This window comes from Chryseobacterium manosquense (assembly GCF_014623485.1).
Classification (GTDB): domain Bacteria; phylum Bacteroidota; class Bacteroidia; order Flavobacteriales; family Weeksellaceae; genus Kaistella; species Kaistella haifensis.
On sequence record NZ_CP060203.1, the window covers coordinates 960,158 to 1,190,843 of the forward strand.

Here is a 230,686-nt window from a genome sequence, read left to right on the forward strand (position 1 = left end):
AGATCCAATTATGTTAATGCAACAATATCCCCAAAACTTACTTTTTTTAAAGGAAATTCTTATTTAATGGTAGGTTCGGGATTTTCTTTTCTTAATGCCAAAAACAACAGTATTCTTTTAGCAGAAGAAGCAAAGAATAGCAAAACGTATTGGTTCCCAAAAGCGGAATTACAAATCGCTGCAGCTGATGAATTAAAGTTTTATGGTGGAATAGATGGAGGTTTGAAATTGAATTCCTACGCAAATTTATTGGAGGAAAATCCATATTTGGTTTCCGATCAGGAATTGAGACCGACGGAAACGAAGTATAAATTCTATTTCGGAATTCGCGGTGATGTGGACCAAAGCATTAAATACGATGTAAGCGCTGGTTACGGAAAAATGAATGACATAATGTTCTTCCGTGCCAATGGTCTTTTCAATGATGCGTTTACCCTAGACCGTGCGCCGTACGATTTTGCGAATACCTTCTCTGCCGCTTACGACAACGGAACAGTGAGCGAAGTGAAAGGAAGTATTCAATATTTTCCTTTGGCTAATTTGGTGTTGGATGGTGAATTGAGTTTTGCAAAATACAACCTTGATAATAACAAAAATATATACAATAAACCTTTGGTTGTGGCATCTTTGGGCGGAAAATATTCTTTATTAGGTAAAAAATTAAATCTTGGTGCCAAAGCTATTTTCAGCACGGACAAGACGACTAATTCCTTCGCCTTTGCGGAAGCAGGTACCACGCCGAATGTATTTGTAGCTACCGAGGACAAAAACGATAAAGTTGGCGGTTTTGCAGATTTAAATTTATCTGCAGAGTACAAAGTTCACAAAAATTTCAGTATTTTTGCACTCGGAAATAATTTACTGAACACCAATTATCAGACTTTCAAAGGTTATAAAGTTTTGGGAGCACAGTTTTTGGGAGGCGTAAAGATTTCTTTTTAGTAGTATCGGGTTGGCGAGTTGGGAGTAAATTGAGTTATAAGTACTCAAAAACTCATCTATTCAAAACTCACTCACTACAAAATGGCTGCGTAGTTCAACTGGATAGAATATCAGATTTCGGCTCTGAGGGTTAGGGGTTCGAATCCCTTCGCGGTCACAAAAGCGGCAAACTTCAAAGAAGTTTGCCGATTTTTATTTTACGTTTTACAGTGTAAAATTAGTTATTGGTAACATTAAGCGTTACTTCAATATTATTTCTTGTTGCATTAGAGTAGGGACACACCTGATGTGCCTGTTCCACTAATGATTGCGCTTCTTCCAGGGATACCCCGGGTACATTTACATTCAGTTCCACTTCCAGACCAAAACCACCGTTTTCGGTTTGTCCGATTCCGACTTTGGCATTTACTTTTGTTTCGCCCGCCGCAGATTTCGATTTTTTAATCATCAGATTTAAGGCACTATCGAAACATGCCGCATATCCTGCGGCGAAAAGCATTTCGGGGTTGGCATAATCATCATTTTGTCCACCAAGCGATTTGGGAGTGCGTACATCGAGTTCCAGAATTCCGTTGTCACTTTTTACGTGTCCGTCGCGCCCGCCTGTTGCGGTAACGCTAGTTGTGTATAATGTTTTCATTGATTTTTTTATTTTTTATTTATTTTATCTAAAAGTTTAGAAATCGCCTGTTTCAGTTCCTGTACATCAGTTTCCGAAAGATCCAGTCTATCATTCATTTTTTCGGGAATCAGGCAAGCTTTGTCCTGAAGCCTTTCACCTTCATCAGTCAAGGAGATTTCTACAACACGCTCATCCTCAATTTTTCTTTGGCGTACAATATAAGATTTTGCTTCCAGCCTTTTCAACAACGGAGTTATCGTACCGCTGTCTAGAAAAAGTTTTTCACCAATCTGATTTACCGTAAGCCGCTGATGCTCCCAAAGTACCATCATTACAAGATATTGCGGATAGGTAATATCCAGTTCTTCAAGTAACGGACGGTAAAGACCTGTGATTTCCTTCGCGATAACATACAAAGGGAAACATAGCTGATTACCAAGCTGTGGAGTTTTGTGTTGATCCATGAGAGGATTTAGTGATTTTCTAAATTATTTTTTGATGATGAATTCATCCATTGGGATACGAACTTTTTTCATCTTTGAAAGCCAGTCGTTCTCCGAATCTCTGTATCCTAAGTACAGTAAAGTTACACTTTTAAGTCCCAATTCTTTTAAACCCAGAATTTCATCGACCACCTCATTGCTAAAACCTTCGGCAGGAGTACTGTCAATTTTCAGTTCTGCTGCCTGTGCCATAGCTAGACCTAGTGCGATGTAAGTCTGTCTTGCAGTGTGAGCGAAATTTTCTTCTGCGGTCTGCGCGCCGTAGATTACTTTCAGTTGATCTGTATAACTGTTGAAACGACCGCGTGGCAACTCCCGTACATCGGTATGATAATCGTACACTTTGTCTATTTTTTCAGCGGAATAATTGTCCCAGGCTGCGAAAACCAAAACATGGGAACAATCTCTCATTACCTCCGGATTCAGGGCTCCCTTTACCATTTGCTCTTTCAGTTCCTGATTTTCTACTACGATTACGCGGAAAGGCTGTAATCCGGAAGAGGTAGGCGCCAGTCTTGCAGCTTCTAGAATTTTATTCAAATCTTCTTCTGAAACTTTTTTGGTAGAATCATACGCTTTTACTGCGTGTCTCCATTTTAAATCTTCAATTAATGACATTGTATTTTTTTTAAATTTTACTATTTCGAGCAGCAAATATAGACAAGAATTATATTGCGCACAATTTAATTGAACGATAGATATTTTGAATGAAAGATTAAAGGTTATTAAAAAAGAAACCGCCTGAGCAGTCAGGCGGTTTTTAGTAATAGTTTATTTTCTTAATCCATTTTCTTAGCATCAGCAACAAATTGTGCTAAACCACTATCGGTTAAAGGATGTTTAAGTAAATTTAAAATCGAAGCGAGGGGAGAAGTCACCACATCTGCGCCAATTTTCGCACAGTTGATAATATGCATTGGTGAACGGATAGATGCTGCAAGAATTTCAGTATCAAACATATAATTATCAAAAATAATTCTGATTTCTTCGATTAAATTCATTCCATCAACTGAAATATCATCTAATCTACCCAAGAACGGAGAAACATAAGTAGCACCTGCTTTTGCAGCTAGCAATGCTTGTCCGGCAGAGAAAATCAAGGTACAATTGGTCTTAATGCCTTTGTTTGAGAAATATTTAAGTGCTTTCACGCCGTCTTTAATCATTGGGATTTTTACCACGATATTAGGGTGGAGCGCTGCCAATTCTTCACCTTCTTTGATCATTTCCTCGTAAGTTGTGCTTAGAACTTCCGCAGAAATATCGCCATCAGCAATTTCGCAAATGGTTTTGTAATGGTTAAGAATCGCCTCTTTTCCGCGGATTCCTTCTTTGGCCATCAGTGATGGATTGGTTGTAACGCCATCTAAAATTCCCAAATCCTGTGCTTCTTTAATTTGCTCCAGATTGGCTGTGTCGATAAAAAATTTCATAAGTTTAAAGTATATTTTTATTATATTAAAGGTGGCTAGAAATTAAAATATTCAAATTTCCTCACCAACTCTTTCATTTTTTACAGTTTCCAAATATAAGATTTTAAGTGGCAATTAAAAAACCGCCTTTCCAGATAACGAGACTGAATTTTGATATAATAAGTGGCAGTTTGGAGTATTCGCTGGCAACTTCACGCTTTATATTTCCGCAATTTTCTGATAAATGTCAATTAAATGGATATTTTTTTTGTTGAAGAAATAATTATGTTTAATTTTGCTATTTAGATTTATTATAAATAAAAATTACAAACGAATATCCCAATTTAATATGAGAAAAACTTTTTTTGCAGCACTTTTTATTTTTGCTTCATTCCTTGGAAAAGCTCAAAAAAACACCTTGCTTGACGGTGGATTTTGGAAAAATAACCCTTCAATAGAAACCGTAAAAACGGAAATATCGAAAGGAAACGATCCTGCTCAACAGAACCCGGGATTTTTTGATCCGGTGGTAATGGCCATTAATAATAAAGCTTCCAATGAAGTAATTGAGTTTTTACTTGCCCAAAATGGGAATACAGTTGATAAGAAAACACACCATTCGAGAACTTATCTGCAGTGGGCAGCCGCTGCAGGAAATCTAGAATTGGTGAATCTTTTGATTAAAAAAGGTTCGGATGTTCATTATAAAGACAGCCACGGTGCATCGGTAATTGGTTACGCAGCAGAAAGCGGAAATCAGAATACAGCGGTGTACGATGCTCTTATCAAAGCCGGAGTTGATCCAAAGGAGAAAAACGAAGATGGAGCCAATCTCATCCATTTGACTATTGCTAATGATGCGGATTTAAAATTATTGGATTACTTCACTTCAAAAGGAGTTTCCTTTAAAGAAAGAGATCAATACGGTCGCACCGCCGCTGATTACGCTGCCAAATTAGGAAATCTCCAAATTATTGATCAACTTATTGCTAAAGGTGTAAAACCTACCGACCAAGCGTTATTTTTCGCAACTCAAGGTTCGAGAGCAAAACAAAATGGGCTAGAAGTTTACCAAGCTTTGGTAGAAAAATATGGTCTGAATGCAAAAGCTGTAAACCCGCAAGGCGCTACGATTCTTCATTCATTGGTAAGAAGACCGAATGCGGAAATTATCTCCTATTTCCTTTACAAAAATGTTGATGTAAGCAAAGCTGATAACGAAGGAAATACTGCATTGATGCTTGCTTCAGGTGGAAAAGATTTAAAAACCGTGGAAACTTTATTATTAAAAGCAAAAAACATCAATGCCAAAAACGAAAAAGGCGAAACCGCTTTGATGAAAGCTGCGGAATCAGGTTCAACTGAAATTGTAGCATTTTTAATCAAAAACGGAGCAGATGTAAAAGCAGTTGATCTTAAAGGAAATAATCTCGCATATTATTGGTTTAATTCCTACAAACCAGTCGCAAATCCTGGAAAAGACGCTCAAGCTGATGAATTTTCCGAAAAACTTACTTTGTTACAATCTGCAGGTTTAGACGTGAAAACGCCACAAAAAAACGGAAATACTTTGCTTCATCTTGCCGTTGACAAAGGCGATTTATCTTTGGTAAAAAAAGCCATCGAACTCGGTGTTGATCTTAATGCACAAGATGCTGATGGAAATTCCGCGCTTCATAAGGCAGCTCTTACCGCAAAAGACAATCAAATCATGAAATTTCTCGTAGAAAAAGGGATTAAAAAAGATTTAAAAACCGAGTTTGGGGAAACCGCTTACGATTTGGCAAAAGACAATGAATTTCTTACAAAAAACAACATCTCCATCGAATTTTTGAAATAGTAAAACAATGAAAAACACTTGGAAAACAGCAGCTCTTGCCGCAATCGCATTATTTATTTCCACTGCTTTTGCCGCACAAACCACCAAATATAAAGTGATGTTGCAAATGCAAAATTATACCGGTAAAAACGCTTATGTTATTATTTCTTTAATCAATCCAAAAGGTGGATACGACAAAACACTTTCTGTTCTTGGCGACGATAACGAGTGGTACAACACCTTAAAAGCTTGGGACAAATTCAGAAAAGTAAAAAAAGAAAAACTCAACGGAATTACGGGTGCTTCGGTTGCTGGTGGTGGTCGAGCTACAAGAGTAATCGAATTTGAAACTGCAAAACTAGAAAAGGGATATAAAATCCGTTTTGAAAGTGCAGTAGAAACTCAAAAATACCACACCAAAGATGCCGAAATCGATTTATCTTCATCAGCACTGGATAATCGAGAAGGTGTGAAAGGCAACGGGTACATCCGAAATGTGAGATTTATCAAAGTGCAGTAAGGCGTATGACATTATCAATTTGGAGGTATGCGCATTTGGCGCTTGCCCTTGTTTCAAGCGCTTTTCTTATCATACTTTCCGTTACAGGTGTTATTTTGGCTTATGACGCCATTGCCGAAAAAACGCAAAATCACCGTATTGAAAACTTAGAAAATATTACCCTTGCTCAGGTTTTGCCGGTTTTGCGTGACCAGTATTCTGAGGTTCTCGAACTTAAAATTGATCACAATCAATTGGTTTCCATCGATGCGATGGACGAAAATGGGAATTCCATTAAAGCATATATCGATCCCAAAACCGGGAAAAAATTAGGAGAAATAAAACCCAAAAGCGATTTCAATCAGTGGATTACCGCTTTGCACAGATCATTATTTTTAAAGGAATCCGGTCGAGCAATCGTCGCCGTAGTTTCCTTTCTGCTGATGCTTATTTCCGTCAGTGGTTTAATCCTTATCATTAAAAGACAAAAAGGAATTAAGCATTTTTTTGATAAAATTAACAAAGATTTTTTTGCACAATATTTTCATGTGGTGACCGGAAGATGGCTTCTGGTACCGGTTTTCATCATCGCTCTTACGGGGACTTTGGTTTTTCTTGCCAGATTAGATTATTTCAAAGGAGAAAATACCGAAATCACATCGAAAACTTCATCTAATACAAAAGCAACTGAATTAAAAGATATTCCTTTTTTCAAAGAAACTCCACTTTCGAAGGTAGAACGAGTAGAATTTCCTTTTATTCCTGATGATGAAGCAGAGCCTTTTATCATTCATTTAAGAAAAAAATCGGTGACGGTCAATCAAGTTACCGGAACCATTATTTCGGAGACGAAATATCCGTATTCTGCGGCAGTTGAAAAGTTTAATCTTGATCTACATACTGGCCGAACGAATGCAATTTGGGCATTTATTTTAGGATTAGCATCTTTGAACATCTTGTGCTTTATATATTCAGGATTTGTAATTACTTTCCGCAGAACACGTACGAAAATCAAAAATAAAATAAAAGCAAAAGATGCAGAAATTGTTTTATTGGTAGGCTCTGAAAATGGTACAACGCTCTTCTTTGCGAACCAAATTCATCGCCAATTATTGAATGAAGGAAAGCGTTCGTATCTGGCAGAAATGAATCATTTTCAAAGTTTTGAAAATGCAAAAGAAATGGTAATTTTTACTTCCACATACGGTTTGGGAGATCCTCCGAGCAACGCCAACCAATTTGAAACTTTGCTGCAGAAATTCCCTCAGCAAAATAAAATTGGCTATTCTGTGGTTGGTTTCGGCTCAAAATCTTATCAGGAGTTTTGCGCTTTTGCTGTGAAAGTAAATGATTTATTGGCAAAGCAAAATTGGGCAGAACCCACTACTTCAATTTTCACTGTAAATGATAGATCTGCAGAAGAGTTGGCAGCATGGGCACATGTTTGGAGCGAAAAAACACTGCATCCACTTGCAACAGCTCCGGCGGTTTACAATACTAAAATTCCAGGGCTAAAGCAATTTATTGTTACCGAAAAAACAATGGTTTCTGATGATAATCTTACCTTTAAAATTGTCTTAAAACCAAGAAAAAACCAAAAATTTTCTTCCGGAGATTTGTTGGCAATTTATCCTGCAAAGGATAACAGAGAAAGGTTTTATTCCATAGGGAAAAATCAGGATTCAGTACAATTAATTGTGAAACTTTTTCCGAATGGTTTCGGCTCCGGATTTTTGAATAATTTAAAAATTGGCGATGAAATTCCGGCAAGAATTATGGAAAATCCGAACTTTCATTTTCCACAAGCTGCCGAAAATATCGCATTAATTGCCAACGGAACTGGAATTGCTCCTTTTTTAGGAATGATTCAGGAGAATATTTTAAGAAAGAACATTTCGCTATTTGCAGGTTTCAGACATGATAATGATTGGGTAAATTCTTACAGAATTTTTGCTGAACACCAAATTAATCAAGGACAATTAGAACATTTCGATTTTGCATTTTCTCGTGAAGAAAACAAACGATATGTGATGGATCTTATCCGCAAAAACGAAAATTATTTCGCTGAATTACTTGCTAAAAATGGAACCATTATGATTTGCGGTTCTTTAAAAATGCAGAAAGATGTAGAAATAATTCTCGATGAAATTTGCCAGAAATTCTTAGGAAAACCATTACAGCATTTTATTAAAAACGGACAAATACTTTCGGATTGTTACTAAAAAATTGCTTTTTCGATAAGTTAAAATTTGTTCTTGCGATGTTGTTCATCATCGCAAGTCAGATTTCGGTTGCTGCACAGGAAAATGTTTTGGTAGAAAGACAAATTACATTGATGGGTTCAATGTTCAATATTACAGTTGTAGATCGCGATTCCACTGTTGCAAACCACAATATTGATCGATGCATCGATGAAATTACCCGGATCGAAAATCTGATTTCTGAGTGGCAACCGCAAACCCAGATTTCTGAAGTGAATCGAAACGCCGGAATAAAACCTGTAAAAGTGGATCGCGAAGTTTTCGAACTGACTGAAAGAGCCATTTCATATTCGAAAATGTCGGAAGGCGCTTTTGATATTAGCATTGTTGCGTTAGATAAAATATGGAAATTTGATGGATCGATGACCGAAATGCCTTCGGAGGAATCCATAAAAAACTCAGTTCGAAACGTGAATTACCAATTCATAAAGCTCGACCGAGATTCATCAACGATTTTTCTTCAGCAAAAAGGAATGAAAATCGGTTTTGGTTCGATTGGTAAAGGTTATGCTGCCGATAAAGGTCGGGAAATTCTGCAAAAATTAGGCGTAAAATCTGGAATCGTCAATGCATCTGGAGATATTGCAACTTGGGGAACGCAACCGAACGGTAAACCATGGGCAATCGGAATTAGAAATCCATTTAAAAATCATAAAATTTCCAAAATTTTAAAACTAAAACACGGTGCAGTAGCCACTTCAGGAAGTTACGAAAAATATGCAGAAATCGATGGAGTGCGGTATTCGCATATCATTGATCCGAAAACCGGTTATCCTGCAACCGGACTTACCAGCGTAACGATTTATGGTTGGTCTGCGGAATTCGCCAACGCTTTGAGCACTTCAATTATGGTTTTAGGGAAAGAAAAAGGGAAAAAGTTAGCGCTCCAATATCCTCAATATCGTTATCTTTTTATTACAGATCAAGGTAAAATTATCAGGTAAAGAAAAAAGATTTAATTCTTAATAATCAACACTTTAAACTCTTTTAAATTGTTTTTTGTTAAATAATTTCTTGAAGTCTTTTAAGAAAAAAAGAAATTTTGATGAATGATAAAAAAAGGGTGTTTTCACGGTAAAGAATCTGTTTGCAATGATGTAAATTTGCTACAGAAAAAGAATTGAAAATAGTAGCTATGGGTAAAAACTAACTCCATGAAAACTTTTTCCCTATTTAATAATTAACATCTAAACTGAAAATATTTAGAGAAAAATATTAAAAAAACACAAATGATGGGAAAATCTTTTAAAAAGGTGCATTTTTAGTTAAATGCACCTTTTTTTATATTAATTTTTCTCCGCAGATTTTACAATAACGAGCATCATCATCCACATCATCATTTCCGCATCTTCCGCAAATTTTTTCTAAATTCTGACGTTTGTTCCGCATCTCAGCAGTGACAATTCCCGTGGGAACCGCAATGATCGAATATCCCGAAAGCATTAACAAAATTGATAAAAATTTTCCTAAAGGTGTTACCGGAGAAACATCACCGTACCCAACAGTAGTAATCGTAACAACCGCCCAATAAATGCTTTGTGGAATGCTTTCAAATCCCTCACGATGACCTTCAACCATAAACATCAGCGAACCTACAATCACACAAAATATCACCAAAAACAATAGAAATATATATATTTTGCGAGAGCTGTGTTTCAATGCACGAACGATCAGGTAGCCATCATTCATGAAATCCATCAAATTGAAAATTCGGAAAACCCTGAGCATTCTTAGCATTCTCAGAATGAGGAAATATTTGGTCACCGGAATAAATAAACTCAAATAAAATGGCAAAATTGCCAAAAAATCAATGATCCCGAAGAAACTGAAAATATAGGACTTTTTATTTCGGATGGTAATGATTCTCAGTGCATACTCAATGGTAAAGAAAATGGTGATGATAATTTCTAAAAATACAAAAAGCGAATGCAATTTCGCATCGAAAATACTCACACTTTCCATCATTACAATGAAAGTACTGAGAAGGATTAAAACCAATAAAATAAGGTCAAAAAGCAATCCCAATTTGGTATCTGACTTAAAAATAATATTGAAAACCAAACGTTTCCATTTCGCTTCTTCAGGAATATAATTGTGTTCTTTTTCCATGGATTTGTATTGAAATTTAGATTATTAATTCTTAATTTCGTTGCAAACTTAAGAAAATGACAGTAAACGAGGCGATTTTTGAAATCGAGAAGAAAATTCCGGTTTCTCAGGCCGAAGATTTTGATAACGTAGGATTGCTCTGCGGAAATCCATCGCGGGAAGTAACGGGAATTCTAGTTTGCCACGATGCTTTGGAAAAAGTAGTTGATGAAGCGATTGCCAAGGACATGAATCTGATTGTCACTTTTCATCCCATTATTTTTTCGGGGTTGAAATCGATTACGGGCAAAAATTACGTGGAACAGGCGGTTCTAAAAGCCATTGAAAACAAAATTGCGATTTATGCGATTCATACCGCTTTTGATAACGATTTTTTCGGAGTTAATTATCGGATTTGTGAGGAATTAGGACTCATTAATCAAAAAATTTTGATGCCCAAAACCAAGGTTTTAAAAAAACTCGAAGTTTATGTACCGCACGAATATTCGGAAAATCTAAAAAACGCACTGTTCAATGCCGGCGCCGGAAGTATAGGTTTTTATGATGAGTGTAGTTTTACCGTTTCCGGGAACGGAACTTACAGGCCGGTGGAAGGTTCTAATCCTTTTTCTGGAACAAAAAATGTTCGCGAGTTTGCGGATGAAGTCATGATTTCAGTGATTTTTGAAAATGCAAAACAAAATGAAATTATCAACGAAATGAAAGCTGTGCATCCGTACGAAGAAGTTGCATATCAAATCATTAACCTTGAAAACGAAAATCAATACACCGGATTGGGAAGATTTGGTGATTTAAAAGACGAAATGGAGGAAGCTGATTTTCTGGCTTTTGTGAAAGATAAATTTAATTTAAAAGTCATCCGTCATTCCGAATTTATTTCAAAAAAAATCAAAAGAGTAGGCGTTTTGGGCGGCAGTGGAGCAAGTGGAATTAAGGCGGCGAGATCCCAAAAATGTGATGCTTATTTAACCGGAGATGTGAAATATCACGATTTTTTCCAGAGCGAAGGTAAAATGTTGATCTGCGACATCGGACATTATGAATCGGAACAATTTGTAACCCAACAATTAATTGAGATTTTATCGGAAATTTTTCCTAAATTTGCAGTCTCAAAATCTGTTGAGAAAACCAATCCTGTAAATTATTTTTTATAAAATATGGCTAAAAAAACTGTAGAAATCTCTGTTGAAGATAAGCTAAGAGCACTTTACGATTTACAAATTATCGATTCTAGATTAGACGAAATCCGCAATACAAGAGGTGAATTGCCGATTGAGGTGGAGGATTTGGAAATTGAAATTGAAGGCCTTGAAAAAAGAGCAGAAAAATTTCAAAGCGAAATTAAAGAGCAGAATGATGAAATCAATACAAAAAACGAAGTGATTAATCATGCAAAATCTTTAATCGAAAAATACAAAGCTCAGCAAGATACGGTAAGAAATAACAAGGAATTTGAAGCATTGGATAAAGAAATTGAATTCCAATATCTTGAAATTCAGTTGGCTGAAAAAAGAATCAAAGAATTTGGTGCTAAAATAGCTCACAAAAACGAAACTTTAGAAGAACTGAATGCGAAGATCAGTGATTTGAAAAACCACTTGAAATTCAAGAAAGAAGAACTGGAAAATCTTGTTGCTGAAACCCAAAAAGAGGAAGATTATTTGTTGGAAAAATCCAAAGAATTTGCTCAGAATATCGACGAAAGATTGTTGGCATCTTACCAAAGAATCCGCAATAATACTCCGACAGGTTTAGCAGTGGTAGGTCTGGAAAGAGGCGCTCCGAAAGGATCTTTCTTCACACTTCCTCCACAAAAACAAATGGAAATTGCACAAAGAAAGAAAATCATCATCGATGAACACAGTGGTAAAATCCTTGTAGACGATGATTTGGTGAACGAAGAAACTGAAAAAATGAAAGATATTATCAAGTTTTAATACTTTCTAATTAGATAAAAGCGGGTTGAAAATTTTCGACCCGCTTTTTTATTTGAAGATTTTTTAAAATCAGCTTAATGACGCATTTTCCAAACAATCTTTAATTCTTCTCATCGCTTCTTTCAACTCATTTTCTGATGCAGCATACGAAAAACGGATACAAGTCGGATTTCCGAAAGAAACGCCTCCCACGGTTCCTACATGAGCTTCCTCTAGCAAGAACATTGCGAAATCATCAGCATCTTTAATAGATTTTCCGTTTAAATTTTTACCTATATAATAAGAAATATCCGGGAAAAAGTAGAAAGCGGCTTCCGGGTAATTCACCTTGAAACCAGGAATTTCTTTCACCAATTCGTATACAATTTCTCTTCTTTTCTTAAATTCATCAATCATATAACGGTATTCCGACGGATCATTTTTCAAAGCAGTTACGGACGCTTTTTGCGCCATGGTATTGGCACCGCTCGTCATTTGTCCCTGAATTTTTTCGCAACCTTTAGCCAACCAAGTAGGACATGCGGAATAGCCAATTCTCCATCCCGTCATCGCAAAAGCCTTCGACATTCCGTTAATAACTGCAGTTTGTTCATAAACCTGTGGGAATTCCGCAATCGAAGTATGTTTTCCATCGTAATTGATGTATTCGTAAATTTCATCAGAAATAATAGTGATTTGCGGATATTTTGCCACCATATTGGCAATTTTTTCAAGTTCTTCACGTCGGTAATAACTTCCTGATGGATTGCAAGGCGAACTGTAAAGAAATGCTTTAGTTTTTGGAGTAATAGCTTTTTCCAATTGTTCGGCGGTCATTTTGAAATCATTATCGATAGAAGTTTCAATGAAAACTGATTTTCCGCCCATCATTTTCACCATTTCATCATAGCTCACCCAGTATGGAGCCGGTAAAATCACTTCGTCTCCATCATTGATAATGGATGCTAAAACATTGATGATGGATTGTTTTGCGCCATTGGAAACGCAAATCTGCGATGGTTGATACTCCAAATTATTATCGCGCTTCAGTTTGTCGCAAATAGCTTGGCGAAGATCCAAAAATCCCGGAACAGGGGAGTAATGGCTAAAATTATTATTAATCGCTTCGAAAGCAGCAGTTTTTATATTCTGCGGAACATCGAAATCGGGTTCACCGAGGGTTAAGCTGATTACATCAATTCCTTTGGCTTTCATCTCGCGAACTTTGTTGCTCATCACAAAAGTTTGCGAAAAGCTCAGTCTGTTCAGACGTGCTGAGTATTTTTCCATAAATATTGTTAAGATTCCCAAAGATAATTTTTTTATGCAGAGTTCTAAAGTTGTTTTTTTAAATTTGTGGAAATTTATAATAAAAATGGCAGTTGAACTCATCGAAAAACACTTTCCCAACCTCACGGAAGAACAAAAAAATCAGTTTGCAAAACTCGAGGAGCTTTATAAGGAATGGAACGAAAAAATCAACGTGATTTCCCGGAAAGATATGGATTCACTTTACGAAAAACATATTCTTCACTCGTTGGGAATTGCAAAAGTGATGGAGTTTGCGCCCTACACAAAAGTATTGGATATCGGAACGGGCGGTGGTTTTCCGGGAATTCCGCTAGCTATTTTGTTTCCTGAAGTTCAATTTACATTGATAGATTCTATCGGAAAAAAAATCACAGTAGTAAAAGAAGTTTCAGCAGGTATCGGCTTGAAAAATGTAACCGCGATCCACGGAAGAGCAGAATCTTTGAAGGAAAAATTTCATTTTGTTGTAAGTCGCGCTGTTACACAAATGCCGGTTTTTCTTCGATGGTTAAAGGGAAAATTCGAGAAAGAACAATTTAACCCAAAACACAATGGCGTTCTGTACCTGAAAGGAGGCGATTTGGCAGAAGAACTTGCTGGTTTGAAATGTGAAATTTTCTCGCTGCAAGACTTTTTCGAAACCGAATTCTTCGAAACCAAAAAAGTGGTATATTTATCCAAAGGAAACTTTAATTCTTAATTTGAGATAATAAAAAGTCAGCGGATAACGTTTTACAATTAAGTATTATTTACAATGGAAAAACTATACAGATTTGCAGTTCTTATTTTTTCAGTTTTCATGCTTAGCAGTTGTAATGATCGTTTTGAAGGCGATGAAATAAACAATATTGAGCAATTAAAAATCGACAGTGTGACGATTCCGCAGGACACGATGGATGTTTACAGCACCCAAACCATCAAAACCTATTCAAATTATTCTGCCAATTGTGAAGGTTTTTACGGCTACGATTATTTGCATACCAACCAGTTCGAAAGGGAAGTAACTTCTTATAAATTTAAAACTTCGGCGACGTGTGGAGAAGTATTAACCAAAGCTTCTCAGATCAATTTCAGACCGCAACAAACGGGAACTTTCACCTTTAAATTCTGGAACGGAACCGACGCTTCCGGTGAAAATATTTGGATTGAAAAGAGCGTCGTTGTAGAATAATTCTACCCGAAATTAATAAAAATCGCATCAGAATAAATCAATTTTCTGGTGCTTTTTTGTATTAAATTTTATATTTTTAAGGTTTATATGATTTATGAAATTTCTCAATAAAATTATCACCGAACTGCTTTCGCAAACATCCGATTTATCCGAATTCAATATTGTGATTCCGGGAAAAAGACCGATTGTTTTCATCAAAAAAATCCTAAAAGAGAGACAATATTCTGGTTTTTTACCCAATTTTTTCACCATTGAAGATTTAATTAAAGAAATCTCTGAAAAACAACCTGTTCAAGGAATCGGATTATGGCTTTTTGCATTCGAAATTTATCGAGAAATTCAGCCTTCAGAAGATTTCGCCAGTTTCTTAAAATGGTTTCCTACGATTTTAAAAGATTGGGACGATATCCTTAAATTTTCGGGAAAAGATGAAGCCGTTTTGCAATATATGTTTGATGAAGAACGTATTAAAAACTGGTCAGAAAACCTTGGCGATTCCGAAGAAATCCCGAGAAGAAAATTCCTGAATTTCTGGCAGAAAATGAATCTTTTTCTTCCGATTTTAAAGAAAAAACTTAACGAAAAAAACTGGGCTACTTCAGGAATGATTCACGAAGCAGCAAATGAAAAAATTGAAGATTTCGTACTGAAAACTGAAAAGAAATTCGTTTTCTGTGGATTTAATGCCTTTACTCCGGTTGAGGAAAAATTGGTAAAAAGTCTTTTGCAATGGGACAAAGCACAATGTTTTTTTCAAGCGGACGAATATTATATCAACGACACCCGACAAGAAGCAGGAAAATTCTTAAGACAACATAAAACTTGGAAAGAATTCAATGACAGTCGTGCTTTTCATTGGATTGAAAATGATTTCGCAAAAGATAAAACCATCAAAACCTACGAAGTTTCCGGGAATATCACGCAAACCAAAGTTCTTCCGGAGATTTTCAAGGAATTAAAAGATCGAAATCTTTCGAATACCGCTGTGATTTTATTGGATGAAAACCTTTTACCAGCAACTTTGGAAGCAATGAGTACGGTCGATCATGTGAACATTACGATGGGTTTTCCGCTGAAAAATTTGGGTTTCAGCAATGCGATGAAGCACATTTTTTATCTTCAAAAACAATTGGAAAAGAAGGATTCATCCTACTATTATCATGATCTTCTTTCGATTTTGGAGGAACTTCCAAATGAGCCCGACGACCAAAAAATCATTGCTGCTTTCAAAGCTAAAATTGAGGAAAGAAACATTGTATATATTTCGAAAAACCATTTGAAAGAACTTCTATCCGGACTTTCTTATATTCAACTTTTCAGCAAACCCGATTCGGTAGTTGCGTTTCTCGATTTGCTGATTGAATTCTGTTACCAATTGAAATTCAAGGAATTGGATGATATTTTATTTGAAAATATTTCCCATTTCGAGAAAAGTTTTAAAATTATCAAAAATCAGATTTCTCCTTATTCCTTTGACATCAAAATGGATACTTTGGAAGTTTTGATTAATCAATTGGTAAATTCAGAAACTATTGATTTTCAAGGAGAACCATTGCAAGGTTTGCAAGTTATGGGACTATTGGAAACTCGACTTTTAAACTTCGAAAACATCATTCTACTTTCTGCAAACGAAGGGAAATTACCATTGGGAAATACCCAAAACACTTATCTTCCGTTCGATGTAAGAAATCATTTTGGTCTGCATACTTTTTTAGAAAACGACAGCATTTATGCTTATCATTTTTATCGTTTGATTCAAGATTCACAGCAAGTTCATTTGCTTTTTAATGCGTTAAATTCTGGTGTAAATACAGGGGAAAAAAGCCGTTTTATTACGCAAATGGAAATTGAAGATCCTCATCATACGATAGAAAACATAATCATCGAAAATACTTCTGATCCGATTATCCAGGAACCAATTCGCATTGAAAAAACGGCTAAAGTTCAGGAAAAACTGGTGGAATGGAAAAGCAGAATTTCCGCTTCACATCTCACTTCCTACATTTATAATCCGATCGATTTTTACTTGACCAAAATTCTCAATACCAAAGAATCCACTGAAATAGAAGAAGAATTATCGCAAAGAAGTTACGGAAATCTGGTACATTATTCACTTCAACTCATCTACGAAAAATTAATTGGTAAAATATTGTCAGTTAATGATTTAGAACTCTCAAATCAAAAATTAAATGAAGTGATCAACGCAGCGATAGAAAAATTGAAACATCAGGTTGAATTCTACGAAAAAGGGATGAATTACATTCACCGTTCGATTGCAGAAAGGGTAGTGCGCAATGTTTTGGAACATGACCGAAAACTCATTGAAAATGGTAATACTTTGGAGATTTTGAGCGTGGAAGGAAATTTCGAAAATATTGGTTTTCATCTTGATGAAGAACAAAAAGACCAAGTATTTTTCTACGGTTTCATTGATCGAATAGATCGGCTGAACGGAAATTTGCGAATCATTGATTTTAAAACTGCAAAAACAAAAAACCTATCGATTTCTGAACCGAAAAAGCCCGAAGATGAAGAAAAACTGGAACGATTATTTTTCCGCGAAGATTATAAACAAGCCATGCAGCTTTGTGTGTATGCATATTCTGTTTTGAATGAGAAAAAATATCCCGACAACTTTGTAGAATGTGGAATTTGGAGTTTTGCGGAAGTGAATAAAGGAGTTCAAAATCTTCACATTTTCGGAAATAAAGATATTTCAGCAAATCAGTTGACAATTCCCATGAAATCGATAAAAACTGTGATTTCTGAAATTCTGAATCCTGAAATTGATTTTGTGGAAAATGAAAAGGTAAGTTGGGGTAATTAACAGAATTATTGCTTTAAAACTTTAAAAAATATTTGATGCAAATTTTCAATCTTAGCGTTCAGAATTTCTTTGAATGAAAATTACGATGGTGGAGAAGTATTGCGTAAATTTGGCCTTTAAAAAAATTAAATTATTATGAATTTAAAAGGAAAAAACGCTATTATAACCGGTGGTGGAAGGGGATTAGGAAAGGCAGTTGCTATTGCTTTGGCTAATGAAGGGGCGAACATCGGGATTACCGGAAGAAACGAAGAAAACCTGAAAAATACCATAGAAGAAATTAAAAAATTAGGTGTTACTGCTGCTTACTCGGTATTCAGTATTGATGACGAAAAAGCGGTAAAGACAGGAATCGATGCATTGGTAAAAGATCTCAACGGTGTTGATATTTTGGTCAATAATGCAGGAATTGGAAATTTCGGAACGCTAGAACAAATGCCATCTGAAACTTGGGAACAAGTGATGAAAACCAATCTTTTCGGAGTGTATTACGCAGCACAGGCAGTTCATCCTTACATGAAGGAAAAAGGCGAGGGGGATATTGTTAACGTGGCATCAACTGCAGGTTTGAAAGGCGGTGCTAACATGTCTGCATATGCAGCTTCGAAAGCAGCTGTAGTTTCTTTATCTCAATCGATGATGGCAGAATGGCGAAAGGAAAACATCCGTGTGATTACGCTTACTCCAAGTACGATTGCTTCCGATATGTCAATTCAAGGTGGACTTACGGACGGAAATCCGGAGAAAGTTTTGCAACCTGAAGATTTCGCAGAATGGGTGAGAGATATCTTGAAAATGAACCGAAGAGCATTAATTGCCAACGCCTCAATTTTCTCTACTAATCCTTAATATCAGGAAGTTTTTTAACAAAAAAGCTACGAAATTCGTAGCTTTTTTTATTCTTGTAAAGAATGATTAGTGTCCGGAATGTCCATCGATTCCGTGTGCGTGACCGTGAGAAAGTTCTTCTTCGGTTGCGGGCCTTGTTGCCACTACTTCCACATCGAACTGCAAAGTTTTTCCGGCCATCGGATGGTTCAAATCTACGGTTACCACTTCATCTGTAACGTCAAGAACTACAGCATTTACTTGGTTTCCTTCAGGATCTTGCAAAGGTAGGATCACTCCCACAGGTGGCATCCCGCTTTCTTCAAACATTGATGCAGGCAATTGCGCGGTCGCGTTTTCTGCTTTTTCACCATAACCTTCTTCCGGAGTAATGGTAAAAGATTTTTTGTCTCCCGCTGCCAAACCGTGAAGGTTTTCTTCAAACTTTGGCAACATCATTCCTACTCCGTATAAAAATGCGAAAGGTTGATCGGCATCGGTTTTTTCAATGAACGTTTTTTCTCCATCTTCTTCAACGGAATTTAGCGTGTAATGTAGTGCTACTACGTGGTTTTTGTCTATTGTCATTATATTGGGATTAGAAAGGAATTTTTAAATCCTTTATTATTTTTTTAAGGAAGAGAAGATTTTCTTCTCTTTACTGTTTCAACAAAGGTAGTATTTTTGAATTTGAATTATGTGATACTGAAACAAAACGATTAATTTCTTTATCAAATCTATTTAAAAATCTTAATCGTAAAGTTCGACACTGTTATTTTCTGTTAAAGATAAAATCCCTTCAGATCGCTGATTTGGGTGTTCTGTAAAACCTTTCAATTTCGTCGTTTTTCCTTTTGAAATTAAATCTAAAATCTGCTTCTCGGTAATTTTTTTTCCGAAAATTACAAACGGAATTTTGAAATCGCAATTTTTAAAATTGGAACAGCCGACTGCTGTTTTCCCTTTTATCAGCGAGCTCGATTTGCATTTTGGACATTGCTGTTCTTCCCATTGAATTGTTGCCGTTTTCCGAGTAACTTTTTCCTTTTTAGGCAACTCTTTTTCCTCATTTTGAAAGGAGATAATTTTTGCCTTTTCGCTGATTACTTTTCGGGTCAATTCGTTGACCATTTGGATTAGTTCATCCTTGAATTGAGACGCTTCGTATTCGCCTTTCTCAATTTTTCTTAATTTGAATTCCCATTCACCGGTGAGTTCCGGGCTTTTCAAAAGTTCGTCTTCGATGGTGTCAATCAGTTCTACGCCGGTGGTTGTAGCCATCAGGTTTTTCTTTTTCCTTTCAATATATTTTCTTTTGAAAAGAGTTTCAATGATATTTGCTCGTGTGGAAGGTCGGCCGATTCCATTGCTTTTCATAAGTTCGCGAAGTTCCTCATCGTCCACTTGTTTTCCTGCTGTTTCCATTGCTCGGAGCAGGGTTGCTTCCGTGTAAGGTTTTGGCGCACTGGTTTTTCCTTGGTGAATGAGCGGGGAATGTTCGCCTTTTTCACCAACTTTAAATTCGGGAATTAATTGTTCCTCGTCCTTATCTTTTTTCTCGGAATCGTCTTTTTTATCTTTTACATAAATTTCTCGCCATCCTAATTCTAAAATCTGTTTTCCGTTCGCTTTAAAAATAATCGTTCCCACTTTTCCTTCAACCAACGTATTTGAAATTTTACATTCCGGATAAAAAACCGCAATAAAACGTCTTGCAACCAAATCGTAAATTAGTTTTTCTTCTTTGCTCAAATTAGAAGAAGGAGGAATTTCGGTCGGGATAATCGCATGGTGATCAGTCACTTTGCTGTCATCAAAAACAGCCTTGGACTTTGGAATTTCCTGTTCCAAAAGAGGTGCGGTATATTCGCTATAAAAATTCATGGAGCGCAATATTCCCGGAATTTTTGGATACAGATTTTCAGATAGGTAGGTTGTATCTACACGCGGATAAGTTGTGTGCTTTTTTTCGTATAAACTTTGGATATATTTCAAAGTATTATCTGCTGAAAATCCGAATTTTCTGTTGGCTTCTACTTGCAGCGCAGTCAAATCAAACAATCGTGGATTTTTTTCTTTCCCTTCTTTAATTTCAAAAGATACGATTTCGAAAAGGTTTTGCTTCAGATATTCTAGGCCTTTTTCTGCTTTTTCCTTGGTTTTAAGTCGGTCAATCGCCGCACTGAAAATGACATCCCGGTAGTTGGTTTTCAGTTCCCAATATTCCTCGGTTTTGAAAGCATCAATTTCTTTTTGCCTCTGAACCAACATCGCAAGGGTAGGAGTTTGAACTCTACCAATGGACAATACGCCTCTGTTTCCGCCAAATTTTCGGGTAAAAAGTCGGGTTGCGTTAATTCCCAATAGCCAATCTCCAATTGCACGGGCATTTCCTGCGAGGTAGAGATTTTGATAATCGTCGGCAGGTTTCAATTGATTAAAACCTTCTTTGATGGCGTCTTCGGTTAATGAAGAAATCCACAATCGTTTCACCGGTTTTTTGCATTTCGCCTTTTGCAACACCCAGCGCTGGATCAGTTCTCCTTCTTGCCCGGCATCACCACAGTTGATGACTTCATCGCATTCTTCTACTAATTTTTCAATGGTTTTAAACTGTTTTTCAACTCCTGAATTAGGAATTAGTTTAATGCCAAATTGTTCAGGAATAATCGGTAGGTAGATGAGATCCCAAGATTTGAAATGCGGACTATAATCGTGGGGTTCCTTCAAGGTGCAAAGATGACCGAAAGTCCAGGTGACCCAATATCCATTACCTTCGAAATAGCCCTGTTTAGGCATATCTGCGCCTAATACTTTAGCAATATCTCTTGCAACACTTGGTTTTTCGGCAATGCATAATTTCATTTTTACAACTTCATTTTTTGTCGATTGCAAATTACCGATTTTTTTTGAATTTTTGGCTGCGAACTCTTTCTTATGAAAATATTTGGCGCGCAAAAATAGTAAGAAAACCAGCATTTCATTTCCTGAATATTTGATGGATTAATGCTGTTTTATTTGTTACAATTTTCTGAAAGTTTCCGGAGAGTGCCGCGTAGCATTCTTAAAAAAAAATTTTCCGAAATTCGGATATTTACTCTGTATAAATTGCTTCTAAATTTTTACTAAAACTTCATCCTTTGTATTCTAACCGCATTTAAAATCGCTAATAAAGCAACCCCGACATCTGCGAAAACGGCTTCCCACATAGTTGCCACACCTCCTGCTCCAAGGATTAGTACAATACCTTTGACTGCGAAAGCGAGGATAATATTTTGCCAAACAATTTGTTTGGTTTTTTTTCCAATATTGATTGCCATTGGAATTTTACTTGGCTTATCATCCTGTATTACAACGTCTGCAGTTTCGATGGTAGCATCACTTCCCAAACCACCCATCGCGATACCTACATCGCTTAAAGCCACCACAGGAGCATCGTTTACGCCATCACCAACGAAAGCTACAGTTTCATTTTTGGCTTTTATTTCTTTTACCTTATTTACTTTATCTTCGGGTAATAAATCTCCGAAAGCGTTGTCAATTCCTAATTCTTTAGCTACAAATTGTACTACTGTATTTTTGTCGCCACTTAGCATGGTAGCTTTCACATTCAATTGATGGAGTTTTTCAACGGTTTCTTTAGCATCGGTTTTTATGCTGTCTGCAATAGTCAGATAACCAGCAAATTTTCCACCATAGGCAATTGCGATTACTGTATAAACGATCGTTGAAGGATCCAAATCGTATTTGATATTAAACTTATCCATCAGTTTGAAGTTCCCTACTAATAAATCTTGACCGTTAATATTTGATTTTAATCCATGACCTGCTATTTCTTCAGTATTTTTCAGTTGAATGGAATGATCAACTTCGCCAACATAATTATGAATTGCGGTTGCAACAGGATGTGTGCTTTGGCTTTCCAATGCGTTTACCATTTTTAAGATTTCATCCTTGTTAAATTCCGGTAAAATATTAACTTTCTGAACTTTAAAAACACCTTCCGTCATTGTTCCTGTCTTATCCATCACTACATTTTTAATGGTTGCCATTACATCGAGAAAATTGCTGCCTTTAAATAAAATTCCGTTTCGTGAAGCGGCTCCAATTCCTCCAAAATAACCTAATGGAATCGATATTACCAATGCACATGGACATGAAATTACCAAGAAAACCAAGGCTCTGTACAGCCATTCTCTGAAAACGTAATCGCTAACGAAAAAATAGGGTAAAACGCAAATACCAATCGCCAAAAAAACTACGATTGGCGTATATATTTTTGCAAATTTTCTGATAAAAAGTTCTGTTGGAGCTTTTTGAGCGGTAGCATTTTGTACTAATTCTAATATTTTGCTCAGTTTACTATCGGTATAATCGGTTGTAACTTTTACCTGCGTGACCGTTTGCAAATTAATCATTCCTGCCAAAACTGTTTCGCCTTTGTTTTTGGTATCGGGTTTACTTTCACCCGTTAAAGCTGCGGTATTGAAAGAAGCGGCATCTGTTAACAGTTCTCCATCCAAACCTAATTTTTCACCAGGTTTTAATTGTATAATATCTCCTATATTTACGGTTCCTGCTTTCACTGTTTTTGGCTGATTGTTCTCTAGAATCGTTACCTCATCTGGTCTTTGGTCTAATAGAGATTTGATATTGCTCTTTGCCCGTGTTACCGCTAAAGTTTGAAAAACCTCTCCAACAGCGTAAAATAGCATTACAGCAACTCCTTCGGGATATTCTTTTATCGCAAAAGCACCGATCGTGGCAATTCCCATTAATAAAAATTCAGAAAAAACATCACCATTTTTAATGCTTTCAAATGCTTCTTTTAAAACAGGGACGGCAACAGGAATATAAGCAGCAATATACCAAGCCAAACGAACCCAATCCTTAAACCATGATTGCGGTAAGAAGTTGTCCATCGCAATTCCGGCTAACAATAAAACGAATGAAATAATTGAGGGTAAAAAGAGCTCAATGGTCGTTTTGTCGGTACTGTCATGGTTATGTCCGTCATCACTATGACTATGGTTATGTCCATCTCCTTCGTGATGTTGTTCTTCTTTCAATAATTTATTAGAATCTTTATCGATTTTAAGTTCCTGTAGTGTGCAGCAAAGTTGTTTTCCTTGTGCATCGTATTTATGTTTGTGTTTCATTAATTGAGTATTTTTATTGAGTATTGTTTGTAAATGCTCCGGTATTTCGATTGGTTTTAATGATAGAACATTTGCACCGATGGTCTCGTTCCTACAAAAGACTTTACTCCTATAAAAACTAATGTGGTTATTTGTCCTGAGACTTCTTTTGTGGTTTTTATTTTAAAACTGTCGCTTGGCGTATTTCAGATTGTTTGTCTCGATAATTTTCTCATGGATTAAGTTTATTTCGTTGTTCATCTAGTTCGTTTAATTCATCACAAAGGGGAAGATATTTTGTGATATAATTATTTTTATTCTTGTCAAGAAATTCTATAAAATTTAATAATGCTTGTACTTTTTCTGGTATCATATTTTGTGCAAAGAATTTTGACGTTGTGTTATTGAGCCATTCTGACTAACGTTAAATATAAACATTGATAATCAGTTAGTTATATTTTTAATATTTTATATTTAAAAATAGTGAAATTTTATTCGTTAGCGGCTAAAAACAACTCCGTTTTCGAGTAGGGGAATTGCCGCTAACACTCAAATATACACATACTTTCGAACACCGTTTAATATTTTGTTAGAATGTTTATTAAAAATAACAATTCTTTGGTTCATGAAATCTTACGAAGTACGGCAGTTGCGGATTTCGAATCATCACCAGGGTTTGCAATTGCGGAACATGAATTTTAAGGAACCAGAAACAATATCGAAATAAAATTTTCTGAGACCAAAAACGGATATATTCCATTGAATAAGAAAAAAATTCCCGGTTCATCGTGAGCCGGGAATTTTCTTTTTTGAGATTAATTAAGGCTAGTTTCTGCCTCTGCTAAAAAGCCAAATAACCAAACCGATAATGGCAACAACAAGGATGATTCCCCACCACATTCCGGCTTTAAAAATAGTTTCAATTGCTTCGCACGAAGTCAATAAGGTCAATGCGAATACTGACAAACCAAGTAATGTAAACTTTTTCATATTATTTATTTTTTATGTTGGTTGATCGTAAGAAATTTAAACTCGATGAAAATCCGGTTTCCATTTTTTGATGGATCTTTTTATCGCATCTCCGGAAATATTGTCTTTTAACGCTTTTTCCAGTAAAATTTTAAATTCATCATCATAGGCAAATCTCAAAGCTGCTATTTGTCCAAAATTGAGTTTTTCTTCAATTTCATCCGATCTTTTTCCGAAAATTTCGAAATATCTTTGCTTAAATTCCAGCCGGATAATACGATTCTGATTTCCCAAAGCGTAATGCTGCCGCAGCATGATGGCCAGATACAATAGAAGAAAAACTACAATGGAAAACAAAATCCAGTTTAATTGATTTGCGACATCATTGAAAGATTTCACCACACCAATGATCAATAAAATCATCAATAAAGGCAGTAAAACAAAGTGATGTGGCGGATAGTATTTCCGGTGATTGGAATAATTTTGTGTTTTCATAAAATTACACAATCAAAAATGCAACCAAAATAATTTAATTCCCAAGCAAATCCAAAAATTGCTGTTCATCGAGAATTTCAATAGTTCCGATATCTTGTGCTTTTTTCAGTTTGCTACCCGCTTTTTCGCCAACTACCAAATAATTCAGGTTTTTGGATACAGCAGAAATGTTTTTTCCGCCATGTTTTTCCACCATTTCTTCGGCATCATCTCTTGTGAAAAGCGATAGTTTTCCTGTAAAAAGAAAGGTTTTGTTTTCCAGAACATTGCTTAAAATCTCATTGGTATTTTCGCGTCTTTCGAGTTGAACTCCATAGGACTTTAGCCTTTCTATCATCAAAATATTTTCGGGATTTTGGAAGAATGCGATGATGCTTTCGGCAATTTTTCCGCCAATATCTTCCACCTGAACCAATTCTTCAGCGGTGGCTTTTCTCAAGTCATCTATTGAAGTGAAATTTTTGGCTAATTTCTTGGCAACGGTTTCTCCAACATGTTTAATTCCAATTCCATACAATACTTTTTCGAAAGGAATTTCTTTAGACTTTTCGATTCCATCGATGATATTTTGCGCAGATTTCTCCGCCATTCTCTCCAAAGGAAGCAGTTGTTCTTTGGTTAAAGCATAAAAATCTGCCGGATTTTCTACCAGTTTTTCGCGATACAATTGTTCGATGGTTTCGCTACCGAGATTTTCAATATTTAATGCTTTTCTCGATACATAATGAATCATCCGGCCGACAACTTGTGGCGGACAATGCAACTCGTTCGGGCAAAAATGAATTGCCTGATCTTCAATTTTAATGAGTTCTGTTCCACATTCTGGGCAGTTTTTGATGTATTGAATTTCCTGATTTTCAGGATTTCTTTTGTCTAAATTTACCCCCACAATTTTAGGAATAATTTCCCCACCTTTTTCCACATAAACAAAATCATGGTCGTGCAAACCCAATTTTTTAATGATGTCTTCATTGTGCAAACTCGCTCTTTTCACGACTGTTCCGGCCAGTAAAACAGGTTTCAAATTCGCAACAGGAGTGATGGCTCCGGTTCTTCCCACTTGATAAGTTACGGATTGTAATTCGGTTTCTACTTTTTCAGCTTTAAATTTATAAGCCATTGCCCAACGCGGAGATTTCGCGGTGTAGCCAAGCGCTTTTTGCTGACTCAAATCATTTACTTTTATTACAATTCCATCAATATCAAATCCCAATTGATGCCTTTGTGTATCCCAAAAATTAATAAAGTCCTTCACTTCATCCAGCGAGTTGCACAGTTTCGCTTGTTCAGAAATTTTAAAGCCCCAAGACTTGGTTTTCTGAAGCAACTCCCAATGTGTTTTCGCAGGAAAATCATTAGCGATAAATTGATAAAGAACCGCTGATAAACCACGTTTCCTCACTTCAGCGGAATCCTGAATTTTCAAACTTCCGGATGCTGTATTTCGAGGATTCATGAAGGGATCTAAACCTTCTTCCTCACGTCTTATATTGATTTTATCGAAGTTTTTTCTTGTTAAATAAATTTCGCCGCGCATGTAGAATCTTTCAGGAAAATCGCCATGAAGTTGAAGCGGAATATCAGAAATCGTTTTCACATTTGCGGTAATTTCATCTCCCTGAAAACCGTCGCCACGAGTTACTGCTTGTTTCAATTTTCCGTTTTCATACAAAATCGAGATCGAAGCGCCGTCGTATTTTAGTTCTGCTACATAAGAAATAGGTTCATCGAGAGATTTTTGTAAACGTTTTTCCCAATCTTCCAAATCATTAAAATCGTAGGAATTATCGAGGGAATACATCCGAAACTGATGTTGAACTGTCGGGAAATTTTTTGTGATTTCGCCACCAACACGCAAAGTAGGAGAGTTGCTGTCGAAAAACTCGGGATGTTTCGCTTCCAGATACTGAAGCTCCTTCAATTTTAAATCAAATTCAAAATCTGAAATCGTAGGTTCATCTAAAGTGTAATAATTATAGTTATGTTGATGAATTTCTTCACGCAGATCTTCTATTTTTTTTTGAATATTTTCGGACATTTTGAACGTAGATTTTTACAAAAATACTAAATCTGACGAAACCTTGTTTTTTAGTAGTTGTTTTAATTCAAAAGATGTCTTTATTTAATTTAATGTTAAAAATTACAGGGGTTATCATTCAAATTATACATTTATTTAAAAATTAATATTAAATTCGCAGGGGTAAAAATTAAAAACTATGAAAATTGAGAAAAGATGGATTGCTTCTTTCGTGATTATTACAATCATTTCAATCGCTGCATTGTTCTGGAAAACTGAAATTCCCCTTGCAAACACGGGCGAATTCCTCAGCGAAGACAAAATTGTAGGCGCCGATGTTGCGTGGATTTTAGCTGCAGCAGGTTTGGTTTTATTGATGACTCCCGGACTTTCGTTTTTCTACGGCGGAATGGTGGGAAGCAAAAACGTGATTTCCACGATGTTGCAGAGTTTTATTGCATTAGGCGTGATTTCTATTTTATGGGTTGTGGTTGGTTTTAGTCTTTCATTTGGTGAAAGTTTGGGTTTCAATTACAATGGAGTTCATTACGGAATCATCGGAAACCCTTTGAGTTATCCATTTCTCAGTGGGGTAGGGACACTTCCGCATCATTTAATGGCACCCACAATTCCTTTTATTTTGTTCGCATTATTTCAAATGAAGTTTGCGGTAATTACGCCCGCTTTAATCACTGGTTCGTTTGCTGAAAGGGTTCGTTTTATTTCCTATCTGTTATTTATGGTGCTCTTCAGTTTGCTTATTTATACACCACTTTGCCACATGGTTTGGCATCCGGAAGGTTTACTGAATAAATTTTTCGGGGTAAAAGATTTCGCAGGAGGAACGGTAGTTCACATGAGTGCAGGTTTTGCAGCACTTGCCGGAGCCATTGTTTTGGGAAGAAGAAAAAATCCACATCACAAACCTTCGAATATTCCATTTGTTTTATTAGGAACCGGAATGCTTTGGTTCGGGTGGTTTGGTTTCAATGCAGGATCAGCCTTAGCGGCTAATGCAACCGCTGCGATGGCTTTCGGTACTACCACAATAGCGTCGGCTTCAGCAATGATCACTTGGATATTTTTCGATCGAATCAATGGAAGAAAAGTTTCCGCTTTAGGCGCCTCAATCGGTGCGGTTGTCGGTTTGGTAGCCATTACCCCAGCTGCGGGATTTGTAACGATTGCTGAAAGTTTGTTCATCGGATTTATCTCAGCAATTGTTTCTAATTTAATGATGAATTGGAAAAAACTCAAAAAAATTGACGACACTTTGGATGTTTTCGCTTGTCATGGAGTAGGAGGAATTATGGGAATGATTCTTACCGCAATTTTTGCTCACGGCGAAAATGCAAGTTTGTTGCATGGCGGCTGGTCGGTTTTTGCGCATCACATGATGGCTTTGGTTTTGGTTTCTGCGTTTACATTTTTTGGAGCGTTGTTGCTTTACAAAATCACCGATTTCATCATTCCACTAAGGGTTTCCGAAGAATCAGAGCACCTCGGACTCGATCTTTCTCAGCACGATGAATCCATTAGTTTTTAAATTTTAAATAGAAAAAGCACTGTTTCAATTTCGGTACTTTTTTGTTTTTAATGACTTAGCATTTCCCTAATTTTTTCAGAAACTTTTTCCGCGTTTGGAAGCATTTCTTTTTCTAAAATTAAATTGATTGGAACTGCAGGTAAATTCAGTGAACCCATGGCTTCAACCGGAGCATCGAGGAAACGGAAACACGCTTTAGAAATACGATGAGCAAATGCTTCCGCAAAGGAATTATTAATTTGCTCTTCCGTTAAAACCATACATTTTCCATGGATTTTCACCCTTTCGAAAACCAAATTTTCATCTAAAGGAATCAATGTTCTTAAATCGATAATTTCAACACGACCAGGATGATTTTTTACAGCTTGTTTTGCCCAATAAACGCCCATTCCATAAGTTATAATCAGCATCGTTCTCCCTTTGGAAATCTCATTTTCATCAGCTTCTGAGATGATTTTTCCCTTCCCAAAAGGTAAAATATAATCTTCTGCGGGTTCTATAGTTTTTGCATCTTCCGTTCCGGGAACTTTGCTCCAATATAAACCTTTGTGCTCGAGCATAATCACTGGATTAGGATCGTAATAAGCCGCTTTTAACAAGCCTTTAAAATCCGCAGCGTTGCTTGGATATGCGATTTTTATTCCTTTAATATTGGCCAAAATACTTTCCACACTTCCGCTGTGATACGGTCCGCCGCCGCCGTAAGCACCGATGGGAACACGAATAATATTGCTTACCGGAAATTTTCCGTTGGATAAATAACATGATTTTGAAATCTCGGTAATCAGTTGATTAATTCCCGGATAAATATAATCGGCAAATTGCACTTCAACAATCGGTTTCAAGCCAACAGCGCTCATCCCAATCGTAGATCCAATTATATAAGCTTCCTGAATCGCAGTATTGAAAACTCTTTTCTTGCCAAATTTTGCTCCTAAAGTCACCGCTTCACGGAAAACACCACCAATTCTTTCGCCAACATCTTGTCCGTAAAGTAAAGCTTCGGGATGCTTCCACATCAATTCCTGAATGGCATGGATCGCAGCATCAACCATTACAATTTTTTCCTGACCTTTCGGTTCTCTTTCTCCGGTTTCCTCGGTGATTGGAGTAGGAGCGAAGACGTAATTTTCTACCGTTTCGGGTTTTGGATTTTCAGCATTTTGAGCTTTTTCGAAAGCTTGTTCCGCTTCCAGCCGAGCTTTCTTTTCAATTTTTTTTAATAAATCCTCATCAACACCATTCTCCAACAATTGATTTCTAAGAATATTTCCCGGATCCTGTGCCCGATGTTTAATTAAATCTTCTTCATCACGATAAAATTCTCTGCGAACACCGGAAGTATGATGACCAATTAAAACCGTTTTTGCACATACCAACATCGGTTTACGTTCTGCACGAACGAAATCTACGGCTTTTTTCATCGCCAGAAAGCTGGCCTCGAAATCGGTTCCATCCACTTTCATTCGGTTGAGCCCCACAAATCCTGCAGCGAAATCGTAGGCATCGGAAGATCGAGCTTCTTCTTTGGTTACGGAAATTCCCCATTCGTTATCTTGAACCAAGAAAATAATCGGCAATTGATGAAGCGCTGCAAATTGAAAAGCTTCCGAAACTTCGCCTTCAGTAACGGAATTATCACCCAAACTGCAAACCACCACCGGATTTTTATCGTAAGTTTTTAAATTAAATTCTTGAATATATTGAATTCCTTGAGCGATGCCGGTTGTGGGAATTGCCTGCATTCCGGTTGCGGAACTTTGGTGAATAATTTTCGGGAAATTTTCAGCTAAACTAGATGGATGAGCGTAATAGGAACGGCCACCGGAAAAAGGATCTTCTGCTTTTGCTAAAAGTTGCAACATCAATTGATAAGGTTCAAAACCAATTCCGAGCAGCAAACTTTCGTCGCGATAGTAAGGCGAAACCCAATCTTCGTTGGTTAATTGATAAGCCGTTGCCAGCTGAATGGCTTCGTGGCCACGAGAAGTAGAATGAACATATTTGCAAATATTTCGGTTTTCTTCATAGATATCTGCCATTGCTTTGGCAAGCATCATGTGGTTGAAAGCCTTTAATAAAATCTCCTTTGAAACATTTTGTTTTGTATCAATTTCCATATTTAACAAAGATAAAAATTTTAATGAAAGTGAAAAATCTTAGTATTTTCGGTGAAAAGAGAGTGGTTAAGTGCCGGAAAATTGCATTAACAAAAAACCAAAGCAGTTTTCATACTTTGGTTTTGTCTATTTTTTTAATACAAATTTTATCCGAATGCGTTAATTCCCGTCACATCCATTCCAGTAATCAGCAAATGGATATCGTGGGTTCCTTCGTAGGTGATAACTGATTCTAGGTTTGCAGCGTGGCGCATCATCGGGAATTCGCCCATGATTCCCATCCCGCCGAGCATTTGTCGGGATTCTCTGGCAATATCGATCGCCATTTTCACATTGTTTCTCTTTGCCATAGAAATTTGTGCAGGAGTGGCTTTATGCGCATTTTTCAAATTTCCTAATTGAAGGCAAAGCAACTGCGCTTTGGTAATTTCGGTAAGGAATTCGGCGATTTTTTTCTGTTGTAACTGGAAAGATGCGATTGGTTTCCCGAATTGTTTTCTTTCTTTAGAATATTGCACCGCAGTACAGAAACAATCGATTGCAGCACCGATAACTCCCCAGGAAATACCGTATCGAGCAGAATTTAAACAAGATAATGGCCCTTTCAAACCAACTACTTTTGGCAATAAATTTTCTTTGGGAACTTTAACATTATTGAAAACCAATTCGCCAGTTTTGGAAGCGCGAAGACTCCATTTGTTATGAGTTTCCGGAGTTGTAAATCCTTCCAAACCTCTTTCTACAAGCAGTCCTTGTACTTTACCTTCGTCATTTTTTGCCCAAACTACTGCGATATCGCAAAGAGGCGCATTGGTAATCCACATTTTGGCACCATTTAATAGATAATGATCGCCTTTGTCTTCGAAACGAGTTTCCATAGATCCGGGATCCGAACCATGGTTAGGTTCCGTTAAACCAAATGCTCCGATCATTTCACCGGAAGCTAACTGAGGAAGAAATTTTCTTTTCTGTTCCTCTGAACCATATTCATTAATAGGGAACATCACTAAAGAGCTCTGAACCGAAGCCGCGGAACGAACAGCAGAATCGCCTCTTTCTAATTCTTGCATGATAATTCCGTAGGAAATCTGGTCCAAACCGGCTCCTCCGTATTCTTCAGGAACATATGGACCGAGGGCTCCAATTTTCCCCAATTCTTTCATCAATCCCGGAATATCGGTGTGTTTTTGCGCGGCTTCATCTATTTTGGGCATCACAAAACTTTCAACCCAATCTCTAACAGATTGACGGATTAACTTGTGTTCATCGGTTAAAAGATCATCCATCAAATAATAATCTGGGATGGTTGTGAGCGGATAATATGACATAATTTTTTGATTTGCCTAAAAATAGGATTTTTCAGAAATATGGCAAATTTTAAAGGAAAATATTAGAATAAGATTTTAGTTTTTACGTCTAAATCTATATAAATAAGGAGCTTTGTTTGCCGAACCATCAAAAAACTTCTCTAATCTTTCAAGAATGTTGAGCGCAAGAATTTTCCGTTGGAAATTGTTTCTTCTGTATTTTTCATCGAGTACCGTTTCGTAAACGGTTTGTAAATCTTTCATGGTGAATTTTTCCGGAAGCAAATTATTCGCAACGATTTGTGTATCAATATTTTTACGGATATGATTTAATCCCACTTCGATAATTCTTTCATGATCGAAAGCCAGTTTGGGAAGTTTGTTCACCTCAAACCAAGCGCAGGTTTCGTTGAGAGAATTGGGAAAGGTTCCCGCTAAATTAAAATCTATCAGACTGCAATATCCCACCGTGATAAATCGCTGGAAAATCCAGTGATCGGGTGGAACTTCTATATTTTTATGTTTGAGTAGGATTTGGTGTGCATTGTTGGCTGTGCGATTAATCTGTCCGAAAGTATGGAACTGTTCGAGGAAAGTATCCGACAAATGGGTTCTCTCAAAAAGCACACGGGAAGCGGCATCAGATAAGTCTTCATCATTGAAAATAAAACCACCCGGAAGTGACCATACATCCAAATCATGGTACTTCAGAAGTAAGACTTTCAAAATACCATTATCAAAACCAAAAATGGTACAATCAACCGAGATATGTTCAACAAATTGCTGGGTATCAATCAATTGCTGTAAATCCTGCTTATTTTTACTATCGTCGATTTTCATATAAAGCAAATCTAATAAATATTTTCTTTTTTTTAAAAGATAAGATTTAAAATAAAAAAACTTCGGTGAAAGCAATTTTTCACCTTCACGTAAAAGAGCAACCAAGTTTCGGTTGCTCTTATTTATATTTTGTAATATCAGTCCGATTATTTGATATTAAAATTTTTCTCAAAACCGTTACAATCAATTTGTTTCAAAGTGTTTCCTTCATATTTTAGTTGATTTGGATTCGCATAAAAATCTTTGTTTCCTTCAGTTTTATGATCGCCAATTCCTTCGATTAATTCATTATTCTTTTTCAAGAAATAAATTTCTCGTTCGGATGTCGTTCCTTCAGCTTGAAAAGTATAGCTTAACTTAATCGTATCGCCGTTTTGCGTGCCCATTACATCACCGAAAGAGCTGTCTTTTTCGAAGTTTTTATAGCGCATTTTTCCTGTAATTGTGCCTAAATTATCATCCAAAGAAACAAAAATAGAATCTTTTCCGTTGGCCGCAAAATAGCAAGATTGTAGAGTAGAAGGCTCTACCGGTTCATTCGATTCGGGAACGGTGACAGAATCGGGTGCTGTGGTTTGGGAACTTACTGTTTCAGTAGATTTTTTCTCACAACTCAACGCTGTAATGACGATAAATGCTGATAAAATATAATTTTTCATAAGAATAGCTATTATGGTAAAAGTAATTATTTTTTTTTAAAAAATTACATATTATGTTAAATTAAATTGGATTTATCATTAATATAATTTAGGAAAGAAAAGTAAAATATTAAAGATGAAAATTGTTCTGATTTTAAAGTTGATGATGTCTTAAAGTTCAATTTCAAATATAATTAATGAAGATGTTTAAAAGAAAATATTTAAAATTTCAAGAGAATCTAATCGCTGAGAATCCTCCAGAAAAAAATATTTGGTCAATTATTCAAATAAATTTGATTTTAAAATTATGAAAAGATATTTCGAGAAATTATATAAATATAAATTCATTTAAATAAGATTGAAAAATTTTAGAAGAAGAAAAAAAATCCTAATCGTTGAGAATCGCCCAAAAGAGAATTTCTAGTCAGTTATCTAAAAAAATGAAATTTAAAAGTTTGTTTACATCTGGAAATTGAACTATTTCTCTTATTTTTGGTAATTTTTAAAAAAGTCCTATAATTTATATTATGTTAAATAAAATATGGAATGACATAAAAAAACCTCCGTGTAACGAAGGTTCAAAAATATGGTGAACTTTGCAATAACTACCAATTGGAAGTTTCTCTTCTTCTCGAAATCAAATGATCAATCGAATATATTCCGGGTCCGAAAGCCATTACTAAAAGGTAAATCGATAAATATAACAAACTGGTTTCCTTTCTTTCAAAAGCATCTCCACTATGAACAATCAATCCGGCAACTGCCATGGTAATGATCAAGAAAAATACAGCAGGCCTCGTGAAAAGTCCCAAGATCAAAAATATCGAACATACAAATTCTGCGAAAACCGCCAATATTAATGATATTTTCGGGCCTAATCCCAGAAAATCAAAAAACTTTATTTCTTCGCCGGATAATAATTGCTGAAGTTTTGGAAAACCGTGTGACAACATTGCAAATCCTACAAAAACCCTGATCACAAGCAACACGACATCAACTAGCTGTGGATTGCTCTTGGCTGAAGTTAAAAAATTCATGAAAAAAATATTTTATCAAAAATAAGAAATTTCCTTCGCAATGTCAATTAATTCGTGAATTCTTTATCGATACCCGAAATTTTTCAGGTCTCGATCGTTTTTGCGCCAATCTTTTTTCACTTTCACGAAAAGATTCAAATGGATCTTTTTGGAAAAGAATTTCTCCAAATCTAATCTCGCTTCGGTTCCTACTTTCTTAATCGCTTCCCCTTTGTGGCCGATGATGATTCCTTTTTGCGTGTCGCGTTCAACATAAATAATGGAATCAATGAAAATAATTCCTTCTTTTTCCTTGAACATTTCTGTGACAACCTCCACCGAATACGGAATTTCTTTCTCGTAATTAAGCAAAATTTTCTCTCGGATTGCTTCATTTACGAAGAATCTTTCAGATTTGTCAGTATATTGATCTTTGTCGTAATATGGCGGATTTTCTGGTAAAAGAGATTTCAGTTTCGGTAAAATAACTTCGGTGTTAAACCCTTTCAATGCGGAGATCGGTAGAATCTCTGCCTTTGGAATTCTTTCGTGCCACATTTCCATGGCTTTTTCTAGATCTTCCTGGTTGGAAGCATCAATTTTATTCACTAAAATCAATACCGGAACCGGAATTTTATTGAGTTTTTCAACCAAAAAATCAAATGGTTCTGTTTTGTCCAAAATATCTACAATAAACAAGAAAACATCGGCATCTTGCAAAGAATCTTTTACAAAATCCATCATTTTTTCTTGCAAACCATATTTCGGTTCTAAAACCCCCGGAGTATCGGAAAAGACGATCTGTAAATCCTCTTCGTTATAAATTCCGAAAATTCTATGTCTCGTGGTTTGTGCTTTTTGGGTAACAATTGCGAGCTTCTCTCCCATCAATTGGTTTAGAAGGGTTGATTTACCTGCGTTGGGCTTCCCAACGATATTTACGAATCCTGCTTTGTGCATTTTTTTATTAAAATTAAAGTAGCTCAGTTCTGATCATTTTATGAAAAAAAATCATTCTGAAACTTTTGCAAAGATAGTGAATAAACAATTGAGTTATAATTTCTTCACGATCGGAAGAATTTCATTTTCTATCAAACCGAATTTTGTTCTTTCTGCTGTGGAAAATTTTTTCGAATAAAAATTGGCATCCACTTGAAAACCACTATTTTTTAATCTTTCAAAATAATCCATTCCATACCAACGAACGTGATCGTATTGGCCAAAATGTTTTTGTCTTTCTTTAGGATCTTTGATGGAAAAATCTTCGTAAGTTTTCTCTAAAGAATTCTTCATCGGAACTTGGAAAATTCCCCAACCGCCTTTTTTCATTACGCGATAAAGCTCACTCATGGCTTTTTTATCGTCTTCGATATGTTCCAAAACGTGGTTGCAGAAAATCACATCGAAACTTTCATCCTCAAAAGGCAAATCCAAAATATCGGCTTTTACATCCACGATTGGTGAAAATAAATCGGCAGAAATATATTGCAGATTATCCATTTTTCGAAATTTTCTGAGAAATTCTTGTTCTGGAGCTATGTGCAAAACTTTGTATTTTTTAGTGAAAAAATCGGTTTCATTTTGCAGATAAAGCCACATTTGACGATGTCTTTCTAAACTTAAAGTTCCTGGAGAAAGCGCATTTTCACGCTGTTTTCCGTAACCATAAGGTAGAAATTTCCGGTAAGAATTCCCATCGATAGGATCGGTAAATTTGTTTCCTTTGAAAAATAAATAAATCAACGGACGCAAAAAAATGCTTAAATTAATAAGCATCGGGCGAGGAATTTTATTGAGTAAAAATTTCGCGATTTTTTTCATTAAAAATCTAATGTAAATGGTGCTTCTTCATCACTCACAATTCCTAATGCGTCGTAAATATACTGATAGGTTGAAAGTAAAACAGGTTTTCCATTGATGATCGTCACATCATGTTCGAAATGCGCTGATGGTGAGTTATCGAGTGAAGTCACCGTCCATCCGTCGCTATGAAATTTTACTTTTTCAGTTCCCAGATTAATCATCGGTTCGATGGCGAGTACGATTCCGTCTTTCAACACTTTTCCACTACCTTTTCTACCATAATTGGGAACTTGCGGATCTTCGTGCATTTTTCTACCCAAACCATGTCCTACCAATTCACGAACCACGCCGTAACCGTGTTTTTCACAATATTCTTGAATTGCGTGTGAGATATCTCCTACTCTTTTTCCACGAACGCATTGCTCGATTCCTTTGTATAAAGATTCCTTGGTGACTTTCAATAATTTTTTGGTTTCTGGAGCAACTTCACCTACTTCAAAAGAGTAAGCGTGATCGCCATAAAAACCATTCATATAAACTCCACAATCCACAGAAAGAATGTCTCCTTCAACCAAAGGTTTATCATTTGGAATTCCGTGTACAACCTCTTCATTCGGGGAAATACACAAGTTTTTTGGGAAGCCATACATTCCTAAAAATGCAGGTTCGCCACCATGATCGCGTATAAATTCGCCACCAAGTTTATCCAAATGATTGGTCGTCACACCTGGCTTTATCTCTTTGGCGAGCATGCCTAAAGTTTTGGAAACCAATTGTGCGCTTTCCTTCATAAGTCGCAGTTCGTCGAGTGTTTTTAAAATAATCATAACTAATAATTCTTACCAAAAGAGCCCTTTTTTCTTCTCTTTCTTCATTTTGGAATAAGGTAAAACTTCTTTACCTTCGACTCTGAATTCTATCCTTTCATTGATGATATTATAGATTTCACCCCAACCTGGAAAACCTCCTAAATTACGGTCGTCGATAAATAAATCTGCATCGATTTTTCTGGAAGCGGCATTAGAATCAAAAACTTCCCCTTCAAAACTTGAATTTACGGCATAAAATTCTACACCATTTTTTTTACAAAATTCTACGGCTTCATCTAAAGATTGCCCGTGTCTATACGTCCAAAGAATAAGTCTATACCCTTCAGACTGAAGTTTTTTGAGCGTTTCGAATGCGAAAGTTTTGGGTTTACCAATTCCCGGATATGCATCTTCTACAATAGTTCCGTCGAAATCAATGGCCAATTTTTTATTGCTTTTCATGTGAATAAAATTTCAGATTGCAAAGATACGAAAATAAAAGAGCGATTGAAATACTCAACCGCTGGTGTTAAAAGAAAATTAGCAAAATAAGGGATTAAGATTTCACCCATTTGAATTGATACTGCAAATCGGGAGTAGCAATTCGGTCGGTAATTTTTTGTAATCTTCCTGGAAGTTTCATCAGATATTCCTGTGCTTTTTCGGCTTTTTCGTTAAGTCCGGAGATGTGTTCTATCTTCCAATCATTCAGTAAATCACTTAAAATATTGATATAATCTTGTCCAGTATAGACCATCGCTCTTTGTGCCGCATCCGAAAAATGGTCCCAAAGTTCTCCAGCTTTTTGGCCGGATTCGCGCATCAAATGTGCGGGCATCACAATTTTTTTGCGCATCATATCTTCGAACGCAAGCATCATTTCGGATGGATCTAATTCGAAAATTCGGGTTACAAAATGTTTGTAAGCTTTTGCGTGCCGTGCTTCGTCCGCAGCAATTACACCACACATTCTGGAAAGTTTGGTATTCCCGGTTTGTTTGGCCAAGGAGCCTACTCTTCTGTGCGAAATATTGGTGGCCGTTTCCTGAAAACTGGTGTAAACAAAGTTTCGGTAAGGATCCATGGAGGTTCCGATATCGAAACCATCCTGAATTAAATATTGTGTGGTAATCTCTACTTCGCGCATATTTACACGACCACAGAGATACAGGTATTTGTTGAGTAAATCACCGTGACGGTTTTCCTCGGCAGTCCAACTTCTAACCCATTGCGACCAGCCGGAACTATTTTCGGGTTCCACCCCATCAATTCCCATAATCCAAGATTCGTAGCTAGGTAGCGCTTCTTCGGTAATGCAGTCACCGATTAACGTTACGAAGAGATCATAATCCATTTCCTGAGCGTAGGTTTGTAGCTCTTCCACATCGTATTTGAAGGTTTCAGCGGAAGGATCCGGAAGGAAATCTGTGGGTTGCCATATTTTTTCAACGGGAGTTAGATAGGAATTGATGAAATCGTTCACTTCTTTGCCCAAATTTTTCATCACTTCCAATCTTACTAATTTATTGTACATTTTTTACATTTTAAAGAACAAATATAAACTAAAAAATATTATTCCCTGCATATTATTTTAAAGAAAAAGATGCATTACGTATTATTAATATTGAATTTTTAAATATTTCTATACTTTCACTTTCTAAATCTGAAAGAAAACACTTAATAGTTATTCATTAGTTAAAAAGGATAACCAATCGCAATATTCAACACTAAATTTTGTCGGCGCCAATCTTTATTTCCGAAATCGATTTTATCGAACATCCAACGATCATTTTTCTCGTAGTAAGGTACCCGCAACGGCATTGCCAAATCAAGTCGAAGAAGCAGAATAGAAAAATCCAAACGCAGTCCAACGCCCGCTCCTACCGCCATTTCGCTCAGCCAATCTTTGGAAAATTTCGCTCCTGGGCGCGTTGCATCTTCATTGACCAGCCAAACATTTCCTGCATCTGCAAAAACACCTACATTCAAGAATTTATAAATATTCGCGCGATATTCCAGATTGGTTTCCAACTTAATGTCGCCGGCTTGATCGAAAAACAATTGGCCGGTTTGCGTCCGCGGATCATAACTACCAGGACCTAAAGTTCTCGCCCGAAATGCGCGAATACTATTGCTACCTCCGGAAAAAAATTGTCGGGAAAATGGAACCGTGAGCGAATTTCCGTACGGATACGCAATTCCAGCAATTACTCGCGCGGCAACACTTTGTTTAGTGGAAAGTTGATGGTAAAATCTAAAATCGTTTTCCATTTTAGCATATTGGCTGAATGGTACACCGAAAATTTGCTTTTCCTTACCTTCCTTAGCATTAGCTCCGGAGATTAAGCCTGTGAGATTTCCCGCCAAATCAACATAACCGCGATAGTACATCGTGTTGGTTTTAGGAAACATAGTATTGGTATAGGTGTAAGAATAAGTAGGACCGTAAATTAATTGCTTCTGAATTGCCTGCTGCAAATATGGTTTGTCCTGAATATAATTTTGGTAAACTTCCGTCACATTTTCAGGTGCTACCAACGTAACATCGAGCAGTTTCAATTCATGTTCCTTTCGGATATTTTCTTTCCACATATATCCAAACGACGCATTGAAATTGTGCAAAGTGTACCATTTGCTGCGGCTTACATATTCATAACCGATTTCGGCATTGGTACGCGGCACAAATGCGCTTGAGGATTGAAAATTAAAAGGTGTTAACAATCTTGGAACAGACAATTGAACATTCGCGCCCGCTCGATAGATATTGCCTTCCCCCCGTTCGTAAGCGGAAGATCTCCCACCCATCTGCATATCAAAAGAACCGAAAACAGATGCCTTCAATTGTTCCGCACCTCGGAAAATATTTCGATGGGTCCAATTGAGATTGAGTTCTGAACCTGCATAATTTGCCGAATTGGTTTTACCCAAGGCTTCCACTCTTAAAGACTGAAATTCCTTAGGAGTCAGCAAGTAATAGGCATCAAATTTATTTTTTAAACTATCAGAAATTACGAATTCATTTTTTACGAATTTGAAAACTCCAAGACTGATCAATCGGTTCAAAGTCAAATTATGGTCCGCACGATTGTAGATGTCGCCTTTTCTGAAATATAGCGCCCTTTCAAACATGACCGGACGAAATTTTTTGTTGGGATCAACATAATAAAAATCCTTGTAAGCTTCTATGGAATCTATATTTACAGGGATTTTATATACATTTTCTTTCACATCGCGTAAGTTGTAATCGGCATAGACAATTACATTATTGATGCTGAATTGCTTTTTGGCCAATTCTGGCGTTTCTTCTTTCAATTTTACAGCAAGTTCGACCTCCGGCTTGTTGGTAACGGTACTGTCGGCTTGAACAATGATATTATCCGGATGAAAGTAATAAAAACCATTTTCCTTCATCCGATTATCAATTCTTTCACGCTCAGCTTTGATGACATCGAGGTCGAAAGGTTTCCCCTTTTTCAGTAATGTTTGATCTTTTACCAATTGAATTTCACGGTTAATTTTGGTGCTATCTTCCGGGAATTTCACATCGCTGATGAGATATCTTGCGCCGGTTTTCACATCATAAACTACTTTTGCAGTTTTCCCATTGATAATAGTATCGTACTGTGCTTTCGCATTGAAATACCCTTTATTTTCAGAGTAATTTTCAATGATATCTTTGTTAAATTCCCGGTCGACATCGCCCAAAAGAACAGGTTTCTGCCCCACTTTATTTTTCAGCCAGTTGGTAATTCCTTTGTCTTTTTTGGGTTCCGGAGTAATATTGTAAATCCAAACACGTGGACGCAAACCCAAAATCGAAGAATTGGGTTTTGGGGTAAGATTATCCTCCAAACCATCTTTTAATGAGGATTTTTCTTTCTTGGAAATCGTGTCATTAATGATATTAATTTTCGCTCCAGTGTAAAGTTTTTCGTTGGGTTGTAATCTTTCGGTACCGCATGAAAAAAGAAGTGCTGCGACAGAAAAACCTGTAGCTATTTTAATATTTTTAAACTGAATTGTATTTCCCATAAATTTCATCATCAATTATTTGAATTCAACTGCGCTATTTTTCTGCAATGCTTTTTTGGTTCGTCTGATCTCACGGTTTTGTTTCGCTCTTTGGAAAATATCTTTGAAATCAGTATAATCTAAAGTGATAACAAACCCAACTCCAGTTTCGATAATTTGGCCTTGCAAAGCTACTTGATACTGATTTTTCTGATATGCGCGGAGGGTATATCTGCCATCTTTCGATAAAGCGTAATCTGCAGTAATATTACCCGCAATATTGGTCATTTCTTCGTTTTGTCGCGCTTCTCCTTCGATGCCGAAATTGCTTCCAACGGTGATCTTCAAGCGATCATTTAATAATTTCTTACTTAAATTAACATTCAAATCGGTTCTTGTATTTTTATTTCCCAAAGAATATTCTTCATAACTATCAAAATCGAAGGTCAGATCTACACCAGCGATTAAATCCTGTGCAATATTATTGAGTTGCTGGGACAAGATTTGGCTCACACTCTGTCTCGCCATCGTACCGGCAGAAATTCCGCTTTGACTTTGGAAAGGGTTATCGCCAATGAAATGATTCAAAATCAAGAGTGCAAAAACCTGTTTGTTGAGTTCCGATTCATCGCGACGGAGCTGGGTCAGCTTAGTTTCAACATTATCGATAACTTCTTGATTAACCGCGTTGTTATTTTCGTCCGTTTGAATATCGAAAGAAATCACCGGTTTCAGCAATTCTCCTTTTAAAACCAATAAAGTATTGAAAGGAATTCTCTGTTTATAATAATTCAGCTGATCTTCGGAAAGTTGCTGCTGCACCAAATCAATCGGCGCTGCATTCGTTTTGTAAATCGCAGTAAGATCCAGGTTTGCGGTGGTTGGTTCGCCGGTCCAAGTGATGGTACTACCCTTTTGGATATCGAATTTTCTTTTAATCATGTTAAAAGACATTTCATACGCTCCACTTTCTACCTGATAAACGCCTACCAACGTTGTTTTTCCCGATGGATCCACACCTCCCGTCAATTCAGCTTCACCTTGAAGTTTTACGAAATCTCCGCTGGCTTTATCGATTAATAATGAAATTTTAGCTTCCTTGGTTAAAGAAATATTCACATTCACGTCCATTCCTTTGATGCCAGTTTTCGCATCGATACTATCTGCTTTTATGGTTTTATTGAGAACAATTTGGTCCTGATCGATAAATTCCACAATACCTTCTCGATCTTTTAACGTAGGCGATGATTGCGGGATCACAAAAGTAAAATCGGTTTTGTCGGTCACTGCTAATTTACCATCAACTTGCGGCAAATCCAGATTTCCGGTAATACCAAGATCGGCATCAATTGCCAAAATTCCGAACATCATCTTATCGTTATCCGGTTGTGAATCTACGGCCATGAAATCTCTTGCCCTAAGTTTTAAATCAAAAGCAAAGTCCTTGTAATTTTGGGTTAAAATATCGCCATCAAAGGTCAATGCATTTCCTTGTGAATCCTTCACTTTAAAATCATCAAACACAATTCCTTGCGATGCAAATCTTATTTCATCATCAAGATGTCTGAAATTGCTTCCTGTTTTCACAATTTCTAAACCAACATCATTAAATTTCAACTTCCCTAATATTTTCGGACTTTCGGTTTTCCCCGTGATATCGAAATTTCCGGAGAGGTAACCTTCAGTATTTTCAATGACATTTAGCGTAAAACCTTGAACCGATTTCATTTGAAGTCGATTAATTTCGGCTTCTAAATCAAGCAATTGCGATTCTATATTATAATCTCCCGTAATTTTCATATCGTTTTCAAAACCAGTAAGTGCAACATCGGCATACAAAAGTTTTGAAGTTTTAGTGTTCACTTTTGCCGCGATATTTCCGACTGGATTTCCATACATTACCAAATCTGTAACATTTACATCCGAAGTGAAATTGAGGTTTTTATAATCCTTTAACCTCACATTTCCATTGATTGTACCTTTTGCCAAAAGAGAATCCTTTTTCAGCATTTCGGTAATGGTTTCTATTTTAAAATTTTTCAAATCCACATTCAACGGGCTATTTGCGTTTTCATTATCAGAATTAATTGCAAGGCTGCTTTCTCCGTTGCTGAGGACAAAATTGCGAGCGAAAATTCCATTATTCCCAAAACGTAGCACATTATCTGGCGCGACATTCCAGTTACTGTAATTTAATTTTAAACCATCCGGATCCAAAGAAATTTGTGTTGCATTTTTCAGCGATTGCGCATTTCCGGCAATTAAAAATTGTTCAACATTTTTGTCGTCTTTTGTAGAAACGCGGTATTCAATGACATTGTTTGCAACGTTTCCGGTTGCGGCAAATTGATTCAGAGCCAATTTTTCACTTGAAATTTTCTGAGCTTCAAGTTGATATTGCAATGCATCATTTTCATTATAAATTCTAAACGAAGCATTTTCAATTAAATTTTCGCCATATTTTAAATTCGGAATTTGCGCATTAACAGTGATGTTTTGGGAATCTGCGTTGTAATTTCCGTTCATGGTAATCGTTTCAAAACTTTTGAGTTCCGGCAAGAATTTCCGAATTAAATCGTCATCTTTCAAAGTCGCAGCAAAATCAAAATATTGATGCGGATCGATTCGCTGTTTTTTCTTGCCCAAATCATAGTAATTGCTCACTGTATTTTGCAACGCGCCGAAAATTTGCGATAGTTTGTATTTTCCGGTCATGGTAAAATCCGCAACTTGAGAGTTGAAATACAAAGCGTTTGAATTCGCAGTAGTTTCAGCCTTCAGACGCATTTCCTGAATTGGGAAAACTTCTTTGGTATCTGAAATTGCAAACTGATCCAAATTCAAATAACCATTCAAGAAATCAGGATTTAAATTGCTGAATTCACCATCAATGTTTCCTGCCAAAATCAGCGGGTCTTGATAAAAACCTAATTTATAAAGATCGAGTTTGGTGATCGTTCCACCCAATTTTACGCTTGAATTTTTATCATCCAATTCTCCGGAAGCCAATAAATTGAGATTTGCATTAGGATCACGTGAAAGTAGATGAACATTATATCTACCAGAATTCAATTTCCCGGAAACATCAACATTTTGATAGCGGTACTTTTGATAATCAAATGCTGCCAAATTTCCTTTAAAATCTAAAGTTCCGTTTTTAAAATCAAAGCTTCTTCCTTTTGCACTCAAAGTTCCTCGAACAATCCCGAGGTCTTTATTTTGGATAATTTTTCCGATCTGCAAATTCATTAAATTCGCATTGACAACATACGTTTCAGCATTTTTTTTACGCATATCAACCACTGCATTCAGCGCTACATTTCCCAAAGTTGACACCATTTTCAGTTTCGTATCGACCACTTTTGTTGTTCCGCGGGCAACTCCCGAAATCGCAAAATAAGAAGGCAGAGAAATATTGGAAGGAAGGGTATTTTTCGGCAAAATCTTCAGAATAGTTTTTGCAGATGAGCCTAAATTTCGAATTTTCAAATCATAAAATAAATTTTCGGGATCGGTTGCATTTCTTACCACGCCAGAGAGCGCCAACTTCAAATCGCCCAATCCGGAAGCTTGTAGATTGGCAATTTGCATCTCATTCATCGTTCCTTTTACCCTTGCGTCCAAATTGATAATACCATTAGGATAAGTATTGAAAGGTGGTGTATTTCGCAAATCCGGAGCGAAATTTAGCAAATCTGCCAAGCCAATTTTTGAATTATAGATATTTGCTGAAACACTTACTGCACCAGGATTTGCGGATAGTTGTTCTATGGAATTATAATTCAATACGATTTCGTCACGCAATACGGTTCTTGAAGTTTCTAAATAAAGGTTTTTCAGGTAAGCTTGCCTTTCGCCATACACAAAGTCGGTATTGAATTTTCGTATTTCTAAGTTGTTCTTCTCCTTAATCTCAGCTTTTTTCACTGTTCCTGCAAAAGTTCCGTTCTGCATTTTAAAATCTCTCAAATCAAAATTTATTTGAGAAAAATCGAGATGGTTGAAATCCATTCCCCGCGATTTTTTTGGCATCGCGGTATTGTTGTATGAAACCTTTACATCATCTAAAATAGCTTTACCCAGAAGCAGATCCAGCGATTTTTCGGCAGGTGATGGAAGATCAGAGTCTGTCGCATTTTTTTGAGGTGCCGAAAACATTTTCGCATCAATATTTGCACCTTTCAAAAGAAATTGATCGACCTCATAATTCTGGTTTTCAATATCGAGTTTATTAATTTTTGTATTCAGTTCATTAAAAAGAATTTTTGCATACGTTTTTGAATTATCGTCGCCATAATCTACATTAAAATTGGTGAATTTTATTCCATTTAATGCTAGTTTCATTGGTTTTTTTGCTCGAAGAGAATCCGCTTTTTCATCAACAGTTTCGGCAACTTCTTCCAATAAATCTTGCTTCAGTCTTAACTTCAATCCATCCAAAACAATATTTCCCACGGCATACGAATTGCGATCAAGATCGAAGGTTTTCACCCGAGTATCGAAATATTTAAATTTAAGACTAATATCATTCCTGGCTTGATTGTCTATAAAGGAAACATTGATATTCTGCAACTTAATTTTATCTAAAGAAATGACGAATGGCTTGCTCTCGCTTTCCTGAGAATCTTTTCGGGCAAAAGCATCGATAAAATAATCGAAATTAAAAGAACCATCTTTGTTTCTTACAACATTAGCTTTCACCCCGTCCAAATCGATAGAGGTAAGATCGATGGTGTTTTTTAAAATCTTGGGAATATTTAAACCGACATCAAATTTTTTGGCATACAGCAATGTATCCACGGTTTGGCCTTGCAGATACAGATTTTCCATCACCAAACTATTCGGAAATGTAACATAGAACCGGTCGAGAGAAACTTTGGTTTTGACCTTCTTCTCTAAATATATTACCAACCGATCTTTTAAAAAATTTTGAATTACGGGTAATTGTAAACTCAGAACACCTGCGCATAAAATTGCTACAAATATTCCGAAACCGATGAGAATTTTTTTGAAGTATTTTTTTGTGTTTGCCAAACCTTTTTTTTACAAAAATATTTAATCTTAAATGAGATATGGTCAACTTTTGCTAAATTAATTGCACCATTTTTAAAATAAAGCTATTTACTAATTTTCAGCCACTTCCAATTAATTATACAAGATAGTTATGATGTAAATAAAATAAAATACCATATTGAAGATTTTACAGTTCTATTAATAATAGTATTTTTGTTTTATGAAACTGCGAAATCTCAAATATCCTTTGATCATTGCATCAGCGATTTTCATTAATTCCTGTTCCACACAGCAACCAGCAAAATCTGTTCCTAAAACTAGCACTGGACCAACTAGACCTATTGCAACTAAACCAAATCCTCCAGTTTCAGATTCGGAGAAAAAAATCACGGTAAATCTGCCGGAAATTAACAGAGAATTTCGTGCAGCATGGATTGCTACGGTTGCGAACATCAACTGGCCGACAAAAAACACCCTTACTACACAGCAACAAAAAGATGAGGCAATACAACTTCTCGATCTGCTAAAGGATGCCAATTTCAATGCTGTTATTTTTCAAGCTAGACCTTCTTCCGATGCCTTATATAAAAGTGATTTGGAACCTTGGTCCTATTTTTTAACAGGACAAACCGGAAAAGCTCCTTCTCCGCTTTACGATCCGCTGGAGTTTTGGATTTCCGAAGCCCATAAAAGAGGAATGGAATTGCATGTGTGGATGAATCCTTATCGGGCACATCATACCACAGGTGGAAGCGTATCATCTTCAAGTATGGCAGCAAAAATGTCCGAAAGTACCTACCGCTTGAAAAACGGAATGTATTGGATGGATCCTTCGGATGAGCGCGTTCAGAACCATGTTTCCGCGGTAGTAAAAGATTTAGTAAAAAGATATGATATCGATGCGGTGCATATCGATGATTATTTCTATCCTTATAAAGAATACCATGGTGGAAAAGACTTTCCGGATGACCGAACCTGGAATGCCTACAAAAAAGCAGGAGGAAACCTTTCTAAAGCGGATTGGAGAAGAGCAAACGTGAACAAAATTATAAAAAGACTCCACGATGAAATTCATCAGGAAAAGCCAACCGTAAAATTCGGAATCTCACCGTTCGGAATCTGGAAACCTGGTTTCCCAGCAGGCGTAACCGGTTCTTCACAATATGATGAACTTTATGCTGATGCAAAACTATGGCTCAATGAGGGCTGGTGCGATTATTACTCTCCACAACTATATTGGAAAGAAGGCGGTGCACAAAGTTTTTCCGCATTGCTGAAATGGTGGAAAGATGAAAACATTAAAAACATCCATCTTTGGCCAGGACTGAATACAGTCGCTGTAAAATCAGACAACAAACCGGCGGAAATTATCGGACAAATGAGTACCATCCGCAGAATGATGCCAAAAAATACCGCCGGCGAAATACATTACAGCATCGATGGACTGAAGAAAAATCCGGAAATGTTGAGAGAGATAAAAAAACTTTACAAAGAAGATGCATTGGTTCCTGTAAGCCCTTGGATCAAAGCAACAAAACCTGCAACGCCAAATATTAAGGTTGAAAAATCTTCGGAATCTTACAAAATCAGTTGGAATTCAAAAGAAAAGGTTTTTCGATGGGTTCTTTTCGCTAAGTATGGAGATATCTGGATTACCGATGTACTTAACCCTGATCAGTTAAGTAAAAGTATACCTGCAAACCAATTTGGGAAAAAGCTCAATACTATTGCAATTATAGCGATTGACCGCTTGAGCAACGAAAGCGATTATGCTGCGGAAAAATTCTAAATATTTTTGGTAAGTATTGCCAAATACTGGTTGCTATCGTCTTCGAAAATAATTTTTACGTCGAAACCGTATTCCTCGGCAATTTCCTGCATGGTAAACTGATCGATATAGAGCCAGCCAAACCAATCTGTTAACAGCTCGTGATATTCGTAGCGGCACTTTACTTCTCCGTAATAACGATCGGAAGGCATTTGAAATTCTTCATACATATAATCGATATCGCAGGAATCGAATATGATTTGCCCATTTGGAAGAAGCAGTTCATCTGCTTTTTCGAAGAATTTTCTAAGACCATCAACCGTTGAAGAAATTCCGATTCCGTTCATCAGCAAAAGCAAAGTATCAAATTTTTGTCCGGAGAACTTAAAGAAATCTTCGCAGATTACATTTACCACGCCTCTTTCGTTCATTACCTTGCAAGCATTTTGCGAAATTTCGAGGGCAGTAACAGGAATTCCTTTTCGTTGTAATTCGATCGCATGCGAACCTGCAGCTGCTCCAATATCAAGGGTTTTCCCTCTACAGTTTTCTATGGCAACTTGTTCCAGTTCGGGCATGGTATCCAAATTTCTAAAATAATACGAAACCGGCATTTCTACCTTAGGACCAAATTGATCGTGAACAAAAAGTTGATATCTGTGGGGAGTAAAATAGAAATCGTAAATTGCTTTTCCCGGAAGATCTTTCATACCTTTGAAATAAATATAAAAAAAAGACTGCTCAAAAGAACAGTCTTGCTTAGTAGCGGGGACACGACTCGAACGTGCGACCTCCGGGTTATGAGCCCGACGAGCTACCTACTGCTCTACCCCGCGTTATTGTGGTGCAAATATACAACTTTTTTGTAATGTTCCAAATTTTTAGCAAAAAAAATTATAAATCAATTTTTCTTAAATTTGTATATGGCAAAAATTCTGAAAATATACCCCGAAAATCCTCAGGAAAACCTTATTGCTGAGGTCATTAAAACTTTGAATGATGGAGGCATTATTATTTATCCATCCGATACTGTCTATGCATTAGGTTGCAATATTTTCGACATCCGAGCGATGGAAAAGCTGGCGCAAATCAAAAAAGTAAAACTTGAAAAAGCACAGTTTTCGATTATTTGCAATGATTTAAGCCATCTTTCAAATTTTACCAGAGCAATTGATACGCCGGTTTTCAGATTTTTGAAAAGTAAAATTCCCGGTCCATATACCTTTATTTTGGAAGCCAACAAGAATTTGCCACTCGCCTACAAAGGCAACAAAACCGTAGGAATCCGCGTACCAGACCATCCTATTCCGCAACTTATCGTCGAGAAACTTGGGCATCCAATAGCTTCAACTTCCATTAAAGATGATGATGAAGTAATCGAATATTCCACCGATCCGGAATTGATTGCTGAAAAATATGATCATCTTGTCGATATTGTAATTGATTCGGGTTATGGTGACAATATTGCGTCAACAATTGTTGATTTAACCAGTGGAAATCCGGAAATTATTCGTCAAGGAAAAGGAGAAATTTAGAATAGCAATTCATGTTTCAACCGAATTAATCTTTGATTGAATTTATTCAATTTTAAAAAATCAATTTTCAACTTTTATTATATTAAATGAAAATCATTACTTCACCTGCCAAACTGATGAATACAGAGAATTCCACCGAATTCTTAAAACCAACGACTCCGAAACTTATTGAAGAAGCAACTTTCATTCAATCTTATTTAAAAGAAAAAACGCCTAAATATTTATCGGAATTAATGGAAATTTCATCAAAATTAGCCGATGAAAATTGGGAAAGAAACCAAAAATGGAAAGCAAAACCCACCGCGAAAGAATCTGCTCCAGCAATGTTTGCCTTTACCGGCGAGGTTTACCGAGGTTTGGATGCGAAAACTTTAGATAAAAAAGCAATTGATTATCTTCAAAAAAATTATCGAATGCTCTCTGGGCTTTATGGATTGCTGAAACCTTCGGATAAAGTGATGCTTTACCGCCTAGAAATGGGAAGAAATTTCGAATTTGATCATTATAAAAATCTTTATGAATTTTGGCGAGAAAAAGTAACTGATCAACTGAATAGTGAATTGAAAACCAATGATTTAGTTTTGAATTTGGCGAGTTCAGAATACATCAAAGTAATCGACAAAAAGAAATTGAATGCGCCGCTGATCGATTTCGATTTTTATGAAATAAAAGATGGAAAACCGAAAACCATCGTGGTTTATACCAAGCATGCAAGAGGCCTCATGGTTCGATATTGCGCTGAAAATCAAGTAAAAACATTAGACGAAGTGAAAGGTTTTAATTTGGAAAGATATCGAATTGACGAAAAACTATCAACCGATAAAAAATTGGTTTTCGCTCGATAAACAACTAACAAATAATCATTTAAAATAAAATATATGAATTACCATACTAGAAAATGGATCAAACCTGAAGATCTAAACCCCAATCATACGCTTTTCGGAGGTAGATTACTTCAGTGGATTGACGAAGAAGCTGCTCTTTACGCTATTGTTCAGTTGGAAACCCCTCGTTGCGTGACCAAATATATTTCCGAAATCAATTTCATCAGCTCAGCAAGACAGGGCGACATTATCGAAATAGGAATTGAAGCAACTGATTTTGGAAAAACTTCGATTACTTTAACTTGCGAAGTACGAAACATGATGACTCGGCAAACGATTATTACCATTGATAAAATCATCTTTGTAGGCGTTGACGAGGACGGAAAACCTACCAGACACGGCAAAACAAAAATCGAATATGTAAGCGACAGGCTTCAGAATATTGACAATCCTTCAAGTTGAAAATCTTTATTAAAAATATGGTTTGTGGCCGTTGCGAAATGGCGGTTTCTCAAATTTTTAAAGATTTGGGAATTGAGACCGTTTCCGTTCAGTTAGGCGTGGCGGAAACTCAGAATGATTTGCATGAAAAGGAACTAAAAAATCTAAATAACCAACTAAAAAAAATCGGTTTTGAAATTTTGGAAGACCAATCGCAGAAACAAATCGAGCAAACCAAAAATCTCATTATCCAGAAAATTGCTGAACTGGATATTTCCGAAGATTTCCTGCTTTCCGAATTTTTGAGCGACAAAATGCACCGCGATTACAGTTCGATTTCCAAACTTTTTTCACAAAACCAAGGTAGCACACTGGAGCAATTTTTCATCCTTCAAAAAATTGAAAAAGTAAAGGAACTGCTTTTTTACAACGAATTTTCACTCACCGAAATTACCGGGAAACTGGGCTACAAAAGTGTGCAGCATCTGTCGGCGCAGTTTAGGAATACAACCGGATTTACACCAACGGAATTTAAAAAAATGAAAGGCGAAAACCGTCTGCCACTCGACAAATTCTGAATTTCATAAATCTTTTCCCGATATTTGTAACTGCCGGAGATTTCAACTCCCGAAATTTGTAGCAGAAAAATAATCGTATGGAAAAAACCTATCGCGTAACCGGAATGACTTGCTCCGGATGCCAAAATAAAATATCAAAAACTTTAAATTCAATCGACGGAATTCACGCGGAAATTAATCTTGAGGAGGCTTTGGTTAAAGTTCATTCTCACCATGAAATTTCTTTAGATGAATTAAATTCCAAATTGAAAGAAGCCGGAAATTATGCTTTGGTTGAATTAAATTCAACAGAAAAAAACATTAAAATTCCACCAAAAAACCGCATTTCCCCAAGTTCTGTTTACTATTGCCCTATGGAATGCGAAGGCGAAAAAGTATATTTTACTCCCGGAAAACGCTGTCCGGTTTGCAATATGTTCCTAGTTCCGATCGAAGAAAGGGCTGATTACCAAAATAAACCTGCCACTTTCTCCAAAACAAATCTCCCGGAAAATTTCAAAGAAAAAATCGGTGAATATTTTTGTCCGATGTTCTGCGAACGCGATAAAACCTACAATTCCGACATTGGTTGCCCGGTTTGTCACATGCATTTGGAGGAAATTACCCCGGAATTATTGGCGGGAAGTTCTATACAAGAAAACCATCAACATGCTCATTCAAAACCAGCTCAAAACCAGGAAAATGCAGGAAAATATTACTGTCCTATGTTTTGTGAAGGCGATAAAGTGTATGATTCCAACGTAGGATGCCCTGTTTGCGGAATGGATTTGGTAAAAATTCCCGAAAAAAAGAAATCAAAATATACTTGTCCAATGCATCCCGAAATTGTAAAAGATGAACCGGGAGATTGTCCGATTTGCGGGATGGATTTGGTACAAATTCCGGGAAAATCCGATGAATTTGCAGAAGATAATACTGTAAAAATTTTATCACGAAAATTGTGGATTGCTGTAGCTTTCACCATTCCGGTTTTTATTCTTTCGATGGGTGGAATGTGGATTAAATGGCCGTTTTCGCATCAAGTTCAGGGAATTTTGGAATTGATTTTAACGCTTCCGGTTTTGTTTTATGCAGGTTGGTTTCTCATCGTTCGTGGCTACCGTTCCTTCAAAACTTGGAACCTGAATATGTTTTCGTTGATTGCTTTGGGAGTTGCTGCAGCTTTTCTTTTCAGTATTGTTGCCTTACTTTTTCCTAATATTTTTCCACACGAAATATCGCACGAAGGAAAAGTTCCGCTTTATTTTGAGGCTGTTTCTGTAATTCTTACTTTGGTTATTTTGGGACAATTGATGGAAGCAAAAGCACACCAAAGAACAGGAAAAGCTATAGAAGAACTCATGAATCTGTCTCCCGATGAAGCCAACATAATGATTAACGGAGAAGAAAAAAGAGTTCCGCTTTCCGATGTAAAAGTTGGAGATATTTTGCGTGTAAAACCAGGGGAAAAAATTCCTGTTGATGGAAAAATAACCGAAGGAAATTCTACGGTTGATGAAAGTATGATTACCGGAGAACCGATTCCTGTGGAAAAAAAACAGAATGATCGTGTAACTTCCGGAACCATCAACGGGAATGGAGTTTTCCTCATGAAAGCTGAAAAAGTGGGCGACGAAACGTTGCTTTCGCAAATCATTAAGATGGTGAACGAAGCCAGCCGCAGCAAAGCGCCGATTCAGAAATTGGTTGATCAAGTATCAAAAATTTTTGTTCCGACCGTTATTGCGATTTCGGTTCTTACTTTTTTTGCGTGGTATATTTTCGGTAATGAAAACAGGTTAATTTATGCATTTGTAAATGCCGTTGCAGTACTTATCGTGGCTTGCCCATGTGCTTTAGGTTTGGCAACGCCGATGAGTTTGATGGTAGGAATTGGAAAAGGTGCGAAAAACGGAATTCTCATTAAAAATGCTGAAGCTTTGGAGCAAATGGAAAAGGTAAATATTTTAATTACCGATAAAACAGGAACATTGACCGAAGGAAAACCTAGTTTGGATGAGATTTTTGTTTCGGAAACTTCCAATAAAAATTTAATTTTAAAATTAGCTGCATCTCTCAATCAAAATTCCGAACATCCTTTATCCAATGCTGTTTTGGTAGAATTTAAAAAAGAACATCAGGATTTTGAAAAAGTTGAAAACTTCGAAAATATTGCAGGAAAAGGAATCAAAGGAACGATTCATTCCGAAATTATTTTGCTTGGAAATGAAGCTTTATTGAAACAATTTAATATTACAATTCCGGAAAATATTAAGCAGAAAGTAATTGAGAAACAGAACCTTGCAAAAACCGTTTCGTTTGTGGCTAAAGGAGGAAATGTCTTAGGATTTTTAAGTTTTTCGGACAAAATAAAAGCAACTTCCAAGGAAGCCGTTGATTTTCTTCAAAAAAATAATGTTCAAGTCATCATGATGACTGGTGACAATGAACAGACCGCAAAAGCCGTCGCAACCGAATTAGGCATCAAAAAATATTTTGCAAGCCAACTTCCTCAAGATAAATTAGCGGAAATTAAAAAGCTGCAGGCTGCTGGAAATATTGTTGCGATGACCGGCGACGGAATAAATGATGCGCCTGCTTTGGCACAATCGAATGTAGGAATTGCAATGGGAACCGGAACCGATGTAGCGATTGAAAGTTCTGAAATTACGCTATTAAAAGGTGATCTTCTGGGAGTTGCAAAAGCGAAAATCCTAAGTGAAAAATTATTAAGAAACATCAGACAAAATCTCTTTTTCGCATTTTTTTATAATACGATTGGGATTCCAGTAGCTGCAGGATTGCTTTATCCGTTTTTCGGGATTTTGCTAAGCCCCATGATTGCAGCGGCAGCGATGAGTTTCAGCTCGGTTTCTGTAATTTTAAATTCGTTACGATTGAATAACGCAGATTTGAAAGTTTCGGAAAAATAAAAATGGTAAATCAACAACAAACAAGAAAACTACATTCAATCTAGAACTTTCTTTCGATTACATAATCCAGCATTAAATGCAGAGATTCTTTCGCTTCGGAATCGGGAAATTCATTCAGAATATCTTTTGCTTTTTGCTGGTAAGCTTTCATCTTTTCAATTGCGTAATCTAAACCTCCGGATTTTTTTACAAAATCGATAAGCTCTTTTACTCTTTTAGAATCGTTATTGTAACGTTTGATTGTAGTGAAATAATATTTTCGATCGGTTTCGGAAGCCGTTTTTAAAGCATGAATTAACGGCAAAGTCATTTTTTGTTCTTTAATATCGATTCCGACAGGTTTTCCGATGATATTTGAAGTAAGATAATCGAATAAATCATCTTTAATCTGAAAAGCCATTCCCGTTAACGTTCCGAACTCGCGCATTTTTACCGCCAAATTTTCGTCGGCTCCATTCGATAAAACTCCTATTTCACAGCATGCAGCGATTAAAGTTGCCGTTTTCTGTCGAATAATTTCGAAGTAAACATCTTCGGTAATATCGAGTTTTCTGGCTTTTTCAAGCTGTAGCAATTCGCCTTCACTCATCTCCCGAATGGTTCTGGAAATAACCGAAAGTAAGTCAAAATCCTGATGATCTGTAGAGAGCAAAACTGCTTTAGACAAAAGATAATCGCCAACCAAAACAGCAATTTTGTTTTTCCATAAAGCATTGATTGAAAAAAAATTCCGCCTTTTGAAACTTTCATCCACCACATCATCGTGCACCAAAGTTGCGGTGTGAATCAGCTCAATCATGGAGGCCCCGCGAAAGGTTTTTTCGTTCACTTCTCCCAATAGTTTTGCACAAAGAAATACAAACATTGGTCGCATTTGCTTGCCTTTGGTGGTTACGATAAACCTTGTAACTTTATCTAAAAGCGCAACATTGCTTTGCATAGATTCATAAAACTTTTGTTCAAAAAGTTTCATTTCACTGTTGATCGGTCTTCGGATTTCTGCTACGATATTCGCCACGAACTATTAAATAAAGAATGTTTGATGAAAATGATGACAAATATAACTAATTTTCCCTCCAAATAAGCCAAAACCAGAGTTGATTTATGACTTAAAACGATTTCATTTTTCCATGAGGAACAAAATACAAAGCAGGTTTTGCTTTTCCTAAGGGAGTAATAAATTCTTCTCCTGAAATAAAAATTCCATTTTCATCGATCTCGATTCCTTCGATTTGACCGATGGACAAAGCACTTCCTAAGTAATATTTCTGAGGTTTTGCATTAAAGAAAAATCCAGGTTCAGTTTCTTTAAAAATGGAAAGAAATACTTCTGTTTTCTTCGTGTATCCTATTAAAAAAAGCTTTTTCTGAAAATAAGCTGCATCAGTAACTACAAAATCAGTTTTGAAAGTCTCGACTTTTTGGGCAGGATTATTGTCGGAAATTTCAGGGTCGATAATATAATGAGATGTAGATTTTGAAGCCCATTCTTTGGTGAAAACATGAATTTTCCCGTCTAAAAAAATCATCGCTTCCGCGTCGAAATCATTATTTAGGTTACGGCTCGAGAAATCGGTTTGTTCCGGATAGAAATAAGAAATCACTTGAACAGAATCGGTTGTTTTTTCTTTATTAAAAGGGATTTTATAAATCTTAAGATCTTTTCTTGTTCCTGCATTATTCCCAAAATCGCCGATATACCAATTCGCTGAATCGGCCGCCATTGCTTCCCAATCCTTGTTAATTAGATTGGTTTTAAAGACATTTTCAATGTTCCCTGATGTTTTATTGATCTCGAAAATTTCAGAAGAATTTCCCCCATCATTGAAAGTGAAAAGTTTATTATTGAAAAGAAATAACCCCGAATTTTCCTTTAAAACCTCAGAAAGCTCCGCTACTTTATATTTTTTTATTCTTAAAAAATCTGTTTGCTGTGCATTACCGATTTGAAAAAAAACTAAAAAAACCAGAATCAGAAAATTTGAACTTATAATTTTCATTTTAAAATTAGTCGCTTTATTTTATTGAAATTACACAGAAATTCGATAGTTCATCAACATCAATTCTAATTTCCACGCGCTCAAATTTTCTAATTTATTTTCGTTGCGGAATTTTAATCGTGCCTGAAATTTACTCACCAGATTTATTCGCCAACTGACCACAAGCTGCATCGATATCGCCTCCGCGGCTTCTACGAATCAAAACAGTAATTCCTGCATTTTCTAGCTGGCGCACATAATTTTCTTCTGCATCTTTGTTGCATTGGTCGTATTTTCCGTCACCAATTGGGTTATACTGGATTAAATTCACTTTGGATGGAACCTGTTTGCAATATCTTATCAGCGCTTTTATATCTTCATCCTGATCATTAATCCCTTTCCAAACGCAATATTCGAAGGTTACGGTATTTCCTGTTTTTTCGTACCAGTATTTCAAAGAATCCATAATTTCAGTCAATGGAAATTTATCTGAAAAAGGCATTATTTCATTGCGTTTTTCCTCAATGGCAGAGTGCAAAGAAAGCGCTAATTTCACCCGCAAATCCTCATCAGCAAGCATTTTAATCATTTTCGGAATTCCCGATGTTGAAACCGTTATTCTTCGTGGCGACATGCCCATTCCTTCCGGCTCGGTAATTTTTTTGATCGACTCTACTACGTTTTTATAGTTCATCATCGGCTCGCCCATTCCCATAAAAACAATATTGGAAAGCGGTCTATCGAAATACAATTTACTTTGCCGATCGATCAGCGCTACTTGATCAACAATTTCTGCAACTTCCAGATTTCTCATTCTCTTCAGCCGGGCAGTTGCACAAAACTCACAGTTTAATGAACAACCGACTTGGGAAGAAACACAAGCTGTAGTTCGGGTTTCGGTAGGAATCAGTACCGATTCTACTAAGAGGCCGTCATGCAATTTTACTCCATTTTTAATGGTTCCGTCGGTAGATTTTTGTAATTGATCAACAGAAATCGGATTGATGGTATATTCCTGCGCAATTTTTTCCCGAAGTTCTTTTGAAAGATTCGTCATTTCATCAATAGAATGGAGATTTTTGCTCCATAACCAATCATAAACCTGCTTTGCACGAAAGGGTTTTTCACCCAAAGTCACAAAATAATCTTTGAGCTGATCGAGCGATAAAGTACGGATGTCTTTCAAAGGAAAAATGTTTAATTAAAGAAGTTGCAAAGATACGGTTTTTCCATAAATTTTTTCAAGACGAGGAAAGACTTAAAGTAAAAGAGAAATCCCAACGTCTTTAAAATTATTACTTGCAATAATCATTATCTTTGCTAAGAATTGAGAAATATGTCCTTTAAACCTGTTTTTAAAAGCCCGATTGTATTTAATTTTTCATTTGAAAAGTTGCTGAACCAAATGCGGGAGAAAGTTTATCTTTGAATTGCTGAATTACAAAACGCTCAGCATTGTCTAGAATGTCCATTCTGATAATTTGATTCAAATTTATGAAATTACATATTTTCCGTCGTGCTATTTTTTATTTTTCAGGAATGGTCTTGGTTTCTTGTGCTACAGAAAATGCCCAATATGGAAAAAATGTAAGAAATACTCCTGTTGAAAGAATAAAATCCGGAAATATTGCCCATCGTTTCTATCTTATCGGTGATGCCGGTAATGCCGATCAACAAAGTGCCCAATCGATACTCGAACAGTTCAAAACGCATTTGGATTCCGCCGGAAGCAACAGTACGGTTCTTTTTCTTGGCGACAATATTTATCCTAAAGGTTTACCCAAAGAGGAAGGAAAAGATCGAAAATTAGCGATTGAAAAATTGGATGATCAAATAAGTTTGGTGAAAAACTTTAAAGGTAAAACCATCTTTATTCCAGGCAATCACGATTGGTACAGCAAAGGAATCATTGGATTAAAAGAGCAACAAGACTACATCACCGAAAAACTTGATGATCAATCGGCCTTTCTTCCAAAAAATTCTTGCGCCATTGATCGCAAAAAAATTTCTAAAAACATCACCCTTCTCACCATTGATACCGAATGGTTTTTGGCAGACTGGGACAAAAACTTAGGAATTAATGAAAAATGCGACATCAAAACTCGTGAAGATTTTTTCTCAGAATTTGAAAGTGAACTCAATAAAAATCAAAATAAAACGGTAATCGTTGCCCTTCATCATCCACTGATTGACCATGGTTCTCACGGTGGATATTATTCCCTAAAAAAACAAATTTTTCCTCTGGAAGGCAAATTTCCATTGCCAATTTTAGCAACAGGAATTAATCTTGCTCGCGCAACCGGTGGCATCACTCATCAAGATTTGTCGAATGCCAATTATAGAAAACTCACTTCCCGATTAAAAACATTGCTTGCCAATCGCGATAATGTGATCGTAGTTTCCGGGCACGACCATAATTTACAATATATCGAGGAAGGCAAAATCCGCCAGATCATTAGCGGTGCCGGCTCCAAAAACGAACCTGCAACAACAGTTGGTCCGAACGATTTTTCGTACGGCAAAAACGGATATGCTGTCCTGAATATTTCGGAATCAGGAGATGCTTCTGTTTCTTTTTTCGGAAGAGAAAATAATCAGGAAAAACTCCTGTTTCAGAAACAGGTTTTAGAAAATTCAGAATATAATCCTGTAATATTTCCGTCGGAATTTCCCGCAGAAACGACTTCTTCTGTTTATCCAAAATCCTTCACCAGAAAAAGCCATCTCTATGAATTTTTGTGGGGAAAAAATTACAGGGAAAATTATTCAACTCCGGTGAAAGTGCCGACCTTGCAAATTGATACGCTTTTTGGTGGTGCTAAACCCGGCAGATCAGGTGGTGGACATCAAACCAATTCTCTGCGTTTAAACACTCCTAAAGGTGAATACGTGATTCGAGCTTTGAAGAAAAGCGGAGTGCGGTTTCTGCAGTCTGTTGCTTTTAAAAATCAATATATAGAAGAAGATTTTGCAGAAGGTTTTGCAGATCAGTTTCTTTTAGACTTTTATACTTCATCACATCCGTTTACACCTTTAGCTATAGGAGATTTATCGGAAGCTGTTGGCTTGAAACATACTGACCCAACTTTGGTTTATGTTCCTAAACAAAATGGATTGGAAAAATTCAATCAGAATTTCGGAGACGAACTGTATTATCTGGAAGCAAGACCTGCGGAAACCGAAGAAAATCCTATAGAGGTATTGGGAACAGAGGAAGTCATCAAACTTTTGGGAAAAGACGAAAAATATAAAATTGATGAAAAAAATTACATCAGAGCGCGACTTTTCGACATGTTGATTGGCGATTGGGACCGACACCACGACCAATGGAAATGGGAACAAAAACCTGAAGGAAAATTGATCTATCTATCTCCAATTCCTAAAGACTGCGATCAAGCTTTTGTGCGTTATGACGGTCTTTTGACGAAATTTATTCTCGATTTTCCGGGACTACGTCATATGCAGAGTTTTGATGAAAAAATCAAAAATATAAAATGGTTCAATATGGAGTCCTACCCTTTGGATCTGGCTTTTACTACAGCTTCTACCGAAGAAGATTGGCTTCGCGAAGCAGCATTTATCCAAAATCATCTCAACTCAGAAATTATAGCGTCTGCATTTGAAAAACTGCCAAAAGAAGTGCAAAGCAGCGACATTGATCGTATTAAAAAAAATCTGGAAATCAGAAAAAATGACCTGCAAAAATACGCTTCGGAATATTATAAAATCGTTCAAAAAACCGTATTGCTGACCGGAACAAATAAAAAAGACAAATTTGCCATCACCCGACTTCCACAGGACGAAACCGAAGTGAAAATCTATCGACAGAAAAAAAGTGGTGAAGAACTGGTTTTTGAGAAAAAATATTCCAAAAAACAAACGAAAGAAATTTGGATGTATGGATTGGGCGACGATGATCAATTTGAAGTTAATGGAAACCAAAGTAATCCAATAAAAATTCGTCTTTTAGGTGGATTAAATAATGATGTTTACACAATTAATAAAGGGAACAACGTACATATTTACGATTATAAAAGCAAAAAAAACACCTTCAATACTAAAAATGGCAAAATTACCCTTTCCGATAATTATGATCTGAACGAATATCAATATAAAAAGCCAAAATTCAACGTATTTTCCACTAACCTTAATTTAGGTTACAACCCTGATGATGGCGTGATTGTAGGATTAAATACGAGTTGGACAAAAAAAGGTTTTAACCAAAATCCATTTTCATCAAAACATACTTTAAAAACCAATTATTTTACCTTATCAAACGGTTACGAAATCCGCTACGAAGGAATTTTCCCGAGAATTGTCGGAAACTGGTTCTATCAAATCGATGCGGGTTATACAGACTCACATTATATTCGAAATTATTTCGGAAATGGAAATCTCACCATCAATAACCATGATACTTTTGAGGAAAAATATTACCGTGTTCGCGCCAGAGAGTTTTATGCCAAACCATCCATCAATTGGAGAAAAAATGCGAGCTTATTCTCCGCAAAATTAATTTATGAAGGTTTAAAAATCGAAAAAACAGAAAATCGTAGAATTGCGATTCCAAATATTGTAGATGAAAATGTTTTTTCAACCAATTATTTTGCAGGAATAGATGTAGGATTTCACTTCGAAAATGTAAATAAAAAGGTAAATCCGAGTCTAGGAATGAAGTTTGACAGCAAATTTACCTATCGACAAAACCTTAACAACGGCGACAAAAAACTTCCTACTTTCGAAACCGGTTTAGGATTCACTCATTATCTCACCAAAAATGAAAAACTCACCTTTTCCACTTACGCAAAATCGAAATGGCTGCTGAGCGATGACTATGAATTTTATCAAATGGCAACTTTAGGCGGAGACGACGATCTTCGAGGTTTCCGATTTGATCGTTTTTATGGAAAAAGTTCTTTCTACCAAACTTCGGATATTCGTTGGTCGATCGGGAATTTCCGAAATGCTTTTGTCCCTTTAAAAATCGGAATTTTCGGTGGTTTTGATTACGGACGGGTTTGGCTTCCGAATGAATTTACCAAAAAATGGCATACTTCTGCAGGTGCAGGAATTTGGCTCAATGCGATCGATATGGTGGGAATTCAGGCTTCCTATTTTCGATCGTCGGACAAAGGGAGATTTGTTGTTGGATTTGGAATGAATTTTTAACTTACAGTTTTAATTGATAAAGAAAAGATTCTCCTTTTTTCTCTGATTCATCAGTAATCAAAATAGTTTCTTTGGTTTCAAAACACAGTCCTTCTTTTTGAGTAAAATTTTCCAATTCAATCATTTTCGATTTTCCTGAAAAGAAATTATCATCTTTAAAATCAGTGAAAATCCATACTTTATCGGAACTCAAAAGTGCAACTTTCTTTTTATCCGGACTTATGGCTGCACTTGTTACAGCGCAATGGTTGAAATTACCACAAGTCACAAACTCAGCTAATTTCTTCGCTGGAAGTTTTGTTTGGGAATTGTTATCCAAGCGGTACAGAGAAGTGGTTCCATCAAATTTTGAACTTCTGTTTTTAGTAAACAAATAAAAATGATTGTTATAAAAGAAAAAAGATTCTACATCAAACACCTTTTCTTTCTTCTTTGGCGGGAAATCTTTTTGTTCAGGATAATAGAACTGGACAATTTCCGAAGCATTCGCTTCACCTTTAATCAAATCAGAGGCATTAATTTTATAAATGGCCAAATTCTGTCTCTCGTTATCATTATTCCCGAAATCCCCGATGTAGAGGTTCCCTTCGTCATCAGAAGAAAGGTCTTCCCAATCAATGTTTTCCACGTTTGAAATTCGGATTTTGCGAATCAGTTCGCCATTTTTATTAAATCCGAAAAGCAAATTTTCATTGCCTTGATCTTCTATGGTCCAAATTAATTTAGATGCTTTCGAAATTTCGCATGCCGATGCTTCTTTGATTTCCTTGGGAAGCGTAGTAACAACTTTGATACGTTGTTGCGCATTTTGTCGGCAGTTGGTCGCGAATAAGATGATGGCGGAAAAAAATAAGGCTTTCATAATTTTTATTTGAATATTCAAAATCACTAAAATAAGAATGCACAACCGAAATTGTGCATTCAATAAATGTTTTATATCTCTTTCGTACTTATTTACAAAATCAGCATTGCGTCACCATAGGTGAAGAATTTGTATTCATTTTTAATGGCTTCTTCGTAAGCGTGCATCACGAAATCTTTCCCTGCAAATGCCGCGACCATCATCAACAAAGTCGATTTTGGCGTGTGGAAATTGGTAATCATTGCATTTGCGACTCCGAATTCGTGTGGTGGGAAGATAAATTTATTGGTCCAACCGTGGTAAGCACCAATTTTTTTGTTGGAAGAAACTGAGGTTTCCAAAGCGCGCATTGTGGTGGTTCCTACTGCGCAAACTCTTCTTTGTTCAGCAACGGCTTTGTTAATAATATCAGCATTTACCTGATCAATAATAGCTTCCTCAGATTCCATTTTGTGTTTGCTCAAATCTTCCACTTCAATCGGGTTGAACGTTCCTAGGCCAACGTGAAGCGTAATTTCAGCGAAATCGATTCCTTTGATTTCGAGTTTTTTCATCAAATGTTTCGAGAAGTGCAAACCGGCAGTCGGAGCTGCTACAGCACCTTCGTGTTTTGCGTAGATGGTTTGGTAACGTTCAGCATCTTCCGGTTCAACTGGTCTTTTGATGTACTTTGGAAGTGGAGTTTCACCCAGTTCCTTTAATTTAGCACGAAATTCTTCGTAAGAACCATCATACAAAAATCTTAAAGTTCTTCCTCTAGAAGTCGTGTTATCGATCACTTCTGCAACCAAAGATTCGTCTTCGGTGAAGAATAATTTGTTCCCTATTCTTATTTTTCTTGCAGGATCTACCAAAACGTCCCAAACTCTGGTTTCTTTATCGAGTTCTCTTAACAGGAAAACTTCTATTTTTGCTCCGGTTTTTTCTTTGTTTCCGTACAATCTTGCTGGGAAAACTTTAGTATTGTTGAAGATAAAAAGATCGTGTTCTTCGAAATAATCGACTACATCTTTGAATAATTTATGCTCAATGGTTTGTGTTTTTCGATCCAAAACCATCAGTTTCGATTCGTCTCTATGCTCAGCGGGATGTTCTGCCAAAAGTTCTTCCGGTAAATGGAAATTGAAATCAGATGTCTTCATTTTTTAAATTACGGTTTAAAAATTAATATCCGAAAACCCAATGATTTCCGGCCTGCAAATATACGACATTGAGGAGGCTTTGTCAAGTTTATTATTAAAACGCAATTTTTTTAAAAATTTCATTATTGCGGAACAGTCAAATCCAGACTTACATTTTTGTACTCAGCTAAACGAAAATCGCAGCTACAAGGAGGATAATTGCATGTGTACTTCGCATTTTCGACCATAATATTTTCATCAATATTAATATTTTTCTCATTTTCGAAAGGATGCATTATTGCAATTCGAAATACTGGAAACAAATTTTTATTGGCTTTTTTAAAGGAAAATTGATATTCTTTACTCGGTTTTTTAGCTTTTCTGGTTTTAAAAATTTTCAAGGTTGCTCCAGTATTGCTTTTGTTACTCCATTCATATCGATAGTGTTTCTGCGATATAGGGTGTTTATGTAAACTATTCGTTTTTATATATTTAAAACTAAAAATAATTCCCGTTCCATTTTTAATTTCAGTTACCTCAAACTCGTGTACTTTGTTTTGCTCCTCATCCGTAAGATAGGCATAGAAATTTTCTGAACCTCGTAAAAGTCTTAAATAATAATTGAAATTATCGGTATTAAAATAGTTCACAACTTCATTCTGTACCTTCTCATTTTTACCAACCGCAATATATTTGGTAAGAAAATCAAATGAATAAGTCTGTGAATTAACTATAGCAAAAAGCAGTAGAAAAGTAAAAGCATAAATTTTTTTCATAAAAACGATTTTAAGATTTCCCATTCTCTGAGTTTTTTTTCGAAGGAAATCGTGTGAAGTGGACTGGTTGACGGCAAAACGAATATAGGAATTGCACATTCTTTTCCCATTATTTTTTGTAAATTTTTAAATGATTTCTGCCCATTGCAAAAAATAGCTTTAATACTTGGGTAGTTTTGCAGCAATTGCTGAATATCGTTCGCTTCTTCATTTCTAATTTCAGAATCTAGACTTCCTTTTCGTTCGCAAGTATCGATTACATCCCAAAGAGCAATATTATTTCTTTTTAAAAATTCTAATTTTTCACCATAATCTGACGTCAAATTTTCATTAAATAAATGAAAAATAATCTTCCAAAATTGGTTTTGCGGATGTGCGTAATATTCTTGCATCTCCAAAGATTTCGCGCCCGGTACAGAACCTAAAATTAAAATTTTGGAATCTTCCGAAACTATTGGATCAAAGGAAGAAATTCGGTTTGGCGACTCTTTAAAATTCATTTGATTTTTTTTGCAACTAAATAATTTTTTGGAATGATTAATGCAGTTTTAAATATATTAAATTTTTAATTATGAAAAAATTATCATTAATTTTTGGAATGATGGTGTTGCTTTTTACGACAAGTTGTAGAGAAATCGCCAATTCAGTACTGGATGCATTACCACCTTTCGATGTTCCATTTACCACCAATGTAACTGTTCCGCTTGCAACTTTGAGTACAACTTCCTACACACGAACGCCGGAAATCCCGATGAATATTGATTTGGATAAAACCATTAAAGAAAACAACCCCAAATTTTCGATCAATAATCTAAAATCTGTGAAGCTCAATTCGTTACATATGCAATATATAAGTTCACAATTTGATACAAAGTTGGATGTCATTAAAGACGCAAAAATTTACATCAAAGCACCAAATCTTCCGGAAAAGTTAATTGCAACAGCATTGAACAATACGAATCCAGATACGATTACTTTCACCGTTGCCAACGAAGAACTCTTGGAATATTTTCGAACTTCTCAGAATTCATTGATTTTTGAAATTCAAGGCAGCAGACTTTCGGCAGACCAAATTACTCTGAAAATCAACTCAGGTTTCAATGTGAAAGTTCAATTATAAAAAACACAATTTCTGATATAACAAAAAGGCTTCCGAACAATTTCAGAAGCCTTTTTTTTATTTGGAAGTCCGATTACAGGGTTTCTCTTAACCAATCGAAAAATTCTCTCTGCCATACCAGACCGTTGTGAGCGTTCAAAACCCAGTGATTTTCGTTCGGAAAATACAGGAATTTCGCCTTCAAACCGTGAAGTTTTGCAGCTTGAAATGCTTCCTGACCTTGCTCATAGGGCACTCGATAATCGATTCCGCCCTGGATGATCATCATTGGTTTATTCCATTGATCCACAAAGTTAATTGGATTGAATTCGGTGAAAGCTTTAGGAAGCGGTTTTTCCATTGGACTTCCCACATCCCAATTGGCAAACCATAATTCATCGGTAGTTAGCGCCCAAGATTTCATATCGAACAACCCATCGTGCGCGATGAAGGTTTTAAAACGATTATTATGAATTCCCGCCAACATGAAAACGCTGTATCCACCGTAGCTAGCTCCTACCGCTCCCATTCTATCGCCATCTACATAAGGTAAAGTTTTCGCGTAATCTGCGGCAGCAAGATAATCTCTCATCGGTTGACCGCCCCAATCTTTCGAGATTTCCTCGTTCCATTGTGTTCCCCAACCCGGCATACCTCGGCGATTTGGTGCGACCACAATATATCCATTAGCAGCCATCAAAGCAAAATTCCATCGGGTGCTGAAATATTGCGTCAAAGCCGATTGTGGACCACCTTGGCAGTATAAAAGCGTAGGATAATTTTTGTTAGGATCGAAATTTGGTGGATAATGGAACCACACTCCCATTTCTTTGCCATCCGTGGTTTTCACCATTTTCAACTCGGATTTTCCGGGAGTGATTTTGGAGTAGTTGTCTTTATTAACGTCTGTAATCTGCTTCATTGCACCATTTTTCAAATCGACAGAAAATAAATCCGCATTGTGATTGATGTCGGTTCTGGTAACTAGCAATAAATTTTTGTTGAGCGCCAAAATTTCATTCACATCGAAATCTCCTTTGGTAATCTGCTGGATTTTAGCGGTTTTCGGATTCAAAGAGAATAGTTGCTTAGTCCCTCTGAAAGCTGTGGTATAATAAATCGTCTTAGAATCTGCAGCCCAAAAAACGTCACCCACTACACTTTCGTCCCAATCTTTGGTAAGGTTGGAAACTTTTTGGGATTTCCAATCCATGATTTTGATATCGTTTTTATCCGCTTCGTAACCATCTCTTTCCATCGACATCCACAAAAGTGTTTTTCCGTCAGGTGAAAATTTCGGTCCCATATCGTACCCCTTATTGCTTTCTGTAAGATTTTTGGTAATACCTGAACTCAAATCATACGCGAAAATATCAGTATTGGTAGATTTTGCATATTCAGCGCCGCTCAATGGTTTAGTAACATATAGCAATTGGTTAGAATCCGGACTCCAAATAAAATCTTCAGCTCCACCAAATGGTCTTTGCGGAGAATCCCACATTTTTCCTTCGAGCAAATCCTTGGCATTTTCTACGTTTTGTGAAACATTTACGACAAAAACATGGTTGTATTTTCCTTCATTAAAATAATCCCAATGACGGTGATTCAGGTCTGTATAAATGTGTGCTGTAGTTTTCGGAACATCGGAATATTTATCTTTTCCCATCACTTTTTCCACCAGAACCTGCTTGCTGAAAGCTACTTTTTTTCCATCAGGCGAAATCACAATATTATCTGCATCACCAATGGTGTAGAATTCTATCCATGTTTTTCCGGCATCTTTCGATAGATAAATTTTATCGCCTTCATGAGCATAAATTCCGTTTTTATCCCATTGGATCAAGGCTTTTTTCCCTAAATCCAGATTCGTAGATTCTGCCGTTTTTATGTTAAAAAAATAGTTTTTCTTATTATTCTTTTCGGTTTTTAGGTCGGTTTTCCCGATGGAATAAATCAAGGAAGACTGATCCGGAGAAACTGCGGTAACACCCAATTTATTGAGCGTCCAAAGAATTTCCGGCGTCATCACATTTTGTGCATTCATAAGAAAAGGTGCTGCAATAGCGAGAATGGTGTGTTTTAGCTTCATAAAAATTAATTTAAAAAACTGCAGTAAGAAATTCTAGACTGCAGTTTGACAAAGATAAAGAAAATTAAGCCGATTAATTAATACACCAGCTCTAGTTGTCTAAGGTAATCTTCGGTATTTTCGGGCGAAATCATGTAGATTTTTCCGGATTTCATGGTGATTTGTATTTTCTTGTTGAGATTGGTAACATACCAAACGTCATTTCCATTAAAATAACCAAAATAACCAAACAATCCTCCAACTCCAAAGGTTCGAATATTGAATTTTTTTCCTGTAATTATCTCGACATTTGCTAATTCCTCTCTTACTATTTTGAAATTGACGAAGCTGTTTTTAATTAAAATATTCTTTTGCGCATCCACAGAAATTTCCGGAATCATCAAATAGGACGAAATTAATGCAATGCAAACTACTGCCACAGGAAATAGTAGAAAAAAAGCTTTTTCGGTAAAAATTTCATAACCGCCAAAACCAATTACAACAAGGCAAATTAAACCAAAAAGAATAGTAAAAATCTTGGTTTGAAGATCCATTTTGGCTGTTGGAAAAGTTTTCATTTTCTCAAAATAAAAGGAAAAATTGAAGTTGAAATTAGTCTTTTGAGGAAGTAAAAATCCCGCTGAGCAATGATGTGATTAATGAAAGTGCGATGCTGAAAATAAATGCCCACCAGAATCCATCAACTTGCATCCCATCGATAAAATAATCGGCAATTAAAATTACCAAAGCATTGATTACTAGAGAAAAAAGTCCGAGGGTAAGAATTGTTAATGGTAATCCTAAAATTTTCAGAATTGGAGTAACAATTAAATTTAAAACACCTAAGACGATGGCAAAAACAATTGCCGTAGAAAATCCATCGATGTGAACACCTGATAATACTTTGGTAAGGAAAAAAGCAACTATAGCAGTTACTAAAAGTCTGATAATTAAGTTCATATAAATTATAATTTAGTTAATACATCGTTTGATATTTTCTTAAATGTCATGGATTTTCCGATCCATTTGAATTTCCAAAAACCTCGTACTTTTAAGATTCCATCTTTGGTTAAACTAGCGGAAGAATCCCAATATCTACCGGAGGTGGCATCATAGATTTTTCCATTTTCCCACGAATGATTGTGAGCATTATAGCGCAATCCTTCTAGAATTTCCATTCCGAGTATTTTTCTTTTACGAAGAGCAGGGTTGGGATTTTCCGTATCGTAGCGCTTATTCATAGGTTTTCCGCTGCCCAAAGTTTGATCGAACCATAGTACTTTTGCCCGAAATTCATTATTTAATTTATACACTTCTACCGCTACACTTTTATCCGTGGCAAGCCAACTTCCCAAAACAAAATCTGCTTTGGTTTGCCCACTCATATTGAAAAAAATAAAGCTGAACGCTATTAAAAAGAATCTTTCCATCATTCGATGCAATATACAAGTTGTTTGCCATTTTTTCAAGAAAAATCGTGAAATTTTTACATTTTAATTAAAAAAATTACAATAAAAGAAAAATCCCAACTCAAAGCTGGGATTTTATACTAATTTATTATGTCTTCTTTAGAAACTCAGCACTCTCACATCAATTCTTCTATTTTGTGCTTTGCATTCGTCGGTATCATTGGCTTCGCAAACCGGGAATTGCGAACCATATCCTTCCGCTTCTATTCTGTCGGCAGAAATTCCCATTTCTAGCAATTTCAATTTTGCAGTTTGTGCACGAAGGTTTGATAATTTCAAGTTGCTACTTTCGTTTCCGGTATTGTCGGTATAGCCACCTAATTTTACTTTCAGATTAGGATAAGCATTCATGATTTCGGCCAAATTATTAAGTTGCGCTTCGGAACCAGGCTTCAAATCTCCGCTTCCACTTTGGAAATAAAGGTTTTCAATGGTGTACCATTGGTTGGGATCAAGAATCTTTTGATCTTCCAATTTCACTCCGTTATACAAAGCATACAACTGGCTGTTTTCTCCGATAGCAATGGATTTATTGGTTAATTTAATTTCTTGAATATCACCAGTATCATACACAAAATCTCCTTCTTCATTCAGGCTACCTTTTACTTCTTGGGCTTCTAATGAAGTTCCTGCGTTCATTCCTTGGACAGCAACAGTTGTAGCGGCCATAGTTCCAGCATTTGCCATCAAAGATTCTAATTTTAATTTTCTGTTTTCCTCGATTTTATCTTTATGTAAAATAGCCAATGTAGGCGCTATTACCAATGAAACAATCGACATTAATTTGATTAAAATATTCATCGAAGGACCGGAAGTATCTTTGAACGGATCTCCGACTGTATCTCCGGTTACGGACGCTTTGTGAGGATCAGAACCTTTGTAATAAGTTTGTCCATTGATATCAACACCTTTTTCAAAAGATTTTTTTGCATTGTCCCAAGCTCCACCAGCGTTATTCTGGAACATTCCCATCAACACGCCGGAAACAGTAGCTCCTGCTAAAAATCCACCTAAAACTTCAGGCCCAAAAATAAAACCAACAAGAAGTGGGGAAACGATCGCAATTGCTCCCGGAAGTAACATTTTTTTAATGGAAGCATCCGTAGAGATCGCGACACATTTCTCGTACTCAGGGGTGGCTTTTCCTTCAAGAATTCCGGGGATTTCTCTGAATTGTCGTCTCACTTCCTCCACCATGGCCATTGCAGCTTGCCCAACAGCGGTGATGGCTAATGAAGAAAATATAAACGGAATCATTGCTCCAACAAACAATCCAGCTAAAACATCAGCGCGATAAATATCAATTCCATCGATACCCGCAATTCCAACGAAAGCTGCAAATAAAGCCAAAGCCGTTAATGCTGCTGATGCGATTGCAAAACCTTTTCCTGTTGCAGCGGTAGTATTTCCAACAGCATCCAAAATGTCTGTTCTTTCTCGAACTTCCTTCGGTAATTCGCTCATTTCAGCAATACCACCAGCGTTATCAGCGATAGGACCGAAAGCGTCAATTGCTAATTGCATTGCAGTTGTAGCCATCATTCCGGCTGCTGCGATTGCGACTCCATAAAGTCCTGCGCAAAGAAAAGATCCATAAATTCCACCAGCTAAAACCAAAATCGGTAATAAGGTAGATTCCATTCCGACAGATAAACCACCAATAATATTGGTTGCGTGACCAGTTGAAGATTGTTTTACGATACTTTTTACAGGTCTTTTGCCCATTGCGGTATAATATTCGGTAATGATACTCATCAATGTTCCTACAATTAATCCTACTATGATGGCTCCGAAAACACCCATTTTTGTGAATTCATGACCTCTTAAAGTCATTGTTTCCGGCAATAAATAATTAACAAGAAAATAAGAGGAAACCGCTGTAAGTATGATACTCCCCCAATTTCCTAAATTCAAGGCATTTTGCACAGGTGCGGTATCCAATTCTGTTTGATCTGCAATTTTCACAAATAAAGTTCCAATCATTGAAAAAATAATTCCCGTTCCTGCGATAAGCATTGGCAAAAGAATCGGTGCATAACCACCGAAGGCATCTTGTGAAAAAGTTTCTCTACCCAAAACCATTGTTGCTAAAACAGTTGCTACATAAGAACCGAACAAATCCGCACCCATTCCGGCGACATCTCCTACATTGTCGCCCACGTTATCCGCAATTGTAGCTGGATTTCGGGGATCATCTTCCGGGATACCCGCTTCTACTTTACCTACTAAATCAGCACCTACATCGGCAGCTTTGGTGTAAATACCGCCACCAACTCTTGCAAATAGTGCAATAGATTCTGCTCCCAATGAAAATCCGGTAAGAATTTCGATGGTTTTTTCCATTTCATGAGAATCAACGGGCGAACCCGGTGCGAAAATTTGCTTAATGATCAGGTATAAAGCACCTAATCCCAAAACCGCCAAACCAGCAACACCCATTCCCATGACGGAACCACCGGTAAAAGAAACTTTCAAAGCTTTAGATAAAGAAGTTTTCGCGGCTTCGGCAGTTCTAACATTAGCTTTTGTGGCGATTTTCATCCCAATAAAACCTGCTAATGCCGAAAGAATTGCGCCAACAATAAATGCCAAACCGATGCTCCAATGGGAATTAGCATTCGATGCGCCCATCACACCAAGCAAAATAGATACAATGACCACAAAATACAGCATGATTTTGTATTCTGCTTTTAAGAAAGCCATTGCACCATCCGCTATGTGACCGCTGATTTCTTTCATCCGATCGTTTCCCGCGTTTTGTTTACTCACCCATGCGCTTTGAACAAAGGTGTAGATTAAGGCCAAAATACCAAAAATAGGTACTAAAATAAATAGATTCATAGATTATTTTTTAATGTTAACAAATTGTTAAATAAAACCTTAAATCTAAAGTACACATTTATTTTCAAATACCTGTATTTTTTTTCATGAAGAAAATCAACAAAAAAAAACAGATGCGAACATCTGTTTTTATTATAAATAAAAAGTATTTTGGATTAACCGCCAAATTTACTTGCGTAATCTTTCTGAGAAGCTTTGATCACTTTTTTAGCATGTTCAGCTCCGTAAACTTCTTCAATTCTACATTTTGCCGGCTCATCCGGAAGATTTTTGTAGGTCAGGAAGTAGTGCATCAATCGCTTGATTTCTGCTTGTGGTAATTCTGAAACATCGCGGAAATGTCCAAAAGCGTGATCACCCTTCATCACCGCAACGATTTTATCATCTGCTTCTCCTTTATCAATCATTTTGAAACCTCCGATTGGAATTGCCTCCATCAACATTCCTCCTGCGTGAATATTGTGCGAACTTAGCACACAAATATCAAGTGGATCTAAATCTCCAACAGTAACATCTGTTGCACCACTTTCGATGGCCAATTTCAGCACTTCATCGTGGCAATACGTTCTTGGAATAAATCCGTACAAAGCTGGAATAATATTGGAAAACTGTTGCGGACGGTCAACTTTAAGGTAACCACTTTGTTTATCGATTTCGTATTTGATGGTATCGGAAGGAACGATTTCTACAAAAACGTTCACAACATCTGGCGCTTCTGCACCTGCAGAAATCCCATGCCAAGGATGTGCTTTAAAATTTGGTATCATTTATTTATATTAATTTACTATTAAATTTTCTTTTCTTAATTCTTCTAAACAATTCGCGATGAAATCTTCTTCATTCATATAATTCATCAAAAAAATTGTTTTATAATCGTCCAAAGATAAATTGTTGCCTAGATTTTCATAGGTTTTATGAAGCAAATGCAACATGTTATTTTTGCAATTGGCTACATTTTTCCAAGTTTTAGCGGTGATATAAAGCTGTTGTGATGCATTATAATCAAATTCGTCATTAATCGTCTTTTCAATTAGAAAAACAAATTCGTGAGGAGCAAGATTTTTATCAAATTTTGTGACTAAATTCGAGGGTTTTAACCTCTCTAAAAAAAGGGTGAGTCGCTCGTAAGCATGAACCCGCTGTTCGGAATTGCCTTTAATTGTTAATAATTTTATTTCCTGATTTTTGAGTTTAATATAGCTAAAAACAAACTGCCTGATGAAAACCACAAATGGCAATGCTACCAACAGAGCAAAAGCATACGGAAAATAAGGCGAATCGATCATTGTTTTTTTAAGGTGCAAAATTAGTGATAATTCTGTATTTCTTCCACAACTTTTTCAATAAAGTAAATTTGTTGTTGCTCAGCAGTGGATACGGGTACGAAAAACTCCCAAAACGCTCGTTAAACTTGGCCACATTTTCTATTTCGCTGCCCATAAAATCGAAATCTTTATCATCAATAAATTCTTGCAAACATTGATCAATCATTATAGAAGGAAAATTCGGATTAATCTGCGGAAATCGATTGATAAACAAACTCAAATACCTACGATTTTTTCCTTCATATAAATAAACGAAAGATTGAACATTGTTCTTAAATTCCAAAATCCTGAGTTGACCAATTTTGTTTTCGAGAAGTTTTTCGAAAATTTGAAAATAATGGCGATTATCCGCTTCCTTAAAAGTTCCTTTTATATTTTTTAAAAAGAAACTCTTGTCGATTTCTTGCCAATCATTTTTCACCTTGATATTTCCTACCAAATCACCAATAATACGCACGTTTCGACGACGATGACTACTATAATTTTTCTTTACGATCGAGTAATCATTTTTCTGAATTAAATAAGAAGTTTTCTTCTGAACATGCTGGGAAAACTGATTATCACCATTAAAAGCGTAAATAGCTACCAAAAAATTTTGGTCTAAAAAATCATAAAATTTTTGATTAATTTTAGGATCATCATTTTCAGAAAACACCCCTAACTGTTGACAAAGTTTGGGCATCAAAATAAAAGTAAACCCATATTTTCGTAAATAAGAAACAGGCATAATCGCTTCATAATTTCCATAAACCAAAAGAAACCACTGGCGATTCGAAACGATATCTAAAAATTGATAATCAGCGTAATCTGTATTTTGAATAGCTTTTTCTAAAAACCGAGAATATCGATCAAAATCAATTTCGTTGTACTTAATTATTTTAATCATAACAAATTTTCGTCAGCAAAACTGAAATAAGAATTTTGTGAAATAATTAAATGATCCAAAAGTTGAATATTGAGCAATTTTCCTGCATCGCTGATTTGTTTGGTGATTCGCAAATCCTCTTGGCTGGGTTTGAGATTTCCTGACGGATGGTTGTGAGCAATGCCAATTGCGGTAGCAAAACATTCCAATGCAGTCTTAAACAAAATCCGGATATCAACAACCGATTGGTTAATTCCTCCCGAAAAAAGTTTGGATTTTCCTAAAACTTTATTGTTTTGGTTTAGAAAAACTACCCAAAATTCCTCCGTTTGCAAATCTGATAAATACGGATGTAAAACCGAATAAAAATCTTTGCTGTCGCTGATTTTCACTCTTTCTGGAACTTCTTGTGAAGCCCTTCTGCGACCGATTTCGAGTGCCGTGGCAATAGAAACAGCTTTTGCTTCGCCTACTCCTTTAAATTTCATTAAATCTGAAAGGGAAAGCAATGATAAATTGTGCCAATTATTCCCTACCGAATTCAAAATTTTTCTACTTAAATCCACTGCGGAATCTTCCCGATTGCCGCTACCCATAATGATTGCCAGCAATTCTGCATCAGAAAGAGAATTTTTACCTTTCAGTAAAAATTTTTCCCGTGGTCGGTCGTCTTCCGCTAGAAACTTTATGGACATGGTGAAGGTTATTTAATGCTGAATATTCAATCTTTTAAAATTACTAAAAAAAATATGAATGGGAATTCCAATTACAATTAAGAAATGATTTGACCATCTTTCATCACAAATTTTCGATCTGTAATGGCCGCTAAACCCGCATTGTGCGTTACGATAACAAATGTTTGGTTGTACTTATCACGAAGATCAAAAAAAAGTTGGTGCAAATCGTCTGCATTTTTGGAATCTAAATTTCCTGTGGGTTCGTCTGCAAAAATAATCTTCGGTGAATTGATCAATGCTCTTGCAACCGCAGCTCTTTGCGCTTCACCACCCGACATTTCGTTGGGTTTATGATGAAGTCGGTGCGCGATATTCAAATCTTCAAACAGTGAGTATGCTTTTTCCAAAGACTCTTTTTCATTTTTCCCGGAAATTCTGGTCGGTAGCAATACGTTTTCTAAAGCCGTAAATTCCGGTAGAAGTTGATGAAATTGAAAGACAAAACCAATATTTTCATTGCGAAATTTAGAAAGTTGGCGGTCATTCATATTAATAAAGGATTTCCCTGCCAAAGCGATTTCTGTATCGAAATTTTTAGGATCCGTGGGAGTATCGAGCGTTCCAAGAATCTGCAGAAGCGTAGATTTTCCGGCGCCGGATTCTCCAACGATAGAAACAACCTCTCCCTCCAAGATATGAATATCGACTCCTTTCAAAACCTCTAAATCTCCGTATGATTTATGAATATTTTTTGCTCTTATCATAACTTCAAAAATAGTGAAAATGATTGTAATATTTAAAGAAAAAAATCCTTCCAAAAATATTTTGAAAGGATTTTGAAATATGTTTTATGAAAACTAGAGCAATAAAGTCAAAGGCTGCTCCAAATAAGTTCTCAAAGTTTGCAAAAATTCTGCTCCCGTAGCGCCATCGACTACTCTGTGGTCACATGCCAATGAAAGTTTCATGGTGTTTCCAACAACGATTTGACCATCTTTCACGATAGGTTTTTCTATAATTGCACCTACGGAAAGAATCGCGGAATTCGGTTGATTGATAATTGAAGTAAAGGTTTCGATACCAAACATTCCCAGGTTGGAAATAGAAAAAGTAGAACCTTCCATCTCATTGGCTTTCAATCCTTTAGACTTCGCTCTACCTGCCAAGTCTTTTACCGCAGCGGAAATCTGATTGTAGTTCATTTGATCTGCATTTTTCAAAACAGGAACCACCAAACCATCTGGAATTGCTACTGCCACACCAACATTGATATTACCGTGGTGAACAATTTTATCAGCATGCCATGTAGAATTCACTTGTGGATGTTTTCTTAATGCCATTGCGGTAGCTTTAATCACCATATCGTTGAATGAAATTTTGGTATCCGGTAGGGAATTAATTTCTTTTCTGGCCTCAATTGCTTTATCCATGTTGATTTCTACAATCAGATAATAGTGTGGCGCAGTGAATTTACTTTCAGAAAGTCTTTTTGCAATGATGTTTCTCACCTGAGAATTTGGCGTTTCAGAATCTTCTCCTTGAACAAAATTCATTACTTGTGGAGCTGATTTTGTTTCAGTTTCAGCCGGTTTCGGTTGATTTGAAGAAGTTGCAGCAGGGCTGAAACCTTCAACATCTTTTTTAACAATTCTTCCGTTTTCACCCGTTCCTTTCAAAGCATGAACATCGATGCCTTTTTCCTCCGCAATTTTCTTGGCTAAAGGAGAAATTGCAATTCTTTCATTTGATGAACTTGCAACCGGCGCAGTTTGTGACTCCGTCAATTTTTCTACTTTCTCTTCAGCAACTGGTTGAGATTCGGATTTTTTTCCACCTCCGGAAAGAATTCCGGAAACATCAGTTCCTGCTGGACCAATAATAGCTAAAACTGCATCTACAGGGCTTGCTCCACCTTCTTCGGTACCGATATATAAAAGATTTCCGTTGAATTCTGATTCGAAATCTTGAACAGCTTTATCTGTTTCTATTTCTGCTAAAATATCGCCTTCTTTAACGGAATCTCCTACTTTTTTATGCCATTTCGCTACTTTTCCTTCAGTCATTGTATCCGAAAGACGAGGCATGGTAATAATTTCAACACCTGCAGGAACTTCAGCAGCAGTTTGCGCTTCTTCTTTTTCCACAGGTTTTGTAGTTTCCACAGCAGTAACATTATCTTCAGTTTTATTTTCTTCAGGAATTCCTGCAGCTTCATTTCCACCTTTTAAATCTGAAATATCTTCACCTGCCTCACCGATAATAGCCAAGACCGCATCAACGGGAGAAGATCCACCCTCTTCGGTGCCGATGTATAGAAGTGTTCCGTTGAATTCCGATTCGAAATCCTGAACGGCTTTATCGGTTTCAATTTCAGCCAAAATATCTCCTTCTTTTACTGGATCACCAACTTTTTTGTGCCATTTAGCCACTTTACCATCCGTCATTGTATCGGAAAGACGCGGCATTGTAATTACTTCAGCCATATATTTTTCTTATTTAAAATTTAAAAACGATTGCGAGAAAGTCTGTTTTCGTTTTCAAAATAAATGATTAATTATTTTCTAATTTATTAAGGAATGGATAATCTTCTTGCGCGTAAACGTATGCGTACAATTTATCTGCAGTTGGATAAGGAGATTGTTCCATAAATTCTACACATTCTTCAACGAATTCTTTTGATTTTTCGTCAAGAGCACTTAACTCATCTTCGGTCGCCCAATTATTGTCCAGAATTTTTTTCTTCACGATTTCGATAGGATCATCCTTTTTATGTTCAGCTACCTCGTCTTTAGTTCTGTAAGGTTCCGCATCTGACATCGAGTGACCTCTGTATCGGTAAGTTCTTGCCTCGATAAAAGTTGGTCCGTCTCCTCTTCTTGCTCTTTCGATGGCTTCGTATGCCGCTTCAGCTACTTTTTCAGGATCCATCGCGTCTACAGGAAAACATGGCATTTCATAACCAAGTCCTAATTTGTAGATATCTTCGTGGTTAGCAGTTCTTTTTACAGAAGTTCCCATCGCATATTGATTGTTTTCTACAACGAAAACTACAGGAAGTTTCCAGTTCATCGCCATGTTGAAGGTTTCATGAAGAGAACCTTGTCTTGCTGCCCCATCACCGAAGAAACAGATATTCACGCCACCAGTTTCGAAATATTTATCAGCAAAAGCGATTCCTGCTCCCAAAGGAATTTGACCGCCAACAATACCGTGGCCACCATAGAATCTTTTTTCTTTGCTAAAAATGTGCATTGAACCACCCATTCCACCTGAAGTTCCCGTAGCTTTACCGCAAATCTCCGCCATAATCCTTTTCGGATCAACCCCCATCGCCATAGGATGGATGTGGCATCGGTAAGCGGTAATCATGCTGTCTTTTGTAAGATCCATTGCATGTGCAAAACCAGCGGGAATTGCTTCCTGCCCATTGTATAAATGCAAAAACCCACGGATTTTCTGTTTGAGGTAAAGAGATCGGCATTTGTCTTCAAACCTTCTCCACATCGTCATTTCTTCATACCATTTAAGGTACACATCTTTTGAAAATTCTTTCATATTTAATCGAAATATTTAGCAAAAATAATAAAAAACTTTGTCTTTACTGCTAGCTTATCTTGATAAATATTAATTATAAACAGATAAAAAAACTTATTTTTGAGTCACTATTTATTTTTATGTTCAAAAATACCACTACAACGAAAACTAAGGTTTGGAAAATCATTTCCGATTTCTTCAATCCTCTCACCTCTCTTTTCCTGTATTTTTTGTATTCCAGTTATGAAAATTACTCGGTACAAGAAACTATTCGTCGCTTTTTACCTTTATTTCTTTTAACGGCACTTCCTATTTCAATATGGATTTTCTGGAATGTGAAGACAGGGAAGTATTCCAACATGGACGTTTCCAACCGTATACAACGAAAAAGTCTTTATTTCTTTATTATCGCTGCTATTGCCGGATATCTTCTGTATGATTTTGCCGTTAATAAAAATGCTGATCTGATAATGGTTTTTATCATGGTTTTACTTATAGTAATGCAGATCAGCAATTATTTTATCAAAAGTTCCATGCATACCGCTTTCAACCTTTTCGTTGCAGCTTTATTTTTTTCAAGCAATCCCATATTGGGAATGGTATGGTTTTTCATAACGATTATTGTAGGAATATCCCGAGTTATTCTGAAAAGACACACCGTAGGAGAAGTCCTTTCCGGCGCCCTTATCGCAGGTTTCATATCTTTTATTTATCTTTATACCCATATCCAAATTCAGCATTAAAACTATGAAAATAAATCAGCTCACCCATGCCGAAGAACTTTTAATGACCATCCTTTGGAAACTGAATTCCGCTTACATGAAAGAGGTAATGGAGCAATATCCCGAACCAAAACCTCACCAAAATACAGTTTCTACTTTTATAAAAATTTTGGTGGAAAAAGAATTTTTAACCACAGAAAAAGAAGGCCGAATCTTTAAATACCGGGTTGCAATCCCTTTTGAAGACTATCGCGAGTACCGAACCAAATCTTTTGTGGAGCAATATTTCGGAAATTCCGGAAGCGAACTGGTAAAAACTCTCGTTGATGTAAAACTGCTTAATCCTTCCGAACTTACCGATCTTTTCGGGACCAAAATTCCTGAACAGGAAAATCCGATCAGTGATTTTGTAGAAGAATTAACTTCGGGTAAGAAAACCGGCAAAAAGGATAAGAAGAAAAAGAAAGAAAAAAAGAAAAAATAAAATTTTTCTCCTTAACGCTACTTCAGTCCATTTTTGTAAAATTTAACCCTAACGTAATGCTAAATGTATTTAAGGAAATAACAGGAAAAGCTGGTCTTGTGATCCGCCAATATCCAATGGTTCTGTTGATGTCTTTTTTAGGAGCAGTTTCGATGATATGCTTTGCACACGGCAATTACAATTCAAATCCTAATTTTTTTGTTTTTATAAAATTCGCGCTGGTTTCCTGTCTCGGAATTTCACTTATGTTTGCTTTGAAAATGCTTTCGCAACGGATTGGAAAGCAAATTTTACTGGAGATTTCAGGTGTTTTGTTCTTAATATTTTTCTATTTTCTTCTTCCCGAAGAAGAAAAATATTTCACCGAGCGTTATGCGTTTTTGATTGTACCGACTTTTATTCTTTCACATCTTTTAGTATCGTTTATTGCTTTTTTCGGAAAAGAGAAAGAGCTGAATTTCTGGCAGTACAACAAGAATTTATTTATTAATTTATTTCTTACCGCGATTTTTACAGGTGTTTTAACAGGCGGTGTAGAACTCGCGATTCTGGCAGTGGATAAACTTTTCGATTTCAATTTTAACGACCGCTATTATCTGGAAACGTTCTATTTCCTCTCCATTTTCGGCAGCAGTTTTATCTTTCTTCTGTTTAATGAAAAGGGACTTCTGCAATTGGAAAAAGACGGAACCTATCCTGTAATTCTGAAATTTTTCACCCAATATATTTTAATTCCGCTCTTAATCATTTATGCGGTAATTCTTTACTTTTATTCTGCTAAAATCCTTTTAAACTGGGAGCTTCCGAGGGGCTGGGTTTCGTATTTAATTTTAGCATATTCAGTCGTAGGGATTTTGGCTTTACTTCTGGTGCATCCTTTAAAACAGGAATCTACGGCTTCTTGGGTAAGAGTATTTTCGAGAATATTTTATTTTACCCTTATCCCGCTTCTTGTTTTACTTTTTACCGCTATTTTCACAAGAATTTTAGAATACGGCTATACCGAACCCAGATATTTTGTCCTTTTACTGGCGATTTGGCTGACGTCGGTTGTTTTCTATTTTATTTTCACAAAAAGAGCGACGATTAAATTTGTTCCAATCAGCCTTTTTGCGTTTGGATTATTTTCGCTGGTTTTTCCTTATCTGAATACATTTTCTGTCGCGACAAGGAGTCAGAAAACAGAACTTAAAAATATCCTGAATCAGAACAAGGTACTGAAAAACGGGAAAATAGATTTCACTGCAAAAGTTTCAGACACTGTGGCAGATGAAATTTCCAATAAAATCGGCTTTTTGGTAAAACGTGATGAGACGGATTTCGTCTTGAATTATATGAATTTAAAGTATCAAAAGATAATTACCAGCAAAATTAATAAGGGAGAATTATACGGAATACAAAGTCAGATCCGGTCTTCATTTTCAAATGTTGACAAAACCAAAAACTCTTTTGGAGAAAATTTCGAACTTGTTGCTGAAAACAGATTACAGTCTGTGCAAGGTTACGATTATTTTGCGAGGGTTGGCAATTTCCGGGACACAGAAGGGTTAACTGTTGGCCAGGATATTTTTACCATCACCAGCCAACAAAAAGAAAAACTTTTAATTATTACTTTAAACAGCAATGAAAAGTGGGATGCAAGTGCAGAAATAAAAGCCTTGATGGCAAAGCACAGCAACAGAACGGGGCGTCTTTCTGTTCCGGAAATTACGTTGGAACACGATCTGGTAGATTATCATATCAAAATCATTTTCGATAATCTTATCAGGGAAAATTTCGGGACAGAAAATATCTATTTCAGTGACGCGTACATTTTAATCCGCAAGAAATAGATTCTCCCTTTCGAAAATAATTACATAAAAAAAGCGGCTAAAAAGCCGCTTCATTATTTGTAGAAAAATCTTACCAGTTTGAACCGCCACGATTTCCTCCACCGTAACCACCGCCACGGTTTCCTCCACCGTAACCGCCACCACGGTTATTGTCGAAACTTCTTCTTGGTTTGTCTTCTCTTGGCTTAGCTTCAGAAACGTTAAGTTCTTTACCGTCCAATTCTTTACCGTTTAAAGCTTCGATCGCGTTCTTACCGTCTTCGTCGCCCATTTCTACGAAACCGAATCCTCTAGATCTACCGGTTTCTCTGTCTGTGATAATTTTAGCAGAAGATACTTCGCCAAATTCTGAAAAAAGATCCTGCAATGACTCTTCTCTTGTAGAGTAATTGATGTTTGAAACAAAAATGTTCATCATAAAAAAAATTAAAAAAATTAATACTTGTTGAAATTATAAATGAAAGTCAACAAAGGATGAACAAATATTGATTTCGGATATAAAAACAGGTGCAAGATACAATTATAAATCAAAAAAACAACTTTTTTATGATTAATATTAATTAACCTCCTTCCCGTGCGAGGCTTCGAGGAGTTTAAACCAGTCTTCCCTTTCCAAATTAATATCGAGGCTTTCTTTGAACTTTTTAATCATTTCCCATCTTGAAGTACCAATAACAGGAAGAATTTTGGCGGGATGTTTGAGAATAAATGCCAAAAGCAACTGATTTTCATCGGCATTATATTTTTTGCACAATTTCACTAAAATCAATTTTATTCTGCTATTCTGCTCAGATTCCTTTAAAAAATAGTTGCCCAAAACAGACCAAGCCATCGCTTGCAATCCTTTTCTCATCAATTGATCCAAAGTTCCATCATCAAAAGCGTTGGTATGATTAATCGAAATTTCTACCTGATTGGTAACCAACGGAAAAGCATCATTAATGAGCTCAAATTGCGAAACTGAAAAATTAGAAACCCCGAAATGTCTTACCTTTTTCTGTTCCCTTAATTCATCAAAAGTTTCAGCAATTTCTGTAGGGTTCATCAATGGAGAGGGCCGATGCAGCAACAAAAGATCCAAATATTCAGTTTGCAAATTTACTAAACTGTTTTCCACCGACTTTATGATATGTTCCTTAGAATAATTGTAGGATTTAATTTGATAATTTCGGTCTTTACATGGCATTTCAATTCCACATTTAGAAATTAATTGTATTTCTTCCCTATTGATATTCATTTGAGAAAAAGCATCACCAAAGAGTTTTTCCGTGGTGTAGTCTCCGTAGATATCCGCATGATCGAAAGTGTACAAACCTTCTGATAGACAAGTTTCGATAAGTTTTTGGACTTTTTCTTTTGAATGGTTTGCTCCCCAAATTCCCCAACGCAGGGTTCCTATAATAATAGGTGAAAATGTCATAATGCTATATTTTTCATCAAAAATAAATATTAAAAATAAATTTTTGATAAATAAAATCTCATATTTTCAGCATAATACTTGGTTGTTATTCAAATTTATTAATTACAAACCGCAATTAGAAATTTAAAACTAAAAACTTGTATTTTTTCATTTAAATATGAATGAAACATCACAATTATTTAATTGAAATTTAAAACCAGTGTAACCTTTTTGTCATTCGCATCGTATAATCTATTGCAGTCCTAAAGTGGACAGGTTTTAATACATGAGACAATTAAAAATTACCAAGCAGGTTACCAATAGAGAAACCGCTTCACTAGACAAGTATCTACAAGAAATTGGTAAAGTGGACCTTATCACCGCCGATGAAGAAGTAGAATTGGCACAAAAAATTCGCGCTGGCGATAGAGTTGCCCTTGAAAAACTAATTAAAGCCAACTTACGTTTCGTGGTTTCTGTTTCGAAACAATACCAAAACCAAGGACTTTCCCTACCCGATTTGATCAACGAAGGGAATCTTGGTTTGATGAAAGCTGCTAAAAGATATGATGAAACCAGAGGTTTTAAATTTATTTCTTATGCCGTTTGGTGGATTCGCCAATCGATTTTGCAGGCTTTGGCAGAACAATCCAGAATTGTAAGATTGCCTTTAAATAAAATTGGTTCGATCAATAAAATCAACAAAGCTTACGCACACCTGGAGCAAGAAAACGAAAGACCACCTTCTCCGGAAGAATTGGCGGAAGTTTTGGATATGAGCGAAGACGACATCAAAGAATCAATGAAAAACTCCGGAAGACACTTGTCGATGGATGCGCCATTGGTTGAAGGTGAAGATTCCAATTTATATGACGTTTTACGTTCGGGAGAATCGCCAAGTCCGGATAAAGATTTGATGCTGGAATCGCTTCAGATCGAAATCGAAAGAGCGTTGCAAACTTTAACGCCTCGTGAAGCCGATTTGGTTCGTTTGTATTTCGGTTTGAACGGGAAACATCCAATGACTTTGGAAGAAATCGGGGAAACTTTCGATCTTACAAGAGAGAGAGTTCGTCAGATTAAAGAAAAAGCAATCAAACGCTTGAAACACAATACCAGAAGTAAGATTTTGAAATCTTATTTAGGTAAATAATTTCAAAAAGAAACAAAGGAAAAGGAACTCGATTTGAGTTCCTTTTTTTATGAAGGCTGAAAATTCTTCCGCGCCAATTCTTTTCTTACTCTACTCAAACTTTCCGGCGTAATTCCCAAATAAGAAGCCACCATCCATTGCGGAACACGCAGCAAAATATCCGGATACATTTTTATGAAATTCATATAACGTTCTTCGGCAGTTTCTGCCAAAAGTGAATTCACCCGATTCTGTAAATTTCGGATATGTTTTTGCAAAAGCAAATCGTTTTTTTCAGCAGTCTTCGGGAAATGTAAAGCCATATTTTTAAAGAAATCGTTTTTTAATAACAATATTTCTGATTCCTCCACCGCTTCTATATAATATTTCGATTTTTCATTAAAATAAAGCGAGCTTCTATCCGAAATCAACCATTTTTCCGGGGCAAACTGAATGATGTGTTCCTTTCCGTGTTTATCAATGGAATACATTCTCAGCAAGCCTTTTTCCACGAAATAAGTAGCATTACATACCTCACCATCCTTCAGGAGAAATTCGTTCTTTGCAACACTTTTCGTTTCATAAAAACTGCTGCAGTGGGTAACTTCATTTCTCGGAATTTCTAAGATTTCAGATAAATAAGTTTCGATATTTTCCATGTAAAAGATGCAAATTTAGATTAAGGATAAAGAAATACTTTGATGAGAAGCATGATTCACCACTACTCCATTTTCCAAAACGATCAGTTGCGGACTTTGATGAGTTACTCCCAAATCATCGGCAATTTTATTTGATAAATCCCTGTGCGCAAGCAAATCTAGAAAATAATAATCCACATTTTTATCAGAATTTTCAACTTCTTTTTCGAAGTTTTTCAATACCGTTTTGCTGATAAAACATTTTGTGGAATGTTTAAAAATAGCCACTTTTTTTTCTGCAGAAGTTGCAATTGCACGTTTCAAATCTTCTTCAGATTCAATATATTTCCAAAATTTCGGTGATGGTTTTTCTTCTTCCGAACTTCCAAATATTTTATTAAAAAAACTCATACTCCAAATTGTTTTAAATGATGGTGAAGATGTTTATACTCCATAAAACCCCAATCTTGTTGCGTCATTTTCCCGAAAAGCGGATGCTCGGAAAGCAAATTATTCTTCAATCCTTTTGCAACAAAATCGTCGAGTGTTCCCAGAAGCTGACTTTTTGATTTTTCAAAATTACAGTTTTCTGTGGTAATTACCTTCGCAAAAGTCGGCATATTTGGCGGAATTCCATTATTGAAAATTTTCATTTCAAATTTCGTGAACATTCCAATCCATTTTATTCCGGGAGAAATTTTGGGCAAAATGATTTTACCAAAGCCGATCTGCAGAATTTTATCGCAATGTCGAAACATTTGCGCAGCATTCATTTTTCCCCATTTTCTCTCAGATTGTGGGCTAATTTTGGAAATTCTCAGTTTTATTTCTTCTAAATCTTCCGGATTGAAAATCGATTTCTTGGCTACCAACCTTTTTCTTTTTTTAAATTTTCAATATGTGCAAAATGATGATCGCAATGCCAAGCGTAAAATGCAAGCATATCTCTTAGATTCATACTTTTTTGATGTTCCGGATGGTAAAAACTTCTGCTAAAGTCCTTATTAGTCATCGTTTTCAGCAAATGCGCCCATCGGTAATGCAAACCTTCCAAAATGAGAAGTGCCGATTTCACCGGTTCGCTGCGGCTATCTTGCAACTCCGCCCACTTGGCTTCATCATAAGGTTTTATGGTCGGATTTTCTTCTGTTAAAGCCCATTTGAATCTCGACAAACTCTGCATATGGCTATCCGCGAGATGATTGATGAGTTGCCGAACCGTCCAACCACCCGATCTGTATTGAGTTTCCAGCATATCATCAGTCCAATTTTCTATTAATCTTTTTAATTTTTGAGGGAAATATTTCAGCGTTTCTATGTGAAGATCAATCTCTGCATCCGAAATATTTTCCGGCCATTGAAAAGTTCCGATCGGATATTTTTTTTGTTCTAAATTGTCCATTTTAATATGCTATTTTGTCGATTTGGCTGATTAATGATTTTGGCTAAAAATTTGACTTTCTATTTTGTAAATTTACCCAAAATCTCAAACGATTCTATTTTTTTTTAATACAATTTAACTTATGAAAAAAGCACTGATAATAGTAGATGTACAAAACGATTTTTGTGAAGGTGGCGCACTTGCGGTTCCGGGAGCCAGCGAAATAATCCCGTACATCAACCTTCTGATGGAAGAAAATGAATACGATCAAATCGTCCTCACCCAAGATTGGCATCCTGCGAACCACAAAAGTTTTGCCTCCAACAACGGAAAAAAAGTAGGTGAAACCATCATTTTAAACGGAATTCCACAGTTTATGTGGCCAGACCACTGTGTGCAGGGAACTTTCGGGGCAGAGTTTCATAAAGATCTTAACCGCGACAAGGTAACCCACATCATTCAGAAAGGAAAAAACACCGATGTCGACAGTTACAGCGGCTTCCAAGATAACAACCATTTTGTGAAAACTGGTCTGGACGATTTCTTGAAATATCACGATATTCAATTGCTGGAAATCGTAGGTTTAGCGCTTGATTATTGTGTAAAATTCACTTGTTTGGACGCCACCCAATTGGGCTATATCACATGTTTGCATTTCAACGGAACACGCGCTGTGAACGTGAAACCCGACAATGGTAAAGATGCTTTGTACGAAATGTTACAAAATTCCGTAACTGTTTTGGGATAAGAACTTTAATTCATTGCGAATAGACTCTGCAAAATCACTTTGCGGAGTTTTTTTTTGTTTTTCATCTCGATATTTTTGCAGTCGGTTTCTTGCTTCTTCCATTACTGTTTGATAATCGTGTACTCTACCGTTTTTTATGTCTTCCTCTAATTTCATAAGTGATTCCAAAATTTCCTCTTTGGTTTCGTTGTGCCATTGTTTAGGTTCTATAGTTTTTAGTATCAATATCTTATACAAATACAATTCTTCTATTTTTAGAAAAATAAAACCTGCCAATGGACAGGTTGATGATGGTTTATTTTCTACAGAGTTGGATCTTCTTCTTTAGGTTTTACCTTAGAATTGCTCGCCGCTTTTACCAACTCGTTGATGTCGGCATAGAGCAGCTCCCAACCCGGAACCTCCTTCATAGCGGTGATGAGATTAAGGTACGAACGTAGCGTTTGCTCCAGATTCCGGCGAATGGCGGATGCACTCGTCATATTTCTTAAATCTGCATTAGCTTCCGCTTGTTCGGCAAACAGCGTTTCGAAAGTTTCATGCTTGGTTTTCATCTCTGCGAAAGCGGCGGTTAATGATAAAGTCGTTATTTTCTGTGCATTTTCCGGTAGTTCCAGGGTTTCTACCAGCTTTTTCATTTGAGCCGTTTGCGAAGAGTAGCTCAGGCGGTTCATATCCAATCCGAACGTTTTGAAGACCTGATACAAGTCTTCCGCCAACTGAAAATTTGCCGCCGAAGGCAACTTTCGGTATCCGTTCAGGAAAGCCTTCAAATTGTTGTAAGCCGCGTCTCTCTCGTGGTCTGCTGCAGCTACATCAGTCCCTTTTCCGCTGTAGATTTGTTTCGTATAAACCAAATCGTATTCGTTGTAAGAAGCTTGTAAAGCCAATAAAAGCGGGTGGTTTGCAATCACTTGATAATTGCCGGAACTAGAAGAAGAAATCACTCTTTGCGCCAATGTGGCAAGGTTTTTTGTGCTGAGTGCTGTTAATTTGATTTTCATAATTTTTTTATGTTTTATTTAATGATTTGATAATAATTTATAATATCAAATATAAAAAAAAATATCATTTTCTTACAAATACCCCTAAAACAAACTACCCGATCACTCGGAAGGTTTCCCGCAAATTGCAGAAGACTTCCCGACTCCTCCGGAAGTTACAAACACCCTTGTTTTAAACCTCCCGACACCTCGGGAAAGGACAAACACTATTGTTTTACACTTCCCGAGAGGTTGGGCAGGTTCCCAACAATGTTTTGGTGAGGTTCAAAAAACTTTGACAAAGTTGAATTAAAACAAACGCTCATCCACAAAATTCGGCAATGTCACTTTCAAATTCGGTTCCGCTTCCATTGCGCGTTTTATGGCGAAAATTGCACCTTCGTTTCTAGCCCAGCTTCGTCGGGAAATTCCGTTGTTCACATCCCAGAAAAGCATGGATTTCAGCCTTCTATCGGCATCATCGCTTCCATCGAGCAACATCCCGAAACCACCGTTGATTACTTCTCCCCAACCAACTCCGCCGCCGTTGTGAATAGAAACCCAAGTCGCCCCACGGAAACTGTCGCCAATCACATTGTGAATCGCCATATCTGCTGTAAATCTGGAACCGTCGTAAATATTGGAAGTTTCACGGTACGGCGAATCCGTCCCAGAAACATCGTGATGGTCGCGACCGAGCACAACCGGCCCAATTTCACCGTTTTTAATGGCTTTATTAAAGGCTTCTGCGATTTTCATTCTGCCTTCCGCATCGGCATATAAAATTCTCGCCTGTGAACCCACGACCAGTTTATTTTCCTGAGCGCCTTTAATCCACTGAATATTGTCTTTCATCTGCTGCTGAATTTCAGCGGGAGAATTTTTAATTATTTCCTCTAAAACCTGGCAGGCAATTTCGTCTGTTTTCTGTAAATCTTCCGGTTTTCCGCTGGCACAAACCCAACGGAAAGGCCCGAAACCGAAATCGAAACACATCGGCCCCATAATATCTTGAACATAAGAAGGATATTTAAATTCTCTTCCCAAAGTCGGTTTTTCTGCCAAAACATCGGCTCCAGCTCTGGAACATTCGAGTAGAAAAGCATTTCCGTAATCGAAGAAATAGGTTCCTTTTGCTGTATGTTTATTAATGGCTGTAGCGTGTCTTCTCAAGGTTTCCTGAACTTTTTCTTTGAATAATTCCGGCTGTTCCGCCATCATTTTATTGGAATCTTCAAATGAAATTCCTACAGGATAATAACCTCCTGCAAAAGGATTGTGAAGCGAAGTTTGGTCGGAACCAATATCAATTTTCAAATTTTCTTGGTCAAATTTCTCCCAAACTTCTACCACATTTCCGAGATAAGCCAAAGAAACAGTTTCTTCATTTTCTTGCGCTTTTCGCACTCGTGAAACCAATTCGTCTAAATTTTCGTGAATTTCATCAACCCATTTTTGTTCGTGTCTGATTTTAGTGATTTTAGGATTCACTTCTGCACAAACCGTGATGCAACCTGCAATATTTCCTGCTTTTGGTTGAGCTCCGGACATTCCGCCTAAACCTGAAGTCACAAAAAGTCCACCTTTTGGTTCTTTATTTATTTTTCTGAAAGCATTCAGAACGGTAATCGTTGTTCCGTGAACTATTCCCTGCGGACCAATGTACATATAAGATCCAGCCGTCATTTGTCCGTACTGCGTCACTCCCAAAGCATTAAATTTTTCCCAATCATCCGGTTTAGAATAATTTGGAATCATCATTCCGTTGGTCACAACCACTCTCGGAGCATCTTTGTGCGAAGGAAACAAACCCATCGGATGACCGGAATACATTGTTAATGTCTGCTCGTCTGTCATTTCAGACAGATATTTCATTGTCAAAAGATACTGTGCCCAGTTAGAGAAAACGGCCCCATTTCCACCGTAAGTAATCAGTTCGTGGGGATGTTGCGCAACGGCATAATCCAGATTGTTCTGAATCATCAGCATAATGGCTTTTGCCTGCTCAGATTTTCCGGGATATTCTGCAATATCTCTCGCTTTCATTTCATAATCTGGACGGAAACGGTACATATAAATTCTTCCGTATTTATCCAGTTCTTCCTTGAATTCCGGCAATAATTCTGCGTGAAATTTTGGTTCGAAATAACGTAGAGCATTTTTCAAAGCGAGTTTCTTTTCTTCATCCGTTAAGATTTCTTTACGTTTCGGAGCGTGATTGATGGTTGAGTCGTATGGTTTTGGCTGAGGTAATTCTGTGGGAATTCCTTGTTTTATTTGTTCTTGGAAAGTCATGTTTAAATTTGAGATTTCTTATCTGTGATTTGAAATTTTGTGGTTTTAAAGATATTCAAATTAGAAAATCTATGCAAATATTAACAGATATGGAATTTAAAATATATTGAGAATATCAGATTGCTTTAAGATTATTTTTATCAATTAAATTTTTTAAAAACTTGATCTTCCAATTTAAATTTTCTATTGCTTGATTTTCCAATTTTGTTTGAAATATTCAGTTTTAAAAATGAACTCAAAGTGAAGAAAATCAAGGTATTTTAGTATTCTGTACTGATGCTTTAAATATTAACATAAGGAAAAATCTAAACAAGATTTTTTACTAACAAAAAACCTTACTTAAAAAAGTAAGGCTGTTATTATTCGATCAGGTCTTCATTTACTTCCTCGTGGTCATCTTCATTATCACTCAAACTGTAATATTCATTTTCTTCGTCTGGAATTTGGCTTGTAATCTGTTCAAAATTATCGTCATCTTCCGAACCCGGAATATCCAATCCATAAGGCATTTCGTCAGCTAAATTATTTGGGTTGATAATTGGATTGCCATCCCCGTCCATCGGGATTGCTTCTTCTTTGTTGAAAATATCTTCTTTAGGACTATAATCTAGTTCTTCTAAATTTTTTTCTAATTCTTTGTCTTTATCTTCTGTACTCATAATAGTGGTTTTTAAAATTAATTGGTTAACTCAAAAATGATTCCAATTTTAACTTATTTTCCATAAACTTTCGGATTTGCACAAGTCGGCAATTTTTCGAAATTTAAAAATTCGACCTTATTTTTTCTACATTTTAAAATCTGCGTCAATTGCCACTAAGAAATCATCAAATTTTTCACAAAAACCGCTATATTTGCCGGCGAAAAGGGTGAATCGTGTGCAACTCACGATCTGTCGCGCAACCGTAATTTAGAAATAAGAAGTCGGATCCCCAAAAACTTTCGCGATTTGAAGTAGAAAGAATTTCTATTCATTTCAAATATTAATTTTTAACCCCACAGAAATGAATTACGAATCAAAAATTAAAGATTCCGAAACCCATGTTTTCAAAGTCGTATTTCCGAACATTACCAATCATCACAACACCATGTTTGGAGGAACGGTGATGGAAATGATGGATGAAGTTGCGTTTATGACCGCAACAAGATTTGCAAGAAAGTCCTTTGTAACCGTAAGTTGCGACCGAATTGATTTTAAAAAACCGATTCCTGCAGATACGCTGGTTGAACTTATCGGTAAGGTAAAATATGTCGGCAACTCCAGTTTGAAAGTGAATGTAGAAGTTTTCGTTGAGGAAATGTACGAAGAAAAAAGAGAGAAAGCGGTTTCAGGCGATTTCACGTTGGTTGCTTTGGATGAGAATAAAAAACCGGTCAAAATTTTCAAGGATTAATTATTGAATCAACTTTAAATAGAAATTCCACCTCAAAAGTGGAATTTTTTTTGTTTCTGAAATCTAAAAATCATTATCAAGATTTTGATTTTTATTGTTTTTCCAAGCGTCGTCATAAGCTTTTTTCTGATTCTCCCAAGCTTTTGGCGGAACTGCATTTTCGGCATTTTCTGGAAGTCTGTCTCTATTTTCAGGCGCTGATTTTGATTGGTTGTCTTCAGCAGATTCTAAATTTTCGGGAGCAACTTTTTTAGAATTTTCTTCGTTGTTATTTTCGTTGTTTGGATTCATTGTGATTGATTTAAATATTGTCAATCGAGTTCAAATATTATTCCACAAAAAATCATCATATCGAAATTTGTCATCAATTTAAAAATCACCATTTATTTCTCATTACTATTAAAAATTTAAAGAAAAATAGAGAAAAGTTCAACATTTTAATGCTAAATAAAACTGAAAACTTGGTCACAATTTCTTAAAATTATTATTAAATTTGCCCTCATTGATATTATGGAAAAAAACACTAAAAAAGCTCCGAAATCTACTTCCGAACAAAGTAAAATCTTATCAAAACCACGTATTTTTTTTGGTGTGTTGTTCGTTCTTATTTCTATTGTGCTTACTTTTTCTTTCGTTTCATATCTATTGAATTGGAAAGCGGATCAAAGCCAAGCTGGTACGATGCTCGATAAAACTGTGAAATCTTCGAATGTTTTCGGTAAAATCGGCGATTGGTTAGGCGATCTTTTCATTTTCGAAAGCATTGGTATTGCTGCATTTGCGGTAGCATTTATTTTTTTTGTTTTCGGAACGATGATTATGAAAAAAAATTATTTCAAACCTTGGAAAACCTTTGGCCATTCTCTGTTTTTCATTTGTTGGTTGCCTATTTTTATGGGCGCAATTACGAAAGGTGAAGGTGTTTTAAGCGGCGTATATGGTTTCCAAATTATGGATTTTCTAAATTCGGTAATCGGAACTGCAGGACTTTGGCTGGTTCTTATTGTAAGTATTGCTCTTTATTTTGTTTTAGAATTTAATTTAAACCCAAAAAATATCAAATCGAAACTTAATGATTTGAATGAAAATACTTTAGGAAAAGTAAAAGCAATGATGCCAAGTTCTGAAAACTTCGAAGCAGACGAGGAATTAGAAGAAATTGCTAAAGTTGATACTGAAAAAACAAATATCGTTTCTCCAACTTCTGCGCCGGTGACTCCCGTAGAAATTCCAGTGAAAGGTTTTCCTGAGGTCGAAATTAGTAATGATTTTGAAACGATTAAAACTCCCAATAAAACGACCTTCGATGAAGGAGAAATTCCACAAAAAATCACGGTAACCGAAACTTCCGCGGCTGAAATCAATTTAAATCCAACAACTACTCCAACTCCAAAAACAGATAACATCGAATTCAAAGTAGAAGTTGCAAAAACGATGGATATTTTGGATGAAACCGATCAGAAATCACAGGAACTTATTGATAAACACGGGCTTTACGATCACAAATTAGATCTTGCGAAATTCCAAATGCCGACGATCGATTTGCTAAGGGATTACGGAAACGAAGAAATTTCAATCAACCGGGACGAATTAGAAGAAAATAAGAATAAAATTGTTGGACTTCTAAAGAATTTCAATGTTGGAATTGCTGAAATAAAAGCGACGGTAGGACCAACCGTAACTTTATACGAAATCGTTCCTGAAGCCGGAATCCGAGTAGCTTCCATTAAAAAATTACAAGACGATATCGCGCTGAATCTTTCCGCTCTCGGAATTCGAATTATCGCACCAATGCCGGGAAAAGGAACCATCGGAATTGAAGTTCCAAGAAAAAATCCTTCGATGGTTTCGATGCGAAGTGTGATTGCTTCGCAGAAATTCCAGAATACCGATATGGATTTGCCGGTGGTTTTCGGAAAAACGATTTCGAACGAAATTTTCATGGCAGATTTAGCAAAAATGCCTCATTTATTGATGGCAGGTGCAACCGGACAAGGAAAATCAGTAGGAATTAATGCGATCCTCACTTCCCTACTCTACAAAAAACATCCGAGCGAATTGAAATTTGTAATGGTGGATCCGAAAAAAGTGGAACTTTCGCTTTATTCCAAAATTGAAAGACATTATTTGGCAAAACTTCCGGATGGTGACGACGCGATTATTACCGATACTCACAAGGTAATCAATACGCTGAATTCGCTTTGTATAGAAATGGATCAACGATATGATTTGCTTAAAAATGCATTTTGTAAAACCTTAAAAGAATACAACAAGAAATTTTCCGAAAGAAAACTCAATCCTGAAAACGGACATCGCTATTTACCTTATATCGTTTTGGTGGTTGACGAATTTGCAGATTTAATTATGACCGCAGGAAAAGAAGTAGAACTTCCGATTGCAAGATTGGCTCAATTAGCAAGAGCAGTTGGAATTCACTTAATCGTTGCGACTCAACGTCCTTCTGTGAATGTAATTACAGGTATGATTAAGGCGAATTTCCCGGCAAGAGCAGCGTTCCGTGTGATTTCGAGTGTAGATTCAAGAACGATTTTAGATTCTCCGGGAGCAGATCAATTGATCGGAAAAGGTGATATGCTTTATTTTAATGGAAACGAAATTTTAAGGCTACAATGCGCATTTGTCGATACTCCCGAAGTTGAAAAAATTGCAGAATTCATCGGTGAACAGAAAGGTTACGCAAGCGCATTTATGCTTCCAGAATATTCTAGTGAAGAGTCAACTTCAACCGTTGGTGCTTTCGATCCAAATGAAAAAGATGCCCTTTTCGAAGATGCGGCAAGAATCGTTGTTTCCACACAGCAAGGATCTACTTCCATGTTGCAAAGACAACTGAAATTGGGTTACAACCGAGCCGGTAGAATTATGGATCAATTGGAAGCCAGCGGAATTGTAGGCGGCTTCAATGGGGCAAAAGCAAGGGAAGTGTTAATCAGTGATTTGAATTCTTTGGAACAATTTTTGGAAGAATTGCGCAAATAATGTAAAACTTTAAACAACGGTTTAACTTTAGAGAAAAGCTTACATCCAAAAAATAAAAGAAATGAAGAATATATTAAAAAAAATTACTGTTGGAGTTTTCGTTTTGGGAACAGCTGCAACATTTTCTGCACAGAAAATCGATGCGAAAGCAAAATCAATTCTCGATGCAGTTTCCAGTAACTATAAAGCAAAAAATAATGTCTACTTTAAGTTTGTTTACGGGACCGGCCATAACAAGAAAGTAACCAAAACCGAACCCGGCGTCTTCTACTCTGCCCAAGATAAATACAAATTGAAAATCATGGGAACAGAACAGATTTTCGATGGGAACAAGGTTTACAATATCTCCGGCGAAGATCAGGAAGTGACGGTTGCTAAACCAACGCCAGATTCTCAAATATTTTCTCCACTGAATTATGTAGAAGAATATAAAAAAGGATACAACGTAAAATATCTCGGAAAAATTACCGTAAATGGCGTAAAAACTGACCATATTAAATTGATTCCAACGAAGAATAACGGAATTAAAGAGGTTAACCTTTTCGTGAATGATGCGAAAAAACAATTGGTAAAACTAGAGCAATTTTCAACCGACAATTCGGTTTCTGTAATAGCAATCAGCGATTACAAAGAAAACCAAACATTGAGCAACTCGATGTTTTCCTTCGACAAAAATCAATACAAAAACTATCTCATAACCGAGTTATAATCACAAAATCCTCTCAATTTGGGAGGATTTTTTTCTGTGAATTTTTAAAAACTTTTTTGGTAAATTTGGTGCATGATAAAAAAACTCGACGGCTACGTCATTAAAACTTTTTTCGGCCCGTTTCTTTTTATTTTCAGTGTATTGTTTTTCATTTTCGTGGTGAACATCATCTGGATCCGATTGGCCCAATTCACAGGAAAAGGTCTTAGTTACTGGGAAATTCTGAAGTTGCTTTCCTACCTTTCGGCGAATGTCGTCCAGTTGGTTCTTCCACTTACGATTTTGCTCGCCTCCATCATGACTTTTGGCGATTTTGGGGAAAGGTACGAACTTGCCGCGATGAAAGCAGCAGGAATTTCATTAACAAGAATTATGTTGCCTTTGTTTGGGGTTGCCTTTATTTTTTCGCTATTCCTTTTTATATTTTCAAATAATGTAATTCCCGATTTCCAGCGGAAAGCCAAAAATATGCTCTACAATATCGCTGCGACAAAACCGGCTCTCAATTTCACACCCGGGCAATTTATCCAACAAATTCCAGGTTACAGTGTAAAGTTCGATAAAATTTCCGGCGAGAATGGTGAAAATTTGGAGGGCGTTTTTATTCACAAAATGGCAAATTCTTTCGAAAACCAACAATCAATTGTCGCCGAAAAAGGAAAATTTGTTCCTGCCACCAACCGAAATTTCTTGAAATTGGTGCTTTTCAATGGGCATATTTTTGAAGATAATATTTCTAATTCAGATTACAACCAAAGATTGAAACAACCGGATCAAGCGATTAAATTCGATACTTTGGTTTCACATTTTAATATTTCAGATATAATTAATAAAGCTTTAGAATCTCAAAAAATTACCGATGATTATTCGTTTCAAAATTTCATCGAACTCAATTCCACCATTGAAAAAGCTAAAAAAGAAAATGATAATGTAATTGGCAACATCAGCAATGAACTGATCAACCAAACCAACGGTTTTGTGAGCTATATCGATAAAACAAAATTAAAAGGAAAAATCGTTGCTGCTCCTACGATAGAAAGTTTAGAACAAAAGAAGAGGGAAGAATTATTGTATTCCGCGTACAACAAAATCGACGGAATCAAGAGTTTGAACACCAGTAAGAGTTCCCAAATAAAAGAGCTTCACGGCTATTTTTCGCGGGTTATTTTATACCAACAACGTATTTTCGCTTATTCGGTAACATGTCTTATTTTCTTCTTAATTGGCGCGAGTTTAGGATCAATTATCCGAAAAGGAGGTTTGGGACTTCCGGTGGTCATGGCTATCGTGGTTTTCATTATTTTTTATGTTATGAATCTCTCGGTAGAAAACATGGCTTGGTCCGGAAAATTGGATCCTTACGTAGCGGCATGGCTCCCAAATATGGTTCTTTTCCCTTTCGGTGCGTGGCTTACTTACAAAGCACTTACCGATTCGCAACTATTTGATATCGAGAAATATAAAAGTTTATTCAAACCAATTACCGATCGATTTACGAAAAATAAAGAACACGAGAGATATCGATAAAAATGAAGAAAAGAAAAGCCGCAATTTCCAAAAATTGCGGCTTTTTTTATTTTAAATATTTGGTAATTGCGTCGTCTGTTGGCTTGGTAGTACTTATGAAACTATCAATTAATTTTCCGTTTTCATCCAGCAAAAACTTGGTAAAATTCCAGAGGATGGTGGTATTTTTTACACCGTTCAAATCTTTATCCGTGAGATATTTGAAAATTGGTGCAGTATCATCACCTTTTACCGAAACTTTTGCAGCCATCGGAAAACTTACCCCATAATTTTTTTGACAAAAAGCACCAATTTCAGCATTATTACCCGGTTCCTGGCCTCCGAAATTATTGGCTGGGAAACCAATGACCACCAATTTATCTTTGTAATCCTTGGAAAGTGTTTCTAGATCAGCGTATTGCGGTGTAAATCCACATTCGGAAGCGGTGTTCACAATGAGAATTTTCTTCCCTTTAAAATCAGCAAAATTAATTTCTTTACCGTCCAAACCTTCTACTCTGTAGTCGTAAATGCTTTTCATAATAACATTTTTATCCTGTGAAACTTCCTTCTTCTGTTGGGTACAATTTTGCAAAAAAGCTGCAGCTGATAAAAGAAGAATGAATATTTTTTTCATAATTAAAGGTTTATTATTGTGAAAAATTTTCTTGTGAAAATTCTTTTATTAAAACTTAAAAGTATTTGCAGGCAAAGCTTTATTGGTTTCTATAGTGTTGAGAATCATCACATAATCGCTGTCTTTTTTCTGTGAAGAAGCCTCAATTTTGTAAGGCATTAGCAAACTACCGACTTTTCTATAATCGCTGTACGAAAGGGTTTCATCGCTTTTTACTTCCTTCAACAACATATAATTTTTGGTATCGAAATAATAAATGGTTTTGTTGACATTTTTGGTCAATTCAACTTTGTGACAATAAATTTCGCCAACTTTTTCTTTTCCAAGATATTTGGCTTCAAAACCTTTGTTTTCCCAATCGATAAAATCGGTATCGAAACTTTCCGCGTTGTAGTTCGGATATTCCTGAAGTTTATTGGTCGCGTAATTCATCGCGTAACCTTTTTTTCCGTCGTAACCTTCGATCGCCGTTTCTTTTTTATTAATGGTGATTACGGTTTTGGTCAAGTTTGGTCTTTGTTGATAAATTTTTATCGGATAAGAATCATTGATTCCTAGCGTGAGTTTACCTTGTAAAATAATGGAATTCAACAGTTTCCAATTAGTTAATCCACCCGATTTTTCTATATTTTGGTCGATAATTTCTTTGGCAGTTTGTGCAGAAATAATTCCACTCACCAATATCATCAACACCAATACGATCTTTTTCATTCAATCAATCAATTTATTTTTTCAAATATATACTTTTTGAATTTAAGTAAGCCATAATTAAATTCCTGCGCTCAAAATTGCTCTTGCTTTTTCCAAATCTTCAGGAACATCAATGCCAACTCCCACAAAATCCGTTTCAATCATTTTGATTTTCATGCCATATTCCAAATACCGGATGCATTCGATTTTTTCAGAAATTTCTAAAGGTTTCATAGTCAATTGCGCGAAATTGAGTAAAGCATTTTTCCTGAATGCATACACGCCAATATGCTTAAAATAAGCAACATCCGGATGAATTTCTCGCGGATAAGGAATTACCGAACGGCTGAAATATAGCGCAAAACCATCATTATCGGTGATTACTTTCACATTGTTTGGATTCTCGATTTCTTCCTTGTTTTTTAATTGAATTTTCAATGAAGCTAAAGAAATTTTCTCCTCGAAATCATCATTAAAAACCGAAATTAACTGTTTCAGTGGTTCAGTTTTCAAGAAAGGTTCGTCTCCCTGAACATTTACTACGATATCGCACTCAATATCGCGAACGGCTTCTGCAATTCGGTCGCTTCCCGTTTCATGCTCGCCGGTCATCACAGCATTTCCACCGATTTTAATGATTTCTTTAAAAATAATCTCAGAATCTGTAGCGACAAAAACTTCATCGAACAAACCGGTTTCTACCACGTTTTGATAAGTAGTAGCAATCACGGTTTTTTCGCCCAAAACTTGCATCAGTTTTCCGGGAAACCGGCTGGCTTGGTATCTCGCAGGAATTACAGCTATAATTTTCATCAATTAGCTTAGTTTTGAAAGTGCGTTTTCTAATCGTGGCAACATTTTTTGAATTTCATTTAAGGACAAACCACCAACAGAAGCCCTGAACCAAGGCATATTTCGTGAATTACCAAAAGCCGAAAACGGAACTAACGCAACACCGGCTTCATTAATCAGGTAAAAAACAAGATCGGACGAATCTACAATTGATGAACCATCTGGTTTAGTTTTCCCAAGATAATTAAGCTCGATGGTTAAGTACAAAGCTCCCATCGGTTGAATACTTTCGACAGCAAATCCGCGGGATTTCATATCCTGAATTCCGTGGTGAAGAACGGAAAGACTTTCTGCGATTTTTCCCTTGAAATCATTTACAAATAGCTCTACACTTTCGGTATCATTTAAAAATGTGGAAACCGCCTGTTGTTCAGGTTTTGGAGCCCATGCACCAACGTGTCCGAGCAAAGCTTTCATTTTGTCGATTACTGCTGCAGGTCCGAAACTCCAACCAACGCGAACGCCTGTTGCAGCGAAACATTTTGAAGTTCCATCGATAAAAATCGTGTATTCTTTGAGTTCAGGAAATAGAGAAACCGGGTTGAAATGTTTTTGCCCGAAAGTGAGCATCGCATAAATTTGATCATACATCAAATAAAGAGGTTTCTCATTTTCGCCACGTTTTTTGTTTTCTTCTAAAACCAATTTACAAATTTCGGTAAGTTGTTCTTTTGTAAACATCGTCCCAGTTGGGTTCAACGGAGAACAAAGCGCCAACAAAACCGCACCTTCCAAATGAGGTTTTAAATCTTCAGCAGTTGGTAGAAAATTGTTGGAAAGCGAAGTTTCTACTTCAATTTTTTCGGCGTTGGTTAAGTACGCATAATGATTATTATTCCAAGACGGAATCGGATAAACTACCTTGTCCCCATCGTCCACAATAGTTTTGAAAGTGGCATAAATCAGCGGTCTAGAGCCACCTGCAATTAAAATTTCTTCGGCAGAATATTCGAGATTCCAACGATTTTTTAAGTCTTTGGAAACTGATTTTCGTAAGGATAAAAGTCCGTTTGCTGGCGGATAATTTGTTAAATTATTTTGATATGCTTTCTGAATTTCTTCTTTCAGTTGCGCCGGAATCGGATAAATATTGGAATCTAAATCACCAATAGTTAGGTTGGCAATTTCAGCTCCTTGAGCTTTTAATTCGTTGACTTGATTTCCGATTTTGATAATTTCTGAACCAATGAGGTTTTGGGCGATTTTGGATACTTTCACGTGGCTTATTTATTAGTTGATTAAAAAATAGCGGCAATAAGAAAAGTTACCGCTTTCTTTGTATTAATTGATGATTGAGTCGATATTACAAGTTTAAATCTGCTTTTACTTGATTTATTTTTTGATCTAAAAGCACTAATTTTTCTTTGAAATCCTGCTCAGAAACGATAGAATCTTTCACAGAAACATAGAATTTTATTTTCGGTTCTGTTCCTGAAGGACGAACGCAAACTTTGGTTCCATCTTCGGTATAATAGATCAATACATTGGATTTTGGAATCCCGTCCATCACCGATTTTTCGTTATTTAAAAGATTTAATGAAGTTTGTTCAAGATAATCTCGTACTTCAACAACTTTTGAATTTGCGATTTCTTTTGGTGGATTTTCGCGGAAATCGGTCATCATTTGTTTAATTTCATCTGCTCCTGATCTTCCCTTTCTTACTACATTGATGAGTCCTTCGTAATACATTCCGATTTCTTTGTAAATATCGATCATGTACTGATACATGGTTTTGCCATTAGCTTTGCACCAAGCTGCGATTTCACAAGCCAGCAAAACAGATCCGCAAGAATCTTTGTCGCGAACGAAATCTCCGGTCATGAATCCGAAACTTTCTTCACCCCCGCAAATGAATTTTTCTTTACCTTCAAAATCGCGGATCATTTTTCCTATCCACTTAAATCCGGTTAACCCAATTTTGCAATCAACACCGAATTTTTTAGCGATATCAATGAAGACATCGGAAGTCACAATCGTCGAACCGATGAACTCTTTTCCAGTGATTTTTCCAGCTTTTTTCCATTGATCCAAGATATAATAAGTAAGAATCGTGTTGCATTGATTTCCATTTAAAAGTTGTAATTCCCCATCTAAATTTCTCACCGCAACTCCCAAACGGTCACCGTCCGGATCTGTTCCGATTACGATATCTCCGTTGGTAATTCTTGCCAAATCCATCGCCATTTCCAACGCTGCAGGTTCTTCCGGATTCGGGGAAACTACCGTTGGGAAATTTCCACTTGGAATCATCTGCTCTTTAACCAAATCAATTTTCTGGAAACCTGCTTTGCGCAAAGCTTTCGGAATGGTGGTGTAAGTAGTTCCGTGAATGGAAGTAAATACGATATTGAGATTATCATATCCCGTTTTATCCTTTTGATAAAGGGAATTTTCAATACATGCATCGATATAAACGCCGTCTTGCTCCTCTCCGATCCATTCGATTAATTCATCGTTTCCATTGAATTTGATTTCATCGAATTTCACTGCATAAACTTCCTTAATAATCGCATCGTCATGAGGAGGAACAATTTGTGCTCCGTCGTTCCAATACACCTTATAACCATTATATTCAGGCGGGTTGTGAGAAGCTGTCAGAACAATTCCTGCATTACATTTCTTGTCGCGAACGGTAAAAGAAAGTTCGGGAGTCGGGCGATGTTCTTTAAACAACAAAACTTTGATTCCGTTTGCAGTAAGCACATCTGCACACATTTTCCCAAATTCTTTGGAATTATTTCGTACGTCATACGCGATTGCGACTTTTATTTCTTCGCCAGGAAACTGGGCATGTAGATAATTTGCCAAGCCTTGTGTAGCTTGTCCCAATGTATATTTATTAAGACGATTGGTTCCAACTCCCATTACACCGCGCATTCCGCCGGTTCCGAACTCCAAGTCTCGGTAAAAAGAATCTTCCAGTTCGTCAGAATTGGTATCAATCCAATTTTGGATGGTTCTTTTGGTTTCTTCGTCGAAAGTATCTGTAAGCCAGAGTTTTGCTTTTTCTAAAGTTGTCATATTTTTTTACTTAGAAGATGGAAGCTCGAAGATGGAAGTTTTTAAACTTCACAAACTCATTTCCATTTGTTAAACATTTATTTTAATTTTTTAATTGATTTCTGAAAGCAATAATCTGATTCATAAGATTAAAGCTATCATTATATAATTTATTAAATTTTTCTCTATCGCAGTAATTTCTTCTTTCAGCTTTATACAAGCAAGTTACGACTTCGGCTAAGGAACGAATTGAATATCCCAAAAACTTTTTGAATTCAGCATTAGATTGCAAAATAGAACCTTCAGCAATATTCAAAGCGATTGAATCACCAGCTCTTTTAATTTGAGAAGTCAAATTATAAATTTCTTTTTGAGGAAAAGTATCCGACAAACTATGAATTTCTTCACCAAAATCCATCGATTTTTGCCAAATAATTAATCTTTCAAATTTGAAACTCATTCTAAAATATTAATTTTAATACATCTTTCCTTTCATTCCTCCCTCTTCCAGCTTCCATCTTCCAGCCTACAGCTATTTCAATTCTTTATTATTCACGTTCGCTGTTTTCTCAATCTTGAAAGCTCTGATTGGATCGTTGTAATACACAAATTTCGCTGTGTTTTTGATATCTCCTTTCAATGAATCTTTCACATTTACTTCAGCATAATTTCCGTTTTTGGAATCGATTTTCAAGTTATCAATGAACCAATAAGGAGCGATCAAACTTGCTGTATCAGCTATTTTTATCACTGCATCTTTGGTTTTTCCTAAAAAATTGGCGCGGCTTTTCTGCGTCATTTCCACTTCTGCTCTTCGAGAATTTACCGACCCAATAAATTTAGCATTATTTTTTAAATTTAATTTAAAATTATCGGTTTTTATTTCACTAGAAATGTTCATTTCAACAGAATCTGAAATGGAAACCCTTTCTAAATTATACTTTGAATAAATGGTAATATTATAAAAATCAACTGATTGCGTTTCTCTTTTTTCTTCAATGTTTAAAGTTTTATCTTTCACATTAATCTTTAAATTATTGATGATATTTGGATAAGTTTCCACATTTACAAAATTCTTATCAGAATGGATGTAAAACAACCGAAACTTTCCTTTGACATTGAGATTCACAAATTCTTCCAACGGAATATCTTTGCTTTCAATATTACCTTTTGGTGAAATTTTTCCACAAGAAATCACGGAAAATATCAAGAGGAGAAAAAACAGCTTTTTCATAAGTTTTTCTTTAAGTTCTATTTTTTTAGACAAATCTTAAATCACTTCGTCGATATTATAATTTTTGTGTTCGCGGTTCGATCTGATAATCATTTCACCCAAAAATCCTGCGATGAAGAGCAAAGTTCCCATCAACATCATCGTTAAAGCAATGAAAAACCAGGCATTATTGGTCAAAAGGTGCCCATAAATTCCTCTCGAAACATCGATTAATTTTGAAATTCCGAGCCAAAGTGCTGATAAAAATCCAATGATAAACATCAAAGTGCCCACAGCGCCGAAGAAATGCATCGGTCTTCCTCCGAAACGACTTACAAACCAGAGCGTTACTAAATCTAAAAATCCACGAATAAATCGTTCAGTTCCAAATTTTGATGTACCATAAGGTCTTGCCTGATGTTTCACTTCTTTTTCGGTAATTCTCCGGAAACCTGCATTGGCAGCTAAAACCGGAATATACCGGTGCATATCACCATAAACATCTATGGATTTTACCACTTGTTTTTTATAAGCTTTCAAACCACAATTGAAATCGTGAAGTTCAACTCCCGAAACCTTTCTGGCAGCTGCATTGAAGAGTTTTGAAGGAAGATTTTTGGTCATCACATTATCGAAGCGCTTTTTCTTCCAGCCGGAAACAATGTCGTAATTTTCGTTTTTTACCATCTCGTACAATTCCGGAATTTCTTCTGGAAAATCCTGTAAATCAGCATCCATAGTAATAACTACATCGCCGTTTGCTCTTTCAAAAGCTGCGTGAAGTGCCTGAGATTTCCCGTAATTTCTAGAAAATTTAATCCCGTGAATCTGCGGATTCTGCACCTTCAAATTTTCGATAATACTCCACGAAAGATCGGTACTTCCGTCGTCTACAAACCAAATTTCGTAGGATAAATTTTCGGTTTTGCAAACCAAATCAATTCTTGAAAACAATTCTTCAAGAGATTCTTCTTCATTAAGAAGCGGTATGATGATGGATAAATTCATTGAATTTTTTATATTTTCACTGTTCGGTCGAACAATATAAGTTTTAATTAAAATAATTGATAATGAGATATTTACTCTTCGATTCTGCTTCGGAAAAAGCTTCCGAAAAACACGGATAAAATTACGTAAAAAACCATAACTGCTCCGAAATAGTAGGTAAACTGGCGAAACGAAAACATGTCTTTGTCTTTAATCATTTCCGGAGAAAAACTCTGAAGTCTGGCTTGGTAATTTTTCTCGAGCTCCTTTCTTTCAGCTTCCTCTTTTAGGCCAATCTTTGCCTTTTCATACTCGTTGTTGAGTTCCGTTTTCTGTCTTTCGATGTATTGAAAATTAAGTAAATCTTTTGCATCTCGATCTACAAAATTCAGAAAAGCGAAGATTGTGAGCATCGAAAACAATCCTCCGATAAACATCGGTTTGAAAGCGCTTCCAAAAACTGCCCGAAATCCCATTGGAAATCCTAATTTTTTTGCAGAAGTTACGGAATAATATGCTCCGGCAACGTACACCACCGGAAGCAAAAATGCATTCAAAAGCATTGAATTGTTGAAAAAATCAACATTCATCCCGAAAAAATACATCCCAAAAAAGAGGACCATTGTCGCTATAAACAACATAAAACCAACTGCATAGACGTTTTTTACCATATCCGAGTATTATAATTTTTAATTTTTTTTGAATTAGATTTTTGAATTTTGAATTAAACCCTTATCTTTGCATCGGCAAGTCCTAAACAACCAGCTCCTGTGAATCCTCCAGGGTGGGAACGCAGCAAAGGTAAACGGTTGTAGCGGTGTGATTTAGGTAGCTTGCCATTTTTTGTTTCTTTATTTTTGCATTTCTGCTTTTAGTTCACTCACTGTTTTTACGTGGCTCCAGTTTTCTCCCGTTTTGATGCGGTGAATCTGCATTTCTGAAACCCCAAACTGATGTGCCAATTTCTTCATCGTCACTCCTTTTTTTCCCAATTTTGATTTGATGAAAAGCACGTCGTTTTCCGAGAGTTTGCTACTTCTTACATTCGGTTTTTTATCTTCGAATTGCTTTTTGAATTGGTTCAAAATGACTTTCGGATGTTTCATTTGGCGTTCGGTTAATTCTTCCTGATTTGCCCATCCTAAATTTTCCACATTATTATTTAACTTATCGAAATCGTGGTGAATTACAAACTTTCTAGACTCATCTAAAGGCTTTCCTATAAATAATTCCGCAATCGCTTTATGAACCAAAATCGCTACATATTTTGAGACTTTCTTTCTAAACTTTTTATTAAGTTTTGACCTTGTCTTAACGAGTTCAGCTCTTCTTTTCTTTAAATCATCTAGTTTATCACGCAAGTTTTCGGATTTATTCTCGATAGGTGATTTTAATCCAAAGTTTTTAATTTCGGCATTAAGTTCGGCAATCTCTTTATCGAGTTCTTGAAGTTTTTCGGCATCTTTAGGTTTGAGTTCATCCGTAAATGTAGTTCTGAAAATGGGAAAACCGCCTTGTAAGGAACCACTAATAATATTTCCTTTTGGAGCAAGTCTAGAAAACGTCTTCATTCTACCCAAATTTGAAAACTCGATTCTAAAATCAGTTGCAAATCCCAAATTTAAAGGATACTCCTTCCAAATTTCTTCATTTTTCTTAATCATATTTCTAAATTTTCAACAAAAATACAAAAAATAACGCAGGGTATTGGCGAAGTATAAATTAAATTTCAAATTCCTCTCCCAATTGCGGTAAAGCAAAATCGATATTCCGTTCTGCAAAAAGTTCTTTCGCTTCTTCGTGATTGATTTTAATTGGCGGAAAAGTGTCGAAATGACAACCAATAACTTTTTTCGTTTTCAATAATTCAGCAGCGGCAAAACTTGCTGTTCTTGCACACATGGTGTAATGCGCACCAATTGGAAGTACCGCCAAATCAATGTTTCCGAATAGTTGTGGGAACAATGCCATGTCCGCGATCACGCCGGTATCGCCTGCAAAATAGATGTTTTTTCCAGGAAATCTGAAAATATATCCGCAAGGTTCTCCGCCATAAGTTCCATCTGGAAAAGAGCTCGTATGACTTGCGGGAACCATCGAAATCTTCAAATCATCAATCTTTGCAGATCCGCCAAAATTGATATCAATGGAATTTGGATGAGCAAAATATCCGCAAATTTCCGGTTGACCAATCACCGCCGCTTCCGGATGATGTTGCAAAACTTCTTTCACATCAGCAGTATGATCGCCATGAGCGTGAGTAATGAGCACATAATCAATATTTTGTGCAGAAATATCGAATCCCGATTCTTCTTTCCCGAAGTTGTAAAAAGGATCTGTTAAAATATTTTTTCCGTTATAAGTGAACAAAAAACAGTTTTGTCCGAGGTATTGTATTTTCATTTTTTTTAGGTATTAAATTTAGTTTTAAATAGAAGTAAACATATTAATTACGAAACAAATAAAAACTGTCTCGATCATATTTAAGATAAATAAAGATTTATTTGTTTGCGATTTATTTGCAAATGCTATTTTCATATTCTAGAAATAATTCAAACCGAAAGCCACTAAAATCGCCATCATCAAAGTCATTATTCCAACTTGTTTTAAGAAAGGATCTAGTTCGCTTGGTTGTTTTACCTGCATAATTTTTCTTCGAAGTCCCGTCATTGGAAACATCAAAATAAAAAAGATGAAAGCATAGTATTTTCTTTCGGTGTGCAAACCGTTCATCATCATAAAAACCAGCATTAGAATCAAAGGAAGCTGTAATAAAATCACTTCATAAACCATTGCATTCCTAAAACCTAAACGCAAAGCCAGCGTTTTTTTACCGCTGATTGCATCGTTTTCAATGTCGCGCATATTGTTCAGATTCAAAACTGCTGCACTCAACATTCCGATTGCGGTAGCAGGAAGAAGCATATCCCAGTGAAAAGTTTTGGTGAAAAGGAAATAACTTCCGCAAACGGAAACCAATCCGAAAAACACAAACACAAAAATATCGCCCAAACCTAAGTATCCATAAGGTTTTTTACCGACTGTATAACATATTGCTGCCAATATACAGGCAATTCCCAATCCTACGAAAATGTAGAATTCTTTCATTAAATTTTCTTTGAAAAAAGCAAGATATAAAAGCCCAACCGTTGCCAAAAAAGATAGAATTGCGAACAAAATCACTGCATTTCTCATTTGATTTGCTGTAATTTTTCCAGAGGCTACTGCTCTTTGTTCGGCTTCTCCTATCCTATTTTTGTCGGTTCCTATTACTCCATCGCCGTAATCATTAGCAAAATTTGAAAGGATTTGATAAAGCAGCGTCACCAAAATTGCCATCGCAAAAATCTTCCAGTCCCAAGTTCCGCCGTTTTCGATGACTCTCCATCTTGCGATGAAAGATCCCATTATAATTCCGCTCATTGACAGCGGCAAAGTTCGCAGCCGCGCTGCTTTTATCCAATCAATCATATATTTTAGATATGAGATTTTAGATATGAGATTTTAGACAAAATTTAAAAAATCTGTGTCAATTTCTCTTATCTAAAATCTATTTTTAAGAAATCCATTTATTTTCGCCGAAATCAGGTTTTCTTTTTTCGAGGAATGCATTTCTGCCTTCTTTGGCTTCATCGGTCATGTACGCCAAACGCGTTGCTTCGCCTGCAAAAACTTGTTGACCAACCATTCCATCATCGGTTAAATTCATTGCGAATTTCAACATTCTAATGGATAAAGGTGATTTTTCTAAAATTTCCTGAGCCCATTGGTAAGCGGTATTTTCCAGTTCTGCATGCGGAATCACGGCATTTACCATTCCCATTGCTTCAGCTTCTTTGGCAGAATAATTTCTTCCTAAAAAGAAAATTTCACGGGCTTTTTTCTGACCAACCATTTTCGCCAAATAGGCCGATCCGTAACCTCCATCGAAACTCGTCACATCGGCATCAGTTTGTTTGAAAATCGCATGCTCCTCGCTCGCTAAAGTCAAATCGCAAACCACGTGCAAAGAATGTCCGCCACCAACTGCCCAACCGTTTACCACGGCAATCACCACTTTCGGCATAAAGCGAATCAAACGCTGAACTTCCAAAATATTCAAACGATGTCTTCCATCTTCGCCTACGTAGCCTTGTTCACCACGCGCTTTTTGGTCGCCACCACTGCAGAATGCATGTCCTCCATCTTTTGGACTAGGACCTTCGCCGGTAAGCAGCACGACACCTACAGAAGAGTCTTCCGAAACGTGATAAAAAGCATCGTATAATTCTGAGGTTGTTTTTGGGCGAAATGCATTGCGAACTTCAGGTCTGTTGAAAGCAATTCTAGCTACAGCGCCACACTTTTGATAAGTAATATCTTCGTATTCTTTTACGGTTTTCCAATCGATCATTTTCTTGTAAAATTTGAGCCAAAGATACGGAATTTATGAGGCAGGACAAAAGGAAAACGAAGGGTTTTGGGAATAAAATCGGATAATTTTCCGTGTAGAATTGCACTCAAAATATTCTTAAAAGTTTTAAAATACGGCTTGAAAGATATAATTTATTCCGGATTTTCTTCTTCGGTGATTTCGTTGGTTTCTGCTAGAATTTTCTGGGCTATTTCCACATCATGTTGATTGACTAACAGAAAATAATTCTGAGAAATGGGAAAAACTGCCACATTATTTACATATTCATTTTTAATGTGACTCGGAATATCACGCGATGCGAGTTTGGTTTTGGCAAGCTCTATTTCGTAAAGGTAGGATGACTGAAAAATCGGAACGAGTTCTGACATTTTTTTAATTTTTATTAAAAGTAAGGTAAATTTGGGGAATCTTCAAAATAAAAACGACAGAACTTCTAGCCCTGATGGAAGTGGAAATCCTTCCGCCGACAAGGTCGGCGGAAGATTGCAACGGACAGCAGGTGGAGTCTTGAAAAATATAGAAAACCTTGATGCTCCTAAAAATAATTAGTCAGTTTTTCGTCTGTTGATAAACCAATACACCGGTAAACCTAGCAAAATAAGGAGGAAACCAGGCCATGTATATTGAGGTTTGAACCAAATCAACAGGATACAAAATGCACTGCCGATCAATAGATATAGGATGGGCGTTATGGGATAAAGCCATGTTTTGTAGGGCCGTTCCATGTTTGGTTTTTTGACTCTGAGGTAAATAACTCCGAAAACCGTAATCATATAGAAAAGGACGATAACGAAGGAAATCATATCCAGCAAATCGCCGTATTGACCGCTGAGCGCAAGGAATGAAGCCCAAATTCCCTGCATCCATAGTGATTTTTCGGGAACTTCATTTTTATTGTTTTCTATGGCTTGTTTGAAGAATAATCCGTCTTTCGCCATAGTCTGGAAGACGCGTGCGCCGGCTAAAACCAATCCATTGATGCAACCAAACGTAGAAATCATCACCAAAATCGCCATAATTACGGTACCTAAATTTCCGAAAATAACTTCCGACGCTGCTACCGCAGGACGATTTTTATCCGCAAATGCGATTTCGTCTCGATCAAGTACATTCAAATAAACGAAATTCACGAGGAGATACAAAATCATCACAACGATGGTTCCCAAAACCATTGCTTTTACTACATTTTTCTTTGGATTTTCAATTTCGCCCGACATGAAAGTTACGTTTTCCCAAGCAACAGAACTGAAGACCGACCCGACCATCGCAGCTGCAATTCCGCCAAGAAGTGTAACACTTCCGATCGATTGCCAACCGGTTGGAACCAGATCATTTCCTACTTCCTTCCCAAAATCCTGGAAAGCATTCCAGCCAAAACTCATATTTTCCGTCCATTGCGAATCTTTAACCAAAAGAAATCCGAAAACGATAATTCCAAGTAGCGCTAATATTTTTGAAGTAGTGAAAATATTCTGCAAAAATTTGCCATTTTTCACTCCTTTGGTATTGATATAAGTGAGCAAAAGAATAATCACAATTGCTAAAATTTGCACCCAAGTAATTTTGAAACTTCCGCTTTGGAAAATCGGTTGCGAATTATTAAGCGCTGGAATCAAATAAGAGGTAAATTTTCCGAAAGCCATTGCAACAGCTGCAATCGTACCGGTTTGGATTACCGTAAACAATCCCCAACCGTAGAGAAAACCAGTCATTCTGCCGAAAATTTCGGTCATGTAGGTGTATTGCCCGCCCGCTTTTGGAAACATCGCAGAAAGTTCACCGTAAGAAATCGCCGCAGCAACCGTCATTATTCCAGTAATGATCCACACTGCAATCAGCCAATATCCGGATCCCAAATTCCGCATCATATCGGAACTTACAATGAATATTCCGCTACCAATCATCGAGCCCATTACGAGCATTGTAGCATCCCAAAGTTTGAGTTTTTTTTCCATTAATTTTGAATATATTTTAAATAAAAAAGATTAGTTCCGGATATATTATTTTTTAAAACATAGTTAGTAAATGTATAAATTTAATTTAAAGGTTTTAAGTTTTAATTAAGATTAATATAGGATTTAAACTTAAAAACACCTTTTCTAAAAATAAAATTGGAAAAATTTATTATTTTTGTGAAAATTTGGTTTATGAAAAAATTAGTATTTATAGTAAGCATCGCATTATCTACGATGGTTTTCGCTCAGAAAAGCGAGAAAAAGATGGGTCCACCTCCAGGAAACGCTTTAGTAGGAGATGTTTATGGAAGTGTAATTTCTGCAAAAGCTGAAAAAAAAGCAATTTCACCAGAAAAATTGGATAAAAAGCTGGCTCAATCAAAAAAAATAGAAAATATTGCGGTGAAAGGAAAAGTAACCGATGTTTGCGATAAAAAAGGCTGCTGGTTGACTCTAGAAACAGAAAACAACGAGAAGTTTTTTGTGAAAATGAAAGATTACGGATTCTTCGTTCCTACTGCTTTGATTGGAAAAAACGTAGTATTAGAAGGCAACGCAGAGACGAAAATAATTTCAGTCGATGAGCAGAAACATTACGCTGAAGATGCGAAAAAATCGCAACAGGAAATTGATGCCATCACCAAACCACAGGAAGAAATTCGATTTGTAGCATCCGGAATCAAGGTTGTGAATTAATTATCAACAGTTTACAAATTTAAAGCGAGACTTTTAAGTCTCGCTTTTTCTATTCTATTTTAAAATCAACTTCCGCATCCAGTTTTGGAAATTTCTTGTCGGAAATAAATTTTTTCCCGGTACAATCAATTTCTTTCCAACCCTTTTTTTTGCCAACGTCACCTACTTCCATCACGATAGGCACAAAAGAAATTTCATCATCACCGGCGCGAATTTCTTCCTTGAACTGTACTGCGATGTCGAGCATACAATAATGATCGGTGTTCAATTTCACATTTCTGTAAATTATGTCGTAATGCGACTCCTTATTCTCCGGTATTTCCTGATATTTTTCCCAAAAATCAGTTGCACCTTTCAATTCCGCAATCGCCTTTAAACCTTCGTATAGCGCCAAAGTATAATATTTTCGGGTACCTTCTCTTTTATAATCATTCGGAAAATGACCACCTTCATATAAAATTGTCGGGATTCCCATTTTAGTAAAGTTATCTCCCGTAGAGGTTGGATAAAATTCATCCGAATATCGAGCAATCTGGTTCGGAATCTCAGTTTTCAACGCCTCAAAAATCTTGACAATCACCGCCATGGATTTTTTTCGGGTTTCAGTGACCTCTCTTTCTCTATTTATTGAAGGTGCTAAAAAAGAAAGCGTTGCCGGATTTTCACCATCCGTAGTAAAAATCGTACGTTGTTCATGAAGATTTAATGCATAGTCATAATTACCGTTTTCAGCGATATTTTTCAAAATAGGAAATTCTTTGCTCGAAAGCTTTAGAAAATCACGGTTTATATCAATATCTATCGCATTTCTGCGGGACCATTTTTCTGATCCATCTGGATTCAACATGAAAATAAAATCCAAAGTTATCTCCGAAAACAATTTTTCTTTCAATTCGGGTTGATGTTTAAAAATCTCCAACAAATCAAGCATTGCGTGTGTAGCATTCGATTCGTTCCCATGCATCTGCGACCAAGCCAAAACCTTTGTTCCACCCGATCCGATTCGCATTTTATAAATAGGTTGATCCAGAAATGATGTTCCGATCTCTGAAATACAATCGCTGTAATTCGTCTGTAGGAAAAAAAATAATTTTCCCGGGGAAATATAGCGGTTTGGGAAATCGGGGCATTTTCGATAAATGAGATTATCTCGCATAGAAAGTTATTTTACAATTTTCAAATTTAATTTTTTTAAACGGATTTAAAAAATTCACTTTTGTAAATTAGCTAAACAGGTGAAAATGTCAGTTTGTCTGTTGATAAAATTGTGGATTGCATTTTATTTAAAAAATTTTTATATCAAACTAAATATCAGTTATTTATTATATTTAAATAAACTACTTTTTTAAATGTACTTTAAGCTAAAAAGTACACTGAATTGCCTATTTGTAGGGAAAAAACGTAAACACATTATTTTGTGGATATCGATATAATTTACAATAAAATTACAAATGTAAATCAGAGTAAAAATGATTAATTTCTTATCTTTATACTAAATATTTTATATGAGTAGCGAATCACTTTTCCTTATAGGATTTATATTATTTATCTTTTTGATCCTCGCATTAGACTTAGGATTATTAAACAAAAAATCCGACACCATTTCAATGAAACAAGCAGGACTGATGAGTTTCTTTGTGGTTGCATTGTCCATGTGTTTTTATTTTATTTTGATCACGTACGGTCACCTACTCCACGGCATCGATAACATGGAAAAACTACAACAGGTGATTACTTCTCATCATCATCCCGTCAAAGTTATTCCGCAAGATCTGGAACACAGTATCCAATTGTATAATCAAAATTTGGGTCTGGAATATCTAACCGGATACGTTGTTGAGTATGCCCTTTCTGTGGATAATATCTTTGTAATGGTACTTATTTTCTCAGCTTTTGGAGTGGCGCAGAAGAACTATCACCGGGTTTTGTTCTGGGGAATTTTGGGAGCGATTGTGATGCGTTTTATCTTTATTTTCGTTGGCGCTGCACTGATCGAGAAATTCAGTTGGATCATGTATGTATTCGGAGCATTTCTCGTTTTCACAGGAATCAAAATGTTTTTCGATAAAGACAACGATGAGAAAATTGATACTCAAAATCACCCGGTGGTAAAGTTTGCGAAACGATTTTTTAAAGTTCATGACCATTTTGTTGGAAACAAATTTTTTGTGACAATAGATGGTGTGAAGAAAATTACCCCGCTTTTTCTGGTTCTCCTTATTATTGAAGCTACGGATTTGATCTTCGCAGTCGATAGTATTCCTGCAATTTTTTCGGTGACTAAAGATCCTTATATTGTATTTTTCTCCAATATTTTTGCGATTATCGGGCTTCGATCGATGTTCTTTTTATTAGCAGGAATTATCGATAAATTCCGTTTCCTGAAGTTAGGATTGGCCATGCTTTTAACTTTTATCGGTTTGAAAATGCTTTTCCATTCCTACCTGGATTCATTTGGATTTACCACAACACATTCATTGCTCATTATTGTAAGTATTTTAGGACTAAGTATATTTTTCTCGTTAATATTTCCTGAACATAAAAAGGAAAGAAAATTAAGAATTGATGATGATCATAAGGAAAATTTACATCGGTAATTTATAAAAGTAAACACCTTAAACATTTAAAAACCAGCAATCATATTGTTGGTTTTACTTTTGTAAACACGTTTCGATTTCATTTATTTACATTTGTATATTATTGTAAGTAAATATTTATTTACATTTGTAATTATGAATTTGAACGAAAGAATTTCAAAAATTATAGAATATTCAGAACTTTCTTCTTCTGAATTTGCAGATACGATCGATGTACAACGTTCGAATATTTCGCATATTACTTCCGGTAGAAATAAACCATCCTTGGATTTTCTCATTAAAATTAAAGAACGTTTTCCTGAAATTCAGTGGGATTGGCTGATCAAAGGCGAAGGTGAGATGCTCATCAAACCAGAACCGGAAATAATTGTTGAAAAACAAAAACCCACTTCCCTGCCCGATTTGTTTACTTTAATTGATGATGATAATTTCGGAATTACGGAAAGTGAAGATTCAACACAAAAACATATTCCGCGAGAATCGAAAATTTCTGCACAAACTCCCGAAAAAGAAAAAATATCCGATTTTCAGCGATTAGGCGTGCAGGAAAATCAAACTCCCTTACAAACACCTGAAAATCAAAAAAGTAAAATTATCAGGATTGTAATGTTTTATGACAATGGGAAATTTGAAAGTTTCGAACCTTAATTTCTAATAAAAGTACCTTTTCAATTATTTTTTTTCAGACTATTTCTCTCGGGTAAGGAAATTTCTATTCAGCATGATTTTTGCAAATGTGATAGTTGCAAAAAAAAATTTATAAAATGAAATTAGCCGAACTCGCAAAAGAACTCCAAATATCCACCGAAAGCTTTATCAATTTTATCCAGGATTTCGATTTGGAAATTTCAGAATGCATTTCGACAAATTTTGAGGTAAAGAAAGATTTCATAAAATTCGCTAAAGAAAATATAACTTTTTTGAAGAAATATGAAGAGGATTTAGGCCAAAATAAATCCGTAGAAGATATCGCCAAAACCATAAAGCAACCCCAAGATAAAGTTTCCGAAATATTAAAAAAAGATAAGGTAAAAATCTATGACAATGGTTTTTATAAATCCTCAGTTTCCAGCTATGTAATCGATCAAAAGCTGGGTGGCAATTATCAATTTGTTTATGATTATTTCGGAAAAAAAACCAGTCTTGCTGAGCGAGATTTCATCGGTTATCGTGACCTTTTTTTCTTTATTTCCAAAACCTTAGATCCGTTTTTACATCACTCGCTGCTTACGGATTGGGGAATTCATAAATCAGCAGGAATTATTTTATACGGACCTCCCGGAAGTGGAAAAATTTTCTGGGCTAATAAAATTGCAGAAATTGTCGATTTTCAGTTTAAACAGATTAAAAAATATTATTTCGGAACTTCATTTGTGGATGGTCGGAAAACCAGTTTCAACGATTTTTTGGTTGAAATGATGAAAGAAGACAAAGTTGTGCTTTTCATGGACGAATTTGACAACATTATGAGCGAAAGAAGCGAGGAAAGATCGGTTTCGTCTTGTGATGAAGAAACCAAGGAAATTATTTTGCATTACGTAAGCCAATTCGAAAAAGAAGGTTTACTGATGATCGGTTCCGCCAACGCTTTGGTCGACATCGATCGAGAAATTCGAGCTCCGGGAAGATTTGATGTAAGTATTCCCATTTTTCCGCCAAATGCCCAGGAACGCTCCGAAATGATCCTGTATTATATAAAGGAAAATCTTTCCAAAGATGCTGTTTTAATGGAAATTTTAAAAGCGAACGATGCCGATCATTTACCGTTCTGGAAAGATATTTCGATGAAAATGAAAGTGTTTTCGAATACGATGATCATCGATTTCACCCAAAGTTTGAAGAAGAAAATCAGAGATATTTATCTAAAAAACAGATCTCCAAATATAAAAATCACTGAAAAACTTTTGGAAGCCGCTTTTCGAGAAGCTTCCGCAAAACTTACAGGAGAATACCTAAATCACGTTGCTCAATTTGTACAGGATGTTTCGATCAACAATTATGATGATTTTTCCAGTAGAATTGAAGCTCTGAAAGCGGAACTTGATAGCTATAAAATGGTTGAAAAACCAATAAAAACCATTGGTTTTACTCATAATGGAGATCAGGACGAGTAATTTTTTTTGAGAAAACACCGGCTCACTTAAAGGAAAAACTTCATATTTTGGTTAAAAAATTTTTCAAACAAAAGGAATCCCTATTGTTGGAGAATGATGGACGCATTTTGATAATTTTGTTATCTTTGATCATTATCAAATTTTTACAATGAAAAAAATCTTTTTATCCGTTTCTATTTTAGTTTCTGTAGCAACTTTCTCACAGGAAATAACTTTAGATAAAATTTACTCCGGATACTACCGCGGAAAAGGAATTGCAGGGATTGCTTCCTTAAAAAATGGTGAAAATTATGCCGTAATCGAAAGAGGTGGAATTGCCAAATATTCTTATAAAACATCCGCAAAAGAAGGAAATATTGTCGATGGAAGTTTCGAATCTTATCAATTTAATGATGATGAGTCGAAGATCCTATTACTAAAAAAAAGTCAGCCCATTTATCGCCATTCTTTCCTCGGAAAATTCGATGTAAAGGATTTAAAATCAGGAAAAACATTAAGTTTAAACAATGGAAATTACGTTCAAGAACCCACTTTTTCACCAGACGGAACGAAAGTAGCATTTATTGCTGAAAACAATTTATTTTACCAAGATTTATACTCAGAAAAGATTACCCAAATCACTCAAGATGGGAAGAAAAACTCAATAATAAACGGACTTGCAGATTGGGTTTATGAGGAAGAATTCGGGCACGCAAAGCAATACGAATGGACCAAAAATTCGGACGCAATTGTCTTTGTAAAATCTGATGAAACGGAAGTTCCGGAAATGTACATCCCGATTTACGGAAAACAGCTTTATCCTTCTGAACTGCGGTTTAAATATCCAAAAGCGGGTGAAAAAAACTCGATGGTTTCAGCGCATTTATATCGTTTGGATTCTCAGAAAACAGTAGCTTTAAATTTATTGAACTTTAAGAACTATTACATTCCGAATGTTTATAAAACCGCAAAATCTGACGAAATTGTATTGATTACTTCAGACCGATTACAAAATTCGTCGGATGTTTTAAAAGTGAATACAAAAACCGGAACTATTCAGAAATTATTTACCGAAAGTGATGATAAATGGATAGAAACCGATAATGTTACGCTGGAATTTCTAGATGACAATTCATTTATCTGGGGCAGCGAAAGAGATGGGAACAGACATCTTTATTGGTACGACCAAAATGGAAAACCGAAAAAACAAATCACCAAAGGAAATTGGGAAGTAACTGATTATTACGGATTTAATCCAAAAACAAAAGAAGTTCTGGTACAAACCACCGAAAAAGGAAGCATCAATAAAGTAGTTTCTAAGATCAATATTGAAACCGGTAAATCGACGTTGCTTTCTAACGCTGAAGGAAATAACAGTGCGAGTTTCAGCGGAAATTATAATTATTTTATCGAAACTTCCTCCACTGCGACGAAACCTTACACTTATGTTTTAAAAGACGGAAACGGAAAAACAGTGAAAGAACTTCAAAATAATGATGAGCAGCTTAAAAAACTTCAAGCTGATAATATGGTGAGCAAGGAATTTATTACGATTCCGAACGAAGCCGGCGATCAAATGAATGCCTGGATGTTAAAACCTAAGGATTTTGATCCTAGCAAAAAATATCCGCTCTTTATGTTCCAGTATTCCGGTCCGGGATCGCAGAGCGTTTCTAATTCATGGGATGCAGGAAACGGATTATGGTTTAACCACCTTGTACAAAAAGGTTATATCGTTGTTTGTGTAGATGGACGCGGAACCGGCTACAAAGGAACCAAATTCAAAAAGGTAACCTATTTAAATTTAGGAAAATACGAAATCGAAGATCAAATTGCTGCTGCGAAATGGTTCGGTAAGCAAACCTATATCGATAAATCCAGAATTGGTATTTTCGGCTGGAGTTACGGTGGATATATGGCAAGTTTAGCCCTTACTAAAGGTGCAGACGTTTTCAAAGCCGGTATTGCAGTAGCTCCGGTTACCAACTGGAGATATTATGACACGGTTTACACCGAAAGATTCATGAGAACCCCGCAGGAAAACGCAAAAGGCTACGATGAAAATTCGCCAACAGAATTTGCAAGTTTATTGAAAGGAAAATTCTTATTAATCCACGGAACTGCCGATGACAACGTACATTTCCAAAATTCAATGGAGTTTGCAGAAGCTTTAATTCAGAACAAAAAACAATTCGAATTTATGGCATATCCTGATAAAAACCACGGGATTTATGGTGGAAATACAAGACCACAACTCTACCAAAAAATGACCGATTTTATTTTGGAAAATTTGTAGAATTTTGAAGAAGAAAAGTAAATTAAAACCGCAGAAGAGAAATTTCTTTTGCGGTTTTTTAATAATTATGTGAACTCCTATTATCGATAATGGTAATCAGAACAATCGTTCGATTGCGTTCTGGGTAAATCAAAGAATTGTTTTCTTCAATTTTGCAATTACTGAAATTTAATAGCTTAGATTTCGGAGAGTTTTCTTTGTGAGATTTCAATCTTTGAATTAATTAATCGAAATTTTTTAAAATTTTACGCTCGATTTTTTCAAATTTTCAGCCAATTGACTTGTCTAATTTTTGTCTAAATATTTCTTCTTCAACAAATCAATATCATCATTCACATTCCCTAAAAGTTGATTGGGAATCGTTTTCAGATTATTTTCCGAATCTTTTTATAGTTGATAATCTCTGGGCTATTATTTTAATCAACATTAGATAAATTTTTAATTCCATTTAAAAATCCTATTTTTGGGCAAATTCAATTTTATATGGAAAAATCTACTGCCAAACACCCTAAGGGCTTACCTTACCTTTTCTTTACAGAAATGTGGGAAAGATTTGGGTATTATCTGATCCTCGGAATTTTCGTTTTATACATGATCGACCCGACTGATACCGGAGGATTGGCTTTTAATGACAAAAATGCAGATGATATTTTCGGAACTTTTATCGCGCTTACCTATCTCACCCCATTTCTTGGAGGATTCTTGGCCGACCGCGTTTTGGGATACATCAAAGCAATCTATATTGGAGGTACCTTGATGGGATTGGGTTATATCGGTTTGGGAGTTTTTAAAGACATTCCCATGTTTTACGCATCAATGGGTTTAATTATCTTAGGAAACGGATTTTTCAAACCAAGTATCTCCACATTACTCGGAAATCTGTACGAAGAAGAACCCTACAAAGCCAATAAAGATGCGGGTTACAACATTTTCTATATGGGAATTAATATTGGTGCTTTCGTTTGCAACATCATCGCAGCATTTATGAGGAATAAATTTGGTTGGGGCGAAGCATTTATTACAGCGGGAGTCGGGATGTTTATTGGGTTGCTGATTTTCTCTTTAGGAAGGAAACATATCCTTAAAGCAAATGTTATGAAGCCAGTGCAGGCAGGTGATACGAAAATTTCTGATGTCTTGGTTAAAGTTTTCTTGCCGGCAATCATAGCGGGAATTATTGGCTGGGTTATTCCAGGAAATATCTTCGGAAGTGATTCTACAGATGCCTTTATCTTCGCATGTTTGCCTGTAGTTTACTTCTATGTGATGCTTTATGTGAAAGCAAATTCAGATGATAAAAGACCAATCGGAGCGCTGCTGGCAATATTTGCAGTAAGTTTAATGTTTTGGGCTGTTTTCAAGCAAAACGGAACCGCTTTAACACGTTGGGCAAACTATTATACCGACAGAAGCGTACCCGCGGTAGCTGAAAAACCTCTGGAAGCCATTTATCTCGTGGAAACAAAAGACTATACATCAAAAGAAGTAAATGTTTACGATGATCAGTACCAGGCTCAAAAAGATGAGGCCGGTAATCCTTTAAAAGAGCAGGGAAAAGACATCTACTTCAGAAATGAGTTGCCTGAGAAAAAAGCAGCCATGGAAGCCAATCCGGAAGGAAAAGTTTATCTTTATAACACCGAGTTGTTCCAGTCGGTGAATCCGTTTTGGGTAATTGTTTTAACGCCTATTGTTGTTGGATTTTTTATGTTTTTAAGAAAACGTGGCAAAGAGCCTACAACACCGGCTAAAATTGTATTGGGACTCTTTATTTCTGCGCTTTCCTGCTTGGTGATGATTGGAGCCGTGTATGCCGGAGATAATGGCGCATTCAAAGTTTCTGCACTGTGGCTCGTAGCTGCTTATGGGGTAATTACAGTCGGCGAACTTTGTTTATCACCAATGGGACTTTCTTTAGTTTCTAAATTATCTCCTCCTAGACTTACTGCCCTGATGATGGGAGGATTCTTCCTTTCCACCTCAATTGGTAACAAACTTTCGGGAGTGTTGGCAAGTTTCTGGTACGATTATGAAAACAAGGCTAATTTCTTTATCGTAAATTTTGGTTTACTGCTTCTCGCTACCCTTCTTGGTTTATCTATTCTGAAAAGATTGAATAAGATCATGAAAGAAAAAGGAGTGAATTAATCTAATTTTTCAAAAATTACTGGAAAGTGCCGGAGAAATTCGGCACTTTTCTGTTTTAAAACTGAAATAATCATCCCTTGAAAAAGAAAAAAAACTATATTTGCTCCTTAACAATTATTAACAAATAAAAAAAAATGGACACAGCAGAGCAAAAAGGGCACCCTAAAGGACTCTATCTTTTGTTTATGACAGAAATGTGGGAACGTTTCTCTTATTACGGTATGCGTGCAATTTTCGTTTTATACATGACGAAAATGCTTTTAATGGATGATGCAGAAGCTTCACAAATCTACGGAAGTTATACAGGTTTGGTATATCTTACGCCGCTTCTGGGTGGTTATCTTGCAGACCGTTTTCTGGGCAACAGACGAAGTATAGAAATTGGGGGTGTACTTATGGCACTTGGGCAGTTTGTAATGTTTTTCAGTGCTTCCACTTCAGGCAGTTCAGCAATTACGCTGATGTGGATTGGTCTTACCATGTTAATCATTGGAAACGGCTTCTTCAAACCAAACATTTCAACGATGGTGGGTCAGCTTTATCCAAAGGGGGATCGCAGGGTAGATTCAGCATTTACCATTTTCTATATGGGTATTAACCTGGGAGCTTTCTTTGCACCGCTTATTTCTGGAACGCTGGCTGAAAAAATTGATTTTAAGTGGGGCTTCCTGGCGGCAGGTATCGGTATGGTAATCGGGTTAATTACTTTTATGCTTCAGAAAAATAAACTGCTTGTAGATCACGAACACAAGCCAATCGGGATGCCAACCAATAAATTTGGTATCGCACAGCTTGGAATGGTTTTAGGCTCAATAGCGATTATTTTCTTCTTAATGAATTTTAAAACCATGTTCCAAAGCGATTGGGATATTATTGGATATCTTATTTATGGTGCGATGATCGTGATGCCGCTAATTGTTCTTACAGATAAATCTTTGACCAAAGAAGAACGCGAGAGAATTATGGTCATCTTCATTTTGGCATTTTTTGTAATTTTCTTCTGGGGCGCATTTGAGCAGGCCGGGGCTTCACTGACAATTTTTGCTGACAGACAGACCGACAGAACGATTTTCGGCTGGGAAATGCCTGCCAGTTACTTCCAGTCAGTAAACCCACTGGCAATTATTGTACTTGCACCATTGTTCTCTTCAATTTGGTTGCGTCTTGGTAACCGTGGTATGGAGCCGTCTTCGCCAAAGAAAATGGCGATTGGTTTAGCATTGGTTTCTTTAGGATACGTAGTTATTGCATTTGCCGTTTATGGTTTGGGAATGATGGACAAAGTTTCTATGTTCTGGCTAATCGCATTATATGTAATTCACACAATGGGTGAACTTTGCCTTTCACCAATCGGACTTTCAATGGTGTCAAAACTTTCACCACTGCGTTTCTCTTCTCTTTTGATGGGAACATGGTTCTTGGCTAATGCTGCTGCAAACAAATTTGCAGGAACTTTATCAGCATTAATTCCGGGAAGTGGTGAAGAGGGTCAGGGTGCGAAAGTCACTCATTTCTTAGGATTTGAAATCACTAACCTTTTCGATTTCTTCCTTGTATTTATTGTGATGTGTGGTGCTGCAGCTTTAATTTTGTTTGCAATGAGCCGTTGGTTAGAGAAAAAAATGCACGGAGTAAACTAATCCAATCGCATTTAACTATACTAAACCACCGATTATTCGGTGGTTTTTTCTATTTTCGTTGAAAATTATTCTAAAATGAATCTTACGTTAGAACAAATTCAGGATTTCAAAGGAAAATATCCAAAGCAAATCTGGTCACTTTTTTTCTCGGAGATGTGGGAACGGTTCTGCTTCTACGGAATGCGCGGAATGCTTGTTTTCTTTATGATTTCTCAATTAAATTTTGGAGATCAGCAAGCCAATCTGCAGTATGGAGCTACACAAGCGTTTGTTTATGCATTTACTTTTGTCGGTGGAATTTTCGCCGATAAAATTTTGGGGTTCAGAAAATCACTCTTCTGGGGTGGATTGTTGATGATTGTCGGAAGCTTGATTCTGGCCTTCGAACCACATCAGTTTTTCTTTTTGGGAATTGCATTTACTGTCGTTGGAACCGGTTTCTTTAAGCCAAATATTTCCACCATGGTGGGAAAACTTTATAAATCCGATGATTCCAGAAGAGATGCGGGATTCTCGCTTTTTTACGCCGGAATTAATCTTGGCGCACTTCTCGGTGGCTATTTATGTATTGCTATCGGGAAAGGCGAAATGCTTTCTTCCATGATTCCTGAAGATAAAAGATGGAATGTCGCTTTCGGTTTGGCCGCAATTGTAATGGTAGTTAGTTTAATTAATTTTGTTTTTACCCAAAGAAGATTAGGACCAATTGGTTTACCGCCAATGAAAATTCTGGCTGATGGTTCTGCCGTGGCGTTAGAAAAATGGAAAGAATATGGTGTTTACATTTTATCATTAATCTTCGTTCCTCTCATCATGAAAATGGTTTCCGTTCCGCAATACACCGATTTATTCATGTATATCGTAGGTCCGGCAACATTGCTTTATCTATTTTATGAAATGACAAAGGTGACTTCTGCTGAAAGAAAAAAACTTTGGGCGGCTTTAGTTTTCATCATTTTTTCTATTATTTTTTGGGGAATTTATGAGCAATCGGGCGGTTCGCTAAGTATTTTCGCGGCTAATAATCTCAATAAAGATTTGCTTGGTTTAGATCCCAATGGTGTTAACAATTCCGGCGGAGCGTTTTTCATCATATTTTTAGCACCATTGGTAGGTTTATTCTGGATTTGGTTGAGCAAAAGAAAACTGGAACCGAATACCATCATTAAATTCGGCTTAGGATTTATTTTCCTTGGTTTAGGATACTACGTATTGTTTGCTACCAGATTATTCGCTGATTTACAAGGAATTACCTCTCTTAAAATTTTCACCATCGCATTATTGGTCATTACTTTTGGTGAGCTTTGTCTTTCACCGATTGGGCTTTCAATTATGACCAAACTTTCCACCGAAAAACTTCAGGGAATGATGATGGGAATGTGGTTTCTGGCTTCTGCTTACGGGCAATATGTAGCAGGGATTATCGGAGCAAATATGGCGACAGCAGACGAAAACGCTTCCAATTTAGATAAATTTTTAACCTACACCGAAGGTTATAAACAATTGGGAATTTATGCCCTTATCGCCGGAGTCGTACTCATTATTATTTCACCTTATGTGAAAAAATTAATGCAAGATGTAAGATAATATTTAACTAAAATCCATTTTTGCTATCCAACTCGCGATGAAAAAATTCACCTACATACTTTTTCTGTTAATCGCATCTTCGTCTTATTCACAAGTGAAATGGATGAATTTGGAACAGGCAATAGAAGCTCAACGAAATCAACCAAGAAAAATATTGATTGATTTCTATATTGATAGTTGCGAACCATGCAAAATAATGGCGAAAAACACCTTCAACCATCCGATTATCGCGAAATATTTGAATGAAAATTACTATCCGGTAAAGTTTAATGCCGAAAGCAAAGAAAACATCACACTTTTCGGAAGAACATTCTCAAACAGTAATCAAGTCGATCATAAAGGCAAAAATTCGTTGCACGATTTCGCTAAATTCATGAATGTAACTACCATTCCTACGACTGTTTTCTTGGATGAGCAAAGCATGCCAATTACCATTTTGCAGGGCGCACTTACGGCAAAAGAAATGGAACCTTACATCCCATTCATTGCAGAAGATCAATATAAAAAAATCAATACTCGAGAACAATGGGAAAATTATCAGAAAAAATTCAGATCAACGATTAAAGATTGATTTTAAATGAATATTCGTCAATACTGTCCTAAATAAAAAAACAGATATATTTTATGCACATATAGATAGGCTTTAAGCGGAATTTTCTATAGATTTTCAAAAAGAACCCCTTGATAATATGTTTTTTGAGATTCAGGTGGTTGGTCAAAAGGTTTGTCGAGCCAATACTGGAGATTAATTTTCACAAAAATATTCAGTCGGATAAATGCTACTAGATTTGATAATTGCCAAGGATATTTTGCGATTGATTTTAGGTATTTTAGGATAAGAATGGTAATTAGAGCCGTCCAAATTTGTATTTTAACTGCATTTTCAGATGTTCCGATAAATGTTTTGATATGAAGCAATTGCTTGATGTCTCTGAAAAAAATCTCAATCTGCCACCTTTGTTTGTACAGTTCTGCAATGGTGGAAGCTGCCCAAGTGAAATTATTGGTGATAATTTCGATTTTTTGTTTTTTTTCATCGCCCAAAACCGCCACTCTTCTTAATTTTTTAGGGTATTTTTCTTTTGAAATAGGGTTTGAAAGGATTATGTCTTCGTCTTTCAAAATGTTTTGCGCTCCTTTTGGTGGAAGTTCTCGTTCCTGTAAAGTTTCAAATTTTAGGTTTTCCTTATGCCTGATTACAAAAAAAACACCTTTGCTGTCCCAAATAGAAAGCATCGGAAAATCGTTGTAAAAACGGTCGGCTACAATCACCGCACCTTTCTCTAAGGGAATGTTTTCAGCCCCTTTATTATCCGCAACGCTTCCTTTGGTAATATTCACATAAACCGGAAGTTTCCCATCGTATTCAAGCAAGGTATGCATCTTTACAGCTCCTTTCTTAGTGCGATACGTTGCCCAATCAAATAAAGAAAGACACAGGGAAATAAGAGTGGAATCTAATAGATAAACGGGAACTTTTATTTTCAGCTTTACTCGTTTTTGTTTGGTGTGCTGTCCTAAATGTTCTAATAATATGAAATACAAATCTTTGAACAAGTCTGCATCTCTTTTCCCATTTTGGTAACTGATGGAAGATTTGGAAGGTGCAGTTTTTATTCCTAAATGATTGAGGTTGCCCGTTGCGCTACGAAGTCCATTGGAAATATCCCGTACCGAGGTGCTTTTCGCAAAATGACAGAAAAGCATAGAAACTAAATGGGTCCAACTATCGAATCCTTTATTTCGGTAATCGGTCTTTTTTTCTTTGACTATTTTTTTGAAAATTACTCGGTCTATTTTTGAAATAATCTGAGAAAATAATGTTAATTTTGAGTCCATAAGAAGGTTTTTTTGTTGTGCAACCTCAAAGGTACTTTGAGTTACTCTAATTCCTTCTTATTTTTTTTATTTAGGACGCTATTGAATATTCGTTAAAAAACCAAGACTTTCAAATTAATTTTTGGAAGTCTTTTTTATTTTACCGAAATTCGCCTTCATCTTAATTCAAGAAAAATCGACTTAGAAACTCCCATAGAATTCATCAAAGGAATCGGTCCGGAACGCGCCAAATTCATTCGGAATGTTTTGGGAATTACGACAGTTGAAGATTTTCTTACTTTTTATCCTTTGCGTTACATCGATAAAAGTAAAATTTACCAAATCGGAGATTTAAAGCAAGAGCCCGAAACCGAAATTCAATTTAAAGGAAAAATTACTGATTTACAGGAAATCGGTTATGGTAAAGGACAAAAACGGCTTTCCGCAAAATTCCGCGACGAAACCGGAACCTTGGAACTGGTATGGTTTCGATATTCAAACTGGATGAAAGAACAAATTCCACTGAACCGCGAAATCTTTATTTTTGGGAAAGTAAATCTTTTCAATGGCAATTATTCGATGCCGCATCCAGAGATAGAAGTTGACGAAAAAAAAGCGCTTTACGGTTCACTTCTTCCGATTTATTCAGGAAGTGAAAAACTATCGAAAAGAGGGATTAATAATAAGTTCTTTCAAAATATCCTATCAGAAATTACCCAAAGTTTACCATTATTGATGCAAGAAAATTTGCCCGAAGATTTAATGAAAAATTTAAAACTAATCGGAAGAATTCCTGCATTTTACCATATTCATTTTCCAAAGGATTTCTATCATTTTGAGCATGCCAACCGAAGAATTAAATTTGATGAAGCATTTTTCTTTCAGTTGGGTTACGGTTTGAAAAAACTACATCAAAAAACTTCAGTAATTGGGAATCCTTTCCCTAAAATTGGTGAAAATTTCAATAATTTTTATGAAAATGCACTTCCTTTCGAGCTTACCAACGCACAAAAACGGGTTTTAAAGGAAATCCGAACGGATATGAAAAAGCCAATTCAGATGAACAGGTTACTGCAAGGAGATGTAGGTTCGGGGAAAACGATGGTCGCATTACTCACCATGTTGATCGCAATGGACAATGGTTTTCAGAGCTGTATGATGGCTCCCACAGAAATTCTGGCTCAACAACATTTCAATTCGATTCACGAATTATTAAAGGACACGGATATCAAAGTTCGCCTCCTAACCGGTTCCACAAAAACTTCCGAAAGAAAAATAATTCATGAAGAGTTACTCAGCGGTGAACTTGCAATTTTGGTAGGAACACATGCTGTTTTGGAAGATATTGTGCAGTTCAAAAACCTCGGACTTGCGATTATCGATGAGCAACATCGTTTTGGAGTGGCGCAACGAGCGAAACTTTGGGCAAAAAATAAAATCCCTCCACATATTTTGGTAATGACTGCAACACCGATTCCGCGAACCTTGGCGATGAGTTTTTACAGCGATTTGGATGTATCGGTAATCGATGAAATGCCTGTCGGTAGAAAACCCATCATCACTGCTCACAGAAGGGAACAAGATCGACTTTCCGTCTTCAGATTTGCCAAGGATGAAATCGAAAAAGGCCGGCAAATTTATTTCGTTTATCCATTAATTGAAGAATCCGAAACTTTGGATTACAAGAATCTCATGGAAAATTTTGATCATATTACCACTTTTTTTGAAGGAAAAAATGTGACCATGCTCCATGGACGAATGAAACCGGCAGAAAAAGATGCCGCGATGCAATATTTCGCGTCCGGAAAAGCTGAAATCATGGTAGCAACCACCGTAATTGAAGTTGGCGTAAACGTTCCGAACGCCTCAGTAATGGTGATAGAAAGTGCAGAACGGTTCGGTTTGTCCCAACTTCACCAGTTACGTGGCAGAGTTGGTCGTGGTGCAGAGCAAAGCTACTGTATCCTGATGACTTCTGATAAACTCAGCAAAGAAAGCCGAACACGGATCAAAACAATGACCGAAACCAACGATGGATTCAAAATTTCGGAAGTTGATATGCAACTCCGTGGTCCGGGCGATATCTTGGGAACACAGCAAAGTGGCGTGGTAGATTTTAAAAAACTGGATTTGGTAGCTGACGGTAAAATCATTAAAACAGCAAAAACTGCTGTAGAACTATTGCTTACAACCGATCCACAACTGACCAAACCGGAAAATTTGGACATGAGAAATTACTATATAAAACTCTATAAAGGAAAAAATAAATGGAGCCGGATTTCCTAATCATAAGAAATAACCGACTCAGCGCTATTAAAACATTCAAAAAACGATTTCATTCGGATAATTTAAATACTTTTGTTTCTATGAATAAATTGTCAACATTGCTTTTTTTATTGGTTTTTCTGAATATTTTCGGGCAATCACAAATCTCTGTTTTGCAAGCTGGTGAAGGGAAACCCATCCAAAATGCAAGGGTGTTATGCAACAATAAAATCCTAGGAGAAACCAATGCTCTTGGGAAACTGAATTTTCGAAGTAAATGTAAAAAAGTAACCGTGAAAGCTGCCGGATATCATGAAGATGATGTAGTGGTTGACAAAGTAATGGAAATTGCGCTCACCAAAGTTGATCCAAAAACACAATCGATTGAAACCGTAATTATCAATGATAAAAGCGATCCTTTGGCACTTGAAATTTTACAAAAAGTAAATGATAATTACGAAAAAAATTCGCCAAACAGTTTAGACTCCTACTCTTTTAAATCTTATGAAAAAATCTCTTTAGATATTGATGAAGACAGTATTAAACATTACAATAATTATCTCGAAAAAAGATTAGATTCTTTGAAGAAACTTCCGGTGCAAATTCAGACGCACGAAAGAAAAAAAGATTCCATAGAAAGTGTGAATGTGATGAAACTAATAACTTCCAGCAAACTTTTCCTTTGGGAAAAAGCATCTGAATATCTTTTTTCAAAGAAATATGGCGAAAAAATCAATGTTCTCGACAACCGTGTTTCCGGATTGAAACAACCGATCTACGAAATGATGACCTTGCGCTCCAACAGAAATCGCATTCCGCGCGAAATCCGTGAAGAAAACCGTTCCCTTTACCGCTTTTTCCTCACCGATTCCATTGACATTGAAGGAAGAAAAAATTATGTGATCCGCTTTCGTCAGGTGAATTACAAGCAAGCTCCCAATAAAAGAAAATTCAATGGTTATCTTTATGTTGATGCAGAAACATACGGCTTAAAAAAAATCGAAAGCAACAGCAAGAAAAAAAGCGATGGAAGCATCACAAGCATCTGGAAACCCATTAACAACAAATGGTTTCTGAGCAAAGAAAATTATAAAGTAAGAATGGGCGCCACGGCTTTTGAGACTCAAAAATCAGATGATAAGGAAAAGGAAAAAAATAAGAAAAAATTCGGTAATTACGTTTTTGTAGTCGCTGATTATTTCGATTTCAAAACTCCGATTGACGAAAATAAAAAAGATTTCTCTGGTTACACCATATCGGTGAAAAATTCCGACGGAAGTCTTATCAACCAATTCCGAACAGATTCTTTAACGGCCAGAGAAAAAATGACCTACGAAAAAATCGACAGCGTTGGAAAAAAATACAAACTCGATCAGAAAATCAATGCATTTACCGGACTTATCAAAGGAAAAATAAGAGTGGGAAAATTCGAATTGATGCTTCTCAAATCATAAAATATAACCAATATGAAGGTATTCGGCTGGGAGTTGCTACAAAACTCAACGAGCGATTCAACCAATACATTTCGCCGGACGCCTATATCGCTTATGGTTTTAAAGACGGAAACTGGAAGTACGGAGCAGGAATTGATATAAAAACCACGCTGGAAAAGAACTCATTTTTCCGCGCTGAATATTACAAAGATGTAATGACGGCAGGACGTTTCAATGAAAATTTGTGGAATTTCAAAATGAAAATTATGAATTCCGGAATTGATCTTAAAAATGATAGATTCTATCATTTCGAAGGCTTTAAATTATCGTTTGAAAATGATCTTAGCAATGCATTAACCATGAAAATTTCCGCAAAAAAAGACAAAGAAGAAGCTACTTTTAATTATGATTTCATGAATCGAGGACAACGTTTCGACAATTTTGCCGGACAAATTACTTTAAAATACGCACCGAAATCGAAAAATATCATGACGCCTTCCGGAAAATTCACTTATGAGCAGAATTTTCCTGAATTTTATTTGAATTTTGAGCAAGGTTTGAAAACCCTTGGTGGAGATTTGAATTACAGCAAATTCGACGTTTTGGCTCAACATAATTTCAAGACAAAAGCCGGCGTGACGGGCATTCGCGTGTACGGAGGCTTGGTTTCAGGTGAAACTCCAATTTGGCATCATTTCACGATGAACGGGCTTGGAAATGGAAAAAACAGTTTCAACTTCAACCTTACCTCTTTCCTCGGATTTGCAACAATGGAAAGCGGAAAATACTATAACGACAAGTTTGTTGGTTACTATCTTACCCATCGAATTCCGTGGTATTTTAAAACATTCGGGAGAAATACTTCGAGTTTCGATTTAGTTTACCGAGGAATTTCCGGTGATATGAAAAATCCGGAAGTACACCATTTTGAGTTCCAAAAACTCAATCATCTCTACCAGGAAATTGGTTTAGAAAGCAATCATTTTCTTGGGACACCATTCAATCTCGGATTTTTCTATCGGGTTGGCCACTACTCCACGTCTTCTTTTAAAGAAAATTTTGCCATTCAATTAAAGCTTAACTTTTTAGGATTTTAAGAATTAAGGTTACTTTTGCAAAAAATAAAGATCATCAAATGAAAATCATTCAAATAAAAGCTTCTCAATTTTTCGAACTTTTGAAATCGAGAGACACTTCCATGTGGGAAATTTTCGCCCAAATGATCGATGGCGAGGAAAAAGAACTTATTTTTTTGGATGATGAAGAGCAATTGCTTTTCAATTATATTTTGCCAGAAAACTTAGAAAAGCTCAATGAAGATCGCGAAATTTTCGCAAAAGAATACGCTGAAAAACTTTCCTCGTTAAATTAATTTTTTTTAAACGCTTAAAGTTCTCTTGGTCGCGGCAACATCATGTACGCGAAAAATTCGCGCTCCTTTATTAAGCATTTTCAGATGAAGTTTTTGCGTTTCCTCCTGTATTTCCAGCGGTCCCTTTCCTAAAGGTTTGTAGATAAAAGATTTCCGTGAAATCCCTATTAACAGAGGAAATTTTCCGAATCCAATATGCTCGATCTCATCAATCATTTGATGTTGTTGCTCAACCGATTTTCCAAATCCGAAACCTGGATCCAGAATAATATCTTTCACCCCAAAACTTTGTAATTGCTGGATTTTCTCTGAAAAATAACGATTAATATTAAGTATAATATCTTCCTCGATCAATTTTTCATGCATTGATTCATAAGTCGGATTCACATGCATCAAAATATAAGGAAGTCCTGTTTTTCCGACAGTTTCAAACATTATTTCATCAAACATTCCACCGGAAATATCGTTTACGAGATCTATACCTTCATTAAAACCGAAATCCACCACTTCGGCATAAAAAGTATCTAATGAAATCAAAGTTTTAGGAAATTCTTTTTTAATCAAAAAAATCATTTTCCCAATCCGTGAAATTTCCTCTTTTGACGATAAAAACTGGGCATTCGGACGAGTTGATTGCGCTCCTATATCGATTATTTCGGCTCCGTCATTAATCATTTTTTCAGCATGAAGCAAAGCTGATTTTTCGTCATTAAATTGACCACCATCCGAAAACGAATCGGGAGTTAAATTGAGAATTCCCATAATTTTCGGAGAAGACAAATCGAGAAGATTGCCGCGACAATTAACAGAAAAAAAAGGCGAAAAATTTTTATAAACTTCAGGTTTCATAGGCGCAAATTTAGCAAATACTTGCCAGAAAGTTTCTGCATTGAACTTCCAACTTCCTATCAAAATTCTTATCTTTGAAAAGTTTAGAAATTTTTATGCAGAAAACATCATTACAATACGACGAAATTATCAGCTCCTGTCGAGATTTATTCAGTAAAAAACTTAGTGATTACGGTGCTTCCTTCCGCGTACTCAGAACTCCTTCTTTAACGGATCAGATTTTCATTAAAGTAAAAAGTTTGAGAAATTTTCAAACCACAGGAATTTCCAAGGTTGGTGAATCTGAAGAGGAAAATTTCATCGCCATTGTGAATTATGCAATTATCGGATTAATTCAGTTGGAAAAAGGATTCGCAGATGATTTTAAGCAGGATACAAACGAAATTTTGAATTTGTACGACCATTTTGCAAACGAAGCAAAAGAACTGATGTTGCGCAAAAACCATGATTATGGTGAAGCTTGGAGAGAAATGAGAATCTCATCAATCACCGATTTAATTTTCCAGAAAGTACTAAGAACCAAACAGATAGAGGATAACGCCGGAGCAACTTTGGTTTCGGAAGGAATCGATGCCAATTATTTCGATATGCTGAATTATGCGGTTTTTTGTTTGATTAAACTTTCGGAAGAACAATTTGAACATAAAATAATCTAAGGAAATTTAAACTAATTTTATCCATGAAACACATTTTAAGAATCATCATCGCCCTCATTTTTATTGCATCCGGCCTTGTGAAAGCGGTTGATGTGGTGGGATTTTCGTTTAAATTGGAAGAATATTTTTCACCATCGGTGTTCAATATGCCATTTTTGGAAAATCAAGCATTAGCGATTTCAATTTTCGTAGTGGTTCTGGAATTGGTTTTAGGATTTATGTTATTGCTAAGAATACGTCTTAAATTCACGCTTTCTGCGCTTATTGCGGTATGTATATTTTTCGCATTCCTCACGTTTTATTCGGCATATTTCAATAAAGTTACCGATTGTGGATGTTTCGGAGATGCCCTGAAATTCAGGCCTTGGCAAAGTTTTTTCAAGGATTTAGTGCTGTTGATCGGTTTAATTTTGTTGTGGCTTTTGTACAGAAATCAGTTTCAGTTGCTTCAGGCAAAAAATCCATCGAAATATGTTGCACTTTCACTATTTTCAATCATCATGGGATTCGTCATCGCTCATGGAATTTTGCACGAACCGCTCATCGATTTCAGAGATTATAAAATTGGTACAGATTTGAATGCAGAAAAATCGAAATTAGAGAAAGACCCTTCTGAATACAAAACTTTTTATTCATTAAAAAACACAAAAACCGGCGAAGTTTTAGAAATAAATCAGGATGAATATGTGAACGACAAAAAATATTGGGAAGAAGGTTCGCCCTGGAAAATCGAGGACGGCAAAACAACTTCAAAAATCGTGAAAGAAGGTTATTCATCAGAAATTTCGAAGTTTAAACCTGAAACTCCGGAAGGAATGGAATTGACCGATAAAATTCTGAAATCACCGAATTCCATTCTAATTTTTTCATACAAACCCAACGAAGCCAACAAAGATTTAATCGCTGAAACCGAATCGAAAGCTAAATCTCAAAAAAACGCGTTGGTATTGGGAATTTCAACCCAGCCAAACACTTTTAAAACGATTGATAATGCTACAATGGATGCTACTGCGATCAAAACAATTGCAAGAAGCAACCCATTTGTTTTAACTTTACAAAATGGAAAAATCGTTGACAAAATGTCGGCAAAAGATTACTTGAAAAAATAAATTTCAACAAATATAGACTACCATACAATGCAAAAATCTAATAAATCCATCGCAGGTTATCATCTTTTAATGATCCTTTCGTCTGTTGATGGGGAATTTGCTCCCGCTGAAGGATTAAAAGTGCAAGAATATCTTGCAGAAGAATTTCCTTTTAAAATGAATCTAGATAACGAACTTGATGTCATTGCCACATTGCAACCGGAAGATTGGAAAGATCATTTCGAATTTCACGCCAGATGTTTCTACGACGATTCGGTTGAAGATGAGAGAAAAAGTTTTGTCGAATTCTCAAAATCATTAATTAAAGCGGATGACAAAGTGAGCGAAGATGAGCACCGATTTTACAAATTATTAAAAAACATCTGGAATCTGGACTAAAAATCCAATAATCTGGAAAAACATACAAATTGAAAATTATGAGAAAAAACATCGTTGCAGGAAACTGGAAAATGAATAAAAATGTGATTGAAGCCCAACACTTAATGTTTCAATTACTGGAATACAAAAAAAACAACGCCACCAACTGCGAAGTTTGGATTGCACCACCTTCACTTTATTTAATGATGGCTAAAGATATCTATGAGCACGATGAAATCGGGGTTTTTGCACAAGATATGAGCGAGCATGAAAGTGGCGCTTATACAGGTGAAATTTCCGCTGAAATGCTGAAATCCATCGATGTAACCGGTTCAATTATCGGGCATTCCGAACGCAGACAATATCACGGAGAAACCGATTCGCACTGCAACAGAAAAGTAAAATTGGCTTTAGACAAAGGATTAACTCCAATTTATTGCAATGGTGAAACTTTAGAACAAAGAAAAGCCGGACAACATTTGGAAGTCGTGAAAAACCAAACTGAAGTTGCACTTTTCACGCTTTCTGCTGAGGAAATCAAGAAAGTAGTGATCGCTTACGAACCAGTTTGGGCAATCGGAACCGGCGAAACTGCATCTCCGGAACAGGCTCAGGAAATTCACGCGCACATCAGAAGCTTGATTGCTGCGAAATACGGACAGGAAGTTGCCGACGAAATTTCAATTTTGTATGGTGGTTCTGTAAAACCGGATAATGCTAAAGAAATCTTTTCTCAACCGGATATCGACGGAGGTTTAGTTGGCGGCGCTGCTTTGAAAGCTGAAGATTTTGCGAAAATTATTGAAGGTTTTAACTAAAAAATATCCCAATAACATAAAAAAAGAACGCAGATTTGCGTTCTTTTTTTTGGAGCAAAGTAATGGTTTTGATTACTTTTCTACTTTTCTTTCTAAAACTTCGTCCACCATTCCGAACTCTTTTGCTTCGGAAGATGTCATCCAATAATCTCTGTCAGAAGCCTTTTCAACCCATTCATAGGTTTGCCCGGAATGGATAGAAATAATATCGTACAACTCTTTTTTAAGTTTCAACATTTCTCTTAAGTTAATTTCCATATCAGAAGCAACACCTTGTGCGCCACCTGAAGGTTGGTGAATCATCACTCTGGAATGTTTCAATGCGGAACGTTTCCCTTTTTCTCCGGCTACCAAAAGTACAGCACCCATCGAAGCTGCCATTCCGGTACAAATTGTAGAAACATCCGGCTTGATGATCTGCATCGTGTCATAAATTCCTAAACCGGCGTAAACACTTCCACCAGGCGAGTTGATGTAGATTTGAATATCTTTGGAAGAATCCGAACTTTCTAAAAACAGAAGCTGAGCCGTCACGATATTCGCTACCTGATCATCAATTCCGGTTCCCAAAAAAATGATTCTATCCATCATCAAACGTGAAAAAACATCCATTTGTGCCACGTTTAATCTTCTTTCTTCCATGATATACGGCGTAAGATTGGTTGGTCCAAACATTCCCATATATTGATCGGTCACCAAACCGCTGTTACCCAAGTGTTTTACAGAGAAATCTCTGAAATCTTTTTTTATGTCCATACTATTTTTAATTACAAAATTTAAGATATATTTTTAATGATGACTAATTTACAAACAATATTCCACAACTGAAAATCCGACAACCTGTCATAAAACTCTGAAAAGCTTTTCATCAAGCTCTTTTCTAAGTTGGTTGAGACTGATGATTTTTTTATACGTTTCATCATTGTTTTCATTTTCCGAAAGTTGCATTTTCATATCATTAATGATTTTCAGGATATACTCTCTTTTATACCGAAAAATCACATCCTGAACCAATTTCGGAAGCACTTCTTCTTCCGTACTGAAAAATATTTGATACTTACCCCAATCACTATTTTCATAAGGTTCCACCAAAGCATTAGCAATTTTCCCTGTAATTTCTTCGTCCATTAGCGTCATGAAAAAATTCCCCGAACGCAACTCGTTTTCAGCAATTCCCGATTTTATTTCATCAATAATTTTCTGGTTCAATGGTGACTGAATTTCGCACTGGTCGACTTCCAAATGTGTGATAATTTCTTCGATAACCGTTATTTGATAAGCATTATTTTCTTCATCAGTTCGGTTAAGAATTCGGTCACCATATTTCAACATCAGTTCCACCATTTTTTCCTCCAAAACCAAAATCGGATTTACCGAATCAATGACTTCGGGAACTTTTTCCAGTTTAGTTTTTATCGGCGCTTCTTGCTTATGTTGTGGCGTGTTTTGTTGTTTTTGAAGCTGTTTCTGAACATTCAATTCATTAAAAAGTGATTGTTCGGAAAGCTGAAACTTATTCGAAACTTCCTTTAAATAAACCTCTTGTTTTAGTGCATTTTGAACAAAACCGACCGATTTCACGATATCACGGATGGATTCTGCCTTTTTTATAGGGTCATCGCCAGCTTCTTTCAAAAGAATTTCGGCTTTAAAATCGATGAAATCTTTGGCTTCTTTTTGAATGAAATTTTCCACATATTCTTGTGAATGTTTTCTGACAAAAGAATCCGGATCATCGCCATCAGGGAAAAGCAAAACGCGAATATTCATAGACTCGGAAAGCAACATATCGATGCTTCGGAAACTCGCTTTAATTCCTGCTTTATCACCATCAAAAAGAATGGTTACATTCTCGGTAAGTCGCTTAATCAGCTTGATTTGTTCTACCGTAAGTGCAGTTCCGGAACTAGAAACTACATTTTCTATTCCGCTTTGATGTAGCGCAATAACATCCATATAACCCTCCACCAAAAGACAAAGATTGTTTTTGGAAATCGACTGTTTCGATTGGTTTAAACCATAAAGAACATTGGATTTATGGTATATTTCCGTCTCAGGGGAATTGAGATATTTGGCAGTTTTGATGTTATTTTTAAGAATTCTCGCTCCGAAACCTAAAACTCTGCCCGAAAAACTGTGAATGGGGAAAATCACTCTTTCTCGAAATCGATCGACACCGTTAGGTGAGTTTTCAGGGAAAATCGAAAGTCCGGATTTCTCTAAAATTTCTTTGGAATAACCCTTATCTAAAGCATATTGCGTGAAAGCATTTTTCTTTTCCGGGGAATATCCCAATTGAAATTTTTTAATGATTTCATCGCGAAGACCTCTTTCTTTAAAATAAGAATAACCGATGGTTCTGCCTACTTCAGTTTCAAAAAGTTGCTCCTGAAAAAAGTTGCTAGCTATTTCATGAATTTTATATAATAATTCTTTATCGGTCTGTGACTTTTTTTCGTCTTCAGTAAGTTCGCGGGTATCCTCTTCTATTTCGATCGCGTATTTTTTTGCTGCATGCCGAAGCGCTTCGGGATAGGTGAAGTTTTCGATTTCCATTAGGAAAGAAATGGCCGTACCTCCTTTTCCACTGGAGAAATCTTTCCAGATTTGCTTGCTTGGTGAAACAACAAAACTTGCAGTTTTTTCGTCATGAAAAGGGCTTAATCCTTTAAAATTGGATCCCGCTCTTTTCAGTTGCACATATTCACCAATAATTTCTTCAACACGAATGGTGGAGAATATTTTATCGATGGTTGCTTTTGAAATCATGGTGTAAAAATATGAATTTTTTAGAATAAAAAACGGGAGCTTTAAGGTTAAACGAAACGCCTCATGAGATTATTTTTCAATAATGTAATGATGAATCCTGAAAAGTTTTAAGTAAAAAAAAGATTTATAACATTTGTTATGATTCCACTTTTTGGCGCTCGCTTCGCTCGCGCCCAACAAATTTTAATTATTTTTGAAAAAATAATCCAAAATGCAATTCAACATCAATAAAATAGAAGATTGGCAAAATGTAGTGAATGAAATTTTCCCGGAATTACAACATCCTATTTTGCTTTTGAAAGGAAATTTAGGAGCAGGAAAAACGACTTTTACACAGTTTTTATTGAAAAATCTGGGCAGCATCGACGAGGTTTCTTCGCCAACTTATGCGATTGTGAATGAATATCATACTCCGAAAGGAAATGTTTTCCATTTTGATCTGTACCGGATGAAAAACCTCGCTGAAGTTTATGACATCGGTATTGAGGAATATCTCGATAATTCATATCTGTGCATTATCGAATGGCCGGAAATTTATGAAGAAGAACTCGAGGATTTCCCACATCATGAACTCCAAATTGAAAATGATGGAGAAACAAGAAGAATTGATTTCGTTTAAAAAAAAGATTTTAAAAACTTTAAATAAAACCGATTCTCAGCAAGTTTTAAGCAACCGAAGTACAGATCCTTACGAAATGATTATCTTTGCAGTTAAATGATAAGATTTCTATTAAATAATTATTGATTTCTAATGAGCAATACACATGTTTTCACTCCTTTTTCAGAGGAAGAACTCATCCCAAAAGAAGAGAAATTGGAAGTGATCAAAAAAGGCAAACAGTTCAGCATCGGGGTACCGAAAGAAACCTGCCTGAACGAACGTAGAACTTGCCTCACTCCCGATGCAGTACAGGTTTTGGTGGCGCACGGTCACCAGATTATCGTAGAAAGTGGCGCGGGCGAAGGTTCATTTTTCACCGATTTGCAATATTCGGAATCGGGAGCGACCATTACGCAGGATCCGAAAGAAGCTTTCCAGCAGGATTTGGTGCTGAAAATAAATCCTCCGACTGAAGAAGAAATTGAATATTTAAAACCTTGTACCTACCTAGTTTCTGCGTTGCAAATCAACCTCAGAGATCAAGATTATTTCAAGAAACTTTCCGAGAAAAAAATCAATGCCATTGCTTTTGAATTCATTGTGGATGAGTATAAGCAACTGTCTTTGGTGAGATTAATTGGTGAAATAGCGGGAAATATCTCCATCCTTTATGCTGCGGAATTATTGGCATTATCGAATGGATTAATGTTGGGTGGAATCACCGGAGTTCGACCAACCGAAGTGGTGATTTTAGGAGCAGGAATCGTTGGAGAATTCGCTACCAAAGCCGCTTTAGGATTAGGAGCAAGTGTAAAAGTTTTTGATAATTCATTATCAAAACTCCGCAGATTACATATGATGGTTGACGGCAGAGTACCGACTTCTATTATTGACCCTAAAGAACTTTCTAAAAGTCTGAAACGCGCAGATGTTGTGATTGGTGCACTTTCGAAGAACAGTTTAGCTCCTGTCGTGACCGAAGAAATGGTTTCGAAGATGAAAAAAGGAAGCGTAATTATCGATGTAACCATCGATAACGGAAATATTGTTGAGACTTCGGAGCTTACCGATATGGAAAATCCTTACATCATCAAACATGGTGTAATTCATTGCGGATTACCGAACCTTACCTCGAAAATGCCAAGAACAACTACGAAAGCTGTTTCTAATTTCTTCCTCAGCTATCTCCTTAATTATGATGAAGAAGGCGGTTTCGAGAACATGCTGGTTCGTAAAAACGAAATGAAGCAATCTTTGTATATGTACAAAGGTCGTCACACGAAAAAACTGGTTTGCGACCGATTCAATTTAACTTACCACGACATCAACCTTTTAATTTTTTAAATGAGAAAATTGAAATTTTTCTTTATCGGCCTAATTCCCGGGCTGATGTTGGTATTTTTTATCCTAAACAAAAAAGGCGCAAGCTGTAGCGGATATCTTCCAAACTCCAGAGTAATAGCAGAAACCCTTTCTAAAAAAATAGTTTATACACCTGCGTTTTCAGAACAGATGAAACTGAACAATATTGATGAAAAATTTTTGAAGGACAGCATTATCACTAAAGGTTCAATCGATTTTGATAGAAGCCAAGCTCAGAAAAAACCTTGCCCTGAATATCTGCTTACGTACCCGAATAAAAACCCAAAATTTGAAATCGGTTTTGAAAAATGCAAGGAAAATGCAACTTTCAAGACCTTAAAGAAACTTCGTTAAGATAAAATTCTAATTAAAGTATTGTTGAAGGATGAAAATTACGATCATCGGTGTTGGATTAATTGGAGGTTCCATGGCTTTGAAACTGAAATCTGCAGGTCTCGTTTCTTATGTTTTTGGGGTAGATCAAAATGAAAATCATTTAACTGAAGCCAAAAATCTTGGAATTATCGACGAAATTTCTTCTCTCGAAAACGCGGTGAGCCAATCGGAATTGGTGATTATCGCTATTCCTGTAGATGCGGCAAGAAAAATTTTACCAAGCGTACTCGATTTAATCAATGACAACCAAACAGTGATGGACGTAGGTTCCACCAAACACGGAATCGTAGAAACCGTTCGAAACCATCCGATGAGAAAGCGTTTCGTTGCTTTTCACCCGATGTGGGGAACGGAAAATTCGGGTCCTAAATCCGCAATTTCAGCGAGTTTTTCAGGCAAAGCTGCCGTAATTTGCAATCGTGAAGAATCTGACGAGGATGCTTTAAAAATAGTAGAAAAAATAACCAAAAACCTCGATATGCATTTGATTTACATGAATGCAGAGGATCACGATATCCACACGGCTTATATTTCACACATTTCCCATATCACTTCTTATGCACTTGCGAACACTGTTTTGGAAAAAGAACGCGAGGAAGAAACGATTTTTCAGCTTGCAAGTACCGGTTTTTCAAGTACGGTTCGCTTGGCGAAATCGCATCCAGAAATGTGGGTTCCAATCTTTAAACAAAACAAAGAAAATGTGCTGGATGTACTCAATGAGCATATTTCGCAACTAAGAAAATTTAAATCTGCTTTAGAAAAAGAGAATTATGATTTGTTGGAAGATCTCATTAGAAATGCCAATAAAATCAGAGGAATTTTAGATAAATAATTTGATAAAACTCCTCAATTTCGGCTTAACATTCTGCCACATTTACCGCAATTGCCAATCCACCTTCGGAAGTTTCCTTGAAACGATCATTCATGCTTTGCGCGGTATCCCACATCGATTGAATTACCTGATCTAGGGAAACTCTGGCTTTGGATGGATCCGATTCAATGGCGATATTCGCCGCGGTAATCGCTTTTATAGCGCCCATCGAATTTCTCTCAATACAAGGGATTTGTACCAAACCTGCAATAGGATCGCAGGTCATTCCCAAATGGTGTTCCATTGCAATTTCCGCTGCCATAAGCACTTGTCCGGGAGTTCCGCCCATAATTTCCGTAAGACCGGCTGCTGCCATTGCCGACGACACTCCTACTTCCGCTTGGCAACCTCCCATTGCTGCAGAAATCGTTGCATTTTTCTTGAAAAGTGTACCTATCTCGCCTGAAACCAAAAGAAAACGGACGATATCTTCTTCTTTATTGAATTCTGTAAAAGCTTGTGAATACATCAAAACCGCGGGAATCACTCCACTTGCTCCGTTGGTAGGTGCTGTGATGATACGCCCGAAACTCGCATTCTCTTCATTTACCGCCAATGCAAAACACGAAACCCATTTGCTGATGTTTACAAAATTTTCTTCAGCATCTACCACCATTTGGAACCACTCGTCGATGTTTTTATAGATTTTATCATTCAATAATTTTCGGTTCAATCCGGCTGCGCGACGCGTTACATTCAATCCACCAGGAAGCGTTCCTTCCCTGTTTACGCCTTTGTAAATACATTCTTTAATCTGTTGCCAAATATAAAGTGCTTCTTTCTCTGTTTCTTCTTTTCTGCGCCAAGATTCTTCGTTGAGGAATATTAAATCTGAAATTCGGTTCAAATTTAACAAATTAACATATTTAATGATCGCTTCGCCATTATGACACGGATATAGCGTTCTGATACAATGCTTCTCCAGCGAATTCTCTTCCTGAGTCGCAATAAAACCGCCACCAACTGAATAATAATCCTGGGATAATGTTTCACTATTTTCGAAAACGGCTTGAAAAATCATTCCGTTTGGATGAAAATCTAAGGATTTTTCTTTATTTAAAATTAAATGTTTACCATAAACGAAAGGAATTACCTTTTCACCGGCAAGATTTATTTGGTTAGAAGATTTTATGGTTTCAATTTTCGAATCGATGGACGATGTATCAATGGTCTTGAAATTTTCGCCGGAAAGTCCCAGCATTCCGGCAATATCAGTTCCGTGACCAATTCCTGTTTTGGCAAGCGAACCGAAAAATTCAACAAAAACTTCTTTTACTTCAGAAATTGAATGGCTTCTGCGAATTAAATTTAAAAAACTTTCTGCCGCATTCCAAGGACCCATAGTATGCGAACTCGATGGACCAATTCCGACTTTGATGATTTCAAAAACACTGATAGATTGCATAATGATACAAAAATAGCTTTTTTGTTGAATATTAAAATTAACCAAGAGAAAACATTTCCCGGAAATAAATTATTTTTAAGTTTTAATTAAAAAACCGTTTAAGAAACATAAATTTATTCATTCGATGAAGACAAATCCGGAGCGAAAATCTCCTCTAAAATCGCGGAAACTTCTCTCGGCTTTGTTGCGGGAAAAAGATGCGTTCCGTTTTCGATGACGTAATTGGGTTTGGAATATTTGATGGGAAAAACAATGTCTTTATCCGCTAAAATCTGTATCACTTTAGGGTTTTCTTCAAATTTCCAAGCGGCAATTTTTTCGATGCTCCATTTCAAATAATATGGATTTCGAACGGTAAAATACTCCATTATTCTTGGGTTATTCGGATCGAAAAGTTTCCTAATAAATGAATATCCAAGCGCTGATTTTTCGGTAAAAATATTTTCGGGAAGATATTTCGGTATGCGTGTCACCTCACCTACTTTGATAAATCTGGATTTTTCTTTATCGGATTTTATACTTCCCAGAATCACGATTTTTTCAGCAGGTTTTATCTTATCGATTTCCTGCACCATAATTCCACCAAAAGAATATCCGAGAAGAGAAAACGGTTGGGAATCATCGATGTTTTCGGCAATTCTCAAGACATAATCTTTAAAATGTTCGCCTTTTTCTGGAATCAACCAAGGAACGAAAATCACTTCGAGATTTGCTGGAAATTTTATTTTTTCCAACACCTTAAAATCTGCTCCTAATCCGCTAATAACGTAAAGTTTCATTTGGTAAAAATAAAAAATAAGATTTTCATTGTGCAATTAATTCACTAGAAAACTCCGACGAATGCCGGAGTTTTATATTTATTGAATGCAGTTTTAAGAAAATGCAGCATACAAAGCAGCACCATTGATGATGGTTTTCTCGTCTTTTACAAGATAAATTGGTATATCCTTCAGTACCACTTCCATTTTATCGCTTACGATAAAACTTTTGTAAAACTTATCGTTTTTAAGGTATTGCTGAAGTTTCACCGGAATTTCACCACTCAGGAACAAACCTCCGGTTGCTTTTAACTTCAATACCAAACTATTGGCTTCTCTGGCAAGATACATGATATAGGCATCCACGGTCATTTTGCAAATTCTATCTTTATTTTCCAAAGCACCATTAATCAAAGCATCGGTGAAGTTGTCTGCTTCGATTTCTTTGGTTAGCCATTCCGGTTGTGGTTGCTGTTTTACGTCTCTTAGGAATCGATAAATATTAAATAAACCCGATGTGGACAGCACAGATTCCCATGTTACAATGTGATAAATTTTTTGGAGAAATTGATAAAATTCAATCTCTTCATTGGTTCTTGGCGAGAATTCGCAGTGGCCACCTTCTGTAGCAAAAGGTCTTAAACAATCGCCATCCCAGAACAATCCGGCTTCTCCTAATCCCGCACCTGGAGCTAAAACAGCAATATTTCCGGGGATGAAATTGTCGGACTGATGTATGGTAAGAAAGTTACTTTCGTCAACATTTCCTAAACCATAGGACGAAGCTTCCATATCGTTGATAAGATAAACTTTTTCTACCTGAGTTTTTGCTTTAATTTCTTCAGAATCCAAAGTCCAAGGCAACCGAACAGGCGCACTTTTGCCACCAATTACCGGACCTGGAACTGCTACAGCAATTTTTGAAATTCCGGAAAGCGAAAAATCGGAAATAAAACGATTGGCGATTTCGGAAAAAGAAGCAAAATCCTCCGTTGGGTAGCTGCTTTCGTGTTTCTGAACAACTTTTTTGTCAACAGTTTCATACAAAGCAATATAGGTGACATTGCTCCTTACATCGGCGGAGAGCACTGTAATTTTACTGTTGGAATCTTCCGTAATTTTTGGCAAGAAAAGTTTGAATTTATTTTTAGTTTCCATTGTGGTGAGTGTTATCTACCAAAGATAATAATTGTTTTGTAATAAATATAAAAAACCTTCTCAAATAAAATTCGAGAAGGCTTAGTTTTATAAAAAATCAAAAGATTGATTATTTCCCTAATGGAATGTTGTAACCAACACCTACGCCAATTGCGCCAGCGTTGTATTTTTGAGATCCGATTTCACCTTTATCACCAGTGAAGGTTTTTTGATATTGAAGAGCGAAGTTCCAATCTCTGTTGTGGTAACCGATTTCTGGCTTGATGTAGAAACCTCCGTCAGGTCTATCAACATTTTGGTTAGAAGCAACTTTTTCATCACCAACGATGAAACCGTAACCAAGGTCAGTTCCCAAATAGAAACCAGTTTGTTTTGGATATACTCTAATTAGAGCAGCTACAGGAACTACACCGAAATCATTATTATTATTTCCGTTGTTTTCTTTCCCGAAGAAGTGGCTATAACCAGTTGCGATACCCAGACCAAATCCTGGAGTTACCAAATTTTGGTAAGCAACGTCTAGACCTAAGTTTGCAGAAGCATTTTCAGCCGGAACTGCTAAACCAACATTTGCACCTACTTTAATCATGTTTCTCATATCCGAACTTTGTGCACTTACTAATCCTGCTGTCATTACTCCTAAAGCTAGGATTGTTTTCTTCATTGAATTCATAATTCTAAATTTTAAGTTTTACGAAATGATTACTTGTCAAAATCGTGCCAAAAATGATTTAGAAAGAGAATATATTTACCAAGAACATCATAAATAATTGATAATCAATTAACAAAAATTAAACAAACATTTATATTTTTTGACTTTTATTATATGACATTTGGGTAAAAAAATAAGCCAAATTAACAATCTGACTTATTTTTAGTGTTATAAACTTTCGAGCGTTTCTTTCATTTCTTCATAACCACCTCCGTTGTACACATCGGTCATCCCTTGAGATCTGAAATATTCTACGGCTTGCCCGCTTCTGTTTCCGCTTCTGCAAAAGAAAATTTTGAAACCGCTAAGATTCAGAATTTCTTGCTTTCTATCTTCTAATTCACCCAAAGGAATATTTTGAGCTTCTTCAATATGACCGTTCATTTCCAGTTCCATAGGTTCGCGAACGTCGATTAAATGATAATTTCCAGATTTTAATACCTCTACTAATGACATATAATTTGTTTTAAGGTTACATAAAAAACTCTTTACAAAATCCAAGTATGGGAACAGGATTCGCAAAATCTAATAGCAAATTTATGAAATAATGTTAGTTTTGCAATGTCAAAATGAATTACGCCGAAAAATATTCTCAACTCGTCAAAACCAAAGCAAAAAAATTTGGTTTCCAAAGTTGTGGAATTTCAAAAGCTGGTTTTCTAGAAGAAGATGCCAAACCGCTCGAAAATTGGCTAAACAACAATTATCACGGGGAAATGGCTTACATGGAAAATTATTTTGATAAAAGACTTGATCCTACTTTGTTGGTCGAAGGTTGCAAATCGGTAATTTCTCTATCTTATAACTATTTCCCGAAAGATAAAATTTCGTCAATTGATAATTTTAAAATCTCAAAATACGCTTACGGACAAGATTATCACGAGATTATCAAAGAAACCTTAAATGAAATGGTGGCGGAATTGAAAGAAGAAATCGGAGATTTTCATTGTCGGGTGTTTGTAGATTCCGCGCCGGTTTTGGAAAGAAGTTGGGCGAAAAAATCCGGAATCGGTTGGGTAGGAAAAAACGCAAACCTCATCACCAAACAAAGCGGTTCTTTTTATTTTTTGGCAGAAATCATGATTGATTTGGAGCTTCAAGAAGATTCCCCAACCACCGATCATTGCGGTACCTGTACCAAATGTATAGAGGCTTGCCCAACGGACGCAATTGTTTCTGAGAAAATTATCGATGGAAGCAAATGTATTTCCTATGCAACCATTGAACTGAAAAACGAAATCCCCGAAACATTTAAAAATAAAATGGAAGATTGGATGTTTGGATGTGACATTTGCCAAGATGTTTGTCCGTGGAATCGGTTTTCAGCACCTCATCATCAGGAAAAATTCAAACCGAATCACTTTCTTGAAAATGCAAAAAAAGAGGATTGGAAAGAACTTTCGCAAGAGATTTTTTCAGAAATCTTTCGAAAATCTCCGGTGAAAAGAACCAAGTTTGCGGGCTTAAAAAGAAATATCGAATTTTTGGGTAAGTAATGCCTTTCGGAAATTTCGATTTTCCAAAAATGAGAGAAAACTAGCTGTAAAACTTTAATTCAATTAAAGTTCAAAAAAAACAGTATAAAAACCTGAAAAATTTCAGTTGAAAATCAACGTCTTTTCGGGACTCTTTTCGGAGCTGTTTTTACACGAATTTTTAATCTTTTGTTTTTTTTAGATTTCTTAGGCATCCATTATTGTTTTTTGTCTGTTTAAATTTAGTAAAATTTTTCATTCGAAAAACCATTTTAAACTTTCTTTGCATTAATTTTTTGTTACATTTGAAGATGAAGAAATTATACTTTTTTTACTGAAGCCTCTCGTAGTAATCATGGGATTAGTGGGACTTTATGTTTTATGTGCGATGCTAATTCCGTATATTGAAATTCCTAAAAAGCCTGTAACAGAACGGGAAAACATAGAAATTTACATATTAACCAATGGAGTTCATTCCGATTTGGTGCTTCCTGTGAAATCTGCAGAATTCGACTGGAGCAAAGAAATTCCGTTTGAAAATACCTTATCAGTTTAGACATTTTAATTTTTATTAAATAGTCTGAGTAAATCGCATGCTGAAAATCGTCCGAAGAAAGAAAAATCCCGCTTGATTTACTCAAACGGGATTAGATATTTTGAAGTTACTACATACCACGATCAGCTCGCTTGAGGGCAAGAATGAAAATGATAATGATGTAATTGATTGAACATAATTTTGTTTTTGAACTGTGCAAATGTATATAATTATTATTAATAATCTTCAAAAATTCTGATTTTCCATCCAGATATAGTACATTTTAAGAAGTTTTGAAAGCCTTCAGAAAGCGTTGAAACGATGGAATAACCTGATAAAAATACGAGCTGCAAACCTGCGAATTGAGCCTGCGCAAATCCCAGGCAATTTGTTTTGATCAGAAGAATGATCATCAATCAAAATATAGGGCCTTAAATAAAATTTTAATCAAAATTTTTGTCGAATACGGACAAATTGTGGACAAATGAACTAACGTAAAAATACAAAACGCCGCTAATCAATGATTAACGGCGTTTTTTGTACCCAGTGCCGGAATCGAACCGGCACACCTTGCGGTACTAGAGTTTGAGTCTAGCGCGTCTACCAATTCCGCCAACTGGGCTGCTTTAAATTGGTGTGCAAATATAGAATTATTTTTTATTTCTGAAAAATAATTTTTCTATAATTTTCAATATTTATAAGATGTTTCAGCGATTGCGTCGCTTTTTATCAAAATTCAATTTCCAATCCATCATAAGCAAGATGTACATTTTCAGGGAGTTCCGATTCAGTAACAGCATGCAAACCCATGTGGTGAGAAATATGCGTTAAATACATTTTTTTTGGCTGCAGCTCCTCGAAAAGTTCCAAAACTTGGGGCAATATGAAATGCGCAGGGTGGAAGTGCTCTTTTCTAATACAATTCAGAATCAAATAATCCAGATTTTTCAACTTTTCTTTTTCAGTTTCCGAAATAAAACTCGCATCGGTAATATATGCCAATTTCTTCAACTTAAATCCAAAAATCGGCAACTGATAATGCATCACCTCCACAGGAATCACTTTAGCATCAAACAATTCAAAATTTCCTGTTATCTCATGGAGTTCAAACGAAGGCGCTCCGGGATATTTATCCTCGGCAAACGCATAAGCAAAACGAGTTTTCAACTCATCTCCTACTCTTTTGGAACAATAAATTTCCATATCTTTCCTGGTCTTGAATATCAATGGGCGCACATCGTCCAAACCAATTACATGATCATTATGTTCATGGGTAAGGAGAATCGCATCCACACGGTCTTCATTATTCTGCAACATTTGCATCCTAAAATCCGGTCCACAATCGATAAGGAGCTTTTTTCCGGCACCTGTGGTAACCAAAGCTGACGAACGAAAACGTTGATCTTTGGGATCAAATGATACACAAGCTTCACATTTACAACCAATTACAGGAATCCCCTGAGAAGTGCCGGTTCCTAAAAATTTCAACTTCATTTTTTTTGACGTTGGTATTATTATTGGTAAATTTACAAAAAAATAGAATTGCCAGTGATTAATCAAAAATTAACACCAAAACAGAAAGCTTTAGCGATTAATTTAGACCCGACAATTTACGGAACTTTTGCCGAAATCGGGGCAGGACAAGAGACTGTTCGACATTTCTTCAGAGCTGGTGGATCTTCACAAACCATTGCGAAAGCGATGTCCGCATATGACAAAGATTTTAGCGACGCGATTTACGGTAAAGAAACCAAAAACAGATATGTGACGCAAAATCGTCTCCGTAAAATGCTTCGCTACGAGGTTGCGTTAATTGAAGAACGATTAACTAGAGAAAATAATCCAGGCAGAAAATTCTTTTCTTATGCAAATACGGTAACAACCATCAATTTCAACAAAACCATGAAAGGTCACGGCTGGGTGGGTTTACGTTTTCAGTTGAACGAAACCGATGATTATAGCGAAATCGTCCTTCATGTTAAATTCAAAGAAAATGATGCGACATTGCAGCAGGAAACACTTGGAAGTCTAGGTGTAAATTTAATTTACGGCGCTTTCAACTTTTCCGATAATCCAAGAAAGCTGATTCAATCACTTTATGATGATATTTCTACCGACAAAGTGGAAATTGACATGATAGACTTCAGCGGTCCGGCTTTCACTTATGTTGATAACCGATTGATGAGTCTGCAGCTTGTAAAAAGTGGTATGACGGATGCTGTGATTTTCAACTCGGAAGGTAACAATATGTTGCCCGCAGATATACTTTACAAAAAAAACATCTTCGCGGTACGAGGAAGTTTCCGACCGGTAACGTTAGTCAACATCGATATGTTCGAGAAAGGTCTGGAAATGTTTATGAACGATTCCAATTGCGGACACGAAGAAACCGTTGTACTTTTCGAAATTACCATTTCAAATTTAAGAGCTGCCGGCGATATTGATGAGAGGGATTTCCTCGACAGAGTGGATGTTTTGGCTAAATTGGGTTACACCGTTATCATTTCGAATTTCTCCGAATATTATCGTCTTATCGATTATTTTGCTAATTATACCAATGGTAAAATCGGTGTCGCAATGGGCGTAAATAACCTGTTGGATGTATTTGATGAAAATTATTACAAAAATCTTTCCGGTGGAATTTTGGAGGCATTTGGGAAATTCTTTAAACAACACATGAGAGTATATCTTTATCCTTATAAAGATCCTGAAACACACGAATCATTAACTTCCAATAACTTAAAAGTTCAAGATAATTTAAAGGAATTATACAAATATTTCAAACTCAATCAGCGAATTGTTGATATTAAAGATTACAACCCAGATTACTCTGAAATCTACTCGCGCGAAATACTCAACAAAATTGCCAACCACGAAACCGGTTGGGAAAAACAAGTACCCGAAGGCGTTGCCGATATGATTAAAGAACGCGGAATGTTCGGCTACAAAGATGAACTAAAACTCAAAGAATTTTCTTAAAATCATACAATGTCAGAAATAAAAAAAAGACTTTCATCAATCTTAGAAAGTCCAACACAAAATACTGAGGATAAACTTCAAAAAATTTGTCAACTTTTGGATCAAGAAATATCCTACTTCAACTGGACTGGATTTTACTTTAAAAATGGCGACAAAGAGGAACTTATTTTGGGACCTTATGTGGGCGCAGAAACCGATCACACCATTATCCCTTTTGGAAAAGGAATTTGCGGACAGGTAGCGGTTTCCAACGAAACTTTTGTGGTTCCGGATGTGCATGATCAGGACAATTATCTAAGCTGTTCTATTGATACAAAAGCTGAAATCGTGGTTCCTATCATCAAAAATGGCGAAAACATTGGTCAGATTGATATCGATTCTCACACTTTAGATCCATTTACTACCGAAGATCGCGAAATGCTGGAATGGCTTTGCGACGAGATTGCAAAGATTATGTAATGAAAACTTTTTCTTAAAAAGAAATAAATATCACAAAAAAACCTTCGGAAATTCTCCGAAGGTTTTTTTTATAATACGAACTACTAAATTTCAGTATTCAAATCCCAGTTCTGTAAATAATCATGGACATGTTTCAGGAACATGCCTCCCAAAGAACCATCTACCACACGGTGATCGTATGAATGTGACATGAACATCAGACTACGGATTGCAATTACATCGCCGTCTTTAGTTTCGAGAACTGCAGGTTTCTTAACGATTGCGCCAACGGCAAGAATTGCGACCTGTGGCTGTGGAATGATCGGTGTTCCCATTAAATTACCAAAACCACCAACATTGGAAATGGTATAAGTTGCACCTTGTGTATCTTCAGGTCTGAGTTTTTTGTTTCTTGCTCGGTATGCTAAATCATTAATTGCTTTTGCCAACCCTGAAAGTGACAGCTGATCGGCATTTTTAATTACCGGAACAATCAAATTTCCATCTGGAAGTGCTGTTGCCATACCAATATTGATATTCTTTTTCTTAATGATTTTATCACCGTCCACAGAAACATTAATCAATGGGAAATCCTGAATTGCTTTCACGATTGCTTTCACAAAAATCGGCATGTAAGTCAATTTTTCGCCTTCTCTTTTTTCAAAAATATCCTTATGCTTCGTTCTCCATTTTACGACGTTTGTAACGTCAGTTTCGATAAAAGAAGTAACGTGTGGAGAAATTCTTTTCGAATTCACCATTGAATCAGCGATAATTTTTCGAACCCGATCCATTTGGATGATTTCATCGCCCTCTCCCACTTTCACAGGCACTGCCACAGGAGCTGAAACCTGCATAGGAGAAGCTACAGGAGTCGATGTTTGAACAACTTCTGCAGGTTTACTATTGCCTCGAATTGCAACGTAGGCCAATATATCTTCTTTGGTAATTCTTCCTTCCAAACCGCTTCCTTTGATGGATTGCAATTCAGATTCGGAGATATTTTCCTGCTGTGCGATATTTTTAACTAATGGAGAAAGGTAAATTTCACCGGAAAACTCTTGTGGCGCATAATTTTGCAAAGGTTTTTCCAATTCTTTTACTTCTTCTTTGTAAAGCTGAGGAATTTCAGTTTGCACTTCGGCATGAGATTTACTTTCCTGTGGCTGTTCTGCTACAGCATCACCGGAACCATCAACTTCCAGAATCGCGATCGCCTCACCAATTTTAGCAACTTCATCTTTCTGCTTTAGGATTTTAACAATTTTACCCGAAACTGGTGTTGGAACATCAGAATCTACTTTATCGGTCGCAATTTCAACGACAGAATCGTCTTCTTTTACGGTATCGCCTTCATTAAACAACCAAGTGATCACTGTAGCTTCCATCACACCTTCTCCCATCGAAGGAAGTAATAATTTATATTCTGCCATTTTTACATTTTGGATTTTCACAAAGATAAAAATTTTTACGGATTAAAGAAATCTTAATTTTCATGCCTCTTTTTTGCTTTTATGATAAACAAATTTTCAATTCGGATTCTTCTGGTTTTTGGAAAAGTTTTCAACAAATTTTAATAGGCTTTGATTAAATTTGCATTTATATTTTTATAAAAATGAAAAATTTATACATCGTAGCCTTATTTCACATCAAAGAAAATTATTTAATGGATGCTATCGAACTCCTGAAAAAACTGGTATTTGAAACGCGCAATGAAGATGGGTGTTTGCAATATGATTTGATTGAAGATATCGACCACAAAGGCATATTTTTTCTGGTTGAATTATGGGAAACCCAGGAACACCATTACCAACATACCGGCACCGAACATTTGAATGAATTTAGATTACAGATTTCGGGAATGCTCGAGAAAAACACCGAAGTTTACAAAGGATTTAAAACCTTTTAACCCATGAAACGGCTATCGATTTTCTATCTTTTCCTAGGCTTTTTAGCTTACGGACAACAATATACTAAATCTGAAAAATCCAGAATTATGGAAGGAGAAATCACCACTCCACTTCCGATTTTTCAAAAAGAAGATTCGTTGCAGCACAAGGTTTTGCTAGCAAAATCAATCAAAGTGAAACCGCGAAATCGATATACCAAAATACTAGTAAACCGCATGAAACTCGCATTGCTTTCTACCAAAAGCGGCGTTGGAATTGCCGCACCACAAGTAGGAATAAACCGGAATATTATTTGGGTTCAACGGTTTGATTTGCCTCAAAAACCATTACATTATTTCCTTAATCCGGTTATTACCTGGAAATCCGAAATTTTAAATCTAGGACCAGAGGGCGATTTGTCGATTGCAGATTTTCGGGATCAATTTTATCGAAGTAAAGTGATACAGCTTAAATATGAAGATTTAAATGGCAAAAAACACATCGAAATTATCGAAGGGTTCACCGCTGTAATTGTACAACACGAGATTGACCATCTTTTTGGAATTCTAATTTCAGATAAAATTAAAGAGCAAAAAAACAAGAATTTTCAATCTGTACAGACCTATCAAGAGGTCGTAAAATAAACAGACTTACTTAAATTAGTTCAATTCAGCATCAAACACTTCCTTGAAGTGTTTTTTTATTTTGTCTTTTAATTCACTTACTTCTTCTTCGGAAAATTCTTTTTCGAGTTCGCGCTTCAATGAAGTAACCGTTTTATCCTTGATGCCACAAGGGATAATATATTCAAAATAGCGCAAATCTGTATTCACATTGAGTGCAAAACCGTGCATGGTGACCCATTTGGAAGTTTTCACACCCATCGCACAAATTTTTCTTGCGTATGGTTTTCCCACATCCAACCAAACACCGGTTTCACCTTCGCTTCGTTGACCTTTCAGCCCATATTCTGCGATAGTTCTTATAATAACTTCTTCCAAATTTCGCATATAAAGATGAATATCCGATTTGAAATTATCCAAATCCAAAACCGGATAACCCACAATTTGTCCGAAACCGTGATAAGTAATGTCGCCACCGCGGTTGGTTTTTACAAAAGTTGCATTTATTTCTTTTAACTTCTCGGAATTTGCAAGCATGTTCTCTTCATCACCAGATTTTCCTAAAGTATAAACATGAGGATGTTCCACAAAAAGAAGATAATTAGGGGTTTCTTCGTAATCTCCATCGGTTCTGTCACGGTTTTTCAATTTCAGTTCAATGATTTCTTTCATCAGTTTTTCCTGATAATTGAAAGCGTCAAGATATTCCATCAAACCTAATTCCTGGAAAAATAAAATTTTATTTTGTGTGGTTGTCATTATATTAATTTAGGAAATCATAGAGATTTTAGCAACCTATGATGTTGAATTTTTGAAAGCCAAACTTACAAAAATTAATTATTATGCATTAAATAAAAACATATTGAGTTTTATTTTCTTATAGGACGAAAAATAATTGTAAACCTTGAATTCGTCATCCATTTAATGATATTTTTCGTAAGCATTATCCACGATATCACCCATCACTTCAAGGAAAATATTTCTGTCGTCGGGATCATTAATATCCAATCCAAAGAACTTGCTTCCGTTCGATTCTGCATGAAGGTTCAAATAATAAGTCGAAGAAATAAGGATGCCCAAAATTGCGCGAAATTTTTTGTGATTGGCTTTAAAATAAGGATGCATAATACTCTGAAAAATCTGTTCACCCAACTCTTCCCGATGATCCGCCAGCTTTCTTAAAATATCATTGTACTCATACAATTCCCACACAATTATTTTTTGCAACTCCTTATTTTTTGAAATTGCCTCAAACATATTTTCAATAAGTATTTTGGTAAATCCTTTGCCATGATCAGAAACATCTATATTGGCAAAATCAATATTTTTCATACAACTTCCATAGTCTTCAGACTGAAGATAAGAATTAATGAGATTTTCAACAGTCCCGAAATATTTATATATCAATTTTTTATCTACTCCCGCAACTTTCGCGATATTGGTGATTTTCAATTCATGAAAACCCTTGGACTTGATAATTTCGCCAACTGTTTTAATCAGTTTTTCTTTGGTGCGGTGTTTGTCTCTTATCGGACCACTAACAACTTTTCGTGACATGATAACGAATTGATTTTAGGATGTAATGTATAATATTTTTTTATTCACTGCTTTGTGAATTATATTAAATGTTTATATTTGCAAAACATAAATGATGAGAGATCAATAGCGTCCTAAATAAAAAAAATAAGAAGGAATTAGAGTAACTCAAAGTACCTTTGAGGTTGCACAACAAAAAAACCTTCTTATGGACTCAAAATTAACATTATTTTCTCAGATTATTTCAAAAATAGACCGAGTAATTTTCAAAAAAATAGTCAAAGAAAAAAAGACCGATTACCGAAATAAAGGATTCGATAGTTGGACCCATTTAGTTTCTATGCTTTTCTGTCATTTTGCGAAAAGCACCTCGGTACGGGATATTTCCAATGGACTTCGTAGCGCAACGGGCAACCTCAATCATTTAGGAATAAAAACTGCACCTTCCAAATCTTCCATCAGTTACCAAAATGGGAAAAGAGATGCAGACTTGTTCAAAGATTTGTATTTCATATTATTAGAACATTTAGGACAGCACACCAAACAAAAACGAGTAAAGCTGAAAATAAAAGTTCCCGTTTATCTATTAGATTCCACTCTTATTTCCCTGTGTCTTTCTTTATTTGATTGGGCAACGTATCGCACTAAGAAAGGAGCTGTAAAGATGCATACCTTGCTTGAATACGATGGGAAACTTCCGGTTTATGTGAATATTACCAAAGGAAGCGTTGCGGATAATAAAGGGGCTGAAAACATTCCCTTAGAGAAAGGTGCGGTGATTGTAGCCGACCGTTTTTACAACGATTTTCCGATGCTTTCTATTTGGGACAGCAAAGGTGTTTTTTTTGTAATCAGGCATAAGGAAAACCTAAAATTTGAAACTTTACAGGAACGAGAACTTCCACCAAAAGGAGCGCAAAACATTTTGAAAGACGAAGACATAATCCTTTCAAACCCTATTTCAAAAGAAAAATACCCTAAAAAATTAAGAAGAGTGGCGGTTTTGGACGAAGAAAACAAGCAAACTATCGAAATTATCACCAATAATTTCACTTGGGCAGCTTCCACCATTGCAGAACTGTACAAACAAAGGTGGCAGATTGAGATTTTTTTCAGAGACATCAAGCAATTGCTTCATATCAAAACATTTATCGGAACATCTGAAAATGCAGTTAAAATACAAATTTGGACGGCTCTAATTACCATTCTTATCCTAAAATACCTAAAATCAATCGCAAAATATCCTTGGCAATTATCAAATCTAGTAGCATTTATCCGACTGAATATTTTTGTGAAAATTAATCTCCAGTATTGGCTCGACAAACCTTTTGACCAACCACCTGAATCTCAAAAAACATATTATCAAGGGGTTCTTTTTGAAAATCTATAGAAAATTCCGCTTAAAGCCTATCTATATGTGCATAAAATATATCTGTTTTTTTATTTAGGACAGTATTGATGAGAGATTATTTTATTTTCTTTCTTACAGTAACCGCTTCGGCGGTTATTTTTTTTATCATTCCATAAAGGGTTAAATTAAAATTTGTGTTGCATTTTTTTTAAACCTTCAAACCAGCTAACAGAGCATAATCTCTTAATCTATTTGCATTGTAAATTTACAACTTTTCTCCCTTAATACTATTAATAAATTCTGCAGCCTCAATTTTCCAGTTTTCTTTTTCGAGAAGAATTTTCACAAAAGCAGTTCCGATAATTCCGCCAGTTGCTCCTGCCGTCACTTCATCAAAATCTTTTTTATTTTTAATTCCGAAACCGATGTATAACGGATTTTTCAATGGTGAAGAAGCTAATTTCTGAAGATAATCTTTATTATTAATTGACTTATTTTCGTTTCCGGTGGTGGAAGAAGAACTCACGGCATACAAAAATCCTGAACTTAAATCATCAAGATATTTTATTCTTTCATCTGAAGTTTCTGGCGTTACCAAAAATGTAAACGTAAGACCATATTTTTCTAATATTCGACGGTAATTTTTCTCAAATTCAATCGGTGGAAGATCGGGAATTATCAATCCAGAAACACCTGATTCAGCGCATTTTTCACAAAAATTCTCGAACCCGAAACTCAAAACCGGATTGATATATCCCATCAAAATTACGGGAATTTCAATTTCATTTTTAATGGATTTCAATTGTTGAAAGAGTTTCGCGATCGTCATTCCGTTTTGCAACGCCAGTTCGTGCGCTTTTTGAATGGTCTCTCCATCAGCAACGGGATCCGAATAAGGCATTCCGATTTCCAACATATCCGCGCCGGAGTTTTGAATAAGTTTTATAATTTCAACGGTATCTTCCAGCTTCGGAATTCCGGCGGTAAAATAAATATTGAGTTTTTTACTGATCATTTTTATTAATTTTTAATCCAGATTTTTCAGATAAGTTTCCATGTCTTTATCCCCACGTCCGCTAAGGCAAATCACTACGACATCGTCTTTTTCAAACGTTTTCTTTTCCAAAACTGCCAATGCATGAGCCGATTCCAGCGCTGGAATTATCCCTTCCAATTTTGTTAATTCAAAAGCAAATTTCAGCGCTTCATCATCATTAATACTAAAAAATTCCGCCCTTTTTTCTTTAAATAAATTCGCGTGAAACGGCCCAATCCCAGGATAATCTAAACCCGCAGAAATAGAATGCGGCTCGATGACTTGTCCGTCCTCCGTTTGCATCACCAGACTTTTACTTCCATGCAAAACGCCTAAAGTTCCCAAAAAAGTAGTCGCCGCAGATTTCCCGGAATCCACACCAAAACCGCCGGCTTCTCCTGCGATAATTTTCACGTTTTTTTCATTCACGAAATGGTAGAAAGTCCCTGCAGCATTGCTTCCTCCACCAACACACGCAATCACATAGTCCGGATTTTCACGCCCGATTTTCTCATTCAACTGCCATTTTATTTCTTCCGAAATCACACTTTGAAATCTAGCTACCAAATCCGGAAACGGGTGCGGACCAACCACACTTCCGATAATATAATGTGTTGTAGTAGAATTATTGATCCAATCTCTCAAAGCTTCATTTACAGCATCTTTCAACGTTTTCGAGCCAGAAGTCGCGGGAATTACCGTTGCTCCCAACATTTTCATTCGTGCAACATTTGGCGCCTGTCTCGCAATGTCGATTTCGCCCATATAAACAATGCATTCCAAACCAAGTAATGCGCACGCTGTAGCCGTTGCAACGCCGTGTTGACCAGCTCCGGTTTCTGCAATGATGCGTTTTTTGCCCAATTTTTTAGCCAGTAAAGCTTGACCGAGCGCGTTGTTGATTTTGTGTGCGCCGGTATGGTTCAAATCTTCCCTTTTCAGATAAATTTTGGTGTGATATTTTTCACTTAAATTCTTTGCAAAATATAACGGAGTGGCTCTTCCAACGTAGTTTTTCAGCAAATCCTGAAACTCCGCTTGGAATTCTTGGGATTCAATGATTTTCAGATAATTTTGCTGCAGTTCCTCCACATTCGGATAAAGCATTTCCGGGATAAAAGCGCCACCAAATTCTCCGTAATATCCGTTTTTATCGGGGTTTTGGTAATTCATATTTTTATTTTTTTTTATTTTGTACAACGGTTTTAAAATCTATTACTAAACTTATTTTACATTATACCACATTATACGATTTTATAAATTCTTTTATTTTATCTAAATTTTTCATCCCCGGCTCCAATTCAAATTTGGAATTGATATCGAGGGAAAAAGGATGAGTGTTTATCGTTGGGATTTGATGGACGTTTTCTAAAGAAATTCCACCGCTTAGAAAATATGGAATAGAGATTTCTACTTCATTCAAAATTTTCCAATCAAAAGTTTTTCCTGTTCCTCCGAAAGCTTTGGAATCGGTATCAAACAGCAGATAATTAATAGTTGATGGTTGTTGATTAATGTTTTTTTGGAGTTCTTCTGAAGTTTGATTTCCAATTCTGATTACTTTGATCATTTTAATTTGGTTAGGCAAATTATTTTTCAAATTCGCAATATAATGATCGTCCTCATCACCATGAAGTTGAATAAAATTAAGATTTGCTTTCACTGAAAAATCAATCACATTTTCAATCGTTTCATTCACAAAAACTCCAACTTTACCTGCATGCGGAATTTCCGATATTTCTTTTAAGTTTAAATGATTAAGAACATATCTCGGTGATTTTTCATAAAAAATAAAGCCCAAGAAATCTACTTCCAAAGAAATTAATTCCTGAATTTGATCGAGTTTTGTTAATCCACATACTTTTAATTTCATCTTTTAAATACTTTCTAAAGCTATTTTCAATGGTTAAATTCTAAAATTTCTACCTAGCTAAATGTGAAATAAATTCCTCAAATTTCTGTCCCGGATTTTCATTTTTCATAAAATATTCGCCCATCAGAAATCCATCAAAACCTTTGCTCTTCAGAAATTGATAATCCTGTACACTATAAATTCCACTTTCTGCAATGGATAAAGTTCCGGCTGGAAGTAGGTTTTTCAAATCCACGGAATGCTGCAAATCCACTTTGAAATCTTGCAAGTTTCGATTATTAATTCCGACCAAATCAATATTTTTATTAAAACATTTCAATTCTTCTTCGGTATGAATTTCGAGCAAAACTTCCAGTCCTAATTCATGGGAAAGTTCCGTAAATTCCTGAACTTGAACCGGTGACAAACACGCAGCAATCAGCAAAACAACATCTGCTCCGATGGATTTTGCTTCATAAAACTGGTATTCGTCAATCATAAAATCTTTCCGCAAAATTGGTATTTGAATTTCATTTCTAATTTTTAAAATATCGTCAAAATTTCCACCAAAAAAATCAGAATCTGTTAATATAGAAATGCCACTTGCTCCACATTTTTCGTAAGTTTTCGCAACTTCCAGAACATCGGATTGATTATTTATAATTCCTTTGCTTGGCGATTTTCTTTTAAACTCAGCGATAATTCCGGACTTTTGAACCAGAGTGTCCTTTAGTGAAAAGGTTTTCCTTTCAAAAAAAGCTGAATTTTTCAGGTCTTTCAAAGAAACTTGAGATTTAGACAAAGAAATTTCTTCTTTTTTTCTTGTGATAATTTTGTCTAAAATATTCATCTTAATTCAATAGATTTTTTAAACATTGCAACGCTTTTCCACTTTCTAAACTTTCTTTAGCTGCGGCCAAACAATCATCGTAACCACCGAATTTTTCGGTATTTTTTAAAGCCATCGCAGCGTTCGCAATCACCACCGAATTTTGTTCTTCAGTTCCGTTTCCTTCCAAAATATCTCTAAAAATTCTTGCTGCATCTTGTTTTGAATTTCCACCGAAAATGCTTTCTTGATTGATAGTACTGAAACCTAATTCTTCTGCGGAAAAAATATATTCGCCCGTTTTGTCGAAAATTTTGGTATCCGAAGTCAAGGAAATTTCATCATATCCGTCGAGCGAATGAACGAGCAAGAAATTTTCTTGATTTTTTTGAAGCAAATACTGATAAATCCTCGCAATTTCTAAACTATAAACGCCAATCATGGAAAATTTTGGTTTCGCAGGATTAACAAGAGGACCTAGAATATTGAAAAAAGTTCTCAAGCCCAATCCTTTTCGCAAAGGTCCAACCGATCGCAAAGCGGGATGGAAAACGGGCGCATGAAGAAAACAGATATTACTTTTTTCCAAATCCTGGCGTAAATCTTCGGAATTAGTTTTGAATTGATAACCCAATTCTTCCAAGACATTTGAAGATCCGGAAATCGTCGAAACTCCGTAATTTCCATGTTTCGCAACATTTTGTCCGGCTCCGGCAACCACAAAACTAGCCAATGTGGAAATATTAAAAGTATTTTTTCCGTCGCCGCCAGTTCCCACGATATCTACTAAATCATGAGTTCCCAAATCCGCCGGAACAGAAAGTTTGAGCAAAGCTTCCCGAAAACCTTCCATTTCTTCGAGCGTAATGCTGCGCATCAAAAAAACGGTAACAAAAGCGGTTACTTCATTTTCATTGAATTTATTTTGAGCAATTTCGGTGAGAATCGCTTTCGCTTCGGACTTTGAAAGCGTATTATGGTTGAATAAATATTGTAATATCTCTTTCATTTTATATTATTTGAAGGTTCGGAATTTAAGCCAGAAAATTTTCTAAAATTTGTTTTCCTTTGGGAGTTAAAATGCTTTCCGGATGGTATTGTACAGCGTGTACATCGTAGTTTTTATGTTTTAAACTCATAATCATTCCGTTTTTATCTACACTGGTAATTTCTAATTCATCAGGGAAATTTTCAGGATTTACCGCCCAGGAATGATACCTTCCGACTTCTAAAGTTTCAGGTAAATTTTTAAAAAGCTTATGTTGATTAATTTGGGTGGATTCCGTTGCAACACCATGGTAAATCTCAGAAAGATTAATTAAAGTTCCTCCAAAAGCTTCAGCAATCGCCTGCTGACCCAGACAAACTCCGAAAATAGATTTCGTAGGTGCATATTTTTTAATCAATTCCAAAAGTATTCCCGCTTCCTCCGGAATTCCGGGACCAGGAGAAAGTATGATTTTATCGTATTTTTCGACCTCTTCCAAAGAAATTTTATCGTTTCTGAAAACATCAATTTTTTCGTTTACAATTTGCTCAATCATTTGAACCAAATTATATGTAAAACTGTCGTAATTATCAAGGACTAATATTTTCATCTTATTAATTTTCAATTGTTTATACTAATTTTTCTGCTTTTAGGATGGCTTTTTTCAAAGCGCCCAATTTGTTATTTACTTCCTGAAGTTCATTTTCAGCAGAAGATTTTGCGACAATTCCGGCTCCGGCTTGGTAAAATAGCGTGTTATTTTTACTTAAAAAAGTACGGATCATAATCGCCTGATTACAACTTCCATCGAAACCTACAAAACCAATAGATCCGCCGTAATAGCTTCTGGAAGTCTTTTCATAATCATCGATAAGTTGCATTGCACGGTATTTTGGAGCGCCACTTAATGTGCCCTGCGGAAAGGTGGTTGCAATCATTTCATAAGGATTTTGATCTTCGGAAACCTCAGTCGTAACTTCAGAAACCATGTGAATTACATGTGAAAAAAACTGAATTTCTTTCAATTTAGACACTTTGGTATTTTTCCCGAAAATGCTTAAATCGTTTCTCGCCAAATCAACCAGCATCGTGTGTTCCGCATTTTCTTTATCGTCATTTTTAAGCTCTTCTGCGGCTTTCAAATCTTCTTCCACATTTCCGGTTCGTTTAAAAGTTCCAGCAATCGGGTGAATAATTGCATTTCCATTTTTTATAATTAACTGACTTTCAGGACTTGAACCTAAAAGTTTATAATCACCATAATCGAAGAAAAACAAATACGGCGAAGGATTGATATTTCGCAAAGCCCGATAAACATTGAACTCGTCTCCCATAAATTTCTGCTGAAATCTTCGGCTCAAAACCAATTGAAACACATCACCTCGGAAACAGTGTTTTTTGGCAGTTTCTACAGCGTCTCTGTATTCTTCGTCAGTTAAATTCGATGCTTCCTCTCCTATTTTTTGGAAGGGAAAAATTGGTGCATTTTTTTGTTGAATTAAATTTTCAATGACGGAGATCTCCGATTTTAATCCTGAGATTTTGTTTTCAATGAGGGACATTTCGTCGTTGTGATGATTAATTGCAATCACGTACTGATAGAGACGATATCGCAAAAGTGGAATCTTATTTTCCTCAGAAGCTTCTTTGAATTTTATATTTTCAAAAAACGGAATCGCATCGTAAGAAGTGTAGCCAAAAAAACCTTGCGCGGATTTCCCGATTGGAAGATTGGGCTCTTCACATTCGAAAGATTGAGAAAAATCTTGAAGCAAATCGGTTAGTTTTTCCTTTTCAATGTTGATTTTTTCGGCACTTTCGAGTGGAAATTTGATGTGTGCTTCTTGGTAATTTCTGATTTCGATTCCGGCAATGGCATTTACAGCAATAAACGAAAAATTGTTATCATTATTTTGATTTCCGGCACTTTCGAGAAGTATGGTATCCCGAAATTGATCACGTAAACGCAAATAAATTCCAATGGGGGTAAAGAGATCGCTCAAGGTAGATTTCACCGTTGTTTTCAGCTGAATATTTCGATTGAATTTCATGATATTGTTTGGATTTTTGAATAAAAAAAAGACTTCAACATAAAGTCAAAGTCTTTTAATTTTTTGATAAAATATAATTTTTTACACAAAAGAGTAATGCTCAAGACTTTGAAAGTTTTGAGGCCACCACCAGTTTGTATTGTTGATTGTTTTCATTGGTACAAATGTATTAATGTTTTTTAAAAAAACTACATTTATTTAAAAAAAATAATTGATCGGTTCTTTCATCGCATAATTTTACACTTATCATTGAAGAAGATATCAGTGAATGGATATTTGATCTTGACTATAAATAAGAATTAATTAATCTGTTTCCGATTTATATCACTAAAATTGAAAAATTAATTTTGAAATTTCTATTTTTGCTCAAATTAAATTTATTATGAAAAAATTATTGGCAATCGCATTCATCGGAAGTTTGGTATTGGCAAGCTGCGCAAAAAAAGAAACAACAACAGAAAGCAACGTGATGTTGGAAGAACCTGAAGTAACGGTAACTGACACTGCAAAAGCAGCTCCTGCTCCTGCCGCAGCAACTCCGGTAGCTACAGATTCTGCAACCGCAAAATAAATGTTATGAAAAAAGCTTTGGTTTTCGGTTTCGCCATTTCGCTGATGGTTTCCTGTTCAAAATCTGAATCCTCATCTATTCCCGATCACAGCAATGTAACGGTAACTTCAACTCCGGAACCTGTCGTGAAAAAGGATTCCATCGAAGATTTAACCAAAAACATCGAAGAAGGAAAAGCTTTGGTGGAAGGTGCAGATTGCATGACTTGTCATCAAACCGGCGAAAAACTCATTGGTCCGTCTTATCTGGATATTGCCGGAAAATACGAAAACACTCCTGAAAATACAGAAATGCTCGCTGGGAAAATCATCAATGGAGGAAGCGGCGTTTGGGGCAGTGTGCCGATGTCTGCGCATCCGGCCATGAGTCCGGAGAACGCGAAGAAAATGGTGGCTTACATCATGAGTTTAAAAAAATAGAATCAAAGAAAAAAAATAAAGAAGTAGTCAATGAATGGCTGCTTTTTTTGTGAAAAAACACATCAAAAATCCAGAGAAATTCCCTAAATTTGCAGACTTAAAAAGCAAGAAAACATGCAGTTATCAGAACAGGAAATCATTAGAAGAGAAAAGTTGGCAACCCTTGAAAAAATGGGTATTAACGCTTTCCCTGCGGAAGAATACAACATCACAGAATCCACCAAATCCATAAAGAACGATTTTACAGAAGGTAAAAAAGTGAAGATTGCAGGTAGATTGATGAGCCGTAGAATTCAAGGTAAAGCCAGTTTTGCTGAACTGCAAGATTCTGAAGGAAGAATTCAGGTTTATTTCAACCGCGACGAGATTTGTCCAGGTGACGATAAAACGCTTTATAATGAGGTTTACAAGCATCTTTTAGATATTGGCGACATCATCGGAATTGAAGGAGAACTCTTCAAAACACAAGTTGGCGAAATGACGGTTAAGGTTGAAAACTTTACCTTACTGACCAAATCATTAAGACCACTACCTCAACCCAGAACCGACGAAAACGGTGTAACTCACGATGCTTTCAACGATCCGGAACTAAGATATAGACAGCGTTATGTGGATTTAACAGTAAATCCTCATGTAAAAGAAGTTTTCGTGAAAAGAACTAAAATGTTCAACGCGATGCGTCAGTTTTTCAATGATGCAGGCTATTTTGAAGTTGAAACTCCAATCCTGCAATCGATTCCCGGCGGAGCTGCTGCAAAACCTTTCATCACCCATCACAATGCTTTAGATATTCCATTATATTTAAGAATTGCCAATGAACTTTACCTGAAAAGACTCATCGTAGGTGGTTTTGACGGAGTTTACGAATTCTCGAAAAACTTCAGAAATGAAGGAATGGACAGAACCCACAACCCGGAATTTACAGCAATGGAAATCTATGTTGCGTACAAAGATTACAATTGGATGATGGATTTCACAGAAAAACTATTAGAATACTGTGCGACACAAGTAAACGGAAGTGCAGAATCTACTTTCGGGGAACATACCATAAGCTGGAAAGCGCCTTATCCAAGGGTTTCAATGACCGAAGCTATTTTAAAATTCACAGGTTTCGATATCACCGGAAGAACTGAACAAGAACTGTTCGACTTCGCAAAATCCATCGGAATCGATGTGAACGAAACAATGGGTAAAGGGAAATTAATCGATGAAATCTTCGGAGAAAAATGTGAAGGAAACTTCATTCAACCAACGTTTGTTACGGATTATCCGATCGAAATGTCGCCTTTAACCAAAAAACACAGAAGCAAGGAAGGATTAACCGAGCGTTTTGAATTAATGGTTTGCGGTAAAGAAGTCGCAAACGCATATTCAGAATTAAATGACCCAATCGATCAAAGAGAACGTTTCGAAGAACAACTAAAACTTTCCGAAAAAGGAGACGATGAGGCAATGTTTATCGACAACGATTTCCTTCGCGCTTTGGAATACGGAATGCCGCCAACATCGGGATTGGGAATCGGAATGGATCGTCTAATTATGTTCCTTACGAACAATGCATCCATCCAAGAAGTTTTACTTTTTCCACAAATGAAACCTGAAAAAGTTGCTCCTCAGTTCGAGTTGGATGAGGATGAAAAATTGCTTTTAGAAATTCTAAATTCCCAAGAAGAGCCAATGAATTTGGCAGATGTAAAAGCTAAAAGCCAGCTTTCCGGAAAAAAATGGGACAAAGCGACGAAAAATTTAACCAAAAACAATTTAATTAAAGTTGAAAAAACTGAAGATCAAGTTTTGATGAAATTGTTTTGATGAGCAATAAAATATGAATATAAAAACGGACTTCGGTTCGTTTTTTTTGTTAAAACTACCTTCGTTGTCTGCTGAAAGAGAACATCAAATAAAACAAAAACGGTAGAATAAACATTGAACCCAACACCAAAGCCCAACCCAAAGCAGAAATAGTTTTCGCAGAAGCCGCATGTTCTAGCAAAGAAAGATGCTCCCCGTTTCCGAGAAGAATTAAATTTGGATTATGCTGATAAGTCGCGGCAACCAAAATCATCACCACCTGAAAACCTGCTAAAATCCTTACAGGAAATAACTTTTCACGTTTCATCGCTCTTAAAATTAAAAACAAACAAATCGTAGCAGAAACCGAAGCAATAATCCCAATTGGTTTCGAGAAAACCCAGACCAGTAAAGGAATATTGGACAAATAAGCGGTAAGAAAAACTAAAATTCCGGTAATCACCACAAAAACCATGGTTTGTTTAGATTTTTTTATCATTAAATTCAATTCAAGCCGATCGCTGGTTTCTCTTAACGCAAAAACCGAAGCCAGATAAGCGCAGATAGAAACCGTAAAACATCCTACTGCAACGCCAAACCAATTCAACCAGCTGAAGATATATAAATCTAGAAAATTCGTAGCTTCCGGATTGATAGCATGTGAAATCGTAGCCGCTGCGATTAGTCCTAAAAAAAACGGAGTAAGCAAACTGGAATAGTAAAAAATTTGAGTATAAACTTCTTGCCAATCGTCTTTCACCGCGTCGTAATGCCTGAAAGTAAATGCCGTTCCGCGTGCGATAATTCCCAAAAGCATTAAAACCAAAGGAATATGCAGATAAATGGAAAGCGTAGTATAAATTTCGGGAAACCCTACAAATAAAATCACAATTGCAATAATCAGCCACATGTGATTAGCTTCCCAAACAGGTGCGATGGACTCATACATAAGTTTTTTCGTTTTGGTACGATTGCTTTTTCGGGTAAAAAGTTCCACAATTCCCGCCCCAAAATCTGCTCCGCCAAAAATAATATACAGACAGATCGAAAGCCATAGAAAACCTATTACAACGTAGATCATGATGGTTTGTTTTTAGAATTAAACTGTGGGTCGGTAGGATCGTAAAGTTTCGGAACCATTTGAATCTGTCGTCTTAAAAGAAAGATAATAATACACGACAACGAAACAAAAATCGCGGTGAAAAAATAAAAAGAATATTGAATTCCCGGCATCGGAGTTACCGCATCAGCAGTTCGCATGATTCCGTAAATAATCCATGGTTGCCGACCGACTTCAGTGACCGTCCAACCAGCTTCCAATGCAATATAACCAAAAGGCGTTGCAAACATGAACATTTTCAAAAGCCAATTTTTGGTGAGCCAATTTTTCTTAAAAAATACCGCAAACAAATAAATTCCACCAATAATAATCATCACCACGCCAAAGAAAATCATGATTTGAAAAGCATAGTGAACCACCGCAACCGGCGGCCATTCGTCACGAGGAAAATCTTTCAAACCTTTCACTTCCGCATTAAAATCATTGCTGACCAAAAAACTCAAAACTTTCGGTATTTTTAATGCATATTTAATTTCACCTTTTTCTTCATCCGGAATTCCTCCAATCACGAAAGCTGCACCTTTTTCTGTTTCGAAATGAGCTTCCATCGCAGCTAACTTGATCGGTTGTCTTTCTGCTACCGATTTCGCAGCTACATCACCACTCAATGGCGCTCCGAATGCGCCAATCAAGGCAAAACCCGCAGCAATTTTGAATGCTTTGGTATGAAACTCAATATTTTTCTTTTTTAAAATTAAATAGGCATGAACACCAGCAACCGTAAATCCGGTTGCACAAAAAGCCGCAACCGTCATGTGAAATGCCTGTGGAAACCAAGCCTCATTGAACATTGCTTTGATCGGATCGATATTTTGATATTGCCCGTCGATATAATCGAAACCTGTTGGCGAATTCATCCAAGCATTTGCCGCCACAACTAAAATTCCGGAAGCTAAACCACTGATGCCAACCAGAAATCCACAAAACCAATGAAACCATTTGTTGAATTTTTCCCAACCGTAAAGAAAAAATCCCAATGCAATGGCCTCAATAAAAAAAGCAGTTCCTTCCAATGAAAAAGGCATCCCGAAAATAGGACCTGCGTGTTTCATAAATCCAGGCCAAAGCAATCCTAATTCAAAGGAAAGCATTGTTCCGGAAACAGCGCCTGTTGCAAACAAAATTGCCACACCTTTGCTCCAAGCTTTGGTAAGTCCTTTGTAGACGAGGTTTCCGGTTTTCAAATATTTCCAGTGAGCGAATGCCATCAGAAATGGCATCACCATACCAACACAGGAAAAAATAATGTGAAAACCAAGCGACATCGCCATCTGCGAACGCGCTGCAATGAAATCATCCATGATTTTGAAATTTTGGGTCAATAAAAGTAAACATTAACCTTCAATAATAAACATGATTTATCACAGTTATTTTCGATTTTAATTGATATTTTTTGTTTATTTTTTAAATAATTAAAGCTAAAAATCATCTTTCGAAAAGAAAGGTTTTGTTGTGGAAAACTTCTTGTGTTTTTTGGGAAGAATTAACTTTTTTACCTCGAAAAAAATCACGATATTTGTAAGCATTTTTAAAGAAAAACAACAATAAAAAAGAGGAATAAAAGTATCTGAAATTTCGATTTCGGGATCTTTAAGAATCTATAAAAATATGAGCAACAAACAGTATACAGCAAGTAGTATTCAGGCATTAGAAGGAATGGAGCACGTGAGAATGCGTCCTTCCATGTACATTGGTGATGTAGGTAGTAGAGGACTTCACCATTTGGTTTATGAAGTAGTAGATAACTCTATTGATGAAGCTTTAGCAGGTTATTGTGACTCGATTACCGTTACCATCAAAGAAGGTAATGCAATAGAAGTAAGCGATAACGGGCGTGGAATCCCAGTAGATTTACACGAAAAAGAACAAAAATCGGCTTTGGAAGTCGTGATGACGAAGATTGGTGCAGGAGGAAAATTTGATAAAGATTCCTATAAAGTTTCCGGAGGTCTGCACGGAGTTGGGGTATCGTGTGTGAATGCACTTTCTAATGTAATGATTACCACAGTTTACCGTGACGGAAACATCTACCAACAAACCTATTCTAAAGGTAAAGCACAAACCGAAGTAACCGAAATTGGACACAGCGACAAAAGAGGAACCAAACAATTCTTCCAACCCGATGATACCATCTTCACCGAATTGGTGTACAATTACGACACTTTAGCAAGCAGATTAAGAGAGCTTTCTTACCTAAACAAAGGTATTACGATCACTTTAACTGATGAAAGAGAAAAACTGGAAGACGGAAATTTCAAATCTGAAATCTTCCACTCTGAAGGCGGTTTAAAAGAATTCGTAGAATTTATCGACGGTAACCGCGAATCGATCATGAGCAATGTGATCTTCATGGAAGGTGAAAAAGATGATATCCCGGTAGAAGTTGCGATGCGATACAACACTTCTTATAACGAAAATCTTCACTCATACGTCAACAATATCAACACCCATGAAGGTGGAACTCACCTAGCCGGTTTTAGAAGAGCTTTAACGAGAACTTTGAAAAAATTTGCTGACGAATTAGGAATCCCTGCTAAAGAAAAAGTAGAAGTTACCGGTGATGACTTTAGAGAAGGTTTAACTGCCGTGATTTCAGTAAAAGTAATGGAACCACAGTTCGAGGGACAAACCAAAACCAAACTCGGTAACTCCGAAGTTTCGGGAGCGGTAGATAAAATCGTAGGCGAAATGCTTACCAATTTCTTGGAAGAAAACCCTAACGAAGCGAAAATCATCGTACAGAAAGTTGTTTTAGCAGCAAAGGCAAGACAAGCAGCGAAAAAAGCAAGAGAACTAGTTCAAAGAAAATCCCCAATGGGCGGAAGCGGACTTCCCGGAAAACTTTCTGATTGTTCATCGAAAGATCCGGAAATTTCCGAATTATTCCTCGTGGAGGGAGATTCCGCAGGTGGTACAGCTAAACAAGGCCGAGACCGTCATTTCCAGGCAATTCTTCCTTTAAGAGGTAAAATTTTGAACGTTGAAAAATCAATGCTTCACAAGGTTTATGACAATGAAGAAATCAAAAACATCTACACCGCTCTTGGCGTTTCTGTAGGTACTGAAGAAGACTCCAAAGCACTCAATATTTCCAAACTACGTTATCACAAAATCGTGATTATGACCGATGCGGATATTGATGGATCGCACATTTCTACGTTGATTTTAACGTTCTTCTTCCGTTATATGAAAGAACTCATCGAAAACGGATACATTTATATCGCACAACCACCACTCTATTTGTTGAAAAAAGGAAACAAAAAAGTGTACGCCTACAACGAGAAGGAGCGCGAAGACCTTACTTCGGAAATGGCTCCGGACGGAAAAGGTGTGGAAGTTCAACGATACAAAGGTCTTGGGGAAATGAATCCTGAACAACTTTGGGAAACTACATTGAACCCTGAAAATAGAATCTTGAAACAAGTTACCATTGAAAGTTTAGCCGATGCTGACAACGTCTTCTCGATGTTAATGGGTGATGAAGTACCTCCAAGAAGAGAATTCATTGAGAAAAATGCAATCTACGCAAAAATTGATGTTTAAAATGAAAATTTAACATATTATCTCAATAAAACCGTTCATTTTGGACGGTTTTTTGCTCAAAAGTTTAATCATCAAACACCATGAAAATGAAGAAAACTTTAATTATTACTTCCGCCGCATTTTTATTATTTTTCAGTTGTACAAAACCTGAAAAACAAACATCAGAAAATTCCGTAAAATCCGATTCTACAGTAGTTTCCACACCAGTTTTCGCAATCGATTCCGTAAAAGTTACCGATTCTTTGAAGATCGATAAAAATCTTTCCACAATTTTCCAATCGAAAGCGTTGGTTTTCCCGAATATTTCGAATAAAACGGTTCTCGACAGTGTCTATTCGCCAATGAACATTAAATTGGAATCTTATTCAAAAGATCAAATTCTGGAAGCTCTCGAGAAGCAAAAAACAGATTTTTTCCAGAATTCTAAAGAAAACATTACTGATTGGAAGCCTGATTTTGAGCAAACCTGGGATCAAACTTCCGACATGAAGATGTTTTCCAAAATGGACGATTTCATAACCATTCAATATACTGCGAGTGGCTACACCGGTGGCGCACATGGCTATTACAACGAAATTTATAAAGTTTTTGATTTAAAAACGAACAAAACTCTGCAGCTTTCTGATATTTTGAAAGTTCAAGATGCGGAAATTTGGAGCCGTATTTTGATGGATCATTTTCTAAAAAATGATTTAGAAAAAGGACAGGCAGCAGCGCTTTTGGTAAAAGAAATACCACTGAATAACAATTTTTACTTCGACAAGGAATATCTTTATTTCCTTTATAATCAATATGAAATTGCCGCATACGCCGCTGGTCCAGTTCTCATAAAAATTCCGCTTTCGGAAATAAAACCATTTTTAAACGACGAGTTCAAAACGAGACTGAAACTTTAATAAAAAATAGAGAAGCCTGATGAAACACCATTTTATCAGGCATTTTAATCTTATTCTTATGGAAAAAGTCGCCTTCATCATCAATCCTTTTTCAGCGAAAAAAAATTATCAACCTTTTCTGGATGCACTCTTAAAAAAAGTTGGAAATCCGATATATTACATTTCAGAATCCATTGAAGGCACTTTCGATTTTATACGTGAAAACTTCGACAGGGTCGATATTTTCGTGGCAGTTGGTGGCGACGGAACCATTTCTACCGTTGCTCAAAAATTAATTAATACTGACAAAATTCTGGCAATTTTCCCTGCTGGTTCCGGCAATGGATTTTCAAATGAAACCCATTTTTCCAAAAATTTAAATCAACTTTTAGATAAAATTAAAACAAAAAATTCCAGAAATATTGATACATTTTTAGTCAACGACAAACTGTCGATCAATGTTTCAGGAACTGGTTTTGACGGAAAAGTAGTTAAGGAATTCGAAAAAACGGAGCGTGGTTTCAAAAATTATATTAAAGTTTCTATCCAAACTTTTTTTAATTATAAACCGATCAAAGTAAAATTCATCACCGAGAATTATAAACAATACAACGGAAAATATTTGATGCTGAACATCGCAAATACCCGCCAATTCGGGAATAATGCATACATCGCTCCGAAAGCGAGCAAAAGTGATGGCTTGGTAGATTTGGTTCTGGTGAAGAAATTTCCACTTACCTATTCGCCATTTTTCGCATTTCGAATGTTCACAAAACGCCTCAGAGACGACGATTATGTAACCTACTTACCAGTTTCGGAAATTGAATTTAAGGTTTCCACAAAAAATTGGCATCTTGACGGAGAATTCAACAAAATAAAATCTCCGGTTCACATCAAAGTTTTACCGAAGAGTTTAAGAATTTTGGTGTAATTAGAAACTCCTTATTCTGTAGCCACCGAATCATCGCCACGTCCATCTGCTACAGCGGTTGCGTTTCCGTTTTCGTTGATTACAATTATTTCGGTTTTCCCAATTTGGTTAATTCTGTCAAATTTATAATTTTTACTTTCTAAAGCTTTAATCGTGCTTTCCGGAAAACCTTTTTCAACCGCAATTGTTTCTGGTAGCCACTGATGGTGAAATTTAGGAGCATTTACGGATAAATTTGGGTTCAATTTAAAATCAAGAACATTCACAATCGACTGGTAAACCGATGTTGGAATGGTAGTTCCGCCCGGTGTTCCCACTACAATATAAGGTTTACCATTTTTCAGGACAATCGTTGGTGTCATCGAGGAAAGCATTCTTTTTCCGGGTTCAATTTTATTAGCTTCACCACCAACTGCCCCAAACATATTCGGAACTCCCGGTTTTATGGAAAAGTCGTCCATTTCGTTATTTAAGAAAAATCCGGCTCCTGCGACAACAACTTTGCTTCCATAATATCCGTTCAATGTAGTGGTAATCGCTACTGCGTTGCCTTCTTTGTCAATAATCGAAATGTGTGTGGTTTCTGTGGACTCTTTCGGTTGAGGAATAATTTTTCCGACTTCCGAACTTGGCGTTGCCAGATTTTTATTGAAAGATTTCCAACGATTTTTTAAATAAGAATCGGAAATCAGCATTTGTGTTTTATCTTCTATAAAGTTGGGATCTCCCATGAATTCGGCTCTATCAGCAAAAGCTCGTCTTTCTGCTTCTACCATAATTTGAACTGCTTCAGCAGAATTTTGTTGATATTTTTCGAGATTTTCGTAGCTCGCCATTTTCAGCATTTGTGCCAATAAAATTCCACCACTTGAAGGCAATGGCATTGAAACAACTTCATTACCTTTATAATCAAAAACAATAGGTTTTCTTTCGGCAACTTTATAATTTTTCAAATCATTTAAAGTAATAATTCCGTTTCCGCGTTTCATTTCGGCAACGATTAATTCAGCTGTTTTGCCTTCATAGAAACCTTTCTCCCCATATTTTTGAATTCTTTTCAGTGTTTCTGCTAAATCTTTTTGCACCAAGATATCGCCTTGTTTCCAAGGTTCATTTTTTTGGAAAACAGTTTTTATTTTATTGTGTTCATTAAAATGTTTCATTTGATCATTCAACAAACGAGCTTCTTTTTCGGTAATGGCAAAACCTTGTTCAGCCAAATCAATTGCAGGTTGAATCAGCTTTTCCATCGGAAGTTTTGCGTGTTTCAAAGTCGCATAAAATCCGGCAATAGAACCAGGAATCCCTACCGCTAATCTTCCATTTTGGGAAAGATCAGTGTTTGCTTTTCCGTTTTTATCGAGATACATATCTCTAGAAGCCCTTGCAGGAGCTGTTTCTCGAAAATCTATCGTGAATTTTTCGCCATTATTTTTTACACCAACCAAAAAACCACCACCGCCAATATTTCCGGCTTGCGGATAAACTACCGCCAATGCGTATTGAGTTGCAATCGCTGCATCATAAGCATTTCCGCCCATTTTCATAATTTTCGCTCCGGCTTCACTCGCAAGTGGATGTGCGGAAACGACCAATCCTTTATTTTGGGTATGAATTTCTTTAATAATATTAAAATCGGTAAACTGTGCAAAAACAGCATTCGCAGAAAATACAAGTAGGAAAAGTGATTTTTTCATAATGGAAATTTCAACAAAAATACAGAAAAAAGGGCTTTACGATCAAGTATTGTAGTAGAATAAAGTTTTAACATTGATAATTATTTACCAATTTCATCATCGGTAATTGCTTAAAATTTTTAAATTTGCTTAACTGTAAATCTAAATTCACAAAATGGAATCCTACACGGAAAAAATTCTTATCACAGGAGCTCTCGGACAAATTGGAACAGAACTTACCAATCGTTTGGTTAAAATTCATGGTGCAGAAAACGTAATTGCTTCCGGCCTCGATCGCTGGGACAAAAACCTCACTTCTGCCGGATTTTATGAAAGAATGGATGTAAGCAATACCCAACTCGTTCGCCAAATTGTGAAAGATTATGAAATTACCACGGTTTATCATTTGGCGTCATTGCTTTCCGGAACTTCCGAGAAACAGCCACTTTTTGCATGGAAACTGAATGTAGAACCATTATTGAATTTCTGCGAAATGGCAAGAGAAGGAATGCTGAAGAAAATTTTTTGGCCAAGTTCCATCGCTGTATTTGGGAAAGGAATTCCGAAAGAAAATGTAGGTCAAGATGTAGTTTTGAATCCAACAACCGTTTACGGAATTTCGAAAATGGCGGGAGAAAAATGGTGCGAATATTACTACGATAAATTTGGTGTAGATATAAGAAGCATTCGATATCCTGGTTTGATTTCCTGGAAAACCCCTGCCGGTGGAGGAACAACAGATTATGCTGTCGAAATTTTTTATGAAGCAGTAGAACAAGGTAAATACACCAGTTTTATCTCTGAAAATACAGCAATGCCGATGCTTTATATGGACGATGCCATCAATGCAACCTTGAAATTAATGGATGCGCCAAAAGAAAATTTAACTGTTCGAGGTTCTTATAATCTAGGTGGATTGTCGTTTACACCAAAAGAATTGGCCGAAGAAATCAAAAAAGAAATGCCGGATTTCGAGATTGATTATCAACCGGATTTCAGACAGGCAATTGCAGACTCTTGGCCGGCTTCAATAGACGATTCCATTGCCAAAAAAGATTGGGGATTATCCTACGAATTCGATATCACTGCGATGACCAAAGACATGCTGAAAAACCTCAAAATAAAACTTGGAAAATAATTTTTAATGATTTTACTAACCTTCAACATCATTAATCATCATCGGAAATTCAGAAAAAACGAGCTGATTAATGATGACAAAATTTTAAAAATCACTGAAAACAACGTCTCCTCCATTCTGCGAATTTTAGAAAACCATCATGTTTTGGCTTCATTTTTCATCGAGATTTCTCTCGTAGAAAAAGTGAAACCTTTGATAAAAAAAATCGTGAGCAAAGGTCATGAAATCGCATTGTATAATGACAATTCGGAAATTTCGGAAATAGAAACGGTCAAAAGAAATACGGAAGATTTCATTGAAAAAATTATCCGTGGAATTCGGCAGAAAGATGTTACTGTTTCTGTAAATGACCTGAAAAATTTAGAATTCAGTTACGTCTCGAATATTGAAAACGCCAATATTCTTTTTCCATTCAAAAGATTGAAAAGAAGCACTGAAATCTTCGAAGAAAATGGTTTGAGCATTATCCCTGAAAGCATTTCGCCTTATTCGCAAATTCCCTATAATGATTTTGTTTTTCAGGTAGTTCCGCTGAAATTCTACCAAAATATGGTTGTAGAAACTTTAAAAAACGAAGATTTTGTTCTTATATATTTGAATTCATGGCAGTTTACCGATTTGGAAAAACACCAGTTCCAAGTTCCATTTTACAGGAAATACAACTCTGGTCGAAGAATGGAAAATAAATTAGAAGATTTCCTGCAATGGATGAACGAGAATGAATTTGCATTTTCAAGGATGAAAGATTTTGTGTTTTAATTCGGCTATAATAAAGCAAAAACTAAAGTATACTTTTGTAATTAAAGTTTATTGTGTTGAAATATTGTGACTTTCAGAAAAAAATATTATTTTTGCACCTCGAAATAATTAACAAATTTATTTAACATTATGAACAATTACGAAACTGTTTTCATTTTAACTCCCGTTCTATCTGACGCACAGGTGGAGGAAGCAGTAAAAAAATTCGAAGATCTTTTGACTTCAAACAATTGCGAAATCGTTGCCAAAGAAAATTGGGGACTTAAGAAATTGGCTTATCCAATCCAATTGAAAAAGAATGGTTTTTACACTTTAATCGAATTTAAAGGCGAAGGAAGTGTAGTTGCAGATTTAGAACTTGCTTTCAAACGTGATGAAAGAGTTATCAGATTCTTGACTACTAAATTAGACAAGCACGCTGTAGACTACGCAGTAACTAGAAGAAACAAACTAAAAACTGCAAAAGCTTAATTTTAACCCTCTAAAAATTTACAACAATGGCAATAGATGATATGGCTAAACAAGCCTCTGCTGGAGGTGAATCTGAAGTAAAATTTCTTACTCCACTAGATATTAATACAAAATCTGAAAAAAAATACTGTAGATTCAAAAAATACGGAATCAAACATGTTGATTATAAAGATGAAAAATTCCTTCTTCAGTTCGTAAACGAGCAAGGTAAAATTTTACCAAGAAGATATACAGGAACTTCTTTGAAATACCAAAGAAAAGTTTCTGCTGCAATCAAAAGAGCAAGACACCTTGCTTTGATGCCTTACGTAGCAGATTTATTAAAATAATTATAAAACAAAATAGTTGTTGGTTGTTTTACATAAACGCCTAACTTCTAAATAAAAAAGGACAACAACAATGGAAGTTATTCTAAAAAAAGACGTAGAAAACTTAGGATTAGAGTTTGATACAGTAAACGTAAAACCAGGGTATGCAAGAAACTACTTGTTACCACAAGGTTTAGCTCTTTTGGCTACTCCAAAAAACAAAGCAAATCTAGAGGCAACTTTAGAAGCTAGAAAAGAAGAAGAAGCAAAATTGATCGCAAACGCAAACGCTATCGTTGAGCAATTGAAGAAAACAAGCATCACAATCGCTACTAAAGTTGGTTCTGGTGATAAACTTTTCGGATCGATCAACAATGCTAACCTTTCTGAAGAATTGGCGAACGCAGGTGTGAATGTAGACAAAAAATACATCAAAATCCCTGGAAATACCATCAAGAGAACTGGTAGAGTAATTGCAATCATCAGACTTCACAGAAGTGTAGAACACAACTTCGAATTCGAAATCGTTTCTGATGCTCCACCAGCTCCTGCAGCTCCGAAAGCCGCTCCAGCTAAAAATGTTGAAGAAACTCCTGCTGAAGAAGCGTAAGAATTTTCATAATCATACAATATCCGGTAATTTTTTACCGGATATTTTTTTTGCGATAGATTTTACGATCTTAATTTTAAAAATGATAATTTTGTGATATGCTGTCAATCATTGATTACGTAAGACAAAGTTTAAAAAAATCATTCGATAATCTCCACAACGAAAAACTGAAATACAACCTGTTGCAGGCGATTCCGTTTTGGATTGCATCCTTGATTACGGGAGTATTCGCTGTTTTATATGCCAAAATATTCACTTGGGGCGAACAGCTCATGAACTTTATTTTCGATTGGAATCCGTTGATGATTTTCATCATCGCGCCCGTTGGTTTTGTGGTGTCGTGGTGGCTGCTCAAAGAATTTGCACCTTACGCAAAAGGCAGCGGAATTCCTCAAGTAATGGCGGCTGTAGAATTAGCAAATCCAAAAGAAAATAGAAAAATACGCCAATTATTAAGCTTAAAAATCATCATTTTTAAAGTTTTGTCAAGCGTGGCTTTGGTTATTGGTGGTGGTGCGGTCGGTCGTGAAGGTCCAACGATTCAAATTGCAGGATCCGTTTTCCGGAAAGTCAATGAATATCTCCCCGATTGGTGGCCAAAGATTTCAAAGAAAAACATGATTATGACCGGTGCAGCGGCAGGTTTATCAGCGGCTTTCAACACTCCTTTGGGAGGAATTGTGTTTGCGGTGGAAGAACTTGCAAAAACGCACATCAACTACTTTAAAACAGCGCTTTTTACTGCGGTAATTATTGCAGGTTTGATGGCACAAACTTTAGCAGGTTCCTACCTTTATCTTGGTTACCCGAAAACCTCAGACGTAAGTCTTACCATTATGTTTCCTGTCATGTTGGTTTCCGGAGTTTCAGGAATTTTTGCCAGCCAACTTTCAGTTTGGATGTTGAAAATTAGTGCTTGGAAAAAAAGACTTAAAACCAACAGTGCAAACATTATTTTTCTTGTAATTTCAGCATTAATCATTGCTTCACTCGCCTATTTTGTAAACCGAGAAATATTAGGCTCCGGAAAAGAAATTATGGAAAGAACGCTTTTCAGCGAAAACAAGCACGAAGATTGGTACATTCCTATTTTTCGAATGATTGGCCCAGCTCTTTCATTTACATCCGGTGGTGCAGGAGGAATTTTCGCGCCTGCTCTATCAGCCGGAGCTAGTATCGGCTCTGTAATTTCCGGATGGATTCACTTATCACCAAACGAAACCAATGTCGTAATTCTTGCCGGAATGGTCGCCTTCTTGACGGGAATTACTCGCGCTCCATTTACCTCAGCCATTATTGTTCTTGAAATGACCGATAGACACTCTTTAATTTTCCATCTTATGCTTGCCGGAATGGTTTCGTCACTCATTTCATTGATGGTCAGCAGAAAATCTCTTTACGATTCATTGAAAATTTCGTATTTGGAAGAAATTCGCAGCAACGAAGAACTCAATAAAAAATCCGATAAATAATTTTACCGGATTAATTTAATTAGTTTGAATTAATAAGTCGTTGACTTCTGTTTTACATTTCCTAAAATATCCGGGAAATACACATCCGAAAGATGCTCAAATTCATCGCCTCGCATAAACATGGAAGCATCAACTTGGTCATAAGAATCTTTTCCGGCTGCGGCAATAAGTTCGTTGCAAGTGTGCAAAGTATTCTTGTGGAAGTGATAAACTCTCTCACTTTTATCAGTTACATCTAGTCCTTTGATGAGCATTTTATCTTGTGTAGCAACTCCGGTCGGACAATTATTAGTATTACATCTTAATGCCTGAATACAACCCAACGCAAACATAAATCCTCTCGCGTTATTGCACATATCCGCACCCATCGCAACGGCACGAAGAATATCTAAACTCGTCAACACTTTTCCACTCGCGATCACGCGAAGTTTGTTTCGAAGATTAAAGTTGTTCAAAGTTCTATTTACAAAAATTAAAGCTGGTTCCAAAGGCATCCCTACTCCATCTGAAAATTCTGGCGGAGCAGCTCCAGTTCCTCCTTCTGCTCCATCGATGGTGATGAAATCTGGGTAAATTTTAAGAACATTCATTTGAACGCAAATATCTTCAAATTCTTTGGTATCACCGATACAAAGCTTGAATCCTATAGGTTTTCCGCCTGATAATTCTCTTAATTCCTGAACGAATTTCAGCAGTCCTGCAGCATCTGAAAATGCGGAATGCGACGGTGGAGAAATAATCGTCATTCCTGGTAGAACGTGTCGAATTGCAGCAATCTCGGGAGTGTTTTTAGATCCTGGTAGTACTCCGCCATGACCTGGTTTTGCTCCTTGGGAAAGTTTAATTTCAATCATTTTCACGTTCGGAATGGTGGCATTTTTCTTGAAAATTTCAGGTGAAAATTTTCCTTGTTCATCTCTACAACCGAAATAACCGGTTCCGATTTGCCAGCAAAGATCGCCTCCTTCCAAGTGGTAAGGTGAAATTCCTCCTTCACCGGTATTATGATAAAAATTTCCTTTTTTTGCGCCACGATTTAATGAAATTTGCGCGCGATCACTTAACGATCCGAAACTCATCGCAGAAATATTGAATAATGAAGCGTGATATTTTTGGGTACATTGTTCGCCTCCAACCCAAACTCTCGGCAATTCTTCTTTGGGAGATTTAGCATAGATAGAATGTTTAATTCCCTCATATTTCCGTTGGTTTACTTCCAACTGGGTTCCAAATGGAACGGTATCGCTAATGTTTTTTGCACGTCGGTACACTGCGGAACGCTGATTTCTTGGGAAAGGTTTTCCATCGGTTTCTCTTTCGATGAAATACTGTTGCATCTCCGGGGAAATTCCTTCAAAAAAATACCGAAAATACCCTATTACAGGGAAATTTCTAAGAATTGCATGCTTTGTTTGAAAACAATTATAAATTCCTACTGCGTAAATGCAGGTCAGTAAAATCGGAATCCAATAATGCGCTTTAATGAGCAATGCCGTCGCCCACACCAATACAAGAATTACGATTCCCCAATTAATGAATTTGTCTCTCATTACATTAAATAAATTAAAGATTGACCCCCAAATTTAGGAATAATAAACCAAGTAAAAAAGCCGTTTCCAAAAATTTGAACACGGCTGATTTTAAATGAATTACCTTGCTCTATTTAGAATTCATTAGTACACAATGTTTTTTTTAACAGCTTAGAAAGCTATGCAGTATATTAGCTTTTCAAAATAGATAATTATTTGGCTTAATATTTGTCAAATATCAGGTCACATATAATAAATTTGCATCATGAAAAGAAATACAATATTAGTAGCGACCATGGTCGTAGCTACTTTGGGAACTACCACACAGTCTTGTGTAGCATTGGCTACATCTAGTGTGGGACTTGCTGTTCTAAAGCAAATACTTCTTGGCGGAATTACAAAAGGGCTGAACATTTTCAGTGACAAAGACAGCTTTCTCGCCAATCAATTAATTGAAGCAGCGATGCCACAAAACCTTAAGGATTTGAACAGTACGTTGCAGAAATTAGGTTTAAACAGTTTGGTTCAGAAAGAAAAAGAATACATCGCTCAGGCCGCGGCTTTTACCGTAGATGTTTCTCGACCAATTCTTACCAATGCTGTAAATAGTCGTTCCTTAACAAAACCCACTATTTAATTTATTTTTAAAAACAGGATTAGAAAACAGCATAATTTGTATCTTATAAAATAAGAAAATAATTTTCTGTTTCAGTAGTTCCATCATTTTCTTCATGTTCCAAGCGGTTGCAGCTAGTAATGCATTGATTTGTGGTCCCGTTTCTCCCATGAAGTAATTTTTTGCCAGCCTAAAATCGGTTTTTAAATGTCCGATGATAGGTTCTATTGCCGCTCTGGTTCTAAATTTTTTGCGCTTTGTCTGCTTTTGATAAGCAGTGTCTTTTTTTCTTGGAGTGCTTGGGATGGAGATTTTCACGCCCTTTATTTCTGATTTTCCTCTGCCACCTCTATCGTAAAGGAGTTCTTTTGGGAGCTTTTGACCACCGGTTTCCATCTGTTCCAAAAGTGGTTCTATGGTGTGACCATCGTAAGGAGTTTGCAAAAATGCTTTAATCCCGAGAATGATTTTCTTGCCTTTGTTGGCGGTGGTTATCAAACCTACCTTATTCCCAAATTCATACTGGCTATGCGCTTTTCCTTTGGCAATACATCGGGTAAAAGGCTTGTGAATGCTGTAAATTTTATCGGCATCGTTTCTTTTTTGTGTGACAACCTTGGTGTACAATGTCATTAAATCTTTATAAAATTCTTGCTGTTCTGCATTAAAATTCCGTTGCAATTCACGAATCAGTCTCATGGCGATGGTTTTGAGCTGTCTTTGAGATTTCCTTGCCGCTTTTGCCCGCTTGGGATGTTTTCCGTTGTAAGTATTGCGGACCATTTGTTTACTGACTTTCGTGTAGCGTTGTCTCTGTTTTATCCCTTCTTTTTCGGCTATTTTGTTGCAATAATCAATCACTTTTTTGCACAATTTTGCATCGGTAGGAAAAGTGGTGTTATTCTCCTGAACGGTCGTGTCCGATAAAACAAAATTCGAGGTATTCATCTTTGCATCATGCATTCTTACGCTGTAGGCAAAGATTTTTTCGATGCCTTTTTCTCCAATTCTTTTTCTGAAATGAACAAAATTACTCGGGTCACAAGGAAACTCGTGTTCAAAGAAAACTCTTCCACAAAAATACTGCATGTAAGGGTTCATGATCCAAGCTTTTTCCAACGTCTCATCGCCCAAATTATACAAATGTTTCAGTAGCAAACAACCCACCATAAACCGAATCGGATGGCTCGGATTGCCCACTTTGGAATACAAGGACGAAAATTCTTTCTCAAAATAATTCCAATCTATTTTTTCTGAAAGTAGAACAAGTTCATGCTCGTGGTCAATAAAATCCACCAACATTGGGCGGAATAATTCTGGCTTCTTTTCTGGATTTTTCCCCAACATATTTGCAAGGTTTTAAAGCTCTAAGATACAAATTCTTGCAATAAAAAACAAGCTATTTTAAACCCAAAATACTAATAATCAGTAAATTATAGGTGGTTTAAGGAGAGACTAAATAATCTCACTGCAGAAGATGCTGCTCGTATTGTACAAGGTGGTAGCGGAACTGCAACCCAAATCCTAAAAGAAAGAACTTCCGAACAATTGATAGCGGCAATTGCCCCAAAAGTTGAACAGGAATTTAACAAATATGGTATCGTAAAAACCATCAATACAGCTTTGTCTGGAAGTAATCTCTTGGGAAGTTTATTGGGAGGAAACAAAAGCAATGTAAATGCAGGCGGATTGACTATGTTGGCTTCTGAACAGATTGTCAATGGATTATTCAATATTATAGATGATCACGAAAAGCAGAACTCGGCAGCACTTCTCGGATCGCTTGGAAAATAATTTAAATTTTATTATATTTATATAAAATAATTAGCAAGAATGGACATATTACAAGGAAACCAGCACGCAAATCCTGAAGATTTTTATATTTCACTGAAAGAAAAACTCGAAGCAACCCACGATTTTCCGGGAGATTACCTCTTCAAATTCATTGTAACCAATGACGAATCGAAACATACCGAAATTTACCGAGTTTTCGATGACGTGAAATTCACCCTCACCACGAAAGATAGCAAGAACGGGAAATACACCTCTATCAGCATCAATGCATTTGTTCTCGATGCCGACCAAGTCATTAAAATCTACAAAGAAGTAGGTAAAATCCCTGGAGTAATCATGCTTTAAGAAAAACTTAATTGGAAAAATGAATGTCTTAATCACGGGCGCAAGCGGATTTATAGGACAATCTTTAGTAAGTAAACTCAGAGAAGGAAATCACCATGTTCGGGTTTTGACCAGAGGAAATCCCACTCAAGAAAACGAATTTCAATGGAATCCAAATGAACAGTTCATTGATGAAAAAGCATTAGAAAACCTCGATGCGATCATTCATCTCGCCGGTGCCAACATCAGCAAAAGATGGACGAAAAAGTATAAAAAAGAACTTTTTGAAAGTCGCATCAACACTGCCAATTTGCTGAAAAAATATTGCCAGAAAAACAACATTCATTTAATAGCCTTTATTTCTGCATCTGGGGTCAATTGCTACGGAACTTTCACTTCCGATGAAATTCTTAACGAAGATTCGAGAATTATTCAAAATGATTTTCTATCTAAATTATGCGCCGAATGGGAACAAGCTGCCGATCAATTCTCGGATCTTTCCGATAGAGTTGTTTGTCTACGAACCGCTTTGGTATTGGGAAAAAACGGCGGTGTATTTCCTTTTTTAAGAAAAATTACCGATCTTAATTTGGGCGCCGCAATCGGTTCCGGAAAACAATGGATGAATTGGATTCATCTGGAAGATTTGGTAAATTTGTATGTCTTCGCACTTGAAAAACCAACTATAAATGGCAAATACAACGCGGTTGCAGATGATATCCCACCGAATAAAAAATTCATGAAAACATTGGCAAGAACGTTATGTAAATTTTTCATTTCCGTGCATGTTCCGGCTTTTTTGATCAAATTGATGTTGGGTCAAATGAGCATCATCATTCTGCATGGAAGCCGCGTTTCCAACAAAAAAATCAAATCCAGCGGATTTGATTTTCAATATGATAAACTTCAAAAAACGTTTAAGACTTTAATTTAGTTTTCAATAAAGAAATTCACGTTTTCAATTGGTCTTGCAATCATCGCGACATTTCCTTTGATTAAAATTGGGCGCTGAATTAAGGATGGATTTTGCACCAAAACCTTTATCCATTCATCATCCGATAAATCCTGATTTGCAAATTTTTCCTTAAACAATGCTTCATTCTTGCGAATAAGTCCCTGTACATCGGTATTCAGCTTTTTGAGCACTGTTTTTAATTCGATTTCCGACAACGGATTTTCTATGAAATCAATGATTTCAAAAGGAACATTATTTTCGTCCAAATGCTCTAAAATGGCTCTCGATTTGGAACAATTGTTATTGTGAAGAACTTTAATCATAATTTTCAGTCTTTTAAGGTTAAATTTATTCTCGAAAAACGTTCTTCATCAAAAGTTAACCTTCATTTTTCAACTAAAACAAACCATGCAGTTCTGTTTCAATTCTTTCGAGAATATAGCCGAAATCTTCCGGTCTTTCTACGAAATCCAAATCGTCAACTTCTATAATCAATAGTTTTCCTTCTTTGTAGCCCGAGATCCATTTCTCGTATTTTTGGTTGAGTTTAGAAAGATATTCTATGGAAATTGTAGCTTCGTAATCGCGACCACGCTTATAAATTTTCTTTACCAAATTAGGTACATCGGACTTTAGGTAAATGAGCAAATCTGGTGCCGAAACAAAACTTTTCATCAACTCAAAAACTGCAGAATAATTTTTGAAATCGCGTTCTGTCAGAAGATTCATGTCGTTCAGGTTCTCCGCAAAAATGTGTGCGTCTTCGTAGATTGTACGATCCTGAATGATGTTTTTTCCACTTTCGCGAATTTCTTTCACCTGTCGGAAACGGCTTCCAAGAAAATAAATCTGCAACGCAAAACTCCATTTGCTCATATCCGCATAAAAATCTTCCAAATACGGATTATGATCTACATCTTCAAACTGAGCATCCCAACCGTAATGTTTTGACAACATGGTAGTTAAAGTAGTTTTTCCCGCGCCAATATTTCCTGTAACCGCAATATGCATTCTAATTATTTGTTTTAAAAGTTTTGTGAATGATGCCTTTCTGAAAGCTAAAAACCTCTATTATTTTTCGTTGGAATTTGCTTTTTTCTAGGCATTTTTTGGATGGGGTAAAGATAAAGTTTGTTGTCTCTGATAACAAAATAAGAAGCGCTGTTTTTATCCACAATTTGCGCATTTTCATCTTGAAAAATTGGATTCAATTCCTCATTTTCGAGCAGTAGAATTTCTTTTTGGGTGATTACCAAGATGTTCTGGTTCTCCCGAACGATTCTTCTCCCAGAATTGATCGGAATTTCTTTCTGCTTTCTTTCATTAAAATCGTATACAGTAAAGGTTTTTGAACTTAAAACATACACTTTTTGTTGATCAACTAGAAAGTCGATGATATTTTCGAAATCGATATCAAACGGATATGCGTTGATAATTTTATCATCCCTAAAATTGTATTTCAGCAAGCGTTTTGAACTTTCGTCGAGAAGCCAAATTTGTTGTAAATCTTCAGCAAAAACCATTTTGATCTGCCCGAATTTTTCCCGGAAATGGATCTTCTGAATCTCATTCAAATTCTGGTCAAAAAATTTCAACTCCTGAGCGTTCTCAGAAAAGGTGGGAATACTCAACGGATTCTGCACCGATTGAATTTTGAAAGGCAAAGTGAGAAGCAATTTTCCTTTCTGTTTTCCGAGCGAATCGTATTTGGTAAAGCTAAAATCTTTGTTTTTATAAAGATAAATATTCCCGTAATCATCGGCTAACAGCTCTTTTGTATCCTTTAATTTTAAAGAATCAAAAGGGAGTTTTTGCTGCGCAGAAACCGCGAAGAACGAAAACAGCAAAAAGATATTTAAAATTCTCAAAACAATGATTTCATCAAATATAAAAAAATGACGTCGCAAAAACGTCATTTCAATAGGAATATTGTAAAGCTATTATTGAATGCTTACTTCGTAAATTTTGTCCCAATTTTTACCGGTTACCAACATATTTTCACCTTTGAAAGCAATTCCGTTCAGTACATCATCTTCGTTGGTGGTATGTTTCTGGGCAATTTCAGTGAAATCAAATTTCCCTACTACTTCCCCATTTGCAGGATTTATTTTCAGAATAATCGGTTTTTGCCAAACATTCGCGTAGATAAATCCGTTGTGGTATTCCAGTTCATTTAGTTTTTCGTAAGCTTCGGTATTTCCGGCTACAGAAATATATCGTACGATTTTCGAAGGGTTATTGGGCTCAAGGAAATAAATATTTTTAGTTCCGTCGGAAAGAATCAGGTTTTTACCATCAAAAGTCAATCCCCAACCTTCACCAATCAAGTTCGGGTAATCAAATTCGCTGATCAAACTCAAATCGCTTTTGTTGTATATAAATCCTTTCTTATTTTTCCAAGTAAGTTGATACACTTTGTCTCCAACGATAGCAGATCCTTCCGAAAAAACATCGGCAGTTTGCGGTGTAGAAACAATTGGTGTGGTGCTTCCAAGATTGTATTTTAAGATTCTTGATTGTCCGTTTTGTCCATCAGATTCGTAAATGGTGTTCCCTTCCAACTGAAATCCCTGAACGAAGTTTTTCGGATCGTGTGGATATTCTTTTACAATGGCATAGCTCAATTTCGCTTCAGGATTTTTCGCAAAAACATTGATGGTAGCGTCTTGCGAAAGGATTTCACCGTTTTTCTTTTTGATGTTAAAAGTAACCGCATTATCACCTAATGTGAAAAATTTCGGATCAACTACAAGACTTGAAGTTTCTTTGTCACCAAAACTGATAGAAATGCTTTCCGCATTGTCTGTAACCTCTTTCGGAAGCGCTAATGCATCACCAAAATGATATCCTTTGGTTTCCATTGAGAGGTTATATTCATTTAAAGTATTGAGGATTTCCTTGTCTTTGTTGCAGGAAACGAGTGCAGTAAAAGCCAGAACAGCAATTAGGTTTCTAATTTTCATTAAAAATATTTTTTTCAAAAGTACTGATTTTTTTGAACACAAATCGAGCCAAACAGGAAAAGCCATTGGCTAGCAAATAATATTTATCTTTGTTTCGTATTACCTATCCTGTTTATGAGAAAAATTACGCTGGTTGCTTCCCTTTTGTATTTCGGGATTGCAACATCACAAAACCTTTTCCCTAAAGGTGAAACCATTAAAAATGAAGATTCATTGAAAGGTTCGAACACTTCTTACCGCGATTTTTGGGATGTGAAAAAATATGAACTTTCCGTAGAACCCAATTTCGAGAAGAAGACGGTTTCGGGAAGCAATACGATTAGTTTCGAGATCACAAAAAACGTAACGAATCCAACATTCCAAATCGATTTGCAACAACCGATGGAATATCAATTCATTGGATTAAAAAAATGCTTTACTCCGAAAAGAAAAGGCGATTTTATCTTTATTGAAACCAAGAAATCCTTTAAAAAAGGAGAAAAATACACTTTCAATATTCAGTTTTCTGGGAATCCGAAAGTAGCCAAAAAAGCGCCGTGGGACGGTGGTTGGGTATTCAGCAAAGACAAAAAGGGCAATCCTTTCATGAGTGTTGCACAGGAAGGAGACGGAGTTTCGCTTTGGTTGCCATCGAAAGACCTTTGGAGCGACGAACCGGACCAAGGAATCGTAATGAAAATTATCACTCCAAAAGATTTGGTGGGTGTTGGGAACGGAAGATTGATTAAACAAACCCAAGAAAAAGACAAAAATACATTCACTTGGGAAGTTAAAAATACCATTAACCCTTATTCCATTGTTCCGAATGTAGGAAAATATGTAAATTTTAAAGACAGTTTCGATGGTGAAAAAGGAAAATTGGATTTAGATTACTGGGTGCTGGATTATCAGTTAGAAAAAGCAAAAAAGCAATTTCAGCAGGTAAAACCGATGATGCAGGCTTTCGAATACTGGTTTGGTGCTTATCCGTTCTACGAAGATTCCTATAAATTGGTCGAAAGCCCGTACTTGGGAATGGAACATCAGAGCAATGTAGCGTACGGAAACCACTATGAAAACGGGTATTTGGGAAGAGATTTATCCGGAACGGGTGTTGGGTTAAACTGGGATTTCATCATCATTCACGAAAGCGGACACGAATGGTTTGCCAATAACATCACTGCGAAAGATCAGGCAGATATGTGGATTCATGAGAGTTTCACGGCATATTCCGAAACTTTGTTTACCGAGAAATATATGGATAAAAATGCTGCAGAAACCTATGTAAGAGGGACAAGACAGGCAGTGCAAAACGATATTCCGATTATTGGGAAATACGGCATCCGAAACGAAGGAAGCGGCGACATGTACTACAAAGGCGCCAATATGCTCCACACCATTCGCCAAGTGATTAACGATGATGAGAAATTCAGACAGATATTGCGTGGTTTGAATAAAGATTTCTACCACCAAACCGTTACTACCCAACAGATTGAAAATTATATTTCAACAAAATCCGGGATTGATTTTTCATCGGTTTTCGACCAGTACTTAAGAACTACGAAAATCCCGACTTTGGAATATTCGCAAACCGGAAACCAATTGAAATTCCGTTATCAGAATAGCGTTAAAAATCTGAAACTTCCTATCCGAATCAATGGAAACCAGGAGATTTCGCCCACGGAAGCATGGCAAACCATCACGTTGAAAACTGATGCTCCACTAAAATTTGACTCAAATTATTATATTAATTATTCCTCCTTGTAAATTAAAGCTCCAGTTAAGCCGGAAGTAATAAAGAAAAACGCGCAAGCATGGCGAATCATTTCTAAATTATTATTTATTTTTAAAATATAAAAATGAAGTGGATTTCATAAAAATTAAGCTGTAAAAAGCTAACTACAATCTAACTACGAGATTTGGAAAAAACACCGATATATAAGCCCTTCTCCTACGCTGTTTATCAATAACAACCTGATCAGAACTTTTTTCAACTTTCTAAATCAACAGTAATGCAAACACCAGTAAAATCAATACATGAAATATTAAATAACTTGCCTCCCGAAAGAGCAGACGCCTTCAATGCATTGCATAAAACGATCCTGAAAAATCTACCCGCAGGATTTGAAGCGGCTATGAGTTACGGAATGTTGGGCTATGTAGTTCCGCATCGGATCTATCCTGCTGGTTATCATTGTAAACCTGCCGAGCCATTGCCTTTTGCCTATATTGCTTCGCAAAAAAACTCGATTAATTTCTATCACATGGGGATTTATTCTAACCCTGAACTTTTGGATTGGTTTGTAGCGGAATTTCCCAAACACAGCAAACAAAAATTGGATATAGGCAAAAGCTGCATCCGATTTAAAAAATTGGAAGAAATTCCGTACGAACTCATTGGAGAATTAATGACCAAAATGAGTGTACAACAGTGGATTGATCTGTACGAAAGTAAGTTTAAAAAATAAATTTCGCGGAGCGCGCGACGATAAAATGAGAACCTGCTCCAACAAATCAAACGTTGATAAACAAAACTCAGAAAAAAACCTTACGGATTTTTCATTATAATCCGGAAAGTGGTTCCATTCCCTACTTCAGTATGCGCAATTCGGATGTCGCCGTTGTGGTATTCTTTAATCACTCTTTTTGCTAAAGACAAACCTAAGCCCCAACCGCGGCTTTTGGTCGAATATCCTGCTTTGAAAGCGTTTCTTACCTGAAAAGCCGTCATTCCCGAACCGGAATCTTTGAAATCGATTACAATATTTTTATGCTTTTCGAAGAGTTCTATTTCCAATTTACCTTCTCCTTTCATGGCGTCTACAGCGTTTTTCACAATATTTTCAATCACCCAACTCAGCAAAATTCGGTTGTGGGGAATGAGTATATTTTGTTTAGGAAGAATGAGCATGAACCGAACTTTGGTAGATATTCTGGATTTCAGATAATCGAAATTCTGCTGTAAGGTTTCATTAATATTCAAATCGTTCAACTCCGGAACCGAGCCTATTTTAGAAAATCTTTCGGAAATGGTTTTCAAGCGGTTGATGTCGTTTTCAATTTCTTTTACCCCTTCGCTGTTTTCATTTTCCATGCGGAGAATCTCGATCCAGCCGATCATTGAAGAAAGCGGCGTTCCGATTTGATGAGCGGTTTCTTTAGCCAAACCAGCCCAAACATAGCCTTCATCGGTTTTTTTAATCGTCCTTAGAAACCAAAAAGAAAACGAAATATAGGCAATTACCAACAAGCCCAAAATATACGGCGTGTACCGAAGATTATTCAGCACATCGGAGTTCATGTAATACACATATTGGTTGTTTCCATCGGGCATTTGCAACTCGATAGGTTCGTAGGAGCTTTCCATTTTTCTGAGTAAGGAACGCATTTTAGCGTCATCATCTAGAATATTTTCCGGAATATTTTTTTGTAAACCTATAGGTTTTTTGTTTTTGTCGGTCACGATTACCGGAATTGTATTGTTCGTTTCATTGATTTTTAATAACAAATCCAGCGTCATCGGATCTTCGATGATCTGCGCTTCTTGTTGGTATTTCATTGCGGTTGCAAAAAGTCCAATCCGCTTGATTTCTTCTTTTCTTAAAAAATCAATCAAAATCACAGACGCAATCACGACCCCGCCAATTGCCGCGGTGAGCAAAATATAAATAACCCAGTTGTTGATTTTAGAAAAAAAACTTCTTCGTTTCATTGAAATTGCTGATTATTTCAGAACATTTAGGACTTTGTATAAAGCATCACTGATATTGGAACCCTGATAATTGTTGATGATAATGGCGAATACATACTTTTTCCCATCTTTGGAGGTGTGATAGCCTGCAAAGGATTTCGTGTCTTTCATCGTTCCGCTTTTCATTTTCATGCCGTTGCCTTGTGTAGGGAAACCATCAAAAAACTCATTAAACCACTGCTGTTTGCGGCTCCAAAGCAAAGATTGCACTTCGGCTCTGGCGGAAACATAATTTTGTGGAGAAAGCCCGCTTCCATCAGCGAAATTAATCATCGCAGGATTAATGCCTTTGCTTTTCCAAAATTCTTTCAGATAAGAAATTCCTACATCGAAACTTCCTTCATTTTTCTTTGCTTTTCCTAAAGTTTTAATGAAAGTCTCCCCATAAAAGTTGATGCTTTTCCTCATAAACCAATAAACCATTTTGTCTAAAGTCGGCGATTTATATTCTAAAATCACGTTATTTGAAGGCGCATTCGGAATGGTTTTCCCTTTGATTTTCTCAACAGAAACCGAAGTGATAGTTCCATTCCATTCAATTCCCGATTCCTTCAACCATTTCTGAATTTCGCTCCCCAAAGAAAGTGGTGGATTGGGATTCGCTCCGGAAACCGTAATTGCTTTTGCAGGAAGCGTTCCGGTGATTAGTGCGACTTCGGAATACGGCGCAGTGTACACCAAACTTTGATCAGAACTTCCGCCGGTTTTCACATCGTTTATCCATTTTACATTCGGCAAATCAATGTTTAGACTTTTCATTTCTTTACCGTTCATATTGATATCAAACTGATTTTCTCGCCAATTCACGCCCCAAACTCCGGCTCCGTAATAGTTTCCCATATCGTTCCAAGGCCATCCACCAGGAACCTTCTGGAAATCAAAATAAGTATCGTCAATGATCAAATCACCCGAAATTTTGGTAATTCCTTTTGCCTTTATGGCTTCAATTAATTTTGCTTTAAAATTTTCAGGACGATAATTTTCGTAGCGCCAACTTCCCAAAGTAGGATCTCCGTTGGAGTTGATGTAAAGATTTCCAATGAGATTTCCGGACGATAAATTCCCTGTGTAAGAAGCGGTTGTGGTATATTGATAATCCTTTCCTAAAGTTTCTAAAACCGCAGCAGCCGTGAAAATCTTCTGGGTAGAAGCCGTAGAAAGTCCCTGATTTCCGTTGTATTCATAAATAAAATTCCCGGATTCATCGGCAACATACAACGACAAATTCGCCGAATAAGCGGGAGCCGAACTGAGTAAAGATTTGGTAGCAACCTCCAATTTCTGAGCGATATTCTGAGCAAAAAAAAGGGTTGAACTCAGAAGCAGGATGGGAAAAGATTTGTTCATTCTTCTTTTTTATTTTCAAATATAACGAATAATATCTTCGGAAAGTGCCACAGAATCCACATTTTATAGAAACTGCCTTTTCACTTTTATGAAAGATGAACAAAACGATCTTTCATTCCTTGATTTAATCAATTTCATGGCAATAAATTCATATAAATTTCGTATTTTCGTGTAAATAACGATTTTTTGAAGATGGTTTACGATTTAGAACAAGAAAACAAGGAAATCCTCGCTCGGTACAAAGATTTGATTTCCAATACGTACCGCACTTTGGATGAGGAACAAAACAAACTGATCCGAAAAGCGTTTGATATTGCTTTGGATGCCCACAAAGATCAGCGTAGAAAAACCGGCGAACCCTATATTTATCACCCAATTGAAGTGGCGAAAATTGTGGCCAACGAAATCGGTTTAGGTGCAACTTCTATCGCTTGTGCTCTGCTCCACGACGTCATTGAAGATTCCGAATACACTTATGAAGATCTGAACAAAATTTTCGGAAAAAAGATTGCAGATATCGTGAACGGCCTCACCAAAATTTCGGTGATGAACCATCAGAACATCTCCATTCAGTCGGAAAATTACCGTAAACTTTTGCTTACCCTTTCCGAAGATTTCCGCGTTATTTTAATTAAAATTGCAGACCGGCTCCACAATATGCGAACCTTGGAAAGCATGACGCCTGAAAAACAAAAGAAAATCGCTTCGGAAACCGTTTACATTTATGCGCCACTTGCCCATCGTTTGGGACTTTATAACATCAAATCGGAATTGGAGGATTTGTCTTTAAAATTCAACAATCCTGATGTCTATTTTGATATCGTCGAAAGATTGGAACTCGCGAAAGAAAGCAGAGAAAAATACATCGAAGAATTTAAGAAAGAAGTTTCTGAACAGTTGATCAATGAGGGATTAAGCTTCTCGATAAAAGGCCGCGCAAAAGCCATTTCATCGATTTACAGGAAAATGCTGAAACAGGGCGTAACCTTTGATGAAGTATATGACAACTATGCAATTCGAATTATTTACCGTTCGGATGCTAAAAACGAAAAATTCCTTGCCTGGAAAATCTATTCCATCGTAACAGACCTTTATCACAGCAATCCTCAGCGAATGCGCGACTGGATTACCCAACCTCGATCGACCGGATACGAAAGTTTACACCTTACCGTTTTAGGACCTGATAAAAAGTGGATTGAAGTACAAATCCGGTCCGAAAGAATGGACGATATTGCCGAAAAAGGTGTGGCGGCCCATTATAAATACAAAGAAGGATTCCGACAAAACAGCGACGAAAAAAACTTCGAAACTTGGGTTACCGAAATCCGCGAAGTTCTAGAAAACCAACAATCGCTGAGTACTACGGAACTTTTAGATAATATCAAACTGAATCTGTACTCCAAAGAGGTTTTTGTTTTCACGCCAAAAGGGGAAATAAAAATTCTTCCGACCGGTTCCACCGCTTTAGATTTTGCATTTTCAGTGCATTCCGACTTGGGAACCAAATGTCTCGGTGCGAAAGTAAATGGAAAATTAGTTCCCATTTCCTATATTTTGCAAAATGGGGATCAAGTTGATATCCTGTCATCACAAAACCAAAAACCCAAAGCAGATTGGCTTGATTTCGTGGTCACTTCAAAGGCCAAATCGAAGATTAAAGCGATTTTAAATTCTGAAAAAAATCATTTGGTAGAAGAAGGAAAAGAAATTTTGCAAAGAAAAATGCGCCACGCAAAACTGAATTTTAATGATGAGGAAATCAATAAAATGCAGAAATTCTTCAACCTAAAATCTTCGCAGGAATTATTTTTAGGTTTCCAAAATGGTAGTTTGGATATCGGCGACATTAAAAAATACTCTGAAGGGAAAAGCCTTTTCAGCAATATTTTGCAACGTTTCCGAAAATCTCCCAACAAAAATGAGGCCTTCGAAGAAGCTCCGGAAACCAATTTAGATTTGATTGTTTTTGGGAAAGATGAAGAAAAAATGAACTACAGTTTCGCGAAATGTTGTACCGTAATTCCGGGTGATAAAATCTTTGGTTTCATCACTATTTCTGATGGGATAAAAGTCCATAACGATAATTGCCCGAATGCAATTAACTTGCGTGCACAATACGATTATCGGGTTCTTCCCGCAAAATGGGTGAATGAAGAAAGCTTCAAAAACAGAATTAAAATTGAAATCGAGGGCTTAGACAGAATGGGAATGATTAACGATATCACCGCGGTGATCAGTAATTCAATGAACATGGATATGAAAAGTATGTCGATTGAATCCAACAATGGTATTTTCTTGGGAAACATCAATCTAGAAGTGAAAAACAGAAGTCAATTAGAGGAAACTTTCAAACAACTGAAAAATATCAACGGGGTTTCGCGTGTAAAACGACTTTAACAAAAAAAATTAATTAATGCTTATTACTCAACATTTCAAAAAATTTCTACATAATTCACAATCTTCAGGTATTTTACTTATATTCTGCGTTGCCGTTTCCTTGATGGTCGCAAATTCATCACTTGGCAATGCCTTTCAAAATCTGCTCGACACGAAAATAGGCACTGAAATTTTCCACCTAAATTATCCGGTAAGTATTTGGATTAATGATGGTTTGATGGCGATATTCTTTCTGGTTGTCGGTTTAGAAATAAAGCGCGAAATCGTAGAAGGCGAACTTTCCAGTTTTTCGAATGCTTCATTGCCGATTGTTGCTGCACTTGGTGGAATGCTGGTTCCCGCTTTAATATTTTTCCTTTTCAATCAAGGAACCGATTTTGCGAAAGGATGGGCAATTCCGATGGCAACGGATATCGCTTTTTCATTGGCAATCATTTCGATGTTGGGAAAAAAAGTACCGGTATCTCTGAAAATTTTTCTTGCTGCACTTGCTATTGTTGATGATCTGGGCGCAATTGTAGTGATTGCCATTTTTTATACCGACCAAATTCATTGGGATTATTTAGGTTTGAGCGCTTTGATGGTTGTTATTTTAATCATTTTGAACAGATTAAATGTCGTAAAACATATTTTCTATCTTATTCCGGGAGTTTTTCTGTGGTATTTTATGCATCATTCCGGCATTCATGCGACGATCGCAGGCGTTTTGCTGGCTTTTGCGATTCCTACTAATGTTTCGACGACTGAAATTTCACCGCTCGAAAAATTGGAGCAAAAACTCCACTTACCGGTTAACTTTATCATTATGCCGATTTTTGCACTTGCCAATACCAATATTGCATTCAAAAACGGAATGGTAGACGGACTTTTCAGCAATTTCGGTTACGGAATTATTTTGGGACTATTTTTAGGTAAAGTGATCGGCATCAACTTATTTTCCTATATTTTTATCAAACTGAAAATAAGCACATTACCAGACAAAAGTTCGTGGTCTCAAATGATCGGAGTCGGGCTTTTGGCAGGAATTGGTTTTACCATGTCGATTTTCATCGCTTTGCTTTCTTTCAAAGGATTTCCGGAGATTCAGGACGAAGCTAAATTTGCCGTTTTAGTGGCATCTTTACTATCCGGTCTTGTAGGATTTGCCGTGCTTAATTTCTCTTTCAAAAGAAGAAAAGGATTACGGTAAATCTATTTTTTGGCAGTAATCGTGTGCGATTCTTCGGCTTCTTCCATATCTGGCAAAATATTCGGATCAAAATATTGTGCATTCAATTTTACTTCATCCGCGATCATTTTTTCGACTCGAACTTTCTTAATAGCAATGTTTAATTCGTTGCCCAAAAGAATCAAAATGATATTGATATTCACCCAAACCATCACCAAAATAATAGATCCAATCGATCCGTAAAGAACATTATATCTGGCAAAATCTTTAACATAAATCGCGAAAATATAGGTAAGAATCACAAATAAAACTGTGGTAAATACCGCTCCCGGCATTGCTTGTTTAAACGTAGTAATTTTAAGGCAACCCACCCAATAAAAAAGAGCCAGCAAGATAAAATAGAAAATAGGAAAAGAGATAAATCCGATGATTTTCGACATATTATCTACCAACCAGGAAATATTAATTTCAGGGGTGAAGAGTTTCAGGACGACTTCGCTATAATAAATCCCCAATAACGAAGCGATAATGAGAAAAATAAACGCAATGGTAATTACAAATGCTACCAAATATTCCTTTACAGCACCTCTTCTAAGATTGGTATTAAGATTAAACCCATTGATCAAAGAATGCGTTCCGTTCACCGCAAAAATCAATGCAAAAATAATGGTTAAATTACTGATATTCTTCATATTAGGAAGAATAAAAGTTTGAATATAACCGGAAACATCTTTCTGAATATGTGCAGGAAAAATATTATGCATTAAAACCTCAAAAATATAGAACTGAAGCTTGTCGTAATGCGGAAGATAGGGTAATAAAGACAGCAAAAAGAGAATAAAGGGAAACAAACTAAGGAAAAAACTCCACGAAATACTCGCAGCAATTCTACCAATTTGCATTTTGAAAACGCCCTGCCCATAAATCTCAAACATTTTCCATAGCGAAATGCCTAAAAAAGGGATATGAATACTATCAAGAAATTCACGAATTTTGAGAATGAATTGAGGAGTTTTAATGCCCATTAATCTATATTTGCAGAACAAAGATAAGAAATGAGAATTAATTTGGTTTGCATGGGAAAAACTGACGATAAAGAAATCAGCGGGCTTGTAAAATATTATCAAAATCGGCTCCCGAAACACTGGAATTTCGAAATCACTGAAGTCCCGGATGTGAAAAATGCAAAATATCTTTCGCCCGATCTTCTCAAAAAAGAAGAAGCAAAACTGTTCCTCAATCAAACCGAAAATTCCGATTACATCATTTTGCTGGACGAGAAAGGAAAACAGTTCACCAGCCGAGAATTTGCCTCAAAAATCGACACTTGGATGAATGCTTCTGTAAAAAGGATTTCTTTCTTTATCGGTGGCGCTTATGGTTTTTCGGAGGAAATTTATCAACGGGCAAACGAGAAAATGTCTTTATCGAAAATGACTTTCACCCATCAAATGATTCGGCTTTTTTTTGTTGAACAAATCTATCGTGCCGATCAAATTCTTCAAGGAAAACCTTATCACAACGACTAATTTGCTATCCCAAAACCGATACTTCCCTTTTTTTGTGTATTTTTGATTTTATGGATTTATCTCTTAGAACTGTTACGGTGATGCGCTACATTCTTCCACTCCGCGAAGGTGGTTCGTTGCCTGCTTTGGCGGAAGCTGATGATGATTTTAAATATGTTTTAAAATTCCGTGGTGCTGGTCATGGAGTTAAAATGCTGATCTCCGAACTTTTAGGTGGCAAAATCACAGAAGTTCTGGGTTTGAAAATTCCAGAATTGGTTTTTGCGAACCTTGATGTGGACTTCGGCAGAACGGAAGCCGACGAAGAAATTCAGGATTTGCTAAAGTTTTCCGAAGGATTAAATTTGGGTTTACATTTCCTTTCCGGAGCAATTGCTTACGATGCTTCCGTAAAAATAGATCCGCTACTGGCATCGAAAATTGTATGGCTGGATGCATTCATCACCAATATCGATCGTACGTTCAAAAATACCAATCTTTTGCTTTGGCACAAAGAATTGTGGGTGATCGATAACGGGGCATCATTTTATTTCCACCATTCTTGGCAAAACTTCGAGTCCGCAGCGAAAACACCTTTCAAATATGTAAAAGATCACGTTCTGCTTTCTCAGGCTTCGGAACTGGACAAAGCTGATGCCTTTGCAAAATCAGTTTTGAATGATGATGTTTTCCGGGCAATTGTAAATTTAATCCCTGAAGAATGGTTACAATGGAACGACGCCGATGAATCGCCAGAAGAAATACGAGAAATTTATTTTAATTTCCTGAAAACCAGATTAGAAAATTCTGAAATATTTTTAAACGAAGCCAAAAATGCAAGAGGATAAAATTTACGAATACGCGGTAATAAGACTTGTTCCGATGGTTGAGAGAGAAGAATTTTTCAATATCGGTCTCGTATTGTTTTCGAAAAAGGAAAAATACATCCGAATGGAATTTCATTTGTGCCCGAAAAAATTTGAGTTAATGCATTCCAAATTGGATTATGAGGATGTTACAAAAAATCTGGAAAACTTCAAAAATGTTGCAAATGGCGAAAAAGCCGGTGGCGAAATAGGAACTTTGGATATTCCCGAAAGATTCCGCTGGCTGACTGCCGTGAGAAGTTCGGTGATCCAAACCTCGCGGCCTCATCCCGGGAAAACAAAGGATTTAGATGCAACTTTTAACCGTTTATTTGAAGAATTGGTGAAATAAAAACTTTCATTTAATAGACCTCATTATATTTAACACAACGACACGAAGATTATTTTCTTTTCAAACACAATAGGACACAAAGATTTACGGATAAATTAAGAAGTCAGCTTTGTGTCTTAGTAAACCAACGTTGATAAGTTCCCTTCGTGTCTTTGTGATAAAATATACATCATGATTGTATTTATTCTTAATTAAAACTTAGTGTCTTTGTGATAAAATATAAGACCTTCAATCGATTATTTGAATAACTAGTGAGGAATAAATTCCAAAAAATTTAACTTTTAAAAACAAAAAAACGGACTCAAAATAAATTGAATCCGTTTCTTTATCAAAAATATAATTTAAAAACTAAAATTTAATCTTGAAAACACATATCTTCCGTTGAGCCCAAACTGTGAAGTTGATCTGGAATAAATAAATTGATCATTATTCGTAGAAGCAGTAAGATTTTTCGTAGGATAAATATCAAACAAATTGTTTGCACCTAATGTAATACTCAGATTATCAGTAAGTTTATATGCCACAGAAACATCAGTGATGATTTTATCGGTAATCGTTTGATGTTCATTCAAAGATACCACTCCATCGCCATTTGCATCAATAATATCCGGACTGGTAACTTTTCCGAAATAGGTATTTCTAAGATAAAATGTAGCATCTTTCCAAGTGAAACTGTGCGATAAACTCGCCTTAACTTTTGGCACCGCTTCTTCCAGATAAATCCTGGATGCTTCTGAAAAGTAAACGTTCTCTAAATTAGCTGCTTGTAAAGCGCCGGAAGAATGAATATCGCCCACTCGCTTAGTTCTGTTAAGGTTTATCGCAAAATTATTGTCGAGTTTCGCCTCAGAAAATCGTGCGTGATGTGAAACTACCACATCCAAACCTTTCGTTTCAGTATCGATACCATTGGTAAAGAATTGAGCGGAATTCACACCGGATTGATCAAACAATTCAGGAGCAACCGATCTTGGGAACTGGCCTGTAAGAATAATTCGGTTGTCGATCCTTGTAAAAAATCCATCAGCCGTAAAAGTAAGATTTGCCGACGGTATTTTATAGGTAAACCCAACACTCGCAGATTTGGAAGTTTCTTCTTTCAACTTCGGAATTCCCAATAAATGCGCGATTTGCGAATCGTTGCTGAAAGTTCCAACTTCTTTCAAAACCCCATCACTAAACAAAGTTGATGTTACATTATAATAAATTTGATGTATTGAAGGCGCCCTAAATCCGGTAGAACCTGCAAATCTAAAATTAAAATTGTCGGCCAACTTCACTCGTGAAGCTATTTTATAATTAAAAGTAGAGCCAAAATCTGAATAATTTTCATATCTCGCAGCGGCATTTACCAAAAGCCAATTGGTGAAATTCATCTCCAAATCGACATAACCAGCAACAGATTGACGGTTTTTATCCACTGCATTTGCCGGACGGAAACCTCCGAAAACCTGCGAACCTCCGGGAAGTAAATTTCCGAAGAAATCGGTAGGTTTTATGCTGTTTGGCGTGGATGCTGTTTGCGGGTTTCCGTAGATGTCATAAGCGGTATAAGATGCTTCTTCACCAGCAGTAATAAGAAAGTTTTCAAAACGATGTTCCGCTCCGAATGCAGCATTAAAACCTTCTAGAACATCATAATTCTTAGAAAAATCTAAATTAACGGTGTTCTGAGAAAACTTCAGTCCACCTGCATCAAATTCATTTGGTGAGGCAAATCTTAATGAAGTATTTCCGGTATTATTAATGGTATAATCAAATGAGTTTTGGCCAAATGTATTGCTTAAATCTATGTTCCAACCATTCCATTTTCCCTTAATTCCCGCCGCAAGCGAAAGGTCCAAAATATTGGTTCCGATCTCCGGTAAGTAACCATTAGGATAAATCCCGGTAAAGGTTCTGCTTTGATTTGGTCGTCTGTAAAACCCACCGGAAGTTCCATTTCTTAAACTGAAACCTCCAAAAGTGTACACCTTCCAAGTATCACTTATTGGCATTTCGATATTAGCAAAAAACTGATGGTTATTGAGCTTGGATTGCCCAACTTGCATATTGAAATCTTTTCGGTTCAAACCACGGTAAGACAATTCCTGATCCGTAACATTCGCTGCTAATAGACCTTGCAAAGTAGTAATTGTATTGGCATTTTGTATCTGATTCTGGAATTCCTGGGAAAAATAGTTTACCTGTTGCGAATATTGGTGAATATTATCAATGATTTGCTGCGTGTTTGCAGTGTTGTTGATATTACTATAGAGCGAAGAAAGATTTACACCATTATTTAATGCTCGTTGCTCAATCGCGTTGTAAGCATTGTAGATTGCGCCACTTTCCGTTCCGGCTCTTGAAGTTGGATTTCTAAAAGTGGATGCCCAGGTTAGGTTATAAAAACCTCCTTTTTTCCCAATTTTATTACCATAATTAAGGTCAACCTGAATGGTTTGTCCATCAAAATCTCCGGTATGATCGTTAGCTGTAGGAGTTAAATTTCCTCCGTAAGAAACCTGGCCACCCAACTTTCCGGTATCGTTCTTTAAAGCTAAATTGATCACTCCTGCAATTGCATCAGAGCCATACTGCGCTGCAGCTCCATCTCTCAATACTTCAATTTTTTGAATCGCAAAAGACGGAATCGCATTTAAATCTGTACCAACTGTTCCTCTACCTGGACTTCCATTGACGTTCACCAAAGCGGAAGTGTGTCTTCTTTTTCCGTTTACTAAAACCAGAACCTGATCAGGTCCTAAACCTCGCAACTGAGCGGGATCCAAATGATCTGTTCCATCGGCGTTGGTTTGAATCGTTGAGGTAAACGATGGCGCAACTGAATTTAAAATTGCAGAAATATTAGTTTGAGGCAATACCAAAGATTCCTGCTTCAAATTGAAAACATCTACAGGAACCGGACTGTCGATTTTGGATCTTGCTCCATTTCTGGATCCTAAAACAACCACTTCCTCTACATTGCTCACTCTAGTGCTGTCGGTTTGTGCATAGGCATTGGATGCCATAAAAAACAATACCGAAGCCGACAAAATAGTTTTTCTTTTATTCATATAATGATATATTAATTAATGTTTTTTCCAAATTTCGATCCGCAAAAGTAAATCATTTAAATTAGTCTACAAAATAAGTAGACTTTTAATGTAAAAAAAATATTGAAGAGTTTTCAATATCTTTTTTATTTAAAAAATTGCATTTGAGCTTGATTTACAGAGGATTAACTAATTCCTTTTTCCTACAAGATTAGATCTTTGTCAATTTTGCAAACTTAAGAATCAGATTTTTCTCGCCTTCATGCTGGAATTTTACTTTCGCTTTTATATTATCAGGGTCGGTTCCATCAAGGAAAAGCACTTCTCCCACTCCAAAACGGTCATGCCGAACTTGATCACCAACTTCAATATTTTCTGAAGAAGCTCCGCTAGGATTGGTAATTCTAGCAGTTGCAACGGGTTTTAGTTTTTGTGAAGCTGGCAGAGCTTCGCTTCTCTGAATGCTTTTCTTTTCTTCTTTCTTTTTGAAAGATCTTGGTTCGGCAGGTTCATCATCAAAAATATTCGATTTCAAGCCGGAACGATTGATAAAACGAGTTTCTGCAACAGGATTGATAAATTCTAAATGTTGGGCATCCATTTCACTCAAAAACCGCGACGGTTCCGCATTGGTAATTTTTCCCCACTGAAACCTGGAAACTGCATAAGTGAAATATGCCTGTTTTTCGGCTCTGGTTAAAGCCACATAAAACAATCTTCGCTCCTCTTCAAGCTCTTCCCTAGTCGAGGAACTCATGAAACTTGGGAAAAGATTTTCTTCCAAACCAACAAGGTGCACAACTGGAAATTCCAAACCTTTGGAAAGGTGAATCGTCATCAGCGAAACCTGATCTCCTTGTTCGTCTTTATCGGTTTGCGTATCAGCTGACAGCGCGATGTTTTCTAGAAAATTGGCTAATGAAGGATCACCGTCTTCAATTTGTTGTTGTTCTTCGATGAAACCCTGCATGGAGTTCATCAATTCCTGAATATTTTCCACTCGTGAAATTCCTTCGGGTGTTTGATCGTCTTTCAAAAATTTAATCAAACCACTACGTTTGGCCACTTCCATCGCTACATTGTAAGCATTTTCGGTTTTCAGCATTACCTGAAAAGCTTTAATCATCGACCAGAAATCTGAAAGTTTGGTTAAAATTCCGTTATTCAATCCCAATTGTGGGGCATAAATTCCTAAATTATCCAAAACTGAAGACACAGAAACATTCTGCGAATCCGCAAAAACCACTAATTTATTCTGAGTAGTTTCACCGATTCCACGAGTCGGATAATTGATGATTCTGGAAAGCGCTTCATTATCATTTTCATTAATCAAAATTCGTAGATAGGCAATTAAATCCTTTACTTCTTTTCTTTGATAAAAGGAAAGTCCGCCATATACTTTATAAGGAATATTTTTTCTTCTCAACGCATCTTCGAACGCACGAGTTTGAGAGTTGGTACGGTACAATATCGCAAAATCGGTAAATTTTCTTTGCTCGGAATTGTGTTTTTCCCAAATATTCGAAGCCACAAAACTTGCTTCGTCCGCATCAGAAAGAGCACGATAAACTTTAATTTTATCTCCTTCTTCGTTCTCACTGAATACATTTTTCTTAAACTGCTGAACGTTTTTAGAAATCACCACATTAGCAGCATTTACAATATTTTGCGTGGATCGGTAATTTTGTTCCAGCGAAACCGTAACCGCGTCCGGATAATCTTTTTTAAAGTTTAAAATATTATAAATATTCGCACCTCGGAATGAGTAAATGGATTGTGCATCGTCGCCCACCACGCAAATATTTTCAAATTTCGAAGCCAAAGCTTTTACAATCAAATACTGCGAATGGTTGGTATCCTGATACTCATCGACCAAAATGTACCGGAAACGATCCTGATATTTCGCCAAAACTTCCGGAAATCTGGTGAGTAACTCGTTTGTTCTTAAGAGCAAATCATCAAAATCCATCGCACCGTTTTTAAAACAAGCTTCCACATATTTTTGATAAATCAATCCCATATGTTTCATGTTCGCACGTTCATCATTTTCGATGAGTTCGGGATTTCCGAAATACGCTTTCACCGTGATGAGATTGTTTTTGTAATTGGAAATTCGGGACTGAACTTTTTTCGGTTTGTACAAATCCGCATCGATATTATTATCTTTCAACACTTTCCTGATGACATTTAGCGAATCTTGAGAGTCGTAAATCGTAAAATTTGACGGAAAACCCAATAAGTGCGCTTCACTTCTAAGAATCCTTGCAAAAACCGAGTGAAAAGTTCCCATCCAAAGAGATTTCGCTTCACTTTGTCCGACCACTTTTCCAATACGCTCTTTCATCTCTTTTGCTGCTTTGTTGGTAAAAGTAAGCGCAAGAATATTAAATGGATCAACGAGATTGGTGATTAAATGGGCAATGCGCATGGTGAGTACACGGGTTTTGCCGGAACCTGCGCCTGCGAGCACCATCAGCGGGCCTTCCAAAGTGGTTACTGCTTGATATTGTGCTTCATTTAATCCTTTCAAATAATCCATTAGAACAAAATTTTGGGTCACAAATTTAGTGAAATATATACGGAAGTCAAAGTGAAGATCTGCGTCCGAACTGTTAAATTATTTTAATTAAAATCACAAAAAAGCTCCAAATATGGAGCTTTCAATGAGAATTATTTTGATTATTGTTTTCTCAATAATTATTTGATGAGTTGAATATTCACCGCGGAAAAACCTTTCGGGGAACGTTCTTTATCGAAAGAAACTTTGTTTCCTTTTTTCACAGGGTGAGCACAGTTGTTTTCGTGAAAGAAAATATTGTCTTTCGTGCTGTCTTCGGTGATGAAGCCGTAACCTTTATCGCTAAGGAAAGTGATGATTCCTGATTGGATTTTGTCTTCCACAGGAATCGGAGCTGCACCGAGCTGAATATCGTTAAGATCAATTCCTTCGCGGTTTTGATCATCGGGACGGGTTTCTGTAAGTTGCCCGTTTTCATCGACATAAAGAAACATTTCCTCTAAACCTTTTCCCTTATTGTTATTGGTTTTGCGTTCTTCACGCTTAAGAGTTTTCTCTTTTTGTTTCTGTAATTTTTTCTTGAAATTTTCTTTTTTTGAGAAAGAATCTGCCATATATTATAATCGTATTTAAGTTTGTTTTAGTTGCTATTCGGTTTAATTATTGACACCAGTATACCGAAAAATCTGCGGGTGATAATGTATAAAAGCAACTGCGAAAAAACGATAACTGAGTAAGAAAAATTTAGAATTCTAAACGGTAATAGAGTAAGCAAAGGCAGCAGCCTTTTATAAATTATAGTGCAAATATACAATAATTAATCGGAGCACACAAAAAGACTGTAAATTGCTGTGATACGGAAACTATAAAATTTAGTATTCAGATAATTTATAACTAACATAATGTAACAAATACTTAGTTCATAAGACTAATAACCTAAATTTTAAAAATAATATGAAAAAACGACTCCTTTCTGCTGCTGCCGTTTCGTTCCTTGGAATGATCATCAACGCACAGCAAATTAAATTCGAGGAATATGATCTTCCTAACGGACTGCACGTAATTCTTCATCAGGACAACACTGCGCCTGTGGTGACAACCGGTGTAATGTATCATGTAGGCGCCAAAGATGAAGCTGTTGGCAGAACCGGTATGGCGCACTTTTTTGAACATTTGCTTTTCGAGGGAACCAAAAACATTAAACGCGGCGACTGGTTCAAAATCGTTTCCTCTAACGGCGGAACCAACAATGCAAACACCACCAACGACAGAACTTATTACTATGAAACTTTCCCGTCGAATAACGAACAGCTTGGTTTGTGGATGGAAAGCGAAAGAATGAAAAGCGGCACTGTAAACCAAATTGGTGTAGACACCCAAAGAGAAGTTGTAAAGGAAGAAAAGCGCCTCAGAATGGATAACCAACCCTACGGAAATCTTTTCACAGCAGTGCAGAATAATCTTTTCACCAAACACCCTTATCACTGGTCAACCATCGGTTCCATGGAGGATTTGAATGCCGCTACCCTATCAGAATTTCAGGATTTTTATAAAAAATTCTATGTTCCGAACAATGCAACTTTAGTTGTAGCCGGCGACATAAAACCTGAGCAGACCAAAAAATGGATTCTCGAATATTACGGCGACATTCCAAAAGGAAAGTTGTACCCAAAAAATTTCCCGAAAGATGAACCGATTACAAAGGAAAAAGAAGTAACAGTTACTGATAAAAATATTCAGCTTCCGGCCTATGTTTTTGCGTACAGAACACCTTCGAACAAAGAAAAAGATGCTTATATTCTTGATATGCTGTCTTCTTACTTAAGCAACGGGAAATCATCTGTTCTTTATAAAAAACTGGTAGATCAAGAGAAAAAAGCGCTTCAGGTTCAGGCTTTCAACCAAGGTTTGGAAGATGCAGGAATCTTTGCATTCTTCGCCATTCCTATGGGTTCTACAGCTAAAAACACGCTTCAAAGCGATATTGACGCTGAAATTAAAAAACTTCAGACTACATTAATTTCTGAGGAAGATTACCAGAAACTTCAGAACCAGTTCGAAAATCAGTTTGTAAACTCAAACTCTTCAATTCAGGGAATCGCAAGTTCTTTGGCGACCAACCACGTATTGATGGGCGACACCAATCTCATCAATAAAGAACTGGACATTTACCGTTCTGTATCAAGACAAGATATTATGAATGCCGCAAAAAAATACCTTAACCCAAACCAAAGAATCATCATCAATTACTTACCTGAAAAAAAATAATCCATGAAATACAACTTTAAATATATCGCGGCCGCATTTTTAATTTCAGGAATGCTGTCTGCACAAAAAATCAATAAGGACGAAATGCCTAAACCAGGCCCTACTCCTACAATCAACATAACGAAACCGAAAACTTTCACCCTGAAAAACGGACTTACCGTAATGGTGGTTGAAAACAATAAATTACCAAGGGTAAACATGAGCCTTTCTATAGACAGGCCGCCGGTTTACGAAGGTAAAATTGTGGGTGTGAGCCAAATTATGGCAGATCAGCTCGGCAGCGGTACAACATCAATGAGTAAAGAAGATTTCAACAAGAAAATTGATTTTCTTGGGGCAAATTTAAACTTCTCTTCAGCCGGTGCAAATGCCAACACGCTTTCGAAATATTTCCCTCAGGTTTTAGGTTTGATGGCGGATGCGATTGTAAACCCTAAATTTTCTGAAACAGAAGTAAAAAACTCAAAAGACAGAATGATCGAAGGTTTGAAAGCCGACGAGAAAAACGCAAGTTCAATTGCGAACCGCGTTTCAACCGCGCTTACGTACGGAAAAAACACTTCCAGAGGTGAGTTTGAAACTGAGGAAAGTATCAAAAACATTCAGCTGGCTGATGTACAGAATACGTACAGCAAATATTACACACCAAATAACGCCTATCTGGTTGTGGTTGGTGACGTGAAATTCAACGAGGCTAAAAAAATGATTGAAAAAGCATTTTCAGGCTGGAAAAAATCGAGCACAACTTTCAGTCCGTTAGAACCAGCTTCTAATGTTGCTGCAACAGAGATTAATGTTGTCGATGTTCCAACCGCGGTTCAGTCGGTGGTGTCGGTCGGAAACATCAATAATCTGAAGATGAGCGATCCTAACTATTTCTCGTCAATGATCGCCAATTACATTTTAGGCGGCGGCGGTGAAGCGAGACTTTTTATGAATCTTCGGGAGAAAAACGGATTTACGTATGGCGCTTATTCATCAATGACTGCAAGTAAATATTCTCCAAGTTTTTCTGCAAACTCAAGCGTAAGAAATGAAGTTACCGATAAAGCGGTAAAAGAATTCATGAACGAGCTGAATGCGATTTCTAAAGTAACACCTGAGGAACTCGCCAATGCAAAAGCGAAACTGAAGGGAGATTTCATCCGTTCTCTTGAAAGACCGGAAACGATCGCGAGATTTGCGCTTAACGAAAAAGTGCAGAATCTGCCTGCAGATTTCTATGCAAATTACCTTAAATCCATAGATAAAGTAACGGCAGCTGATGTTTCTGCAGCAGTAAAAAGTACGATAATGCCTAATCAAAGCAGAATTTTTGTTGCTGGTAAAGCAGCTGATATTGCTGAAGGTCTTGAAAAATTAGGTTATCCGGTGAAATATTATGACACCGAAGCAAATCCCACGGCAAAACCGTCAACCCAGAAAATGGATGCCGGAATTACGTTAGCTACGGTTGCCGACAAATACATCGATGCAATCGGAGGTTTATCTGCAGTACAGAAAGTAAATTCTATCACCACAGATGCTTCTGCAAAAGTACAGGGTATGGATCTCGATATGAATATGATTCAGGCGAAAGGCGGGAAAATGAAAATGGAAATTAAAATGATGGGCAACACCTTCCAGAAGATTGTTTTCGACGGAAAAGAAGGCTACATGGAAATGCAGGGACAGAAATCCCCACTGCCAGACGATTCTAAAAAAGAACTTGCCGACGCAAAGGAACTTTTCCCAGAATTAAATTTCGCTAAATCCGCAGATTACAAATTAGCCGGAATTGAAAAATTCGAGGATGAAGATGCTTACGTAGTAAAGAAAGATAAAAACAATTATTATTACAGCGTAAAAACAGGCATGAAACTGGGCGAGACCAAAATGCAGAAAGGTCCTCAGGGAGAAATGACCGTTCCTACTATTTTCGGTGATTACAAAGTAGTTTCAGGTGTAAAACTTCCGTACAAAATGTCGCAGAATATGGGCGGAATGCCGGTAGATTTCACCGTGAAGTCTTACCAGATCAACCAGTCCAAAGATTCAGACTTCAAATAACTTTAATTTAATTATTTATAAAAAACGGCAGCGGGAGTTGCCGTTTTTTGTCTTAAAAAACGTCATCTTTTAAGGAAATCAGAAAGTTATCAACGACAGTTATTACAAAAGGCACAATAATTGTAAATATTTTTACATCAATCAAAAAAAATAAAAAGCCATGTCAGAAAATATACTTTCTATAGAAGATCTGAAATTTTTGGAAAAACTTCATTCTCATTACGGCCTAGAATTTATAAGATTTGATGATGCCGGAATTAAAATCAACAATCAGGATCTTCTTAATGATGATCTTTCGAAAACCGATCATTTCAACCTTTTAAATGAAATTTCGAAAAAACTTTAGTACAGATTAAATTCTAATTTCCAGATGAATTTTACAAGTTCTTTTAATTTCGATGTAGTTCGCGTTTAAACTATCACTTTCATATAACACACAAAAAAGACAAACTTCATGGTTTGTCTTTTACTTTTCTAGCTTTAAATAAAAAATTTATTCAGTCAACTGATGGAGTTTATCAACCACTTCATCTATTTCGAATGGTTTTGCGATAAAAGCGTTGGCACCAGACTGTATTGCGGTATGCTCTAACCCTCGGCTGGCCGACATCATGACCACGGGAATATTCTTCGTGGTTTCATTTTCTTTTAACTTTTTACAAATATCTCTGCCATCTTCGCCGGAAAGCCACATGTCGAGCAGGATAACATCCGGTTTAGACACCGATTCTACATAATTCATTATTTCGGATCCGCGTTCGAACGCATTTACTTCGAAACCTTCAAAATCAAGCATTAATCCTAGAGAATCAAGGATCGCTACATCGTCATCTACAATTACTATTTTTTTTGAATTCATGTTGATTAGATTTAATTTCGTACTAAAGGAAGAGAAAAAGAAAATGTAGATCCTTTTCCTAAAATACTATTGACCCAAATTTTCCCGCCAGAGCGTTCCACGATTTGTGCCGCGATATACAAGCCCAAACCTAATCCCGGAAACGTACTTTCCTCATCGCCACTTACCCGATAATATTGTTCGAAAACGTGGTCTTTTTTATCAGGCGGCATTCCTATTCCGAAGTCTTTCACTGTAAAAATAATGTCGTTGCCTTTATGCTCAGTTTCCACAATGATGCGATCTGCATCGGGGGAATATTTAATCGCATTTGACATTAAATTCGTCATCACCTGCCCTATACGCTCCCGATCAGCAAAAACCGTACCTTCTTTTTCGCCATAAATTTCTATTTTATGGTAGGTTGACATTTGCATTTCTTCTGCTATTTCCATCACAACTGTTTGGAAATTAAAATGGGTTTGGTTCAGGTGAATTTTGCCGGAGTTAATTTTAGTTACATCCAATAAATCTCCGATTAACGAAGTGAGTTTCACGACTTGCAAATCCATTTTTTTAGCGAAATCAGCATTTTTTTCATCGCCGGTTTTTCTGAGCATTCTTTCCAAAACTTGGGCATATAATTTCAATGAAGTCAAAGGCGTTTTCAGTTCATGACTTGCGATTCCTAAAAACGTATCTTTCTGTTTCACTAGATTTTTAAATTCAGTAATATCGGTACTGGTTCCAATCCATTTGCAAAATTCACCATCTTTGAAAAATGGAGTTCCCGTGGTAAGATACCAGATATATTCATTCTTTTCGCGGTCGAACATTCTGTACTCCAACTCGAATTGTTTTGGATCCTCCGAAATATCTCGCCAAACTTTCGCAACGCTAGGCAAATCATCCGGATGAACGATTTTAGTAAAATCAAATTTGTCGATTTCATCAATCGTTAAATTAAGCAATCTCAACAGATTAGCATTTCCATAATCTAATTTCCCGGTAGGACCTGCACTCCAAACCATATGTGGCATTGCGTTGGCAAAATTTCGGTATTCATCTTCGGCGGATTCTGCTATTTTCCTAGCATTGATTAATTCTGTTACATTTACGGCTACATTTATGATTGCATATACCTTTCCATCGGCATCACGCATCGGTTTGTAGGAAAAATTGTAATAAAAAGTTTGTAAAACCCCATCCACAAATAAATCTACACGATCTTCCTGTGAGAAATAGGGTATTCCTGTTCTGTAAACGTTTTTTAGAATATCAATAAATGGTTGCCCCTGAAGTTCCGGCAAAGCATTCTGTAAGGTCTTACCAATTACCGTTTTGTCTTTTCCCCAGGTTTTAATCATTTGATCATTGGCAAATTCTATAATTAAATCTTCTCCTTTATAAATGGCCGTGGAATAATCCGAAGATTCTACAAGTTCCTTGAAACGGAGTTCACTTTCCCATAATTTCTTCTCAGAAAGAACCTTATCAGTAACTTCTGTAGCAACCACACTGACTCCAATAATATTTTCATCATTAAAAATTGGTGAGTACAGAAAATCGAAATAGCAATCGGTTAAAATACCATTTTTCTCTAATTTAGCCAGCATATTGTTTCCTTTATAGGGCTTTCCTGATCGATAAACTTCCTGCAAAATCTTGGGAAACTCTTGATCCTTAATTTCGGGAAGTGCTTCCAGTAGTGGCAACCCAATAACGGACTCGCTTTTACCCCATAAATCCAGGATCTGCTGGTTGGCAATTTCTACCACCTGATTTTCTCCCATCAACATTGCTAATGCGATCGGTGCTTGACCAAAAAGTGTAGTTAAAGATTCAAAACTCACTTGGTGCTGAAGAAAATTTTTCATACTTGCGAATTTATAAAAAAAATAGGCTGATGACCACTAATATCCTATGTCCGATAAGAAATAATTATAAAATTTCTTTTCATAAATAATAGTTACTAGATGACATTTGCTGCTAACGAAAATAGACCTACTTTAATGTTTTATATTTGAAAATATTAATTATATTTGCACTTCTTAAACTTCGAACAAAAAATGAGCACAATATTTACATTATTCATGATTCTGATCATGATTGCGAGTATCTTACTAATCATCATCATCATGGCACAAAACCCAAAAGGTGGAGGCTTATCCGGAACTTTCGGTGGAACCTCATCTGCTCAGTTTGGAGTACAACGTACCAATGATTTCATGGAAAAAGCGACTTGGACTTTAGGAAGCGCAATTATAATTCTTATTTTACTAAGTGTTATTCTTACTGGGAAACCTAGCACCACGGTTCCAACTGCTCCGGTAAAAACAGAAGCTCCAGCTCCACAAACAGCGCCTGCTACAAACAGCCCTGCAACTGCTCCGGTCAATACTCAGGCTCCAGCAGGAAATTAGCATTACGCTTTACACAACAAACAAAACGGCTTAGTAATTCTAAGCCGTTTTGTTTATGATTTTATTCAAAGTTTCGCTCTTTTATTCCCCAGTATTGATCCTGATGCTGGAAGAACAAACACTCAATCCAGCTGTCCAAATACATTTTGGATAATATTTCATCATCGATTTCAGAAAAACTTGTTTTGAAAAAATCTTCGCTGATTTTCAAATTTTTTCGGTTCAAAATCATCACATTTTCCTCCGAAAAAAAAGGATAATTTTTAATGTCTGAATTTGTTGTTAGAATTTTTTTTCCGGATGCCAATGCTTCAAATGTTCGAATTGTTAAACCATTTTGAAAAGGTTTATTAATATCCAAAACGGAAAAAGATTGGCTATAAATTTCAGCAATTTCGGCGTGTTTCAGTTTGGTAAAACTAAGTTTTTTGATGTCAAAATGTTGCAAATTCCGATCGAATAACCGCTTCAACAAAAATGCAGTTCTTCCTGGAGCATAGTAATAAAAAAACGTTTTCAAATGATGTCGCTCCGCAATTTCCCGAACCTTTTCACCGATTGCGTAACGGTCGGTATGCGCAGTTCCGATAAAGGTTATATCATACTTTTGTTCTTTTATTTCTCGGATATTTTTGTAATCATCAATAAAAAACAAAGGCCGAAAATGCAGATCAAAACGTTTAGCATCACGTGGTTCAAAAGTGAAATTTTTATCAAAAAAAGGATAGAGTTTTTTGAATTTTGGATACTCATCACCTGCGTCGTAGGAATAGAAAATTTTCTCAGCCAACGGATTTATATCTCGAAAAGCATCAAGAAAGAAAAACGGAATGCTTTCGCCTTTTATTAATAAGAAAAAATCATATTTTTTTGTTGAAATTTCCACCAAAATTTTGCGATAATAGCGGTTTATTCTTCTTTGATACCAACCGCTATTTACGCGGATAATTCCTTTAGACAAAAGAGAATCCGATGGTCTTTCGTTATAAAAATCTACTTCAGCTCCCCATTTTTTCAATCGTTCGATAATCGCTTTTTCGTAACCGAAAAAATGGGCTGAAATGAACAATATTTTTTTTCCTGTCAGATTCATGTTTTCAGGAAACCCTTTTGTTTCATTTCTTGCAATGAAGCTTCAAAATCATTTTCCAAAACCGGCTGTTTCAAAACCCATTGGGTGAAAGCTTGCATTCCTTGCGAAAAACTAACCTTAGGTTCATAATGCAAAAGGTTTTTCATTAAATAAATATCTGCGAAATTGTGGCGGATATCGCCAATTCTGAAATTTCCGGTTACCGAAACTGTGACGTCTTTCTGATATTCTTCTACAAGATTTTCTGCCACAGATTTTACAGTGGTTGCAATTCCGGTTCCTATATTGATGGTTTGGTTATTTGCGGCATCCATTTCCAAACTTCTTATCGTAGCTTCTACGACATCTTCGATGTTGATGAAATCCCTTGTAGGCAAACCATCTTCAAAAATATTGATGTACTTTCCATTCAAAATTTGCGAAGAAAATATCGACAAAATACCAGTATAGGGATTGATAAGCGATTGCCCAAATCCATACACATTTTGGTAACGCAGAATCACATAATCAACGGCTATCGTTGGACAAACGAGTTTTACCATTTGTTCCTGCTGCAGCTTTGTGAGTCCGTAAAACGAAGTTGGATGAAGTTTAGAATCTTCAGAAGTTGGAAGTGGCTTCATGATTTCACCTTTTTCATCGGTCATTTCGAAGATTCCTTTTTCCATAAAATCCGTTCTTCGGTTGCTAGGATACACAATCTTCGCAGATGAATCCTGGTATTTACCTTCACCATATACCGCTCTGGAAGACGCTAAGACAAATTTCTTTACACCATTTTTTTTATTAACTAAAACATCAAGAATAAGCGCTGTTCCCGAAACATTCACCCTGTTATATCTTTCGATTTCATACATCGACTGACCGGTTCCAGTTTCTGCCGCCAAGTGTAAAATCGCATCTTGGTTTTCTATGGATTTTTCGAGGTCAATCCTATTCGAAACATCCCCTTTAATGAATTTTACTTTCCCTAAAATACGTTGATAAAGCGGTGAATTCTTCTCGGGATTTTCACTGTGAATCTGCTCTGAAAGGGAATCTAATACCGTCACTGAATAGCCACGATCAATCAATTTCAGTGCAAGTGAACTTCCGATGAACCCGGCTCCACCAGTAATTAATATGTTTTTCAATTTATCCACTTATTTTCTCCCAGATTTGAGTTTCCTGGTTATATTTTTTTATGATTTTCGCTGGCGAACCTACAATAACACAATAATCCGGGAAAACCCCTTTCACCACAGAATTAGCACCTACAACGCATTGTTTTCCCAACACGGTTCCGGGCATAATTGCGGCGCCCATTCCTATAAAACAATTTTCTCCGATGGTTGTTTCTTTAACGGTAATTTTTTGTTTTACAACATGTTTTCCAATTTCGGTGTAATCATGATCGATATTGGTGATGAAAACATTGGCTAAAATCAGCGAACGCTTCCCTATTTTTAGTTGACCAGCGGAAGTAATGTGCACATTCTGAGAAATCACCACATCATCTTCTATTTCGATGGTTCCTCCGTTTTGGGTTTCCATTCTTAGGTGCGGAAGAATTCTCACTTTTTTTCCAATAATAATATTCCGGATTCCTTTCAGGAAAACAGGTTTCCCAAGATATGAAGGCATCCCAAACTTGCCAAAAAAAGGTGCATAACACAACGCTCTGATTCCCCAAAGTATTTTATCCATCATAGTTTTGCTCTTATTGGCCTCACAATATATTTTAATTTGGAAAATACAAAATAAAAAAGATATTGCAACAAATTAATCCGTTTATTTCGATACATTTCCGAAATATTTTTCTGGATGCCTTTCTCCATTTCTTTTAAATTCGCAGAAAGTCCCGAAAACCCGAAAGATTTTTTGCCATTTCCTGCGATTACAAGTTTTTCAGGAAGTAGAAACATCGAGTTGTTTTCGCTGATTCTCATCCAATAATTGGCATCTTCGGAATATCTTTGTCGTTCATCAAAAAAGCCCGTATTCTCCAGAATTTTCTTTTTAAAAATTGCCGTAGAAGTTTGCCCGGTCACTTTAAATAATAATTTGTTCAGATTTATAGCAACTAGACCATTACCACCAATTGCATACGGAAAACTTACTTTTTCATCGTTCCATAAAGATGTAATAAAATCCACCCGAAAATTCTTATTTACAAGATATTTCATCTGTCTATCGGTTTTTTCCGGAAGCCATTCGTCATCGGAATCGAGCAAAGCAATGTAATCTCCTTTTGCGATTTTCAGTCCTGCATTTCTAGCTTTGGAAACTCCGCCGTTTTCCTGATTAATCAATTGAATTGGCATTTCTGGATTTTTTTGTCGGTAATTTTCAAGAATTTCTCCACTTCGATCTGTGGAACCATCATTAATGACAATGATTTCAAACTCGCCTTTCCAGGTTTGTTTTTTAATGGAATCAAGGCATTTTTCGATGCTTTCTTCGGCATTATAAACGGGAATAATCACAGAAATCACCATTGAAATTTGTTTAAAATCTTAAAAACCACAAATTACAAAAAAGCTAAAATAGAAATTTTGTGTGGGAAATTAATCTTTTTCGTTGTAAGGCAACCGGTTCTGAATCGATCTGCCCAATGAAATTTCATCCGCATATTCCAGCTCATCTCCCACCGATATTCCGCGAGCGATGGTAGAAAAATTAACCTCAAAATTTTTGAATTTTTTATAAATGTAATAAGCCGTCGTATCGCCTTCCATCGTTGCGCTCAGAGCGAAAATCAGCTCTTTAACTTCTCCCCTTTCCAGTTTTTTTCCAATCGAAGAAATATGAAGTTGATTGGGACCAATACCTTCCATCGGCGAAATTTTGCCACCCAAAACTAAATATTTTCCTCTGTATTTTCCGGTATTTTCAATCGCCATCACATCTCGCACGTCTTCAACAACGCAGAGGATTTCTACATTTCTTTTCGGATTGGCGCAGATTTCACAAATTTCCACGTCGGAGAAATTATGACAATATTTACAGTATTTGATTTCTGTGACGAGTTTATTTAGCGCATCTCCCAAAGCAATTGCTTGACTTTCGGGCTGCTTCAGCAGATGTAATGCCAATCTCAGGGCCGATTTTTTTCCGATTCCGGGCAATCCCGAAATTTCTTCTACTGCTTTTGCTAATACTTTGCTCGGATAATCCATTCCACAAAAATAAAATTTAAAACCTCAAGGTGCAAGTTTCGCCCCTTTTATTATCTTTGGTGAAAATAGCTTTATGATTCTTCAAAATCTAAATTATCCTCTCGATTTCAAATTTAAAATTACCACCCTTTCCAGCGATTTTAATATCACCGATAAAAACGGAAATTATGTAGCATACGTTCGACAGAAAATGTTTAAATTAAAGGAAGATGTCATTATTTTCAATGATGAAACTCGCACTCGCGAACTCTTCCGAATTCAGGCCAACCAGTGGATCGATTTTAATGCTTCCTACTCGATGACCGATTTAGAAAACGGGAAAAATTTCGGAACACTGGCTCGAAAAGGAATGCGCTCTTTGTGGAAATCTCACTACGATGTTTTGGATGAAAATAATGCTTTGAAATACCAAATCAGCGAAGACAACGCTTGGGTGAAAATTTTGGATGGTTTTATTGGCGAAATCCCCATTGTCGGGATGTTTACCGGATATTTCCTGAACCCTTCCTACACCGTGAAAGATTCCGCAGGAAAAGAATATTTTCGCCTCAAGAAAATGCCATCATTGATTGGACGAAGATTTCAACTCGACCGGTTAATCGATATCGACGATAAAGACGAATCACTCGTTGTTTTATCTTTATTGATGATGGTACTTTTGGAAAGAGAACGAGGATAAATTACAAAAAATGTCTTGTAGCAATCTTTAAAAATAAAATTTTCCAAAACCTCCATTTTTTTTAAATTCAATAAATAATTGCCTGACTTTTTTTCAGGCATTTTTTTATTCTTAAATTTGAGGAAAATATTATTTATAATGGAAATTACGCAGATAGAACCTCAAATAGTCTGGAAAAATTTTGCTGCATTAAACGCAATACCTAGACCTTCCAAAAAAGAAGAAAAAGTAATTGCATTTATTAAAAACTTTGGTGAAAATCTTGGTTTAGAAACCATCGTTGACGAAGTAGGAAACGTTATCATCAAAAAACCTGCAACTCCGGGAATGGAAGACCGAAAAGCAATCGTGATGCAATCTCACCTCGATATGGTTTGCCAAAAAAACAATGATGTTCTTTTCGATTTCGAAACCCAAGGAATCCAAATGGAAGTAGATGGTGATTGGTTAAAAGCAAAAGGAACAACTTTGGGCGCTGATAACGGTTTGGGAGTTGCCGCAATCATGTCGGTTCTGGAAAGTTCGGATATTCCACATCCCGCTCTGGAAGCACTTTTCACTATTGACGAAGAAACTGGAATGACCGGTGCGATTGGCTTAAAACCGGGGCAATTATCCGGTGAAATACTTCTTAATCTAGACACCGAAGAAGATGACGAAATCGATATCGGTTGCGCTGGTGGAATCGACGTAACAGCCTGGCAAAACTACAATTTGGAAGACGCAAAAGGACAAATTGTGAAAATTGAAATCAAAGGTTTGCAAGGTGGACATTCCGGAATGGACATCCATAAAGGTTTCGGAAATGCAAATGTAATCTTAGGAAGATTATTGTATACGGGAGTTTACAACCAAAACATTCAGCTCATTTCGATTGATGGTGGTGGTTTGCGAAATGCGATTCCTCGCGAAGCGAATGCTGTATTTTCTGTGAGAAATGTCGTAGAATTCATCGATAATGCCAATATTTTAATAGCTTCAATCCTAGAAGAATTTGCAAATGTTGAAAAAGATCTGCAAATAAATATTGAAAATTTCAGTACCACAGAAAAAGCTATTTCTGAGGAAGATTCCAAAAAAATAATTTTAGCATTAAAATCCGCTCACAACGGTGTTTACCGAATGTCTCCGGATGTAGCTGATTTGGTAGAAACTTCCAATAATATCGCTCGTGTCGAGCTGAAAGATGGTACATTAAAAATTTTAAATCTTTCCAGATCATCGGTTGATTCTACAAAATTTGCTGTTGCAGAACAATTGAAATCCGTTTTCGAATTGGCAGGTTTTGAGGTAGAATTCAGCGGTTCGTATCCGGGTTGGAAACCAAAACCAGGTTCGGAAATAGTAAAAATCATGGAGAAAATTTACGAAAGAGATTTCGGATCAAAACCGCACGTAGTCGCTTGTCACGCAGGTTTGGAATGCGGAATTATCGGTGCAAATTATCCTGAAATGGAAATGGTAAGTTTCGGACCTACGATTCGTGGAGCACACTCACCCGAAGAAAAAGCGAATATTCCTTCTACAAAGAAATTCTGGGGATTTTTGAAAGAAATTTTAAAGGAAATTCCGAAAAAATAAGTTCTTAAAAATGGACAAAGATTGGCTTTTAAAAACCCTTGAAACCCGTTTCAATGAAAACATGCACCGTCATGAAAACCTAAAATGGGAAAATGTTCTGCAGAAACTGGAAACACAGCCGAAAAAACTGGAAATACTTCAAAAAATGGAAAATTTTGGTGGCGAACCGGATGTGGTTGGTTTTGATGAAAAATCAGGTGAATTTTTATTCTTCGATTGTTCAGTTGAAAGTCCGAAAGAGCGGCGCAGCTATTGCTACGACAGAGAAGCTTTGGACAAAAGAAAAGAAAACAAGCCCAAAAATAATGTTTTGGATGCCGCCAAAGATTTAGGAATTGAACTTCTTACAGAAAAAGATTATCGTTTTCTGCAAACTTTGGGGAATTTCGACATGAAAACTTCAAGTTGGTTGAAAACACCAGAAAAAATTCGCAAACTTGGTGGCGCAATTTTCGGAGATTTCCGTTATGCAACCGTTTTTATTTATCACAACGGAGCAGAATCTTATTACGCTGCTCAAGGATTTCGAGGAAAACTTAACGTATAAAAAGTACATCATTAAAAATAAAAATCCCGTAACATAGAGTTTCGGGATTTTGTTATTTAAAAAAGTAATTATTTTCTATGGATAAGGCGCGATTTGAACTTCCAATCCATCGATTTCTTCGGTAATGTGAATTTGGCAACCCAATCGGGAATTATCTTGAACGTGAAAAGCTTCAGCAAGCATTGCATCTTCTTCAGCGCCCATTTCTTCCAATTTTTCGGCACCATTAATTACATAGACCTGACAAGAAGCGCACATCGCCATTCCGCCACAAACCCCGATGGTACCTTCTTCCGCCAATTCGTAGGAACGCACCACTTCCATTAAATTCATGGACATATCGGTTGGCGCAATAACTTCGTGAGTTTGGCCGTTTCGGTCGGTAATTTTTAATTGAATATCCTGCATTTTTTTGATTCTAGTATTTAATCAATCTTTTTCACTACAGCTTTTTCCGCTTCTTTTCGGCTTCCATCAAAACCATCTACTCCACTTACTGTTGTATATTTTAAAACATATTTTTTACCCGGATTCAGCATATTGTAAACGCTTTGGCACATTAAAGTAGCTTCATGGAAACCACATAAAATCAGTTTCAATTTTCCTGGATAAGTATTGATATCGCCAATCGCATAAATTCCTGGAATATTGGTTTGATAATCCAATGCATTGTTCACAACGATGGCATTTTTCTCAATTTCTAAGCCCCAATTTGCAATATCTCCCAATTTTGGAGTAAGCCCGAAAAGCGGAATGAAATAATCGGTTTCCACATCGAATGTCTCGCCTTCTTTTTCCAAAGTAATTGCGGTAACTTTTACTTCCCCCTTAATTCCAGTCACTTCAGCGGGAGTCACCAACTTTATTTTTCCTTGATCCTTCAGAGCCTGAACTTTTTCAACAGAATCCAAAGCACCACGGAATTCGTTTCTTCGGTGAACCAAAGTTACTTCACTTGCAACATCGTCCAAGAAAATGCTCCAATCCAAAGCAGAATCTCCACCGCCTGCGATCACTACTTTTTTGTTTCGGAAATGTTCAGGTTCTTTAATGAAATATTCCACCCCTTTTTCTTCGTAATCAGCGATGTTTTCGATGGTCGGTTTTCTAGGTTCAAAAGTTCCCAATCCACCTGCAATTGCTACAGCTTTTGCGTGGTGAACGGTACCTTTGTTGGTTACCACTTCGAAAGTTCCATCTTCAAGTTTATTTAAAGTTTGAGCGGTTTCGCCCAAGGTAAAGCCCGGTTGGAACTGCTTAATTTGCTCCATTAAATTATCGATCAATTCTCCTGCATTCACTGATGGAAAACCTGGAATATCAAAAATAGGTTTTTTCGGGTAAAGCTCTGTCAGCTGTCCACCTGGTTGTGGCAAAGCATCGATAAGATGGCATTTCATTTTCAGCAGACCTGCTTCAAAAACTGCGAAAAGCCCGGTTGGTCCAGCTCCTATTATTAATAAATCGGTTGTAATCATTGATGATTTTTTTAAGAAATTTAGTGCCACAAATTTAAGAAAAATAAAAGAACAGCGAATTACATAAGAGTGAAAAATGTCATATTAAATTGCTTCCAAATCAATGTTTTATATTTGTGGCAAATTTTTTGCAAAACGAAAAACTATGAAAAAATTGTTAATCGCTTTCAGTATGATGATTTTTGCTTTGGGATTCTCTCAAAAGCTCGATAACATCCAATCTGGCGAATATTTAAATTATAGAATTCACTACGGACTTTTGAATGCCGGAACCGCAACTTTAACCACCTTAAAAACCACCTACAAAGGTCAACCGCATTTCTATGTGAAAGGTTATGGGAAAACTACCGGTGCTGTTCGCGCTTTCTTCAAAGTAGAGGATTACTACGAAAGTTACATCAATTACAACACCGGTTTACCAAGTTTTTATGTGAGAAATGTACAGGAAGGAACTTATACCCAACATTTCGAAACCAGTTTTAATCATAATAACCATACATTAATGTTAACGGATAAAGAAAAAAATACTTCCCGCGTGGTAAACTCTGTTAAAGGAATTCAGGATATGCTTTCGGCGTTTTATTATTTAAGAAGTTTGGAGCCGACTGAACTGAAGATTGGAAGTGTAAAAAAACTGAACGTGTGGATCGATGATGAAATGTTTCCTTTCCAGATTAAAATTGTAGGAAGTGAAAATATTAAAACAAAATTCGGAACTATCAATGCTTTGAAAATTGTTCCTCAAGTCATGAGTGGCCGTGTTTTCAAGGATAAAGAAGGCGTAACAATGTGGGTGAGCAACGACAAAAACCTAGTTCCTTTAGCGATAAAAGCTGAACTCGCAGTTGGCTCTTTGAAAGCCAGCATCGATTCGTATAAAAATGTGAAGTATCCACTGAATTTTAGCAAATAAACTTAAAATCCTTTTGCAAAAAGATATTCGCAAAAGAAAATTATAAAAAAAGACCGTTTCAATACTCTTGAAACGGTCTTTATAATTTTTTTAAAGAACAATTAAAGCGATTTAAACTGCTCCAACATTCTCTTATCATTTTCAAAAAACATTCGGATATCGCTCATTTGATAAAGCAACATCACGATTCTCTCAATTCCCATCCCAAAAGCGTAACCGGAATATTTATCCGCATCGATGTTGACGTTTTTCAAAACTGCAGGATCCACCATTCCGCAACCCATAATTTCCAGCCAGCCGGTTCCTTTGGTTATTCGGTAATCGGTTTCGGAATTCAGTCCCCAATACACATCCACTTCCGCACTCGGCTCTGTGAAAGGGAAATAGGAAGGTCTCATACGGATTTTCGATTTCCCGAAAAGTTCGGTGGTAAAAAACTGAATCGTTTGTTTTAAGTCTGCAAAACTTACATTTTCATCAATGTATAAACCTTCAATTTGATGGAAAATACAATGCGAACGAGAAGAAATAGCTTCATTTCTGAACACTCTACCAGGCGAAAGAATCCGCATTGGTGGTTGGTTTTCTTCCATATATCGAATTTGCACGGATGAAGTGTGGGTTCTCAGCAAAACATCGGGATTGGTTTCGATGAAGAAAGTATCTTGCATATCCCTCGCCGGATGATATTCCGGAAGGTTTAGCGCAGTGAAATTATGCCAATCATCTTCGATTTCCGGACCGTCGGCCACTGCAAAACCGATAGATTTAAAAATCTCGATGATTTTATTTTTTACCAAATTAATCGGATGGCGCGTACCGAGTTCAGTGGGAAATCCAGGTCTCGTTAAATCTTCTTTTTCCAGAATGAGGTTTGATGTAGATGCATTTTTCAGGGAATCAAGTTTTGCCTCGACTGCCTGTTTCAGCGTGTTGATTTTTTGCCCGAATTCTTTCTTCTGATCGTTAGGAACATTCTTAAATTGGGCAAAAATATCATTTAAGATTCCTTTTTTGCCATTGTATTTAATTCGGAATTGCTCAATATCATCTTTATTCGTCGTGCTGAAATTGCCAACCTCAACCAATAATTCATCAATCTTTTCTAACATCTTTAATATTTAGTAAGCTGCAAAAATACAATTTTTCAATGTAAATTTAAGCGTAAAATCACAGGTAAATTCTGCAAATACCCTTTTTTTTAATGGAATAAAATGCTACTGCTTTAGAAAATCGAGAAACAGTTCAATGGCTTTTTTTCTGTGGCTGATTGCGTTTTTATCTTCCGGTTTCATCTCTGCAAAGGTGATTTCATGATGATCGGGAATGAAAATCGGATCATAACCAAACCCTTTTTCACCACGAATTTCCCGGGTTAAATTCCCATAAACTCGACCTTCAAAATAATGAGTTCCATCGCCATCAACAAGACACATCACAGTGACGAAATAAGCTTTGCGATTGTCTTCATTTTTCATTTCATCGAGAACTTTGGCCATATTTTTCGCAAAATCATGGTTTCCGGCATAACGAGCGGAGTAAATCCCAGGTCTTCCGTCCAGAGCTTCCACCACCAATCCCGAATCGTCTCCCAAGCTTGGTTTCCCGGTTTTTTCGAAACAATATTTTGCTTTAATTAAAGCATTTTCGTGAAAGCTATTTCCGTCTTCTACAATTTCTTCGTGCAAATCGTAATCCGCTAATGAAGTGACGCTGAAATCGCTTCCTAATATCTGTTGAATTTCTTCTTTTTTATGCTGATTATGCGTTGCAATAAGGATTTCCTGGCTCATAAATATCAGTTCTTATAATTTTAAATTTCAGAATAATGGACTCTGTATTTTCGGGTAAACAAATAGTAAAAAACGGCAAATAAAACAATTCCTACAAACAAAATAATCCATTCGGAAACTTTGAAAGCATCGGCAAAACTTTCGGTATTTCCATAAAAAATGAGAATCGAGGAACATAAATTATTGAAAGCATGCAACAAAATCGGCAAAAGCAACGATTTGGTTTTATAATAAACAAATCCCAAAACACTTCCCAGCAAAACCGCTCCCACGAACTGCCAAGGATTGCCATGTACAAGCCCAAAAACTATGGATGAAATCGCAATCGCAACACCGGGTTTTGTACCTTTATTGATCAGTCCTTTCTGAATAATTCCACGGAAAACGATTTCCTCAAAAATTGGAGCCATAATCACCGCCATCACAATCATGGTGGCTTTATCATTGGTCATTTGCTCCATCATTTTCGAAAAATAGGCGTAATATTCTCCGAAAAATGGCCCGCTAATAGGAATTTGTGCGGTGATGAATTCGGCGATCAACATCATCCCAAACATCATCGGGAAAACCAAAAGATAAGTTCCAAAATTGGTCGGTGAAAAGTTGAAATTAAGTTTTTTGCCGGTTTGCGGTCTCACGACAAAGTAATCGAAAGCGAAAATTGCACCCAAAAATCCCGCCGCATTGACCACCATTAAATAAAAATCCTGATATTGAAAATTATTTTTAAATATCATCATCGAAAAAACATTGAGAACCGCGATTAAGGAGGTTCCAGCAATCATTCCTGCGACCAATGCAAAAGCGCCTTTCCAGTTGAAAATGTATTTTTTTTGAGGGTAATTTTCTTTCATTTTCCTATTTTAATTGAAGCATTTTTTTCATTTCTTCGTTCATTTAACTAATTTCATAAGCTGATAAGGCTCCTAATTTTCCTGCAACTAAATCTTTATCTAGCGTTGCTATTTTCGAAGTTTTCAAAATAGAATCGACTTTAAGACCATTGCTATTTGATTTTTTTAAAACTAAATCAAACTTATTTTTCCATCTTAAATTGGAGGTTATGAAAGAAACCGTCACATCTAAATCATTGGCATATAAAACCACAGCAGGACGCAATTTGCTATCTGACAAATCCGTGAAAGGAAAAGGGATAAGAACAATATCACCTTTCCTCATTTCCATATTTTATTTTAATATCCGAAACGGAATAGGTTATTTCGTCCTCATCCAGAAAATCATAAGCTTTGCTTTGTTCTACAAGTTCAGCGATACCATCTTTCAATAAGTTTTCTTCATATTTCATCAAAAGAAAATCCGCAAAATCTGAAATTTCTTCTGCTTTGCGATTAGGAAGCTTATTGATGATGTTTATGGTTTTTTCAATAATGGCAGACTTATCCATTGCTGTATATTTTTCAACAAATATAAATCAATTCTCAGAAAAAGTGGCGTAACTTTTCGACTTACCAAACTTCGTTTTCATTTTCCATAAAAAAACACGATTTTTGCACATTCAAATACAATTATGTCAGAACTCATCAAAGAAATAGAAAGACGAAAAACCTTCGGGATCATCTCGCACCCGGATGCCGGTAAAACGACCTTAACGGAAAAACTCCTTCTTTTCGGAGGTGCAATTCAGGAAGCCGGTGCCGTAAAATCGAATAAAATTAAAAAAGGAGCAACCTCCGATTTTATGGAAATCGAAAGACAGAGAGGAATCTCGGTGGCGACTTCGGTTTTGGCTTTTGAATACCGAAATCATAAAATCAACATTCTCGATACACCCGGTCACAAAGATTTTGCGGAAGATACCTACAGAACTTTAACTGCAGTAGATTCGGTAATCGTGGTTATCGACGTTGCAAAAGGGGTCGAGGAACAAACCGAAAAACTCGTTCAGGTTTGTAGAATGCGAAACATTCCGATGCTCGTTTTCATCAATAAACTCGATCGTGAAGGAAAAGATGCATTTGACCTTTTGGATGAAGTGGAACAAAAACTGGGATTAACGGTTTGTCCGCTTTCTTTGCCAATTGGGATGGGAGGCGATTTCCAAGGGATTTATAACATCTGGGAAAATAATATTCAACTCTTTTTAGAAGAGAAAAAACAAAAAGTGGGTGAGGCGATTAAATTTGATGACATCAATGACACGACAATCGATGAAGTTATCGGAGCAAAAGCTGCAGCAACTTTGAGAGAAGAACTCGAATTGGTACAATCGGTTTATCCGAAATTTAACCGTGAAGATTATATGAAAGGCGATTTGCAACCAGTTTTCTTTGGTTCTGCTTTGAATAATTTCGGAGTTCGTGAACTATTGGATGCCTTCATCGATATCGCGCCGAAACCACAACCTAAAGAAAGCGAAACCCGCTTAGTAAAGCCCGAAGAAAAAGATTTCACGGGATTTGTTTTCAAAATTCATGCGAATATGGACCCGAAACACCGCGACCGATTGGCTTTCGTGAAAATCGTTTCCGGAACTTTTAAAAGAAATGAAAATTATCTGTTGGTAAGAGAGAACAAAAAAATGAAATTCTCTTCTCCAAACGCCTTCTTTGCCGATAAAAAAGAAGTAGTGGACGAGAGTTTCCCGGGAGATATTGTCGGACTTCACGATACCGGAAATTTCAGAATTGGCGATACTTTAACTGCCGGAGAAAAAATCAACTTCAAAGGAATTCCGAGTTTTTCACCGGAACATTTCCGATATATTAATAATGATGATCCATTAAAGGCAAAACAACTCGCGAAAGGAATCGACCAATTGATGGACGAAGGTGTGGCGCAACTTTTCACCCTCGAAATGAACAACCGAAAAATTATCGGAACCGTGGGCGCACTTCAGTATGAAGTAATCCAATACCGTCTGGAGCACGAATATGGCGCGAAATGTACCTATGAACCACTTTCGATCCACAAAGCTTGTTGGATTGAAGCCGACGAAAAATCCGAAGAATTCAAAGAATTTGCGAGATTGAAACAACGTTTTATGGCGAGAGACAAATACGGACAATTGGTATTTTTGGCAGATTCATCGTTTACCATTCACATGACTCAGGAAAAATTTCCGAATGTGAAACTCCATTTCATCAGTGAATTTAGAAAGAATCAATAATCAATACTTAAATCTTCAGTTCATCTGAAGATTTTTTTTTGTAAAATACTTTGTAAAATATTTTGCAAAGCACTCATTTACAATAAACTAATAGTTTTCACCATTTTTAGGGAATACTATTTGATTCTACTCCACAGTTTTTAATTTAAAATCAACCATGAAGAAAATATTTCTTTCCATTTTCGTTGCAGGCGCTTTAGTTTCTTGTGACAAAAACACGATTCAGCAAACCACCGACAGCATCAAACAAGCCGATAGTTTGTTGACGAAAGCCAACGATGGCATCAAAACTTTGGATTCAATCTCGAAAACCATCAACGATTCCGACGGAATTACCAAAAAAGTAATCCTTCCGGAAATTGAAAAGCAAAAAAAATCAATCGACAGCACCATAAAATCCGGAAGTTGGCAGATCGATTCCATCAACAAAGAGATTGAAAAAATTACCAAAAATGTGAAAGTAGGAACCGAAGTGGTGAAAACTTTGGATTCCGCAAATCGGTCTTTGGAAAAAGGTGGAAATGTGATTTCTGTTCTAACGAAAACCGCCGACAAAATCCTTCAACAAACCAAATCTCAACCGAAAGTTGCGGAAAATCCTGCGCCAAATCCGCCTTCACAAAGCCAAAATAATTCGGTAACAACGCTTCCGGAAAAGGAAATTTCGCCTTTGGTAAAAACCGCGAGATTGGAAATTCAAGTGGAAAATCTTGAGGAAGCAAAAGTTTTATTAAGACAAAAAATCAGGGAAAACAACGCCGATTTGGTTTCGGAAAATTTCACTCAAAACGAAGGAATTATGCGAGAATATACTACGGTAAAAGTTCCGCTTCAGTATTTTGATGGCTTGGTTTCTGACGTTTCCTCGCAATTGGGCGATGTGAAATCGAAAAGTACCGAAACTGAAGGTAATGATCGGATCGCTTCGCAAATGTGCGACGTCGAAATTACTTTAGTGCAAAACGAAAATATTTCCGGAACTGCCTTTGCCAAGGAGAAAGTTGAGGAAGATCCTAACAGTTTAAGCGGGGCTTTTATGAAAGGTTTCAACGTATTGGGAGATGCGATGCTTTTTCTACTTCCTTTCTGGCCCATTATCCTAATTGCTGTGGGGCTTTGGTATTTTATTGCGAAAAGAAATAACAAAAAACGCGAAGAAGAATTCCAAAGACAATTGGCTTTAGAAAGAGAAAAAATAAAAGCGGCAGAGGCCTTAAAACCATCAGCAGAAACGCCTCAAAACACTGAACCAACCAATGCTGAAGAAAATAAAAACGATGACGATATTTCTAAATACATGCCGAAAGAATAATGATAATTTGAGATATAGAAAATAGGCTGTTCATTTTTTGAACAGCCTTTTTAGTATTTTTCATAGAAAGATGTTGAAAAATTTAGAGGTATAGTAATTCTAGATTTTACAGGAACGCCATCTAATATAGCAGGATTCCAATTTCCTTTTGTTCTATTGATGGAGCGAACGATATCTTTGTTAAATGATTCATTATCTATTTTGGGTGAAACAATAGGGTTAATAATTTCACCATTTTCATCAACTACAAATTCTAAAAAAAGGTTTCCATTAACATGATAATCGTTAAAAATAGACATGAAATTATCATGAATATCCTTGTCCATCACTTTTTTGCCACCTTTGTAAGTAATAGGAATATAAAGTTTTTCAGGAGTGTAATTTTCTGTGTATTTATCCAGCAAATGATTGGGAACAAAAAATAACCTAACAATTGAATCAAAATTTTGATCTTTAATTTTCGCAGGAATCCACTTGTCACTAAGTTTTAGTTCTCTCAAAACATCTAAAGTGAAATCGTACGCACATTTATTTTTATTGATGTTGACAGAGTCAAAATCGGTGATAAATTTTATTTTGGCTTCCTTGGTCAATAGTAATTTGGCTTGATAAATTTCTTTTTTATCACAAGAAGAAAGTTTTTTCTCAGAAGCAATGGTGTTGATATCCTTGTATAATTCTTGTAATCCACCTTTGTAAAATTCTTGATTTTTTGGAAATTCATCTAGAATTTGTGCATTTAAAAATGCTGTGAAAAATAAAAAAATAGAAAATAGTTTCTTTGTTTTCATAATTATCATAAAATTTCTATTATTTATTACTCAAAGCATACACCGCAAAACTCGCCAACCAATGATCGCCACCATAATTTCCTTTAAAAACCAAAGGCAAAGCATTTTCTAAAAATTTGGCAGAAGTATCCTCGAAATGTTTTTTGTATCGGTGATTTTTAGGTAAAACTTGAGCAATATTTTTCATGCACCAACTTCTAGTAAAACTTAAACCAACCAAGTGAACGGTTTGATAATCATTAATATCCGAAATTACAGGAATCTGAGAAATATTCTCAATACTTCTTTTTTCGTAGAATTTATTAAACCATTTTACATATTCATCTTGCGGGAGAATTCTGGTCATCAAATCAGCAATTTCTAAACTTGGCGAGAAGAAATCACTTCCGTCTGGTTCTAAATAAGCAGGTGTTTTTTCGTCTTTTAGATAGAAATATTTTGCTTTTTCGATGAGTTGGTTTTCAAAATCTTTTTCGCCAACCGTTCTTGCCCAATCTATGGCAAAACTTAGCGCAAATGCCGTGTTCGGATGAACTCCTGTTCTATTGGGATACGTTTGTTTCGGTAAATATTCTTTCCATAATTTTACGATTTCATCGGTGAGTGGTTTTAAATTTTGGTGCCAAGTTTTCGCTTGTGGATTTTCCCAACTCGCCAATTCTGCATCTAATTGAAGCAACCAAGCCCAACCATAAGTTCTCTCAAAACCTTTTGCAACTTGATATTTGCTGAAATATTCTGCTTCGGATTTTATTTTCTCAGGTTGAAAAGAATTATCGAGAATGTTTAGAATTTCATCTCGATTTTTGAGAAAAGGTTTGTCTTTCAGTAATTTGATGAGCATCCAATGTCCGTGAACCGATGAATGCCAATCAAAACAGCCATAAAAACTTGGGTGCAACTCTTTTGGAGTCAGTTTTACTTCGATCTCATTATTAATAACATGCGCTGTTTTATTAGGATATTCTTGGTTAATGCAATGCACAGGTTTTTCGGATAATTGAAACGCAATTTCATCAGTAGGCGTTCTAACTTGTGCTGAAAAACTCAAGGAAAACAAAACGGCTAAAAGACTCATTTTTTTCATTGAATAAATGTATAAAAAATAACTAAAATTTAAACAAAAAAAGCCCTCCACAATCGGAAGGCTTTTCTTTATTTCATATTCACTACTCTATCGACGATATAAGTGGTATTTCCCCGCCAAGGAAGCACTCCGTGATATTCTTTGTAATGCAAATCGAAGGTTTTCCCGTTGTTGATTTCGAGTTGTTTGAAAATGGCTTCATCTTCAACAGAAAATTCGAATTCGTAGCTGGTTAAATTCCCGGTTCTCGGATTGGCTCCGAAGCCTTGCTGAATAAGTTTTCCTTCATAAGTTTTGAAAATATTGCCTTTTTTCACGGCATAATTTAATACTCCGGATTTTACGCCTTCACCGAAAACGAAATAATACCGGTAATAAAAAACACCTGCCAAAACCAAAAGTATTGCAATAAGAGACATCCACACGTATTTCATAGCGAATTTATTTAGGTTTAATTATTTTGCGATACTTCTGGAAATTACAATTTTCTGAATTTCAGAAGTTCCTTCGTAAATCTGGGTGATTTTCGCATCACGCATCATTCTTTCAACGTGATATTCCTTCACATAACCGTATCCACCGTGGATTTGTACAGCCTCAATCGTGGTATCCATCGCAACTTGCGAAGCGTAAAGTTTTGCCATTGCACCGATTTCCGAGATGTCTTTTCCTTCATCTTTTTCGGTTGCAGCTTTGTAGCAAAGCATTCTCGCAGCGGTAATTTGGGTTGCCATATCTGCTAATTTGAATGCAATCGCTTGGTGATTAATGATTTCCGTTCGGAAAGCTTTTCTGGTTTTAGCATATTTCAAAGCCAATTCATACGCTCCGGAAGCAATTCCCAACGCTTGAGAAGCAATCCCGATTCTACCACCATTCAAAACCGCCATTGCGAAATTGAAACCGAAACCATCTTCCCCGATTCTGTTTTCTTTAGGTACTTTCACATCGGTGAATAATAAAGAATGTGTATCACTTCCGCGGATTCCCAGTTTATCTTCTTTGGGTCCGATTTCGAAACCGTCCCAACTTCTTTCTACGATGAAAGCGTTGATTCCTTTATGTTTTTTCTCCGGATCAGTTTGTGCAATTACGACATAGTAAGTTGCGTTTCCGCCGTTTGTAATCCAGTTTTTAGTACCATTAAGGACATAATGGTCGCCCATATCTACTGCAGTGGTTTTTTGGGAAGTAGCATCCGAACCCGCTTCCGGCTCCGAAAGTGCAAATGCCCCAATCACTTCGCCGCTTGCCAAAGGTTTCAGATATTTCATTTTCTGTTCTTCATTGCAGAATTTTTCCAATCCGGCGCACACCAAAGAATTGTTTACCGACATGATCACGGCAGCTGAAGCATCTACTTTAGCGATTTCTTCCAATGCCAAAACATAAGAAACACTGTCCATTCCGGCGCCGCCATATTTAGGATCTACCATCATTCCCAAAAATCCCAATTCTCCCATCTTCTTCACTTGCTCATAAGGAAATTTCTGTTCTTTGTCTCTTTCTATTACGCCGGGCAAAAGTTCGTTTTGGGCAAAATCTCTTGCAGCCTGCTGAATCATCAATTGTTCTTCGGATAAATTAAAGTCCATAATAATATTAAAATTGTTTGTCCGTAAAGCTACAATTTTTCTAAAAATTTTGAAAATTAAAATGATATCACCTTTAAAATATTCATAAAAAATTACTTTTTATAGAGTTAAACTTCATTTATTTTTTCAAAAAAAAGGTCAAAAAAAAATGTTTTTGCTGTTTAAAATAAAAATGATATTTTTACCAAAACCCAATATTAAATTGTGTTTAAATTAGAATATCTTTTATAAAAAATTACTATGTCGATAAAACGAATTTTTGATTTTGCCCACCAAGCCTTGGAAAAATACCCGCAAGATGATATGTTCATCACTAAATATCACGGGGAATGGGAGAAAACCTCAACCAAAGAATTTAATAATCTTGGGGATAAAATATCCCGTGGATTATTGAAGTTGGGCATCAAACCGGGAGATAAAATAGCATTGATTACCACCGCAAGCCGTACTGAATGGGCAGTAATGGACTTGGGAATTGCTCAAATTGGCGCAGTTTCCGTACCGGTTTACCCTACTATTTCACCGGAAGATTATGATTTTATTTTCAACAATGCGGAAGTTCAATACTGTTTTGTTTCCGACCGTGAATTGCTGGAAAAAGTACAACAAATCAAGAGCAATGTACCAAGTTTAAAGGGAATATTCACTTTTGATAAAGTGGAAGGAGCTGCAAACTGGAACGAAATCCTGGATTTAGGTAATGATGATGCTACCCAAAATGAAGTTGAGGATCTATCCAACAGCATTAATGCTGAAGATTTGGCAACAATAATATATACCTCGGGAACAACAGGACGGCCAAAAGGAGTAATGCTCTCTCATCAAAATATCGTTTCGAATGTATTGGCTTGCGACCCAAGAATTCCACGCATCAAAGGTTTCGATTATAAAGATATCCGAATCCTAAGTTTCTTACCGATTTGCCATGTTTTCGAAAGAATGTTGTTTTATCTGTATCAAAACAATGGCTATTCGGTGTATTTTGCAGAAAGCATTGAAAAGATGGGCGACAACATCAAGGAAGTGAAACCTCATATTATGACGGTTGTACCTCGATTGATCGAAAAAGTTTACGATAAAATCTATGACAAAGGAACCAGCGCAGGTGGTTTGAAAACGAAAATTTTCCTTTGGGCACTCGGTGTCAACAAAGCGAAAAAAAACCTCGGAAAACCTTCAGGTTTAAAAGAAATCATCGCAGACAAACTGGTATTTTCAAAATGGAGAGAAGGTTTAGGTGGAAACATTATCACTTTGGTTTCCGGTTCTGCAGCGCTCCAACCACGTTTAAATAAAATGTTCCAAAACGCAGGAATCCCAATTCTGGAAGGTTACGGATTAACGGAAACTTCACCGGTAATCTCGGTAAACAGTTTCGGGAAAATCAAAGTAGGAACCGTGGGTCATGTTTTGGATAATCTCCAAGTGAAAATTCAGGAAGATGGTGAAATCACCGTGAAAGGACCTTCTGTATTCAAAGGTTATTTTAAAAATGAAGAAATGACCAAAGAAGTATTCACCGAAGAAGGCTTCTTCAAAACCGGCGACATCGGACATATCGATGAAGAAGGTTATTTGCATATCACCGATCGTAAGAAAGAAATGTTCAAAACTTCCGGTGGTAAGTACATCGCTCCGCAAGCTATTGAAAACCAAGCCAAAGCATCGAAATTCATCGAGCAGATCATGGTCGTTGGTGATGGCGAAAAAATGCCTTGCGCACTCATTCAGCCGGATTTCAATTTCGTGCAACATTGGGCAGAGCGAAAACAAATCAACGTAGGAACAACGCCTGAGGAAATCGCGAAAAGCCCTGAACTAAAAGAAAGAATAGGCAAAGAAATCGATTACCTGAACTCCAAACTAGGAAATTGGGAACGAATCAAACGTTTCCAACTCACACCGGAAGTTTGGTCCATTGAGACGGGAATCCTCACGCCAACGCTAAAACTGAAGCGTAAAGCAGTGAAAGAAAGATTCATCGACCTCTACAACAAAATGTACGACCACGATCAGGAGGCGTAAACAATAATAAAAACACGGTTTCGGCCGTGTTTTTTTA

215 protein-coding genes, 3 tRNA genes, 1 other RNA gene and 1 pseudogene (1 of these 220 only partly in view) are annotated in these 230,686 nt (G+C 36.4%); 94 read left to right on the forward strand and 126 right to left on the reverse strand.

What is annotated here, in order from left to right:
• Together H0S70_RS04445 and H0S70_RS04450 are read left to right on the forward strand one after the other, a co-directional pair.
• Nucleotides 1-942: the 3' portion of a porin family protein gene (locus H0S70_RS04445; protein WP_188321841.1), read on the forward strand. It extends 840 nt beyond the left edge of the window; 942 of the gene's 1,782 nt are visible here — the last part of the coding sequence; its start codon lies off the left edge, out of view; the stop codon is at nt 940-942.
• A gap of 83 nt (nt 943-1,025) precedes the next feature.
• A tRNA-Arg gene (locus H0S70_RS04450) sits at nt 1,026-1,099 on the forward strand.
• A gap of 60 nt (nt 1,100-1,159) precedes the next feature.
• Here H0S70_RS04450 and H0S70_RS04455 read toward each other — a convergent pair.
• The 4 genes from H0S70_RS04455 to fsa all read right to left on the reverse strand — a co-directional run bounded on the left by H0S70_RS04455 (nt 1,160) and on the right by fsa (nt 3,500).
• A complete protein-coding gene (locus H0S70_RS04455; RefSeq protein ID WP_031503700.1) occupies nt 1,160-1,582 on the reverse strand; it encodes an organic hydroperoxide resistance protein in 423 nt (140 codons plus the stop codon).
• Between the two features lie 8 nt (nt 1,583-1,590).
• Complete coding sequence (locus H0S70_RS04460; RefSeq protein WP_188321842.1) at nt 1,591-2,028, reverse strand: MarR family winged helix-turn-helix transcriptional regulator; 438 nt, start codon at nt 2,026-2,028, stop codon at nt 1,591-1,593.
• Nucleotides 2,029-2,052: 24 nt separating this feature from the next.
• Nucleotides 2,053-2,685, reverse strand: coding sequence for an NAD(P)H-dependent oxidoreductase (locus tag H0S70_RS04465; protein WP_088264851.1), 633 nt, complete (start codon nt 2,683-2,685; stop codon nt 2,053-2,055).
• 161 nt (nt 2,686-2,846) lie between these two features.
• The gene (fsa, locus tag H0S70_RS04470; RefSeq protein WP_188321843.1) at nt 2,847-3,500 is read right to left on the reverse strand and encodes a fructose-6-phosphate aldolase; all 654 of its coding nucleotides are present in this window, start codon (nt 3,498-3,500) and stop codon (nt 2,847-2,849) included.
• 328 nt (nt 3,501-3,828) lie between these two features.
• Here fsa and H0S70_RS04475 point away from each other — a divergent pair, with 328 nt between their 5' ends.
• From H0S70_RS04475 to H0S70_RS04490, 4 genes are read left to right on the forward strand one after another with little or no spacing between them, the layout of a single operon-like run.
• Entirely contained in the window at nt 3,829-5,319 is a 1,491-nt protein-coding gene (locus H0S70_RS04475; protein WP_188321844.1) for an ankyrin repeat domain-containing protein, read from the forward strand.
• A gap of 7 nt (nt 5,320-5,326) precedes the next feature.
• Nucleotides 5,327-5,818 carry a DUF2271 domain-containing protein gene (locus H0S70_RS04480; protein ID WP_188321845.1) on the forward strand — a complete coding sequence of 164 codons (492 nt, stop codon included), beginning with the start codon at nt 5,327-5,329 and terminating at the stop codon, nt 5,816-5,818.
• 5 nt (nt 5,819-5,823) lie between these two features.
• On the forward strand, nt 5,824-8,019 hold the full coding sequence (locus tag H0S70_RS04485) for a PepSY domain-containing protein (RefSeq protein ID WP_188321846.1): 2,196 nt from the start codon (nt 5,824-5,826) through the stop codon (nt 8,017-8,019).
• A 38-nt stretch (nt 8,020-8,057) separates the two neighbouring features.
• Entirely contained in the window at nt 8,058-9,002 is a 945-nt protein-coding gene (locus H0S70_RS04490) for an FAD:protein FMN transferase (protein WP_188321847.1), read from the forward strand.
• A gap of 337 nt (nt 9,003-9,339) precedes the next feature.
• Here H0S70_RS04490 and H0S70_RS04495 read toward each other — a convergent pair whose 3' ends face one another.
• Complete coding sequence (locus H0S70_RS04495) at nt 9,340-10,167, reverse strand: ion transporter (RefSeq protein WP_188321848.1); 828 nt, start codon at nt 10,165-10,167, stop codon at nt 9,340-9,342.
• A gap of 56 nt (nt 10,168-10,223) precedes the next feature.
• On the opposite strand from H0S70_RS04495, the gene H0S70_RS04500 reads away from it, so the two are divergent.
• Together H0S70_RS04500 and H0S70_RS04505 are read left to right on the forward strand one after the other, a co-directional pair.
• Nucleotides 10,224-11,321 (forward strand): Nif3-like dinuclear metal center hexameric protein, encoded by a 1,098-nt coding sequence (locus H0S70_RS04500; protein ID WP_188321849.1) that lies wholly within the window; start codon nt 10,224-10,226, stop codon nt 11,319-11,321.
• A 3-nt stretch (nt 11,322-11,324) separates the two neighbouring features.
• The gene (locus tag H0S70_RS04505; protein WP_123247444.1) at nt 11,325-12,104 is read left to right on the forward strand and encodes a zinc ribbon domain-containing protein; all 780 of its coding nucleotides are present in this window, start codon (nt 11,325-11,327) and stop codon (nt 12,102-12,104) included.
• A 69-nt stretch (nt 12,105-12,173) separates the two neighbouring features.
• On the opposite strand, the gene H0S70_RS04510 is transcribed toward H0S70_RS04505, so the two are convergent.
• Entirely contained in the window at nt 12,174-13,373 is a 1,200-nt protein-coding gene (locus H0S70_RS04510; protein WP_188321850.1) for a pyridoxal phosphate-dependent aminotransferase, read from the reverse strand.
• An 85-nt stretch (nt 13,374-13,458) separates the two neighbouring features.
• On the opposite strand from H0S70_RS04510, the gene rsmG reads away from it, so the two are divergent.
• From rsmG to H0S70_RS04530, 4 genes are all read left to right on the forward strand, one after another.
• The gene (gene rsmG / locus H0S70_RS04515) at nt 13,459-14,094 is read left to right on the forward strand and encodes a 16S rRNA (guanine(527)-N(7))-methyltransferase RsmG (protein WP_188321851.1); all 636 of its coding nucleotides are present in this window, start codon (nt 13,459-13,461) and stop codon (nt 14,092-14,094) included.
• Between the two features lie 54 nt (nt 14,095-14,148).
• The gene (locus H0S70_RS04520; protein WP_188321852.1) at nt 14,149-14,565 is read left to right on the forward strand and encodes a hypothetical protein; all 417 of its coding nucleotides are present in this window, start codon (nt 14,149-14,151) and stop codon (nt 14,563-14,565) included.
• Between the two features lie 94 nt (nt 14,566-14,659).
• Nucleotides 14,660-17,392: a PD-(D/E)XK nuclease family protein gene (locus H0S70_RS04525; RefSeq protein ID WP_188321853.1), complete on the forward strand. Its 2,733-nt coding sequence runs from the start codon at nt 14,660-14,662 to the stop codon at nt 17,390-17,392.
• 135 nt (nt 17,393-17,527) lie between these two features.
• Nucleotides 17,528-18,241 carry a 3-ketoacyl-ACP reductase gene (locus H0S70_RS04530; protein WP_188321854.1) on the forward strand — a complete coding sequence of 238 codons (714 nt, stop codon included), beginning with the start codon at nt 17,528-17,530 and terminating at the stop codon, nt 18,239-18,241.
• A gap of 66 nt (nt 18,242-18,307) precedes the next feature.
• Here the strand turns inward: H0S70_RS04530 and H0S70_RS04535 are convergent, their stop codons facing one another.
• The 6 genes from H0S70_RS04535 to ligA form a co-directional block, all read right to left on the reverse strand.
• Nucleotides 18,308-18,808, reverse strand: coding sequence for an FKBP-type peptidyl-prolyl cis-trans isomerase (locus tag H0S70_RS04535; protein ID WP_031503061.1), 501 nt, complete (start codon nt 18,806-18,808; stop codon nt 18,308-18,310).
• 162 nt (nt 18,809-18,970) lie between these two features.
• Entirely contained in the window at nt 18,971-21,085 is a 2,115-nt protein-coding gene (locus H0S70_RS04540; protein ID WP_188321855.1) for a type IA DNA topoisomerase, read from the reverse strand.
• Between the two features lie 260 nt (nt 21,086-21,345).
• Nucleotides 21,346-23,379 carry a heavy metal translocating P-type ATPase gene (locus H0S70_RS04545; protein ID WP_188321856.1) on the reverse strand — a complete coding sequence of 678 codons (2,034 nt, stop codon included), beginning with the start codon at nt 23,377-23,379 and terminating at the stop codon, nt 21,346-21,348.
• 804 nt (nt 23,380-24,183) lie between these two features.
• Nucleotides 24,184-24,348: a phosphatidate cytidylyltransferase gene (locus tag H0S70_RS04550; protein WP_123247498.1), complete on the reverse strand. Its 165-nt coding sequence runs from the start codon at nt 24,346-24,348 to the stop codon at nt 24,184-24,186.
• A gap of 36 nt (nt 24,349-24,384) precedes the next feature.
• Complete coding sequence (locus H0S70_RS04555) at nt 24,385-24,822, reverse strand: DUF6526 family protein (RefSeq protein ID WP_188321857.1); 438 nt, start codon at nt 24,820-24,822, stop codon at nt 24,385-24,387.
• A gap of 34 nt (nt 24,823-24,856) precedes the next feature.
• On the reverse strand, nt 24,857-26,860 hold the full coding sequence (gene ligA, locus H0S70_RS04560) for an NAD-dependent DNA ligase LigA (RefSeq protein ID WP_188321858.1): 2,004 nt from the start codon (nt 26,858-26,860) through the stop codon (nt 24,857-24,859).
• A gap of 178 nt (nt 26,861-27,038) precedes the next feature.
• Between ligA and H0S70_RS04565 the strand changes: the two genes are divergently transcribed.
• Nucleotides 27,039-28,385 carry an ammonium transporter gene (locus H0S70_RS04565; RefSeq protein ID WP_188321859.1) on the forward strand — a complete coding sequence of 449 codons (1,347 nt, stop codon included), beginning with the start codon at nt 27,039-27,041 and terminating at the stop codon, nt 28,383-28,385.
• 47 nt (nt 28,386-28,432) lie between these two features.
• Here H0S70_RS04565 and H0S70_RS04570 read toward each other — a convergent pair whose 3' ends face one another.
• The 12 genes from H0S70_RS04570 to H0S70_RS04625 all read right to left on the reverse strand — a co-directional run bounded on the left by H0S70_RS04570 (nt 28,433) and on the right by H0S70_RS04625 (nt 45,963).
• Complete coding sequence (locus H0S70_RS04570; protein ID WP_188321860.1) at nt 28,433-30,505, reverse strand: alpha-ketoacid dehydrogenase subunit alpha/beta; 2,073 nt, start codon at nt 30,503-30,505, stop codon at nt 28,433-28,435.
• Nucleotides 30,506-30,651: 146 nt separating this feature from the next.
• Complete coding sequence (locus tag H0S70_RS04575; RefSeq protein WP_031503854.1) at nt 30,652-31,833, reverse strand: acyl-CoA dehydrogenase family protein; 1,182 nt, start codon at nt 31,831-31,833, stop codon at nt 30,652-30,654.
• Nucleotides 31,834-31,908: 75 nt separating this feature from the next.
• Nucleotides 31,909-32,652 carry an NUDIX hydrolase gene (locus H0S70_RS04580; protein ID WP_188321861.1) on the reverse strand — a complete coding sequence of 248 codons (744 nt, stop codon included), beginning with the start codon at nt 32,650-32,652 and terminating at the stop codon, nt 31,909-31,911.
• A 146-nt stretch (nt 32,653-32,798) separates the two neighbouring features.
• On the reverse strand, nt 32,799-33,311 hold the full coding sequence (locus H0S70_RS04585) for a hypothetical protein (RefSeq protein WP_188321862.1): 513 nt from the start codon (nt 33,309-33,311) through the stop codon (nt 32,799-32,801).
• Nucleotides 33,312-33,895: 584 nt separating this feature from the next.
• The gene (locus tag H0S70_RS04590) at nt 33,896-34,327 is read right to left on the reverse strand and encodes a DoxX family protein (protein ID WP_188321863.1); all 432 of its coding nucleotides are present in this window, start codon (nt 34,325-34,327) and stop codon (nt 33,896-33,898) included.
• Nucleotides 34,328-34,390: 63 nt separating this feature from the next.
• A complete protein-coding gene (gene era / locus H0S70_RS04595) occupies nt 34,391-35,266 on the reverse strand; it encodes a GTPase Era (protein ID WP_088264905.1) in 876 nt (291 codons plus the stop codon).
• Nucleotides 35,267-35,359: 93 nt separating this feature from the next.
• The gene (locus H0S70_RS04600; protein ID WP_188321864.1) at nt 35,360-36,127 is read right to left on the reverse strand and encodes a class I SAM-dependent methyltransferase; all 768 of its coding nucleotides are present in this window, start codon (nt 36,125-36,127) and stop codon (nt 35,360-35,362) included.
• Complete coding sequence (gene map / locus H0S70_RS04605) at nt 36,127-36,936, reverse strand: type I methionyl aminopeptidase (RefSeq protein ID WP_031502476.1); 810 nt, start codon at nt 36,934-36,936, stop codon at nt 36,127-36,129. Before map ends, H0S70_RS04600 begins: the two co-directional genes overlap by 1 nt.
• A 12-nt stretch (nt 36,937-36,948) precedes the next feature.
• A complete protein-coding gene (locus H0S70_RS04610; protein ID WP_031502478.1) occupies nt 36,949-37,380 on the reverse strand; it encodes a BT0820 family HAD-type phosphatase in 432 nt (143 codons plus the stop codon).
• A 94-nt stretch (nt 37,381-37,474) separates the two neighbouring features.
• Complete coding sequence (locus H0S70_RS04615; protein WP_188321865.1) at nt 37,475-38,452, reverse strand: acyl-ACP desaturase; 978 nt, start codon at nt 38,450-38,452, stop codon at nt 37,475-37,477.
• Between the two features lie 161 nt (nt 38,453-38,613).
• Nucleotides 38,614-40,950 (reverse strand): translocation and assembly module lipoprotein TamL, encoded by a 2,337-nt coding sequence (gene tamL / locus H0S70_RS04620; protein ID WP_188321866.1) that lies wholly within the window; start codon nt 40,948-40,950, stop codon nt 38,614-38,616.
• Between the two features lie 15 nt (nt 40,951-40,965).
• The gene (locus tag H0S70_RS04625; protein ID WP_188321867.1) at nt 40,966-45,963 is read right to left on the reverse strand and encodes a translocation/assembly module TamB domain-containing protein; all 4,998 of its coding nucleotides are present in this window, start codon (nt 45,961-45,963) and stop codon (nt 40,966-40,968) included.
• 199 nt (nt 45,964-46,162) lie between these two features.
• Between H0S70_RS04625 and H0S70_RS04630 the strand changes: the two genes are divergently transcribed.
• Nucleotides 46,163-47,731 carry a glycoside hydrolase family 10 protein gene (locus H0S70_RS04630; protein WP_188321868.1) on the forward strand — a complete coding sequence of 523 codons (1,569 nt, stop codon included), beginning with the start codon at nt 46,163-46,165 and terminating at the stop codon, nt 47,729-47,731.
• Here the strand turns inward: H0S70_RS04630 and H0S70_RS04635 are convergent.
• Nucleotides 47,728-48,420 carry a class I SAM-dependent methyltransferase gene (locus H0S70_RS04635; RefSeq protein ID WP_188321869.1) on the reverse strand — a complete coding sequence of 231 codons (693 nt, stop codon included), beginning with the start codon at nt 48,418-48,420 and terminating at the stop codon, nt 47,728-47,730. The two genes, H0S70_RS04630 and H0S70_RS04635, sit on opposite strands and share 4 nt — an antisense overlap.
• Before the next feature lie 53 nt (nt 48,421-48,473).
• Nucleotides 48,474-48,546 (reverse strand) — tRNA-Met (locus H0S70_RS04640).
• A gap of 87 nt (nt 48,547-48,633) precedes the next feature.
• Between H0S70_RS04640 and H0S70_RS04645 the strand changes: the two genes are divergently transcribed.
• The 5 genes from H0S70_RS04645 (at nt 48,634) to H0S70_RS04665 (ending at nt 54,000) form a co-directional block, all read left to right on the forward strand.
• Entirely contained in the window at nt 48,634-49,245 is a 612-nt protein-coding gene (locus H0S70_RS04645; RefSeq protein WP_123904926.1) for an L-threonylcarbamoyladenylate synthase, read from the forward strand.
• Between the two features lie 86 nt (nt 49,246-49,331).
• The gene (yaaA, locus tag H0S70_RS04650) at nt 49,332-50,090 is read left to right on the forward strand and encodes a peroxide stress protein YaaA (RefSeq protein ID WP_188321870.1); all 759 of its coding nucleotides are present in this window, start codon (nt 49,332-49,334) and stop codon (nt 50,088-50,090) included.
• 33 nt (nt 50,091-50,123) lie between these two features.
• Complete coding sequence (locus tag H0S70_RS04655; RefSeq protein ID WP_123247700.1) at nt 50,124-50,531, forward strand: acyl-CoA thioesterase; 408 nt, start codon at nt 50,124-50,126, stop codon at nt 50,529-50,531.
• Nucleotides 50,528-51,088: a helix-turn-helix domain-containing protein gene (locus H0S70_RS04660; protein WP_123247699.1), complete on the forward strand. Its 561-nt coding sequence runs from the start codon at nt 50,528-50,530 to the stop codon at nt 51,086-51,088. The genes H0S70_RS04655 and H0S70_RS04660 overlap by 4 nt, the downstream gene beginning before the upstream one ends.
• A 77-nt stretch (nt 51,089-51,165) precedes the next feature.
• Nucleotides 51,166-54,000, forward strand: a complete 2,835-nt coding sequence (locus H0S70_RS04665; protein ID WP_188321871.1) for a heavy metal translocating P-type ATPase — start codon at nt 51,166-51,168, stop codon at nt 53,998-54,000.
• Between the two features lie 40 nt (nt 54,001-54,040).
• Here H0S70_RS04665 and H0S70_RS04670 read toward each other — a convergent pair whose 3' ends face one another.
• From H0S70_RS04670 to rlmN, 3 genes are all read right to left on the reverse strand, one after another.
• Nucleotides 54,041-55,018 carry a polyprenyl synthetase family protein gene (locus H0S70_RS04670; RefSeq protein ID WP_188321872.1) on the reverse strand — a complete coding sequence of 326 codons (978 nt, stop codon included), beginning with the start codon at nt 55,016-55,018 and terminating at the stop codon, nt 54,041-54,043.
• A 91-nt stretch (nt 55,019-55,109) separates the two neighbouring features.
• Nucleotides 55,110-56,000, reverse strand: a complete 891-nt coding sequence (locus tag H0S70_RS04675) for a hypothetical protein (protein ID WP_188321873.1) — start codon at nt 55,998-56,000, stop codon at nt 55,110-55,112.
• Nucleotides 56,001-56,130: 130 nt separating this feature from the next.
• Entirely contained in the window at nt 56,131-57,165 is a 1,035-nt protein-coding gene (gene rlmN / locus H0S70_RS04680) for a 23S rRNA (adenine(2503)-C(2))-methyltransferase RlmN (RefSeq protein ID WP_188321874.1), read from the reverse strand.
• Nucleotides 57,166-57,473: 308 nt separating this feature from the next.
• On the opposite strand from rlmN, the gene H0S70_RS04685 reads away from it, so the two are divergent.
• The gene (locus H0S70_RS04685) at nt 57,474-61,148 is read left to right on the forward strand and encodes a metallophosphoesterase (RefSeq protein ID WP_188321875.1); all 3,675 of its coding nucleotides are present in this window, start codon (nt 57,474-57,476) and stop codon (nt 61,146-61,148) included.
• A 1-nt stretch (nt 61,149) separates the two neighbouring features.
• Here the strand turns inward: H0S70_RS04685 and H0S70_RS04690 are convergent, their stop codons facing one another.
• The 4 genes from H0S70_RS04690 to H0S70_RS04705 all read right to left on the reverse strand — a co-directional run bounded on the left by H0S70_RS04690 (nt 61,150) and on the right by H0S70_RS04705 (nt 64,407).
• Nucleotides 61,150-62,010, reverse strand: a complete 861-nt coding sequence (locus tag H0S70_RS04690) for a hypothetical protein (protein ID WP_188321876.1) — start codon at nt 62,008-62,010, stop codon at nt 61,150-61,152.
• A gap of 92 nt (nt 62,011-62,102) precedes the next feature.
• Complete coding sequence (gene queA, locus H0S70_RS04695; protein ID WP_188321877.1) at nt 62,103-63,152, reverse strand: tRNA preQ1(34) S-adenosylmethionine ribosyltransferase-isomerase QueA; 1,050 nt, start codon at nt 63,150-63,152, stop codon at nt 62,103-62,105.
• 122 nt (nt 63,153-63,274) lie between these two features.
• Complete coding sequence (locus H0S70_RS04700; protein WP_188321878.1) at nt 63,275-63,907, reverse strand: hypothetical protein; 633 nt, start codon at nt 63,905-63,907, stop codon at nt 63,275-63,277.
• Nucleotides 63,904-64,407 carry a DNA-deoxyinosine glycosylase gene (locus H0S70_RS04705; RefSeq protein ID WP_123904935.1) on the reverse strand — a complete coding sequence of 168 codons (504 nt, stop codon included), beginning with the start codon at nt 64,405-64,407 and terminating at the stop codon, nt 63,904-63,906. Before H0S70_RS04705 ends, H0S70_RS04700 begins: the two co-directional genes overlap by 4 nt.
• 71 nt (nt 64,408-64,478) lie before the next feature.
• Between H0S70_RS04705 and H0S70_RS04710 the strand changes: the two genes are divergently transcribed.
• Nucleotides 64,479-65,027, forward strand: a complete 549-nt coding sequence (locus tag H0S70_RS04710; protein ID WP_188321879.1) for a hypothetical protein — start codon at nt 64,479-64,481, stop codon at nt 65,025-65,027.
• A 73-nt stretch (nt 65,028-65,100) separates the two neighbouring features.
• Here H0S70_RS04710 and H0S70_RS04715 read toward each other — a convergent pair whose 3' ends face one another.
• The 12 genes from H0S70_RS04715 to pdhA all read right to left on the reverse strand — a co-directional run bounded on the left by H0S70_RS04715 (nt 65,101) and on the right by pdhA (nt 77,806).
• The gene (locus H0S70_RS04715; RefSeq protein ID WP_188321880.1) at nt 65,101-67,095 is read right to left on the reverse strand and encodes a S9 family peptidase; all 1,995 of its coding nucleotides are present in this window, start codon (nt 67,093-67,095) and stop codon (nt 65,101-65,103) included.
• A 77-nt stretch (nt 67,096-67,172) separates the two neighbouring features.
• Nucleotides 67,173-67,652: a PH domain-containing protein gene (locus H0S70_RS04720; protein ID WP_188321881.1), complete on the reverse strand. Its 480-nt coding sequence runs from the start codon at nt 67,650-67,652 to the stop codon at nt 67,173-67,175.
• Nucleotides 67,653-67,686: 34 nt separating this feature from the next.
• Nucleotides 67,687-68,034 (reverse strand): phage holin family protein, encoded by a 348-nt coding sequence (locus H0S70_RS04725; RefSeq protein ID WP_123247686.1) that lies wholly within the window; start codon nt 68,032-68,034, stop codon nt 67,687-67,689.
• 5 nt (nt 68,035-68,039) lie between these two features.
• The gene (locus H0S70_RS04730) at nt 68,040-68,459 is read right to left on the reverse strand and encodes a DUF2147 domain-containing protein (RefSeq protein WP_188321882.1); all 420 of its coding nucleotides are present in this window, start codon (nt 68,457-68,459) and stop codon (nt 68,040-68,042) included.
• A gap of 183 nt (nt 68,460-68,642) precedes the next feature.
• Nucleotides 68,643-71,384, reverse strand: coding sequence for a sodium-translocating pyrophosphatase (locus H0S70_RS04735; protein WP_188321883.1), 2,742 nt, complete (start codon nt 71,382-71,384; stop codon nt 68,643-68,645).
• Between the two features lie 155 nt (nt 71,385-71,539).
• Nucleotides 71,540-72,151, reverse strand: a complete 612-nt coding sequence (locus H0S70_RS04740) for an inorganic pyrophosphatase (protein WP_123247683.1) — start codon at nt 72,149-72,151, stop codon at nt 71,540-71,542.
• Between the two features lie 9 nt (nt 72,152-72,160).
• The gene (locus H0S70_RS04745) at nt 72,161-72,670 is read right to left on the reverse strand and encodes a DUF7935 family protein (protein WP_188321884.1); all 510 of its coding nucleotides are present in this window, start codon (nt 72,668-72,670) and stop codon (nt 72,161-72,163) included.
• A 7-nt stretch (nt 72,671-72,677) separates the two neighbouring features.
• A complete protein-coding gene (locus H0S70_RS04750) occupies nt 72,678-73,595 on the reverse strand; it encodes a hypothetical protein (RefSeq protein WP_188321885.1) in 918 nt (305 codons plus the stop codon).
• Nucleotides 73,592-74,269 (reverse strand): RadC family protein, encoded by a 678-nt coding sequence (gene radC, locus H0S70_RS04755; protein WP_188321886.1) that lies wholly within the window; start codon nt 74,267-74,269, stop codon nt 73,592-73,594. Before radC ends, H0S70_RS04750 begins: the two co-directional genes overlap by 4 nt.
• Before the next feature lie 77 nt (nt 74,270-74,346).
• On the reverse strand, nt 74,347-75,015 hold the full coding sequence (locus H0S70_RS04760) for an ABC transporter ATP-binding protein (protein WP_031503200.1): 669 nt from the start codon (nt 75,013-75,015) through the stop codon (nt 74,347-74,349).
• A 93-nt stretch (nt 75,016-75,108) separates the two neighbouring features.
• Nucleotides 75,109-76,734: a pyruvate dehydrogenase complex dihydrolipoamide acetyltransferase gene (locus tag H0S70_RS04765; protein ID WP_188321887.1), complete on the reverse strand. Its 1,626-nt coding sequence runs from the start codon at nt 76,732-76,734 to the stop codon at nt 75,109-75,111.
• Nucleotides 76,735-76,801: 67 nt separating this feature from the next.
• The gene (gene pdhA, locus H0S70_RS04770; RefSeq protein ID WP_031503198.1) at nt 76,802-77,806 is read right to left on the reverse strand and encodes a pyruvate dehydrogenase (acetyl-transferring) E1 component subunit alpha; all 1,005 of its coding nucleotides are present in this window, start codon (nt 77,804-77,806) and stop codon (nt 76,802-76,804) included.
• 119 nt (nt 77,807-77,925) lie between these two features.
• Between pdhA and H0S70_RS04775 the strand changes: the two genes are divergently transcribed.
• Genes H0S70_RS04775 through H0S70_RS04785 form a run of 3 tightly spaced genes read left to right on the forward strand, consistent with a single transcriptional unit; the run spans nt 77,926 to nt 80,823 of the window.
• Nucleotides 77,926-78,528, forward strand: coding sequence for a phosphatase PAP2 family protein (locus tag H0S70_RS04775; RefSeq protein WP_188321888.1), 603 nt, complete (start codon nt 77,926-77,928; stop codon nt 78,526-78,528).
• A gap of 4 nt (nt 78,529-78,532) precedes the next feature.
• The gene (locus H0S70_RS04780) at nt 78,533-78,991 is read left to right on the forward strand and encodes a BlaI/MecI/CopY family transcriptional regulator (protein ID WP_123247676.1); all 459 of its coding nucleotides are present in this window, start codon (nt 78,533-78,535) and stop codon (nt 78,989-78,991) included.
• 56 nt (nt 78,992-79,047) lie between these two features.
• Complete coding sequence (locus tag H0S70_RS04785; RefSeq protein ID WP_188321889.1) at nt 79,048-80,823, forward strand: DUF4153 domain-containing protein; 1,776 nt, start codon at nt 79,048-79,050, stop codon at nt 80,821-80,823.
• A 70-nt stretch (nt 80,824-80,893) separates the two neighbouring features.
• Here H0S70_RS04785 and H0S70_RS04790 read toward each other — a convergent pair whose 3' ends face one another.
• Together H0S70_RS04790 and H0S70_RS04795 are read right to left on the reverse strand one after the other, a co-directional pair.
• Nucleotides 80,894-81,238: an RNA recognition motif domain-containing protein gene (locus H0S70_RS04790; protein WP_055043157.1), complete on the reverse strand. Its 345-nt coding sequence runs from the start codon at nt 81,236-81,238 to the stop codon at nt 80,894-80,896.
• Nucleotides 81,239-81,379: 141 nt separating this feature from the next.
• Nucleotides 81,380-82,243, reverse strand: coding sequence for an aldo/keto reductase (locus H0S70_RS04795; RefSeq protein WP_188321890.1), 864 nt, complete (start codon nt 82,241-82,243; stop codon nt 81,380-81,382).
• A 265-nt stretch (nt 82,244-82,508) separates the two neighbouring features.
• On the opposite strand from H0S70_RS04795, the gene H0S70_RS04800 reads away from it, so the two are divergent.
• Entirely contained in the window at nt 82,509-83,375 is an 867-nt protein-coding gene (locus H0S70_RS04800) for a sigma-70 family RNA polymerase sigma factor (RefSeq protein WP_039344711.1), read from the forward strand.
• A gap of 47 nt (nt 83,376-83,422) precedes the next feature.
• Here the strand turns inward: H0S70_RS04800 and H0S70_RS04805 are convergent, their stop codons facing one another.
• The 4 genes from H0S70_RS04805 to H0S70_RS04820 are packed head-to-tail and all read right to left on the reverse strand — an operon-like array spanning nt 83,423 to nt 85,394.
• Nucleotides 83,423-84,013, reverse strand: coding sequence for a Crp/Fnr family transcriptional regulator (locus tag H0S70_RS04805; RefSeq protein WP_188321891.1), 591 nt, complete (start codon nt 84,011-84,013; stop codon nt 83,423-83,425).
• A 15-nt stretch (nt 84,014-84,028) separates the two neighbouring features.
• On the reverse strand, nt 84,029-84,403 hold the full coding sequence (gene ytxJ / locus H0S70_RS04810) for a bacillithiol system redox-active protein YtxJ (RefSeq protein ID WP_031503709.1): 375 nt from the start codon (nt 84,401-84,403) through the stop codon (nt 84,029-84,031).
• On the reverse strand, nt 84,400-84,864 hold the full coding sequence (locus H0S70_RS04815; protein WP_088264529.1) for a DUF1569 domain-containing protein: 465 nt from the start codon (nt 84,862-84,864) through the stop codon (nt 84,400-84,402). The genes ytxJ and H0S70_RS04815 overlap by 4 nt, the downstream gene beginning before the upstream one ends.
• The gene (locus H0S70_RS04820) at nt 84,858-85,394 is read right to left on the reverse strand and encodes a YfiT family bacillithiol transferase (RefSeq protein ID WP_188321892.1); all 537 of its coding nucleotides are present in this window, start codon (nt 85,392-85,394) and stop codon (nt 84,858-84,860) included. The genes H0S70_RS04815 and H0S70_RS04820 overlap by 7 nt, the downstream gene beginning before the upstream one ends.
• A 121-nt stretch (nt 85,395-85,515) precedes the next feature.
• Between H0S70_RS04820 and pncA the strand changes: the two genes are divergently transcribed.
• Nucleotides 85,516-86,121 carry a bifunctional nicotinamidase/pyrazinamidase gene (gene pncA / locus H0S70_RS04825; RefSeq protein WP_031503712.1) on the forward strand — a complete coding sequence of 202 codons (606 nt, stop codon included), beginning with the start codon at nt 85,516-85,518 and terminating at the stop codon, nt 86,119-86,121.
• Here the strand turns inward: pncA and H0S70_RS04830 are convergent.
• From H0S70_RS04830 to H0S70_RS04845, 4 genes are all read right to left on the reverse strand, one after another.
• Complete coding sequence (locus H0S70_RS04830) at nt 86,092-86,397, reverse strand: hypothetical protein (RefSeq protein ID WP_188321893.1); 306 nt, start codon at nt 86,395-86,397, stop codon at nt 86,092-86,094. The genes pncA and H0S70_RS04830 overlap by 30 nt on opposite strands.
• 26 nt (nt 86,398-86,423) lie before the next feature.
• Entirely contained in the window at nt 86,424-87,125 is a 702-nt protein-coding gene (locus H0S70_RS04835) for a DUF6261 family protein (protein ID WP_034767430.1), read from the reverse strand.
• Nucleotides 87,126-87,413: 288 nt separating this feature from the next.
• Nucleotides 87,414-89,399: a urocanate hydratase gene (locus H0S70_RS04840; protein ID WP_188321894.1), complete on the reverse strand. Its 1,986-nt coding sequence runs from the start codon at nt 89,397-89,399 to the stop codon at nt 87,414-87,416.
• Nucleotides 89,400-89,758: 359 nt separating this feature from the next.
• Nucleotides 89,759-90,058 carry a hypothetical protein gene (locus tag H0S70_RS04845; RefSeq protein WP_123247727.1) on the reverse strand — a complete coding sequence of 100 codons (300 nt, stop codon included), beginning with the start codon at nt 90,056-90,058 and terminating at the stop codon, nt 89,759-89,761.
• A gap of 343 nt (nt 90,059-90,401) precedes the next feature.
• Between H0S70_RS04845 and H0S70_RS04850 the strand changes: the two genes are divergently transcribed.
• Entirely contained in the window at nt 90,402-90,791 is a 390-nt protein-coding gene (locus H0S70_RS04850; RefSeq protein ID WP_031503719.1) for an acyl-CoA thioesterase, read from the forward strand.
• Between the two features lie 63 nt (nt 90,792-90,854).
• Here the strand turns inward: H0S70_RS04850 and H0S70_RS04855 are convergent, their stop codons facing one another.
• The gene (locus H0S70_RS04855; protein ID WP_188321895.1) at nt 90,855-91,082 is read right to left on the reverse strand and encodes a hypothetical protein; all 228 of its coding nucleotides are present in this window, start codon (nt 91,080-91,082) and stop codon (nt 90,855-90,857) included.
• Between the two features lie 219 nt (nt 91,083-91,301).
• Here H0S70_RS04855 and H0S70_RS04860 point away from each other — a divergent pair, with 219 nt between their 5' ends.
• The 3 genes from H0S70_RS04860 (at nt 91,302) to H0S70_RS04870 (ending at nt 96,027) form a co-directional block, all read left to right on the forward strand.
• Nucleotides 91,302-93,791 carry an FtsK/SpoIIIE family DNA translocase gene (locus tag H0S70_RS04860; protein ID WP_188321896.1) on the forward strand — a complete coding sequence of 830 codons (2,490 nt, stop codon included), beginning with the start codon at nt 91,302-91,304 and terminating at the stop codon, nt 93,789-93,791.
• 61 nt (nt 93,792-93,852) lie between these two features.
• Nucleotides 93,853-94,500 carry a LolA family protein gene (locus H0S70_RS04865; protein WP_188321897.1) on the forward strand — a complete coding sequence of 216 codons (648 nt, stop codon included), beginning with the start codon at nt 93,853-93,855 and terminating at the stop codon, nt 94,498-94,500.
• A 72-nt stretch (nt 94,501-94,572) separates the two neighbouring features.
• Entirely contained in the window at nt 94,573-96,027 is a 1,455-nt protein-coding gene (locus H0S70_RS04870) for an LptF/LptG family permease (RefSeq protein ID WP_188321898.1), read from the forward strand.
• Between the two features lie 46 nt (nt 96,028-96,073).
• On the opposite strand, the gene H0S70_RS04875 is transcribed toward H0S70_RS04870, so the two are convergent.
• From H0S70_RS04875 to H0S70_RS04915, 9 genes are all read right to left on the reverse strand, one after another.
• The gene (locus H0S70_RS04875) at nt 96,074-96,643 is read right to left on the reverse strand and encodes a glutathione peroxidase (protein ID WP_188321899.1); all 570 of its coding nucleotides are present in this window, start codon (nt 96,641-96,643) and stop codon (nt 96,074-96,076) included.
• 48 nt (nt 96,644-96,691) lie between these two features.
• Entirely contained in the window at nt 96,692-97,354 is a 663-nt protein-coding gene (locus H0S70_RS04880) for a LolA-like protein (RefSeq protein ID WP_188321900.1), read from the reverse strand.
• Nucleotides 97,355-97,411: 57 nt separating this feature from the next.
• Nucleotides 97,412-98,146, reverse strand: a complete 735-nt coding sequence (gene kdsB, locus H0S70_RS04885; RefSeq protein WP_188321901.1) for a 3-deoxy-manno-octulosonate cytidylyltransferase — start codon at nt 98,144-98,146, stop codon at nt 97,412-97,414.
• Between the two features lie 3 nt (nt 98,147-98,149).
• On the reverse strand, nt 98,150-99,403 hold the full coding sequence (locus H0S70_RS04890; protein ID WP_188321902.1) for a pyridoxal phosphate-dependent aminotransferase: 1,254 nt from the start codon (nt 99,401-99,403) through the stop codon (nt 98,150-98,152).
• Nucleotides 99,404-99,488: 85 nt separating this feature from the next.
• A complete protein-coding gene (locus H0S70_RS04895) occupies nt 99,489-101,207 on the reverse strand; it encodes a phospho-sugar mutase (protein ID WP_188321903.1) in 1,719 nt (572 codons plus the stop codon).
• Nucleotides 101,208-101,289: 82 nt separating this feature from the next.
• Entirely contained in the window at nt 101,290-101,646 is a 357-nt protein-coding gene (locus H0S70_RS04900; RefSeq protein WP_123247736.1) for a four helix bundle protein, read from the reverse strand.
• A gap of 72 nt (nt 101,647-101,718) precedes the next feature.
• Nucleotides 101,719-102,420 (reverse strand): GIN domain-containing protein, encoded by a 702-nt coding sequence (locus H0S70_RS04905; RefSeq protein ID WP_188321904.1) that lies wholly within the window; start codon nt 102,418-102,420, stop codon nt 101,719-101,721.
• 36 nt (nt 102,421-102,456) lie between these two features.
• Complete coding sequence (locus tag H0S70_RS04910) at nt 102,457-103,407, reverse strand: glycosyltransferase family 2 protein (protein ID WP_188321905.1); 951 nt, start codon at nt 103,405-103,407, stop codon at nt 102,457-102,459.
• Nucleotides 103,408-103,478: 71 nt separating this feature from the next.
• The gene (locus H0S70_RS04915; protein ID WP_123247739.1) at nt 103,479-104,057 is read right to left on the reverse strand and encodes a DUF4199 family protein; all 579 of its coding nucleotides are present in this window, start codon (nt 104,055-104,057) and stop codon (nt 103,479-103,481) included.
• Nucleotides 104,058-104,130: 73 nt separating this feature from the next.
• Between H0S70_RS04915 and ffs the strand changes: the two genes are divergently transcribed.
• Nucleotides 104,131-104,228: signal recognition particle sRNA small type (gene ffs / locus H0S70_RS04920), an RNA gene on the forward strand.
• Between the two features lie 9 nt (nt 104,229-104,237).
• Here the strand turns inward: ffs and H0S70_RS04925 are convergent.
• The 5 genes from H0S70_RS04925 to H0S70_RS04945 form a co-directional block, all read right to left on the reverse strand.
• Nucleotides 104,238-105,050: an HNH endonuclease gene (locus H0S70_RS04925; RefSeq protein ID WP_051872551.1), complete on the reverse strand. Its 813-nt coding sequence runs from the start codon at nt 105,048-105,050 to the stop codon at nt 104,238-104,240.
• A gap of 58 nt (nt 105,051-105,108) precedes the next feature.
• A complete protein-coding gene (locus tag H0S70_RS04930) occupies nt 105,109-105,789 on the reverse strand; it encodes a metal-dependent hydrolase (RefSeq protein ID WP_188321906.1) in 681 nt (226 codons plus the stop codon).
• Between the two features lie 138 nt (nt 105,790-105,927).
• A complete protein-coding gene (menA, locus tag H0S70_RS04935) occupies nt 105,928-106,857 on the reverse strand; it encodes a 1,4-dihydroxy-2-naphthoate octaprenyltransferase (RefSeq protein ID WP_188321907.1) in 930 nt (309 codons plus the stop codon).
• Nucleotides 106,858-106,942: 85 nt separating this feature from the next.
• Entirely contained in the window at nt 106,943-107,779 is an 837-nt protein-coding gene (locus H0S70_RS04940) for a 1,4-dihydroxy-2-naphthoyl-CoA synthase (protein ID WP_031502611.1), read from the reverse strand.
• A gap of 152 nt (nt 107,780-107,931) precedes the next feature.
• The gene (locus H0S70_RS04945) at nt 107,932-108,168 is read right to left on the reverse strand and encodes a hypothetical protein (protein WP_031502609.1); all 237 of its coding nucleotides are present in this window, start codon (nt 108,166-108,168) and stop codon (nt 107,932-107,934) included.
• Between the two features lie 31 nt (nt 108,169-108,199).
• Here H0S70_RS04945 and H0S70_RS04950 point away from each other — a divergent pair, with 31 nt between their 5' ends.
• Nucleotides 108,200-108,349 carry a hypothetical protein gene (locus H0S70_RS04950; protein WP_188321908.1) on the forward strand — a complete coding sequence of 50 codons (150 nt, stop codon included), beginning with the start codon at nt 108,200-108,202 and terminating at the stop codon, nt 108,347-108,349.
• On the opposite strand, the gene H0S70_RS04955 is transcribed toward H0S70_RS04950, so the two are convergent.
• Nucleotides 108,346-109,755 (reverse strand): APC family permease, encoded by a 1,410-nt coding sequence (locus tag H0S70_RS04955; protein ID WP_188321909.1) that lies wholly within the window; start codon nt 109,753-109,755, stop codon nt 108,346-108,348. The two genes, H0S70_RS04950 and H0S70_RS04955, sit on opposite strands and share 4 nt — an antisense overlap.
• Before the next feature lie 192 nt (nt 109,756-109,947).
• Between H0S70_RS04955 and H0S70_RS04960 the strand changes: the two genes are divergently transcribed.
• Nucleotides 109,948-110,451 (forward strand): DUF4920 domain-containing protein, encoded by a 504-nt coding sequence (locus tag H0S70_RS04960; RefSeq protein WP_188321910.1) that lies wholly within the window; start codon nt 109,948-109,950, stop codon nt 110,449-110,451.
• A gap of 49 nt (nt 110,452-110,500) precedes the next feature.
• Here the strand turns inward: H0S70_RS04960 and H0S70_RS04965 are convergent, their stop codons facing one another.
• A complete protein-coding gene (locus tag H0S70_RS04965) occupies nt 110,501-111,607 on the reverse strand; it encodes a M14 family zinc carboxypeptidase (RefSeq protein ID WP_188321911.1) in 1,107 nt (368 codons plus the stop codon).
• Between the two features lie 349 nt (nt 111,608-111,956).
• On the opposite strand from H0S70_RS04965, the gene H0S70_RS04970 reads away from it, so the two are divergent.
• The 8 genes from H0S70_RS04970 to H0S70_RS05005 all read left to right on the forward strand — a co-directional run bounded on the left by H0S70_RS04970 (nt 111,957) and on the right by H0S70_RS05005 (nt 123,383).
• Nucleotides 111,957-113,048, forward strand: coding sequence for a TerC/Alx family metal homeostasis membrane protein (locus H0S70_RS04970; protein ID WP_123904966.1), 1,092 nt, complete (start codon nt 111,957-111,959; stop codon nt 113,046-113,048).
• Between the two features lie 135 nt (nt 113,049-113,183).
• The gene (locus tag H0S70_RS04975) at nt 113,184-113,696 is read left to right on the forward strand and encodes a helix-turn-helix domain-containing protein (protein WP_123247747.1); all 513 of its coding nucleotides are present in this window, start codon (nt 113,184-113,186) and stop codon (nt 113,694-113,696) included.
• Nucleotides 113,697-113,812: 116 nt separating this feature from the next.
• Complete coding sequence (locus tag H0S70_RS04980) at nt 113,813-115,162, forward strand: AAA family ATPase (RefSeq protein ID WP_188321912.1); 1,350 nt, start codon at nt 113,813-113,815, stop codon at nt 115,160-115,162.
• Between the two features lie 148 nt (nt 115,163-115,310).
• A complete protein-coding gene (locus tag H0S70_RS04985) occupies nt 115,311-117,437 on the forward strand; it encodes a S9 family peptidase (protein ID WP_188321913.1) in 2,127 nt (708 codons plus the stop codon).
• A gap of 483 nt (nt 117,438-117,920) precedes the next feature.
• The gene (locus H0S70_RS04990) at nt 117,921-119,585 is read left to right on the forward strand and encodes a peptide MFS transporter (RefSeq protein WP_188321914.1); all 1,665 of its coding nucleotides are present in this window, start codon (nt 117,921-117,923) and stop codon (nt 119,583-119,585) included.
• Between the two features lie 134 nt (nt 119,586-119,719).
• The gene (locus H0S70_RS04995) at nt 119,720-121,225 is read left to right on the forward strand and encodes a peptide MFS transporter (RefSeq protein ID WP_188321915.1); all 1,506 of its coding nucleotides are present in this window, start codon (nt 119,720-119,722) and stop codon (nt 121,223-121,225) included.
• Between the two features lie 75 nt (nt 121,226-121,300).
• Nucleotides 121,301-122,812, forward strand: coding sequence for a peptide MFS transporter (locus H0S70_RS05000; RefSeq protein WP_188321916.1), 1,512 nt, complete (start codon nt 121,301-121,303; stop codon nt 122,810-122,812).
• Between the two features lie 37 nt (nt 122,813-122,849).
• Nucleotides 122,850-123,383 carry a thioredoxin family protein gene (locus tag H0S70_RS05005; RefSeq protein WP_188321917.1) on the forward strand — a complete coding sequence of 178 codons (534 nt, stop codon included), beginning with the start codon at nt 122,850-122,852 and terminating at the stop codon, nt 123,381-123,383.
• Between the two features lie 86 nt (nt 123,384-123,469).
• On the opposite strand, the gene H0S70_RS05010 is transcribed toward H0S70_RS05005, so the two are convergent.
• Nucleotides 123,470-124,651 carry an IS4 family transposase gene (locus H0S70_RS05010; protein ID WP_188321918.1) on the reverse strand — a complete coding sequence of 394 codons (1,182 nt, stop codon included), beginning with the start codon at nt 124,649-124,651 and terminating at the stop codon, nt 123,470-123,472.
• Nucleotides 124,652-124,825: 174 nt separating this feature from the next.
• On the opposite strand from H0S70_RS05010, the gene recG reads away from it, so the two are divergent.
• The 4 genes from recG to H0S70_RS05025 all read left to right on the forward strand — a co-directional run bounded on the left by recG (nt 124,826) and on the right by H0S70_RS05025 (nt 129,700).
• Entirely contained in the window at nt 124,826-126,916 is a 2,091-nt protein-coding gene (recG, locus tag H0S70_RS05015) for an ATP-dependent DNA helicase RecG (protein ID WP_188322189.1), read from the forward strand.
• An 80-nt stretch (nt 126,917-126,996) separates the two neighbouring features.
• On the forward strand, nt 126,997-128,349 hold the full coding sequence (locus H0S70_RS14130; RefSeq protein ID WP_228453791.1) for a hypothetical protein: 1,353 nt from the start codon (nt 126,997-126,999) through the stop codon (nt 128,347-128,349).
• Nucleotides 128,346-129,425: a DUF5686 family protein gene (locus H0S70_RS14135; RefSeq protein ID WP_394367321.1), complete on the forward strand. Its 1,080-nt coding sequence runs from the start codon at nt 128,346-128,348 to the stop codon at nt 129,423-129,425. Before H0S70_RS14130 ends, H0S70_RS14135 begins: the two co-directional genes overlap by 4 nt.
• A gap of 38 nt (nt 129,426-129,463) precedes the next feature.
• Entirely contained in the window at nt 129,464-129,700 is a 237-nt protein-coding gene (locus tag H0S70_RS05025) for a hypothetical protein (protein WP_031502374.1), read from the forward strand.
• Nucleotides 129,701-129,706: 6 nt separating this feature from the next.
• Here the strand turns inward: H0S70_RS05025 and folP are convergent, their stop codons facing one another.
• Nucleotides 129,707-130,549, reverse strand: coding sequence for a dihydropteroate synthase (gene folP, locus H0S70_RS05030; protein ID WP_228453831.1), 843 nt, complete (start codon nt 130,547-130,549; stop codon nt 129,707-129,709).
• A gap of 95 nt (nt 130,550-130,644) precedes the next feature.
• Here folP and H0S70_RS05035 point away from each other — a divergent pair, with 95 nt between their 5' ends.
• Genes H0S70_RS05035 through tpiA form a run of 4 tightly spaced genes read left to right on the forward strand, consistent with a single transcriptional unit; the run spans nt 130,645 to nt 133,489 of the window.
• Nucleotides 130,645-131,205, forward strand: coding sequence for a DUF1599 domain-containing protein (locus H0S70_RS05035; protein ID WP_188322191.1), 561 nt, complete (start codon nt 130,645-130,647; stop codon nt 131,203-131,205).
• Nucleotides 131,206-131,228: 23 nt separating this feature from the next.
• Nucleotides 131,229-132,314 carry a BT_3928 family protein gene (locus H0S70_RS05040; RefSeq protein ID WP_188321919.1) on the forward strand — a complete coding sequence of 362 codons (1,086 nt, stop codon included), beginning with the start codon at nt 131,229-131,231 and terminating at the stop codon, nt 132,312-132,314.
• A gap of 27 nt (nt 132,315-132,341) precedes the next feature.
• A complete protein-coding gene (locus H0S70_RS05045; RefSeq protein ID WP_031504905.1) occupies nt 132,342-132,692 on the forward strand; it encodes a tellurite resistance TerB family protein in 351 nt (116 codons plus the stop codon).
• A gap of 38 nt (nt 132,693-132,730) precedes the next feature.
• Nucleotides 132,731-133,489 (forward strand): triose-phosphate isomerase, encoded by a 759-nt coding sequence (tpiA, locus tag H0S70_RS05050; RefSeq protein ID WP_188321920.1) that lies wholly within the window; start codon nt 132,731-132,733, stop codon nt 133,487-133,489.
• A 72-nt stretch (nt 133,490-133,561) separates the two neighbouring features.
• Here the strand turns inward: tpiA and clpP are convergent, their stop codons facing one another.
• On the reverse strand, nt 133,562-134,245 hold the full coding sequence (clpP, locus tag H0S70_RS05055) for an ATP-dependent Clp endopeptidase proteolytic subunit ClpP (protein ID WP_188321921.1): 684 nt from the start codon (nt 134,243-134,245) through the stop codon (nt 133,562-133,564).
• Nucleotides 134,246-134,332: 87 nt separating this feature from the next.
• Nucleotides 134,333-136,258, reverse strand: coding sequence for a DNA primase (dnaG, locus tag H0S70_RS05060; RefSeq protein ID WP_188321922.1), 1,926 nt, complete (start codon nt 136,256-136,258; stop codon nt 134,333-134,335).
• 211 nt (nt 136,259-136,469) lie between these two features.
• Between dnaG and tsaE the strand changes: the two genes are divergently transcribed.
• The 4 genes from tsaE to H0S70_RS05080 all read left to right on the forward strand — a co-directional run bounded on the left by tsaE (nt 136,470) and on the right by H0S70_RS05080 (nt 139,452).
• On the forward strand, nt 136,470-136,877 hold the full coding sequence (tsaE, locus tag H0S70_RS05065) for a tRNA (adenosine(37)-N6)-threonylcarbamoyltransferase complex ATPase subunit type 1 TsaE (protein ID WP_188321923.1): 408 nt from the start codon (nt 136,470-136,472) through the stop codon (nt 136,875-136,877).
• A 132-nt stretch (nt 136,878-137,009) separates the two neighbouring features.
• A complete protein-coding gene (locus H0S70_RS05070) occupies nt 137,010-138,203 on the forward strand; it encodes an alanine dehydrogenase (RefSeq protein ID WP_188321924.1) in 1,194 nt (397 codons plus the stop codon).
• On the forward strand, nt 138,204-138,575 hold the full coding sequence (locus H0S70_RS05075) for a DUF4258 domain-containing protein (protein WP_088264825.1): 372 nt from the start codon (nt 138,204-138,206) through the stop codon (nt 138,573-138,575).
• 31 nt (nt 138,576-138,606) lie between these two features.
• Nucleotides 138,607-139,452: a prephenate dehydrogenase gene (locus tag H0S70_RS05080; RefSeq protein ID WP_188321925.1), complete on the forward strand. Its 846-nt coding sequence runs from the start codon at nt 138,607-138,609 to the stop codon at nt 139,450-139,452.
• 25 nt (nt 139,453-139,477) lie between these two features.
• On the opposite strand, the gene H0S70_RS05085 is transcribed toward H0S70_RS05080, so the two are convergent.
• From H0S70_RS05085 to H0S70_RS05105, 5 genes are all read right to left on the reverse strand, one after another.
• On the reverse strand, nt 139,478-140,896 hold the full coding sequence (locus H0S70_RS05085; RefSeq protein ID WP_188321926.1) for an L-serine ammonia-lyase: 1,419 nt from the start codon (nt 140,894-140,896) through the stop codon (nt 139,478-139,480).
• Between the two features lie 113 nt (nt 140,897-141,009).
• Nucleotides 141,010-141,675, reverse strand: a complete 666-nt coding sequence (locus tag H0S70_RS05090) for an alpha/beta hydrolase family protein (RefSeq protein WP_188321927.1) — start codon at nt 141,673-141,675, stop codon at nt 141,010-141,012.
• Between the two features lie 93 nt (nt 141,676-141,768).
• Nucleotides 141,769-142,812, reverse strand: coding sequence for a glucokinase (locus tag H0S70_RS05095; RefSeq protein ID WP_188321928.1), 1,044 nt, complete (start codon nt 142,810-142,812; stop codon nt 141,769-141,771).
• Nucleotides 142,813-142,921: 109 nt separating this feature from the next.
• On the reverse strand, nt 142,922-143,485 hold the full coding sequence (locus tag H0S70_RS05100) for a hypothetical protein (RefSeq protein WP_188321929.1): 564 nt from the start codon (nt 143,483-143,485) through the stop codon (nt 142,922-142,924).
• A 207-nt stretch (nt 143,486-143,692) separates the two neighbouring features.
• On the reverse strand, nt 143,693-143,980 hold the full coding sequence (locus tag H0S70_RS05105) for a rhodanese-like domain-containing protein (RefSeq protein ID WP_188321930.1): 288 nt from the start codon (nt 143,978-143,980) through the stop codon (nt 143,693-143,695).
• Between the two features lie 113 nt (nt 143,981-144,093).
• On the opposite strand from H0S70_RS05105, the gene queG reads away from it, so the two are divergent.
• Both queG and H0S70_RS05115 read left to right on the forward strand, forming a co-directional pair.
• Complete coding sequence (gene queG / locus H0S70_RS05110) at nt 144,094-145,020, forward strand: tRNA epoxyqueuosine(34) reductase QueG (RefSeq protein ID WP_031502249.1); 927 nt, start codon at nt 144,094-144,096, stop codon at nt 145,018-145,020.
• A 334-nt stretch (nt 145,021-145,354) separates the two neighbouring features.
• Nucleotides 145,355-145,555, forward strand: a complete 201-nt coding sequence (locus tag H0S70_RS05115) for a DUF2459 domain-containing protein (protein WP_188321931.1) — start codon at nt 145,355-145,357, stop codon at nt 145,553-145,555.
• A 519-nt stretch (nt 145,556-146,074) separates the two neighbouring features.
• Here the strand turns inward: H0S70_RS05115 and H0S70_RS05120 are convergent.
• Together H0S70_RS05120 and H0S70_RS05125 are read right to left on the reverse strand one after the other, a co-directional pair.
• Nucleotides 146,075-146,156 (reverse strand) — tRNA-Leu (locus H0S70_RS05120).
• 107 nt (nt 146,157-146,263) lie between these two features.
• The gene (locus H0S70_RS05125) at nt 146,264-147,028 is read right to left on the reverse strand and encodes an MBL fold metallo-hydrolase (RefSeq protein WP_088264820.1); all 765 of its coding nucleotides are present in this window, start codon (nt 147,026-147,028) and stop codon (nt 146,264-146,266) included.
• Between the two features lie 57 nt (nt 147,029-147,085).
• On the opposite strand from H0S70_RS05125, the gene H0S70_RS05130 reads away from it, so the two are divergent.
• Entirely contained in the window at nt 147,086-148,513 is a 1,428-nt protein-coding gene (locus H0S70_RS05130; protein WP_123248076.1) for a TonB-dependent receptor, read from the forward strand.
• 9 nt (nt 148,514-148,522) lie between these two features.
• Entirely contained in the window at nt 148,523-148,972 is a 450-nt protein-coding gene (locus H0S70_RS05135) for a GAF domain-containing protein (RefSeq protein ID WP_123904990.1), read from the forward strand.
• Between the two features lie 83 nt (nt 148,973-149,055).
• Here H0S70_RS05135 and H0S70_RS05140 read toward each other — a convergent pair whose 3' ends face one another.
• A complete protein-coding gene (locus H0S70_RS05140) occupies nt 149,056-150,384 on the reverse strand; it encodes a dihydrolipoamide acetyltransferase family protein (protein WP_188321932.1) in 1,329 nt (442 codons plus the stop codon).
• A gap of 182 nt (nt 150,385-150,566) precedes the next feature.
• Between H0S70_RS05140 and H0S70_RS05145 the strand changes: the two genes are divergently transcribed.
• Nucleotides 150,567-150,860: a putative quinol monooxygenase gene (locus H0S70_RS05145; protein ID WP_123904991.1), complete on the forward strand. Its 294-nt coding sequence runs from the start codon at nt 150,567-150,569 to the stop codon at nt 150,858-150,860.
• A gap of 3 nt (nt 150,861-150,863) precedes the next feature.
• Entirely contained in the window at nt 150,864-151,484 is a 621-nt protein-coding gene (locus H0S70_RS05150) for a peptide deformylase (RefSeq protein WP_188321933.1), read from the forward strand.
• A 15-nt stretch (nt 151,485-151,499) separates the two neighbouring features.
• Here the strand turns inward: H0S70_RS05150 and lipB are convergent, their stop codons facing one another.
• Together lipB and H0S70_RS05160 are read right to left on the reverse strand one after the other, a co-directional pair.
• The gene (gene lipB, locus H0S70_RS05155; protein WP_123248044.1) at nt 151,500-152,222 is read right to left on the reverse strand and encodes a lipoyl(octanoyl) transferase LipB; all 723 of its coding nucleotides are present in this window, start codon (nt 152,220-152,222) and stop codon (nt 151,500-151,502) included.
• 162 nt (nt 152,223-152,384) lie between these two features.
• On the reverse strand, nt 152,385-153,020 hold the full coding sequence (locus tag H0S70_RS05160) for a TetR/AcrR family transcriptional regulator (RefSeq protein ID WP_188321934.1): 636 nt from the start codon (nt 153,018-153,020) through the stop codon (nt 152,385-152,387).
• Between the two features lie 187 nt (nt 153,021-153,207).
• Between H0S70_RS05160 and H0S70_RS05165 the strand changes: the two genes are divergently transcribed.
• Nucleotides 153,208-154,389, forward strand: a complete 1,182-nt coding sequence (locus H0S70_RS05165; RefSeq protein WP_188321935.1) for an IS4 family transposase — start codon at nt 153,208-153,210, stop codon at nt 154,387-154,389.
• A gap of 226 nt (nt 154,390-154,615) precedes the next feature.
• Here H0S70_RS05165 and trpA read toward each other — a convergent pair whose 3' ends face one another.
• The 7 genes from trpA to H0S70_RS05200 all read right to left on the reverse strand — a co-directional run bounded on the left by trpA (nt 154,616) and on the right by H0S70_RS05200 (nt 161,106).
• Nucleotides 154,616-155,365 carry a tryptophan synthase subunit alpha gene (trpA, locus tag H0S70_RS05170; RefSeq protein ID WP_123904994.1) on the reverse strand — a complete coding sequence of 250 codons (750 nt, stop codon included), beginning with the start codon at nt 155,363-155,365 and terminating at the stop codon, nt 154,616-154,618.
• Nucleotides 155,366-155,377: 12 nt separating this feature from the next.
• Nucleotides 155,378-156,559 carry a tryptophan synthase subunit beta gene (trpB, locus tag H0S70_RS05175; RefSeq protein WP_188321936.1) on the reverse strand — a complete coding sequence of 394 codons (1,182 nt, stop codon included), beginning with the start codon at nt 156,557-156,559 and terminating at the stop codon, nt 155,378-155,380.
• Nucleotides 156,560-156,620: 61 nt separating this feature from the next.
• Nucleotides 156,621-157,259 carry a phosphoribosylanthranilate isomerase gene (locus H0S70_RS05180; RefSeq protein ID WP_188321937.1) on the reverse strand — a complete coding sequence of 213 codons (639 nt, stop codon included), beginning with the start codon at nt 157,257-157,259 and terminating at the stop codon, nt 156,621-156,623.
• Nucleotides 157,260-157,308: 49 nt separating this feature from the next.
• A complete protein-coding gene (gene trpC / locus H0S70_RS05185; protein ID WP_188321938.1) occupies nt 157,309-158,088 on the reverse strand; it encodes an indole-3-glycerol phosphate synthase TrpC in 780 nt (259 codons plus the stop codon).
• A gap of 1 nt (nt 158,089) precedes the next feature.
• Nucleotides 158,090-159,076: an anthranilate phosphoribosyltransferase gene (gene trpD / locus H0S70_RS05190; protein ID WP_188321939.1), complete on the reverse strand. Its 987-nt coding sequence runs from the start codon at nt 159,074-159,076 to the stop codon at nt 158,090-158,092.
• Between the two features lie 25 nt (nt 159,077-159,101).
• Nucleotides 159,102-159,665 (reverse strand): anthranilate synthase component II, encoded by a 564-nt coding sequence (locus H0S70_RS05195; protein WP_188321940.1) that lies wholly within the window; start codon nt 159,663-159,665, stop codon nt 159,102-159,104.
• A gap of 19 nt (nt 159,666-159,684) precedes the next feature.
• Nucleotides 159,685-161,106, reverse strand: coding sequence for an anthranilate synthase component I family protein (locus H0S70_RS05200; protein WP_188321941.1), 1,422 nt, complete (start codon nt 161,104-161,106; stop codon nt 159,685-159,687).
• 382 nt (nt 161,107-161,488) lie between these two features.
• On the opposite strand from H0S70_RS05200, the gene H0S70_RS05205 reads away from it, so the two are divergent.
• From H0S70_RS05205 to lysS, 3 genes are all read left to right on the forward strand, one after another.
• Nucleotides 161,489-161,677 carry a hypothetical protein gene (locus H0S70_RS05205; RefSeq protein WP_188321942.1) on the forward strand — a complete coding sequence of 63 codons (189 nt, stop codon included), beginning with the start codon at nt 161,489-161,491 and terminating at the stop codon, nt 161,675-161,677.
• Between the two features lie 5 nt (nt 161,678-161,682).
• Entirely contained in the window at nt 161,683-162,096 is a 414-nt protein-coding gene (locus tag H0S70_RS05210) for a c-type cytochrome (RefSeq protein ID WP_188321943.1), read from the forward strand.
• Nucleotides 162,097-162,210: 114 nt separating this feature from the next.
• Nucleotides 162,211-163,908, forward strand: a complete 1,698-nt coding sequence (gene lysS / locus H0S70_RS05215; protein WP_188321944.1) for a lysine--tRNA ligase — start codon at nt 162,211-162,213, stop codon at nt 163,906-163,908.
• A gap of 55 nt (nt 163,909-163,963) precedes the next feature.
• Here lysS and H0S70_RS05220 read toward each other — a convergent pair whose 3' ends face one another.
• Together H0S70_RS05220 and H0S70_RS05225 are read right to left on the reverse strand one after the other, a co-directional pair.
• Nucleotides 163,964-164,968 carry a cytochrome d ubiquinol oxidase subunit II gene (locus H0S70_RS05220; protein WP_188321945.1) on the reverse strand — a complete coding sequence of 335 codons (1,005 nt, stop codon included), beginning with the start codon at nt 164,966-164,968 and terminating at the stop codon, nt 163,964-163,966.
• Nucleotides 164,965-166,308 carry a cytochrome ubiquinol oxidase subunit I gene (locus H0S70_RS05225; RefSeq protein ID WP_188321946.1) on the reverse strand — a complete coding sequence of 448 codons (1,344 nt, stop codon included), beginning with the start codon at nt 166,306-166,308 and terminating at the stop codon, nt 164,965-164,967. The genes H0S70_RS05220 and H0S70_RS05225 overlap by 4 nt, the downstream gene beginning before the upstream one ends.
• A 307-nt stretch (nt 166,309-166,615) precedes the next feature.
• Here H0S70_RS05225 and gyrB point away from each other — a divergent pair, with 307 nt between their 5' ends.
• From gyrB to H0S70_RS05240, 3 genes are all read left to right on the forward strand, one after another.
• Nucleotides 166,616-168,550 (forward strand): DNA topoisomerase (ATP-hydrolyzing) subunit B, encoded by a 1,935-nt coding sequence (gene gyrB, locus H0S70_RS05230; RefSeq protein ID WP_188321947.1) that lies wholly within the window; start codon nt 166,616-166,618, stop codon nt 168,548-168,550.
• 86 nt (nt 168,551-168,636) lie between these two features.
• On the forward strand, nt 168,637-169,446 hold the full coding sequence (locus H0S70_RS05235) for an RsiV family protein (protein ID WP_188321948.1): 810 nt from the start codon (nt 168,637-168,639) through the stop codon (nt 169,444-169,446).
• Between the two features lie 58 nt (nt 169,447-169,504).
• Nucleotides 169,505-170,356: a diacylglycerol/lipid kinase family protein gene (locus H0S70_RS05240; RefSeq protein WP_188322192.1), complete on the forward strand. Its 852-nt coding sequence runs from the start codon at nt 169,505-169,507 to the stop codon at nt 170,354-170,356.
• Nucleotides 170,357-170,367: 11 nt separating this feature from the next.
• On the opposite strand, the gene ggt is transcribed toward H0S70_RS05240, so the two are convergent.
• On the reverse strand, nt 170,368-172,053 hold the full coding sequence (gene ggt, locus H0S70_RS05245) for a gamma-glutamyltransferase (protein WP_188321949.1): 1,686 nt from the start codon (nt 172,051-172,053) through the stop codon (nt 170,368-170,370).
• Between the two features lie 154 nt (nt 172,054-172,207).
• Between ggt and H0S70_RS05250 the strand changes: the two genes are divergently transcribed.
• The 6 genes from H0S70_RS05250 (at nt 172,208) to H0S70_RS05275 (ending at nt 176,790) form a co-directional block, all read left to right on the forward strand.
• A complete protein-coding gene (locus H0S70_RS05250) occupies nt 172,208-173,170 on the forward strand; it encodes an NAD-dependent epimerase/dehydratase family protein (protein WP_188321950.1) in 963 nt (320 codons plus the stop codon).
• 6 nt (nt 173,171-173,176) lie between these two features.
• On the forward strand, nt 173,177-173,929 hold the full coding sequence (locus H0S70_RS05255; RefSeq protein ID WP_188321951.1) for a polysaccharide deacetylase family protein: 753 nt from the start codon (nt 173,177-173,179) through the stop codon (nt 173,927-173,929).
• A gap of 129 nt (nt 173,930-174,058) precedes the next feature.
• Complete coding sequence (gene rpsF / locus H0S70_RS05260) at nt 174,059-174,400, forward strand: 30S ribosomal protein S6 (RefSeq protein WP_055043243.1); 342 nt, start codon at nt 174,059-174,061, stop codon at nt 174,398-174,400.
• Between the two features lie 26 nt (nt 174,401-174,426).
• Nucleotides 174,427-174,729 carry a 30S ribosomal protein S18 gene (gene rpsR / locus H0S70_RS05265; RefSeq protein ID WP_031503984.1) on the forward strand — a complete coding sequence of 101 codons (303 nt, stop codon included), beginning with the start codon at nt 174,427-174,429 and terminating at the stop codon, nt 174,727-174,729.
• Between the two features lie 70 nt (nt 174,730-174,799).
• Nucleotides 174,800-175,318, forward strand: coding sequence for a 50S ribosomal protein L9 (gene rplI / locus H0S70_RS05270; RefSeq protein WP_031503982.1), 519 nt, complete (start codon nt 174,800-174,802; stop codon nt 175,316-175,318).
• A gap of 98 nt (nt 175,319-175,416) precedes the next feature.
• Nucleotides 175,417-176,790, forward strand: a complete 1,374-nt coding sequence (locus H0S70_RS05275; protein ID WP_188321952.1) for a chloride channel protein — start codon at nt 175,417-175,419, stop codon at nt 176,788-176,790.
• 29 nt (nt 176,791-176,819) lie between these two features.
• Here the strand turns inward: H0S70_RS05275 and H0S70_RS05280 are convergent, their stop codons facing one another.
• Complete coding sequence (locus H0S70_RS05280) at nt 176,820-178,340, reverse strand: FMN-binding glutamate synthase family protein (protein ID WP_188321953.1); 1,521 nt, start codon at nt 178,338-178,340, stop codon at nt 176,820-176,822.
• A 244-nt stretch (nt 178,341-178,584) separates the two neighbouring features.
• On the opposite strand from H0S70_RS05280, the gene H0S70_RS05285 reads away from it, so the two are divergent.
• On the forward strand, nt 178,585-178,956 hold the full coding sequence (locus tag H0S70_RS05285; RefSeq protein ID WP_228453792.1) for a DUF4197 family protein: 372 nt from the start codon (nt 178,585-178,587) through the stop codon (nt 178,954-178,956).
• Here H0S70_RS05285 and H0S70_RS05290 read toward each other — a convergent pair.
• Nucleotides 178,936-180,282 (reverse strand): IS5 family transposase, encoded by a 1,347-nt coding sequence (locus tag H0S70_RS05290; RefSeq protein WP_188321954.1) that lies wholly within the window; start codon nt 180,280-180,282, stop codon nt 178,936-178,938. The genes H0S70_RS05285 and H0S70_RS05290 overlap by 21 nt on opposite strands.
• A 108-nt stretch (nt 180,283-180,390) precedes the next feature.
• On the opposite strand from H0S70_RS05290, the pseudogene H0S70_RS05295 reads away from it, so the two are divergent.
• The 3 genes and pseudogenes from H0S70_RS05295 to H0S70_RS05305 all read left to right on the forward strand — a co-directional run.
• Nucleotides 180,391-180,729: pseudogene (locus tag H0S70_RS05295) on the forward strand (DUF4197 family protein); the annotation flags it as partial.
• A gap of 39 nt (nt 180,730-180,768) precedes the next feature.
• Nucleotides 180,769-181,074: a DUF493 domain-containing protein gene (locus H0S70_RS05300; protein WP_031503977.1), complete on the forward strand. Its 306-nt coding sequence runs from the start codon at nt 180,769-180,771 to the stop codon at nt 181,072-181,074.
• 19 nt (nt 181,075-181,093) lie between these two features.
• The gene (locus H0S70_RS05305; protein WP_188321955.1) at nt 181,094-181,987 is read left to right on the forward strand and encodes a TIGR01777 family oxidoreductase; all 894 of its coding nucleotides are present in this window, start codon (nt 181,094-181,096) and stop codon (nt 181,985-181,987) included.
• Here the strand turns inward: H0S70_RS05305 and H0S70_RS05310 are convergent.
• From H0S70_RS05310 to H0S70_RS05325, 4 genes are all read right to left on the reverse strand, one after another.
• The gene (locus tag H0S70_RS05310; RefSeq protein ID WP_031503974.1) at nt 181,984-182,331 is read right to left on the reverse strand and encodes an ArsC/Spx/MgsR family protein; all 348 of its coding nucleotides are present in this window, start codon (nt 182,329-182,331) and stop codon (nt 181,984-181,986) included. The genes H0S70_RS05305 and H0S70_RS05310 overlap by 4 nt on opposite strands.
• A 73-nt stretch (nt 182,332-182,404) precedes the next feature.
• Nucleotides 182,405-183,019 (reverse strand): deoxynucleoside kinase, encoded by a 615-nt coding sequence (locus H0S70_RS05315; protein WP_055043251.1) that lies wholly within the window; start codon nt 183,017-183,019, stop codon nt 182,405-182,407.
• Nucleotides 183,020-183,066: 47 nt separating this feature from the next.
• Nucleotides 183,067-183,876, reverse strand: coding sequence for a hypothetical protein (locus H0S70_RS05320; protein WP_188321956.1), 810 nt, complete (start codon nt 183,874-183,876; stop codon nt 183,067-183,069).
• A 72-nt stretch (nt 183,877-183,948) separates the two neighbouring features.
• Nucleotides 183,949-184,971 (reverse strand): glutaminyl-peptide cyclotransferase, encoded by a 1,023-nt coding sequence (locus H0S70_RS05325; RefSeq protein WP_188321957.1) that lies wholly within the window; start codon nt 184,969-184,971, stop codon nt 183,949-183,951.
• A gap of 114 nt (nt 184,972-185,085) precedes the next feature.
• Here H0S70_RS05325 and H0S70_RS05330 point away from each other — a divergent pair, with 114 nt between their 5' ends.
• The gene (locus H0S70_RS05330; RefSeq protein ID WP_123248067.1) at nt 185,086-186,717 is read left to right on the forward strand and encodes a M1 family metallopeptidase; all 1,632 of its coding nucleotides are present in this window, start codon (nt 185,086-185,088) and stop codon (nt 186,715-186,717) included.
• A 245-nt stretch (nt 186,718-186,962) separates the two neighbouring features.
• Entirely contained in the window at nt 186,963-187,418 is a 456-nt protein-coding gene (locus H0S70_RS05335; protein WP_188321958.1) for a DUF1801 domain-containing protein, read from the forward strand.
• A gap of 80 nt (nt 187,419-187,498) precedes the next feature.
• Here H0S70_RS05335 and H0S70_RS05340 read toward each other — a convergent pair whose 3' ends face one another.
• Both H0S70_RS05340 and dacB read right to left on the reverse strand, forming a co-directional pair.
• The gene (locus H0S70_RS05340) at nt 187,499-188,662 is read right to left on the reverse strand and encodes a sensor histidine kinase (RefSeq protein ID WP_188321959.1); all 1,164 of its coding nucleotides are present in this window, start codon (nt 188,660-188,662) and stop codon (nt 187,499-187,501) included.
• A 12-nt stretch (nt 188,663-188,674) separates the two neighbouring features.
• The gene (gene dacB / locus H0S70_RS05345) at nt 188,675-190,048 is read right to left on the reverse strand and encodes a D-alanyl-D-alanine carboxypeptidase/D-alanyl-D-alanine endopeptidase (RefSeq protein ID WP_188321960.1); all 1,374 of its coding nucleotides are present in this window, start codon (nt 190,046-190,048) and stop codon (nt 188,675-188,677) included.
• Between the two features lie 192 nt (nt 190,049-190,240).
• Here dacB and H0S70_RS05350 point away from each other — a divergent pair, with 192 nt between their 5' ends.
• Nucleotides 190,241-192,445, forward strand: coding sequence for a RelA/SpoT family protein (locus tag H0S70_RS05350; RefSeq protein ID WP_188321961.1), 2,205 nt, complete (start codon nt 190,241-190,243; stop codon nt 192,443-192,445).
• Between the two features lie 16 nt (nt 192,446-192,461).
• Nucleotides 192,462-193,634, forward strand: a complete 1,173-nt coding sequence (gene nhaA, locus H0S70_RS05355) for a Na+/H+ antiporter NhaA (protein WP_188321962.1) — start codon at nt 192,462-192,464, stop codon at nt 193,632-193,634.
• A gap of 2 nt (nt 193,635-193,636) precedes the next feature.
• Here the strand turns inward: nhaA and H0S70_RS05360 are convergent, their stop codons facing one another.
• Complete coding sequence (locus H0S70_RS05360; protein ID WP_188321963.1) at nt 193,637-194,638, reverse strand: YihY/virulence factor BrkB family protein; 1,002 nt, start codon at nt 194,636-194,638, stop codon at nt 193,637-193,639.
• A gap of 30 nt (nt 194,639-194,668) precedes the next feature.
• On the opposite strand from H0S70_RS05360, the gene H0S70_RS05365 reads away from it, so the two are divergent.
• Genes H0S70_RS05365 through H0S70_RS05375 form a run of 3 tightly spaced genes read left to right on the forward strand, consistent with a single transcriptional unit; the run spans nt 194,669 to nt 196,339 of the window.
• Complete coding sequence (locus H0S70_RS05365; protein WP_031502979.1) at nt 194,669-195,142, forward strand: 23S rRNA (pseudouridine(1915)-N(3))-methyltransferase RlmH; 474 nt, start codon at nt 194,669-194,671, stop codon at nt 195,140-195,142.
• A 50-nt stretch (nt 195,143-195,192) separates the two neighbouring features.
• Nucleotides 195,193-195,969, forward strand: a complete 777-nt coding sequence (locus tag H0S70_RS05370; protein WP_123248073.1) for a HipA family kinase — start codon at nt 195,193-195,195, stop codon at nt 195,967-195,969.
• Nucleotides 195,956-196,339 (forward strand): DUF3037 domain-containing protein, encoded by a 384-nt coding sequence (locus tag H0S70_RS05375; RefSeq protein WP_188321964.1) that lies wholly within the window; start codon nt 195,956-195,958, stop codon nt 196,337-196,339. The genes H0S70_RS05370 and H0S70_RS05375 overlap by 14 nt, the downstream gene beginning before the upstream one ends.
• A 341-nt stretch (nt 196,340-196,680) precedes the next feature.
• Here the strand turns inward: H0S70_RS05375 and H0S70_RS05380 are convergent, their stop codons facing one another.
• The 3 genes from H0S70_RS05380 to H0S70_RS05390 all read right to left on the reverse strand — a co-directional run bounded on the left by H0S70_RS05380 (nt 196,681) and on the right by H0S70_RS05390 (nt 202,506).
• Complete coding sequence (locus H0S70_RS05380; protein WP_188321965.1) at nt 196,681-199,395, reverse strand: TonB-dependent receptor plug domain-containing protein; 2,715 nt, start codon at nt 199,393-199,395, stop codon at nt 196,681-196,683.
• A 190-nt stretch (nt 199,396-199,585) separates the two neighbouring features.
• Nucleotides 199,586-201,913, reverse strand: coding sequence for an ATP-dependent helicase (locus H0S70_RS05385; protein WP_188321966.1), 2,328 nt, complete (start codon nt 201,911-201,913; stop codon nt 199,586-199,588).
• A 158-nt stretch (nt 201,914-202,071) separates the two neighbouring features.
• Nucleotides 202,072-202,506 (reverse strand): cold-shock protein, encoded by a 435-nt coding sequence (locus tag H0S70_RS05390; protein ID WP_188321967.1) that lies wholly within the window; start codon nt 202,504-202,506, stop codon nt 202,072-202,074.
• Between the two features lie 340 nt (nt 202,507-202,846).
• On the opposite strand from H0S70_RS05390, the gene H0S70_RS05395 reads away from it, so the two are divergent.
• The 3 genes from H0S70_RS05395 to H0S70_RS05405 all read left to right on the forward strand — a co-directional run bounded on the left by H0S70_RS05395 (nt 202,847) and on the right by H0S70_RS05405 (nt 206,555).
• Nucleotides 202,847-204,160, forward strand: a complete 1,314-nt coding sequence (locus tag H0S70_RS05395) for a M16 family metallopeptidase (RefSeq protein ID WP_188321968.1) — start codon at nt 202,847-202,849, stop codon at nt 204,158-204,160.
• Between the two features lie 3 nt (nt 204,161-204,163).
• Nucleotides 204,164-206,209, forward strand: a complete 2,046-nt coding sequence (locus tag H0S70_RS05400) for a M16 family metallopeptidase (RefSeq protein WP_188321969.1) — start codon at nt 204,164-204,166, stop codon at nt 206,207-206,209.
• Between the two features lie 160 nt (nt 206,210-206,369).
• Entirely contained in the window at nt 206,370-206,555 is a 186-nt protein-coding gene (locus tag H0S70_RS05405; RefSeq protein ID WP_188321970.1) for a hypothetical protein, read from the forward strand.
• Nucleotides 206,556-206,702: 147 nt separating this feature from the next.
• On the opposite strand, the gene H0S70_RS05410 is transcribed toward H0S70_RS05405, so the two are convergent.
• Both H0S70_RS05410 and H0S70_RS05415 read right to left on the reverse strand, forming a co-directional pair.
• On the reverse strand, nt 206,703-207,068 hold the full coding sequence (locus H0S70_RS05410; protein WP_188321971.1) for a response regulator: 366 nt from the start codon (nt 207,066-207,068) through the stop codon (nt 206,703-206,705).
• 11 nt (nt 207,069-207,079) lie between these two features.
• Nucleotides 207,080-208,924, reverse strand: a complete 1,845-nt coding sequence (locus H0S70_RS05415; protein WP_188321972.1) for a PAS domain-containing sensor histidine kinase — start codon at nt 208,922-208,924, stop codon at nt 207,080-207,082.
• A 192-nt stretch (nt 208,925-209,116) separates the two neighbouring features.
• On the opposite strand from H0S70_RS05415, the gene secG reads away from it, so the two are divergent.
• Nucleotides 209,117-209,470 (forward strand): preprotein translocase subunit SecG, encoded by a 354-nt coding sequence (secG, locus tag H0S70_RS05420; protein WP_188321973.1) that lies wholly within the window; start codon nt 209,117-209,119, stop codon nt 209,468-209,470.
• Nucleotides 209,471-209,531: 61 nt separating this feature from the next.
• Here the strand turns inward: secG and H0S70_RS05425 are convergent, their stop codons facing one another.
• From H0S70_RS05425 to recR, 5 genes are all read right to left on the reverse strand, one after another.
• Nucleotides 209,532-210,563 (reverse strand): CgeB family protein, encoded by a 1,032-nt coding sequence (locus H0S70_RS05425; RefSeq protein WP_188321974.1) that lies wholly within the window; start codon nt 210,561-210,563, stop codon nt 209,532-209,534.
• Nucleotides 210,560-211,696 (reverse strand): NAD-dependent epimerase/dehydratase family protein, encoded by a 1,137-nt coding sequence (locus tag H0S70_RS05430; RefSeq protein WP_188321975.1) that lies wholly within the window; start codon nt 211,694-211,696, stop codon nt 210,560-210,562. The genes H0S70_RS05425 and H0S70_RS05430 overlap by 4 nt, the downstream gene beginning before the upstream one ends.
• Nucleotide 211,697: 1 nt before the next feature.
• On the reverse strand, nt 211,698-212,252 hold the full coding sequence (locus H0S70_RS05435; protein WP_188321976.1) for an acyltransferase: 555 nt from the start codon (nt 212,250-212,252) through the stop codon (nt 211,698-211,700).
• Nucleotides 212,249-213,040 carry a glycosyltransferase family 2 protein gene (locus tag H0S70_RS05440; RefSeq protein ID WP_188321977.1) on the reverse strand — a complete coding sequence of 264 codons (792 nt, stop codon included), beginning with the start codon at nt 213,038-213,040 and terminating at the stop codon, nt 212,249-212,251. The genes H0S70_RS05435 and H0S70_RS05440 overlap by 4 nt, the downstream gene beginning before the upstream one ends.
• 69 nt (nt 213,041-213,109) lie before the next feature.
• On the reverse strand, nt 213,110-213,721 hold the full coding sequence (gene recR, locus H0S70_RS05445) for a recombination mediator RecR (RefSeq protein ID WP_188321978.1): 612 nt from the start codon (nt 213,719-213,721) through the stop codon (nt 213,110-213,112).
• A gap of 73 nt (nt 213,722-213,794) precedes the next feature.
• Here recR and H0S70_RS05450 point away from each other — a divergent pair, with 73 nt between their 5' ends.
• From H0S70_RS05450 to H0S70_RS05460, 3 genes are all read left to right on the forward strand, one after another.
• A complete protein-coding gene (locus H0S70_RS05450) occupies nt 213,795-214,400 on the forward strand; it encodes an LURP-one-related/scramblase family protein (RefSeq protein ID WP_188321979.1) in 606 nt (201 codons plus the stop codon).
• Nucleotides 214,401-214,538: 138 nt separating this feature from the next.
• Nucleotides 214,539-215,981, forward strand: coding sequence for an aminoacyl-histidine dipeptidase (locus H0S70_RS05455; RefSeq protein WP_188321980.1), 1,443 nt, complete (start codon nt 214,539-214,541; stop codon nt 215,979-215,981).
• Nucleotides 215,982-215,991: 10 nt separating this feature from the next.
• Nucleotides 215,992-216,528, forward strand: a complete 537-nt coding sequence (locus H0S70_RS05460) for a DUF4256 domain-containing protein (protein ID WP_188321981.1) — start codon at nt 215,992-215,994, stop codon at nt 216,526-216,528.
• 75 nt (nt 216,529-216,603) lie between these two features.
• On the opposite strand, the gene H0S70_RS05465 is transcribed toward H0S70_RS05460, so the two are convergent.
• Together H0S70_RS05465 and H0S70_RS05470 are read right to left on the reverse strand one after the other, a co-directional pair.
• Nucleotides 216,604-216,936 (reverse strand): 2Fe-2S iron-sulfur cluster-binding protein, encoded by a 333-nt coding sequence (locus H0S70_RS05465; RefSeq protein WP_188321982.1) that lies wholly within the window; start codon nt 216,934-216,936, stop codon nt 216,604-216,606.
• Between the two features lie 17 nt (nt 216,937-216,953).
• Nucleotides 216,954-218,006 carry an NAD(P)/FAD-dependent oxidoreductase gene (locus H0S70_RS05470; protein WP_123905040.1) on the reverse strand — a complete coding sequence of 351 codons (1,053 nt, stop codon included), beginning with the start codon at nt 218,004-218,006 and terminating at the stop codon, nt 216,954-216,956.
• Nucleotides 218,007-218,151: 145 nt separating this feature from the next.
• Between H0S70_RS05470 and H0S70_RS05475 the strand changes: the two genes are divergently transcribed.
• Nucleotides 218,152-218,919 (forward strand): DUF3108 domain-containing protein, encoded by a 768-nt coding sequence (locus tag H0S70_RS05475; RefSeq protein ID WP_188321983.1) that lies wholly within the window; start codon nt 218,152-218,154, stop codon nt 218,917-218,919.
• Nucleotides 218,920-219,020: 101 nt separating this feature from the next.
• Here the strand turns inward: H0S70_RS05475 and pheS are convergent, their stop codons facing one another.
• The 5 genes from pheS to H0S70_RS05500 form a co-directional block, all read right to left on the reverse strand.
• The gene (gene pheS / locus H0S70_RS05480; protein ID WP_123248382.1) at nt 219,021-220,031 is read right to left on the reverse strand and encodes a phenylalanine--tRNA ligase subunit alpha; all 1,011 of its coding nucleotides are present in this window, start codon (nt 220,029-220,031) and stop codon (nt 219,021-219,023) included.
• 105 nt (nt 220,032-220,136) lie between these two features.
• Nucleotides 220,137-220,712 carry an RdgB/HAM1 family non-canonical purine NTP pyrophosphatase gene (rdgB, locus tag H0S70_RS05485; protein WP_188321984.1) on the reverse strand — a complete coding sequence of 192 codons (576 nt, stop codon included), beginning with the start codon at nt 220,710-220,712 and terminating at the stop codon, nt 220,137-220,139.
• Between the two features lie 20 nt (nt 220,713-220,732).
• The gene (locus H0S70_RS05490) at nt 220,733-221,566 is read right to left on the reverse strand and encodes a CPBP family intramembrane glutamic endopeptidase (protein WP_188321985.1); all 834 of its coding nucleotides are present in this window, start codon (nt 221,564-221,566) and stop codon (nt 220,733-220,735) included.
• Between the two features lie 43 nt (nt 221,567-221,609).
• On the reverse strand, nt 221,610-221,891 hold the full coding sequence (locus H0S70_RS05495) for a type II toxin-antitoxin system PemK/MazF family toxin (RefSeq protein ID WP_123248383.1): 282 nt from the start codon (nt 221,889-221,891) through the stop codon (nt 221,610-221,612).
• Nucleotides 221,878-222,117: a hypothetical protein gene (locus H0S70_RS05500; protein ID WP_031501911.1), complete on the reverse strand. Its 240-nt coding sequence runs from the start codon at nt 222,115-222,117 to the stop codon at nt 221,878-221,880. The genes H0S70_RS05495 and H0S70_RS05500 overlap by 14 nt, the downstream gene beginning before the upstream one ends.
• A 123-nt stretch (nt 222,118-222,240) precedes the next feature.
• Here H0S70_RS05500 and H0S70_RS05505 point away from each other — a divergent pair, with 123 nt between their 5' ends.
• Both H0S70_RS05505 and H0S70_RS05510 read left to right on the forward strand, forming a co-directional pair.
• Entirely contained in the window at nt 222,241-223,839 is a 1,599-nt protein-coding gene (locus H0S70_RS05505; protein WP_188321986.1) for a peptide chain release factor 3, read from the forward strand.
• A gap of 157 nt (nt 223,840-223,996) precedes the next feature.
• Entirely contained in the window at nt 223,997-225,151 is a 1,155-nt protein-coding gene (locus H0S70_RS05510) for a DUF4349 domain-containing protein (RefSeq protein ID WP_188321987.1), read from the forward strand.
• A 50-nt stretch (nt 225,152-225,201) separates the two neighbouring features.
• Here H0S70_RS05510 and H0S70_RS05515 read toward each other — a convergent pair whose 3' ends face one another.
• The 4 genes from H0S70_RS05515 to H0S70_RS05530 all read right to left on the reverse strand — a co-directional run bounded on the left by H0S70_RS05515 (nt 225,202) and on the right by H0S70_RS05530 (nt 228,624).
• Nucleotides 225,202-225,942 carry an energy transducer TonB gene (locus H0S70_RS05515; RefSeq protein WP_188321988.1) on the reverse strand — a complete coding sequence of 247 codons (741 nt, stop codon included), beginning with the start codon at nt 225,940-225,942 and terminating at the stop codon, nt 225,202-225,204.
• A 19-nt stretch (nt 225,943-225,961) separates the two neighbouring features.
• Nucleotides 225,962-227,020 carry a DUF2891 domain-containing protein gene (locus H0S70_RS05520; protein WP_228453793.1) on the reverse strand — a complete coding sequence of 353 codons (1,059 nt, stop codon included), beginning with the start codon at nt 227,018-227,020 and terminating at the stop codon, nt 225,962-225,964.
• Nucleotides 227,021-227,097: 77 nt separating this feature from the next.
• Nucleotides 227,098-227,463: a hypothetical protein gene (locus H0S70_RS05525; RefSeq protein ID WP_188321990.1), complete on the reverse strand. Its 366-nt coding sequence runs from the start codon at nt 227,461-227,463 to the stop codon at nt 227,098-227,100.
• A 21-nt stretch (nt 227,464-227,484) separates the two neighbouring features.
• Nucleotides 227,485-228,624: an acyl-CoA dehydrogenase gene (locus H0S70_RS05530; RefSeq protein ID WP_188321991.1), complete on the reverse strand. Its 1,140-nt coding sequence runs from the start codon at nt 228,622-228,624 to the stop codon at nt 227,485-227,487.
• A 240-nt stretch (nt 228,625-228,864) separates the two neighbouring features.
• Between H0S70_RS05530 and H0S70_RS05535 the strand changes: the two genes are divergently transcribed.
• Complete coding sequence (locus H0S70_RS05535) at nt 228,865-230,649, forward strand: AMP-dependent synthetase/ligase (RefSeq protein WP_188321992.1); 1,785 nt, start codon at nt 228,865-228,867, stop codon at nt 230,647-230,649.
• The last annotated feature ends 37 nt before the right edge of the window (nt 230,650-230,686 follow it).

Bases quoted from the DNA above. Each gene is read 5' to 3' on its own strand.
- H0S70_RS04875 (WP_188321899.1), bottom strand. From the start codon at position 96,643: ATGAAAAAAATATTCATTCTTCTTTTATCAGCTGCAGCTTTTTTGCAA.
- H0S70_RS04525 (WP_188321853.1), top strand. From the start codon at position 14,660: ATGAAATTTCTCAATAAAATTATCACCGAACTGCTTTCGCAAACATCC.
- H0S70_RS05195 (WP_188321940.1), bottom strand. From the start codon at position 159,665: ATGAAAATATTAGTCCTTGATAATTACGACAGTTTTACATATAATTTG.
- H0S70_RS05305 (WP_188321955.1), top strand. From the start codon at position 181,094: ATGAATGTCTTAATCACGGGCGCAAGCGGATTTATAGGACAATCTTTA.
- H0S70_RS05500 (WP_031501911.1), bottom strand. From the start codon at position 222,117: ATGGATAAGTCTGCCATTATTGAAAAAACCATAAACATCATCAATAAG.
- H0S70_RS05340 (WP_188321959.1), bottom strand. From the start codon at position 188,662: ATGAAACGAAGAAGTTTTTTTTCTAAAATCAACAACTGGGTTATTTAT.
- H0S70_RS05290 (WP_188321954.1), bottom strand. From the start codon at position 180,282: ATGTTGGGGAAAAATCCAGAAAAGAAGCCAGAATTATTCCGCCCAATG.
- H0S70_RS04485 (WP_188321846.1), top strand. From the start codon at position 5,824: ATGACATTATCAATTTGGAGGTATGCGCATTTGGCGCTTGCCCTTGTT.
- H0S70_RS04565 (WP_188321859.1), top strand. From the start codon at position 27,039: ATGAAAATTGAGAAAAGATGGATTGCTTCTTTCGTGATTATTACAATC.
- H0S70_RS04630 (WP_188321868.1), top strand. From the start codon at position 46,163: ATGAAACTGCGAAATCTCAAATATCCTTTGATCATTGCATCAGCGATT.
- fsa (WP_188321843.1), bottom strand. From the start codon at position 3,500: ATGAAATTTTTTATCGACACAGCCAATCTGGAGCAAATTAAAGAAGCA.
- H0S70_RS04540 (WP_188321855.1), bottom strand. From the start codon at position 21,085: ATGAAATTATGCATTGCCGAAAAACCAAGTGTTGCAAGAGATATTGCT.
- H0S70_RS05525 (WP_188321990.1), bottom strand. From the start codon at position 227,463: ATGAAATACGTGTGGATGTCTCTTATTGCAATACTTTTGGTTTTGGCA.
- H0S70_RS05375 (WP_188321964.1), top strand. From the start codon at position 195,956: ATGCAAGAGGATAAAATTTACGAATACGCGGTAATAAGACTTGTTCCG.
- H0S70_RS04725 (WP_123247686.1), bottom strand. From the start codon at position 68,034: ATGAACTTAATTATCAGACTTTTAGTAACTGCTATAGTTGCTTTTTTC.
- H0S70_RS05505 (WP_188321986.1), top strand. From the start codon at position 222,241: ATGTCAGAACTCATCAAAGAAATAGAAAGACGAAAAACCTTCGGGATC.
- H0S70_RS04685 (WP_188321875.1), top strand. From the start codon at position 57,474: ATGAAATTACATATTTTCCGTCGTGCTATTTTTTATTTTTCAGGAATG.
- lysS (WP_188321944.1), top strand. From the start codon at position 162,211: ATGCAGTTATCAGAACAGGAAATCATTAGAAGAGAAAAGTTGGCAACC.
- H0S70_RS05040 (WP_188321919.1), top strand. From the start codon at position 131,229: ATGAAACACATTTTAAGAATCATCATCGCCCTCATTTTTATTGCATCC.
- H0S70_RS04715 (WP_188321880.1), bottom strand. From the start codon at position 67,095: ATGAAGCTAAAACACACCATTCTCGCTATTGCAGCACCTTTTCTTATG.
- H0S70_RS04735 (WP_188321883.1), bottom strand. From the start codon at position 71,384: ATGAATCTATTTATTTTAGTACCTATTTTTGGTATTTTGGCCTTAATC.
- folP (WP_228453831.1), bottom strand. From the start codon at position 130,549: ATGAAACCTGAAGTTTATAAAAATTTTTCGCCTTTTTTTTCTGTTAAT.
- H0S70_RS05380 (WP_188321965.1), bottom strand. From the start codon at position 199,395: ATGAATAAAAGAAAAACTATTTTGTCGGCTTCGGTATTGTTTTTTATG.
- pncA (WP_031503712.1), top strand. From the start codon at position 85,516: ATGAAAAAAGCACTGATAATAGTAGATGTACAAAACGATTTTTGTGAA.
- map (WP_031502476.1), bottom strand. From the start codon at position 36,936: ATGATTATTTTAAAAACACTCGACGAACTGCGACTTATGAAGGAAAGC.
- H0S70_RS05255 (WP_188321951.1), top strand. From the start codon at position 173,177: ATGATTTTACTAACCTTCAACATCATTAATCATCATCGGAAATTCAGA.
- H0S70_RS04840 (WP_188321894.1), bottom strand. From the start codon at position 89,399: ATGACTTTCCAAGAACAAATAAAACAAGGAATTCCCACAGAATTACCT.
- H0S70_RS04985 (WP_188321913.1), top strand. From the start codon at position 115,311: ATGAAAAAAATCTTTTTATCCGTTTCTATTTTAGTTTCTGTAGCAACT.
- H0S70_RS04855 (WP_188321895.1), bottom strand. From the start codon at position 91,082: ATGAATCCAAACAACGAAAATAACAACGAAGAAAATTCTAAAAAAGTT.
- trpB (WP_188321936.1), bottom strand. From the start codon at position 156,559: ATGAATTACCAAAACCCCGATAAAAACGGATATTACGGAGAATTTGGT.
- H0S70_RS05010 (WP_188321918.1), bottom strand. From the start codon at position 124,651: ATGGACTCAAAATTAACATTATTTTCTCAGATTATTTCAAAAATAGAC.
- H0S70_RS05415 (WP_188321972.1), bottom strand. From the start codon at position 208,924: ATGAAAAATTTTCTTCAGCACCAAGTGAGTTTTGAATCTTTAACTACA.
- H0S70_RS04710 (WP_188321879.1), top strand. From the start codon at position 64,479: ATGAAAAAATTATCATTAATTTTTGGAATGATGGTGTTGCTTTTTACG.
- H0S70_RS05440 (WP_188321977.1), bottom strand. From the start codon at position 213,040: ATGGTGATTTCTGTGATTATTCCCGTTTATAATGCCGAAGAAAGCATC.
- H0S70_RS05510 (WP_188321987.1), top strand. From the start codon at position 223,997: ATGAAGAAAATATTTCTTTCCATTTTCGTTGCAGGCGCTTTAGTTTCT.
- H0S70_RS05070 (WP_188321924.1), top strand. From the start codon at position 137,010: ATGAGCAATACACATGTTTTCACTCCTTTTTCAGAGGAAGAACTCATC.
- H0S70_RS04580 (WP_188321861.1), bottom strand. From the start codon at position 32,652: ATGAAAATCGACGATAGTAAAAATAAGCAGGATTTACAGCAATTGATT.
- H0S70_RS04645 (WP_123904926.1), top strand. From the start codon at position 48,634: ATGGCAAAAATTCTGAAAATATACCCCGAAAATCCTCAGGAAAACCTT.
- H0S70_RS04700 (WP_188321878.1), bottom strand. From the start codon at position 63,907: ATGAAAAAAATTTATGCTTTTACTTTTCTACTGCTTTTTGCTATAGTT.
- pdhA (WP_031503198.1), bottom strand. From the start codon at position 77,806: ATGAAAGAATTTTCAAAAGATGTGTACCTTAAATGGTATGAAGAAATG.
- H0S70_RS05490 (WP_188321985.1), bottom strand. From the start codon at position 221,566: ATGAAAGAAAATTACCCTCAAAAAAAATACATTTTCAACTGGAAAGGC.
- H0S70_RS05455 (WP_188321980.1), top strand. From the start codon at position 214,539: ATGGAAATTACGCAGATAGAACCTCAAATAGTCTGGAAAAATTTTGCT.
- H0S70_RS05300 (WP_031503977.1), top strand. From the start codon at position 180,769: ATGGACATATTACAAGGAAACCAGCACGCAAATCCTGAAGATTTTTAT.
- H0S70_RS04790 (WP_055043157.1), bottom strand. From the start codon at position 81,238: ATGAACATTTTTGTTTCAAACATCAATTACTCTACAAGAGAAGAGTCA.
- H0S70_RS05250 (WP_188321950.1), top strand. From the start codon at position 172,208: ATGGAATCCTACACGGAAAAAATTCTTATCACAGGAGCTCTCGGACAA.
- H0S70_RS05495 (WP_123248383.1), bottom strand. From the start codon at position 221,891: ATGAGGAAAGGTGATATTGTTCTTATCCCTTTTCCTTTCACGGATTTG.
- H0S70_RS05145 (WP_123904991.1), top strand. From the start codon at position 150,567: ATGAAAAATTTATACATCGTAGCCTTATTTCACATCAAAGAAAATTAT.
- H0S70_RS05025 (WP_031502374.1), top strand. From the start codon at position 129,464: ATGAAAATCATTCAAATAAAAGCTTCTCAATTTTTCGAACTTTTGAAA.
- H0S70_RS04785 (WP_188321889.1), top strand. From the start codon at position 79,048: ATGCTAAATGTATTTAAGGAAATAACAGGAAAAGCTGGTCTTGTGATC.
- H0S70_RS05105 (WP_188321930.1), bottom strand. From the start codon at position 143,980: ATGTCATTAGTAGAGGTATTAAAATCTGGAAATTATCATTTAATCGAC.
- H0S70_RS04945 (WP_031502609.1), bottom strand. From the start codon at position 108,168: ATGTCAGAACTCGTTCCGATTTTTCAGTCATCCTACCTTTACGAAATA.
- H0S70_RS04720 (WP_188321881.1), bottom strand. From the start codon at position 67,652: ATGAAAACTTTTCCAACAGCCAAAATGGATCTTCAAACCAAGATTTTT.
- H0S70_RS04965 (WP_188321911.1), bottom strand. From the start codon at position 111,607: ATGCGAGATAATCTCATTTATCGAAAATGCCCCGATTTCCCAAACCGC.
- H0S70_RS05515 (WP_188321988.1), bottom strand. From the start codon at position 225,942: ATGAAAACAAAGAAACTATTTTCTATTTTTTTATTTTTCACAGCATTT.
- H0S70_RS04915 (WP_123247739.1), bottom strand. From the start codon at position 104,057: ATGGTAAAAAACGTCTATGCAGTTGGTTTTATGTTGTTTATAGCGACA.
- tsaE (WP_188321923.1), top strand. From the start codon at position 136,470: ATGCAATTCAACATCAATAAAATAGAAGATTGGCAAAATGTAGTGAAT.
- H0S70_RS05395 (WP_188321968.1), top strand. From the start codon at position 202,847: ATGAAAAAACGACTCCTTTCTGCTGCTGCCGTTTCGTTCCTTGGAATG.
- H0S70_RS05235 (WP_188321948.1), top strand. From the start codon at position 168,637: ATGAAGAAAACTTTAATTATTACTTCCGCCGCATTTTTATTATTTTTC.
- H0S70_RS04665 (WP_188321871.1), top strand. From the start codon at position 51,166: ATGGAAAAAACCTATCGCGTAACCGGAATGACTTGCTCCGGATGCCAA.
- H0S70_RS04930 (WP_188321906.1), bottom strand. From the start codon at position 105,789: ATGAAAATACAATACCTCGGACAAAACTGTTTTTTGTTCACTTATAAC.
- queG (WP_031502249.1), top strand. From the start codon at position 144,094: ATGAATTACGCCGAAAAATATTCTCAACTCGTCAAAACCAAAGCAAAA.
- H0S70_RS05045 (WP_031504905.1), top strand. From the start codon at position 132,342: ATGCAAAAATCTAATAAATCCATCGCAGGTTATCATCTTTTAATGATC.
- H0S70_RS04800 (WP_039344711.1), top strand. From the start codon at position 82,509: ATGAGACAATTAAAAATTACCAAGCAGGTTACCAATAGAGAAACCGCT.
- H0S70_RS05535 (WP_188321992.1), top strand. From the start codon at position 228,865: ATGTCGATAAAACGAATTTTTGATTTTGCCCACCAAGCCTTGGAAAAA.
- H0S70_RS04845 (WP_123247727.1), bottom strand. From the start codon at position 90,058: ATGAGTACAGAAGATAAAGACAAAGAATTAGAAAAAAATTTAGAAGAA.
- H0S70_RS04910 (WP_188321905.1), bottom strand. From the start codon at position 103,407: ATGAATTTATCCATCATCATACCGCTTCTTAATGAAGAAGAATCTCTT.
- H0S70_RS04760 (WP_031503200.1), bottom strand. From the start codon at position 75,015: ATGATAAGAGCAAAAAATATTCATAAATCATACGGAGATTTAGAGGTT.
- gyrB (WP_188321947.1), top strand. From the start codon at position 166,616: ATGAGCAACAAACAGTATACAGCAAGTAGTATTCAGGCATTAGAAGGA.
- radC (WP_188321886.1), bottom strand. From the start codon at position 74,269: ATGTCCATAAAGTTTCTAGCGGAAGACGACCGACCACGGGAAAAATTT.
- rplI (WP_031503982.1), top strand. From the start codon at position 174,800: ATGGAAGTTATTCTAAAAAAAGACGTAGAAAACTTAGGATTAGAGTTT.
- H0S70_RS05090 (WP_188321927.1), bottom strand. From the start codon at position 141,675: ATGAAACTTTACGTTATTAGCGGATTAGGAGCAGATTTTAAGGTGTTG.
- H0S70_RS04550 (WP_123247498.1), bottom strand. From the start codon at position 24,348: ATGAAAAAGTTTACATTACTTGGTTTGTCAGTATTCGCATTGACCTTA.
- H0S70_RS05140 (WP_188321932.1), bottom strand. From the start codon at position 150,384: ATGGCAGAATATAAATTATTACTTCCTTCGATGGGAGAAGGTGTGATG.
- H0S70_RS04635 (WP_188321869.1), bottom strand. From the start codon at position 48,420: ATGAAAGATCTTCCGGGAAAAGCAATTTACGATTTCTATTTTACTCCC.
- H0S70_RS05310 (WP_031503974.1), bottom strand. From the start codon at position 182,331: ATGATTAAAGTTCTTCACAATAACAATTGTTCCAAATCGAGAGCCATT.
- H0S70_RS05275 (WP_188321952.1), top strand. From the start codon at position 175,417: ATGCTGTCAATCATTGATTACGTAAGACAAAGTTTAAAAAAATCATTC.
- H0S70_RS05225 (WP_188321946.1), bottom strand. From the start codon at position 166,308: ATGGATGATTTCATTGCAGCGCGTTCGCAGATGGCGATGTCGCTTGGT.
- H0S70_RS04590 (WP_188321863.1), bottom strand. From the start codon at position 34,327: ATGAATTTTTTAACTTCAGCCAAGAGCAATCCACAGCTAGTTGATGTC.
- H0S70_RS04780 (WP_123247676.1), top strand. From the start codon at position 78,533: ATGAAAATAAATCAGCTCACCCATGCCGAAGAACTTTTAATGACCATC.
- H0S70_RS05220 (WP_188321945.1), bottom strand. From the start codon at position 164,968: ATGATCTACGTTGTAATAGGTTTTCTATGGCTTTCGATCTGTCTGTAT.
- H0S70_RS04895 (WP_188321903.1), bottom strand. From the start codon at position 101,207: ATGACAACTTTAGAAAAAGCAAAACTCTGGCTTACAGATACTTTCGAC.
- dacB (WP_188321960.1), bottom strand. From the start codon at position 190,048: ATGAACAAATCTTTTCCCATCCTGCTTCTGAGTTCAACCCTTTTTTTT.
- H0S70_RS05100 (WP_188321929.1), bottom strand. From the start codon at position 143,485: ATGAATTCAATGAAGAAAACAATCCTAGCTTTAGGAGTAATGACAGCA.
- H0S70_RS05460 (WP_188321981.1), top strand. From the start codon at position 215,992: ATGGACAAAGATTGGCTTTTAAAAACCCTTGAAACCCGTTTCAATGAA.
- H0S70_RS04960 (WP_188321910.1), top strand. From the start codon at position 109,948: ATGAAAAAATTAGTATTTATAGTAAGCATCGCATTATCTACGATGGTT.
- menA (WP_188321907.1), bottom strand. From the start codon at position 106,857: ATGATTGATTGGATAAAAGCAGCGCGGCTGCGAACTTTGCCGCTGTCA.
- H0S70_RS04510 (WP_188321850.1), bottom strand. From the start codon at position 13,373: ATGGAAAAATACTCAGCACGTCTGAACAGACTGAGCTTTTCGCAAACT.
- H0S70_RS04995 (WP_188321915.1), top strand. From the start codon at position 119,720: ATGGACACAGCAGAGCAAAAAGGGCACCCTAAAGGACTCTATCTTTTG.
- H0S70_RS04975 (WP_123247747.1), top strand. From the start codon at position 113,184: ATGAATTTGAACGAAAGAATTTCAAAAATTATAGAATATTCAGAACTT.
- H0S70_RS05285 (WP_228453792.1), top strand. From the start codon at position 178,585: ATGAAAAGAAATACAATATTAGTAGCGACCATGGTCGTAGCTACTTTG.
- H0S70_RS04530 (WP_188321854.1), top strand. From the start codon at position 17,528: ATGAATTTAAAAGGAAAAAACGCTATTATAACCGGTGGTGGAAGGGGA.
- H0S70_RS05115 (WP_188321931.1), top strand. From the start codon at position 145,355: ATGGGATTAGTGGGACTTTATGTTTTATGTGCGATGCTAATTCCGTAT.
- rpsF (WP_055043243.1), top strand. From the start codon at position 174,059: ATGAACAATTACGAAACTGTTTTCATTTTAACTCCCGTTCTATCTGAC.
- H0S70_RS05080 (WP_188321925.1), top strand. From the start codon at position 138,607: ATGAAAATTACGATCATCGGTGTTGGATTAATTGGAGGTTCCATGGCT.
- H0S70_RS05470 (WP_123905040.1), bottom strand. From the start codon at position 218,006: ATGATTACAACCGATTTATTAATAATAGGAGCTGGACCAACCGGGCTT.
- H0S70_RS04655 (WP_123247700.1), top strand. From the start codon at position 50,124: ATGAATTACCATACTAGAAAATGGATCAAACCTGAAGATCTAAACCCC.
- H0S70_RS05205 (WP_188321942.1), top strand. From the start codon at position 161,489: ATGAAAAAATTATTGGCAATCGCATTCATCGGAAGTTTGGTATTGGCA.
- trpA (WP_123904994.1), bottom strand. From the start codon at position 155,365: ATGATCAGTAAAAAACTCAATATTTATTTTACCGCCGGAATTCCGAAG.
- trpD (WP_188321939.1), bottom strand. From the start codon at position 159,076: ATGAAAGAGATATTACAATATTTATTCAACCATAATACGCTTTCAAAG.
- H0S70_RS05435 (WP_188321976.1), bottom strand. From the start codon at position 212,252: ATGATGGATAAAATACTTTGGGGAATCAGAGCGTTGTGTTATGCACCT.
- H0S70_RS05150 (WP_188321933.1), top strand. From the start codon at position 150,864: ATGAAACGGCTATCGATTTTCTATCTTTTCCTAGGCTTTTTAGCTTAC.
- H0S70_RS04690 (WP_188321876.1), bottom strand. From the start codon at position 62,010: ATGAAAGCCTTATTTTTTTCCGCCATCATCTTATTCGCGACCAACTGC.
- H0S70_RS05000 (WP_188321916.1), top strand. From the start codon at position 121,301: ATGAATCTTACGTTAGAACAAATTCAGGATTTCAAAGGAAAATATCCA.
- yaaA (WP_188321870.1), top strand. From the start codon at position 49,332: ATGAAAATCATTACTTCACCTGCCAAACTGATGAATACAGAGAATTCC.
- H0S70_RS04465 (WP_088264851.1), bottom strand. From the start codon at position 2,685: ATGTCATTAATTGAAGATTTAAAATGGAGACACGCAGTAAAAGCGTAT.
- rpsR (WP_031503984.1), top strand. From the start codon at position 174,427: ATGGCAATAGATGATATGGCTAAACAAGCCTCTGCTGGAGGTGAATCT.
- clpP (WP_188321921.1), bottom strand. From the start codon at position 134,245: ATGGACATAAAAAAAGATTTCAGAGATTTCTCTGTAAAACACTTGGGT.
- H0S70_RS04575 (WP_031503854.1), bottom strand. From the start codon at position 31,833: ATGTCATATTATCCGCTCACAACCATCCCAGATTATTATTTGATGGAT.
- H0S70_RS04980 (WP_188321912.1), top strand. From the start codon at position 113,813: ATGAAATTAGCCGAACTCGCAAAAGAACTCCAAATATCCACCGAAAGC.
- era (WP_088264905.1), bottom strand. From the start codon at position 35,266: ATGCACAAAGCAGGATTCGTAAATATCGTTGGGAAGCCCAACGCAGGT.
- H0S70_RS05135 (WP_123904990.1), top strand. From the start codon at position 148,523: ATGTCAGAAATAAAAAAAAGACTTTCATCAATCTTAGAAAGTCCAACA.
- H0S70_RS05360 (WP_188321963.1), bottom strand. From the start codon at position 194,638: ATGGGCATTAAAACTCCTCAATTCATTCTCAAAATTCGTGAATTTCTT.
- pheS (WP_123248382.1), bottom strand. From the start codon at position 220,031: ATGTTAGAAAAGATTGATGAATTATTGGTTGAGGTTGGCAATTTCAGC.
- H0S70_RS04505 (WP_123247444.1), top strand. From the start codon at position 11,325: ATGGCTAAAAAAACTGTAGAAATCTCTGTTGAAGATAAGCTAAGAGCA.
- H0S70_RS04870 (WP_188321898.1), top strand. From the start codon at position 94,573: ATGATAAAAAAACTCGACGGCTACGTCATTAAAACTTTTTTCGGCCCG.
- lipB (WP_123248044.1), bottom strand. From the start codon at position 152,222: ATGACAACCACACAAAATAAAATTTTATTTTTCCAGGAATTAGGTTTG.
- H0S70_RS14130 (WP_228453791.1), top strand. From the start codon at position 126,997: ATGAATAAATTGTCAACATTGCTTTTTTTATTGGTTTTTCTGAATATT.
- H0S70_RS04795 (WP_188321890.1), bottom strand. From the start codon at position 82,243: ATGACATTTTCACCTATTATTATAGGAACCCTGCGTTGGGGAATTTGG.
- H0S70_RS04745 (WP_188321884.1), bottom strand. From the start codon at position 72,670: ATGATCGATTCGCCTTATTTTCCGTATGCTTTTGCTCTGTTGGTAGCA.
- H0S70_RS04970 (WP_123904966.1), top strand. From the start codon at position 111,957: ATGAGTAGCGAATCACTTTTCCTTATAGGATTTATATTATTTATCTTT.
- H0S70_RS05125 (WP_088264820.1), bottom strand. From the start codon at position 147,028: ATGAAGTTGAAATTTTTAGGAACCGGCACTTCTCAGGGGATTCCTGTA.
- H0S70_RS05240 (WP_188322192.1), top strand. From the start codon at position 169,505: ATGGAAAAAGTCGCCTTCATCATCAATCCTTTTTCAGCGAAAAAAAAT.
- H0S70_RS04860 (WP_188321896.1), top strand. From the start codon at position 91,302: ATGGAAAAAAACACTAAAAAAGCTCCGAAATCTACTTCCGAACAAAGT.
- H0S70_RS04730 (WP_188321882.1), bottom strand. From the start codon at position 68,459: ATGAGTGGGCAAACCAAAGCAGATTTTGTTTTGGGAAGTTGGCTTGCC.
- H0S70_RS04750 (WP_188321885.1), bottom strand. From the start codon at position 73,595: ATGATTAAAATAATTAAGTACAACGAAATTGATTTTGATCGATATTCT.
- H0S70_RS05350 (WP_188321961.1), top strand. From the start codon at position 190,241: ATGGTTTACGATTTAGAACAAGAAAACAAGGAAATCCTCGCTCGGTAC.
- ytxJ (WP_031503709.1), bottom strand. From the start codon at position 84,403: ATGAGTTTTTTTAATAAAATATTTGGAAGTTCGGAAGAAGAAAAACCA.
- tpiA (WP_188321920.1), top strand. From the start codon at position 132,731: ATGAGAAAAAACATCGTTGCAGGAAACTGGAAAATGAATAAAAATGTG.
- H0S70_RS04850 (WP_031503719.1), top strand. From the start codon at position 90,402: ATGAATTACGAATCAAAAATTAAAGATTCCGAAACCCATGTTTTCAAA.
- H0S70_RS05530 (WP_188321991.1), bottom strand. From the start codon at position 228,624: ATGGACTTTAATTTATCCGAAGAACAATTGATGATTCAGCAGGCTGCA.
- H0S70_RS04535 (WP_031503061.1), bottom strand. From the start codon at position 18,808: ATGACAATAGACAAAAACCACGTAGTAGCACTACATTACACGCTAAAT.
- H0S70_RS05160 (WP_188321934.1), bottom strand. From the start codon at position 153,020: ATGTCACGAAAAGTTGTTAGTGGTCCGATAAGAGACAAACACCGCACC.
- H0S70_RS05390 (WP_188321967.1), bottom strand. From the start codon at position 202,506: ATGGCAGATTCTTTCTCAAAAAAAGAAAATTTCAAGAAAAAATTACAG.
- H0S70_RS05165 (WP_188321935.1), top strand. From the start codon at position 153,208: ATGGACTCAAAATTAACATTATTTTCTCAGATTATTTCAAAAATAGAC.
- H0S70_RS04555 (WP_188321857.1), bottom strand. From the start codon at position 24,822: ATGAAAACACAAAATTATTCCAATCACCGGAAATACTATCCGCCACAT.
- kdsB (WP_188321901.1), bottom strand. From the start codon at position 98,146: ATGAAAATTATAGCTGTAATTCCTGCGAGATACCAAGCCAGCCGGTTT.
- H0S70_RS05210 (WP_188321943.1), top strand. From the start codon at position 161,683: ATGAAAAAAGCTTTGGTTTTCGGTTTCGCCATTTCGCTGATGGTTTCC.
- H0S70_RS05520 (WP_228453793.1), bottom strand. From the start codon at position 227,020: ATGAGTCTTTTAGCCGTTTTGTTTTCCTTGAGTTTTTCAGCACAAGTT.
- H0S70_RS05450 (WP_188321979.1), top strand. From the start codon at position 213,795: ATGATTCTTCAAAATCTAAATTATCCTCTCGATTTCAAATTTAAAATT.
- H0S70_RS04865 (WP_188321897.1), top strand. From the start codon at position 93,853: ATGAAGAATATATTAAAAAAAATTACTGTTGGAGTTTTCGTTTTGGGA.
- H0S70_RS04460 (WP_188321842.1), bottom strand. From the start codon at position 2,028: ATGGATCAACACAAAACTCCACAGCTTGGTAATCAGCTATGTTTCCCT.
- H0S70_RS05400 (WP_188321969.1), top strand. From the start codon at position 204,164: ATGAAATACAACTTTAAATATATCGCGGCCGCATTTTTAATTTCAGGA.
- H0S70_RS05405 (WP_188321970.1), top strand. From the start codon at position 206,370: ATGTCAGAAAATATACTTTCTATAGAAGATCTGAAATTTTTGGAAAAA.
- H0S70_RS04610 (WP_031502478.1), bottom strand. From the start codon at position 37,380: ATGAAAAGCAATAAAAAATTGGCCATTGATTTCGACGGAACTATTGTA.
- H0S70_RS05035 (WP_188322191.1), top strand. From the start codon at position 130,645: ATGCAGAAAACATCATTACAATACGACGAAATTATCAGCTCCTGTCGA.
- dnaG (WP_188321922.1), bottom strand. From the start codon at position 136,258: ATGATTTCAAAAGCAACCATCGATAAAATATTCTCCACCATTCGTGTT.
- rsmG (WP_188321851.1), top strand. From the start codon at position 13,459: ATGGCAGTTGAACTCATCGAAAAACACTTTCCCAACCTCACGGAAGAA.
- nhaA (WP_188321962.1), top strand. From the start codon at position 192,462: ATGCTTATTACTCAACATTTCAAAAAATTTCTACATAATTCACAATCT.
- H0S70_RS04740 (WP_123247683.1), bottom strand. From the start codon at position 72,151: ATGATACCAAATTTTAAAGCACATCCTTGGCATGGGATTTCTGCAGGT.
- ligA (WP_188321858.1), bottom strand. From the start codon at position 26,860: ATGTCCGAAAATATTCAAAAAAAAATAGAAGATCTGCGTGAAGAAATT.
- ggt (WP_188321949.1), bottom strand. From the start codon at position 172,053: ATGAAAAAATCACTTTTCCTACTTGTATTTTCTGCGAATGCTGTTTTT.
- H0S70_RS04905 (WP_188321904.1), bottom strand. From the start codon at position 102,420: ATGAAAAAGCTGTTTTTTCTCCTCTTGATATTTTCCGTGATTTCTTGT.
- H0S70_RS05425 (WP_188321974.1), bottom strand. From the start codon at position 210,563: ATGAATCTGACAGGAAAAAAAATATTGTTCATTTCAGCCCATTTTTTC.
- rdgB (WP_188321984.1), bottom strand. From the start codon at position 220,712: ATGAGCCAGGAAATCCTTATTGCAACGCATAATCAGCATAAAAAAGAA.
- H0S70_RS04675 (WP_188321873.1), bottom strand. From the start codon at position 56,000: ATGAAAATTATAAGTTCAAATTTTCTGATTCTGGTTTTTTTAGTTTTT.
- recR (WP_188321978.1), bottom strand. From the start codon at position 213,721: ATGGATTATCCGAGCAAAGTATTAGCAAAAGCAGTAGAAGAAATTTCG.
- H0S70_RS04820 (WP_188321892.1), bottom strand. From the start codon at position 85,394: ATGGACAATTTAGAACAAAAAAAATATCCGATCGGAACTTTTCAATGG.
- H0S70_RS05075 (WP_088264825.1), top strand. From the start codon at position 138,204: ATGAGAAAATTGAAATTTTTCTTTATCGGCCTAATTCCCGGGCTGATG.
- H0S70_RS05385 (WP_188321966.1), bottom strand. From the start codon at position 201,913: ATGGATTATTTGAAAGGATTAAATGAAGCACAATATCAAGCAGTAACC.
- H0S70_RS04490 (WP_188321847.1), top strand. From the start codon at position 8,058: ATGTTGTTCATCATCGCAAGTCAGATTTCGGTTGCTGCACAGGAAAAT.
- H0S70_RS04585 (WP_188321862.1), bottom strand. From the start codon at position 33,311: ATGAAAAATTATATTTTATCAGCATTTATCGTCATTACAGCGTTGAGT.
- H0S70_RS05200 (WP_188321941.1), bottom strand. From the start codon at position 161,106: ATGAAATTCAATCGAAATATTCAGCTGAAAACAACGGTGAAATCTACC.
- H0S70_RS04545 (WP_188321856.1), bottom strand. From the start codon at position 23,379: ATGAAACACAAACATAAATACGATGCACAAGGAAAACAACTTTGCTGC.
- H0S70_RS04520 (WP_188321852.1), top strand. From the start codon at position 14,149: ATGGAAAAACTATACAGATTTGCAGTTCTTATTTTTTCAGTTTTCATG.
- H0S70_RS04900 (WP_123247736.1), bottom strand. From the start codon at position 101,646: ATGAGTTTCAAATTTGAAAGATTAATTATTTGGCAAAAATCGATGGAT.
- H0S70_RS05085 (WP_188321926.1), bottom strand. From the start codon at position 140,896: ATGCAATCTATCAGTGTTTTTGAAATCATCAAAGTCGGAATTGGTCCA.
- H0S70_RS04990 (WP_188321914.1), top strand. From the start codon at position 117,921: ATGGAAAAATCTACTGCCAAACACCCTAAGGGCTTACCTTACCTTTTC.
- H0S70_RS04480 (WP_188321845.1), top strand. From the start codon at position 5,327: ATGAAAAACACTTGGAAAACAGCAGCTCTTGCCGCAATCGCATTATTT.
- H0S70_RS04705 (WP_123904935.1), bottom strand. From the start codon at position 64,407: ATGAATTTTAAAGAGTCGCCAAACCGAATTTCTTCCTTTGATCCAATA.
- H0S70_RS05370 (WP_123248073.1), top strand. From the start codon at position 195,193: ATGGATTTATCTCTTAGAACTGTTACGGTGATGCGCTACATTCTTCCA.
- H0S70_RS04835 (WP_034767430.1), bottom strand. From the start codon at position 87,125: ATGAAAATCAAATTAACAGCACTCAGCACAAAAAACCTTGCCACATTG.
- H0S70_RS05180 (WP_188321937.1), bottom strand. From the start codon at position 157,259: ATGAAATTAAAAGTATGTGGATTAACAAAACTCGATCAAATTCAGGAA.
- H0S70_RS05465 (WP_188321982.1), bottom strand. From the start codon at position 216,936: ATGCAGGATATTCAATTAAAAATTACCGACCGAAACGGCCAAACTCAC.
- H0S70_RS05365 (WP_031502979.1), top strand. From the start codon at position 194,669: ATGAGAATTAATTTGGTTTGCATGGGAAAAACTGACGATAAAGAAATC.
- H0S70_RS04600 (WP_188321864.1), bottom strand. From the start codon at position 36,127: ATGAAAAAAATCGCGAAATTTTTACTCAATAAAATTCCTCGCCCGATG.
- H0S70_RS04455 (WP_031503700.1), bottom strand. From the start codon at position 1,582: ATGAAAACATTATACACAACTAGCGTTACCGCAACAGGCGGGCGCGAC.
- H0S70_RS04940 (WP_031502611.1), bottom strand. From the start codon at position 107,779: ATGATCGATTGGAAAACCGTAAAAGAATACGAAGATATTACTTATCAA.
- tamL (WP_188321866.1), bottom strand. From the start codon at position 40,950: ATGGGAAATACAATTCAGTTTAAAAATATTAAAATAGCTACAGGTTTT.
- H0S70_RS05335 (WP_188321958.1), top strand. From the start codon at position 186,963: ATGCAAACACCAGTAAAATCAATACATGAAATATTAAATAACTTGCCT.
- trpC (WP_188321938.1), bottom strand. From the start codon at position 158,088: ATGAATATTTTAGACAAAATTATCACAAGAAAAAAAGAAGAAATTTCT.
- H0S70_RS05315 (WP_055043251.1), bottom strand. From the start codon at position 183,019: ATGCATATTGCGGTTACAGGAAATATTGGCGCGGGAAAAACTACTTTA.
- H0S70_RS04500 (WP_188321849.1), top strand. From the start codon at position 10,224: ATGACAGTAAACGAGGCGATTTTTGAAATCGAGAAGAAAATTCCGGTT.
- H0S70_RS04955 (WP_188321909.1), bottom strand. From the start codon at position 109,755: ATGGAAAAAAAACTCAAACTTTGGGATGCTACAATGCTCGTAATGGGC.
- H0S70_RS04880 (WP_188321900.1), bottom strand. From the start codon at position 97,354: ATGAAAAAGATCGTATTGGTGTTGATGATATTGGTGAGTGGAATTATT.
- secG (WP_188321973.1), top strand. From the start codon at position 209,117: ATGAGCACAATATTTACATTATTCATGATTCTGATCATGATTGCGAGT.
- H0S70_RS05095 (WP_188321928.1), bottom strand. From the start codon at position 142,812: ATGGAAACTAAAAATAAATTCAAACTTTTCTTGCCAAAAATTACGGAA.
- H0S70_RS04925 (WP_051872551.1), bottom strand. From the start codon at position 105,050: ATGATTAAGAAAAATGAAGAAATTTGGAAGGAGTATCCTTTAAATTTG.
- H0S70_RS04805 (WP_188321891.1), bottom strand. From the start codon at position 84,013: ATGGAAAATATCGAAACTTATTTATCTGAAATCTTAGAAATTCCGAGA.
- H0S70_RS04495 (WP_188321848.1), bottom strand. From the start codon at position 10,167: ATGGAAAAAGAACACAATTATATTCCTGAAGAAGCGAAATGGAAACGT.
- H0S70_RS04775 (WP_188321888.1), top strand. From the start codon at position 77,926: ATGTTCAAAAATACCACTACAACGAAAACTAAGGTTTGGAAAATCATT.
- H0S70_RS04475 (WP_188321844.1), top strand. From the start codon at position 3,829: ATGAGAAAAACTTTTTTTGCAGCACTTTTTATTTTTGCTTCATTCCTT.
- H0S70_RS04615 (WP_188321865.1), bottom strand. From the start codon at position 38,452: ATGTACAATAAATTAGTAAGATTGGAAGTGATGAAAAATTTGGGCAAA.
- H0S70_RS05280 (WP_188321953.1), bottom strand. From the start codon at position 178,340: ATGAGAGACAAATTCATTAATTGGGGAATCGTAATTCTTGTATTGGTG.
- H0S70_RS04570 (WP_188321860.1), bottom strand. From the start codon at position 30,505: ATGGAAATTGATACAAAACAAAATGTTTCAAAGGAGATTTTATTAAAG.
- H0S70_RS05005 (WP_188321917.1), top strand. From the start codon at position 122,850: ATGAAAAAATTCACCTACATACTTTTTCTGTTAATCGCATCTTCGTCT.
- queA (WP_188321877.1), bottom strand. From the start codon at position 63,152: ATGAAGACATCTGATTTCAATTTCCATTTACCGGAAGAACTTTTGGCA.
- H0S70_RS05325 (WP_188321957.1), bottom strand. From the start codon at position 184,971: ATGAAAATTAGAAACCTAATTGCTGTTCTGGCTTTTACTGCACTCGTT.
- H0S70_RS05330 (WP_123248067.1), top strand. From the start codon at position 185,086: ATGAGAAAAATTACGCTGGTTGCTTCCCTTTTGTATTTCGGGATTGCA.
- H0S70_RS04765 (WP_188321887.1), bottom strand. From the start codon at position 76,734: ATGGCTGAAGTAATTACAATGCCGCGTCTTTCCGATACAATGACGGAT.
- H0S70_RS05475 (WP_188321983.1), top strand. From the start codon at position 218,152: ATGAAAAAATTGTTAATCGCTTTCAGTATGATGATTTTTGCTTTGGGA.
- H0S70_RS05410 (WP_188321971.1), bottom strand. From the start codon at position 207,068: ATGAATTCAAAAAAAATAGTAATTGTAGATGACGATGTAGCGATCCTT.